The organism is Mesorhizobium sp. M0184 (genome assembly GCF_040322215.1).
Lineage (GTDB): Bacteria > Pseudomonadota > Alphaproteobacteria > Rhizobiales > Rhizobiaceae > Mesorhizobium.
The window spans coordinates 1-225,902 of sequence record NZ_JAMYSZ010000006.1 but is presented as its reverse complement, the minus strand read 5'-3'; the positions used below and the strand labels follow the sequence as shown (position 1 = coordinate 225,902).

214 protein-coding genes, 2 tRNA genes, 2 other RNA genes, 3 pseudogenes and 1 riboswitch (1 of these 222 running past the window's edge) are annotated in these 225,902 nt (G+C 63.0%); of the genes and pseudogenes, 151 read left to right on the top strand and 70 right to left on the bottom strand.

Features of this window, described 5'->3' with window-relative positions; genetic code table 11:
* The 4 genes from NKJ23_RS10710 to NKJ23_RS10695 all read right to left on the bottom strand — a co-directional run.
* Positions 1–264, bottom strand: the 5' portion of a protein-coding gene (locus NKJ23_RS10710) for a type II toxin-antitoxin system RelE/ParE family toxin (protein ID WP_352456184.1). 33 nt of this gene lie to the left of the window's left edge; 264 of the gene's 297 nt are visible here — the first part of the coding sequence; its start codon is at positions 262–264; its stop codon lies off the left edge, out of view.
* 135 nt (positions 265–399) lie between these two features.
* Positions 400–1,065: a class I SAM-dependent methyltransferase gene (locus tag NKJ23_RS10705; protein ID WP_352680276.1), complete on the bottom strand. Its 666-nt coding sequence runs from the start codon at positions 1,063–1,065 to the stop codon at positions 400–402.
* Positions 1,062–2,309: a BtaA family protein gene (locus NKJ23_RS10700; RefSeq protein ID WP_352680275.1), complete on the bottom strand. Its 1,248-nt coding sequence runs from the start codon at positions 2,307–2,309 to the stop codon at positions 1,062–1,064. The genes NKJ23_RS10705 and NKJ23_RS10700 overlap by 4 nt, the downstream gene beginning before the upstream one ends.
* A gap of 82 nt (positions 2,310–2,391) precedes the next feature.
* Complete coding sequence (locus NKJ23_RS10695) at positions 2,392–6,285, bottom strand: hydantoinase B/oxoprolinase family protein (RefSeq protein ID WP_352680274.1); 3,894 nt, start codon at positions 6,283–6,285, stop codon at positions 2,392–2,394.
* 182 nt (positions 6,286–6,467) lie between these two features.
* On the opposite strand from NKJ23_RS10695, the gene NKJ23_RS10690 reads away from it, so the two are divergent.
* The 7 genes from NKJ23_RS10690 to NKJ23_RS10660 all read left to right on the top strand — a co-directional run bounded on the left by NKJ23_RS10690 (position 6,468) and on the right by NKJ23_RS10660 (position 10,476).
* Positions 6,468–6,674 carry a hypothetical protein gene (locus NKJ23_RS10690; RefSeq protein ID WP_023676780.1) on the top strand — a complete coding sequence of 69 codons (207 nt, stop codon included), beginning with the start codon at positions 6,468–6,470 and terminating at the stop codon, positions 6,672–6,674.
* 196 nt (positions 6,675–6,870) lie between these two features.
* Positions 6,871–7,590, top strand: a complete 720-nt coding sequence (locus NKJ23_RS10685; protein WP_352453144.1) for a TerB family tellurite resistance protein — start codon at positions 6,871–6,873, stop codon at positions 7,588–7,590.
* Positions 7,587–8,354, top strand: coding sequence for an N-acetylmuramoyl-L-alanine amidase (locus NKJ23_RS10680; RefSeq protein WP_352622672.1), 768 nt, complete (start codon positions 7,587–7,589; stop codon positions 8,352–8,354). The genes NKJ23_RS10685 and NKJ23_RS10680 overlap by 4 nt, the downstream gene beginning before the upstream one ends.
* 185 nt (positions 8,355–8,539) lie before the next feature.
* Positions 8,540–9,292 (top strand): lytic transglycosylase domain-containing protein, encoded by a 753-nt coding sequence (locus NKJ23_RS10675; RefSeq protein ID WP_352680273.1) that lies wholly within the window; start codon positions 8,540–8,542, stop codon positions 9,290–9,292.
* Positions 9,293–9,351: 59 nt separating this feature from the next.
* Positions 9,352–9,750, top strand: an RNA gene (gene rnpB / locus NKJ23_RS10670) — RNase P RNA component class A.
* A 150-nt stretch (positions 9,751–9,900) separates the two neighbouring features.
* Entirely contained in the window at positions 9,901–10,185 is a 285-nt protein-coding gene (locus tag NKJ23_RS10665; RefSeq protein ID WP_352680272.1) for a type II toxin-antitoxin system ParD family antitoxin, read from the top strand.
* Positions 10,186–10,302: 117 nt separating this feature from the next.
* Entirely contained in the window at positions 10,303–10,476 is a 174-nt protein-coding gene (locus tag NKJ23_RS10660) for a type II toxin-antitoxin system RelE/ParE family toxin (protein ID WP_352680271.1), read from the top strand.
* Positions 10,477–10,484: 8 nt separating this feature from the next.
* Here NKJ23_RS10660 and NKJ23_RS10655 read toward each other — a convergent pair whose 3' ends face one another.
* Positions 10,485–11,600, bottom strand: coding sequence for a cystathionine gamma-lyase (locus NKJ23_RS10655; protein ID WP_352680270.1), 1,116 nt, complete (start codon positions 11,598–11,600; stop codon positions 10,485–10,487).
* A gap of 406 nt (positions 11,601–12,006) precedes the next feature.
* Between NKJ23_RS10655 and mraZ the strand changes: the two genes are divergently transcribed.
* The 24 genes from mraZ to NKJ23_RS10535 all read left to right on the top strand — a co-directional run bounded on the left by mraZ (position 12,007) and on the right by NKJ23_RS10535 (position 40,406).
* Positions 12,007–12,465: a division/cell wall cluster transcriptional repressor MraZ gene (mraZ, locus tag NKJ23_RS10650; protein WP_254818997.1), complete on the top strand. Its 459-nt coding sequence runs from the start codon at positions 12,007–12,009 to the stop codon at positions 12,463–12,465.
* Complete coding sequence (rsmH, locus tag NKJ23_RS10645; RefSeq protein WP_352589451.1) at positions 12,462–13,493, top strand: 16S rRNA (cytosine(1402)-N(4))-methyltransferase RsmH; 1,032 nt, start codon at positions 12,462–12,464, stop codon at positions 13,491–13,493. The genes mraZ and rsmH overlap by 4 nt, the downstream gene beginning before the upstream one ends.
* 4 nt (positions 13,494–13,497) lie before the next feature.
* A complete protein-coding gene (gene ftsL, locus NKJ23_RS10640) occupies positions 13,498–13,875 on the top strand; it encodes a cell division protein FtsL (RefSeq protein ID WP_023676771.1) in 378 nt (125 codons plus the stop codon).
* Between the two features lie 14 nt (positions 13,876–13,889).
* Positions 13,890–15,617, top strand: coding sequence for a peptidoglycan D,D-transpeptidase FtsI family protein (locus tag NKJ23_RS10635; RefSeq protein ID WP_352680269.1), 1,728 nt, complete (start codon positions 13,890–13,892; stop codon positions 15,615–15,617).
* A gap of 54 nt (positions 15,618–15,671) precedes the next feature.
* Complete coding sequence (locus tag NKJ23_RS10630) at positions 15,672–17,126, top strand: UDP-N-acetylmuramoyl-L-alanyl-D-glutamate--2,6-diaminopimelate ligase (RefSeq protein WP_352680268.1); 1,455 nt, start codon at positions 15,672–15,674, stop codon at positions 17,124–17,126.
* Complete coding sequence (locus NKJ23_RS10625; protein WP_352680267.1) at positions 17,123–18,556, top strand: UDP-N-acetylmuramoylalanyl-D-glutamyl-2,6-diaminopimelate--D-alanyl-D-alanine ligase; 1,434 nt, start codon at positions 17,123–17,125, stop codon at positions 18,554–18,556. Before NKJ23_RS10630 ends, NKJ23_RS10625 begins: the two co-directional genes overlap by 4 nt.
* Positions 18,557–18,580: 24 nt before the next feature.
* A complete protein-coding gene (gene mraY / locus NKJ23_RS10620; protein ID WP_023676767.1) occupies positions 18,581–19,663 on the top strand; it encodes a phospho-N-acetylmuramoyl-pentapeptide-transferase in 1,083 nt (360 codons plus the stop codon).
* An 8-nt stretch (positions 19,664–19,671) separates the two neighbouring features.
* Positions 19,672–21,072: a UDP-N-acetylmuramoyl-L-alanine--D-glutamate ligase gene (gene murD, locus NKJ23_RS10615; RefSeq protein WP_352647391.1), complete on the top strand. Its 1,401-nt coding sequence runs from the start codon at positions 19,672–19,674 to the stop codon at positions 21,070–21,072.
* Positions 21,072–22,223 carry a putative lipid II flippase FtsW gene (gene ftsW, locus NKJ23_RS10610; protein ID WP_352456168.1) on the top strand — a complete coding sequence of 384 codons (1,152 nt, stop codon included), beginning with the start codon at positions 21,072–21,074 and terminating at the stop codon, positions 22,221–22,223. The genes murD and ftsW overlap by 1 nt, the downstream gene beginning before the upstream one ends.
* 1 nt (position 22,224) lies before the next feature.
* Positions 22,225–23,349 (top strand): undecaprenyldiphospho-muramoylpentapeptide beta-N-acetylglucosaminyltransferase, encoded by a 1,125-nt coding sequence (murG, locus tag NKJ23_RS10605; protein WP_352680266.1) that lies wholly within the window; start codon positions 22,225–22,227, stop codon positions 23,347–23,349.
* The gene (gene murC, locus NKJ23_RS10600) at positions 23,346–24,752 is read left to right on the top strand and encodes a UDP-N-acetylmuramate--L-alanine ligase (RefSeq protein ID WP_352680265.1); all 1,407 of its coding nucleotides are present in this window, start codon (positions 23,346–23,348) and stop codon (positions 24,750–24,752) included. The genes murG and murC overlap by 4 nt, the downstream gene beginning before the upstream one ends.
* Positions 24,749–25,714 (top strand): UDP-N-acetylmuramate dehydrogenase, encoded by a 966-nt coding sequence (gene murB / locus NKJ23_RS10595; RefSeq protein ID WP_352680264.1) that lies wholly within the window; start codon positions 24,749–24,751, stop codon positions 25,712–25,714. Before murC ends, murB begins: the two co-directional genes overlap by 4 nt.
* A gap of 314 nt (positions 25,715–26,028) precedes the next feature.
* The gene (locus NKJ23_RS10590; protein ID WP_352680263.1) at positions 26,029–26,955 is read left to right on the top strand and encodes a D-alanine--D-alanine ligase; all 927 of its coding nucleotides are present in this window, start codon (positions 26,029–26,031) and stop codon (positions 26,953–26,955) included.
* Positions 26,943–27,884, top strand: a complete 942-nt coding sequence (locus NKJ23_RS10585) for a cell division protein FtsQ/DivIB (RefSeq protein WP_352680262.1) — start codon at positions 26,943–26,945, stop codon at positions 27,882–27,884. The genes NKJ23_RS10590 and NKJ23_RS10585 overlap by 13 nt, the downstream gene beginning before the upstream one ends.
* The gene (ftsA, locus tag NKJ23_RS10580; protein WP_352680261.1) at positions 27,881–29,188 is read left to right on the top strand and encodes a cell division protein FtsA; all 1,308 of its coding nucleotides are present in this window, start codon (positions 27,881–27,883) and stop codon (positions 29,186–29,188) included. The genes NKJ23_RS10585 and ftsA overlap by 4 nt, the downstream gene beginning before the upstream one ends.
* Positions 29,189–29,255: 67 nt before the next feature.
* Positions 29,256–30,926 (top strand): cell division protein FtsZ, encoded by a 1,671-nt coding sequence (gene ftsZ, locus NKJ23_RS10575; protein ID WP_352680260.1) that lies wholly within the window; start codon positions 29,256–29,258, stop codon positions 30,924–30,926.
* Positions 30,927–31,205: 279 nt separating this feature from the next.
* Positions 31,206–32,153 carry a UDP-3-O-acyl-N-acetylglucosamine deacetylase gene (gene lpxC, locus NKJ23_RS10570; protein ID WP_254818982.1) on the top strand — a complete coding sequence of 316 codons (948 nt, stop codon included), beginning with the start codon at positions 31,206–31,208 and terminating at the stop codon, positions 32,151–32,153.
* Positions 32,154–32,356: 203 nt separating this feature from the next.
* Positions 32,357–33,226 carry an outer membrane protein assembly factor BamD gene (locus tag NKJ23_RS10565; protein WP_352456160.1) on the top strand — a complete coding sequence of 290 codons (870 nt, stop codon included), beginning with the start codon at positions 32,357–32,359 and terminating at the stop codon, positions 33,224–33,226.
* Between the two features lie 13 nt (positions 33,227–33,239).
* Entirely contained in the window at positions 33,240–34,913 is a 1,674-nt protein-coding gene (gene recN / locus NKJ23_RS10560) for a DNA repair protein RecN (protein WP_352680259.1), read from the top strand.
* A 243-nt stretch (positions 34,914–35,156) separates the two neighbouring features.
* Positions 35,157–37,364, top strand: a complete 2,208-nt coding sequence (gene ligA / locus NKJ23_RS10555; protein ID WP_352680258.1) for an NAD-dependent DNA ligase LigA — start codon at positions 35,157–35,159, stop codon at positions 37,362–37,364.
* The gene (locus tag NKJ23_RS10550; RefSeq protein WP_352680257.1) at positions 37,364–38,056 is read left to right on the top strand and encodes a DUF2461 domain-containing protein; all 693 of its coding nucleotides are present in this window, start codon (positions 37,364–37,366) and stop codon (positions 38,054–38,056) included. The genes ligA and NKJ23_RS10550 overlap by 1 nt, the downstream gene beginning before the upstream one ends.
* A gap of 122 nt (positions 38,057–38,178) precedes the next feature.
* Positions 38,179–38,907: an AzlC family ABC transporter permease gene (locus tag NKJ23_RS10545; protein WP_352456555.1), complete on the top strand. Its 729-nt coding sequence runs from the start codon at positions 38,179–38,181 to the stop codon at positions 38,905–38,907.
* Complete coding sequence (locus NKJ23_RS10540; RefSeq protein WP_023676751.1) at positions 38,904–39,200, top strand: AzlD family protein; 297 nt, start codon at positions 38,904–38,906, stop codon at positions 39,198–39,200. Before NKJ23_RS10545 ends, NKJ23_RS10540 begins: the two co-directional genes overlap by 4 nt.
* 315 nt (positions 39,201–39,515) lie before the next feature.
* Positions 39,516–40,406: a LysR family transcriptional regulator gene (locus NKJ23_RS10535; RefSeq protein ID WP_352680256.1), complete on the top strand. Its 891-nt coding sequence runs from the start codon at positions 39,516–39,518 to the stop codon at positions 40,404–40,406.
* On the opposite strand, the gene NKJ23_RS10530 is transcribed toward NKJ23_RS10535, so the two are convergent.
* Positions 40,396–42,240, bottom strand: a complete 1,845-nt coding sequence (locus NKJ23_RS10530; RefSeq protein ID WP_352680255.1) for an aminopeptidase P family protein — start codon at positions 42,238–42,240, stop codon at positions 40,396–40,398. The genes NKJ23_RS10535 and NKJ23_RS10530 overlap by 11 nt on opposite strands.
* A gap of 36 nt (positions 42,241–42,276) precedes the next feature.
* Between NKJ23_RS10530 and NKJ23_RS10525 the strand changes: the two genes are divergently transcribed.
* Positions 42,277–42,621 (top strand): hypothetical protein, encoded by a 345-nt coding sequence (locus tag NKJ23_RS10525; RefSeq protein WP_352680254.1) that lies wholly within the window; start codon positions 42,277–42,279, stop codon positions 42,619–42,621.
* 39 nt (positions 42,622–42,660) lie between these two features.
* On the opposite strand, the gene NKJ23_RS10520 is transcribed toward NKJ23_RS10525, so the two are convergent.
* The gene (locus NKJ23_RS10520; RefSeq protein ID WP_352570474.1) at positions 42,661–43,533 is read right to left on the bottom strand and encodes a 50S ribosomal protein L11 methyltransferase; all 873 of its coding nucleotides are present in this window, start codon (positions 43,531–43,533) and stop codon (positions 42,661–42,663) included.
* An 11-nt stretch (positions 43,534–43,544) separates the two neighbouring features.
* Positions 43,545–44,123, bottom strand: coding sequence for an SCO family protein (locus NKJ23_RS10515; protein ID WP_352450110.1), 579 nt, complete (start codon positions 44,121–44,123; stop codon positions 43,545–43,547).
* Positions 44,124–44,328: 205 nt separating this feature from the next.
* Here NKJ23_RS10515 and NKJ23_RS10510 point away from each other — a divergent pair, with 205 nt between their 5' ends.
* The 3 genes from NKJ23_RS10510 to NKJ23_RS10500 all read left to right on the top strand — a co-directional run bounded on the left by NKJ23_RS10510 (position 44,329) and on the right by NKJ23_RS10500 (position 46,155).
* Positions 44,329–44,817 carry a CreA family protein gene (locus NKJ23_RS10510; RefSeq protein WP_023676745.1) on the top strand — a complete coding sequence of 163 codons (489 nt, stop codon included), beginning with the start codon at positions 44,329–44,331 and terminating at the stop codon, positions 44,815–44,817.
* A 96-nt stretch (positions 44,818–44,913) separates the two neighbouring features.
* On the top strand, positions 44,914–45,555 hold the full coding sequence (locus NKJ23_RS10505; RefSeq protein WP_352680253.1) for a DapH/DapD/GlmU-related protein: 642 nt from the start codon (positions 44,914–44,916) through the stop codon (positions 45,553–45,555).
* 168 nt (positions 45,556–45,723) lie between these two features.
* Positions 45,724–46,155, top strand: a complete 432-nt coding sequence (locus NKJ23_RS10500) for a low affinity iron permease family protein (protein WP_031211766.1) — start codon at positions 45,724–45,726, stop codon at positions 46,153–46,155.
* Between the two features lie 69 nt (positions 46,156–46,224).
* On the opposite strand, the gene NKJ23_RS10495 is transcribed toward NKJ23_RS10500, so the two are convergent.
* Entirely contained in the window at positions 46,225–47,097 is an 873-nt protein-coding gene (locus NKJ23_RS10495; RefSeq protein ID WP_352680252.1) for an SDR family NAD(P)-dependent oxidoreductase, read from the bottom strand.
* A 130-nt stretch (positions 47,098–47,227) separates the two neighbouring features.
* Here NKJ23_RS10495 and NKJ23_RS10490 point away from each other — a divergent pair, with 130 nt between their 5' ends.
* On the top strand, positions 47,228–47,509 hold the full coding sequence (locus NKJ23_RS10490; RefSeq protein WP_029351415.1) for a hypothetical protein: 282 nt from the start codon (positions 47,228–47,230) through the stop codon (positions 47,507–47,509).
* Positions 47,510–47,516: 7 nt separating this feature from the next.
* On the opposite strand, the gene NKJ23_RS10485 is transcribed toward NKJ23_RS10490, so the two are convergent.
* Positions 47,517–48,092 carry a TMEM175 family protein gene (locus NKJ23_RS10485; RefSeq protein ID WP_352680251.1) on the bottom strand — a complete coding sequence of 192 codons (576 nt, stop codon included), beginning with the start codon at positions 48,090–48,092 and terminating at the stop codon, positions 47,517–47,519.
* A 156-nt stretch (positions 48,093–48,248) separates the two neighbouring features.
* Here NKJ23_RS10485 and NKJ23_RS10480 point away from each other — a divergent pair, with 156 nt between their 5' ends.
* Positions 48,249–49,457, top strand: a complete 1,209-nt coding sequence (locus tag NKJ23_RS10480; RefSeq protein WP_352680250.1) for an MFS transporter — start codon at positions 48,249–48,251, stop codon at positions 49,455–49,457.
* 9 nt (positions 49,458–49,466) lie between these two features.
* Here NKJ23_RS10480 and NKJ23_RS10475 read toward each other — a convergent pair whose 3' ends face one another.
* Positions 49,467–50,939, bottom strand: a complete 1,473-nt coding sequence (locus NKJ23_RS10475) for an MATE family efflux transporter (RefSeq protein WP_352680249.1) — start codon at positions 50,937–50,939, stop codon at positions 49,467–49,469.
* Positions 50,940–51,131: 192 nt separating this feature from the next.
* Here NKJ23_RS10475 and NKJ23_RS10470 point away from each other — a divergent pair, with 192 nt between their 5' ends.
* A complete protein-coding gene (locus tag NKJ23_RS10470) occupies positions 51,132–51,920 on the top strand; it encodes a L,D-transpeptidase (protein WP_352680248.1) in 789 nt (262 codons plus the stop codon).
* A 146-nt stretch (positions 51,921–52,066) separates the two neighbouring features.
* Here the strand turns inward: NKJ23_RS10470 and NKJ23_RS10465 are convergent, their stop codons facing one another.
* The gene (locus tag NKJ23_RS10465) at positions 52,067–53,545 is read right to left on the bottom strand and encodes an esterase-like activity of phytase family protein (protein ID WP_352680247.1); all 1,479 of its coding nucleotides are present in this window, start codon (positions 53,543–53,545) and stop codon (positions 52,067–52,069) included.
* 246 nt (positions 53,546–53,791) lie between these two features.
* Here NKJ23_RS10465 and NKJ23_RS10460 point away from each other — a divergent pair, with 246 nt between their 5' ends.
* The 6 genes from NKJ23_RS10460 to NKJ23_RS10435 are packed head-to-tail and all read left to right on the top strand — an operon-like array spanning position 53,792 to position 60,276.
* On the top strand, positions 53,792–54,781 hold the full coding sequence (locus NKJ23_RS10460) for a TIM barrel protein (RefSeq protein ID WP_352680246.1): 990 nt from the start codon (positions 53,792–53,794) through the stop codon (positions 54,779–54,781).
* Between the two features lie 40 nt (positions 54,782–54,821).
* Positions 54,822–55,880 (top strand): sugar ABC transporter substrate-binding protein, encoded by a 1,059-nt coding sequence (locus NKJ23_RS10455; protein WP_023676733.1) that lies wholly within the window; start codon positions 54,822–54,824, stop codon positions 55,878–55,880.
* A 54-nt stretch (positions 55,881–55,934) separates the two neighbouring features.
* Positions 55,935–57,461, top strand: a complete 1,527-nt coding sequence (locus NKJ23_RS10450) for a sugar ABC transporter ATP-binding protein (RefSeq protein WP_352680245.1) — start codon at positions 55,935–55,937, stop codon at positions 57,459–57,461.
* Positions 57,462–57,477: 16 nt separating this feature from the next.
* Positions 57,478–58,455 (top strand): ABC transporter permease, encoded by a 978-nt coding sequence (locus NKJ23_RS10445; RefSeq protein WP_352680244.1) that lies wholly within the window; start codon positions 57,478–57,480, stop codon positions 58,453–58,455.
* Positions 58,452–59,327 (top strand): MurR/RpiR family transcriptional regulator, encoded by an 876-nt coding sequence (locus tag NKJ23_RS10440; protein WP_023721163.1) that lies wholly within the window; start codon positions 58,452–58,454, stop codon positions 59,325–59,327. Before NKJ23_RS10445 ends, NKJ23_RS10440 begins: the two co-directional genes overlap by 4 nt.
* 31 nt (positions 59,328–59,358) lie before the next feature.
* Positions 59,359–60,276 (top strand): ribokinase, encoded by a 918-nt coding sequence (locus NKJ23_RS10435; RefSeq protein ID WP_352680243.1) that lies wholly within the window; start codon positions 59,359–59,361, stop codon positions 60,274–60,276.
* A gap of 10 nt (positions 60,277–60,286) precedes the next feature.
* Here NKJ23_RS10435 and NKJ23_RS10430 read toward each other — a convergent pair whose 3' ends face one another.
* A complete protein-coding gene (locus NKJ23_RS10430; RefSeq protein WP_023676728.1) occupies positions 60,287–61,312 on the bottom strand; it encodes a LacI family DNA-binding transcriptional regulator in 1,026 nt (341 codons plus the stop codon).
* A gap of 196 nt (positions 61,313–61,508) precedes the next feature.
* Here NKJ23_RS10430 and NKJ23_RS10425 point away from each other — a divergent pair, with 196 nt between their 5' ends.
* From NKJ23_RS10425 to NKJ23_RS10405, 5 genes are all read left to right on the top strand, one after another.
* Complete coding sequence (locus NKJ23_RS10425; protein ID WP_352680242.1) at positions 61,509–62,543, top strand: Gfo/Idh/MocA family protein; 1,035 nt, start codon at positions 61,509–61,511, stop codon at positions 62,541–62,543.
* Positions 62,543–63,448 carry a sugar phosphate isomerase/epimerase family protein gene (locus NKJ23_RS10420; protein WP_502897779.1) on the top strand — a complete coding sequence of 302 codons (906 nt, stop codon included), beginning with the start codon at positions 62,543–62,545 and terminating at the stop codon, positions 63,446–63,448. The genes NKJ23_RS10425 and NKJ23_RS10420 overlap by 1 nt, the downstream gene beginning before the upstream one ends.
* 165 nt (positions 63,449–63,613) lie before the next feature.
* Positions 63,614–64,627: a substrate-binding domain-containing protein gene (locus NKJ23_RS10415; RefSeq protein WP_023676725.1), complete on the top strand. Its 1,014-nt coding sequence runs from the start codon at positions 63,614–63,616 to the stop codon at positions 64,625–64,627.
* Positions 64,628–64,713: 86 nt separating this feature from the next.
* Positions 64,714–65,511 (top strand): ATP-binding cassette domain-containing protein, encoded by a 798-nt coding sequence (locus tag NKJ23_RS10410; RefSeq protein WP_023676724.1) that lies wholly within the window; start codon positions 64,714–64,716, stop codon positions 65,509–65,511.
* Entirely contained in the window at positions 65,508–66,557 is a 1,050-nt protein-coding gene (locus tag NKJ23_RS10405; protein ID WP_023676723.1) for an ABC transporter permease, read from the top strand. The genes NKJ23_RS10410 and NKJ23_RS10405 overlap by 4 nt, the downstream gene beginning before the upstream one ends.
* A 9-nt stretch (positions 66,558–66,566) precedes the next feature.
* On the opposite strand, the gene NKJ23_RS10400 is transcribed toward NKJ23_RS10405, so the two are convergent.
* The gene (locus NKJ23_RS10400) at positions 66,567–69,290 is read right to left on the bottom strand and encodes an ATP-dependent helicase (protein ID WP_352680240.1); all 2,724 of its coding nucleotides are present in this window, start codon (positions 69,288–69,290) and stop codon (positions 66,567–66,569) included.
* Between the two features lie 251 nt (positions 69,291–69,541).
* Between NKJ23_RS10400 and NKJ23_RS10395 the strand changes: the two genes are divergently transcribed.
* Positions 69,542–71,854, top strand: coding sequence for a glucose/quinate/shikimate family membrane-bound PQQ-dependent dehydrogenase (locus NKJ23_RS10395; RefSeq protein WP_352680239.1), 2,313 nt, complete (start codon positions 69,542–69,544; stop codon positions 71,852–71,854).
* A gap of 10 nt (positions 71,855–71,864) precedes the next feature.
* Here NKJ23_RS10395 and NKJ23_RS10390 read toward each other — a convergent pair whose 3' ends face one another.
* Entirely contained in the window at positions 71,865–72,296 is a 432-nt protein-coding gene (locus tag NKJ23_RS10390; protein WP_023676720.1) for a hypothetical protein, read from the bottom strand.
* A 431-nt stretch (positions 72,297–72,727) separates the two neighbouring features.
* Here NKJ23_RS10390 and NKJ23_RS10385 point away from each other — a divergent pair, with 431 nt between their 5' ends.
* Positions 72,728–73,627, top strand: a complete 900-nt coding sequence (locus NKJ23_RS10385) for a dienelactone hydrolase family protein (protein WP_352680238.1) — start codon at positions 72,728–72,730, stop codon at positions 73,625–73,627.
* Here NKJ23_RS10385 and NKJ23_RS10380 read toward each other — a convergent pair whose 3' ends face one another.
* A complete protein-coding gene (locus NKJ23_RS10380; protein WP_352570454.1) occupies positions 73,628–74,530 on the bottom strand; it encodes an EamA family transporter in 903 nt (300 codons plus the stop codon).
* A gap of 90 nt (positions 74,531–74,620) precedes the next feature.
* On the opposite strand from NKJ23_RS10380, the gene NKJ23_RS10375 reads away from it, so the two are divergent.
* Positions 74,621–75,100 carry an Lrp/AsnC family transcriptional regulator gene (locus NKJ23_RS10375; protein ID WP_352570508.1) on the top strand — a complete coding sequence of 160 codons (480 nt, stop codon included), beginning with the start codon at positions 74,621–74,623 and terminating at the stop codon, positions 75,098–75,100.
* 33 nt (positions 75,101–75,133) lie between these two features.
* On the opposite strand, the gene NKJ23_RS10370 is transcribed toward NKJ23_RS10375, so the two are convergent.
* The 3 genes from NKJ23_RS10370 to NKJ23_RS10360 all read right to left on the bottom strand — a co-directional run bounded on the left by NKJ23_RS10370 (position 75,134) and on the right by NKJ23_RS10360 (position 76,681).
* On the bottom strand, positions 75,134–75,664 hold the full coding sequence (locus NKJ23_RS10370) for a hypothetical protein (RefSeq protein WP_352680237.1): 531 nt from the start codon (positions 75,662–75,664) through the stop codon (positions 75,134–75,136).
* A 186-nt stretch (positions 75,665–75,850) separates the two neighbouring features.
* Positions 75,851–76,048 (bottom strand): hypothetical protein, encoded by a 198-nt coding sequence (locus NKJ23_RS10365; RefSeq protein WP_023676715.1) that lies wholly within the window; start codon positions 76,046–76,048, stop codon positions 75,851–75,853.
* A gap of 147 nt (positions 76,049–76,195) precedes the next feature.
* Positions 76,196–76,681 carry a thioesterase family protein gene (locus NKJ23_RS10360; RefSeq protein WP_023676714.1) on the bottom strand — a complete coding sequence of 162 codons (486 nt, stop codon included), beginning with the start codon at positions 76,679–76,681 and terminating at the stop codon, positions 76,196–76,198.
* 119 nt (positions 76,682–76,800) lie between these two features.
* Here NKJ23_RS10360 and NKJ23_RS10355 point away from each other — a divergent pair, with 119 nt between their 5' ends.
* Both NKJ23_RS10355 and NKJ23_RS10350 read left to right on the top strand, forming a co-directional pair.
* The gene (locus tag NKJ23_RS10355; RefSeq protein WP_352680236.1) at positions 76,801–78,216 is read left to right on the top strand and encodes an FAD-binding oxidoreductase; all 1,416 of its coding nucleotides are present in this window, start codon (positions 76,801–76,803) and stop codon (positions 78,214–78,216) included.
* Between the two features lie 94 nt (positions 78,217–78,310).
* Complete coding sequence (locus NKJ23_RS10350) at positions 78,311–82,432, top strand: AsmA family protein (RefSeq protein WP_352680235.1); 4,122 nt, start codon at positions 78,311–78,313, stop codon at positions 82,430–82,432.
* 11 nt (positions 82,433–82,443) lie between these two features.
* On the opposite strand, the gene NKJ23_RS10345 is transcribed toward NKJ23_RS10350, so the two are convergent.
* Positions 82,444–82,881, bottom strand: a complete 438-nt coding sequence (locus tag NKJ23_RS10345) for a MarR family winged helix-turn-helix transcriptional regulator (protein ID WP_352622738.1) — start codon at positions 82,879–82,881, stop codon at positions 82,444–82,446.
* Positions 82,882–83,035: 154 nt separating this feature from the next.
* Here NKJ23_RS10345 and NKJ23_RS10340 point away from each other — a divergent pair, with 154 nt between their 5' ends.
* Positions 83,036–84,829 (top strand): chloride channel protein, encoded by a 1,794-nt coding sequence (locus NKJ23_RS10340; RefSeq protein ID WP_352680234.1) that lies wholly within the window; start codon positions 83,036–83,038, stop codon positions 84,827–84,829.
* 3 nt (positions 84,830–84,832) lie between these two features.
* Here the strand turns inward: NKJ23_RS10340 and NKJ23_RS10335 are convergent, their stop codons facing one another.
* The 4 genes from NKJ23_RS10335 to NKJ23_RS10320 all read right to left on the bottom strand — a co-directional run bounded on the left by NKJ23_RS10335 (position 84,833) and on the right by NKJ23_RS10320 (position 86,657).
* The gene (locus NKJ23_RS10335) at positions 84,833–85,054 is read right to left on the bottom strand and encodes a ribbon-helix-helix domain-containing protein (RefSeq protein WP_352456525.1); all 222 of its coding nucleotides are present in this window, start codon (positions 85,052–85,054) and stop codon (positions 84,833–84,835) included.
* Positions 85,055–85,074: 20 nt separating this feature from the next.
* Positions 85,075–85,278, bottom strand: coding sequence for a DUF4169 family protein (locus NKJ23_RS10330; RefSeq protein ID WP_023676708.1), 204 nt, complete (start codon positions 85,276–85,278; stop codon positions 85,075–85,077).
* Between the two features lie 18 nt (positions 85,279–85,296).
* Entirely contained in the window at positions 85,297–85,833 is a 537-nt protein-coding gene (locus tag NKJ23_RS10325; protein ID WP_023676707.1) for an SspB family protein, read from the bottom strand.
* Positions 85,834–85,967: 134 nt separating this feature from the next.
* Positions 85,968–86,657, bottom strand: a complete 690-nt coding sequence (locus tag NKJ23_RS10320) for a TetR/AcrR family transcriptional regulator (protein ID WP_352680233.1) — start codon at positions 86,655–86,657, stop codon at positions 85,968–85,970.
* A 168-nt stretch (positions 86,658–86,825) separates the two neighbouring features.
* Here NKJ23_RS10320 and NKJ23_RS10315 point away from each other — a divergent pair, with 168 nt between their 5' ends.
* Positions 86,826–88,031: a multidrug effflux MFS transporter gene (locus tag NKJ23_RS10315; protein WP_023676705.1), complete on the top strand. Its 1,206-nt coding sequence runs from the start codon at positions 86,826–86,828 to the stop codon at positions 88,029–88,031.
* Between the two features lie 101 nt (positions 88,032–88,132).
* Entirely contained in the window at positions 88,133–89,068 is a 936-nt protein-coding gene (locus NKJ23_RS10310; RefSeq protein WP_352680232.1) for a LysR family transcriptional regulator, read from the top strand.
* Here NKJ23_RS10310 and NKJ23_RS10305 read toward each other — a convergent pair.
* Positions 89,022–89,762, bottom strand: coding sequence for an SDR family oxidoreductase (locus tag NKJ23_RS10305; protein WP_352680231.1), 741 nt, complete (start codon positions 89,760–89,762; stop codon positions 89,022–89,024). The two genes, NKJ23_RS10310 and NKJ23_RS10305, sit on opposite strands and share 47 nt — an antisense overlap.
* Before the next feature lie 405 nt (positions 89,763–90,167).
* Between NKJ23_RS10305 and NKJ23_RS10300 the strand changes: the two genes are divergently transcribed.
* Complete coding sequence (locus NKJ23_RS10300; RefSeq protein ID WP_352680230.1) at positions 90,168–91,964, top strand: acetolactate synthase 3 large subunit; 1,797 nt, start codon at positions 90,168–90,170, stop codon at positions 91,962–91,964.
* Between the two features lie 98 nt (positions 91,965–92,062).
* On the opposite strand, the gene ssrA is transcribed toward NKJ23_RS10300, so the two are convergent.
* Positions 92,063–92,418: a transfer-messenger RNA gene (ssrA, locus tag NKJ23_RS10295) on the bottom strand.
* Positions 92,419–92,580: 162 nt separating this feature from the next.
* Here ssrA and NKJ23_RS10290 point away from each other — a divergent pair.
* The 6 genes from NKJ23_RS10290 to NKJ23_RS10265 all read left to right on the top strand — a co-directional run bounded on the left by NKJ23_RS10290 (position 92,581) and on the right by NKJ23_RS10265 (position 97,128).
* On the top strand, positions 92,581–92,892 hold the full coding sequence (locus NKJ23_RS10290) for a DUF2853 family protein (protein ID WP_023676702.1): 312 nt from the start codon (positions 92,581–92,583) through the stop codon (positions 92,890–92,892).
* Positions 92,893–93,005: 113 nt separating this feature from the next.
* Positions 93,006–93,800, top strand: coding sequence for a thymidylate synthase (locus NKJ23_RS10285; RefSeq protein WP_352680229.1), 795 nt, complete (start codon positions 93,006–93,008; stop codon positions 93,798–93,800).
* Between the two features lie 284 nt (positions 93,801–94,084).
* Positions 94,085–94,876, top strand: coding sequence for a molybdate ABC transporter substrate-binding protein (gene modA, locus NKJ23_RS10280; RefSeq protein ID WP_352680228.1), 792 nt, complete (start codon positions 94,085–94,087; stop codon positions 94,874–94,876).
* Between the two features lie 15 nt (positions 94,877–94,891).
* The gene (gene modB / locus NKJ23_RS10275; protein WP_023676699.1) at positions 94,892–95,596 is read left to right on the top strand and encodes a molybdate ABC transporter permease subunit; all 705 of its coding nucleotides are present in this window, start codon (positions 94,892–94,894) and stop codon (positions 95,594–95,596) included.
* Complete coding sequence (modC, locus tag NKJ23_RS10270; RefSeq protein ID WP_352680227.1) at positions 95,593–96,705, top strand: molybdenum ABC transporter ATP-binding protein; 1,113 nt, start codon at positions 95,593–95,595, stop codon at positions 96,703–96,705. The genes modB and modC overlap by 4 nt, the downstream gene beginning before the upstream one ends.
* Before the next feature lie 81 nt (positions 96,706–96,786).
* Complete coding sequence (locus NKJ23_RS10265; protein ID WP_023676697.1) at positions 96,787–97,128, top strand: winged helix-turn-helix domain-containing protein; 342 nt, start codon at positions 96,787–96,789, stop codon at positions 97,126–97,128.
* A gap of 33 nt (positions 97,129–97,161) precedes the next feature.
* On the opposite strand, the gene cobF is transcribed toward NKJ23_RS10265, so the two are convergent.
* The gene (gene cobF, locus NKJ23_RS10260) at positions 97,162–97,935 is read right to left on the bottom strand and encodes a precorrin-6A synthase (deacetylating) (RefSeq protein ID WP_352680226.1); all 774 of its coding nucleotides are present in this window, start codon (positions 97,933–97,935) and stop codon (positions 97,162–97,164) included.
* A 141-nt stretch (positions 97,936–98,076) separates the two neighbouring features.
* Between cobF and NKJ23_RS10255 the strand changes: the two genes are divergently transcribed.
* The 5 genes from NKJ23_RS10255 (at position 98,077) to NKJ23_RS10235 (ending at position 103,486) form a co-directional block, all read left to right on the top strand.
* The gene (locus tag NKJ23_RS10255) at positions 98,077–99,087 is read left to right on the top strand and encodes a DUF4424 domain-containing protein (protein ID WP_352539564.1); all 1,011 of its coding nucleotides are present in this window, start codon (positions 98,077–98,079) and stop codon (positions 99,085–99,087) included.
* A complete protein-coding gene (locus NKJ23_RS10250; protein WP_352680225.1) occupies positions 99,087–99,605 on the top strand; it encodes a dihydrofolate reductase in 519 nt (172 codons plus the stop codon). Before NKJ23_RS10255 ends, NKJ23_RS10250 begins: the two co-directional genes overlap by 1 nt.
* A 162-nt stretch (positions 99,606–99,767) precedes the next feature.
* On the top strand, positions 99,768–100,862 hold the full coding sequence (gene hflK / locus NKJ23_RS10245; RefSeq protein ID WP_023676693.1) for an FtsH protease activity modulator HflK: 1,095 nt from the start codon (positions 99,768–99,770) through the stop codon (positions 100,860–100,862).
* A complete protein-coding gene (gene hflC, locus NKJ23_RS10240; RefSeq protein ID WP_352680224.1) occupies positions 100,862–101,824 on the top strand; it encodes a protease modulator HflC in 963 nt (320 codons plus the stop codon). Before hflK ends, hflC begins: the two co-directional genes overlap by 1 nt.
* Positions 101,825–101,968: 144 nt before the next feature.
* Complete coding sequence (locus NKJ23_RS10235) at positions 101,969–103,486, top strand: DegQ family serine endoprotease (RefSeq protein ID WP_352680223.1); 1,518 nt, start codon at positions 101,969–101,971, stop codon at positions 103,484–103,486.
* A gap of 46 nt (positions 103,487–103,532) precedes the next feature.
* Here NKJ23_RS10235 and NKJ23_RS10230 read toward each other — a convergent pair whose 3' ends face one another.
* The gene (locus NKJ23_RS10230; protein ID WP_352680222.1) at positions 103,533–104,105 is read right to left on the bottom strand and encodes a GNAT family N-acetyltransferase; all 573 of its coding nucleotides are present in this window, start codon (positions 104,103–104,105) and stop codon (positions 103,533–103,535) included.
* Complete coding sequence (gene serB, locus NKJ23_RS10225; RefSeq protein ID WP_352450067.1) at positions 104,102–104,989, bottom strand: phosphoserine phosphatase SerB; 888 nt, start codon at positions 104,987–104,989, stop codon at positions 104,102–104,104. The genes NKJ23_RS10230 and serB overlap by 4 nt, the downstream gene beginning before the upstream one ends.
* Here serB and miaA point away from each other — a divergent pair.
* From miaA to NKJ23_RS10210, 3 genes are all read left to right on the top strand, one after another.
* Positions 104,979–105,947, top strand: coding sequence for a tRNA (adenosine(37)-N6)-dimethylallyltransferase MiaA (gene miaA / locus NKJ23_RS10220; RefSeq protein WP_023676689.1), 969 nt, complete (start codon positions 104,979–104,981; stop codon positions 105,945–105,947). The two genes, serB and miaA, sit on opposite strands and share 11 nt — an antisense overlap.
* Before the next feature lie 104 nt (positions 105,948–106,051).
* Complete coding sequence (locus NKJ23_RS10215; RefSeq protein ID WP_023676688.1) at positions 106,052–106,846, top strand: GGDEF domain-containing protein; 795 nt, start codon at positions 106,052–106,054, stop codon at positions 106,844–106,846.
* Between the two features lie 135 nt (positions 106,847–106,981).
* Positions 106,982–107,368 (top strand): ester cyclase, encoded by a 387-nt coding sequence (locus tag NKJ23_RS10210; protein ID WP_023676687.1) that lies wholly within the window; start codon positions 106,982–106,984, stop codon positions 107,366–107,368.
* A gap of 36 nt (positions 107,369–107,404) precedes the next feature.
* Here the strand turns inward: NKJ23_RS10210 and NKJ23_RS10205 are convergent, their stop codons facing one another.
* On the bottom strand, positions 107,405–109,231 hold the full coding sequence (locus NKJ23_RS10205; protein ID WP_352450066.1) for an ATP-binding protein: 1,827 nt from the start codon (positions 109,229–109,231) through the stop codon (positions 107,405–107,407).
* A gap of 150 nt (positions 109,232–109,381) precedes the next feature.
* Between NKJ23_RS10205 and NKJ23_RS10200 the strand changes: the two genes are divergently transcribed.
* From NKJ23_RS10200 to NKJ23_RS10140, 13 genes are all read left to right on the top strand, one after another.
* Complete coding sequence (locus NKJ23_RS10200) at positions 109,382–109,948, top strand: helix-turn-helix domain-containing protein (protein WP_352680221.1); 567 nt, start codon at positions 109,382–109,384, stop codon at positions 109,946–109,948.
* A gap of 1 nt (position 109,949) precedes the next feature.
* Positions 109,950–110,261 (top strand): hypothetical protein, encoded by a 312-nt coding sequence (locus NKJ23_RS10195; protein ID WP_352680220.1) that lies wholly within the window; start codon positions 109,950–109,952, stop codon positions 110,259–110,261.
* Positions 110,262–110,282: 21 nt separating this feature from the next.
* A complete protein-coding gene (locus NKJ23_RS10190; protein ID WP_352680219.1) occupies positions 110,283–110,810 on the top strand; it encodes a GNAT family N-acetyltransferase in 528 nt (175 codons plus the stop codon).
* A gap of 219 nt (positions 110,811–111,029) precedes the next feature.
* Positions 111,030–112,190, top strand: coding sequence for a PcfJ domain-containing protein (locus NKJ23_RS10185; RefSeq protein ID WP_352680218.1), 1,161 nt, complete (start codon positions 111,030–111,032; stop codon positions 112,188–112,190).
* A 352-nt stretch (positions 112,191–112,542) separates the two neighbouring features.
* Entirely contained in the window at positions 112,543–114,294 is a 1,752-nt protein-coding gene (locus NKJ23_RS10180; RefSeq protein WP_352564512.1) for an acetolactate synthase 3 large subunit, read from the top strand.
* Positions 114,295–114,360: 66 nt separating this feature from the next.
* Entirely contained in the window at positions 114,361–114,933 is a 573-nt protein-coding gene (gene ilvN, locus NKJ23_RS10175) for an acetolactate synthase small subunit (RefSeq protein WP_023676680.1), read from the top strand.
* Between the two features lie 60 nt (positions 114,934–114,993).
* Positions 114,994–115,590, top strand: a complete 597-nt coding sequence (locus tag NKJ23_RS10170) for a LysE family translocator (protein ID WP_352680217.1) — start codon at positions 114,994–114,996, stop codon at positions 115,588–115,590.
* Positions 115,591–115,758: 168 nt separating this feature from the next.
* Positions 115,759–117,006 (top strand): efflux RND transporter periplasmic adaptor subunit, encoded by a 1,248-nt coding sequence (locus tag NKJ23_RS10165; protein ID WP_352680216.1) that lies wholly within the window; start codon positions 115,759–115,761, stop codon positions 117,004–117,006.
* Positions 117,003–120,161, top strand: coding sequence for an efflux RND transporter permease subunit (locus NKJ23_RS10160; protein WP_352680215.1), 3,159 nt, complete (start codon positions 117,003–117,005; stop codon positions 120,159–120,161). Before NKJ23_RS10165 ends, NKJ23_RS10160 begins: the two co-directional genes overlap by 4 nt.
* 56 nt (positions 120,162–120,217) lie before the next feature.
* On the top strand, positions 120,218–120,823 hold the full coding sequence (gene nthA, locus NKJ23_RS10155) for a nitrile hydratase subunit alpha (protein WP_352680214.1): 606 nt from the start codon (positions 120,218–120,220) through the stop codon (positions 120,821–120,823).
* Positions 120,820–121,479, top strand: a complete 660-nt coding sequence (gene nthB, locus NKJ23_RS10150) for a nitrile hydratase subunit beta (protein WP_352680213.1) — start codon at positions 120,820–120,822, stop codon at positions 121,477–121,479. The genes nthA and nthB overlap by 4 nt, the downstream gene beginning before the upstream one ends.
* 19 nt (positions 121,480–121,498) lie before the next feature.
* Positions 121,499–121,831: a nitrile hydratase accessory protein gene (locus NKJ23_RS10145; protein ID WP_156937343.1), complete on the top strand. Its 333-nt coding sequence runs from the start codon at positions 121,499–121,501 to the stop codon at positions 121,829–121,831.
* A gap of 147 nt (positions 121,832–121,978) precedes the next feature.
* Positions 121,979–123,106 (top strand): ATP-dependent DNA helicase, encoded by a 1,128-nt coding sequence (locus tag NKJ23_RS10140; RefSeq protein ID WP_023720791.1) that lies wholly within the window; start codon positions 121,979–121,981, stop codon positions 123,104–123,106.
* Positions 123,107–123,125: 19 nt separating this feature from the next.
* Here the strand turns inward: NKJ23_RS10140 and NKJ23_RS10135 are convergent, their stop codons facing one another.
* Entirely contained in the window at positions 123,126–123,530 is a 405-nt protein-coding gene (locus NKJ23_RS10135) for a SpoIIAA family protein (protein ID WP_352450052.1), read from the bottom strand.
* A 112-nt stretch (positions 123,531–123,642) separates the two neighbouring features.
* On the opposite strand from NKJ23_RS10135, the gene NKJ23_RS10130 reads away from it, so the two are divergent.
* The 3 genes from NKJ23_RS10130 (at position 123,643) to NKJ23_RS10120 (ending at position 128,472) form a co-directional block, all read left to right on the top strand.
* Positions 123,643–124,383 carry a pyridoxine 5'-phosphate synthase gene (locus NKJ23_RS10130; RefSeq protein WP_352680212.1) on the top strand — a complete coding sequence of 247 codons (741 nt, stop codon included), beginning with the start codon at positions 123,643–123,645 and terminating at the stop codon, positions 124,381–124,383.
* Between the two features lie 97 nt (positions 124,384–124,480).
* Positions 124,481–126,394, top strand: a complete 1,914-nt coding sequence (locus tag NKJ23_RS10125) for a potassium transporter Kup (RefSeq protein ID WP_352680211.1) — start codon at positions 124,481–124,483, stop codon at positions 126,392–126,394.
* Between the two features lie 158 nt (positions 126,395–126,552).
* Positions 126,553–128,472, top strand: a complete 1,920-nt coding sequence (locus NKJ23_RS10120; protein ID WP_352680210.1) for a potassium transporter Kup — start codon at positions 126,553–126,555, stop codon at positions 128,470–128,472.
* 41 nt (positions 128,473–128,513) lie between these two features.
* Here NKJ23_RS10120 and NKJ23_RS10115 read toward each other — a convergent pair whose 3' ends face one another.
* Positions 128,514–129,404 carry an SDR family oxidoreductase gene (locus NKJ23_RS10115; RefSeq protein ID WP_352680209.1) on the bottom strand — a complete coding sequence of 297 codons (891 nt, stop codon included), beginning with the start codon at positions 129,402–129,404 and terminating at the stop codon, positions 128,514–128,516.
* Between the two features lie 136 nt (positions 129,405–129,540).
* Between NKJ23_RS10115 and NKJ23_RS10110 the strand changes: the two genes are divergently transcribed.
* Positions 129,541–129,951, top strand: a complete 411-nt coding sequence (locus NKJ23_RS10110) for a winged helix-turn-helix transcriptional regulator (RefSeq protein WP_352450047.1) — start codon at positions 129,541–129,543, stop codon at positions 129,949–129,951.
* 74 nt (positions 129,952–130,025) lie between these two features.
* On the top strand, positions 130,026–131,264 hold the full coding sequence (locus NKJ23_RS10105) for an FAD-dependent oxidoreductase (RefSeq protein ID WP_352680208.1): 1,239 nt from the start codon (positions 130,026–130,028) through the stop codon (positions 131,262–131,264).
* Here NKJ23_RS10105 and NKJ23_RS10100 read toward each other — a convergent pair.
* Entirely contained in the window at positions 131,212–131,937 is a 726-nt protein-coding gene (locus tag NKJ23_RS10100) for a glutathione S-transferase family protein (protein WP_352680207.1), read from the bottom strand. The genes NKJ23_RS10105 and NKJ23_RS10100 overlap by 53 nt on opposite strands.
* Position 131,938: 1 nt before the next feature.
* A complete protein-coding gene (locus tag NKJ23_RS10095) occupies positions 131,939–132,121 on the bottom strand; it encodes a Rieske (2Fe-2S) protein (protein ID WP_352680287.1) in 183 nt (60 codons plus the stop codon).
* 222 nt (positions 132,122–132,343) lie between these two features.
* On the opposite strand from NKJ23_RS10095, the gene NKJ23_RS10090 reads away from it, so the two are divergent.
* Positions 132,344–132,796 (top strand): MarR family winged helix-turn-helix transcriptional regulator, encoded by a 453-nt coding sequence (locus NKJ23_RS10090; protein WP_023676665.1) that lies wholly within the window; start codon positions 132,344–132,346, stop codon positions 132,794–132,796.
* A 38-nt stretch (positions 132,797–132,834) separates the two neighbouring features.
* Here NKJ23_RS10090 and NKJ23_RS10085 read toward each other — a convergent pair whose 3' ends face one another.
* Positions 132,835–133,263, bottom strand: a complete 429-nt coding sequence (locus NKJ23_RS10085) for an anthrone oxygenase family protein (RefSeq protein WP_352680206.1) — start codon at positions 133,261–133,263, stop codon at positions 132,835–132,837.
* A gap of 153 nt (positions 133,264–133,416) precedes the next feature.
* Here NKJ23_RS10085 and NKJ23_RS10080 point away from each other — a divergent pair, with 153 nt between their 5' ends.
* From NKJ23_RS10080 to NKJ23_RS10060, 5 genes are all read left to right on the top strand, one after another.
* Positions 133,417–134,070: a TetR/AcrR family transcriptional regulator gene (locus NKJ23_RS10080; protein WP_352680205.1), complete on the top strand. Its 654-nt coding sequence runs from the start codon at positions 133,417–133,419 to the stop codon at positions 134,068–134,070.
* A gap of 135 nt (positions 134,071–134,205) precedes the next feature.
* On the top strand, positions 134,206–135,225 hold the full coding sequence (ilvC, locus tag NKJ23_RS10075; protein WP_023676662.1) for a ketol-acid reductoisomerase: 1,020 nt from the start codon (positions 134,206–134,208) through the stop codon (positions 135,223–135,225).
* Positions 135,226–135,481: 256 nt separating this feature from the next.
* On the top strand, positions 135,482–136,459 hold the full coding sequence (locus NKJ23_RS10070) for a DUF3592 domain-containing protein (protein ID WP_352680204.1): 978 nt from the start codon (positions 135,482–135,484) through the stop codon (positions 136,457–136,459).
* A gap of 503 nt (positions 136,460–136,962) precedes the next feature.
* Positions 136,963–137,484 carry a hypothetical protein gene (locus tag NKJ23_RS10065; protein WP_352680203.1) on the top strand — a complete coding sequence of 174 codons (522 nt, stop codon included), beginning with the start codon at positions 136,963–136,965 and terminating at the stop codon, positions 137,482–137,484.
* Complete coding sequence (locus NKJ23_RS10060) at positions 137,477–138,100, top strand: hypothetical protein (protein ID WP_352680202.1); 624 nt, start codon at positions 137,477–137,479, stop codon at positions 138,098–138,100. Before NKJ23_RS10065 ends, NKJ23_RS10060 begins: the two co-directional genes overlap by 8 nt.
* A gap of 10 nt (positions 138,101–138,110) precedes the next feature.
* On the opposite strand, the gene NKJ23_RS10055 is transcribed toward NKJ23_RS10060, so the two are convergent.
* Both NKJ23_RS10055 and NKJ23_RS10050 read right to left on the bottom strand, forming a co-directional pair.
* Complete coding sequence (locus tag NKJ23_RS10055) at positions 138,111–138,395, bottom strand: PilZ domain-containing protein (RefSeq protein ID WP_352680286.1); 285 nt, start codon at positions 138,393–138,395, stop codon at positions 138,111–138,113.
* Between the two features lie 181 nt (positions 138,396–138,576).
* Positions 138,577–139,161 (bottom strand): BA14K family protein, encoded by a 585-nt coding sequence (locus NKJ23_RS10050; protein ID WP_352450039.1) that lies wholly within the window; start codon positions 139,159–139,161, stop codon positions 138,577–138,579.
* Between the two features lie 187 nt (positions 139,162–139,348).
* Here NKJ23_RS10050 and NKJ23_RS10045 point away from each other — a divergent pair, with 187 nt between their 5' ends.
* A complete protein-coding gene (locus NKJ23_RS10045) occupies positions 139,349–140,461 on the top strand; it encodes an endonuclease/exonuclease/phosphatase family protein (protein ID WP_352680201.1) in 1,113 nt (370 codons plus the stop codon).
* Positions 140,462–140,468: 7 nt separating this feature from the next.
* Positions 140,469–141,197: a hypothetical protein gene (locus NKJ23_RS10040; RefSeq protein ID WP_352680200.1), complete on the top strand. Its 729-nt coding sequence runs from the start codon at positions 140,469–140,471 to the stop codon at positions 141,195–141,197.
* On the opposite strand, the gene NKJ23_RS10035 is transcribed toward NKJ23_RS10040, so the two are convergent.
* From NKJ23_RS10035 to NKJ23_RS10020, 4 genes are all read right to left on the bottom strand, one after another.
* Positions 141,194–141,436 carry a hypothetical protein gene (locus tag NKJ23_RS10035; RefSeq protein ID WP_352680199.1) on the bottom strand — a complete coding sequence of 81 codons (243 nt, stop codon included), beginning with the start codon at positions 141,434–141,436 and terminating at the stop codon, positions 141,194–141,196. The genes NKJ23_RS10040 and NKJ23_RS10035 overlap by 4 nt on opposite strands.
* Positions 141,437–141,550: 114 nt before the next feature.
* The gene (locus NKJ23_RS10030; protein ID WP_352680198.1) at positions 141,551–142,768 is read right to left on the bottom strand and encodes an ABC transporter permease; all 1,218 of its coding nucleotides are present in this window, start codon (positions 142,766–142,768) and stop codon (positions 141,551–141,553) included.
* Between the two features lie 2 nt (positions 142,769–142,770).
* A complete protein-coding gene (locus NKJ23_RS10025) occupies positions 142,771–143,478 on the bottom strand; it encodes an ABC transporter ATP-binding protein (RefSeq protein ID WP_352636671.1) in 708 nt (235 codons plus the stop codon).
* Between the two features lie 2 nt (positions 143,479–143,480).
* Positions 143,481–144,773: an efflux RND transporter periplasmic adaptor subunit gene (locus NKJ23_RS10020; protein ID WP_352636672.1), complete on the bottom strand. Its 1,293-nt coding sequence runs from the start codon at positions 144,771–144,773 to the stop codon at positions 143,481–143,483.
* 111 nt (positions 144,774–144,884) lie between these two features.
* Here NKJ23_RS10020 and NKJ23_RS10015 point away from each other — a divergent pair, with 111 nt between their 5' ends.
* Positions 144,885–145,790, top strand: coding sequence for a PhzF family phenazine biosynthesis protein (locus NKJ23_RS10015; RefSeq protein WP_352680197.1), 906 nt, complete (start codon positions 144,885–144,887; stop codon positions 145,788–145,790).
* Positions 145,791–145,957: 167 nt separating this feature from the next.
* A tRNA-Lys gene (locus NKJ23_RS10010) sits at positions 145,958–146,033 on the top strand.
* Positions 146,034–146,111: 78 nt separating this feature from the next.
* On the opposite strand, the gene NKJ23_RS10005 is transcribed toward NKJ23_RS10010, so the two are convergent.
* The 8 genes from NKJ23_RS10005 to cbiE are packed head-to-tail and all read right to left on the bottom strand — an operon-like array spanning position 146,112 to position 153,164.
* The gene (locus NKJ23_RS10005; RefSeq protein WP_352636674.1) at positions 146,112–146,852 is read right to left on the bottom strand and encodes a hypothetical protein; all 741 of its coding nucleotides are present in this window, start codon (positions 146,850–146,852) and stop codon (positions 146,112–146,114) included.
* A 26-nt stretch (positions 146,853–146,878) separates the two neighbouring features.
* Positions 146,879–147,889 (bottom strand): nicotinate-nucleotide--dimethylbenzimidazole phosphoribosyltransferase, encoded by a 1,011-nt coding sequence (gene cobT / locus NKJ23_RS10000; RefSeq protein WP_352636675.1) that lies wholly within the window; start codon positions 147,887–147,889, stop codon positions 146,879–146,881.
* A gap of 24 nt (positions 147,890–147,913) precedes the next feature.
* Positions 147,914–148,675, bottom strand: a complete 762-nt coding sequence (gene cobS / locus NKJ23_RS09995; RefSeq protein WP_352636676.1) for an adenosylcobinamide-GDP ribazoletransferase — start codon at positions 148,673–148,675, stop codon at positions 147,914–147,916.
* Positions 148,672–149,985 carry a cobyrinic acid a,c-diamide synthase CobB gene (locus NKJ23_RS09990; protein ID WP_352680196.1) on the bottom strand — a complete coding sequence of 438 codons (1,314 nt, stop codon included), beginning with the start codon at positions 149,983–149,985 and terminating at the stop codon, positions 148,672–148,674. Before NKJ23_RS09990 ends, cobS begins: the two co-directional genes overlap by 4 nt.
* Positions 149,982–150,788 carry a uroporphyrinogen-III C-methyltransferase gene (gene cobA, locus NKJ23_RS09985; protein ID WP_352680195.1) on the bottom strand — a complete coding sequence of 269 codons (807 nt, stop codon included), beginning with the start codon at positions 150,786–150,788 and terminating at the stop codon, positions 149,982–149,984. Before cobA ends, NKJ23_RS09990 begins: the two co-directional genes overlap by 4 nt.
* Positions 150,785–151,549, bottom strand: coding sequence for a precorrin-4 C(11)-methyltransferase (cobM, locus tag NKJ23_RS09980; protein WP_352680194.1), 765 nt, complete (start codon positions 151,547–151,549; stop codon positions 150,785–150,787). Before cobM ends, cobA begins: the two co-directional genes overlap by 4 nt.
* The gene (locus NKJ23_RS09975; protein ID WP_023676642.1) at positions 151,546–151,926 is read right to left on the bottom strand and encodes a cobalamin biosynthesis protein; all 381 of its coding nucleotides are present in this window, start codon (positions 151,924–151,926) and stop codon (positions 151,546–151,548) included. The genes cobM and NKJ23_RS09975 overlap by 4 nt, the downstream gene beginning before the upstream one ends.
* Positions 151,923–153,164, bottom strand: a complete 1,242-nt coding sequence (gene cbiE, locus NKJ23_RS09970; RefSeq protein WP_352680193.1) for a precorrin-6y C5,15-methyltransferase (decarboxylating) subunit CbiE — start codon at positions 153,162–153,164, stop codon at positions 151,923–151,925. The genes NKJ23_RS09975 and cbiE overlap by 4 nt, the downstream gene beginning before the upstream one ends.
* A gap of 1 nt (position 153,165) precedes the next feature.
* Here cbiE and NKJ23_RS09965 point away from each other — a divergent pair, with 1 nt between their 5' ends.
* The gene (locus NKJ23_RS09965; protein ID WP_352680192.1) at positions 153,166–153,948 is read left to right on the top strand and encodes a cobalt-precorrin-6A reductase; all 783 of its coding nucleotides are present in this window, start codon (positions 153,166–153,168) and stop codon (positions 153,946–153,948) included.
* On the opposite strand, the gene NKJ23_RS09960 is transcribed toward NKJ23_RS09965, so the two are convergent.
* The 8 genes from NKJ23_RS09960 to NKJ23_RS09925 form a co-directional block, all read right to left on the bottom strand.
* Positions 153,912–154,676, bottom strand: a complete 765-nt coding sequence (locus NKJ23_RS09960) for a precorrin-3B C(17)-methyltransferase (protein WP_352539607.1) — start codon at positions 154,674–154,676, stop codon at positions 153,912–153,914. The two genes, NKJ23_RS09965 and NKJ23_RS09960, sit on opposite strands and share 37 nt — an antisense overlap.
* On the bottom strand, positions 154,673–155,431 hold the full coding sequence (locus tag NKJ23_RS09955) for a precorrin-2 C(20)-methyltransferase (RefSeq protein WP_352680191.1): 759 nt from the start codon (positions 155,429–155,431) through the stop codon (positions 154,673–154,675). The genes NKJ23_RS09960 and NKJ23_RS09955 overlap by 4 nt, the downstream gene beginning before the upstream one ends.
* Positions 155,428–156,075, bottom strand: a complete 648-nt coding sequence (locus NKJ23_RS09950; protein WP_502902522.1) for a precorrin-8X methylmutase — start codon at positions 156,073–156,075, stop codon at positions 155,428–155,430. Before NKJ23_RS09950 ends, NKJ23_RS09955 begins: the two co-directional genes overlap by 4 nt.
* Entirely contained in the window at positions 156,072–157,541 is a 1,470-nt protein-coding gene (gene cobG / locus NKJ23_RS09945) for a precorrin-3B synthase (protein ID WP_352680189.1), read from the bottom strand. Before cobG ends, NKJ23_RS09950 begins: the two co-directional genes overlap by 4 nt.
* Entirely contained in the window at positions 157,538–161,194 is a 3,657-nt protein-coding gene (locus NKJ23_RS09940) for a cobaltochelatase subunit CobN (protein ID WP_352680188.1), read from the bottom strand. Before NKJ23_RS09940 ends, cobG begins: the two co-directional genes overlap by 4 nt.
* Before the next feature lie 18 nt (positions 161,195–161,212).
* Complete coding sequence (gene cobW, locus NKJ23_RS09935; RefSeq protein WP_352680187.1) at positions 161,213–162,253, bottom strand: cobalamin biosynthesis protein CobW; 1,041 nt, start codon at positions 162,251–162,253, stop codon at positions 161,213–161,215.
* The gene (locus NKJ23_RS09930) at positions 162,250–162,684 is read right to left on the bottom strand and encodes a DUF1636 family protein (protein ID WP_352644826.1); all 435 of its coding nucleotides are present in this window, start codon (positions 162,682–162,684) and stop codon (positions 162,250–162,252) included. The genes cobW and NKJ23_RS09930 overlap by 4 nt, the downstream gene beginning before the upstream one ends.
* 38 nt (positions 162,685–162,722) lie before the next feature.
* Positions 162,723–162,926: riboswitch (cobalamin riboswitch) on the bottom strand.
* Positions 162,927–162,955: 29 nt separating this feature from the next.
* On the bottom strand, positions 162,956–164,155 hold the full coding sequence (locus NKJ23_RS09925) for a winged helix-turn-helix domain-containing protein (RefSeq protein ID WP_352636684.1): 1,200 nt from the start codon (positions 164,153–164,155) through the stop codon (positions 162,956–162,958).
* A 335-nt stretch (positions 164,156–164,490) separates the two neighbouring features.
* On the opposite strand from NKJ23_RS09925, the gene NKJ23_RS09920 reads away from it, so the two are divergent.
* The 24 genes from NKJ23_RS09920 (at position 164,491) to NKJ23_RS09805 (ending at position 188,166) form a co-directional block, all read left to right on the top strand.
* Positions 164,491–164,856 carry an NADH-quinone oxidoreductase subunit A gene (locus tag NKJ23_RS09920; protein WP_023676631.1) on the top strand — a complete coding sequence of 122 codons (366 nt, stop codon included), beginning with the start codon at positions 164,491–164,493 and terminating at the stop codon, positions 164,854–164,856.
* Positions 164,847–165,428 carry a NuoB/complex I 20 kDa subunit family protein gene (locus NKJ23_RS09915; RefSeq protein ID WP_023670824.1) on the top strand — a complete coding sequence of 194 codons (582 nt, stop codon included), beginning with the start codon at positions 164,847–164,849 and terminating at the stop codon, positions 165,426–165,428. Before NKJ23_RS09920 ends, NKJ23_RS09915 begins: the two co-directional genes overlap by 10 nt.
* A 6-nt stretch (positions 165,429–165,434) precedes the next feature.
* A complete protein-coding gene (locus tag NKJ23_RS09910; protein WP_352636685.1) occupies positions 165,435–165,974 on the top strand; it encodes a hypothetical protein in 540 nt (179 codons plus the stop codon).
* Positions 165,971–166,576, top strand: coding sequence for an NADH-quinone oxidoreductase subunit C (locus tag NKJ23_RS09905; protein WP_352570385.1), 606 nt, complete (start codon positions 165,971–165,973; stop codon positions 166,574–166,576). The genes NKJ23_RS09910 and NKJ23_RS09905 overlap by 4 nt, the downstream gene beginning before the upstream one ends.
* Positions 166,577–166,585: 9 nt before the next feature.
* Complete coding sequence (locus NKJ23_RS09900) at positions 166,586–167,776, top strand: NADH-quinone oxidoreductase subunit D (protein WP_352570384.1); 1,191 nt, start codon at positions 166,586–166,588, stop codon at positions 167,774–167,776.
* The gene (nuoE, locus tag NKJ23_RS09895; protein ID WP_352680186.1) at positions 167,777–168,844 is read left to right on the top strand and encodes an NADH-quinone oxidoreductase subunit NuoE; all 1,068 of its coding nucleotides are present in this window, start codon (positions 167,777–167,779) and stop codon (positions 168,842–168,844) included.
* 10 nt (positions 168,845–168,854) lie between these two features.
* Positions 168,855–170,159: an NADH-quinone oxidoreductase subunit NuoF gene (nuoF, locus tag NKJ23_RS09890; protein WP_023676626.1), complete on the top strand. Its 1,305-nt coding sequence runs from the start codon at positions 168,855–168,857 to the stop codon at positions 170,157–170,159.
* Between the two features lie 77 nt (positions 170,160–170,236).
* Positions 170,237–170,932, top strand: coding sequence for a helix-hairpin-helix domain-containing protein (locus NKJ23_RS09885; protein ID WP_352680185.1), 696 nt, complete (start codon positions 170,237–170,239; stop codon positions 170,930–170,932).
* 74 nt (positions 170,933–171,006) lie between these two features.
* Positions 171,007–173,088 carry an NADH-quinone oxidoreductase subunit NuoG gene (gene nuoG, locus NKJ23_RS09880; protein WP_352644823.1) on the top strand — a complete coding sequence of 694 codons (2,082 nt, stop codon included), beginning with the start codon at positions 171,007–171,009 and terminating at the stop codon, positions 173,086–173,088.
* Positions 173,089–173,090: 2 nt separating this feature from the next.
* Positions 173,091–174,134 (top strand): NADH-quinone oxidoreductase subunit NuoH, encoded by a 1,044-nt coding sequence (gene nuoH / locus NKJ23_RS09875; RefSeq protein ID WP_292663045.1) that lies wholly within the window; start codon positions 173,091–173,093, stop codon positions 174,132–174,134.
* Positions 174,134–174,391 (top strand): hypothetical protein, encoded by a 258-nt coding sequence (locus NKJ23_RS09870; RefSeq protein ID WP_352470236.1) that lies wholly within the window; start codon positions 174,134–174,136, stop codon positions 174,389–174,391. Before nuoH ends, NKJ23_RS09870 begins: the two co-directional genes overlap by 1 nt.
* On the top strand, positions 174,388–174,879 hold the full coding sequence (gene nuoI / locus NKJ23_RS09865; RefSeq protein ID WP_023676622.1) for an NADH-quinone oxidoreductase subunit NuoI: 492 nt from the start codon (positions 174,388–174,390) through the stop codon (positions 174,877–174,879). The genes NKJ23_RS09870 and nuoI overlap by 4 nt, the downstream gene beginning before the upstream one ends.
* 118 nt (positions 174,880–174,997) lie before the next feature.
* Entirely contained in the window at positions 174,998–175,618 is a 621-nt protein-coding gene (locus NKJ23_RS09860; RefSeq protein WP_023676621.1) for an NADH-quinone oxidoreductase subunit J, read from the top strand.
* A 1-nt stretch (position 175,619) separates the two neighbouring features.
* Complete coding sequence (gene nuoK, locus NKJ23_RS09855) at positions 175,620–175,928, top strand: NADH-quinone oxidoreductase subunit NuoK (protein WP_023676620.1); 309 nt, start codon at positions 175,620–175,622, stop codon at positions 175,926–175,928.
* Between the two features lie 10 nt (positions 175,929–175,938).
* A complete protein-coding gene (gene nuoL / locus NKJ23_RS09850; protein WP_352680184.1) occupies positions 175,939–177,912 on the top strand; it encodes an NADH-quinone oxidoreductase subunit L in 1,974 nt (657 codons plus the stop codon).
* Positions 177,912–179,417: an NADH-quinone oxidoreductase subunit M gene (locus NKJ23_RS09845; protein ID WP_352680183.1), complete on the top strand. Its 1,506-nt coding sequence runs from the start codon at positions 177,912–177,914 to the stop codon at positions 179,415–179,417. The genes nuoL and NKJ23_RS09845 overlap by 1 nt, the downstream gene beginning before the upstream one ends.
* 18 nt (positions 179,418–179,435) lie before the next feature.
* Complete coding sequence (nuoN, locus tag NKJ23_RS09840; RefSeq protein ID WP_352680182.1) at positions 179,436–180,872, top strand: NADH-quinone oxidoreductase subunit NuoN; 1,437 nt, start codon at positions 179,436–179,438, stop codon at positions 180,870–180,872.
* 4 nt (positions 180,873–180,876) lie between these two features.
* Positions 180,877–181,698: a biotin--[acetyl-CoA-carboxylase] ligase gene (locus NKJ23_RS09835; RefSeq protein ID WP_352680181.1), complete on the top strand. Its 822-nt coding sequence runs from the start codon at positions 180,877–180,879 to the stop codon at positions 181,696–181,698.
* A 117-nt stretch (positions 181,699–181,815) separates the two neighbouring features.
* The gene (locus NKJ23_RS09830) at positions 181,816–183,486 is read left to right on the top strand and encodes a ribonuclease J (RefSeq protein ID WP_352680180.1); all 1,671 of its coding nucleotides are present in this window, start codon (positions 181,816–181,818) and stop codon (positions 183,484–183,486) included.
* Positions 183,487–183,628: 142 nt separating this feature from the next.
* Positions 183,629–184,033 carry a methylmalonyl-CoA epimerase gene (mce, locus tag NKJ23_RS09825; protein ID WP_352450005.1) on the top strand — a complete coding sequence of 135 codons (405 nt, stop codon included), beginning with the start codon at positions 183,629–183,631 and terminating at the stop codon, positions 184,031–184,033.
* Positions 184,030–184,314 (top strand): DUF1467 family protein, encoded by a 285-nt coding sequence (locus NKJ23_RS09820; protein ID WP_254818117.1) that lies wholly within the window; start codon positions 184,030–184,032, stop codon positions 184,312–184,314. Before mce ends, NKJ23_RS09820 begins: the two co-directional genes overlap by 4 nt.
* A 560-nt stretch (positions 184,315–184,874) precedes the next feature.
* Positions 184,875–186,203: a proline--tRNA ligase gene (gene proS, locus NKJ23_RS09815; RefSeq protein ID WP_352680179.1), complete on the top strand. Its 1,329-nt coding sequence runs from the start codon at positions 184,875–184,877 to the stop codon at positions 186,201–186,203.
* Positions 186,200–187,486, top strand: coding sequence for a lipoprotein-releasing ABC transporter permease subunit (locus NKJ23_RS09810; RefSeq protein ID WP_352458234.1), 1,287 nt, complete (start codon positions 186,200–186,202; stop codon positions 187,484–187,486). Before proS ends, NKJ23_RS09810 begins: the two co-directional genes overlap by 4 nt.
* Complete coding sequence (locus NKJ23_RS09805; RefSeq protein ID WP_254818120.1) at positions 187,483–188,166, top strand: ABC transporter ATP-binding protein; 684 nt, start codon at positions 187,483–187,485, stop codon at positions 188,164–188,166. Before NKJ23_RS09810 ends, NKJ23_RS09805 begins: the two co-directional genes overlap by 4 nt.
* 388 nt (positions 188,167–188,554) lie before the next feature.
* Here the strand turns inward: NKJ23_RS09805 and lipB are convergent, their stop codons facing one another.
* Entirely contained in the window at positions 188,555–189,298 is a 744-nt protein-coding gene (gene lipB, locus NKJ23_RS09800) for a lipoyl(octanoyl) transferase LipB (protein WP_352680178.1), read from the bottom strand.
* Positions 189,299–189,473: 175 nt separating this feature from the next.
* Between lipB and NKJ23_RS09795 the strand changes: the two genes are divergently transcribed.
* From NKJ23_RS09795 to NKJ23_RS09780, 4 genes are all read left to right on the top strand, one after another.
* A tRNA-Leu gene (locus NKJ23_RS09795) sits at positions 189,474–189,558 on the top strand.
* 137 nt (positions 189,559–189,695) lie between these two features.
* Positions 189,696–190,046: a DUF6538 domain-containing protein gene (locus NKJ23_RS09790; RefSeq protein WP_352680177.1), complete on the top strand. Its 351-nt coding sequence runs from the start codon at positions 189,696–189,698 to the stop codon at positions 190,044–190,046.
* Positions 190,013–190,561 (top strand): hypothetical protein, encoded by a 549-nt coding sequence (locus tag NKJ23_RS09785; RefSeq protein ID WP_352680176.1) that lies wholly within the window; start codon positions 190,013–190,015, stop codon positions 190,559–190,561. The genes NKJ23_RS09790 and NKJ23_RS09785 overlap by 34 nt, the downstream gene beginning before the upstream one ends.
* Entirely contained in the window at positions 190,525–191,076 is a 552-nt protein-coding gene (locus NKJ23_RS09780) for a site-specific integrase (RefSeq protein WP_352680175.1), read from the top strand. The genes NKJ23_RS09785 and NKJ23_RS09780 overlap by 37 nt, the downstream gene beginning before the upstream one ends.
* Before the next feature lie 346 nt (positions 191,077–191,422).
* Here the strand turns inward: NKJ23_RS09780 and soxR are convergent, their stop codons facing one another.
* Positions 191,423–191,857 carry a redox-sensitive transcriptional activator SoxR gene (gene soxR, locus NKJ23_RS09775; RefSeq protein ID WP_352617470.1) on the bottom strand — a complete coding sequence of 145 codons (435 nt, stop codon included), beginning with the start codon at positions 191,855–191,857 and terminating at the stop codon, positions 191,423–191,425.
* Positions 191,858–191,942: 85 nt separating this feature from the next.
* Between soxR and NKJ23_RS09770 the strand changes: the two genes are divergently transcribed.
* Positions 191,943–192,665, top strand: coding sequence for an SDR family NAD(P)-dependent oxidoreductase (locus tag NKJ23_RS09770; protein ID WP_352617472.1), 723 nt, complete (start codon positions 191,943–191,945; stop codon positions 192,663–192,665).
* Positions 192,662–193,837, top strand: a complete 1,176-nt coding sequence (locus NKJ23_RS09765) for an S-adenosylmethionine:tRNA ribosyltransferase-isomerase (RefSeq protein WP_352680174.1) — start codon at positions 192,662–192,664, stop codon at positions 193,835–193,837. The genes NKJ23_RS09770 and NKJ23_RS09765 overlap by 4 nt, the downstream gene beginning before the upstream one ends.
* A 288-nt stretch (positions 193,838–194,125) precedes the next feature.
* On the opposite strand, the gene NKJ23_RS09760 is transcribed toward NKJ23_RS09765, so the two are convergent.
* Positions 194,126–194,611, bottom strand: a complete 486-nt coding sequence (locus NKJ23_RS09760; RefSeq protein ID WP_352680173.1) for an alpha/beta fold hydrolase — start codon at positions 194,609–194,611, stop codon at positions 194,126–194,128.
* Positions 194,612–195,585: 974 nt separating this feature from the next.
* The gene (locus NKJ23_RS09755; RefSeq protein ID WP_245274694.1) at positions 195,586–195,693 is read right to left on the bottom strand and encodes a hypothetical protein; all 108 of its coding nucleotides are present in this window, start codon (positions 195,691–195,693) and stop codon (positions 195,586–195,588) included.
* A 346-nt stretch (positions 195,694–196,039) separates the two neighbouring features.
* Between NKJ23_RS09755 and NKJ23_RS09750 the strand changes: the two genes are divergently transcribed.
* On the top strand, positions 196,040–196,915 hold the full coding sequence (locus NKJ23_RS09750; RefSeq protein ID WP_352680172.1) for a MurR/RpiR family transcriptional regulator: 876 nt from the start codon (positions 196,040–196,042) through the stop codon (positions 196,913–196,915).
* Between the two features lie 61 nt (positions 196,916–196,976).
* On the opposite strand, the gene NKJ23_RS09745 is transcribed toward NKJ23_RS09750, so the two are convergent.
* From NKJ23_RS09745 to iolD, 3 genes are all read right to left on the bottom strand, one after another.
* The gene (locus tag NKJ23_RS09745; RefSeq protein ID WP_023676598.1) at positions 196,977–197,810 is read right to left on the bottom strand and encodes an SDR family oxidoreductase; all 834 of its coding nucleotides are present in this window, start codon (positions 197,808–197,810) and stop codon (positions 196,977–196,979) included.
* A 3-nt stretch (positions 197,811–197,813) separates the two neighbouring features.
* Entirely contained in the window at positions 197,814–198,713 is a 900-nt protein-coding gene (gene iolE, locus NKJ23_RS09740; RefSeq protein WP_023676597.1) for a myo-inosose-2 dehydratase, read from the bottom strand.
* 124 nt (positions 198,714–198,837) lie between these two features.
* Positions 198,838–200,685 carry a 3D-(3,5/4)-trihydroxycyclohexane-1,2-dione acylhydrolase (decyclizing) gene (gene iolD, locus NKJ23_RS09735; protein ID WP_352680171.1) on the bottom strand — a complete coding sequence of 616 codons (1,848 nt, stop codon included), beginning with the start codon at positions 200,683–200,685 and terminating at the stop codon, positions 198,838–198,840.
* A 107-nt stretch (positions 200,686–200,792) separates the two neighbouring features.
* On the opposite strand from iolD, the gene iolG reads away from it, so the two are divergent.
* The 11 genes and pseudogenes from iolG to NKJ23_RS34640 all read left to right on the top strand — a co-directional run bounded on the left by iolG (position 200,793) and on the right by NKJ23_RS34640 (position 212,229).
* A complete protein-coding gene (iolG, locus tag NKJ23_RS09730; protein WP_352680170.1) occupies positions 200,793–201,800 on the top strand; it encodes an inositol 2-dehydrogenase in 1,008 nt (335 codons plus the stop codon).
* A gap of 3 nt (positions 201,801–201,803) precedes the next feature.
* Positions 201,804–203,240 (top strand): NAD-dependent succinate-semialdehyde dehydrogenase, encoded by a 1,437-nt coding sequence (locus NKJ23_RS09725; protein WP_352680169.1) that lies wholly within the window; start codon positions 201,804–201,806, stop codon positions 203,238–203,240.
* Between the two features lie 10 nt (positions 203,241–203,250).
* Complete coding sequence (locus NKJ23_RS09720) at positions 203,251–204,066, top strand: HpcH/HpaI aldolase family protein (RefSeq protein WP_352680168.1); 816 nt, start codon at positions 203,251–203,253, stop codon at positions 204,064–204,066.
* Positions 204,066–205,031, top strand: coding sequence for a hydroxyacid dehydrogenase (locus tag NKJ23_RS09715; RefSeq protein WP_023676592.1), 966 nt, complete (start codon positions 204,066–204,068; stop codon positions 205,029–205,031). Before NKJ23_RS09720 ends, NKJ23_RS09715 begins: the two co-directional genes overlap by 1 nt.
* The gene (locus NKJ23_RS09710; RefSeq protein WP_352680167.1) at positions 205,021–206,145 is read left to right on the top strand and encodes a Gfo/Idh/MocA family protein; all 1,125 of its coding nucleotides are present in this window, start codon (positions 205,021–205,023) and stop codon (positions 206,143–206,145) included. Before NKJ23_RS09715 ends, NKJ23_RS09710 begins: the two co-directional genes overlap by 11 nt.
* Before the next feature lie 137 nt (positions 206,146–206,282).
* The gene (locus NKJ23_RS09705) at positions 206,283–207,023 is read left to right on the top strand and encodes an ATP-binding cassette domain-containing protein (RefSeq protein WP_352680166.1); all 741 of its coding nucleotides are present in this window, start codon (positions 206,283–206,285) and stop codon (positions 207,021–207,023) included.
* Entirely contained in the window at positions 207,016–208,116 is a 1,101-nt protein-coding gene (locus NKJ23_RS09700) for an ABC transporter permease (protein WP_156937342.1), read from the top strand. The genes NKJ23_RS09705 and NKJ23_RS09700 overlap by 8 nt, the downstream gene beginning before the upstream one ends.
* A gap of 58 nt (positions 208,117–208,174) precedes the next feature.
* Entirely contained in the window at positions 208,175–209,179 is a 1,005-nt protein-coding gene (locus NKJ23_RS09695) for a substrate-binding domain-containing protein (RefSeq protein ID WP_023676588.1), read from the top strand.
* A 210-nt stretch (positions 209,180–209,389) separates the two neighbouring features.
* Positions 209,390–210,439: a Gfo/Idh/MocA family protein gene (locus NKJ23_RS09690; RefSeq protein ID WP_352680165.1), complete on the top strand. Its 1,050-nt coding sequence runs from the start codon at positions 209,390–209,392 to the stop codon at positions 210,437–210,439.
* Between the two features lie 312 nt (positions 210,440–210,751).
* Positions 210,752–211,187 (top strand): annotated as a pseudogene (locus tag NKJ23_RS09685) (IS66 family transposase); the annotation flags it as partial.
* A gap of 700 nt (positions 211,188–211,887) precedes the next feature.
* On the top strand, positions 211,888–212,229 hold the full coding sequence (locus NKJ23_RS34640) for a transposase domain-containing protein (protein ID WP_502894573.1): 342 nt from the start codon (positions 211,888–211,890) through the stop codon (positions 212,227–212,229).
* A gap of 682 nt (positions 212,230–212,911) precedes the next feature.
* Here NKJ23_RS34640 and NKJ23_RS09675 read toward each other — a convergent pair.
* The 6 genes from NKJ23_RS09675 to NKJ23_RS09650 all read right to left on the bottom strand — a co-directional run bounded on the left by NKJ23_RS09675 (position 212,912) and on the right by NKJ23_RS09650 (position 219,291).
* Complete coding sequence (locus NKJ23_RS09675; protein WP_352579555.1) at positions 212,912–213,172, bottom strand: pyocin activator PrtN family protein; 261 nt, start codon at positions 213,170–213,172, stop codon at positions 212,912–212,914.
* Positions 213,173–214,199: 1,027 nt separating this feature from the next.
* A complete protein-coding gene (locus tag NKJ23_RS09670) occupies positions 214,200–215,255 on the bottom strand; it encodes a lipocalin-like domain-containing protein (RefSeq protein ID WP_352680164.1) in 1,056 nt (351 codons plus the stop codon).
* Positions 215,245–217,653, bottom strand: coding sequence for an ABC transporter permease (locus NKJ23_RS09665; RefSeq protein ID WP_352680285.1), 2,409 nt, complete (start codon positions 217,651–217,653; stop codon positions 215,245–215,247). The genes NKJ23_RS09670 and NKJ23_RS09665 overlap by 11 nt, the downstream gene beginning before the upstream one ends.
* On the bottom strand, positions 217,653–218,309 hold the full coding sequence (locus tag NKJ23_RS09660) for an ABC transporter ATP-binding protein (protein WP_352680163.1): 657 nt from the start codon (positions 218,307–218,309) through the stop codon (positions 217,653–217,655). The genes NKJ23_RS09665 and NKJ23_RS09660 overlap by 1 nt, the downstream gene beginning before the upstream one ends.
* Before the next feature lie 371 nt (positions 218,310–218,680).
* Positions 218,681–218,866 carry a DUF3606 domain-containing protein gene (locus NKJ23_RS09655; RefSeq protein ID WP_023676578.1) on the bottom strand — a complete coding sequence of 62 codons (186 nt, stop codon included), beginning with the start codon at positions 218,864–218,866 and terminating at the stop codon, positions 218,681–218,683.
* Positions 218,867–218,916: 50 nt separating this feature from the next.
* Positions 218,917–219,291, bottom strand: a complete 375-nt coding sequence (locus NKJ23_RS09650) for a DUF1488 family protein (RefSeq protein WP_352680162.1) — start codon at positions 219,289–219,291, stop codon at positions 218,917–218,919.
* A gap of 412 nt (positions 219,292–219,703) precedes the next feature.
* On the opposite strand from NKJ23_RS09650, the gene NKJ23_RS09645 reads away from it, so the two are divergent.
* The 8 genes and pseudogenes from NKJ23_RS09645 (at position 219,704) to NKJ23_RS09610 (ending at position 224,667) form a co-directional block, all read left to right on the top strand.
* The gene (locus NKJ23_RS09645) at positions 219,704–220,141 is read left to right on the top strand and encodes a hypothetical protein (RefSeq protein WP_352680161.1); all 438 of its coding nucleotides are present in this window, start codon (positions 219,704–219,706) and stop codon (positions 220,139–220,141) included.
* A 640-nt stretch (positions 220,142–220,781) separates the two neighbouring features.
* The gene (locus NKJ23_RS09640) at positions 220,782–221,096 is read left to right on the top strand and encodes a co-chaperone GroES (RefSeq protein WP_023676575.1); all 315 of its coding nucleotides are present in this window, start codon (positions 220,782–220,784) and stop codon (positions 221,094–221,096) included.
* A 50-nt stretch (positions 221,097–221,146) separates the two neighbouring features.
* Positions 221,147–222,790, top strand: coding sequence for a chaperonin GroEL (gene groL, locus NKJ23_RS09635; protein ID WP_352458343.1), 1,644 nt, complete (start codon positions 221,147–221,149; stop codon positions 222,788–222,790).
* 42 nt (positions 222,791–222,832) lie between these two features.
* Positions 222,833–222,907 (top strand): annotated as a pseudogene (locus tag NKJ23_RS09630) (NADH-quinone oxidoreductase subunit D-related protein); the annotation flags it as partial.
* A gap of 49 nt (positions 222,908–222,956) precedes the next feature.
* On the top strand, positions 222,957–223,322 hold the full coding sequence (locus NKJ23_RS09625; protein WP_352680160.1) for a 4a-hydroxytetrahydrobiopterin dehydratase: 366 nt from the start codon (positions 222,957–222,959) through the stop codon (positions 223,320–223,322).
* On the top strand, positions 223,319–223,651 hold the full coding sequence (locus NKJ23_RS09620) for an antibiotic biosynthesis monooxygenase family protein (RefSeq protein WP_352680159.1): 333 nt from the start codon (positions 223,319–223,321) through the stop codon (positions 223,649–223,651). The genes NKJ23_RS09625 and NKJ23_RS09620 overlap by 4 nt, the downstream gene beginning before the upstream one ends.
* A gap of 384 nt (positions 223,652–224,035) precedes the next feature.
* Positions 224,036–224,164 (top strand): annotated as a pseudogene (locus NKJ23_RS09615) (DUF736 domain-containing protein); the annotation flags it as partial.
* Positions 224,165–224,502: 338 nt separating this feature from the next.
* Positions 224,503–224,667, top strand: coding sequence for a DUF736 family protein (locus NKJ23_RS09610; protein WP_352680158.1), 165 nt, complete (start codon positions 224,503–224,505; stop codon positions 224,665–224,667).
* Positions 224,668–225,902: the final 1,235 nt, after the last annotated feature.

Below are 225,902 nucleotides of genomic sequence, written 5' to 3'. Positions count from 1 at the left end.
CGACGCCTCGCCCCGGCCCCCGTCCCAGCGGAAGACCAGCCGCCATTGTTTGTTGACACGGATCGAATGGAAGCCTTCGAGATTGCCGCGCAACTTCTCGAAATGGTTGCTGGGCGGCACACGCAAATCCTGATCGATCGCCGCGTCGTCAATCATCTGGAGCTTGCGGAACAAACGGCTTTCGAGATCGGACGGAATATTGCGGGAGTGGGTGTCGTCCACGAAGAAAGCCCGCAGCCATCCATCTCTAAAGCCGATGATCATCCCATGCTTCCGGCGAGGAGATAATGTACCACTCCTTGGGTCACATGGCAATGTGTGATTTAGCCAATTAACTGATTTCAGCCACGGCCCCCATTTAGAATTGGAGCCCCAAAACCTTCCACGCCAAAATTGATATTAGATGGCGATCTTGATCACGCCGAGCCAGCTGTAGCCGCGATAAAGTGTTCTGAATCGAAGGCTTGCACCAACTCTCGCAGATTCCGATTCCAGGACGTCGCCCAGGGCTTCACGCGGCTGGACATGGAATTTTTTCAGCCAGCCGCGCAACAGCTTGCGGAACCAGCTGGGCAAGGCTTCCTGCTGGCCAAAATCGACGACATGCAGCGAGCCACCCGGTGACAGAGCAGCAAGAGCCGCGGATACCGTCTTTTCCCAGCCGGGGATCATCGACAGCGAATATGAGACAAAGACGCGGTCGAAACTTTCGACGCCGAACAGCGCTTTCGCGTCGAAATTCGTGGCATCGCCGCGCGCCAGCGTGACGCGGCCGGAGAGGCCTTCGCGCGCGAGGGCGGCAGTGGCCGTCTCCAGCATCTCGGCCGAAATATCGAGGCCGAGGAAGCGCGCGCCGGGATAGTGGCGGGCGGCGAGGATGATGTTGCGGCCGGTGCCGCAGCCGAGCTCGAGCACGGTGCCGCCGGCCGGCACATCCAGTCCGGCGATAAGCCGGTCGCGGCCGAGCAGATAGTATTTGCGGGTCAGGTCGTAAATATGACGCTGCCAGCGGTAGACGCCGTCCATCAGCTCGGCATGGCTGGCCGGCAAGTCGGTCGTGCTCATGCGGACCGCTTCACATAGAGATGGAAGCCGCCATAGATGGCCGAGCGGTCGCGCGCCGAAAACTCGCGCGAGGCGTCGTTCTCGTAGCGCCACTGATCGAGCAGCGAATTCGAGACGCGGCCGGGCAGCAGGCTGGGTTCCGCTGCCGTGCGGAAGATGACGCGGGCGCCGGTGGAGGCGGTTCGGGTGATCTCGGCCCACAACCCGTTGAGCTGGTCGTCGGTCATCCAGTCCTGTGCATCGAGCAGCACGAAGCGATCCACCGAGCCGGCATCCTTGCGGGCAAGGAACTCGATCAGATTGGCGTGGTGGATGGCAACGCGATCGACATTGTAGCGGATCGTCTTGTAGTTGCGCTTTTCGAGATAGGCGGGCAGGGCGGCCTCGCCCGGATCAGGGTAGCGGCGGGCGAAAGCCTGCCAGGCGAAATAATTGGTCTTCAGCGGAAAATCGCAGGCGAGCTTTTCCAGTCGTGCCTTCAGCACGCTGGCCATGGTGCCGTCACCCGAGGTGATCAGCGAATCGTACTGGGCCGGCGGAATGCCGAGGCCGAACAGCGAAGCCTTTCGCGAGGTCGCCCATTTCAGCAGCGGTTTTTCGAAGACCGGTGCCAGCTCTTCGTCGAAGAAGCGGCGCTGATCGGCGATGGTCTTGGCGTCCATGATTCCGGCCGGGTCGACGCCGAAGAATTTTGCGGTGCGATGGCCGATCGCAATGAACAGGCCAAGCAGGCCGGTCTGGTAGAAATTGCGGTCGAAGACGGCGATGCGGCGACGGCCGCGCCAGTTGCGGCGCTCCCAATAATGGCGGCTGACCGGGTCGAGATGCGGTGCGATGAAGCGATCGTAGGCCTGTGAATTGTGCCCGGTCTCAGCCGCGCCGAAGAAACGGAACAGGTCGCCCTGCGACGGCAGGTGACGGACGGCTTCGAGCTTCATGCGGTTCAGCGCGATATGGGCAGCGTTGAGGTCGACGGCATCGATCCTTTCCGGCGAGCGGGTGAGATAGGCAAGGATGTTACAGCCGCCGGAGGCAATGGTGACGATGCGGTGGCCCGTCCCGAGCTGCATCGCGTCCATGTCGATTTCGGGGTCTTCCCAGATCTGCGGATAGACGAGGCCGGAGAACAGGAAGGCGAACAGGCGCTCGGAGATGCCGGCTTTCGACAGCGGGCGGTTCTGGTAGACGGCCTTGCCGACTTCCTTGCCGCGGCGAAAAACCAGGTCCCCAGAAATGTCCGTCATGGCAAGGCGATTCCCCGTTTGCTTTGCCGCAAGCGGGTAGCGCAGGGTGATGACAGGCCAGTGACAGCCTGTTGACGCGAGTTCAGGCCTTGCCAAATCCACCTGGGGTCGGCGTCGTCACGATGACCGCCTCGCCAGCGTCGAGGATGGTCTGATCGCAGGCTTTCAGCGTCTCGATCGCGCCGGTCTTGCGGCGGACCTTGGTCGAACCGGCCTCGCCATCGCCGCCTCCGTCCAGTCCCCGCGGCGGGCGGTTGCGATGCGAGGACAGGATCGCGCATTCCATTTTTTCGAGGAAGCGGATGGTGCGCCCGGTGCCGTCGCCGGCATTCCATTTGCCTTCGCCGCCGGAGCCTTCGCGGATATGAAAATCCTCGAGCAATACCGGGAAACGCAGTTCCAGCACTTCCGGATCGGTCAGGCGCGAATTGGTCATATGGGTGTGGACGCCGGAGGTGCCGGCAAAACCGCGGCCGTCGTTCATCCGGCCGGCCGGCGAGCCCGAGCAGATCGTCTCGTAATACTGATACTGCTTGTTGCCGAAGGTGAGATTGTTCATCGTGCCTTGCGCATTGGCCATCGCGCCCATGGCGCCGAACAGCGCGTTGGTAACGTGTTGCGAGGTCTCGACATTACCGGCGACGACCGCCGCGGGATAGGCGGGTTTCAGCATCGAGCCGTCGGGAATGATGATGTTGATCGGCCGCAGACATCCGGCATTCATCGGGATGTTGTCTTCGACCATGACGCGAAAGGCATAAAGCACCGCGGCACGGGCGACTGGCTCTGGCGCATTGAAATTGTTCTTCATCACCGGCGACGTTCCGGTGAAGTCGACGGTGGCTTCGCGCTTCCGCCGGTCGACCGATATCTTCACCTTGATCATTTGGCCGGTGTCGGTCGGATATTCGTATTCCGAACTGTCGGGCAGCCGCTCCAGAACGCGGCGCACGCTTTCGGCGGCATTGTCCTGGACATGGCCCATATAGGCTTCGACCACATCGAGGCCGAAATGCGCGACCATCTTGCGCAGCTCGGCGACGCCCTTTTCGTTCGCGGCGATCTGCGCCTTGAGGTCGGAGATGTTCTGGTGCGGATTGCGCGCCGGGTAGGGGTGGTTGGTGAGTAGCGTCTCCAGGTCCTTCTCGCGGAACCGGCCGCGATCGACGATGCGGAAATTATCGAACAGCACGCCTTCCTCGTCGACGGTTGTGGCAAGCGGCGTCATCGAGCCGGGCGCGGTGCCGCCGATGTCGGCATGATGGCCACGCGAGGCGACGTAGAAGAGGATCTCCTCCCCCCTCGAGGGGGAGGTGGCGGCGAAGCCGCCGGAGGGGGTCGTTGCGGCAGTGCTCGACGCACTTGTGGTGCCTTCTGCGAGGACCCCACCCGGCCGCTTCGCGGCCACCCTCCCCTCAAGGGGGAGGGAAAACACCGGTGTCACCACTGTGATATCAGGCAGATGGGTGCCGCCATTGTAAGGCGCGTTCAGCGCAAAGACGTCGCCGGGGTGAATGTCGCCGGAATTGAGCCGGATGATGGTCTCCACCGAGCGGTCCATCGAGCCGAGATGCACCGGCATATGCGGTGCGTTGGCGACCAGCGCGCCATTCCGGTCGAAGACGGCGCAGGAGAAATCGAGCCGCTCCTTGATGTTGACGGAATAGGCAGTGTTTTGCAGCGTTACGCCCATCTGTTCGGCGATCGACATGAACAGGTTGTTGAAGACCTCCAGCATCACCGGATCGGCTTCGGTGCCGAGTGCGGCCTGTCGGCGCTTCTTCTCGACGCGCCGCATCAATACGTGGTCCTTGGCGGTGATCTCGGCCTGCCAGCCCGGCTCGACGATAATGGTCTGGTTCGGCTCGATGATCAAAGCGGGGCCGGCGATCTGGCAACCGGGGTCGAGATCAGGGATGCCGTTGTCATACTCACGGAAATAAACCCCAGCGGTGCGCCATTGACCTTCAGAGTAGAGGCGCACCCGTTTCTGCGCTGGTCTGGAGTGGCGAACGCCAGGAAGGCTTTGTTCCTCGCGGCCGGTGCCGCCGGTATCGGTACCCTCGACGCCGACCGATTCGACGATCATCGGCTTGTCGTCGTAGACGAAACCGAACTGCGCCTTGTGCGCCAGTTCGAAGTCCGCCTTGGCCTGCGCAATCGAGCCGTGCCCGAAGTTCACAGGCAGCGCGGTATCGGTGCCGTCGTAGCGGATCTGCAGCACCGGTCTCGAGGCGACCGCGTCTTCGCTGATGCCTTGCGCGGCGAGTTCGTCGATGACGGCTTTGCGCAGCGTTGCGATGAGTTCATCGATCGCTGGCCCGGAATTGTCCGCCAGCGGCTTCAGCAGCGCCTGCTGGCGTGACGCAAATACAGAGGATAGGCCGATGCCGTATGCCGAGAGCAGGCCTGAGAAGGGATGGATCAGCACCGCCTCCATGCCGAGCGCATCGGCGACCAGGCAAGCGTGCTGGCCGCCGGCGCCGCCGAAGCAGTTCAGGAGGTATTCGGTGACATCGTAGCCGCGCTGCACCGAAATCTTCTTGATGGCGTTGGCCATGTTTTCGACGGCGATGGTGATGAACCCTTCGGCGACGGTTTCCGGCGAGCGGCCGTCGCCGATCTCGGCGGCAAGTGCGGTGAATTTTTCGCGAACCGTCTGGACGTCGAGCGGTTCGTCCTGGCCCGGTCCAAAAATAGCCGGGAAGAACTCGGGCTGCAGCTTGCCCAGCATGACATTGGCGTCAGTGACGGCCAACGGGCCGCCGCGCCTATAGGCGGCCGGGCCGGGATTGGCGCCGGCCGAATCCGGCCCGGCGCGAAAGCGGCCGGCCTCGTAATGGAGGATCGAGCCGCCGCCTGCAGCAACGGTGTGGATGCGCATCATCGGCGCGCGGATGCGCACGCCGGCGACCTCGGTGTCGAAGGCGCGCTCGTAGTCGCCATCGTAATGGGCGACATCGGTGGAGGTGCCGCCCATGTCGAAGCCTATGACTTTGCCGAAACCGGCGAGTTTTGCCGTCTCGACCATGCCGACGACACCGCCGGCCGGGCCGGACAACAGCGCATCCTTGCCCTGGAACATGTCGGCGGCGGTGAGGCCGCCCGACGACATCATGAACATGAGGCGAGGGCTTTCCCTCCCCCTTGAGGGGAGGGTGGCGGCGAAGCCGCCGGGTGGGGTCGGCTCGACTGGGTTCGACACTCTGGCGGTGCCTTCTGAGATGACCCCCTCTGGCTGCTGCGCAGCCATCTCCCCCACAAGGGGGGAGATTGGCGCGGCACCCAGTTCCGCCGCAACCCTTTGCACATACCTAGCCAGGATCGGCGACAGATAGGCGTCGACCACCGTGGTGTCGCCGCGGCCGACCAGCTTGATCAGAGGCGAGACCTCGTGACTGACCGAGACCTGCGAGAATCCGAGCTTTCGACAGACTTTGGCGACCGCCTTTTCGTGCTCGGGATGTTTCCAGGCATGCATGAAGACGATCGCGACCGCATCGATGCCATCCGCCTTGGCTTGCTCAATAGCCTGGCGTACCGAAGCAATGTCGAGCAGGCGCTCGACACTACCGTCGACGCGAACCCTTTCGTCGATCTCGACGACACGCTCGTAGAGCTGTTCGGGAAGGATGATCTGCTTGGCAAAGATATCGGGCCTGGCCTGATAGGCAATCCTCAGCGCATCGCGGAAGCCTTTTGTGATGAGCAGCAGCACACGGTCGCCCTTGCGCTCGAGAAGCGCATTGGTGGCAACCGTGGTGCCCATCTTGACATCGCCGATCAGAGCGGAGGGGATTGGAGCGCCGGGTTGGACGCCGAGCAGCTCGCGAATGCCATGGATGGCAGCATCGGCATAGGCTTCGGGATTCTCGGACAGCAGCTTGCGCGGGTGCAGCGCGCCTTGCGGGTCACGGCCGATGACGTCGGTGAAGGTGCCGCCGCGGTCGATCCAGAAATCCCATTTTGCAGTCACTGCGGCGGCTCCCGGGATTTTTCCCTGTTCGATCTGTTAGCTCGCGAGGCCCTGACCGGCAATCGTCAAATGATTGGAATATGTTACAGGCAGAAATGCAACGTTACGAAACTCATGCGCAGCTTACGCATTGTGTCCTCGACCGCCGCCGGTAACGGAGGCGTGATTAGAGGAGAGATATCATGAAGAAACTCATTCTTGCGTCGGTGTCGGCGCTTGCGTTGCTTGGCCTTGCCGCCTGCAGCAACAGCGGCACCGACAACACCACGACGCAGAGCACCAACCCGCCGGCATCCGACCAGACGATGAAGCCGGCTGCTCCTGACGCAAACAAGCCTGCCGAGCCGGCTCCGGCTCCGGCGCCTGCGCCGGCTGCTCCGGCTCAGTAGTCAATGTGACAACCAAGGAAAGGCTGGCCTCACAGGCCGGCCTTTCTGCTGCTTACGATACCAGCGCCTGGCGGCCGAGTGCGACGACGTGAGCGCTGGCGCCGCCGCCTCAGGCATTGCGCCAAATCGATTGGGCCAGCCCCTGCGGCACTGTCTTGGCTTGATAGCGATGGGTGGTTGGCCCTATGAAGCCCCCATGTCGATTTGGGACCGCCTTGGCGACTTCGTCACACGCGTTTCATCTTCAGCGTCGTCAGGCGTCGCCGAAGTGGTCGAGGCCGTGCGCACGGTTTTCTCCGGCGATGCCGATCTGCGCCGGCGCGTCGCCTTCTCGGTGGCGATGATCGCCCTGTCGGCCAAGATGGCCAAGGCAGACGGCATCGTCACGCAAGACGAGGTGCGCGCCTTCCAGGAAATATTCGAGGTGCCGAAGGAACAGAGGCGCAATGTGGCGCGGCTCTACGATTTGGCCAAACGCGACATTGCCGGTTTCGAGACCTATGCCGAGCGGATGGCGCAGCTTTGCGGTTCGGGCCATTCGAACTGCCTGATGCTCGAGGACATACTCGACGGGCTGTTCCACATCGCCAAGGCCGACGGGCTGGTGCATGAGCGCGAGGGCCAATTCCTGCATCGCATCGCCGAGATATTCCGCATCGATGAGGCGCATTACCAGAGCATCCTGGCCCGGCATGTCGATCTGGGTGCCGCCGATCCCTATGTTGTGCTGGGCATCGAGCGTGGGAAGCCGTTCGAGGAGGTCCGCAGGCGCTACCGCAAGCTGGTCTCCGACAATCATCCGGACCGGCTGATCGCACGCGGCCTGCCGCAGGAATTCATCAAGATCGCGACGACCAGGCTGGCGGCGATCAACGCGGCCTATGAAATGATCGAGCGAGGCCTGCGGCACGCATGAGCGGCTTTCCGCCCGATGAGCCGAGCGCCGAGGTCAGGGTATCGCCGAATTTCGGACCACGGCGCGGGACGCTCGGACCCGATATGATCGTGCTGCACTACACCGGCATGGCTACCGGCGCCGGTGCCGAGGCATGGTTGTGCGATCCGGCAAGCGAGGTCTCGTCGCACTACCTGGTCCATGAGGACGGCCGAATTGTTCAGATGGTAAGGGAAAGCGACCGCGCCTGGCATGCCGGCAAGAGCTCGTGGTTCGGACAGAGCGACATCAACTCCTGTTCGATCGGCATCGAGATCGTCAATCCGGGGCATACGCTCGGCTATCGCAACTTTCCAAAACCGCAGATCGACGCGGTGATCGGCCTGTGCGCTGGGATCATCGAGCGCCATTCCATTCCGGCGCAGCGGGTGCTTGCCCATTCCGACGTGGCACCGGGGCGAAAGGTCGATCCAGGCGAGAAATTTCCATGGAAGGCCTTGTTTGCTGCCGGTATCGGCCATGTTGTGCCGGCAGCACCGATCCGGCGCGGCGCCGTGCTGAAGCCAGGCGATACCGGCGCCGAGGTAGAGGCGCTGCAGTCGATGCTGGCGCTCTATGGTTATGGCGTCGAGATCACCGGCACTTTCGACCGGCAGACCGAAATCGTGGTCGAGGCATTTCAGCGGCATTTCCGGCTGCGCCTGGTCGATGGCATGGCTGACGGATCGACGATCCGCACGCTGGAAAGGCTGCTCGCTTACGCAAGGATAGCCTCTCTCAAATAATCTTTTGCCAGCTTAAAAGTTACAATCTGTTACTCAAAGTGACTTGCGTCGCCTTCTTTGGCGCCAATTCCGTCGTCAAAGGCGATCCGTACAGATTGTCGGACGTCTATCCCCCCACATGTTCCGATGTTGATTGAGGGTATCTGCGCGAAGTTCTTTGTGCAGATCAAACAGAACAGGATCACATGCAGAAATTGACCGTTTTAACGGCAGCCATTGCTGCCGGCGTAATGACTTTTGCCTTCAGTGCGGCGAACAGCGCACCGCTGAGCCAGCGGGCCGATCAGGGCTTCAGTGCCGCAGCCGGCAAAACCGCCGTGCCGAAAGCCACCCGTGGTGGTGCAAAAGTAGAGAAGACCGCCACCGCAAAAGTGGAAAAAGCGGCCGCGGTAAGGACGAAAAAGCCAGTCTCCGCGAAAAGGCCAACCGCTGCAAGAAAGACAATCGCCAAACAGCATGTGAAGCGTAACCGCAAACGCATCGACCGCATGGCAACGGCGTCAGTCGCTCCGAAGAGCAGGCCAGCGCCTCAGGCGGCGGTAGTCGGCGGCAGCGGACAGTATTCGGCGATCATTGCGCGTTATGCCGCCAGCTATGGCGTCCCGGTGTCGCTCGCCAACGCCGTCATCAAGATCGAAAGCAACTACCAACCGAACCAGGTCGGCAGCGCCGGCGAGATCGGCCTGATGCAGATCAAGCCGGCGACGGCACGGATGATGGGCTATAGCGGTTCGGTTCAGGGTCTCTACGATCCCGATACCAACATCAAATACGGCATGAAGTACCTTGCCATGGCGCGGGATCTCGGCGGCGGCACGACCTGCGGCACGATCCTGAAATACAATGCCGGCCACGCCGCCACACGGATGAACCCGGTGTCCGCAGCCTATTGCGGCAAGGTCAAGGTGCAGCTGGCAGCACTTGGAGCGCCCGCCTGACAAGCGACAACTTGCTTTTTCGTTTGCGTTTTCGGGCCTGAACCCCTTTATACGCCTTGCCAGCTGGCCGGGCGGCCGCACCCGCGAAGCCGAAAGGCTGCGGGTGAGGAAAGTCCGGGCTCCATGGAGACACGGTGCCGGTTAATGGCCGGCGGGGGCGACCCCAGGGAAAGTGCCACAGAAAGCAAACCGCCACGATCCAATCGAGGCAAGGGTGAAAGGGTGGGGTAAGAGCCCACCGCGCGACTGGCGACAGGAGCGGCACGGTAAACCCCACCGGGAGCAAGACCGAATAGGGGCGGTGCGAGGGGAAACCCTCGAGGGCTGTTTCCGGCTCACCGTCCGGGTAGGTTGCGTGAGGCGTATGGCAACATGCGCCCAAGATGAATGGCCGCCACGTTCTCGCCCCGTACGGGGCGAGGGCCATACAGAACCCGGCTTACAGGCCAGCTGGCAGTTTCCCCGATAAAAGGAAATCTCCTGATATCAGCAGGTTGCGTTTTCGGGCGCAGCCGTTGATTCAGTTTCGACCCCTGCAGCCGAGCGCGACAATCCTTGAAATTGGTACGATTTAATCGTACCATTGAGAGATTGATCAGGAGTGCGCCATGGGCCACGTTGACAAACGCAGCATCACGCTGTCGCCGGAACTGGCGGCGGCGGTCGACGACGTGGTCGCCGCCGGCGAATATGCCTCGGCAAGCGAGGTGATCCGCGACGCGCTGAGGCAATGGAAGGACCGGCGCGACCTGCTCGGCTACACGGTCGAGGAATTGCGCAAGCTGGTGCAGGAGGGGATCGACAGCGGTCCGGGGCTGGACGGGCCGCCAATCATGGAACGGCTGCGCGCCAAATATCTGAAAATGGCCGGAACCAAAGGCCTTGAGGAGTGAAATACCGCCTGCTTCCTCAGGCATTGATCGACCTCGAAGCCATCGGCGACTACATTGCCGAACAGAATCCAAATGCGGCGGTTCGGCTCGTGGATCTCTTGCAAAGGCCGGTGGGATTTGCTGACCCTGCACCCCTTCTCAGGTGCGCCGCGCGAAGACATCGCAACCGGAATCCGTCACCTGATCGTCGGCGAATACCTCACCTTGTATCGTGTCCGCGAAGAGGCGATCGAAATCGTTCGCGTGCTGCACGGCCGGCGCAAGATTGATGCCGACGATCTGAATTCGTGATTGCCGATTCAGCCACCGATTGCGTCTAGCGACGCCTCGATCGCCTGCCAAAGCTCTTCCACCGGCTCGCAGCCGATCGACAGGCGAACGAAGCCGGGCGGAACGGCATCTCCCCTTTTTGATCGCCGTTCGGCCGAAGTGTGCACGCCGCCGAACGACGTCGCTGCCTGCATCAAGGCGCAATTGTTGATGAAATCCTCGGCCTTGTCCTCCGAGGCGAGCACGAACGAGATGAGAAAGCCGAAGCGCTCCATCTGGGCGCGGGCAAGATTGTGCGATGGATCGCTCTCCAGTCCCGGAAAGCGCAAGCCGCTGATCGCGCGATGGTTTTTCAGCCGTCGCGCTATCATTTCGGCGGAAGCGCACATGCGGTCGAAGCGCACGTCCAGCGTTTCGAGGCCGCGATGCACCAGCCATGCCTCGAACGGCCCGGGGATAGCGCCCGACGTCTCGCGCCAGTCGGTCACCCTCGAGATAATGTCCGCGTCGCGGCTGGCGACATGGCCGAACAGCACATCGGAATGGCCGTTTGGTGCCTTGGTGTCGGCGGCAATGACGATATCTGCGCCGAGATCGAGCGGGCGCTGGCCGAAAGGCGTCATTGTCGTGTTGTCGACCACAAGCACCGCACCCGCTCTATGCACGGCCTCGGCGACGGCTGCGATGTCGCATATGTCCAGTCCTGGGTTGGCGGGCGTTTCGACGAACGCAAGCCGATACCTATCGAAGCCGCCGTCGAGGAAGCTCGACGTCGGCCGGACATCGTAGGCAACGCCGAAGGATTTCAGGAAACGGTCTGCCAGCGCTCGCGTCGTATGATAACCGTCGGACGGCAGCAGGACACGGTCGCCGGCTTTGAGCAGGCCGAAAAATACCGCCGAGATGGCAGCCATCCCCGAGGGAAAGGCGACGCATGGGGCGTCTTCCAGATGCGCCAGCATGTGCTCGACCGCATCCCAGGTCGGATTGCTGAAGCGGCCATATTGATCGAAGCCGGTGGCGTCGCCGGGCGCATGAAAGATGGCGGCCATCGTCAGGGGCAAGGGGATCGGGTCGCCCTTGGCCAGCCCGCCGCGGCGCAGATGGGGAAGTGCCGCGGCGCGTGACTTGGCTGTTTCGGACATGATTTCAAACCTCGTTACTGACCGGAAAAGGAGATGCCGAGGCTATGCGCGGCAGCGATCCGCAGCAAGTCGGCTCCGGTTGGGCCACACGGCTCTAAACGCTTCGTTAGGCTTAATAGAGGATAAAGACGGGAGTGCCGTCAAAGCTGCTCTCCCCAGTCGTGGCCGGCGCGTTTTGAAGACTGTTCCCGTTGACGCCCATAACACCCCATGATATCCCATTCCGATACTCAAGCCTTCGTTCCGTGTCAGGGTGAAGCGTACGCCAATCGGGCAGCCGCGGCGGCTGCGCGTTTGCCTGCGTTCGCCCGATATAACGAAGCGGGTTTTGGACGCCGACCGGGCTGGGGCGGCGCGGACAGGAAGATGCAGAGGGGTGCGGCGGCGCAAGCGGCCGTAACGCGTAATGGACCGGTTTCTGTCGAACGCGGTGAACAGGATCGATGCGAAGGGACGGGTGTCCGTGCCGGCGCATTTCCGTGCCGTTGTGCAGAAACGCGGCTATTCGGAACTTTATGCGCTACGCTGCCTGGATCGCCCGGCGATGGATGTCGGTGGGCTCGACCTGCTCGATCGCTACGAGCAGCGCATCGCCCAGGAAGACCCGTTCCTGCAGACGGCGGACGACATGTCGTTCTTCTGCCATGGCGATGGAACGTTTCTGAAGCTCGACCAGGACGGCCGTATCACGATGAGCGATTTCATTCGCGAGCATACCGGCATTTCAGCGGAAGTGGCCTTCGTTGGCCGCGGCAATTTCTTTCAGATCTGGGAGCCGGGACGGCTCAGCGCCTATGGGACGGAAGCACGCGCCCGGCTTTTGCAGCTTCGGCAGGGGACGAAGCCCGGGGAGCGGCCGGAATGATGGCGGGCGACGGCGATGAAGTTCATGCCGCTGGCGGACCAGCCCGTCACATTCCGGTCCTCCTTGCCGAAGTTCTGGAGGCGCTGGCGCCGACAAAAGGCGAGGTGATCGTCGACGGCACGTTCGGTGCCGGCGGCTACACGAAGGCCATTCTGGCAAGCGGAGCCTCGGTCGTCGCCATCGACCGCGATCCGGATGCGATCGCGGCGGGGCGGGCCCTTGAACAGCAGTCCGGCGGCAAGCTCAGGCTTGTCCAGGCACCGTTCTCGACGCTCGACGAGCAGGTTGAAAGTGCCGATGGCGTCGTGCTCGACATCGGCATCTCCTCCATGCAGATCGACCAGCCGGAGCGCGGCTTTTCATTCCGGGCCGATGGACCGCTCGACATGCGCATGGCGCAGGCGGGCCTGAGCGCCGCCGATGTCGTCAACACCTTCAAGGTGGGCGATCTTGCCCGCATCTTCGGTTTTCTCGGCGAGGAACGCCATGCCGGGCGCATCGCCCGCATGATCGAGAGCCGTCGCGAAAAACGCCCCTTCGAGCGCACGCTCGACCTTGCCGATGCCATCGAGACGCATATCGGTCGCGCGCCGAAAGACAAGATCCATCCGGCCACCCGCGTTTTCCAGGCGCTGCGCATCTTCGTCAATGACGAACTCGGCGAACTGGCCAAGGCACTGTTTGCCGCCGAGCGCGCGCTGAAACCGGGCGGGCGGCTTGTCGTGGTGACCTTCCATTCCCTCGAGGACCGCATCGTCAAGCGCTTCATCGCCGACAGAGCCGATTCAGCGACCGGATCGCGGCACCTGCCCGAGGCGCAGGCGCGCACCGCCACCTTCACCAAGAAGGGCGGCGGCGTGACGCCTGGCGATGCCGAGATATCGGCAAATCCGCGGGCGCGCTCGGCAAGGCTGCGCACTGCAATCCGTACAGAGGCGCCGGCGCGTGCCGGCGATTTTTCGATTTTCGGCCTGCCAAAACTGCCTGGCCCAAAGCTTCCCGGCGCCGATCGACCGGGAGAGAGGTGAGCACGTGTTTCGTACCAGCGACATAGTCCTGATCGCCGTCATGGTTTCGGCGGCTGCCCTGACCTACAAGACCAAGCGCGAGGCCGAGGAGCAACTGGCGGCAGTGCACAAGATCCAGGCGCAGATCCGTTATGAGGAGGACACGATCGACCTGCTCAAGGCGGACTGGAGCCTGCTTACCCAGCCGTCGCGCCTGCAGAAGCTCACCGAAATCTACAAATCGCAACTCGGACTCGAGCCGGTCAATGCGCGGCAGATCGTCGGGCTGGACGATCTGCCGGCGAAACCCGTCAACATCGAGGACCTTTCATCGCAGCGGCTGGGCGGCATGGCCGATATCGGCGGCAAAGATCCCGTGGTGACCGGAGGCATCGTCCAATGATCACCGGATTTCCAATGGCTGCCAGATTTCCAAAGATTGGCAGGCTGCTGAAGAGCGGTTCACAGGCCGGTGCAGGCGGATCGATCGTGGTCGAAGGTGCCCGCAAGGCGACCGGTGGCAAGGGCAGGACCCGCATCGTCATGACCATGGCGGTGTTCTTCGGCATCTATTCGACCATTGCCGGGCGGCTGGTCTATCTGGGTTTCCAGAATCCCGACCTGTCGGGCGGCCCGCAGAGCCGGGTGACGGCATCGCGACCCGACATCGTCGACCGTAACGGCGAAGTGCTGGCGACCGACATCAAGACCGCGTCGCTGTTTGCCGAACCGCGCCGCATCGTCGATGCCGACGAGGCGATCGAAAAGCTGTCGACGGTGCTTCCCGAGATCGACTACGAGCAGACATATAACAAGCTGAAGAGCGGCGCCGGGTTCGTCTGGCTGCAGCGGCAACTGACGCCGAAGCAGCAGGCCGACATCATGCAACTCGGCATCCCCGGATTCGGCTTTCGCACCGAAAAGCGCCGGTTCTATCCGGCCGGCGAAACCTCGTCCTACATTGTCGGCCTCACCAACATCGACAATCAGGGCATCTCCGGCATGGAGAAATACATCGACGAACAGGGCTTGAGCGATCTTCAGGCGTCGGGCCTCGCGGTGGCCAAGGATTTGAAGCCGGTGCAGCTCTCGATCGACCTGCGCGTCCAGCATATCGTGCGCGACGAGGTCGCCACCGGCATGGAAAAGTACCACGCCATCGCGGCGGGCGCCGTCGTGCTCAACGTCAAGACCGGCGAGGTGCTGGCGATGGCGTCGGTTCCGGATTTCGATCCGAACAACCCCTATAACGCGCAGGACAAGGACCGGCTCAACCGTATGTCGGCCGGCCTCTATGAAATGGGGTCGACCTTCAAGAGCTTCACCACTGCCATGGCGCTCGATTCCGGCAAGATAACGCTGCAAAGCCGTTTCGACGCGTCGCGCCCGATCAGGATCGGCCATCAAACCATCCATGATTTCCATGGCAAGGGCCGGGTACTGTCGGTGCCGGAAGTGTTCATCTACTCCTCCAATATCGGCTCTGCCAAGGAAGCCGAAGCGGTTGGCATCGACGGACACCGCGAATTCCTGCATCGCCTGGGAATCCTCGAGAAGATGCAGACCGAACTGCCGGAAGTCGCTCGGCCGACCGAGCCCAAGGTCTGGAAGCAGGTCAATTCGATCACCATCGCCTTCGGCCACGGTGTGTCGACGACGCCGCTGCAGACAGCGGTCGGCTGCGCCGCGCTGATGAATGGCGGCTATCTGATGGACCCGACCTTCCTGCCGCGCACGCAGGAGCAGGCGATGGCGGTGGCCAAGAAAGTGGTCAGCGACAAGACGGTCGAGGGCATGCGCTATCTCTATGCACTCAATGCCGAAAAGGGATCCGGCCGCAATGCACGGGTGCCAGGATACCGGGTGGGCGGCAAGACGGGAACGGCGGAGAAGGTTGTCAACGGCCGTTACTCGAAGGAAAAGAATTTCAACGCCTTCGTTGCGGCTTTCCCGATGGACGATCCGCAATACATAGTGCTTACGATCGCCGACGAACCGAAGCCGGAAAAGCCCGGCATGGGTGCTACGGCCGCCTCGAACGCGGGCATCATGGCTGCAAACATCATCCGACGTGCGGCTTCCATGCTTGGCGTGAAGCCAGATTTCAGCCATGAAAATGGTGCAACGCTGGTTTCCTATCAGTGATTCTTGGGGCGCGCCGGCAACTGCGCGCTATTTTGTTGCGATGAACGGGGTTCGATGAAGCTGAAAAATCTAGCCGGTATCCTGCCTGTCGAGGGGACAGCTTCCTTCGACATGGAGGTTACAGGGATTTCGTCGGATTCCCGCCAGGTAACACGGGGCGTCGTCTTTTTCGCGCTCACCGGCTCCAAGGCGGATGGCGCAGCCTACGCAGCCGATGCCGCGAGCCGAGGCGCTGCAGCGATCGTGGTCGGCAAGGGCGGTGCCGTCGCCGGGCTGCCAGTCCCGGTTCTTGCCGTAGACGATCCGCGCCTTGCGCTGGCGCTGAGTGCTGCACGTTTTTTCGGCATGCAACCGCAAACCATGGTCGCGGTGACCGGAACCAGCGGCAAGACCTCGGTCGCCGCATTCACCCGGCAGATATGGGAGCAGGCGGGTTTCGCCGCCGCCTCGATCGGCACGACCGGCGTGGTGGCGCCAGGCCGCAACGAATATGGCTCGCTGACCACGCCGGATCCGGTGGCACTGCACAGGCTGCTCAAGGAGTTGGCGGAGGCCGGCGTCACCCACGCCTCGATGGAAGCGTCCAGCCATGGCCTCGACCAGCGCCGGCTCGACGGCGTCAAGCTTGCGGCCGGCGGCTTCACCAATCTCGGCCGCGACCATATGGACTATCATCCGACGGTCGAGGACTATCATCGCGCCAAATTGCGTCTGTTCGACGCGCTGCTGCCGAAGGGCGCGCCGGCGGTCATCTTTGCCGACGACCCGTGGTCGGAGCCGACGATCAAGGCGGCGCGGGCAGGGGGACTGAATGTGCTGACGGTCGGCCGCCACGGCGATTTCCTGCGGCTGAAGCGGGTCGAGCACGAGCGCCACCGCCAGCGCGCCGAGGTCGAAGCGGACGGCGTTCTCCATGAAGTCGACTTGCCGCTGGCCGGCGACTTCCAGATTGCAAATGCGCTGGTGTCGGCCGGCCTCGCTATTTCGACTGGAACATCTGTTGCCAAGGCGTTGATGGCGCTGGAGAAATTGAAGGGCGCGCCGGGACGGCTCGACCTTGTCGGGACGGCCGCCAACGGCGCACCGGTCTATGTCGACTACGCGCACAAGCCGGATGCGCTGGAAAACGTGCTGGCTTCGGTGCGCCCCTTTACCACCGGCCGCGTCATCGTCGTATTCGGTTGCGGCGGCGACCGCGACCGGGGCAAGCGGCCGATCATGGGCGAGATCGCCACAAGGCTGGCCGACGTCGTCATCGTCACCGACGACAATCCCCGCTCGGAAGTACCCGAGACGATCCGCGCCGCGATCCTGGCGGCCGCACCTGGCGCCATCGAGATCGGCGACCGGCGCAAGGCCATCCACGAGGCGGTCGGGATGCTTCACGCTGGCGACACGCTGATCGTGGCCGGCAAGGGCCATGAGGAAGGCCAGACCATCGGCACCGAGACGCTGCATTTTTCCGATCATGAGGAAGTTCGCTCGGCGCTGCGGGAGCAAGCGACGTGAGCTATCTGTGGACCTCCGAGGCGCTGGTTGCCGCCATGGATGGCCGGCCGCTCGGTCCGATGCCTGAAGGCATCGCCGGCATTTCCATCGACAGCCGCAGCCTGCAGCCGGGAGACGCTTTCTTCGCCGTCAAGGGCGAGGCCATGGACGGCCATGATTTCGTCACCGCCGCCATCAAGGCGGGCGCCGGGGTGCTGGTCGTCGCCGAGGGCAAGCTGCCGTCGCTGGGGCGGCTGACGGCACCGATGATCGTCGTGGAGGACGTGCTTGTCGCTCTGGAAAAGCTCGGCGTTGCCGCGCGCGCACGCTCAAAGGCCAGGGTGATTGCCGTGACCGGGTCGGCGGGCAAGACCACCACCAAGGAAGCGCTACGCCACGCTCTCTCCGCGGTCGGTACGGTGCATGCATCGGCCCAGTCGTTCAACAATCACTGGGGCGTGCCGCTGACGCTGGCGCGCATGCCGCAGGATTGCGACTATGCCGTCTTCGAGATCGGCATGAACCATCCCGACGAGATCCGGCCTCTGGTCAAGATGGTCCGGCCGCATGTCGCCATCGTCACGTTGATCGCGGCGGCTCACCTCGGCTTCTTCCGCAACCTGGACGAGATCGCCAAGGCCAAGGCAGAGGTTTTCGAGGGACTGGAGCCCGGTGGCGCCGCCCTTCTCAACCGCGACGATGCGCGCTGGAAGCTGCTGGAGAAGATGGCCAAAGAGGCCGGCGTCGAGCATGTCTACGGGTTCGGCGAGAATGCCCGGGCGACCTTCAAGCTGATCAAATGCGAGCTCAATGCCGATCACTCGGTCATCACCGCCAAGATTGGCGGGCACGAGATTGTCGCCAGGATCGGCGCGCCGGGCCGCCATATGGTGCAGAACGTGCTCGCGGTGCTTGGTGCCGCGCATCTGGTCGGCGCCGACGTCACCAGAGTTGCGCAGGCGCTGGCCGATCTTTCGCCCGAACGCGGACGCGGCAAGCGCTATGTGTTGCGTCACCCCAACGGGCCGATCACGCTGATCGACGAGAGCTACAACGCCAATCCGGCGTCGATGAGCGCTGCAATGGCACTGCTCAACACGACGCCGGTGTCGGGCGAGGGCAGGCGCATTGCCGTGCTCGGTGATATGCTCGAGCTCGGCAGCCATTCGGCGAAATTGCATGCCGCGCTTGCCGGTCTGATCGTCGGCACCGACACGCGCACGGTCTTTCTCGGCGGTCCGGAAATGCGGGCGCTGGCCGACGTTTTGCCCGGCGAGATCAAGACGGAATACCGCGCCGGTGCGGAAGATCTGAAACCGATTCTTCTATCGGAATTGAAGCCCGGCGACGTGGTCATGATCAAATCGTCGAAGGGCATAGGCTTTTCAAAGCTGGTCGAGGCGTTGCTCGGCAAGTTTCCGGCGGAAGCCACAACCAGCAGACAGACCTAGGATCGGTCCGGGGGACGCAAGCGCATGCTAACACTGCTCGTCGAATTTGCGGACAAGATCTCGGTCTTCAACGTCTTCCGCTACATAACATTCCGCACCGGCGGAGCGCTGATCACAGCGGCGCTGATCGTGTTCATCTTCGGACCGACCATCATCAATTCGCTGCGGCTGCGGCAAGGCAAGGGCCAGCCGATCCGTGCCGACGGGCCGCAGACGCATTTCAAGAAGGCGGGAACGCCGACAATGGGCGGACTGATGATCCTGTCCGGCATCGTCGGTTCGTCCCTGCTGTGGGCGAACCTGTCGAGCATCTACGTCTGGGTGGTCCTTCTGGTGACGCTGGGATTCGGCTCGATCGGCTTTTACGACGATTATCTCAAAGTAACCAAGCAATCGCATCTCGGCTTTTCCGGCAAGGCGCGGCTGGGGCTCGAATTCGTCATCGCCGGCATCGCCGCCTGGGTGATCATGCATAACGGCCAGGCGCCGTTCTCGTCATCGTTGACATTCCCTTTCGCCAAGGAGTTTCTCGTCAATCTCGGCTGGTTCTTCATCCCGTTCTCGTGCTTCGTCATCGTCGGCGCCGGCAATGCGGTGAACCTGACCGACGGTCTCGACGGGCTGGCGATCGTGCCGATCATGATCGCCGCCGCATCCTTCGGCGTCATCGCCTATCTCTCCGGCAACGCGGTGTTCGCCGAATATCTGCAGATCCATTTCGTGCCCGGCACCGGTGAACTTGCGGTGGTCCTTGGAGCGGTGATCGGCGCCGGGCTTGGCTTCCTCTGGTTCAATGCGCCGCCGGCGGCGATCTTCATGGGCGACACCGGCTCGCTGGCGCTGGGTGGGCTGATCGGCACGGTCGCGGTGGCGACAAAGCACGAGATCGTGCTGGTCATCGTCGGCGGCCTGTTCGTCGTCGAGATATTCTCGGTCATCATCCAGGTCGGCTACTTCAAGATGACCGGCAAGCGCGTCTTCCTGATGGCGCCGATCCACCATCATTTCGAAAAGCTCGGCTGGACCGAAAGCCAGGTGGTGATCCGCTTCTGGATCATCGCCGTCATCCTGGCGCTGGTCGGCCTGTCGACCCTGAAGCTCAGATAGGAGGCCGCTTGATCCCCGCCGCATCCTTTTCAGGCAAGCGCGTTTCGCTCTTCGGGCTCGGTGGCTCGGGGATTGCCACGGCGCGCGCGCTGATCGAGGGCGGCGCGGATGTGCTGGCCTGGGACGACAATCCCGACAGCGTCGCCAAAGCCGGCGCGGTCGGCATCACGACAGCGGACCTGCGCGGTGCGGACTGGGCGAGGTTTTCTGCCTTCGTGCTGTCGCCCGGCGTGCCTCTGACGCATCCCAAGCCGCACTGGACCGTCGAGCTGGCGCGGGGCTCAGGCGTGGAGATCATCGGCGACATCGAGCTTTTCTGCCGCGAGCGGCTGCTGCTGGCACCGGCAGCACCTTTCATTGCCATTACCGGCACCAACGGCAAGTCGACGACCACGGCACTGACGGCGCACATCCTAAAATCGGCTGGGCGCGACACGCAGATGGGCGGCAATATCGGCCGCGCGGTGATGACGCTCGATCCGCCGCAGCCTGAACGGCACTATGTGGTTGAGTGCTCTTCCTACCAGATCGATCTTGCCCCTTCGATCAATCCGACGGCCGGTGTCCTGCTCAACCTGACGCCGGACCATCTCGACCGCCATGGCACGATGCAACACTACGCCTCGATCAAGGAGCGGCTGGTGGCCGGCAGCGAGACGGCAATCATCGGTGTCGACGATTCCTGGTGCGCCCAGATCGCCGATCGGCTGGAGCGGGCCGGCCGCCAGGTCATCCGCATCTCCAAGCGCCTGCCGCTGACCGACGGTTATTTCGCTGACGGCACCAACTTAATGGAAGCCGTGCACGGCCGCTACAGCCGTGTCGCCTTCCTCGAAGGCATCGGCTCGTTGCGCGGCCAGCACAATGCGCAGAACGCGCTGGCCGCCGCCGCCGCCTGCCTCAAGGTCGGGCTCGAGCTCGGCGAGATCCAATCCGGACTGGAGAGTTTCCCTGGGCTGGCGCACCGCATGGAGCAGGTCGGCCGCAAAGGGCATGTGCTGTTCGTCAACGATTCCAAGGCGACCAATGCCGATGCCGCTGCACCGGCGCTGTCGAGCTTTGCGCGTATCTACTGGATTGCCGGCGGCCTGCCGAAAGAGGGCGGCATCGAGCCGTTACGCGGCTTCTTCCCGCGCATCGCCAAGGCCTATCTGATCGGCGAAGCCGCACCGGCCTTTTCGGCGACGCTGGGCGAAGCGGTGCCCTACGAGATATCAGGCACGTTGGCGGCGGCAGTCGAACACGCCGCCCGCGATGCGGCCAGGGATAGTAGCGGCGAGGCAGTGGTGCTGCTGTCGCCGGCCTGCGCCAGTTTCGACCAGTTCAAGAATTTCGAAGTGCGCGGTGAGGCGTTCAGGCAAGCCGCAACCGCCATTGATGGCGTGAAGCCCATCGGAGGGACACGATAATGCAAAGCCGTCTCGACAAAAGCCCTGTGGCGACCTGGTGGTGGACGATCGATCGCTGGTTCCTGGCGGCGTTCCTGTCGCTGATGGGGCTCGGCATCGTTTTGTCCTTCGCCGCAAGCCCGGCGGTGGCCGAGCGCATCGGGCTAGACAGTTTCCACTTCGCGACACGCCAGATTATCTTCACCATTCCGGCGCTTGGGGTAATGCTGGCCGTCTCGTTCCTTGAATCCAGGCAGATCCGGCGCATGGCGCTGGTCATGTTGTGCATCATGCTGTTTCTGATGGTGGCGGTGCTCTATATCGGCGTCGAGGTGAAGGGCGCGCGGCGCTGGGTGTCGCTAGCCGGCCTGTCGATCCAGCCGTCCGAGTTCCTGAAACCGGCCTTCGTCATCATCTGCGCCTGGTTGTTCGCCGAGCACAAGCGCCAGCCCGACATTCCGGGCAATTTGTTCGCCATGTTGCTGCTTGCACTGGTCATCTCGCTGCTGGTGGCGCAGCCTGACCTTGGGCAGACCATGCTGGTGCTCGGCACCTGGGGGGTGATGTTCTTCATGGCCGGATTGCCGTGGCTGTGGATCGTCGCGCTGGGTGCTGCAGGCGTCGGCGGCGTGTTCGCCGCCTATGCAGTGTTCCCGCACGTTGCCGGCCGTATCGACCGCTTCATGACCGGCGAGGGCGACACGTTCCAGGTCGACATGGGCCGCGAGGCGCTGATCAATGGCGGCTGGTTCGGCGTCGGGCCGGGCGAGGGTACCGTCAAGCGGGTCATCCCCGACAGCCACGCCGACTTCGTCTTCTCTGTCGCCGGCGAGGAATTCGGGCTGATCATGTGTTTCTTCATCATGTCCATCTTCGGCTTCATCGTGCTGCGCGGTCTCAACACGGCGCTCAGGGAGCAGGACGATTTCACCCGCTACGCGGTTGGCGGCCTGGTCACGGTCTTCGGCCTGCAGTCGGTCATCAACATGGCCGTCAATCTGCAGCTGATGCCGGCCAAGGGAATGACGCTGCCGTTCATCTCCTACGGCGGCTCTTCGCAGATCGCGATCGCCATCTCGATGGGCATGGTGCTGGCGCTGACGCGCAAGCGCCCGGAAAAGCGCAAGCAGCTGGGCTTCATGCCGTCGCCGCGTGCGATGCCGGCGGAGTGAGATGGCGAAGGGGGTCATCCTTCTGGCGGCAGGCGGAACCGGCGGACATCTGTTCCCGGCCGAGGCGCTGGCACATGAGCTCAAGACGCGCGGCTGGGCGGTACATCTGGCCACCGACGACCGCGCCGAGCGCTATGCCGGCAGGTTCCCCGGCGACGGCGTCCACGCTATCGCCTCCGCTACCTTCGGGTCGAGAAATCCGCTGACTGTCGCGCGGACCTTCTGGACCCTGTGGCGTGGATTCCGCCAGTCGTCCGCCCTGATCGCCCGGCTGAGGCCGAATGCGGTGGTGGGCTTCGGCGGCTATCCGACGCTGCCGCCGCTGTTCGCGGCGACGCGACGCGGTGCGCCAACGCTGATCCATGAGCAGAACGCGGTAATGGGCCGCGCCAACAAGGCGCTCGCGCCGCGGGTGACGGCGATTGCGGGAGGCTTCCTCAAGGCCTCCGGTCCCTTCTCGGCCAAGATCGTGGAGACGGGCAATCCGGTCCGGCAGGCGGTGCTCGACATGGCCGGCAGGCCCTATGCCGTGCCCGAGCCCGGCGGGCCGCTGCGGCTGCTCGTCTTCGGCGGCAGCCAGGGCGCGCGCTATTTTTCCGACACTGTGCCTGAGGCGGTGGCGGCGATGCCCAGCGCAATGCGCTCGCGGCTGAGCATCGTGCAGCAGGCGCGCTGCGAGGACGAGGCGCGGGTGAGAGAGCACTACCGCGCTCTCGGCATCGAGGCCGAGGTCGCGTCGTTCTTCTCCGATCTGCCGGCGCGCATGGCCGCCGCGCATCTCGTCGTCTCACGCTCGGGCGCGTCGACGGTGCTCGAGCTTTCGGTGATCGGCCGGCCGGCCATCCTCGTGCCTCTTCCGCATGCCCTCGACGACGATCAAGGCCACAATGCGCAGATCCTCGTCAATGCGGGGGGCGCGGTGATGCGGCGCCAGCCCGGCCTCGACGCGGCGGCGCTCGCAGGCGAGATCGTGGAGTTGCTGGGCGACGGCGAAAGGCTCGCCGCCATGGCCTCGGCGGCCCGCTCGGTGCGAAGACCCGACGCTGCGCGGTTGCTCGCCGATCTGACAGAGGCTATTGCGTCCAGGAAATCCGTTTCGGAATTCAGGAAGGAGACGCACGCATGAAGATGCCACAGACGATCGGCCTCGTGCATTTCATCGGCATTGGCGGCATCGGCATGAGCGGCATCGCCGAGGTGCTGCACAATCTCGGCTACAAGGTACAGGGATCCGATCAGGCCGACAGCGCCAATGTGCAGCGGCTGCGCGACAAGGGCATCGAATGCTTCGTCGGCCATCAGGCCGAAAACCTCGGCGAGGCCGAAGTGGTCGTCGTCTCCACCGCAATCAAGAAATCCAACCCGGAGCTGAAGGCGGCGAGAGAGAAGTTGCTGCCGATCGTGCGGCGCGCCGAAATGCTGGCCGAGCTTATGCGCTTCCGGCAGGCGGTCGCGATCGGCGGCACGCATGGCAAGACGACGACGACTTCGATGGTGGCGACGCTACTCGAAGCCGGCGGGCTCGATCCGACGGTAATCAATGGCGGTATCATCAATGCCTATGGCACCAATGCCCGCATGGGAGACGGCGAATGGATGGTGGTCGAGGCCGACGAGAGCGACGGCACCTTCCTCAAGCTGCCGGCCGAGATTGCCGTCGTCACCAATATCGACCCCGAGCACCTCGACCATTACGGCTCCTTCGACAAAGTGCGCGAAGCGTTTCGTCAGTTCGTCGAGAATGTGCCGTTCTACGGCTTTGGTGTGATGTGCACCGACCATCCCGAGGTGCAGGCGCTGGTCGGCCGCATCGAGGACCGGCGCGTCATCACCTATGGCGAAAATGCGCAGGCCGACGTGCGCTTCACCAATCACCGCATGGACGGCCCGACCTCGGAATTCGACGTGGTGATCCGCGACCGCAAGACGCACGGCCAGATAACGATATCAGGCCTGCGGCTGCCCATGCCCGGGCGCCACAATGTCTCCAATGCGACGGCGGCGATTGCCGTCGCGCATGAGCTCGGCCTTTCGGCTGAGGCAATCAAGAAGGGCCTGTCGTCTTTCGCGGGCGTCAAGCGGCGCTTCACCCATACCGGTTCGTGGAACGGTGTCGATGTGTTCGACGATTACGGTCATCATCCGGTCGAGATCACGGCGGTACTGAAGGCTGCGCGCAGCGCTACCAAGGGTCGCATCATCGCCGTTACCCAACCGCATCGCTTCACCCGGCTGCGCGATCTGTTCGACGAGTTTTCCGTCTGCTTCAACGACGCCGATACGGTAATGGTGGCGCCCGTCTATGCGGCCGGCGAGGAACCGATCGACGGCGTCACGTCCGACGCACTGGTGTCGCGCATCCGCTCCGGCGGCCATCGCGACGCACGCTACATCGAAGGCCCGGCGGCGATTGCGCCGATCGTGCGCGAGGTGGCGAAGCCGGGCGATTTCGTCGTCTTCCTCGGCGCCGGCAACATCACCCAATGGGCCTATGCGCTGCCCAAGGAACTCGACGGGACCATCTCATGATGCGCGGCCAGGCGTTGATCGAGAAGCTTGGCGACCGGCTTGCCGGACTGCGCGGCCGCATCACGCCCAATGCCGAGATGGACAAGATCACCTGGTTTCGAGCCGGCGGGCTCGCGGACGCATTGTTCCAGCCGGCCGACGAGGACGATCTTGCCACGTTCCTGAAGGCGGTGCCGGAGGAAATTCCGCTGACCATCGTCGGCGTCGGCTCGAACCTGCTTGTCCGTGACGGCGGCATTGCGGGCTTTGTCATCCGGCTTTCGGCCAAAGGCTTTGGCGAGACCGAAGTGATTGCGCCGACCACGATCAAGGCGGGCGCCGCGACACCCGACAAGCGCCTTGCGGCCGTTGCCTACGAGGCCGGCATCGGTGGCTTTCATTTCTACCACGGCATTCCCGGCGCCATTGGCGGAGCGCTGAGGATGAACGCCGGCGCCAATGGCGTCGAGACGCGCGAGCGCGTGGTCGAGGTGCGGGCACTCGACCGCAAGGGCAATGTTCATACGCTGAGCAACGCCGATATGGGCTATGCCTATCGCCATTCAGCGGCGCCGTCCGGGCTGATCTTCACGTCGGCGCTGCTCGAAGGCATTCCTGAGGACAAGGCGGCGATCAAGGCCGCGATGGATGCTATCCAGAACCATCGCGAGACCGTGCAGCCGATCCGCGAAAAGACCGGTGGCTCTACCTTCAAGAATCCTGAGGGCACCTCGGCCTGGAAGGAGATCGACAAGGCCGGCTGCCGCGGCCTGATGGTTGGTGGGGCGCAGATGTCGCCGATGCATTGCAACTTCATGATCAACACCGGAACCGCCACAGGCTACGAGCTTGAATATCTCGGTGAGACGGTGCGTGCGCGCGTGCTCGAAAGATCAGGCATCCGGCTGCAGTGGGAGATCAAGCGTATCGGCAATTTTCGGCCGGGCCATGCCGTCCAGGAATTTCTCGGGCAGTTGCTTTAGGCAAGCTGACCGCCGTTGCCTTTCGGAGTCATGAATTCACATTTTGCTGCCGTTTTTGCGGAAAGTGAATCCATCGGAATCGTAAGCACTTGCCAGCGAATCAACTCTCTGATTCTCTGCCCTGAAGCGTTTCCTGATTTGAGTCGTTTCGACGCGTTGCTCGCGTTTCCGTCTGGGGGGGCAACCTGCCGGGAGACTCGGACTCAATGTTGCGGAAACACGGGAGCGAAGCTGCTCGGCGTATTTGAGTGCGCGCGATGCTTTTCGGGCCATGCATGATGGTGCAGGCCTGCTGTGAGAGGAAATGACGGGGAATGACAAGCAAGCACGTGGCCGTCCTTCTGGGGGGATTCTCGTCCGAGCGGCCCGTATCCCTGTCGTCGGGCAAGGCCTGCGCCGATACGCTGGAGGGGGAGGGCTACCAGGTCACCCGCATCGACGTCTCGCGTGACATCGGCTCGGTGCTCGCCGAGCTCAAGCCTGACGTCGTCTTCAATGCGCTGCACGGCCCCTTCGGCGAGGACGGCACCATCCAGGGCATCCTCGAGTACCTCGCCATTCCGTACACCCATTCCGGCGTGCTTGCCTCGGCGCTCGCGATGAACAAGGAACAGGCCAAGAAGGTCGCGAAGGCGGCCGGCGTTCCGGTGGCGGAATCGAAGGTGGCCAATCGCTTCGCCATCCAGAACAAGCACCCGATGAAGCCGCCCTATGTCGTCAAGCCGGTCAACGAAGGATCGAGCTTCGGCGTCGTCATCGTGCATGAAGGCCAGTCGCATCCGCCGCAGATCGTCGGCTCGTCCGAGTGGAGATATGGCGACGCGGTGATGGTCGAGCGTTATGTGCACGGGCGGGAATTGACGTGCGCGGTGATGGGCGATGTGGCGCTCGGTGTCTGCGAGATCATCCCGACCGGCCATTCCTTCTACGACTATGATTCAAAATACGTCGCGGGCGGATCAAAACACGAATGTCCGGCAAAACTTTCACCGAATATTTACCAAAAAATACAGACACTGGCGCTCAAGGCTCACCAAGCTATCGGGTGTCGGGGCGTTTCCCGGTCGGACTTCCGTTATGACGATCGTCACTCCGAATACGGCGAAATTGTCTGGCTCGAGGTCAACACCCAGCCGGGTATGACGCCGACGTCTTTGGTGCCGGAAATCGCCGCGCAAGCGGGACACTCGTTCGGCGATTTGTTGAGTTGGATGGTGGAGGACGCTTCGTGTCTGCGTTGAAGTGGGGACAGGGCAAGGGGAAGGGCGCGGCCGGGCCGGTGCTGTTCGGCATGCCGTTGTCGTTCGACCATTTCGTGCTGCCACGCCTGCTCCGCCGGCCGGTGCGCGTGCTGGCGCGCCTCGGCGAGGGCGATTTCGAAGCGCCGCCCTATTGCGCTGCCATGCTGTCGGCGGCACTGCTTGTTTCGAGCAGTGCCTATGGCGCCTATCTCGGCGGATATTCCGACGCCATCGTCCAGAGTGTCACCGCCCGCACCGGCTTTGCCGTCGACCAAGTCAAGGTCGTCGGCAACCGCGAAACGTCCGAGATCGATATTCTCGACAGGCTGGAACTCGACGGCTGGACCTCACTGATCGGCTTCGATGCCGAAGCCGCGCGCGAACGCATCACCACGCTACCCTGGGTCGAAGCCGCGGCAGTGCGCAAGGTCTACCCGCATACGCTGGAAGTGCGCGTCGAGGAGCGCGAGCCGTTCGCGCTGTGGCAGCAAGGCAGCGCGCTTTCGGTCATCGAGAAATCCGGCACCGTCATTGCGCCGTTCTCCGGCGGCAAGCAGATATTGCTGCCGCTGATCATCGGCACCGGCGCACCGGCCAAAGCGCCGGATTTCCTGGCCAAGATCAAGAATTATCCGGAGCTCGCCGCGCGGATCAAGGGCTATATCCGCATCGGCGAACGGCGCTGGGATCTCAAGCTTGAAAACGGCATCACGATCAAGCTTCCCGAAGACGGTGAGGATCAGGCGATTGCCGACCTGGTCAGGATGGATCACGAGAACGGGCTTTTGACGCGCGACATCGCCGCCGTCGACATGCGCCTTTCCGATCGTCTGGTCGTCCAGTTGACGCCGGAAGCGGCGACACAGCGCCAAGCCGCGCTCGACGAAAAGCCCAAGATGCTGAAGCGCAAGCCGGAGACGAAGATATGAGCTGGCTTGGCAGCAATAGCGATGCCTCGTCGCGCCGGTCCGGCATCCTGACGGTGCTGGATGTCGGCTCCAGCAAGGTCTGCTGCGTGGTTGCCAAACTCAAGCCGCGCGACGATGGCAAGCTGCTGCGCGGACGCTCGCATCGCGTCCAGGTGATCGGCATCGGCCACCAGAAATCGCAAGGCGTGAAATCGGGCGTCGTCATCGATCTCGACCGTGCCGAGCACGCCATCCGTCTTGCCGTCGACGCCGCCGAACGCATGGCGGGACTGACGGTCGATTCGCTGATCGTCAACATAACTGCCGGCCGGCTGAAGAGCGAGGCTTTTTCGGCCACCATCAATCTCGGCGGCCATGAGGCCGACGAGGCCGACATCAAGCGCGTGCTTGCCGCCGGCGCCAAGCAGGCATTGCGGGCCGAGCGCGAGGTGATCCATTCGCTTCCCGTAGCCTTTTCGCTGGATGCCGAGCGCGGTGTGCGCGATCCGCGCGGCATGGTTGGCGACCAGCTTGGCGTCGACATGCACGTGCTGACAGGCGACGCAGCGCCCTTGCGCAATCTGGAGCTCTGCATCAACCGCTCGCATCTGTCGGTCGAACGCATGGTGGCGACGCCCTATGCCAGTGGGCTTGCTGCGCTGGTCGACGACGAGCTCGAAATGGGCGCGGCCTGCATCGACATGGGCGGCGGCACGACGACGATCTCGGTGTTTTCGGAAGGCAAGTTCGTCCATGGCGATGCCATCGCGATCGGCGGCAACCACGTCACGCTGGATATGGCCAAGGGCCTGTCGACCTCGCTCGATGCCGCCGAAAGGCTGAAAGTGATGCATGGCTCGGCGCTGCCTGGCAGTGCCGACGACCGCGACCTGGTTTCCATCCATCCGATCGGCGAGGACGGCGAGGTGCCGTTGCAGATCCCGCGCTCGGTGATGACGCGCATCATCCGCGCCCGCATCGACGAGACGCTGGAATTGTTGCGCGACCGGCTGAACAAATCCGGCTACGGCAACGCCGTCGGCAAGCGTGTGGTGCTGACCGGCGGTGCCAGCCAGCTTGCCGGCCTGCCAGAAGCAGCACGCCGCATTCTCGGCCGCAATGTGCGCATTGGCCGCCCGCTTGGCGTGGCAGGCCTGCCCGAGGCGGCCAAGGGGCCGGCTTTTTCGACGCCCGTCGGGCTTCTGATCTACCCGCAGATGGCGAGCTTCGAGAGCCGCCCGGCGAAGGGAATTTCCGGTCTTCGGATGACCGGAACAGGCGGAAAACTGCATCGAATGAGTCAGTGGTTGAGAGACAGTTTTTAATTTGACGGGGACAGCCCCATAGGCGGCCGCGGCGGCGAAGCGGCGGGAAAGGCAAAGGACGAAGACAATGACCATCAATCTGCAGAAGCCGGACATCACCGAGCTCAAGCCGCGCATCACCGTGTTCGGTGTCGGCGGCGGCGGCGGCAATGCCGTCAACAACATGATCACCGCCGGCTTGCGCGGCGTTGAGTTCGTGGTGGCCAACACCGACGCGCAGGCACTGACGATGTCGAAGGCCGAGCGGCTGATCCAGCTCGGCGCGCATGTCACCGAGGGTCTTGGCGCCGGATCGCAGCCTGAAGTCGGGCGCGCGGCGGCGGAGGAATGCATCGACGAGATCATCGATCATCTCTCCAACACGCATATGTGCTTCGTCACTGCCGGCATGGGCGGCGGCACCGGCACCGGGGCGGCTCCCGTCGTTGCGCGCGCTGCCCGCGAAAAGGGTATCCTCACCGTCGGCGTCGTCACCAAGCCGTTCCACTTCGAAGGCCAGCGCCGCATGAAGACGGCCGACATGGGTATCGAGGAACTGCAGAAATGCGTCGATACCCTGATCGTCATTCCCAATCAGAACCTGTTCCGGCTGGCCAATGACAAGACCACCTTCGCCGATGCCTTCGCCATGGCCGACCAGGTGCTCTATTCGGGCGTTGCCTGCATCACCGACCTGATGGTCAAGGAAGGCCTGATCAATCTCGACTTCGCCGACGTCCGCTCGGTCATGCGCGAAATGGGCAAGGCGATGATGGGAACCGGCGAGGCTTCGGGCGAGGGCCGCGCAATGGCCGCGGCGGAAGCTGCCATCGCCAATCCGCTGCTCGACGAGACCTCGATGAAGGGCGCCAAGGGCTTGCTGATTTCGATCACCGGCGGCCGCGACCTGACCCTGTTCGAAGTCGATGAGGCGGCAACCCGCATTCGCGAAGAGGTTGACCAGGATGCCAACATCATTCTGGGCGCCACCTTCGACGAGGAACTCGAAGGCGTTATCCGCGTGTCGGTGGTCGCCACCGGCATCGACAAATCGGCGGCCGAAATCGCTGCCGCGCCGATCGCCATCCGCACGGCTCCGCCGAAGCCGGTCAGCCGCCCGGCGGCCCAGGTCACGGAAATGCGCCCGGCGCCTGTCCAGCAACCGATCTATGAACCACGTGCTGCCGACCCGGTCGCCGAGGCCATTCAGCTCGCCGAGGCGAATGCGGCAGCGATGGCGCAGGCCCGCCCGGCACCGGTCGCCCATGCGGAAGACTTCCGTCCGCAGAGCAAGATTTTCCAGGCGCCTCCCGCTCAGCCGCAGCCAATGATGCAGCCAGCGGTTCAGCAAGCGATGCAGCCGGCCCCGCATCGTGAAATGCCGCACCCGGTTGTCGCAGCGCCCCAGCGCATGCCGCGGGTCGAGGATTTCCCGCCGCAGGTGAAGGCCGAAGTGGAGGCCAAGGCGCGCCCGGCCGACCACGAAAACAGCGGCCCGATGGGCTTGCTCAAGCGCCTGACCAACGGCTTGACCCGCCGCGAAGAGGAGCCTGCAAGGCTGCAGCCGGCGCAGCCGCGCGAACCGAAACTGCGCCAGGCGCCGGCGGAAGTGCGCCGCCTTGCCAGCCAGGATCCGCAGCTTTACGCGCCGCGCCGCGGCCAGCTGGACGAGCAGGGCCGACTGACGCCGCAGAGCCGGGCTGTCCAGGAAGACGATCAGTTGGAGATTCCCGCCTTCCTGCGCCGACAGGCCAATTGATCTGTTAACGGTTCGTAACAGTTATTAACAGGCGAGCAGGAAACTGTTCGCCTGTTAACTTTAAAAGTGATTGTAAAACAAGGACTTATGGGGCAATCCCGCGCTGGACCGCAGTTACAAAGAGTAAGAAACCGTGATTTGGAGTCTCCCCGCGGGACCATTATCTTCGCCACCGACCAAAGTCGGTTTGCTGGGAGTCTCGGGGAAGTGGCCCTGCCTGCCGATCAATCAAGAGCCGCGCCCTCAGGGCAGATGAAGCGGACCTAGGCAGCATGGGCTATGGGGATTGTTTTGCACGACTATCAGACGACACTTAAATCGCGCGCGACGCTGACTGGCATCGGCGTTCACAGTGGCAATCCGGTCACCGTCCATTTCCTGCCGGCGGATGCCGATACGGGTGTCGTCTTCCAGCTTTCGAATGCAAGCGGAAGCCACGAGTTTCGCGCGCTCGTCTCCGAGGTCGGCGCCACCGATCTCTGCACCATGCTTGGCGATCCGCAAGGCGAGCACATTGCCACGGTCGAGCATCTGATGGCGACGCTTTTCGGGCTTGGAATCGACAATCTCGTCATCGAAATCGACGGCCATGAGGTGCCTATCCTCGACGGCAGCGCAGTGATGTTCGTCGAGGCCATTGACCAGGCAGGCATCGAAACGCTGCCGGTCAAGCGTCGCTACATCAGGGTGGTCAAGCCGGTTCGCATCGAGAACGGCGCCTGCTGGGCGGAGTTCAGGCCCTATGACGGTACGCGCTTCGAGATCGAGATCGATTTCGAAAGTCCGGCGATCGGGCGCCAGCTTTTTGCATCCGACATGAACGCCGATATTTTCCGCCGCGACGTCGCGCGAGCCCGCACTTTCGGTTTCATGAAGGACGTCGAGCGGCTGTGGGCGGCCGGCTATGCGCTCGGCTCGTCTTTGGAAAACTCCCTGGTGATCGGCGACGACAACCGCGTGATCAACATGGGAGGCCTGCGCTATCCCAACGAGTTCGCGCGCCACAAGACGATGGATGCGATGGGCGACCTGGCGCTCGCCGGTGCCCGGTTCATCGGCTGCTTCCGCTCCTATCGTGGTGGCCACAGGCTGAACGCAGCTGCGCTGCGCCGTCTCTTGTCCGACCGTTCGGCTTTCGAGATCGTTGAGACGACGCGCCGCGAGCGCGGGCGTACCGCCGAGATGAGCGCCGTCAACGCACCCCTCTATGCGCCCTGGATGATCTGATTCTTAACGTTTTGCGGCTCTTATCGCGATCAGCGGTGTTGCATGGATGCATCACTGGCCGGCCAAATCGCACAGCTTTCCAGGTGGCGCCAAACCGCCACAAAAATGTGCGATTGGCCGGGGATAGCGTTGCCGGGCAAGGCGGTTATGGTTTATGGCTGCTGCCGTCGACTGAAATGACGCCGAAAGGGCGGAATCCAATCATGTTTTTCAAGCGAGTTGGTCAATCGAAGGCGCCGCGGCGGGCTGTTTTCCTGGCGCTTTCGGTGGTCGTTCCATCGCTGTTTCTGTCGGCCTGCATGTCGTCCGAGAAGGACGTCGATCTATCGACCTATGTCGATCAGACCGAGCCGGCCGACGTGCTCTATAATCAGGGTCTCGCCAATCTGAATGCCGGGCGCCTGCAGGAAGCAAGCCGCAAATTCGATGCCGTCGACCGCCAGCATCCCTATTCCGAATTCGCCCGCAAATCGATGGTGATGGGTGCCTTTGCCGACTACCGTCAGGGCAATTACGACGAGGCGATCGGTTCGGCCAAGCGCTACCTGACCCTTTATCCGTCGACCGACGATGCAGCCTATGCCCAGTACATTATCGGGCTGAGCTACTACCGTCAGATCAAGGACGTCACCCAGGACCAGAAGGAAGCGCGTCTTACCGTGCAGACGATGCAGGACCTCGTGACGCGCTGGCCCACGTCCGAATATGCCGACGACGCCAAGGAGAAGATCCGCTTCGCCAACGATCAGCTCGCCGGCAAAGAGATGCAGATCGGCCGCTATTATCTCGAGCGCCGCGAATACATCGCAGCCGTCAAACGGTTCCGCAACGTGGTGGAGAACTATTCCAACACACGCCATGTCGAGGAGGCGCTGGCGCGTTTGACCGAGAGCTACTATGCGATGGGGCTGACGTCGGAAGCGCAGACCGCTGCGGCCGTGCTCGGCACCAACTATCCCGACAGCCAGTGGTACAAGGACTCCTACAAGCTCCTGCAGAGTGGTGGGCTCGAGCCGCGCGAGAATGCCGGATCGTGGATCTCCAAGGCCGGGAAGCTGATCACCGGCGCCTGAGCGGCGCGTTACCATGCTCTCCAGGCTGTCGATCCGCGATATCGTTCTGATCGAGAAGCTGGACATCGACTTCTCGTCCGGCCTTTCGGTGCTGACCGGCGAAACCGGCGCCGGAAAGTCCATCCTGCTCGACGCCTTGTCGCTGGCGCTTGGCGCCCGCGGCGACGCCTCGCTGGTGCGGCATGGCGCGGCACAAGGCCAGGTCATCGCGGTGTTCGACGTGCCGCGCAACCACGCCGCTCGCATGCTGCTTGCCGATAATGCCATCGAGGACGACGGCGACATCATCCTGCGCCGCGTCCAGACGGCGGACGGCCGCACGCGTGTTTTCGTCAACGACCAGCCGTCCAGCGTGACGCTGATGCGCGACATCGGCCGTGCGCTTGTCGAGATCCATGGCCAGCATGACGAGCGCGCTTTGGTCGATCCCGGCGCCCATCGCGAGTTGCTCGACAGTTTCGGCGGCCATCTCGGCGCTGCTCGGGCAACCGGCGAGGCGTGGCGGCATTGGCGTACCTGCGAGCAGGAATTTTCACGGCACCGGGCCAAAGTCGAGGCAGCTGCCCGTGAGGCCGATTATCTGCGTGCAGCGGTAGCCGAATTGACCAGGCTCGATCCGCAACCGGGCGAAGAGACCGAGCTCGCCGAACTGCGCGCCTCGATGATGCGTGCCGAAAAGATCGCCTCGGAAATCCACGATGCGCAGGATGTGCTCTCGGGCCCGTCCTCGCCCTTGCCGCAGTTGGCCAGCCTGCTCAGGCGGCTGCAGCGCAAGGTGACGGAAGCGCCCGGCTTGCTCGAGGATGTCGTCAAGTCGCTCGACGAGGCGATGCTGTTGCTCGACGCGGCGCAGTCGGGCGTCGAAGCCGCACTGCGCGCCACCGAATATGATCCGCAGCGGCTGGAGAAAGCCGAGGAGCGGCTGTTTTCGCTGCGTGCCGCCTCGCGCAAGCACAGCGTCGCTGTCGACGACCTGGCACAATTGCGTGACACCATGGCGGCCGACCTTGCCGATCTCGACGCCGGCGAAGAGCGCCTGCATGCGCTGGAGACACAGGCTGCAGCGGCGCGCCAGGCCTATGACATTACGGCGGCCCAGCTGTCGTCGCGTCGCCATGCGGCGGCCGTCGGGCTGACCAAGGCGGTGATGGCCGAACTGCCGGCGCTGAAGCTCGAACGGGCCGATTTCATCGTCGAGATCGCAAGCGATGCCGAGAGCCGCATGGAAGAAGGCATCGACCAGGTCGAGTTCTGGGTGCGCACCAACCCCGGCACCAGGCCCGGCCCGATGATGAAAGTCGCTTCCGGCGGCGAGCTTTCGCGCTTCCTGCTGGCGTTGAAGGTAGCACTCGCTGACCGGGGTTCGGCGCCGACCTTGGTCTTTGATGAAATCGACACCGGCGTCGGCGGCGCGGTTGCCGACGCCATCGGCCAGCGGCTGGCGCGGCTGGCAAAACGCGTGCAGGTGCTGTCGGTCACGCATGCACCGCAAGTGGCGGCGCGCGCGGCGACGCATTTCCTGATCTCCAAATCGGGCGGGGCCGACCGGGTCTCGACCGGCATCGCTGAGATGGACCGGGCGGCGCGGCAGGAAGAGATCGCACGCATGCTCGCCGGTGCCACCATCACCGACGAGGCGCGCGCGGCGGCCGAGCGGCTGTTGCGGGAGAACACCGCGGCAGCATAAAGCGGTTCGTCGTTTCACGGAAGCGCCGAACCGCTCTACTTCTTTGTTTTGCGCAATTCCGGACGGAAAACCGTTTCACACTTTTTCCTGGAATTTGCTCCAGGCGAGTTCGTTTCCGGCGCTCGTGACCTGAGTCAGGGTCTGGCGCCATCCTGCTGTTCAGGAATGATTTTCGGTGTCTGGTCTCTCCCTCATGAGAGAATCCTGTTCTATTGTGTCGCGCCACCGTGGAGGGAGCAGTGCATGGACGAAAAACCAGTCGATTCGCTCAGCGAAAGCGAGGCGGCAAGCGAGTTGAAGCGGTTGGCGCAGGAGATCGCCGAGCACGACCGGCGCTACCATGGCGAGGACGCGCCGATAATCACGGATGCGGAATATGACGCGCTGACGCGGCGCAACCTCGCCATCGAGCAGCGGTTCCCGCATCTTGTGCGCGAGGATTCGCCCTCACGCAGGGTCGGCGCGCCGCCGGCGGAAGGTTTTGCCAAGGTGCGCCACGCGGTGCCGATGCTCAGCCTTGCCAAGGCCTATACCGACCAGGACGTCGCGGACTTCATAGAACGGGGCCGGCGATTCTTTGACCGCGACAAGGATCTGAACATCGCCTTCACGGCGGAGCCGAAGATCGACGGGCTATCGGCTTCCCTGCGGTATGAAGGCGGTGTGTTCGTGCAGGGAGCAACGCGCGGCGACGGCGTGGTCGGCGAGGACATCACCGCCAATCTCAAGACCATCGCCGATATTCCCAAGACCTTGAAGGGATCGGACTGGCCCGAGGTCATCGAAATACGCGGTGAGGTCTATATGACCTACGCGGAATTCGAGGCGCTGAAGCAACGTTCGGCGGCGATAGGCGGCCAGGATTACGTCAATCCGCGTAACACGGCGGCCGGGTCGCTCCGCCAAAAGGACCCGTCCGTTACCGCCAGCCGCAACCTCAAATTCTTTGCCTACGCTTGGGGCTATACTTCAAAGGATCCAGCTCCGACCCAATACGATTCCGTGCAAAAATTCGCGGAGTGGGGATTCAAGGTCAGCCCGCTGATGGTCCGGGCAAGATCGGTCGAGGAACTCGTCGCGCACTATCACCTAATCGAGACCCAGCGCTCATCGCTGGGCTACGACATCGACGGCGTCGTCTACAAGGTCGACCAGCTGGAATTGCAGCGCAGATGGGGTTTCGTCACCGGCGAACCACGCTGGGCCATTGCCCACAAATTTCCGGCCGAACAGGCGATGACAACCGTGCTCAGGATCGACATTCAGGTGGGCCGTACCGGTACGCTGGCGCCCGTTGCCCGGCTTGCGCCCGTCACGGTCGGCGGCGTCGTGGTCGAAAACGTCACGCTTCACAACGAAGATTACATCAAGGGTCTGGACAGCAACGGCCAGCCGATCCGCGACGGCAACGACATACGTATCGGCGACACGGTGGTCATCCAGCGGGCGGGGGACGTCATTCCGCAGATCGTCAGCGTCGTCGTCGACAAGCGTCCGCCAGATGCCGTGCCCTACGAATTCCCGCACAAATGTCCGATCTGCGGCTCACCCGCAACGCGCGAGATCAACGAGAAGACCGGCAAGGAGGATTCCCGCCGACGGTGCACCGGCGAACTGATCTGTCCTGCGCAGGCCGTCGAAGGATTGCGCCACTTTGTGTCGCGCGGCGCCATGGATATCGAAGGCCTGGGCGCTGAAAACATAGACCTGTTCTTCAATGCCGGGTTGGTCAAGACTGCCGCCGATATCTTCACCCTCCGGGACCGCCGTCCCGCCGTCACCAAGGCGCTGGCGGAGCGACGGGAGGAGCAGGCCAGGCAGCGCGAGGCCGCATCGGGCAAAACGCGCAAGAATGTACGCAGCGTCGAGGAACGCAACTATGACGGCCTCGACAAGCTCTTCGCTGCCATCGACGCCCGCCGCGAACCCGAACTTGATCGCTTCATCTTTGCGCTGGGCATCCGCCATATCGGCGAAACGACGGCCGCTGTGCTCGCCCGAACCTTCTCGACGATCGAGGAGTTAATCCGCATTGGCAAGGAGACGGCAGCGGCAGCCGATCCACATACCGTTTTTCCTTCGATCAACGGCATCGGCGATACGGTGATAGGCGCGCTTCGCGATTTCTTCGGCAATGAACGCAACGACGCCGTGCTTGAAGCGCTGCTCACACAGGTCCATCCGAAGCCGTACATTGTGAACGTCTCAGCCGATAGTGCGGTCGCCGGCAAGACAATCGTGTTTACAGGCACGCTGGAAAAGATGACGCGCCCGGAGGCCAAGGCGATGGCCGAACGCCTCGGCGCGAAGGTCGCCGGCTCGGTTTCCGCGAAGACCGATCTTCTGGTGGCAGGGCCAGGCGCCGGTTCCAAGCTGAAGGATGCGACCAAATTCGGCATCGAGGTGATCGACGAGGACACCTGGCTGCAGCGGATCGGCAAGGGCGGGTGATGGCGGCTGCGTTCAACGGTTTTGGGCAAAAGGCCATTCCCTTCCTCAAGGCGCTGGATTTTCATCAGAGCCGGGAGTGGTTTTTGGAAAACCGCGACCTTTTCGAACGCGACCTGCGCGATCCCTTCGGCGATCTGGTCGAGACGCTCTCCGAGCGCTTCACGGCCGCGGGGGTCGGCCTGCGCGGCGACCGCAAGAAGTCGCTGTTCCGGATTAACCGCGACGTGCGTTTCGCCAAGGACAAACGGCCTTATAACCGGCATTTGTCGGCGATTCTTTCGCCCGACGGCACCAAGATGGAACAGGGCGTGTTTTACGTCCATATCGGGCTCGAGCGCTGCTTTGCCGCCATTGCCTGGTGGCAGCCCGGACCGGAGCTATTGCTGGCGCTGCGCAACGCGATCGCGAAGCGGCCCGCTGAATTCCGCAGCCTCGTCGCGGCGCTGAAGAAGAACGGCCTCGAGCTCGACCCGGACGGCTGCATGAAGCGCACGCCGCGCGGCTTCGAGCATATCGCCGAGCCCGAACTCGCTGCCGCGATCCGCAACCGGCATTTTGCCGTCCGGCACGCAATCGAGCCGGCGGATATCTACGGATCTGGATTGGTCGACGAACTCGTCGACTTCGTCATGCGGGCAAAACCGCTGCTTGACTGGGGCAGGGCGATCGAAGGCAAGGCTTCGCCGCGCTAGGCTCGGAAGCGAGCTTGCCGCGACGCTTCAGCCATCATTTCCGCTGATCGTTTGCCTCAAGCAAATTGGTGTGACAAGCCGGGCCGCTCTCTCTACATACGGCCGTTCCCAAGGAGCGATCGATGTCGGCGGAAGCAATCTCCGAAAACGGAGCGAAAAGCGATTTCTGGGACGGCGTGCGGCTCAGCATGCCCGTCGTGGTGGCGTCGGCGCCGTTTGCATTGCTGTTCGGTGCGCTCGCAGTCGACAACGGGTTTTCCGTGCTCGAAGCGTTCCTGATGAGCGCAACGGTGTTCGGCGGCGCCAGCCAGATGGTCGGCATCGAGCTGTTCGGCCAGCATGTCGCGCCGTGGCTGATCGTGCTTTCGATCTTCGCGGTGAATTTTCGCCATGTCCTCTATTCGGCCGGCATCGGCCGGCGCATCGCGCATTGGCCGCTGATCCAGCAGGCGATAGGCTACTTCGTGCTCACCGATCCGCAGTTCGCGGTGGCCGAGCGCAAGGCTGAGGCCGGCGAGACCGTCGGGTTTACCTGGTATATGGGGCTTGGGCTGCCGGTCTATGTGTTCTGGATCATCGAAAGCGCGCTCGGCGCGATGTTCGGCAAGCTTATTCCCGACACCCATGCGTTGGGCATCGATTTCCTGCTGCCGATCTATTTTCTCGGCCTGGTCATGAGCTTCCGCAAGCGGCCGCTGTGGCTGCCGGTGGTCGTCGCCAGCGCTGCCGCCTCCATCATTGCCTACAAAACGGTCGGCTCGCCCTGGCATGTCTCCATAGGTGCGCTGGCCGGCGTGCTGCTCGCCGTCATCCTGCCGCCCCGCCACAGCGGCGTGGAGGCACGGCCATGAGCACGACCTTGTGGATCATCATCGCCGCTTCGATCGCGACCTATCTGACCCGCATCGGCGGTCATCTGGTGATCTCGCGTTTCGATCAAATCCACCCGCGCGTCGAGGCCGGGCTGAGCGCCGTGCCGGCGGCGGTGCTGACCACGCTGGTGGCGCCGGCGGCGCTCAGCGCCGGGCCGGCGGAATGGGCAGCCTTGATCGTCGCCGGCCTGGTCTCACTGCGCGGCGGCCTGATGGCGATGTTCCTGGCGGGTGCGGCCGTGCTGATCCTCGCGCGGCAGCTCGTCGGCTGATCGACTTTTGCCTTGGCGGCGAGAGCACACATGCGCTTTACCGCAGCGACTATTGCCGCGCCGACCCGCGACAGGCTCAGCCGGATCGCCTCCGCTCTCTCCTGGTGGGCGCCACGCACGGCGTCGCTATAGAGGGCTTCGCGCTGCTTCGGCGTCAATGCGCTTAGATCGATCGGCTGGATGCCGAAGGGCTCAGGCGACATTTCCATCTCTCCAGGGTTCGCGTTTGATCGGCAGCTACACCGGCGATTTACGGGAAAGGCGTAATCAGTTAAAATGAATAATTAAGATCGTTATGTTCTCCAGGAGAGATGTATGGATTTGGCCGATCTGCGCATCTTCCGCACGGTGGTGCGCGAGGGCGGAATCACCAGGGCGGCGGAAAAACTGTTTCGCGTGCAGTCGAACGTGACCACACGCATCCGACAGCTCGAGGAGGATCTCGGCGTGCAGCTGTTTATCCGGGAGGGCAAGCGCCTGCATGTATCGCCGGCCGGTCACAGATTGGTCGGCTATGCGGATCGGCTGCTGGCGCTTGCGGAGGAGGCGCGAACGGCGATGCTCGATCCACGCCCGCGCGGCACGCTTCGCCTAGGTGCCATGGAGAGCACCGCCGCGGCACGGCTTCCAAGTCTGCTCGCCGAATACCATGCACGGCATCCCGAAGTGGAAATCCAGTTGCGCACCGGCAATCCGCAGGTTCTCGCGACCGCCATGCTTGCCGGTGAGCTCGATGCAGCGTTCGCCGCCGAGCCGATCGCTGACGTTCCGTTCGAAAAGCTGCCCGCATTCCACGAGCAGCTGGTCATTGTCTCGGCGGCATCGCGCGTTTCGGTCGAAGACCACCTGAACATGCCCAAAACCATGATAGCCTTCGAGCACGGCTGTCCGCACCGCAAGCGGCTGGAACAATGGTATGCGCGCAGAGGGTTCATGGCCGAGAAAACCATCGAGCTTGGTTCATACCATGCCATCCTTGGTTGCGTGGTGGCTGGCATGGGCATAGCGCTGATGCCGAAAAGCGTGCTTTCGGGTTTCCCGGAAAGCCGCTGGCTAAAGCTGCACGAACTGCCCTCTGACGAAGACAACGCCGTCACGGTGTTGTTCTGGCGCAAGGGAGCCGGTTCTCCCAACGTCACCGCTTTGCAGGGACTGCTTGCGGAGCAAAGCCTGTCAACCGGCGTTGCCGCCGCGGCTATTGCTTGAAGTCGTGCGGCAGCGGCGCGGTTGCCTTTTCCAGCCAGGCCAGCGTTTCGCCGTCGAGCATCGGTCCGATCTCGGCCAGTACGCGCGCATGGTATTCGTCAAGCCAATGCAACTCGTCGCGGGTTAAAAGGTCCGATCGGACCAGCCGCTTGTCGATCGGCGCCAGCGTCAGTGTCTCGAAGCCGTGCATGGCGATGTCGCCGCGCTCGATTGCCTCGGCCGGTGTCACCAGGATCAAGTTCTCGATGCGGATGCCGTAGGAACCTTCCTTGTAATAGCCGGGCTCGTTGGAGACGATCATGCCGGCCAGCAGCTTTTCGGTACCGGTCTTGGCGATACGCTGCGGGCCCTCATGCACGGCAAGATAGGAGCCGACACCGTGCCCGGTGCCATGGGCGAAATCGCAGCCGTGTCTCCATAGCGCCAGGCGCGCCACTGCATCGATTTCGGAGCCGCGCGTGCCCTGGGGGAAGCGCAGCATGGAGATGCCGATCATGCCTTTCAGCACCAGCGTGAAGCGTTCGCGCATCTCCTCGGTTGGCGTGCCGATCGGCACGGTGCGGGTGATGTCGGTGGTGCCGTCCTGGTACTGCCCGCCGGAATCGAGCAGGAACAGCTCGCCATCCCCCAGCTTGCGATTGGTGGCGCGGGAGACGCGGTAGTGCATGATGGCGCCGTTAGGACCAGCGCCGGAGATGGTATCGAACGATACGTCGCGCAGCGGCATCTGCGTTTCTTCGCCGGTCTGACAGCGCGTCTCCTCAAGCCTGGTGACAACGGCGATTTCGTCGAGCGTGCCGGGCTTCTGGCGGTCGAGCCAGCACAGCAGTTTGGCGACCGCGGCGCCGTCGCGGCGATGTGCGGCGCGTGCGCCGGCGATCTCAGCTTTGTTCTTTGTTGCGCGTGGAATGCGGGCCGGATCGGGCACGGCAATGACGGTGCCGCCATTATCCTCGACCAGCATCCTGAGCTTGTCCGCCGCTAGAACCGGGTCCAGCGCGATTTTTGCGCCGCCCTTAGCCCGGGTGACGATTGCCGTTTCGAATTCACCTGGTTCGTGCAATTCGGCGAGCTGCGTCAGGTAGGCCGCGACGGTGCGCGAAAACTTGCGCTGGTCCATGAAAAGCAGATGCGAGCCGTCGGCGGCGAGCACGGCAAAGCCGAGCGCCAGCGGTGTGTGCGGTACGTCGCCGCCACGGATGTCGAACGCCCAGGCAATGGAGGAGGGGTCGGTCAGCACGGCATGGGTGGCGCCGTCCTTCTCGGTGGCCGCCGCCAGCCGCACCAGCTTGTCCTTGGCCAGTTCGCCGGCAAAGCCGATCGGGTGGATCTCGACCGGCGCCAGTGGCGGCCCGGGCTGGTCCTGCCAGATCGCGTCGATCGGATTCTCTTCGAGCGGCACCAGTATCGCGCCGGATTTCTCGGCCGAGGCTTTCAGCGCCTTGACGTCGCTGATCGTATGCAGCCACGGATCGAAGCCCAATCGCACGCCCTTGCCGAGATTGTCCTTGATCCAGTTGGCCGGCGGGTTGTCGACAAGGCTCTCGATCGAAAAGATGTCGAGATCGACCTCCTGGCGCACCTGCAGCGTGTAGCGCCCGTCGACAAACATGACGGCGCGCTCGCCAAGCACAATGGCGACTCCGGCCGAGCCGCTGAAGCCGGTCAGCCATTTCAGCCGTGCCGAGCGATCGGCGACATATTCGCCCTGGTGCTCGTCGGCACGGGGCACAATGAAGCCATCCAGCCCGTTGGCCGCCAACCATTGGCGCAGCATTGCCACGCGCGGCTTGCCAACGGCCGGATCGCCGGCGGAATCGAAGGTCTGGAACATGTCGGCTCTCCTCGAATGCTGGCGCGACCGTAGCGCATGACCTCGAAAATCGGAATCGATTTTCGGAACGATCATTCCCGGTTGCTGCGTGTCTCTTTGCGCATGGAGGCCATGCAGAATCGTCGATTTCAAAAAGCGTCAGCAAGGCTTACCTTCTTCACGTGGAGGAAAGAGTCCTATTGCCCTGCAAAGGAGACCGTCATGTCCACGATTTCACCTAGACGCGGATTTTTCAGAAACGCTGTGAAAGCGCTGATCGAAGCTCGCCAGCGCGAAGCGAGCCGGTATGTGAGAGGCGTTCTGCTTGGCTTTGACGACGAAACGCTGAAAGCTCACGGCTACGATCGCGAACAGCTGAAGAAAGCGGCGAACTCGCGCTAGGTCCGAGTTGATTCCGGCTTGCGTTGAAGGCGCTGCGCCTCAGCGCTTGAGGTGAATCGTCACCCAGCCCCCGCGGTGCAAGGTGCGGACGTGCCGGAATTTCTGGCCGACATAGGCCGCGATTACCGCATCGCGCTGGCGCTCGAGGATGCCCGACAAAACGATCGAGCCACCGAGCGCGATATGTCCGGCCATTTGCGGCGCCAGACGCATCAGCGGCCGCGCCAATATGTTGGCGACGATCAGGTCGAAGGGCGCACGCGCGGCAAAGATCGGATGATGAAAACCGGGCGCCGCCACCGTTTCAATGAGCCCCTTGACCTGGTTCAGCCGCGCATTGGCGGCGGCCACCTTGACGGCGACCGGGTCGATGTCGGTCGCCAGCACCGGTATATGCGCGAGCCTGGCCGCTGCGATGGCGAGCACCGCGCTGCCGGTGCCAAGGTCGAGCGCGTTGCGCGGATGCTCGCGCTGTATGACCTGCTCCAGCATTTCGAGGCAGCCGGCGGTGGTGCCGTGATGGCCGGTACCGAAGGCAAGGCCGGCCTCGATCTCGATGGCGAGCTCGCCGCTGTGGCGCTTCCTGCGGTCATGCGCGCCATGGACGAAGAAGCGCCCGGCCCGCACCGGCTTCAATCCCTCCAGCGAGCGCGCCACCCAGTCGATGTCGGGCAGCGCTTCGCGCGCTATCGGTTTCGACAGCGACAGTCCGGCAAGGATGTCCCTAAGCCGCGCCTCGACCGCATCGACGTCGTCGTCGGCATAGAGCGATACTTCGTGGATGTCGCGGTCCTCGTCGACCTCGAGCACCGCAATCGGCAGGCCCTCATCGTCGAATGCCGCACCGAGCGCCGCAAAGATGCGGTCAGCCTCGATCTTGCCCGCGGTGAAATACAAACGCGTCTGCGTCATTACCGGATGTGTCAACCTTCCGCCGCCAGCCGTTTGAGCTTGGCGATGGCGGCATCCGGGCTTTCGCCATAGGCAATGGTGCCGGCGAAATCGCCCTTGGCGTTGAGCAGCAGCACCGAAGCAGTGTGGTCCATCGTGTAGTCGCCGTCGTTCGTGTCGACTTTCTTCCAGTAGATGCCGAAGGACTTGGCCATGGCGTGGACCTTGTCGGGATCGCCTGATATGCCGAGGATGCGATCGGAGAAATTGCTGACATAGGTGTTCATGATTTCGGGCGTATCGCGCTCCGGGTCGACCGTAACGAAATAGGCGCGCAGGTTCTTGCCGTCGTCGCCCATCGTCTTCAGCCAGCCGGCCAACTCGAAAAGCGTGGTCGGGCAGACTTCCGGACAGTGTGTGAAGCCGAAGAAGACGACGCTGGGGTGGCCGCGAAAGGCGGCTTCGGTGACCGGCGCGCCCTTCTGGTCGACCAGCGTGAAAGGTGCTCCGAACGGCTCGCCGCCATAGTGTCCGCGGTACCAGTCGAAGGTGAGCCAGCCGATTCCGGCGGCCATCAGGACGAGAATACCGACCAGAATTGAACGCATCATCAGTGAAGTCCGTCGTTATTTCCATCGGGCGCCGGGTTGGCGCCGTGAAGGCCCTGGCTTGGCGAACACTCTTAGCGGTTCGGTCGCGCCGACGCAAAGATGTCGCGTTGCCGCAACCGGCAATCCTGTGGGAGGCGATCTGCTTGCAAAGCGCTGCCGTTCGTCCCACCTGAGGTCGGCAAAATTCGAACCGCAGGAGGCCTCTTTGCGAAAACTGATTGGCGGCGCGTTGGCCGCATGCCTTGTCATTGGCGCCGGCGCGGCCGCCGCCGAGGAAGTCGGCAAGGTCGGCGTCGATTGGCTCGGCAACGATATCATCGTCGAGGCGATCAAGGATCCGAAGGTCGAGGGCGTGACCTGCCACGTCTCCTATTTCGACCGTGGCGTGATCGACCGCCTGCAGAAAGGCAACTGGTTCGAGGACCCGTCCGATTCCTCGATCTCCTGCCGCCAGACCGGGCCGATCACCATTGGCGACATCGACATGAGCGAGGCCGGCGAGGAGGTGTTCAAGCAAGGCATCAGCCTGATCTGGAAAAAGCAGGTGGTGAACCGTATCTACGACAAGGCCAACGAGACGCTGATCTACCTGTCGCATTCACGCCAGGTGCAGGATGGCTCGGCAAAAATGTCGGTCACCACCGTGCCGCTCTACGGCCAGAACGTGGTGTGGACCAGCGGCAAGCCGAAATAGAGACTTAAGGTGCTACAGGGTCCTTGGCGCGTCCAAACTGATGCGCGGCGCTGCACTCGGCTTGCGAGACTATGCGCGCGGGCGTAAAGCGCGCGCATGGACCGTCCCGAACACCTTGTCCTGAAAGATCCCGAGCCGCGCATCCATCCGACGGCGGAGCTGAAGGCGTGCAAGCTTGGACGCTATGCGTCGATCGGCGAGCGCGTCATCTTACGTGAAGTCATAGTTGGCGACTTCTCCTACTTCGAGCGCCACGCCGAGGCGATCTATACGACGATCGGCAAATTCTGCTCGATCGCCGCCAACAGCCGCATCAATGCGCTGGAGCATCCGGTCGAGCGGCTGACGCAGCACAAGATCAGCTATCGGCCCAACGAGTACTTCCGCTGGCTGGGTGTCGATCAGGCATTCCGCGACCGGCGGCGGGCGAGAGCCGTCAGCATCGGCCATGATGTCTGGATCGGCCATGGCGCCGTGATCATGCCTGGCATAGTGATCGGCAACGGCGCGATCGTCGGTGCCAACGCGGTGGTGACGCGAGACCTGCCGGCCTATGCAATCGTCGCCGGCGTTCCGGCCAGGCCATTGCGGCAGCGCTTCAGCGCGGGAACTGCGGCCCGGATCGAACGTCTTGCCTGGTGGGACTGGCCGGTCGAGAAACTGGCCAGGGCAGTCCCCGACATGCAGGCCTTGCCCATCGAGGCTTTCCTCGACCGCTGGGAAAACGACGCCGCCTGAGTTCGGGCTATCTGCAAGCGGTCCGACGGCCTGCGCGATCTGCTCCTCCAACAATGTACCCGCGACCTTCCGCCGCGAGGGAACCAGGAGCGGCTGCCAACTGTTTCTGCAGACACAATGAACTCGGCTTCCGCCCGGGTTCGTCGCCCGGCTGCTGAGGGAGTTTGAATGATTGAGAAGCTTTTCACCAGGATCGCCAACAACGTCGCCCATTTTGCCGGCCTGCCGCCGACGTTTGCCGTGTGTTTCCTGATCATCGTCGTCTGGGCGGCAAGCGGGCCGATGTTCGGCTTTTCGGACACCTGGCAGCTCGTCATCAACACCGGCACGACGGTCGTCACCTTCCTGATGGTGTTTCTCATCCAGAACACCCAGAACCGCGATGGCGCCGCGATCCAGGCGAAGCTCGACGAATTGATCCGGGTCAGCACAGCCCAGAACACCTTCATCGGTATCGAACACCTGACTGAGACCGAAGTCGAAGAGATCCGCAAGAAATGCGAACAGGCAGCGAAGCGGCATGATCAGAAGCTTGCCGAGTTGGCAGCCGAGAAAGCCATGGCGAAGAAGCGGAACACGAAGAAGCATGCGGCGGCGTGATATAAAGGTCTGGCGCATACCTGCGAAGATCGGATTCGATTCTTTGCTACGGTGATCTTCGGTTCGGGATCATGCGCTGCGTGTCATGAATGCCGCGAAAGCATCCTTGTAGTCCGGATGCCAGCGCGACAGAGCAGGACGGTTCTCAATGATGTCGCCGATTGCCCAGGCCATGCGCTTTTCGTCCATGGGCCGGGTCGCCTCGTTATCGGGACACAGGATGTAGAAATCGCCACGCAGCAGCGAGGCCAGCATGAAGTCGATGACCTGCTCGCCGGTCCAGGCGCCGGCCGGCTTTTCGGTCGCACCTTCGGTCAGGCCGGTAAAAGTAAACCCGGGAATGAGCAAATGCGCCGCGACATTGGCGCCGGGCTCGTTGCGCAGCGCGTGTGCAAGGCCCTCGGTATAGGTCTTCACGCCAGCCTTGGAGACGTTGTAGGCGAGGTTGCCGGGCGGCGTGGTAATGCCTTGCTTGGAGCCGGTGTTGACGATCAGGCCGGGCTTTCCCGCCGCCAGCATGCGCGGCGCGAAGGCCTCGACGCCATGCACGACGCCCCAGAAATTGATATCCAGCAGCCGTTTCCAGGCGTCGCGGCTTTCCCACGGCTTGCCGGGATTGTTGCCGACGCCGGCGTTGTTCATCAGCAGCGATACGTCGCCGAAGGCGCCGAATGTCCGTTCGGCCAGCCGGTCGAGTTCGTCGGCCTTCGAGACATCGGTGGCGACGGCAAGTACGGCGCTCTGCCCGCCGATAGCAGCGACGGCGCGGGCAGCCTCATCAAGGCGTTCGCCGCCGATATCGGCCAGCACGATCTTCATGCCCATCGCCGCCAGCCGTTTGGCGGCGGCAAGGCCGATGCCGCTGGCCGCGCCGGTAATGACGGCGACATTGCCGGAGGCAAGTGCGGGCAGGGCGGTCTGGATCTCGGCGTCGGTGGTCATGATTTTCTCCTGTTCTGGCCGCGGCGAACTTAGCGCGGAACGAGGCTCGCGCAAGCCGGTGCCGACATCTTCGGGTTGACCGCATCGGCGGGCGCTGCGCATGCTGATATCGAAAAAGGAGACCTGACGATTGACCGACTGGATCGAGATCCTGAAAGAACAGACCGCAACCGGCGACCAGATGAGCCGCGAAGTGCCGCAAATGCTTGCCAATCCCGACATCAGCGAAGCGCAAGTGAAAACGCTGTTTTCGGCGCTCGAAAAACAGGCCGAATTCGTCGAAAAGCTGCGCATGGCGCTGGAAAAATTCGGCCATGATTTTTCAGTGATCAAGGCGGCCGAGCGGCTGGAGGAGCGCTACGCCGACCTTGCCGCTTCGGTAGCGGAAAAGCTGAAAGCAATGCGAGGCTAGAAGGGGCCTATTTCTCGATCATCCGCTCGAAGCGCCTGTCCGGCACGAACCAGATCATCGCCACCAGGACATAGATCGAGACACCGATCCAGTGATTGACGAAGGTCAGCGCGATGGCGGAAAGATAGAGGACCAGCGAGATCTTTCCCTTGAGGTCATTGCCCAACGCCCTGGCGAAGAGAGTCTCATTGCCGTGCAGTCGATGCAGGGCCATGGTGAGGATGTTAAAGCCGATGGCGCAGAGCGCCAGGTCGACGCCATAGACGGCAACCGGCACCGGCGCGAAATGGTTCTCACCCATGAAGGCTGTCGTCGCCGGCATCAGCGATAGCCAGAACAGCAGGTTGAGGTTCGCCCACAGCACGCGGCCGTCGACCCGCTGCACGGTATGGAACATGTTGTGCAAATTGTTCCAGTAGATGCCGACATTGATGAAGGACAGCACATAGCTGAGGAAGATCGGCCAGAGTGGTGCCAGCGCGGAAAAATCCTCGCCATGCGGCACCTTCAATTCCAGCACCATGATGGTGATGATGATGGCGACCACGCCATCGGTGAATGCCTCGACTCGTCCCTTGCCCATGAATCTCCCCTGACAATCCGCTGAAGTTAAAAGAGGATCTCGCTCAGCGCCATCGGCAAAGCTGCCAAACTTGTCAGGAGCAAGCCGGGGAGGGGGAACGGCTGACGCGAAAAAGGCGTTAGGATGTCAGATTCCGAACAGCAAAAGGTCGAAAAAATGACAGCTCACGCTCAAGTCATGACGCGCGATCACGAACTCGGCGGCCGCGCTGCAGCGGCCGCCGTGGCCGCCATGATTGCGGCTCTTTTCGCCGGCAGCACGGCGCTGACGCCGCTTTACATCATCTACAAGCAGCTCTTCGGCTTCTCGCAGATCACTTTGACGCTGGTCTACGCCGTCTATGTCATCGGCAATCTGGCAGCGCTTCTGATGTTAGGGCGTGTGTCCGATGTCATCGGGCGCCGTCCAATGGCATTGGCCGGGATGGCGGTGGCCGTCGTCAGCGCGGTGGTTTTCCTCTTCGCCGAAAATGTCGCCTGGCTCGATATCGCCCGAATTCTGAGCGGACTGGGAATCGGCGTTGGCGCGGGCACCGGCACCGCCTGGCTCGCCGAATTGCTCCCGACCGACGACAAGTCACAGGCGGCGACGATTGCCACCAGCACCAATTTTCTCGGCCTCGGCCTCGGTGCGCTGGGGGCCGGGTTGCTCGCCGAATACGCGCCCTGGCCGCTCAGGCTGACATTCGTCGTCTACCTGGCGATGCTCGCGACTGTAACCCTGCTGGTCTGGCGCACGCGGGAAACCGTTTCGCGGCCGGGGAAACTGGCTGACGTTTCGATGCGGCCGCGGCTTTCCGTGCCCGATGACATCCGCGCAAGTTTCGTTGCGCCGGCGGTGACCGGCTTTGGCGCAATGGCGCTGGTCGGCTTTTATGCAGCACTCGCACCGAGCATTTTGGCGCAGCAGCTGCAGGTAACCAACCATGCCGAAGCCGGCGCTCTATTCTTTGAATTGGCAATCGTGACCGCCGCCACCATTGTAGTGACGGCACGTCTTTCGAGCCGAGCCGCGATGTTTGCCGCACTTGCGCTGATGATCCCAACCGTCGCGCTGATTGTTGCGGCGCAGGTCTTCGCCTCTATGGCCATAATGATTGCCGGGACCGCCTTGTGCGGCGTGGCGGCAGCGCTCGGCTATCGCGGCGGCTTGCAAGTGGTGAACGAGATCGCGCCGGCGGACCGGCGCGCCGAAGTCGTCTCGGCCTTCTTCATCTGCTGTTTTTGCGGCAACGCGCTGCCGGTCATCGGCATCGGCGTTCTGTCGACGGTGGCAGGTGCGACCGTGGCAAGCCTGGCCTTTGCCGGCATGATTGTCGTCTTTTCCCTGGTCGCTCTCGGGTTTGGCGCGAAATACGCGCGCTGAGCCGACCTTTCAGCCGTTCGGTGTCTCGGGCGAAAGATGCGCGCGCTGGCGCGGTACGCCGAGGCCGGTATCCGGCGGTTCGCCGGCAGCCGGCCGGCTCTCGATCATGTGCAGGCTGCGCCAGCGGCCGAAGCGGTAATAGGTCGCGGCCAGCACGAGCGAGGTTATAGAGCCAGCCGGAAAGCTCCACCACAGAGCTTCCTCGCCGATCACGCTTCGGAAGAAACAGGCGAAGCTGGTGCGCACCAGCAGCACCGAGATCACCAGGATGATCAGCGGCGGCATCACCGCGCCGGTGGCACGCACGGTGGCGAAGAGCACGATGGTGATGCCGAACAGGATGAAGGACCACGACGCGATCTTGTTGATGTGAGTGGCGATGTCGATTGCTGCACTGTCGCTGCCAAGGAAGAGGCTGAGCACCGCGCGATCGAATACGAACAGCAGCGCGACGAGCATGCCGGTGAGCACAAGGTTGAAGCCGACGCCGGAGGTGGCGATGCGTCCAATCCGGTCCCAGCGCCTGGCGCCGACATTTTGCGCCGCCATGGACGACACCGCGGCGCCGATGGCGAGCGCCGGCATCTGGATATAGGTCCAGAGCTGTGCGGCTATGCCGTAGGCAGCTGCAACCTGCGAGCCGTACGAGTTGACCATGCCCATCACCGTCAGCGCCGCGGCCGAAACGACGATCATCTGCAGGCCCATCGGCACGCCCTTGAAGACGACAATGCGCAGCAGCGCCGGGTCCGGCCGCAGCAGAGCGAGATTGGCGCCGGCCAGCCGCAGCGGGTGCTTGCGCGCATAAAGCACGATCAGGATGGCAACCACGCTTACCGTCTGGCCGATCAGCGTCGAGGTGGCCGAGCCGGCGATGCCGAGTTCGGGGAACGGGCCGATGCCGAGGATGAGCAACGGGTTCAAAACGACGTCGAGCACGACGGCCAGCGCCATGAACAGGAAAGGCGTGCGCGAATCGCCGGCGCCGCGCAGCACCGTCATGACGAAGGAGAGCAGGTTCATCATCGGTACGGCGAGGAAGATGATGCGCAGGTAGGAGCGGGCCAGCGGCAACGCATCGGCCGGCGTGCCGAGCGCATTGAGGATCGCATCGACCCAGATCCAGCCGCAGACCGCGAACACCGCCGAGACGAGGAAGAAGAAGGTGGCGCTGGTGCCGACGATGCGCCGGGCTTCGGGCAGATCGCGGGCGCCGACGGATTGCGCGACCAGGATGGTCGCCGCCATGCCGATGCCGAAGACGGTGCCGAGGATGAGAAACAGCACAAGGTTGGCATTGGACGTGGCGGTCAGCGCCGCTTCACCGAGGAAACGGCCGACCCACACGGCATTTATCGAGCCGTTGAGCGACTGCAGCACATTGGAGCCGAGCACCGGCAGGGCAAACAGCAAAAGGGTGCGCGGGATAGGCCCACTGGTGAGGTCGCCGGTCCGCCGGCGCGGGGGCATGTTGTCGTCCATGGCAGGCAACTCGGCGAAGGCTTGTCTGAGTCCGCAATGATTGCCGATTTAACGGGAGAGGTCGATGCGGCGCTGTAAATTCCGCCTGGCGTGCCTTGATCTAAGCATTTCTCAAACCTTCCGGAATCGTATATTGATCCCGCACGCGTGGGGCCGCATTTTCCTGGATCTCATGGGTAAGCCGGGGGGCTCATGTCCGATATTCCGTTGTTTTTTGAGCGCCCGAACCGGCGCGCGTTTCTTGGTGCATCCGCTCTGGGCGCGGCCTCCGTGGCTCTTTCGGCGTGCACCACGACGGACGTGGCGGCGCCGCCAGTGACAGCGGCGCCAAGCGATCCGGCTTTCGGCGACGCCGCAAGCATGTATGCGGCGCGCATCGACGAGGGCTATCAACTGCCGGCAATCCCGGTAGCCAAGGTCGATCCGAAATTCGTTCGCCAAATCGTGTCCGATCCGACCGGAGAAAAACCCGGCACGATCGTCGTCGATACCTCCGAGCACTTCCTCTATCTGGTGCGCGACGGCGGCAAGGCAATTCGCTATGGCGTCAGCCTCGGCAAGGCCGGTTTCGGATGGACCGGCAGCGCCGTGGTTCAGGCGAGAAAGAAGTGGCCGGTCTGGACGCCGCCGCCGGAAATGATCCAACGCCGGCCGGAACTGGCGAAATACAAGGACGGCATGCCGCCCGGCCCGCAGAGCCCGCTTGGTGCCCGCGCGCTGTATCTCTTCCGTGACGGCAAGGACACGATGTATCGGCTGCACGGCACGCCGGAGTGGGATTCCATTGGGAAGAACGCTTCCTCCGGCTGTGTGCGCTTCATGAATCAGGACATTATCGACCTCTACAGCCGCGTCGACGGCGTCGCGCCGGTCTTCGTGCGCCCGAACCTGTCGGCCGCCGGGAAGATCGCCGCCGTGTCGAACAAGACGGCCGAGCCGATCGATGCCGGCGTGCCAAAGGACGCGGAGATGTTGAGGTAAGTGCCTTCAACTGGATCGTCAGTCGCAGGTTTTGCAACGCACTAGGACACCGTCCTTGCGCGGGCGAGCCGCAACTGAAGAGCACGACCGCTCAATCGCGCCAGCTCAGGCGGACGCGTTCGGCGCGTCCGCCTGTATGGGTGCCGCTACTTCTTGGCGAGGCCTGGGAGCGTGACCTGATAGACCAGGAACATAGTGTCGACATCGGCGCCATCCTCGGCCTTGTAGGCCGCGCCGACCTGGAAGCCGTCCTGCGTGAGGAAGTCATTGTCATTGGCGACGAACAGGAAATAGTCGTCGGGCAGCTTTGGATCGAGGACGCTCACCACCGACATCGCCTCCCATTTCTCCGAAAGGTTGTTGCGGTCGTTGGGCGCGCCATTGTGCAACCCGAAGCGGCCGAGCTCGCTCTTGTCGTTGATGTCGATGAACGGCGTCAGCTTGGCCGGCGTCACCGATGGATCGAGCTCACCCTTGGGCGCCAGCGGCTTGTCCTTGTCGAACTCTGTGCCGGCGATATCGGTTGCCGCCGACACATCGACGACGCTGATCTCGCGATGGAGCGAGGTGTCGCCCTTCAGCCCCTGGCCGTTGCCGCTGTCGCGCGCCAGCATCAGGAAGGTCTTGTCCGACAGCGCCACGATTTCGCTCTGCGCGGCGATCTTGGTTTTGCCCTTGGCATCGGTGAACACCGGCAGCGGCACGACATATTCATGCGCGAGCTTGAGCTGGCCGGGATCCGAGGCATCGTAGACCAGCGCGCGCGTGTTCTGGCGCGTCGAGGCGGAATCGCCGCCATCCTGCCTTGGGGCCGACTGCAGCACGGCGATCAGGAACTTGCCGTCGGGCGTCGGCGCCATGCCTTCGAGGCCCTGGTTGTTCTGGCGGCCGGTTTCGGGATCCTTCGGATCGGGGTCTGCCGCGCCAGGTCCCGGATTGTTGGAAGCAAAGTTTGGCGTCCCGTGACGCATCGGGACAAGCGCCGCCGGCGGCTGCGTTGCCGACATCAGACGCCCATCGGCGGAGAAGCGGTAGATGTTCGGACCGTATTCGTCCGAGATGAACGGCGTGCCGTCGGGCAGCCGCGCGATCGCTTCGTTATCGAGCGCGAGCTTGCCGTTGGCTTCGGGCAGGATCGGCATGTCGTCGGTCGCGGCACGCACGCCGTTGAGCGGATCGAGGCCGGTTGCATCGGCGCCCTTGTCGTCGGTCAAAAGCATGGTGTCGGCAAGCGTCGCCTTGAGGCCCGATTGTTGCTGGCCGGTGGCCGGCACTGCACCCGGCGCGATCGGGGCGAACTCGAGGGCGATCGTGTTGAGGCGCGGGCGGTAATCGGTGGTACCGACGACATTGTAGCCGCGGTCCGGCAACAGCCATAACGAGCCCTTGTAGCCATCGGCGCCATGCGTCCAGCCGGCAGCGTCGATCGACATGCCTGAGCCGGAGCCAAACGTCTCGCCGAACTTGTCCTTCTGGCTGGCCGGGATGCGGCCGACACCGACCAAGCCCTTGTTGACGAAGCTGACGCCGCCGACGGTCGCGGCGTTTTCTGCCAAGGCCGGAGTCAAGGCGGTGAACATCGCCAGCGCGACGGCGAGGGACGCGGTTCGGTGCAGGTTTTTCATGGAAATCCTCTTTGTGACAAAGCTGCCGGGGCCCGAAAAAGCGCCGCGTCGCATCAAGGATGCCGCGAAAGCCTTCGGAGAAGCGATCTAGGACGCGAACATGATACTTGCGTGACAGTGCCGCGCTTGCTTGTCCCCGTGGTCGCAACCGGCCTGGGTATGGCGAATTCGTCGTCGCCGAGCGAGCAATTAACAACTTTACAAATAATCGTTCTCATGTAAAGTTATGACAATGAAAGGTCCCCGATGACTGCCTATCGTTTCGCCACCCGCCTCAATTCCTTTGCCTCGCGGCCACAGGCCGAGTGGCCCGATCTTGTCGGCAAACCGTCTATGCTGCAGATGGCGGCACGTGCGGCGAAGGTTGCGGAGTTGACCGATCTCGACCTCAACTTTCCCGACCATGTCGGCGAAAAACCTACGGAAATGGCGCGCAAACTCAGCGACATCGGGCTTTCGATCAATGGCTTCGCCATGCGCTACTACTCTAACCCGGCTTTCAAGCTCGGCGCCTTCACCAATCCGGATCCTTCCGTTCGCCGCGAGGCTATCGACCTGACCAAGGCCGGCATCGACGCCGCGCGCGAGGCCGGCGCCAGCCTGATGACATTGTGGTTGGGGCAGGATGGCTTCGACTACGCCTTCCAGGCTGACTACGCAACAGTTTGGCAACACGAAATCGATAGTATTCGTGAAGTAGCGGCGCATGATCCGGGCTGTCAGATCAGCCTTGAATACAAACCCAACGAGCCGCGCTCCTACAGCCTGATGCCCGATGCGGCGACGACGTTGCTGGCGATCCGCGAGATCGGCCTACCCAATCTCGGCGTCACGCTCGATTTCGCCCATGTGCTCTATGCCGACGAGCAGCCGGCCTTTGCCGCAGCACTCGTGGCGCGACACAGCAAGCTGCTCGGCGTGCACCTCAACGATGGCTATGCCAAGCGCGACGACGGCTTGATGGTCGGGGCCGTGCATACGCTGCAGACGATCGAGCTGCTGCGCCAGATCCGCCGCGACGGCTACGCCGGCGCCATCTACTTCGACACGTTTCCCGATATGACCGGGCTCGACCCGGTCCACGAATGCGAAGTCAACATCGCGACTGTCAAGCGCATGCTGCGCGTCGTCGATCGGCTAGACGGGGACAACCGCATGTCAGCCGCCGTCGACCGTCAGGACGCGATCGCGTCGCAAGCCATTATCCAGGAAGCCATGCTCGGCCCGGACAACTGAGGCCCGGCCGCATATTCCGTTCAACAAGGGAGGAAGGACCATGAAATTTCTGCTTGCCACCGCTACCGCTGGCCTGATGGCGCTGTCCATCGGCTCGGTGTTTTCCGCAGACCTCGCGCCGCTCAATTCCGACACCGAGAAGGATCGTATCGACTGGTCGCAGCTCGAGGCCAAGTTCGGTGCGTTCCCCAAGCTGCCCGAGGGCACCAAGGCGGGTGCGGTCTCCAAGACGCTGACCAACGAATACTGGCGCTCGCTGGGAGAGGGCTACAAGTCGTTCGGCGACCGCACCGGCGTGCCCGTGGTCTACCAGGCGGCGCAGAGCGAGGGCGACCAGCTCGGCCAGCTCACCATCGCCGAAGGCCTGGTCACGCAAGGCTACAACGTGCTGCTCGTTTCGCCGCAGACCGACTCCAACCTGCAGCCGATCGTGGAACAGGCCAAGGCAGCCAATGTGCCGGTGGTCAACGTCAACGACGCGGTCATCCCGCAGGCCGAGCACTATGTCGGCAATGTCCAGCGCGACAACGGCGTGCGCGTCGCCAAATGGTTCATCAAGAACCGGCCGGACGGCGGCAAGGTCGCCATCGTCGAAGGCCAGGCCGGCGTCTACGCCGCCGTCCAGCGCACCGACGGTTTCAAGACCACCATCACCGAAGCCGGCAAGTTCGAGGTCGTGGCCAGCGTCCCCGGCAACTGGGATCGTCAGACCTCCTACGACGCGGCCACCAACATCCTGCAGCAGCACCCCGATCTGATCGGCTTCTATGCCAACAATGACGGCATGGCGCTGGGCATCGTCGAAGCGGTCAAGGCCGCCGGCCTAAAGGACAAGGTCGCCGTGTTCGGCACCGACGGGATTTCCGACGCCTACGCCTCGATCCGCGCCGGCGAGCTGACCGGCACCGTCGATTCGTTCCCGGTGCTGACCGGCGAGGTGGCGCTGGAATCGGCGCTGCGGCTGGTGGCCGGGCAGAAGCTGCCGCGCGTCGTTGCCACGCCGCAGGCGCTGATCACCAAGGACAATGCCGACCGTTACTCCGGCGCCGGCGATGCCGTGCGCAAGGCGCTGCTCGAGGACGCGGCAGCGGGCCAATAGAGCTGGGGCGGCGGGTGCCGGCCTTTCGGCACTCTTGCCGGGAGAACTGAAGCAATGTCAGCGCGGCTGCAATTCGAAGGCATTTCCAAAGAGTTTCCGGCCGTGCGGGCGCTGAGCGATGTGTCCTTTTCGGTCGGCGCCGGCGAAATCCATGGGCTGCTCGGTGAAAACGGCGCCGGCAAGTCGACGCTGCTGCGCATCCTGTCAGGCGTCTACCGGCCGACGGCGGGAAGCGTGCTTATTGACGGCAAACCGGTGACGCTGAACACCCCGGTCGCGGCCCGCGCCGCCGGCGTGGCGATGATCCATCAGGAATTACAGCAGGTGCCACGCCTCAGCGTCGCCCAGAACATGTTTCTCGGCCATCCGTTGACGCGCGGCGGCGTCTTCGTCGCACGGCGCGAGCAGGAACGCCGCGCTGCGGAAGCCCTCGCCGCCATCGACCCGACCATCGATCCGGCAGCCCCGCTTGGCTCGCTGAAGGTGGCGCAGCGGCAGATCGTCGAGATCGCCCGGGCGCTGCTCGACCGCGCCAGGATCGTGGCGATGGACGAGCCGACGTCGAGCCTCACGCCGAGCGAGTTCGAACGGCTGGCGGAAGTCATTGCCGGTCTGGCACGCGACGGTGTCGCCGTCGTTTATGTCTCGCACAAGCTGGACGAGGTGTTCGGCATCTGCGAGCGCGCCACTGTCATGCGCGACGGCGTTGTGGTCGAAACCGTCGATCTCGCGCAGGTGTCGGAAAAGGCCGTCGTTTCGATGATGGTCGGCCGCGAGCTTGCCCAGGAACAACACCGCTCGCATGCTTCCCCCGAGATCAGGCTGAGCGTGCGTGGCCTCGCCTCGGCAACCAAGGTCCGTGACGTTTCGTTCGACCTGCATCGCGGCGAGGTGCTGGGCGTTGCCGGCCTGGTCGGCTCGGGCCGCACCGAGCTGCTGCGGCTGCTGGCCGGCGCCGACCGGACCTCATCAGGCACAATGGAGATCGACGGCAAGGCGGTAAAGCTTTCCAGTCCGCGCGACGCGATCGCGGCCGGCATCGCCCTGGTGCCGGAGGAGCGCAAGCGCGAAGGCATCGTGCCGTTGCGGTCGATCTCCAGCAACATGGCGCTGGCCTCGATGGGCGTGTTCGCGCCGCGCGGCGTCATCGATCACAAAAGGCTGAAACGGGTCGCGGCCGAGAAGATGAAGCGGGTCAATCTCAGGCCGTTTCTGCTCGACCGGCCGATCCGCCTGTTCAGCGGCGGCAACCAGCAGAAAGCGATCATCGGCCGCTGGCTGGCGGCGGGAACACGGATCCTTCTGTTCGACGAGCCGACGCGCGGCATCGATGTCGGCGCCAAGGCGGAGATCTACCACCTGATCGAGGAACTCGCCGCCGAAGGCCATTCGGTAATCGTCGTGTCGTCCGAACTCCCCGAGGTGATCCGGCTCGCCGACCGCGTGCTGGTCATGCGCGACGGCACGGTCGCCGCCGAACTGGGCCGCGCAAGTCTCAGCGAACAGGCGATCGCCGCGCACGCCATACCCCAAACGGAGATTGAGGCCGGCAAGGCGCAAGGCCATCGGGCCGGTGCATAACGGACAGGACCAGCGGATGACCGATATAACCCAACACACAGCAGCGCGCCCAAGGGCAGATTTCCTGCACCGGTTTTCCGTGCGCGACGCCGGCACGCTGATCGGACTGGTGGTGATCCTCGCCGTCTTCGGGGCGCTGGTCCCGGGCTTCTTTGCCGAGCGTAACCTGATCAACATCCTGCAGCAATCGAGCATCAATGCCTGCCTGGCGTTGGGCATGACGCTGGTCATCATCTCGGGCGGCATCGACCTGTCCGTCGGGCCGACGGCAGCCTTTTCGGCGGTCATCTCGGCCTCGATGCTGGTTGCCGGCGTGCCGTTTCCGCTGGCCATCGCCGCCGGCTTCGCCATCGGCCTTGCCTGCGGACTGCTCAACGGCGTGCTGGTCGCCTATGTCGGGCTGCAGCCCTTCATCGTCACGCTGGGAACGCTCAGCACCTACCGGGCGCTGGCGCTGATCTATACCGGCGGCAATCCGGTGCTCGGCCTGCCTGCCGGCTTCCGTGCCGTCTTCAACGGCTCGCTGTTCGGATTGCCGTTGGCGGTCATCATCGTGGCGGTGGTCGCGCTGATTGCCTGGATCATCCTCAAGAAGACGCCGTTCGGCGAATATCTGCTCGCCGTCGGCGGCAATGAGGAGGCGGCCTACATAGCCGGCGTGCCGATCGCCCGCACCAAGATCGCCGCCTATATGATCTCGGGCCTGCTGGCAGCGCTTGCAGCGCAGATCCTGATCGGCCGGCTGGGTGCGGCCGAACCCATTCTGGGCAATCTCTGGGAGCTCGACGCCATAGCAGCGGCGGCGATCGGCGGCGCCTCGCTGATGGGCGGCAAGGGCAGCGTCGTCGGCACCATCCTGGGTGCCGTCATCCTTGGCAGCATGCGCAACGGCCTGACGCTGATGAACGTGCAGTCCTTCTATCAGCTCCTGGCAACTGGCCTTATAATCCTCGCCGCGATGCTTATCGATCGCGTGACGAGGGGACGTGGATGACCTTGACCGGGCTGGACCTGAAAGCAGTAGGACCGCGCATTCGCATGATGATGCCGCATCTGACGCCGCTCGAGGCGAAGGTGGTTGAAACCGTCTTCGGACGACGCGGCTTCGACGAGACCATACCGCTCAAGCAGATCGCCGAGGAGGCCGGTGTGTCGGAGGCGATGGTGGTCAAGATCGCCAAGAAGCTGGGTTTTTCCGGCTATCGCGACTTTCGCACGGCGGTCTATGAATACAGTCGCCTGCCGACCGCCGAGATGCATCAGGAGCTGTCGGTGGACGACAGTTCGGCCGAGATCGTGCAGAAGGTGTTCCGCACCTCCATCCAGGCGCTGGAGGAGACGCTCGCCATCCTCGACATGGACGATTTCGACCGTGCCGCCGATCTGCTTTACCGCGCCAGGAATCGCGATTTCTACGGCGTCGGCGGCTCGGCGCAGATCGCACGCGACGTCTCGCACAAATTCCTGCGCATCGGCATCCGCACCTCTGTCTATGACGATTCGCACATGATGCTGATGTCGGCCTCGCTGCTCGGCGCCGACGACATCGCCGTCGGCTTCTCGCATTCCGGCAACACGAGCGCTGTTATCGACGCCATCCAGCTTGCGCGCAAAAGCGGCGCACGCACGCTGGCCATCACCAACTATGACAACTCGCCATTGGCCGCAGTCGCCGACATCGTGCTCTGCTCGACCGCGCAAGGCTCGCCGTTGATGGGCGAGAACGCAGCGGCGCGCATTGCCCAGCTCAACATTCTCGACGCGCTGTTCGTCGCGGTCGCGCAACGCGACTACCAGGCGGCGGAGCGCAATCTCGGCCGCACCATGTCTGCGGTGACGTCGAAACGGAAAGATAAGAACTCATGAAAGGCAAGCGGCTCATGAAGGTCTGGGGCACATGACGGCTCCACCGCCGCTGGTGACCGTATTCGGCAGCCTGCATTACGATATCATGGTCGAAGCCCACGATCGCCCACGCAAGGGCGAAACGGTCACCGGCCATGCCTGGCATCCGAAATGCGGCGGCAAGGGCGGCAACCAGGCGGTGTCGGCAGCGCGGGCCGGCGTGCGTGCGGCGATGATCGGAGCTGTCGGCGACGATGATTTCGGCCGCGCGCTTCTCGACAATCTCGATCGCAACGGCGTCGACCAGCGCTTCGTGGGAGTGGCTTCGGGCGCCGGCTCGGGGATGAGCGTAGCGATTTTCGACGACAGCGGAGACTATGGCGCGGTGATCGTCTCGGGGAGCAATCTCACTCTCGGCGAAAAGGACATTACTGAGGCGGCCGAGCTGATCGCGCAAACGGCGGTGCTGCTGCTGCAGAACGAGGTGCCGGAAGCTGCCAACATTGCCGCGGCGCGAGCGGTGAAGGCGCATGGCGGCCGCGTCGTTCTCAATGCGGCGCCGGCGCGAAAGCTGACAGCCGAACTGATCGCGCTGACCGACATCGTCATCGTCAACGCCATCGAGGCGGAGTTCCTGGCCGGCGTTTCGGTCGTCGACACGCTCGAGGGTGCTGCGAAGGCGGCCGGCATGCTCGTCGGTTTCTATCCGGCTGCAATCGTCACGGCCGGCGGCGAGGGCGTTGCCTATTGCGACCGCGACGGCCAGGCATTCGCCTTGCTGGCGATGCCGGTGGAGGTGGTCAGCACCCACGGTGCCGGTGATGAATTCGTCGGCGCCTTTGCGGCGTGGCTTGCGCGTGGAGAGCCCGTCGAGGCGGCACTTGCCGCCGCCAATGCCGCCGCTGCCTCGCTGGTCGCAACGCCGGAGCGCGAGCGCGGGGGTCTTGTTCAATCTGAGCCTGCTCAGTGACCGCCGCGATTCAATCGCTGTCGCGCGCGATCAGTTCCAGCGGCCAGACTTCACGGATGATGCGTGCGCCTTCGGCGCCGGCGTAAGCCGGGATCGATGCCAGCAGCATTTCGGCCAACCGCTCGCCCATCGGCTCCAGCGCCGGTCGGAAGCCGGTCAGCGCCGGCGAAAAATAGCGGCAAAGCGGCGTGTCGACGATGACGATCACCGCGACGTCGTGGCCGGGCCTGATGCCCGCCTCGGCCAAAGCCTTGCAGCCGCCAAGCGCCATCGCGTCATTGTTGAAGATGATGGCCGTCGGCGGGTCCTTGGAGCGCATGACCTTCGGCGTCACGGCGTAGCCGCCGGCCTCGTTGATGAAGCCGTCGGCGATCAGTTCGGGGTCGAACTCGATGCCGTGCCGCCGCAACGCCTTGCGATAGCCGGCGAGGAACAGATAGCCGAAATTGAGGTCGAGCGACGGGCGGATGGCGGCGATGCGGCGGTGACCGCGCGCGACGAGACGATCGACCGCGTCAGCCCCGGCTTTTTCGAAATCGAGGTCGAGCGAGGGATAGGAATCGCCGCCGGAGCGGCTGCGGCCGAGCGTTGCGAACGGGAAACCGGCCTGGGTCAGATAGTCGATGCGCTCGTCCTCGCGCCGCGTCCAGGCCAGCACCACCGCATCGGCCCGCCGCGTCTCGACGACACGGCGCAGGCGCTCCTGCTGATAGTCGCCCGGCGCGCCCATCACTACGATCAGGTCGAGGCCGCTTTCGGCGAGCTTGGCCTGCAACCCGGTCAGGAACGGAATGAAGAACGGCTCGCCATATTCCTGGTCGCCCGGATGAGGCTGCAGCATGAAGGCGATCGAATGGGTGGCGCCGCGCCGCAGGCTGCGGCCGGACTGGTTCGGTGAATAATTCAGCTTCTTGGCCGCATCGAGCACGCGCTGGCGTGTATCGGCATTGACGTCGGCGCGGCCGTTGAGCGCGCGCGACACCGTGCCGATCGAAATATTCAGGTGACGTGCAAGGTCGTGAATACTGGACGCCAAAGGACAGTTCTCCCCCTTGCTTGGCTAGCACCGGCTGCTCTCCGGGCCAAGCCGACGCCACGATTTTTCACAGCCGGCCGATTGACATTCTACGCCATCGGGTGTGTTCTCGTAAACGTTTACGGAAAAACATTCACGGCCCTGCCGTGAACGCCGTGACGATCGGTCTGGAGGGGCCGAGAGGGAGGAGTACTGGATGATCAATGTGGTCCTGGTCGGCTGCGGCGCGATGAGCAAGGCCTGGCTCGATGCAGCCAAGCAGATCGACGGGCTCGCCATTGTCGGCCTGGTCGATATCGACGCCGAAAGGGCGCGGGCGAGGGCGCGCGAATACGAGCTTTCCGGCGCCGTCATCGGAACCGACCTCGACGCCGTGCTCGACCAGACCAGGCCCGACGCGGTATTCGACGTCGTGGTTCCCGCCGCCCGCCGCGAGGTCGCGCTTTCCGCCTTTGCCCACCATTGCCATCTCTTGACCGAAAAGCCGCTGGCCGACAGCCCGGACAATGCGCGTGCCATTGTCGAGGCGGCCCGCAGCGCCGGCCTTATCCATGCCGTCGTGCAGAACCGCCGCTATGTCGCCAATGTCAGGCGCATCCGGCGCTTTCTCGATTCCGGCGCCATTGGTGCGCCAACCAGCATCCACGCCGATTTCTTCGTTGCGCCGCATTTCGGCGGTTTTCGCGAAGAGATGCGCCATGTGCTGCTGCTCGATATGGCGATCCACACATTCGATGCGGCCCGCTACATGGTGGCCGGCGAACCGGCCGGCGTCTATTGCCACGAGTGGGAGCCGGCCAATTCCTGGTATCGGCAAGGGTCGTCGGCAGCCGCAAGCTTCGACCTCGGCGGCGGCAAGCTGTTCACCTATGCCGGCAGCTGGTGCGCGGCCGGCTTCCGTACCAGCTGGGACAGTACATGGCGGATCGTCGCCGAGCGCGGCAGCATTGTCTGGGACGGCGCGGACGGGTTGAAGGCGGAAGTCGTGCGGCCGGTCCGTGAAGGCCTGTTCGACCGCACCGAATCGATAGCCGTGCCGCCGCTCGACCCGGCAGATCGCGTCGGCGGCCATCTCGGCATCATCCAGGATTTCGTCCGCGCCGTCGAGACCGGCACCGCGCCGGAGACGCGCGGCGCCGACAACATCAAAAGCCTGGCCATGGTTTTCGCTGCGATCGAGAGCGCCGAAACCGGGCGCCGGGTCGCCATCGCTGCACAGGAAGGATCATGATGCCAAACCCGCTGCTCGACATCAGGATCGGCACAATGGTGCGGGCCAATCTGGACGACCCGGCCGCCTATGTCAGGCAGATTCTGCCGCTCGGCTTCGAGAGCATCCAGCCGTTCTTCTGGCAGACGCTGGGCGGCAAGGACATTCCGCGGCTGGCGGGCGAGATCCGCGAGGCGATCGGCGATGCCGATGTCATCGTCTCGTCGATCGGCGTGTTCGGCAATCCGCTGGAGAGCGGCGAGATCGATCGCGGCGTGCTCGAGGCGTGGGAAACGATCATCGACAACGCGCATCTGTTCGGCACCAATGTGGTCAGCGGCTTTACCGGCCGCATCCGCGGCAAGCCGCTGCCCGACAGCCTGCCGCGCTTCCGCGAGGTCTGGGGGAAGCTGGCAAAGCGGGCCGCCGACAAGGGCGTGCGCATCGCCTTCGAGAACTGCGCCATGGACGGCAACTGGGCCAGCGGCGACTGGAACATCGCCCACAATCCGGACGCCTGGGAGCTGATGTTCAACGAATTGCCGGACGACAATCTCGGCCTGGAGTGGGAGCCCTGCCACCAGCTGGTCTATCTGATCGATCCGATCCCGCAGATCCGCAAATGGGCGCCGCGTATCTTCCACGTCCACGGCAAGGACGCGACGGTGCGCTGGGACGTGATCCGCGAACATGGCGTGTTCGGCCGCCTGCCGTTCGTTCAGATGCGCACCCCTGGCTTCGGCGATAGCGACTGGACGCGGGTGATCAGCGAGCTGCGGCTGGCCGGCTACAAGGGCGCCATCGACATTGAGGGCTGGCACGACCCGGTCTATCGCGGCGATCTCGAGATCACCGGCCAGGCGCGTGCGCTGGACTATCTCCAACAATGCCGGGGAGGCGCGAGCTACCTGCCGAACCCGGTGTGAGGCTAATGCATGTCGCGCAAAAGTGCCCAGCGGTTTTGCGATAACGACATGCATAAAAACAGGACAAGCCGGCGGGAGGTGCCGGCCAGCGAAAGATTGCGGCGCAATGCCGAAGCGATCGTCAAAACCCCTCGGCTAGCGAGGGAACAAAGGGAGGATAAGTGCATGAGCATTACGATGAGAAGGACAGTTCTGCGCTCGACCGTCGCGGCGGCCGCGATGGCGCTCGCCGCCGCACTCTCGACCTTGCCGGCGCAGGCGCTCGATGCCCAGTGGTGCAAGGATGTCCATATCCGTTTCTTCGTCGGCGGTGCCGAGGGCGATGCCTTCGGCACGATCGTCTATAATGGCGCGAAGCAGGCGGCGGCCGATCTCGGGCCGAAGGTCGACTACATCTTTTCCCAGTGGGATGTCGAGAAGATGGTGCAGCAATTGCGCGAGGCTGTCGCGGTCAAGCCCCAAGGCATCGCCATGATGGGCCACCCCGGCGACGCCGCGATCATGCCGCTGGCCGAACAGGCGCACAAGGACGGCATCAAGATGATGTACCAGAACGTGCCGGTGCCGACGGTCACGGCGGCGTTCGGCGGCGGCTATGTCGGTGCCCAGCAGGAGCAGCAGGGCCGCGCGCTTGGCGCCGAGGCGGTCAAGCTGGCCGGGCTCAAGGCCGGCGATAAGGCAATCATGATCGGCCCGTTCGAGAACGAGAGCCGCGGCGCGCGCGAGCGCGGCACTGTCGCTGCCCTCAAGGAAGCGGGCGTCGAGGTCATACAGCTCTCCTCGCCGCCAAGCGGCGAATGGGCTTCCGACCCAAATCTGGCCCTTCCGGTGATCACCGCGGCACTGCTCAACAATCCCGACGTCAAGGCGGTTGGCTATCCCGGCGGGCAGATGCTGGGCAACGTCCCGACTTACATGCAGGCGGCGGGCAGGAAGCCGGGCGATATCTTCAACTTCGGCTTCGACACCAGCCCGCAGATCGTCGAGGGCTTCAAGGGCGGCTGGGTGCAGCTGACGGCCGACCAGCAGCCGTTCCTGCAAGGCTATCTGCCGATCCTCAGCCTCTGCCAGCAGGTGGTGCTCGGCCTTGCGCCGATGAACGTCGACACCGGCGCCGGCTTCGTCACGCCGCAGAATTACGAGATCGTCGCCGAGCTCGCCAAGCAGGCGTTGCGCTGACCTCCCAAGCCGTCGGCCGGGATCGCGCCCGGCCGGCGGGACCGCCGGCGAAAAGGCCGGCACGCGACAATCAAGCGAGGATCGCCATGGCCGAACGCATCATCGAACTGCGCGACATCAGCAAGTCCTATGGCCAGGTCTATGCGCTGGGCGGGGTCAATCTCAGCGTCGATCGCGGCGAGGTGGTCGGCCTGATCGGCGACAATGGCGCCGGCAAGTCGACGCTGATCAAGATCCTGTCCGGCGTGGTCAAACCGACTAGCGGCGAGATTCTCGTCCGCGGCAAGCCGGTGACCGGATGGAGCCCTGCGCGCTCGCGCGACGCCGGCATCGAGACCGTGTTCCAGGACCGGGCGCTCGCCGTGCAGCAGACGATCGTGCGCAATATCTTCATGGGCCGCGAGCTCACCGGCTGGCTTGGCTGGCTGAAGGTCAACAAGGAGATCGCGGAGGCGAGCCGGCTGATGCGCGAGATCGGCTTCACCTCGAAAGTGTTCACGCCACAGTCGATCGTCGGCCAGCTCTCGGGCGGCGAACGCCAGGGCGTGGCGATCGCGCGGGCCATCTATAAGAAGGCGGAGCTGATAGTCCTCGACGAACCGACGACCGCGCTATCGCTGACCGAGACCGCCAAGGTCTTCCACTTCGTGCGCCAGGTGCGGGCGAGCGGGCGCTCGATCCTGTTCATCGGCCACAACATCCACCATGTCTACGATATCGCCGATCGCTTCGTGGTGCTGGACCGTGGCAAGGTCGCGCTCACCGCCGACCGCAGCGAGGTCAAATCGGCCGAGGATCTGATCAATTTCATGGAAGACGTCGCCCACCCCAGCGGATTGCCGGGGTTGCACGACGCGGGCGATGCGGGGAGGGCGGCACGATGAGCAAGACCATGGAACCCGATCTGCAGAGCCCCCTCGGCGGCACGCATGGCGAAACCGCCGGGAAAGAGTGGAGACACCCGTCCGACAACTGGCTGCGCGGGTTCATCCTCGACAACCGCGCCGCGCTCGGCACGCTTGCCGTGTTCATCGTCATGATGGCGGTGTTCATGATCGCCAACCCGATCGTGTTCACCACCTGGTATCTCTACAGTTCCGTGCTGACCACGCTGCCGGTGGCGCTGTTCGTGGTGGTGCCGCTGGTCTTCGTCGTCACTTGCGGCGAGATCGACCTGTCGTTTCCGGCGACGATGGGCTTTGCCTCCTGGGTGTTTGCGCTGGTCGTGCAGGCCGGCTACGACCCGTTCCTCGGCATCGCCGCCGCAATGATAACCGGCATGCTGCTCGGCTTCCTGGTCGGCTCACTGGTCGTCTATGGCGGGCTGTCGTCGCTGATCGCCACGCTCGGCATGAATTTCCTGCTGCGCGGCCTGATCCAGATCATCAACGAGGGCAGGTCGACGGCGCTGACCGGCCTTGCCGACAGCTGGGCCTACAAGATCTTCTCCAGCCAGCTTTACGGCATTCCGGTGCAGATCTTCTGGGCCATCGGCTTCGTCGTGCTGTCGGCGCTGCTCTACAACCGCCATCGCTTCGGCGCGCAGGTCAAGGTGGTCGGCGACAATCCCGACAGCGCCCAGCAGATGGGTATCGACGTCAAGCGCGTGCGGGTAAAAGTGTTCGTCTTCGTCGGCATCGGGGCTGCGATCGCCGGCACGTTTTCGGTGATGATCAACTTCACCTGGTGGCCGACGGCGGGCGACGGATACCTGCTGCCGGTGCTGGCATCGGTGTTCGTCGGCGGCACTCCGACCTGGGGCGGCATCGGCACCGTCGTCGGCGGTGCGATCGGCGCGGTCACGGTCTCCTTCATCCAGACAGGCGTCGTCGCGGCAGGCCTGAGCGGCTTTTACGTCCAGTTCTTCAACGGGCTGATCATCATCCTGTCGCTGCTCGGCCACAAGTGGAACCAGGCGCGGTATCGGTGAAGGGCGACCTCAAACCCCCGTCACAAACCCGTCCAGCACACGCTTCTGACCGGCCTTGTCGAAGTCGATTGTCAGCTTGTTGCCTTCGATGGCCGAGATGTTGCCGTTGCCGAATTTCTGGTGGAAGACGCGGTCGCCGACGCTGAAGGGGGACGGCGTGTCGGCGACGGATTTGGCGACCAGCTCGCCGTCGATGGTGCGGCCCTTGACCGAGCTGCGGCCGGCGCCGTAGCCGGAGTCGGTCTCGCCATAGCCGATGCGCTCGACCTGGTGACCGGAGCGCGTGCCCCAATTGCGGTCGGTGGCCTCGGTGCGGTTCGCTTGGGCGCGCTGCCAGCCCGGCGTCGCATAGGTGCTGGAGAAAGCGCCGGATTTCTCGGCGCCGGAATTGCCGCCAATGTTGTCGAAGCGCGACGCCCCATAGGGGTTCTGCCTGGCTGCCCCTTGGCCGCCGCGACCGGAGGCGAACGAGCCGCCGCCATAGGAATTGCCGTAACCGCCGTAGCTGTTGCCGCTCTCGGAAACTTCGACATGGGCTTCGGGCAGCTCGTCGAGGAAGCGCGACGGGATGGTCGATTGCCAGAGGCCGTGGATGCGCCGATTGGAGACGAACCAGATGTGCAGGTTCTTCTTGGCGCGGGTCAGGCCGACATAGGCAAGCCGGCGCTCCTCCTCGAGCCCGGAGCGGCCGCCCTCGTCGAGCGAGCGTTGGTGCGGGAACAGGCCTTCCTCCCAGCCGGGCAGGAACACGGTTTCGAATTCGAGGCCCTTGGCCGAATGCAGCGTCATGATGTTGACGGCGTCGAGCTCGGCGTTCTGCTCGGCGTCCATGACGAGTGCGACATGTTCGAGGAAAGAGCGCAGCGATTCGTACTCCTCCATGGAGCGGATCAACTCCTTGAGGTTCTCCAGCCGGCCTGGCGCTTCCACCGAGCGGTCGTTCTTCCACATATCGGTGTAGCCGCTCTCCTCGAGAATGGTCTCGGCGAGCTCGGTGTGCGGCGTGGTTTCCAGCGCCTTCTGCCAGCGCTCGAAATTGGCCGATACCTCGCGCAGTGCGGCGCGCGGCTTCGGCTTCAGCTCGTCGCTTTCGGCAAGTTTTGCCGCCGCCTCCAGCATCGGGATGCGCAGCGCCCGTGCGGTGTCGTGGATCTGGCGGATGGTGGCCTCGCCAAGGCCGCGCTTCGGCACGTTGACGATGCGCTCGAAGGCGAGGTCGTCGCCGCTGTTGGCGACGACGCGGAAGAAGGCCAGCGCATCGCGGATTTCGAGCCGCTCATAAAAGCGCGGGCCGCCGATGACGCGGTAATTGAGGCCGAGCGTGACGAAGCGGTCCTCGAATTCGCGCATCTGGAAGGAGGCGCGGACGAGAATCGCCATCTCGTTGAGATTGTGCTTCTGGCGCTGATAGGCCTCGATGGTCTCGCCGACGGCGCGGGCCTCCTCTTCGGAATCCCAGGCGGCATGGACATGCACCTTCTCGTCGTCCTCGGCGATCTTTTCGGTAAACAGCGTCTTGCCGAAGCGGCCCTCATTGTGGGCGATGAGGTGGGACGCCGTGCCGAGGATGTGCGCGGTCGAGCGATAATTGCGCTCCAGCCTTATGATGGTGGCGCCGGGGAAATCCTTGTCGAAGCGCAGGATGTTGTCGACCTCGGCGCCGCGCCAGCCATAGATCGACTGGTCGTCGTCGCCGACGCAGCAGATATTTACGGTGGACAGGCGCGGGCTTCCCTCCCCCTTGAGGGGAGGGTGGCCGGGCGAAGCCCGGTCGGGTGGGGTCCGTGCGGCAGTGCTCGACCTACCGGCGGCAGTGCTCGACGCTCTAGCGGTGCCTTCTGCGGCAACCCCCTCCGCCCGCTTCGCGGGCACCTCCCCCTCAAGGGGGGAGGATTGCGGCCGCTGCGCCAAGAGCCGCAGCCACATGTACTGGGCGGTGTTGGTGTCCTGATACTCGTCGACGAGGATGTAGCGGAAGCGCTTGTGGTATTCCTTCAGCACGTCCGGATTGGCGCGGAAGATGCGGATCGGGTGGCACAGGAGATCGCCGAAGTCGCAAGCGTTCAGCGTTTTCAGCCGCTCCTGGTAGGCCTTGTAGAGCTCGCGGCCCTTGCCGTTGGCGAAGGCACGGGCATCGCCCTCGGGGATGTCGGCGGGGCCAAGGCCCTTGTTCTTCCAGCCGTCGATCATCTGGGCGAACTGCTTGGCCGGCCAGCGCTTGTCGTCCAGCCCTTCGGCCTGGATAAGCTGCTTGATCAGGCGCACGACATCATCGGTGTCGAGAATGGTGAAGTCGGATTTGAGCCCGGCCAGCTCGGCATGTCTGCGCAGCAGCTTCACTCCAATCGAGTGGAAGGTGCCGAGCCACGGCATGCCCTCGACATTGCCTTCGCCGATCAACAGGCCGATGCGCTGCTTCATCTCGCGCGCCGCCTTGTTGGTGAAGGTGACGGCGAGGATCTGCGAGGGGAAAGCCTTGCCGGTGGCAAGGATGTGGGCGATGCGGGTGGTCAGGACGCGCGTTTTGCCGGTGCCGGCGCCGGCCAGCACCAGCACCGGGCCTTCGGTGGTTTCCACCGCCAGCCGCTGCTCGGGGTTGAGGCCGTTGAGATAATCGGGCGCGTTGTTCTGGTTGCTGCGGGCAGCCATGGCGCGCGCGGCAATGCCCGACGGGGACACGGGCCGCGCGTTCGGTTCGTCAAAAAAGGGCATGTCTTCCGAAAAGCCGGACATCTCTCCCCGAATGTAGTGATTCGGCAGCGAAAGGCCAGAAGTGTCTCCGTTTTGTTCTCTGTCCAGTCGTAGACTCACAATCTGAATGGGTCCGCTAACCAAAACGCCGGGCTTGCAATGGGCCGGCGCCGTAAAACGCCGAGCTTGCTTGACAGGGGAGGCGGGCCGGAGAAAGTTGCGTGGGGGCAGGAACGCAATGCGGGGTTGCCCATGGACGCGTCGCGGAGCGCACCAGTCGAAGGAGCACCGTCTTGGCTGTGGTCATCACCTCCCTGATCCTTTTCCTCATCGGCCTGGCGGTTGGCGGCGGCGGCATCTGGCTCGTGACGCTGGGGGGCAGCTGGTATTACGTCATCGTCGGTCTAGCTTTCCTTGTCGCGGCCTGGCTGCTCTACAGGCGCAGATCCACGGCGCTGTGGCTCTACGCGGCGATCGTGCTCGGCACGCTCGCCTGGGCGGTCTGGGAGATCGGCTTCGACTGGTGGGAGCTCGGCCCGCGCGGCGGCATCATCGTGCTTGTCGCGCTATGGCTGTTGACGCCATGGGCGCGGCGCGGGCTTACCGGTCCCGACGGACGCGCGCCGCTGATCCTCGCCGTGCTGGCCTCGCTTGCGGTCGCCGGCTATTCGATGACGACCGATCCAAAGGATATTGCGGGTGAACTCAACACCGACAAGGTGACGCCGACCGCCGATCTCGGCGGCAACGTGCCGGCTGGCGAATGGCACTATTACGGTCGCACGCAATATGGCCAGCGCTATTCGCCGCTCGACCAGATCACCGCCGAAAACGTTGCCAATCTGCAGCCGGCCTGGACCTATCGCACCGGCGACGTGAAAGGGCCCGACGACATCGGCGAGACGACCTATCAGGTGACGCCGCTAAAAATCGCCGACACGCTCTACATCTGCACGCCGCATAATTTCGCCATCGCCATCGATGCCGCGAGCGGCAAGGAGAAATGGCGCTTCGATCCGCAGGTCAAGCTCAACAAGGACCGCCAGCACCAGACCTGCCGCGGCGTGTCCTATTATGCCGATGCCAAGGTCGCCGCCGGCCAGCCCTGCGCCACACGCATCTACCTGCCGACATCCGACGCCCGGCTGATCGCGCTCGATGCGGCGAATGGCCAGGTCTGCCCGACTTTCGCTGAAGGCGGCACGCTGAACCTGCTCGCCAACATGCCATATCCGAAGCCGGGCTATTATTATTCGACCTCGGCGCCGCTGATCGTCGCCAACAAGATCATCGTCGGCGGCGCGGTCAACGACAATTATTCGACGCAGGAGCCGTCCGGGGTCATCCGTGCCTACGATGCCGACACCGGCGCGCTGTTGTGGAATTGGGATTCCGGCAATCCGGACCAGACGACGCCGCTGCCGCCGGACCAGACCTACACCAACAACTCACCCAACATGTGGTCGACGGCGAGCGTCGACGAGAAGCTCGGGCTGCTCTATGTGCCGCTCGGCAACAAGACGCCGGACCAACTCGGTGCCGGACGCAGCGCCAATGACGAGAAATTCTCCTCTTCGATCACCGCGCTCGATCTCAACAGCGGACAATTGCGCTGGGTGCGGCAGACCGTGCACCACGATCTCTGGGACATGGATGTGCCGGCGCAGCCGACGCTGGTCGACATCACCACGGAAAGTGGCGTGGTGCCGGCGCTGGTCGGCCCGACCAAGCAGGGCGACCTCTATGTGCTCGACCGGCGCAGCGGCGAGCCGATCGTTCCGGTCAAGGAAGTGCCGGCGCCGGGCGGCGCGATCGAAGGCGACCATACCTCGCCGACGCAGCCGGTCTCGGATCTCAGCTTCAGTCCGAAACCGCTGACCGGCGCGGATATGTGGGGCATCACCATGTTCGACCAGCTGGCCTGCCGGATCGAGCTCCGGAAGTTGCGCTATGAGGGCCGCTACACGCCGCCGTCGCTACAGGGCTCGCTGATCTACCCCGGCAATTTCGGCACCTTCAACTGGGGCGGCGTGGCAGTCGATCCGGTCCGGCAGGTGATGTTCGGCATGCCGACATACCTGGCGTTCATCTCCAAGCTGGTGCCGCGCGCCGACGTGCCGCCGCCCGGCGACACCAAGGGCAGCGAACAGGGCCTGAACCGCAATGACGGTGCGCCTTACGCAGTCATATTGAAGCCGTTCCTGTCGCCGCTCGGCATTCCCTGCCAGGCGCCGCCCTGGGGCTATGTGGCGGGTGCCGACCTTCGGACCGGAAAGATCGTCTACAAGCATCGCAACGGCACCGTCTACGACATGACGCCATTGCCGCTGCCATTCAAGGTCGGCGTGCCCGGCATTGGCGGGCCGATGATCACTGCCGGCGGCGTCGCCTTCCTCGGTGCGGCGGTCGATGACTATGTGCGCGCTTATGACCTGACGACCGGCAAACAGCTCTGGCAGGCGCGGCTGCCGGCGGGCGGGCAGTCGACACCGATGACCTACATGGTAGCCGACGGGCGCCAGTTGGTCGTCATCGTTGCCGGCGGCCACGGCTCGGTCGGTACCAAGCCGGGCGACTATGTGATGGCCTATACGCTGCCGAAATAGAGAAGTTCCTTCAGAGCCCGAGATGCCCTTTCAGGTCGGGTACCGATGCAAGTACCTCACTGGTCAGCTGCGGGCCGGCGGCTGTCTCGGCCTGCTGGACCAGCATCGTGCCGGCCTGGCTGATCTGTGCCAGCGTGAGGCCCGATGCCTTGAGTATGGCGACGCCGTTGATCAGCGCGCCGGTCTTTTCGCCGAGAGCGCCACCGAGCGCGCCCTCCAGCGAGGACAGGAGGCCACCGCCGGAAGCCGCGCCGGGAGCCATGACATCATATTGCTTGGCCAGGGCGTCGGCGCCCGGGATCTTGGCGAAGAAGCTGGACAGGGTCGTGCCTTCCGCCTCGTGTTCGAGCACCGAGAAAATCGTGCCGGCGATCTTTTCCGTCAAAGCCTGGTTGAGACCGGATTTCTGGGAGACGGTGTTGATGATGTCCTGAACGTCCATGACCTTTCCTCAGGCTTTGGTGTTTGCGGGCGGGTGCCGGTTGGCGCGGATTTTGATCAACGATCGTTTGAATGCGGTGAAGGCAGTGAACCGCAGCGCCAGCAAAGCCATAGCGGCGAGGGCGAACCCACTTGCCAGAAGCGGGGAGGGAAAGGTCATGGGCGTGTTCCTTCGTCAATCAGGCATTCTTTTCCCGCCAAATGGCCATTGTCGTTCGCCAAATGGCCCGAGTGAGGCATAGCCCGGTAACTTCTTTTTACATTGTGGTGCGTGCATTTAGCATTGCCACAAAGGACCAAAATTTAACGACAGTGGGGCTAGCGGCATCACGGCCCTCGTGCAGGGACTTATGGCAGCCTCACTCAGCCGTGACTGGACCAGGCAAGCTTCGGCTCTATGTTGCCGCGGGGGGCGCCGACGAGGAGCGCGCCATGACAACACCTGCCGAACCCGCCGTCGCCGAGCCTGTCATTACCCAGGCGATGATCGATGCCTATGACGAATACACGCATCTGACGCTCGACCGACGGCGCTTCATGGAGCAATTGACCAGGCTTGCCGGATCGGGTGCGGCAGCTGCCGCGATCGCGCCGCTGCTGGCGGCGAACTCGGCCCAGGCGGCAATCGTGGCGGAAGACGATCCGCGTCTGAAAGGCAAGGACATCAGCTATCCCGGCAGCGCCGGCGAGATGAAGGGCTATCTGGTCAGGCCGGCGGACCAGACCGGCAAGCTTGGCACGGTCATCGTGGTGCACGAGAACAGGGGTCTCAACCCGCATATTCGCGATGTGGCGCGGCGCGTGGCGCTGGAAGGGTTCGTGGCGCTTGCGCCGGACTTCATGACACCGCTCGGCGGCACACCGGACGATGAAAACAGGGCACGTGACCTGTTTTCCCAGCTCGATCCAGCACAGGTCGCCGCCAATGCCGTGGCAACTGTCGCCTACCTCAAAGGCTACAAGGACGGCAACGGCAAGGTCGGCGCTGTCGGCTTCTGCTGGGGCGGCGGCACGGTGAACATGCTGGCCGTCAACGCGCCGGACCTCGCCGCCGCCGTCGCCTATTACGGCATGCAGCCACAGGCCGAGGACGTGCCGAAGATCAAGGCCGCGCTCATGCTGCATTATGCCGGGCTCGACACCCGCACCAATGCCGGCATCGATGCCTTCAAGAAGGCACTCGACGCGGCCCATGTCGAATACTCGGTCTATGTCTATGAAGGCGCCAACCATGCCTTCAACAACGAAACGTCGGCGGCCCGCTACGACAAGAAGGCGGCTGACCTCGCCTGGGGCCGGACGATCGCTTTCCTCAAGAAGAAGCTGGCCTGATCAGTCCGGCGCCGGCTTATGGAACGCCACGCCGGCCACCACCAGGGCGATGCCAAGGCAGTCGGTGAGGCTCGGCACCTGCCGCAGCACGATGACGCCGATCAACGTTGCGGTGACCGGCAGCAATGACAGCATCAGCGCGAAGCTGGAGCGCGGCAGCCGCGACATGGCAAGCTGGTCGCAAATATAGGGAATGACCGACGAGCAGATGCCGACGCCGACCCCCGCAAGCAGCAGCGGCGGCGCCGAGAAAGCCGGCAGAGCATCGGCGAAACCGATCGGCAGAACGACGAGAAGGGCGACCGCCATGGCGGCACCCAGCCCGGCGATGCCATCGCCGGCGCCGGCGCGCGCGACGCGGTGGCCGAGCACGATGTAGCCAACGAACAGCGTGCCGTTGAGGAAGGCCCAGAACAGGCCGACGGGATCGCTCGACCATTTGACGTCGATCAGCAACAGGGTGCCGGCGACAGCGATTGCGAGGGCGGCGAGATTGCGCGGGCTTCTGAGGCCAACAAGCGCAACGCCGATGGTGCCGACGAATTCGATCGCCGCCACCAGCGAGATCGGCAGCCGGTCGAGCGCCAGGTAAAACGAGCAATTCATCACCCCAAGGCAGACCCCGAAAGCCACAAGCAACAACCGCGTCGCGCGATCGGCGCGGGCGAAGACCGCCCATGGCCGGGTCAATGGGGCAAAGACGAGTGCCGCGGTGGCGATGCGCAGCCAAGCCATGCCGAGCACGCCGACATGCGGGAACAGCAGCACCGCGAAGGCCGGCCCGAGATAGTGGAACACGGCGCTGACGCCGAACCAGAGATGCGGTGGCACCGAGTTCGCCAGGGTAAAGGCGGGGCCGGCGAGTGCCGGACTTGCTGCTGGGGCTTGCGTCCGATCTTCCATAGGATCAGTATCGCAGGCGATTTTTGCCATTGATATGGATGATGGCCGGGCATTACGCCTTTTCCCTTTCTGAAAGCAAGGAACATTGCGCTGAAACGCCTTCGAAATGAAAATTCCGATCTGGATGCGGCTGACCTGAAAATCCTGCGCTTGCTGGAAGAGGATGCACGCACCAGCACCGCTGAACTGGCCCGCTCGGTCGGCCTGTCGGCGCCGAGCGTTGCCGAGCGCATCAAGCGACTGCAGGAAAGCGGTGTGATCGAGGCCTACACGGTGCGCATCAATCCGGCCGCGCTCGGCATGAAATTGTCGGCATGGCTGCGCATTCGGCCAGTGCCGGGGCAGCTCGCCGTCGTCGCCGAGATCATCCGCGACCTGCCGGAAATCGCCCAATGCGACCGGGTCACCGGTGAAGACTGTTTCATCGCGCTGGCGCATGTCGGCTCGGTGGCTGAACTCGAACGGGTGATCGACCGCATCATTCCCTATGCGATGACCAACACGGCGATCATCCAGTCGTCGCCGGTGGCGCCGCGGTCGCCGCTCGGGGCGGTGAAGCGGCCGCCCTGATGTCAACGCGTTGCTGGCGCCGCTAGACGGTGCTCAAGCTCGCGTCGCCACATCAAGGGCGCGCAGAGGAAAGTCCGCATCAACGGCAGACAGGTCATTCACCAGCATAATGGCGGCTTCGGCTTCTGCATCAGGAACTTCGGCAGCCATGGCGGCCAACCAAACCACACGACCCGGGACTCGGGCGGCCCAGCGCGATGCACCAGACAAACCTGTCATATTGTCCTCATAGGCCATTAACGGCCTATCGTCGCAATCGCCCTCAAGGGATGTTCGCGCCATGTCACACATCGTCGCCAGGTCACGGGAGATGCTCGCGAGGTCCGTTCGCGAGGCCGCTGCCTCTTCAAGCAACGCCAGGCAGGCGTGCAGAAAGGCAAGGAGAGCCTGGTCTCCGCCACCTGGTGCCGCGACGCGACGGCGAAGCGCAGCCAGAACGACTGTCAATTCGCTAACGCCGCGTTTGCCGGAGCGCCTGCGCTGTAAGAAGTCAGGCCTGACTGATATCGCCGCCGCCCATGTCGGCAATCCTGGTTCGATTTCAGACAGCGAGCCGTTCGCCATCTCGCATCTCCATTGCGATCCGCCAGCAATCCATATCGGCAGGGAGTAGGCAATGCAATTCACCGACGCTGTAACCGTCGCGGAACGCGTTGGCGCGATGGGGAGAAGTGCACGGCGTGGCAATGACGGGCGGCGCAAATATACCAAATGCAAACCGGACGGCCGGTCTGTTTCTTCCCCCACCGTTCAGGCGTGGCCGCGTTTCATCCGCGCCTGCTTCAGGATGGCGCGCCAGCGGATCATGGCGAATGGGATCGGCTCGTTGTTGTTGGCGATGTGGAAGATCTCGTTATTGAGGTTCTTCAGCGAGCGCCAGAAATCATAGTCGGTGATGCGTGGGTCAGCCGCCAGCCTGTCCGCCTCGACCTTGATGTCGGTTTTCATGCACGTTCCCCGAACCGCTGCTGCTCCGCCGCCCGTATCGCAATTCGATGCGGACGGTTTTCCAACGCCGCGCTGAGTCGTTCAACGTCTCAATTCGGCTTGTTCACGTTAAAACCTCGGTAAGGTTAACGGCGGTTGGACCGTGGTTCAAGCCGGCTTACGACGAATACCGATCGAACGGCCGGCGCGCTCCGGCATCGGCAGGGCGGCATGGGCGGCGCGCATCGCTTCCACCCTGGCCAGGACGTCGGCGGGGAAGGGCGCTACCTTCGGGCCAGCCATGTCGACATGCAGCGACAGCGTTTCGGACGTGGCGGCAAGCCAGCCGTCGGAATGGCGGATTTCCTGATAGGCTCTCAGCCGCTTCTCGTCATGGTCGAGGAGTTGGAACGAGACCGTGACCTTGTGGTCGAGATGCAACTCCTGGACGTAGCAGACATGGACTTCCGCGGTGTAGATGGTCAGCCGCCGTTCTTTCACATAATCCGGCCCCATCCCCATCATCTCGAATGCTTCGTCGGAGCAACGATCGAAAAGCACGTTGTAATAGGCCATGTTGAGATGGCCGTTGTAGTCGATCCAGGCCTCCTCGATGTCCATGGCGCGAGAGACGAAAGGGGCGGGGATGGGCATCGGAAACTTCCTTCTCGTCATGCCGGGGTGAGCGTGGACTGGACAGAGCGTGCTTGGTGAGACTACGCATCCGTAGAAGCAGAACAAGGGTGGACGCTGGTCCATTCGCGGAGGAATCGATGGCTCTAAGCGACCTCAATCCGGTCGAGCGCAACGAAGCAGGCATTGCCGCCGTACTCGGCATCCTCAAGCAGCGGCTCGGCGAGCGATTCCAGACCGGCCAGGCGATCCGCGCCCAGCACGCGCACACAACGACCTATATCCCGACGCAGGCGCCGGACGGCGTCGCCTTTGTCGAGACGACGGAGGAGGTGCAGGAGATCGTGCGCGCATGCGCGGCGCATCGCGTGCCGGTGATCGCCTTCGGCGTCGGCTCTTCGCTGGAAGGCCACACCAATGCGCCGGGCGGCGGCATCTCGCTCGATACGTCACGTATGAACCGCATCATTGCGGTCAATCCGCAGGACCTCGACTGCACCGTCGAGCCCGGCGTGACGCGCGAGGATCTCAACCGGCATCTGCGCGACACCGGCCTGTTCTTTCCGATCGACCCGGGCGCCAACGCCTCGCTCGGCGGCATGGCGGCGACACGAGCGTCGGGCACCAACGCGGTGCGCTACGGCACGATGCGCGAAAACGTCCTGTCGCTGACGGCGGTGATGGCCGACGGGGAAGCAGTGACGACCGGCAAGCGCGCCAAGAAAAGCTCGGCCGGCTACGATCTGACGCGGCTGCTGATCGGTTCGGAAGGCACGCTTGGCATCATCACACAGCTGACTTTGAAGCTGCAGGGCATTCCACAGGCGATTTCAGGCGGCGTCTGCCCGTTTCCCAGCCTCGAGGCGGCGTGCAACGCGGTGATCGCGACCATCCAGATGGGCATTCCGGTGGCGCGCATAGAATTGGTCAACGCGCTGCAGATGCGGGCGATGAAGACCTATTCGAAGCTAGACTATCCGGAGAGCCCCTGCCTGTTCGTCGAGTTCCACGGCAGCGATGCCAGCGTCGCCGAGCAGGCCGAGACCTTCGGCATGATCGCCGAGGAAAATAGCGGCGGTCCGTTCCTGTGGACCAGCGTCGCCGAAGAGCGGACAAAATTGTGGAAGGCCAGGCACGATGCCTACTGGTCGTCGCTGACACTGCGGCCGGGCGCCAAGGGCCTGTCGACCGATGTCTGCGTGCCGATCTCGCGCTTTGCCGAATGTGTCACCGAGACCGAGACGGATATCGCCGAGATGGGCCTGATCGCCCCGATCGTCGGCCATGCCGGCGACGGCAATTTCCATGTGCTGGTGCTGATGGACGTGGACGACCCGAAGGAGATCGCATTGGCGGAAAAATTCGTTGCGCGGCTCAATATGCGCGCCATCGCCATGGACGGCACCTGCACTGGCGAGCACGGCATAGGGCAAGGCAAGATCGGCTTCCTGCGGCATGAGCTCGGCCATGGCGTCGACATCATGCGCACGATCAAGCAGGCGCTCGATCCGCTGAACATCATGAACCCGGGCAAGATATTGCCGGGAAAGGACTGACATCAGGCCGCTGCCGCGCCCCGATTTGCCTCTTTATCGACACGCTGATGCGGGTAGAGTGCCACTGACTTTACTATCAACTGTCTAGGAGTTCATGCTCGCACGCCTGTTCGTGATCTTCGGTGGGCTTCTTGTGCTGGTGCTGTGTGCGGCGCTGGTGGTGCCGTACTTTGTCGACTGGACAGGTTACCGTGCCGATTTCGAGCGCGAGGCCAGTGCCGTCCTGGGCCGCAAGGTGACCGTGCGAGGCGATGCAACGGCAAGGCTGTTGCCGTTCCCCTCGGTGACCTTTTCCAACGTCGCCGTTGCCGGTGGCCCCAACGGCCAGCCGGCGATGACCGTCGAAACCTTTTCGATGGATGCAGAACTCGCGCCATTCCTGCGCGGCGAGGTGCTGATCTTCGACATGCGGCTGGTGCGGCCGAAGGCGACGATCGACATCGCCGCCGACGGCACGGTCGACTGGACGATACGGCCGTCCTCGCCCTTCGATCCCGGCCAGATCTCCATCGAGAAGCTGACGGTGACGGAAGGACAGATCGCGCTCAGCCACGCCGCCGGCGGGCGCAGCCATCTTATTTCCGAGATCAACTCGACGATCTCGGCCAAGTCGCTGGCCGGCCCCTGGCGGCTGGACGGCTCGCTGTTGCTGGACGGGTTGCGGACCACGATCGCCGCTTCCACCGGCAAGACCGAACCGGACGGGCAAATGCGGCTCAGGCTCAAGGCCGATCCGGATGACTATCCGCTGGTCATCGAGACCGACGGCAATGTGGGCCTCGTCGAGGGCGCCGCGGTCTATTCGGGCCAGTTCAAGATATCGGGCGCAGGCCAGACTGCGGCGCGGCAGCTGGGCACCGGCGGCGAGGCGCTGAAAGTCAGCGCCGGCAAACCGGACCCGGGCTTCAGGCTGAACGGCAAGTTTTCGCTCGACCACCAGAAGCTCGGCGTCGACGAATTCCGCTTCGAGACCGGACCGCGCGACAATCCCTACACCGCCGACGGCAAGGCTGCGGTCGACCTTGGGCTGAAGCCGCATTTCTCGATCGAGGCCAATGGCGCGCAGGTGCAGTTCGACGAGGCCGTGGGGGCGGCGGCCGGCGCCGGATTGACGCTGTCCGAGCGGGTGGCGGCGCTGGAGCAGGCGCTGCTCGATCTGCCGAAGCCGACCATACCGGGCACGGTCGAGGTGAAACTGCCGGCGGTGGTGGCAGGCGATACCACCGTTCGCGACGTGCACCTGTCCGCCGAGCCAGCCGAGGGCGGCTGGGCGGTAAAATCGCTGGCCGCCACGCTGCCCGGCCGCGCCAAGCTGGAAGCCAACGGCATGGTCAGCGTCGAGGATCATTTCGGTTTCACCGGATCGCTGCTTCTGGCGGTGGCGCAGCCCTCCGGCTTTGCCGCATGGCTGTCGAAGGACGTCGACGAGGCGATCCGCCGCTTGCCGGCCGCCGGCTTCAAGGCCAAGGTGGATTTGAGCGAGAAGCACCAGGCCTTCAGCGATCTCGAACTCATCCTCGGCAAGGCGAAGTTCTCCGGCCGCATCGATTCCAGCCAGCCCGACGACACAAGGCCATCGGTGCTGATGCAACTGGAAGGTGGCGAACTCGACGTCGATGGGCTCGCCGCCTTCGCCTCGATCTTCGTCAGCGACAAGGGTGCCAACCGCTTTTCCGACCGCGACCTCGATTTCCAGATCAAGGCCGGGCCGGTCAGCGCCGGCGGGTTGACCGCCGATAGCGTCGACACCGCGCTTAGATTGCGCGACGGGTTGCTTGAGATCGATCGCCTGTCGGTCGGCGGACTTGCCGGCGCCTCGATCAGCGCCACCGGTCGAATCAAGGATTTCCCGGCGAGCCCGACCGGCAAGCTCGACGCCTCGGTGGTCGCCGTCGACCTCAAGCCGCTGATCGACGTCGCCGTCCAGCATTATCCCGACAATGCAGTGCTGAAGGGCCTGGCGGAGCGTGCTGCTGCCTATCCCGAGCTGTTCCAGGATGCGCGTATCGACGCGGTCACGAGTGCCGCAGACAATGGCGACGGTACGACCGGACTGGCAATGAGCGCACAGGGCAAGGCCGGTGGCTCGGCCTTTTCGGCGTCGTTGTCCGGCAAAGGGGCGCTCGACCGGCCTCTCGAAGCGCCGGTGACGCTGACCTTCAACGCAAGGAACGCCGACGCCACCGCGCTGCTGGCGCTTTACGGTCTGCCGGCACTGCCGCTCGGTATGCTCGGCGAGGCGACCACCGACGTCTCGGCCAAAGGCACGCTTGGCGGCGGCCTGGCGACACGCTTCAGCCTGGCCGGCAACGACTTCAAAGCTGGTTTCGACGGGACAATTGCCGACACGCCTCAAGGCGCGGCCGCCAAGGGCAAGATCAGCCTTGAAACGGCCGACATCGAGCCATGGCTGATGACGACCGGCGTCGGCCTGCCCGGCATGGGCACCGGCATGTCGACGTCGCTTGCAGCCGATGCCGATTACGGCAATGGTCTCCTGGTGCTGAGCGGCCTCAGCGGCGCCGTCAACGAAGCGGCGGTTTCCGGTGACGTAAATATCGACATCAAAGAGGGGCTGCCGCATCTTGCCGGCGCGCTGTCGCTGGACGAGCTGGACCTCGATCCGATGGCGGTGATGCTGTTCGGCGACCAGGCCTTCCTTGTCAATGACGGGGCCTGGCCGACGGCACCGTTCAGTCAGAAATCCAGTCTGCCATTTACCGCCGATCTCGATCTGACGGCGGCGTCGCTTGCCGCCGGCCCGCTTGCCACCGCCTATGACGCTGCGCTGTCGCTGCAGCTCGACCAGGAGGGCATCCGCGTTTCCGACCTCAAGGCAAAGTTCCTCGGCGGCGTGCTGAGTGGCCTGTTCGAGCTCAAGAACAATGACGGCACCGGGCTTTTCTCCGGCCAGATGAAGCTCGCCAGCGCCGATCTGGCAGCCGTGCTGCCGGAGGCCGGCATCAGCGGAAGCGGCGAGTTCACGACGGCGCTTTCGACCAGCGGCAAATCGGTCGACGCGATGGTTGCGGCGCTGTCCGGTTCCGGCACGGCAACGCTGAAGGGCATGATTATTGCCGGCTTCAATCCCGATGCCTTTGGCGCATTCATCGCCAAGGCCGATGCGATAGGGCGCGATATCGACGCGTCGAAGACCGCCGGCTTTGTGCCGCAGATCGCCGCGGCGGGCAGTTTTCCGGCGCAGGACACCGATATTGCCTTCACCATCGCCGGCGGCACGCTGAGGGCGCCGCCGGTCAAATTCGACAGCCCGGGCGCGACGCTGTCCGCCGACATCACCGCCGATCTGAACACCAGCACCGTCGATGCCAAGGGCGAGATCGCTTACCGGCCCGGCGACGAGGCGCTGGTCGGCTCCGAACCGATTTTGAATTTCAGCGTCGACGGGCCGTTCGGCGCCACCAAACGGCAGTTCGACAGCGAGCCGCTGGCACAGTTCCTGACCCAGCGTGCGCTGGAAAAGGAGCAGCAGCGGGTCGAAGCCATGCAAGCCGCACTGCTCGAGAAACAAAGGCTGCGGCGGGAGGTGCGCTACTACGCTGCGCTGCAAACCGAGCGTGAAAGAGCGGCGGAGGAACTGCGCAGACAACAGGAAGCAGCGCGGCTGAAGGCCGAGGCCGACGCCAAGGCAAAGGCCGAAGCCGAGGCTCAGGCCCAAGCCGAAGCCGAGGCGAGGGCGCAGGCTGAAGCCAAGGCGAAGGCTGAAGCGGACGCCAAGGCACAGGCGGATGCGGAGGCGAGGGCGCAGGCTGAGGCCAAAGCGAAGGCTGAAGCGGACGCCAAGGCAAAGGCCGAAGCTGAGGCGCAGGCCCAAGCCGAAGCGGAGGCCAGGGCGCAGGCTGAAGCCAAGGCGAAGGCGGATGCAGCGGCGAAGGCCGAAGCCGAGGCCAGGGCGAAAGCCGAGGCGGCTGCAAAGGCCGAAGCGGATGCCGAAGCCAAAGCCAAGGCGGCGCAACAGGCTGCCGAGGAAGCAGCGCAGGCCGAAGAACAGCAACGCCAGAGGGCGGAAGAGGCGTTGCGGATCGCCTCGGAAGAGAAGGCAAGGCTCGACGCCGAACGCAAGGCCGCGGCGGAGCGAGCGGAACGGGCGCCACCGGCCGCAAATAACGTGCCACGGCCAGTGCAGCCCCCGCCAAAGCTCAAGTTCGATCCCTCGTCGATCGACGATCTGCTAAAATCGCTGAATGGCGGGTGACGGCGCATCCCTTATGTGTCGCGTCCAGCAAGCAAGCGCTTCAGCATCGGCTCGATCCGCCCGAGTTCGTCGAGATGAGCGGCTGACAGATCGGCGAGACTGTCGTCGGCGCGCTCGGTCAGCCGCAGCAGCACGCGGCGGTGGTCCTCCTCGTCGTGGTCCCTCGCGACGAGCCCGGCTTCGCAAAGACGGTTGACCAATTCCACTGCGCTGTGATGGCGGATGCGCAGGCGCTCCGCGAGGTCGCCAATGGTCACCGGCCCTCCGCCGGGGAACCCTTTGATTGCAAGCAGGGCCTGATGCTGGCGTGGTGTCAGGCCGGCTTCCTGCGCCTGGATCTGGCTGAATTCGAGAAAGCGGCGGATCAGGTAACGAAATTCGGACAGCCTCTGGTAGTCGGCCGGCCCGATCGTTGCGCCGCGCTTTTGTGGCTTCGAAGTGTCTGCCATCGATTCCTTTCCGACAAAGCCGCAAACGGGCCTTGAACATTTATATCGTGTTACGATACAGAGCGCACCAACATGGCTCGTACCCGCCATCTTCGGTGGCACGGCCGGCGACCCATCCGCAAGTCGGCACGCCGCCAGAAAGCAAGGTCTGCAAATGAAGTCCGATCACGCCAACCCCGGCCATCTGCGCGATTTTACCACCGATGCCCGGGTGCTGCTCATTGCCAGCATAGCGGTGGTGGTTGCGACCGCGGGGTTGTTTGCCGGCATTGCCCTTTTGAAGCTGATCCGGCTTGCCACGAACATCGCCTATTTTGGCCAGTTCACGCTCGCCGACCTGAAACTGCAGGATACGCCGCTTGGCTATGCCTCGGTATTTGTTCCGGTCATCGGGGCACTGATCATCGGTGTGATGGCTCGCTTCGGAAGCGAAAAGATTCGCGGCCATGGTATTCCCGAAGCCATCGAGGCGATCCTGCTCGGACGCTCGCGGCTCGACGCCAAGGTGGCAATCCTGAAGCCGTTGTCGTCGGCGGTCTCGATCGGTACCGGCGGGCCATTCGGCGCGGAAGGGCCGATCATCATGACCGGCGGCGCCATCGGTTCGCTGATAGCGCAGATGCTGCCGGTCAGCGACAATGAACGCAAGGCGCTGCTGGTGGCGGGTGCGGCGGCCGGCATGACCACCGTGTTCGGAACGCCGATCGCCGCCATCATGCTTGCGGTGGAATTGCTGCTCTTCGAATGGACGCCGCGCAGCTTCATTCCTGTGGCGGTCGCCGCCATCATTGCCGAGGTCGAGCGCACCATGCTGCATCTGCCGGGGCCGATCTTCCCGTTTCAGGGCGGCATGGAGGTTTCATTTACCGGCCTTGCCGGCTGGGTGCTGGTCGGCATGGCAGCCGGGCTGCTATCAGGGTTGCTGACCCAGATGGTCTATGCCTGCGAGGACGGTTTCCAGAAGCTGCCCATCCACTGGATGTGGTGGCCGATGCTCGGCGGCCTGGTGGTCGGCATTGGCGGGCTGATCGAGCCGCAGGCGCTCGGCGTCGGCTATGACAATATCGCCGACATGCTGGATGGCCGCACGATAGCGACCGCCGCGCTCACCCTGTTGGTGGTGAAGGCGATCATCTGGTCGGTCGCACTCGGCTCGGGAACGTCGGGAGGTGTGCTGGCGCCGCTGCTGATCATGGGCGGGGCGATGGGCGCGGTCCTCGCCGGCTTCCTGCCGGCCGCGGATCCGGGCTTCTGGGCGCTGCTGGCGATGGCGGCGACGATGGGCGGCACCATGCGTGCGCCGCTGACCGCCACCTTCTTTGCGGTCGAACTGACCGGCAACACCCATGTCCTGGTGCCGCTGATCACGGCAACTGCCACGGCGCATGCGGTGACCGTGCTGTTGATGAAGCGTTCGATCCTCACCGAAAAAATCGCAAGGCGAGGGCATCACATGGTTCGCGAATACCGTGTCGATCCGTTCGCCCTGACCAGGGTGCGCGAGGTGATGACCAGCGAGGTCGAAAGCGTGCCGGCGACGATGACGCTGCATGGCGCGGCAGCGTTCCTGACGGCGCCCGAGACACGGCATCCGAGCTTTCCGGTCGTCGATGAAGAGGGCCACGTGCTCGGCGTCATCGACCCGCCGGCGATCCTGCGCTGGAGACGCGCCGGCAAGCACCGCACGACGACGCTTGGCGAACTGCTGGCCGGCAGCAAGGTCACGCTGGCCTATCCGGATGAGTATCTCGAGGGCCTCTCCGACAAGCTGCTGATGGCGAACGTGTCCCATTTGCCGGTCGTCACGCGAGAAAATGCCCGGCTGGTGGGCTATGTCGGCTGGAAGGACCTGATGCGCGTCAGATCGAAGAAACAGGCCGAAGAACGCGACCGCTCGGCTTTGCTGGGCTTCCGTATCCGGCGCAGGAAACAGGATAGCGTTGCCTGAAGGCTACAACTTGCCGCGCTTGGCCCAATCCAGCACATAGAGCCGGAGCGCCGAGGAGAGATTGGCATCCCGCGGGCGGCTCTCGTCGATTTCGGCGACAAGGGCGGCGAGCGTCAGTTTTCGCACGGCCGCGATGGCGCCCAGGTCGTCGTAAAAAGGCTTTTCGAGCGAATAGCTGGTGCGGTGGCCGCGAATGGTGACCGAGCGCTTTTCCACCGGGCTCACGAGACGATCCTACTCACACTTCAAGCATCGGATTTGTCCGAATCGCCCGAATTTTCGCGGCGATGGCCGGCGACGAATTTATCGGCCTTGTCGGCGATCAGGCGGTCGCGATCCCGGCTGGGTTTGGAACGGCCATGCAGCGCCCGGTTCTGTTCGGCCAGGCGCTCCTTCTCGGCTCGCGCCTTCTGCTTGCGTGCCTGACGGAGATTGACGATCTCGGCCATGTCACGCCGCCCGTCGGGTCACTTCTTGCGGAAGGCGTCAAGCGACACCACGTCGGCGCCCTTGGCGCCGGCGTCGGCCGCGGCAGGCTTCTTTTCCGCCTCGGCGGTTTTCTTCTTCGTCTCGGGCTTTTTCTCGGCGACGATGGCCAGCGGTTCGGGAGCAGGCTTGGCCTTTGTCTCCTGTTCCGCCGGGGTATCGGTCTTGACGTCGAATTCGAGCTCGAAGTTGACGGACGGGTCGTAAAAGCCGCGTACGGCCGAGAACGGGATTTCCAGTTTCTCCGGCACGTCGGAAAACGACAGCCCGACTTCGAAACCGGTGTCGCTCACCTTCAGGTCCCAATACTGGAACTGGATGACGATGGTCATCTGTTCGGGATAGCGCTCGCGCAGCCGCGACGACACGCGCACGCCCGGCGCGCCGGTGAGAAAGGTGATGAAGAAATGATGGTTGCCCGGGAGACCGGTGCGCGCGACCTCGGCCAGGACCTTGCGCATGACGCCGCGCAACGCCTCCTGGGCCAGAATGTCGTAGCGGATGTGGTCGTCGGCCATGTGGCTGTCGGGTTCCGTTGAATCGTCCTGATAGCTGTAATCAAGCTTGAGCGCGGCGTAAACCGGATATAGATCGCCGGCGTGCGGAAGCGAAGCCCATTGGCGACGATTTGATCGTCAAACGGCTTTGATCGTCAAGCGCTGGCGAACGCGCCTTGTTTGCTTGCCCGGGCCACAGGCTGCCGCTTGCCGAAGGCGCGCAGGAAGGTGCGCACGCCATTTGTCGCCGACTGCACCACCTCGTCCTCGGTCGGTGTGCCGCCGAGCATGAACGTCGTCTGCAACTCGGCATTGGCAAGCGCCATGAACTGGCGCGCTGCGACATCGGGATCGTCGATACCAAGGAAGCCCGCATGAGCGAGGCGGGCGAAGCGGGCGGCGATCGCTGGCCATGTCCTGCCCGGTCCTTCTTCGCGCCATTCGGCGAACAACTCGGGATAGCGCCCGCCCTCGGTCTGGATCAGCTTGCGCAGGAATTTGCCGTCGCGGTTGCAGATGCAGTTGTGGTTCATCCGCACAGCAAAGGCGATGAGGTCGGCCTCGAGATCCTTCGGCTGATCGGGAAAAGTGGAAATCGTGGCAAAGATGCCGGCATTGCAACGTTCGGTGAGGTCGCGGACGATGGCAACGAAGAGTTTTTCCTTGTCGCCGTGATGATTGTAGATGGTCTGGCGGGAGACGCCGGCCTCGGCGGCAATCATGTCGATATTGGCACCGGCAAAGCTTTCGCGGCAGAAGACCGAGGCGGCGGCATCGACAATCGACATGCGCTTGGCCTCGTGGCCTCGCGGCGGGAAAATGTCAGGAGAGACGTTGGCCTTCATGCAAAACTATATAGAGGTGGTTGACGAATTAGACAAGCCTGTCTAAATTTGTGGACTTGCACGAAGGGGGTTTCGTTCCGCAGAAGAGTCGGAACTCCACGGGATGGAACGTCCTAGGGTTACACGCCGGTCCTCGGCGGCAACCAGAATTCGAAAGAGCCTGCTATCATGAACGCCAAATTCCTCCGCATTGCGGTCGTGCTCGGCCTATTGTCCGCGATCGGCCCGTTTGCCATCGACATGTATCTTCCGGCCCTGCCTTCAATCGGTGAGGATCTGCATGCTGGCACTGCCGCGGTGCAGATGAGCCTGCTGATCTTCTTTCTTTCCATGGGCTTCGGCCAGATCGTCGTCGGACCGATCTCCGACATGGTCGGCCGCAAGCTGCCACTCTACGGCGGTCTGGCGCTGTTCATGGTCGGCGGCGTCGGCTCGGCGCTGGCTCCCTCGATCGAATGGCTGATCGCCTTCCGCTTCCTGCAAGGGCTCGGCGCCAGCGCCGGCATGGCCGTGCCGCGCGCGATCGTGCGCGATCTGCATACCGGCACCGAGGCCGCCAAGCTGATGTCGCTGCTGATGCTTGTGTTTTCGGTGTCGCCGATCCTGGCACCGCTGACCGGTAGCCAGATCATCGAGAATTTCGGCTGGCGCGCCGTGTTCTGGACGGTGACGGGCGCGGCCGTGCTCGCCACCATCCTGCTGGCGACCTCGCTCAAGGAGACACGGCCGGTCGAGGAGCGCGCCGGGTCGTCCTTCGGGACGGCACTTTCCGGCTACCGCTTCCTGATGGGCGACCGCAACTTCCTTGGCCTGACGGCCATCGCCGGCTTCGGCATTGCGAGCTTCTTCGTCTATCTGTCGAGCTCGTCCTTCATCCTGATCGACCATTATGGCCTGTCGCCTTCGGTCTACAGCGTGTTCTTCTCGATCAATGCGGTTGCCTTTATCGGCATGTCGCAGCTGACCGGGTTGCTGTCGGAGCGGTTCGGGCTGCAGCGCGTGGTGCGCGTCGCGGTGACCGGCTATGCGACGACGATGGTGGTGCTGTTCGCGGTGATGGCATCGGGTGTCGACCGGCTCGACGTGATGGCGGCGCTGCTGTTCATCGGCTACGGCTTTCTCGGCCTGGTCATCCCGACGACGTCGGTGCTGGCCATGGAAGAGCATGGCGAGATCGCCGGTACCGCGTCGGCGCTGATGGGCACGCTGCACTTCGCCATCGGCGCGGTCGCCATGGGCGTCGCCGGCGTGTTTTTCGACGGCACGCCGCTGCCGATGGTGGCGGGCATCACGCTCTGCGCGGCGATCTCCTTCACACTGGCCAAAATAACGCTCGGCCGCAGCCGGGACGTCGCGGAAGCGCCGGCGGAGTAAACTTCGCCTATCGAGACAAAAAGGCCGGGCGATGTTCCCGGCCTTTTCACGTTTGCCGTCCCGGTTCAAAGCAGTCTATGCCTATATGACGGGTTCAGGACATGCAGCTTCGACATCTCAAAACCTTCGTGGCGGTCGCCACCACCTTGAACATCACACGCGCCTCCGAGCGGGTTCATCTTGCCCAATCGAGCGTGACCGAACAGATCCAGGCGCTGGAAAGCGATCTGGGCACGTCGCTGTTCGACAGATCTCGGCGTGGCTTGAAGCTGACGGCGGCGGGACAGCGTCTGCTGGACTACGCAAACGATCTCCTCGACCTCGCGGACGAAGCCCGTTCCGCTGTCGCCGACGCGAGCGGCACGGTTGCCGGTCGCCTGACTGTCGGCGGCCTGGAGACGCTTTGCTCGACACGCTTGCCAGCTCTGCTGGCGGAATTCCATCGGCGCCATCCCGATGTGGAACTGAACCTCAGGGCGGACGATAGCAGTGGGTTGCGTGCCGGCGTGACAAGCGGGGCGCTGGACGTATCTTTCCATTTCGGAGCCGTCCCGGCGGCGGCGCCGGAGCTGCGAAGCGAGCAAGTGGCATTAGAAGAGCTCGTCACCATAATGCCGGCAAATCACCGGTTGGCCGGATATTCTGCCATAACGCCCGACGATCTGGCTGACGAGGCCTTCCTCGTGACCCAGCCCGGTTGCGTCTATAGGCGGATGTTCGACGAAACGTTTGCCGCAACATTGCCTGACCGTCCAAAACTCGTCGGCGAGTTCGCCAGCATGGGCGCGATACGGAGCCTTGTTGAAGGCGGTCTTGGATGCGCGCTGGTCCCGCGTCTCGTGGCTTCCGCGGCTGACGCCAATATCGTCGTGCTGCCCTGGGTCGGAAGCAGCCCGGTGACGCCGGTCACCATGGTATGGCGCCACCGGCGCATTCAAGCGCCGGTGCTGCGGCTGTTCCTTACAATGGTCCGCGAAATTTTGGCCATCGCTAGACCAGCCGCTGGCCACCATCGACATGAAGCACGGTTCCGGTGATGAAGCCGTTGTGCATGAGGGACGTGATGGCTTGGGCAATGTCGGCTGCCTGGCCGATCCGGCCGACGAGCAGACGCTTTGCCATGGCGTCCAGCGCGGCTGTCTTTCCGCTGCCGACGACGGCATCCCAAATCGGCGTGTCGACCCAGCCGGGCGAAACGACGTTGACGCGGATCGGCGCCAGTTCGACGGCAAGCGCGTAGGCGAGTGAGCCAAGTGCCCCATTAACGGCTGCCACCACCGAGCCTTTCGCCGCCGGACGATAGGCGGCGATGCCCGAGGTCAGCGTGATCGATCCACTAGGCGTCAGACGAGGCGCGCCATGTTTGGCAAGAAGAAGCGGCCCGACGACTTTGGAATCCATCACTTTCCGCGCCACCGAGATATCCATCTCGGGAAGCAACACATAGACGCCGGTAACGTCGGCGGCGGTCGAGACGATGTGGTCGAGCGTGCCGACATCCTGGAACAGGCGCTGGACCTCGTCCTCGCTTGTGACGTCGGCTGCGATCGTCCTCAGCCTTTCCGGGTGAGGCAAGCGCTGCCGTGCGGCCGACAACCGGTCCGCGGAGCGGCCGACGATCGTAACCTCGGCGCCGGCGGCAAGCTGCTGTTCGGCAAGCGACAGCCCCATACCGGAACTGCCGCCAACGATCAGGATGCGTTCGTGTTTTGGTGTGGTTTCCTGGTTCATCTTATCTCTCCATGAGGCAGCTCGCCGGGCATGACCACACGCGGCGAGAAACTGAGGCCTTGTCCCGCAAAGGCGTGGAAGAAGGGAAACGGGAAGAAACGAATACTGCCATCGGAGGTTCCGATGATGGGAGGCCCTTGGGCTTTCGCCTCAGCCTGAGACGCCTCAGCCTGAGACGTTGACGATGCGCGATTTTCTGTGTAGCAGCGATCATCATGAAGATCGCAATGGTTCTTGCAGTGGTAGGAAAGCGCACGGGCAGGATGGTGTAACCATCCGGCGACAGCCACCCGTGCGCGACAAACAGGCTCCCGACGGGGCCTTTTTTTATGCCCGAAATTCTTCTTACGCCCGATTTCGGCGATGCCCCGTCAGCCCATCCTCATCACGCTACGGGACAGAACCATGACAAGCGATAATTCCATTCAGCATACGAGCAACCGCATGACAGGAGCGGAGATCGTTCTCCGCGCACTCAAAGACAATGGTGTGGAGCATATTTTCGGCTATCCCGGCGCGGCCATATTGCCGATCTACGACGAGATATTCCAGCAGGACGACATCAAGCATATCCTCGTGCGCCACGAACAGGGCGCCGGCCATGCCGCGGAGGGTTATGCCCGGTCCACGGGCAAGGTCGGCGTGATGCTGGTCACATCAGGCCCAGGCACGACGAATGCCGTGACGCCCCTGCAGGACGCGCTGATGGATTCAGTGCCGATCGTCTGTCTGTCCGGACAAGTGCCGACAACATTGATCGGCTCCGATGCCTTTCAGGAATGTGACACGATTGGCATCACGCGATCCTGCACCAAGCACAACTCTTTGGTCAAAGACGTCAATGACCTGGCGTCAGCAATCCATACGGCGTTCCACATCGCCCGGTCGGGGCGACCGGGGCCTGTTCTCGTCGACATGCCAAAGGACGTTCTGTTTGCGTCCGGCGTGTACACCCCGCCATCGGGTGTTGCTGCGCTGAAAAATTATCGACCGAAGCTGCAGGGTGATATCGGCAAGATCGGCCAGGCGATAGCACTGATGGCCAATGCCAGCCGTCCCGTTATTTATGCCGGCGGCGGCATCGTCAATTCCGGCCCGGAAGCATCGAGATTGCTGCGGGAGCTGGTTCAACTGACCGACTTTCCGATCACCTCGACGCTGATGGGCCTTGGAGCTTACCCCGCCTCCGGCAAGAACTGGCTCAAAATGGTCGGTCTGCATGGTTCCTATGAGGCGAACATGGCGATGCACGATTGCGACGTCATGATCTGTATCGGCGCGCGCTTCGATGACCGCGTGACCTCGCGTGTGGACGCTTTTTCGCCGAACTCCAGCAAGATCCATATCGATATAGATCCGTCCTCGATCAACAAGAACGTCCACGTCGATATCGGCATACAAGGCGATGTCGGCAATGTTCTGGATGACATGGTTCGTCTATGGCGCGCATTGCCTCAGAAACCGGATGGAGGCCGCCTCCAGGACTGGTGGAGAAGGATCGTCGGCTGGCGCGCACGCAATTCATTCTCCTACGAGATGAACAAGGACGTGATCATGCCGCAATATGCGGTGCAGCGTCTCTACGCGCTGACGAAGGATCGCGACACATACATCACCACTGAAGTGGGCCAGCATCAGATGTGGGCGGGCCAATTCTACGGCTTCGAAAGGCCGAACCGCTGGATGAGTTCCGGCGGCCTCGGGACTATGGGCTACGGCCTGCCGGCGGCGCTGGGCGTGCAGATCGCACATCCGGACAGCCTCGTCATCGATATCGCCGGCGACGCATCGGTTCAGATGACCATGAAAGAGATGTCGACGGCAGTCCAGTACGACGCGCCGATCAAGGTCTTCATCCTGAACAACGGATATATGGGCATGGTTCGCCAGTGGCAGCAAATTCTTCACGGCAACCGCCTCGCGCATTCCTATTCCGAGGCCTTGCCCGATTTTGTCAAATTGGCCGAGGCGTTCGGAGCGGTCGGCCTGCGCTGCGACAAACCAGCCGACCTTGATGATGCGATCCAGGAAATGATCGATGTGGACCGGCCGGTGCTCCTTGACTGTCGTGTTGCCAAGCTCGCCAATTGTTTTCCGATGATCAGGACGGGCAGGGCGCACAATGAGATGCTTCTGTCACATGAGGCTGCCGACGAGACCTTTGGCAGCGCGATCGAAACGATCAGCCAGGGACTGGTATGAACGCCGCGGCGCCAGGGCGTATCAGGGCGTAAAAAGCCCAGGCCCGCAGCTGCACATACCGGGCGAGCCTGCGGCTGCGCATATCAAAAAGGGGGAGAAATGGAGGTTTCTGTTGCCAGGTACCTCCGAACCCCGCCTAGAAGTGCGAACCACTAGGGCTTGAATTGAAGCTATCGCACCGCTTACGCGGCGAGACGTGCTTCCGCATAGTTGTCGTTGGCAACTATAAGTTTAGCCCGATAACGGTGGTACAATGCCGGGCAAAAGTACGATCTTTACACCTTCGTCGATCCTATTTCGCCCCCAGCAAAAGCCGCTCCTGAGCAGCGGTTTTTGGTGGAGGCGCCGGGTACCGCCCCCGGGTCCGAACGGCTTATTTCATCGCCTGTTTATCGCCATAGTCGGTCGAGCCGACGAAGCGAATATAGGGACTGGCGGTGGAAAATGAAAGGCCGGAATGCCACTTTCGTCCGTGCCAAAGTGGATCATCAAGGGGTTGACTTGCAGCCGGTCTCAACCGAAGCTTTGTGGCGGTGAGGAGACCTAGCGCATACTTGCGGCAGCGCGCCACAATCCTCACTGACCGGATCCCGTGGCGCCGACGAGGGGAAATTCGATGGCCGATTATCTCGCAGACGTAAAGAAATATGATGCGGCGGCGGATGCCGACGCGGTCGCCAAGATCGTCAAGCATCTGGGCATCGCGCTCAGGAACCGCGATTCCTCGCTGGTGTCCTGCACCGACCCGGAGGAACTGAAGCGCGTCAGGAACAGCTGGGTCGCCGGCAAGCTCGGCGTCACCGACGGTGCCAAGGCGGATGCAGCTATCGAAAAGACCTGCAAGGCTATGGCGGCCGACAACAGCAAGAGCCGGGTGACATTCTATTACCTCGTCGCCAAGGATCTGGGCATGCTCGGCTCGCTCTGAGCAACCTCGCCGCCGGTGCTGGTGAGGCTTCTGCTGGAATCGTCTCGCTTTGCTGTGTTCGGCCGACGGTCATTCGGCTATGATGGCTGACAACCCGAATCGGACCGGAGCCGATGCGCCAGTATCTCGACCTTCTGAAGCATGTGCTGGAAAACGGCGCCGATCGCGGCGACCGCACCGGCACCGGAACGCGCTCGGTATTCGGCTACCAGATGCGCTTCGACCTGGCCCGCGGCTTTCCGGTCACCACCACCAAGAAGCTGCACCTGAAGTCGATTATCCACGAGCTTTTGTGGTTCCTGGCCGGCGACACCAACATCAAATATCTCAACGATCACGGCGTCTCGATCTGGGATGAGTGGGCCGACGAGAACGGCGATCTCGGCCCGGTCTATGGCAAACAATGGCGGTCGTGGCCGGACGGCCATGGCGGCGCCATCGACCAGATTGCGAATCTTCTGAAGGAGATACGCAGAAATCCTAATTCGCGGCGGCTGATCGTTTCGGCGTGGAACCCGGCCGAGGTGGAGGCCATGGCCTTGCCGCCCTGCCACTGCCTGTTCCAGTTCTATGTTTCGGAAGGCAAGCTTTCCTGCCAGCTCTACCAGCGTTCGGGCGATATCTTTCTCGGTGTGCCGTTCAACATCGCTTCCTATGCGTTGCTGACGCTGATGGTGGCGCAGGTGACCGGATTGAAACCCGGCGATTTCATCCACACGCTCGGCGACGCGCATCTTTACTCGAACCATTTCGAGCAGGCGCGCGAACAATTGCGGCGCACGCCCAAGGCGTTGCCGACGCTGTGGATCAATCCCGAGGTGAAGGATCTCTTTGCCTTCCGCTTCGAGGATTTCCGGCTCGAGAATTATTTCGCCGACGCGACGATCAAGGCGCCGATCGCGGTCTAGCACCATACCTGACCATCCATATCGAAATTGCCTACTGCGGCTGCGCCCTCGGCCTTGTCAGCATCAATCTCGATCGGCCGACGTCGACCTCACGCCCAATCCCGGGTCGCTGATTTCATGTGAATATTTCCTTCGGCTTCGACGCCGCTGTATCCAACGACGATTATCGCAGGCCGGGAAAACCTCGGTTCAGAATGCCGTCGCCGGTAAAGAGCCTTTCCTTGTTATGTTCACATGGATATATCGATGGACGGCTTCGGGCGTTCCGAGACGAGGAGAGTTTCATGCTGGCGCGCAAAGGTTCGACGACGATTGCCATCGCGGGTCTCGCCGCCATCCTGATGGCCGCGGTGCCGGCGGCCCATGCCGATGACAAGGTGGTCGTGTTTGCCGCGGCGAGCCTGAAGGATGGGCTCGATGGCGTCAACAAGGCCTGCGAGGCCGATGTCGGCGAGGCGGCGACCATTTCCTACGCGGCGAGCTCGGCGCTGGCCAGGCAGATTGAAAGCGGCGCGCCAGCAGACCTGTTCATCTCGGCCGATCTCGACTGGATGAAATATCTTGCCGACAGGAAGCTGACCAAGCCCGAAACCCAAGTGAAATTGCTCGGTAACCAGATCGTGCTGATTGCTCCGCGGGATTCCAAGGTCGAGACCAGGATCGAAAAGGGGTTCGATCTTGCCGGGCAGGTCGGTAACGGCAAACTTGCCATGGGTGATGTCAAGGCGGTGCCAGCCGGCAAATACGGCAAGGCGGCGCTCGAATCGCTCGGTGTCTGGTCTTCCGTCGAAGGCAAGGTGGCGCAGGCCGAGAATGTGCGCGCCGCCCTAAAGCTGGTGTCGACCGGCGAGGCAGCACTCGGCATCGTCTATGCCACGGATGCGCATGCGGAGCCCGGCGTCAAGGTGATCGGCACTTTCCCCGCGGGTACCCATCCGCCGATCATCTATCCAGTCGCCCAGCTTGCGGATTCGAAGAGCAGGGATACCCCGGCGTTCCTGAAATGCCTGCAATCCGCCAAGGCTGGCGAACTCTTCAAGGCGCAAGGTTTTACAATCCTCGCGCCGAGCAACTGACGTACGGCACCGCACATGAACTGGCTGCTGGATCTCGCTCCCGACGAATGGAATGCGGTCCGGCTGTCGATCAAGGTGGCGACCGTGGCGATGATTGCCAGCCTGCCGCCGGGCATTCTGATCGCTCTTGTGCTTGCCCGCGGCCAGTTCTGGGGCAAGACGCTGCTCAATGGTCTGGTGCATCTGCCGCTGATCCTGCCGCCGGTGGTGACCGGCTATTTGCTGCTTTTGACTTTCGGCAAGCGTGGTCCGGCCGGCGCTTTCCTGGCCGAACATTTCGGCATCGTTTTTTCCTTCCGCTGGACTGGCGCCGCGCTCGCCTGCGGCGTGATGGGCTTTCCGCTGATGGTGCGGGCCATCCGGCTGTCGATCGAGGCCGTCGACCGCAAAATCGAGGCGGCCGCCGGCACGCTCGGCGCCAATCCGCTATGGGTATTTGGCACGATCACGCTGCCGCTGATCCTGCCCGGGCTGATCGCCGGTGCGATCCTCTCCTTCGCCAAGGCGATGGGCGAATTCGGCGCGACGATCACCTTTGTCTCCAACATTCCGAACGAGACGCAGACGCTACCGTCGGCGATCTACACTTTCACGCAGGTTCCCGGCGGCGACGCCGGCGCGCTCAGGCTGACGCTGATCTCGATCGTCATCTCGATGGCGGCACTTGTTGCCTCGGAAGTGCTGGCGCGGCGCGTCGGCCGGCGGATGGACATCGAATGACGGTTCAGGTCGACATCAGCCACCGGCTTGGCGGTTTCACCGTCAATGCCCGCTTCGAAAGCGCCGGGCGGCTGACTGCGCTGTTCGGGCCTTCCGGCTCCGGAAAGACGACGCTGATCAATTTGATTGCCGGGCTGATCCGCCCCGACAAAGGTCGTATCGCGGCCGAGGGCCGCGTGCTGGTCGATAGCGATGCCGGTCTGTTCGTGCCGAAGCACAAACGGCGGATCGGCATGGTGTTCCAGGATGCGCGGCTGTTTCCGCATATGAGCGTGGCGAGCAATCTGCGCTATGGCCGCTGGTTCACGCCGGCTGCTGAGCGTTACGCGGATATCGATGGCGTGGTCGAACTGCTCGGGATCGGCCATTTGCTCGACCGGCGGCCGGCAAAACTCTCCGGTGGCGAGAAGCAGCGTGTGGCAATCGGCAGGGCGCTGCTTGCCAGTCCGAAATTGCTGCTGATGGACGAGCCGCTGGCTTCGCTCGACGAGGGGCGCAAGGCCGAGATCTTGCCTTATATCGAGCGGCTGCGCGACGAGACGAAAATCCCGATCGTCTATGTCAGCCACTCGATCGCCGAAGTGGCGCGGCTGGCGAGCGACGTCGTGGTGCTGATGCAAGGAAAGGTCGCCGCTTCCGGTCCGACCGGAGCGATCATGCAGCGTCTGGATCTATTGCCGGCCGAAGAGCGCGGCGAGGGCGGTGCCGTGCTGGATACCGCGGTTCTGCGCCACGACGAAGCCTTTGGCATGACGGTGCTAGGCTCATCGGCGGGCGAGATCCGGGTGCCGCTTCTGGCAACGCCAGTCGGTGCGCCGGTGCGCGTCCGCATCCGTGCCCGCGACGTGATGATCGCCACCGAGCAGCCGGTTGGCCTCAGCGCGCTCAACATATTGCCGGGCACGATCGTGGCGATAGAGCCGGGCGAAGGGCCTACGGTCGAGATTGGCCTCGACTGCAATGGCGCAACCGTGCTTGCCCGCATCACCGAACAGTCGCGGCAGACACTGGGGCTTCGGTTTGGTCGACAGGTCTTCGCCGTGGTCAAGACGGTGAGCTTCGACCGGGCGAATACCGGCGCCGGACTGCCCGCCGAGGCGGATGAGTGAACGGCCGATGATTCGCTATATCGTTTTGGAATAGCGGTATCGCTGCAGAACTTGTAGAATAGCGTGACCGCGGAGGAGCAAATGCCGTCGCTGAGTTTGCGGATAAATCTCGATCCAGATGGCCGCATCGGACCGGGCAAGATCGAGCTTCTGGAACAGATCGCCGCCTTCGGCTCGATTTCGGCCGCGGCACGCGGCATGGAGATGTCCTACAAGCACGCCTGGGATCTGGTCGAAGACATGAACCGCGTGTTCGGCAAGCCGCTGGTTGCGGCACAGACGGGCGGCAAAAAAGGCGGTGGCGCCCAGTTGACGTCGGTCGGGCTTGCTGTGGTCAGCCGCTTCCGCGCGATCGAGCGGGCTGCGTCTTCAGCAGCGGCGGCGCATATGGAGGCGCTGCAGGCCGAGATCGACGCAGCGTGACGCCGGCGGAATTCATGCCGCGTGTGATCCCTGTTACTTCTTTGGCTCGCCCGGCTTGCGCAGCAGATAGGTGTCCATGATCCAGCCTTTTTTCCGGCGGGCCTGCTCACGGGTGCTCACGATCTTGTCGCCGACGTCGCCAATCCGGCCCGAGATGACGATCTCGTCGGGCGTCCCGAGATAGGCGCCCCAGTGGACGGTGACGTCGTTGTCGTCCAGCGTGTTGAAGGCGCATTTGCCGTCCAGCATGACGATGGTGCTGCCGGCGTTTTCGGGCAGACCTTCCTCGGCGAGCCGGCGGCCGGTGGTGATCAAAATGGCGTCGCCGATCCGGTTCAATGCCATTTTGTGGCTGGCTGCGAGTGCCTGGATGGCGGTGATGCCAGGGATGACCTCCAGCTCGAACGCTACATTGCCTCTGAGGCGCACGCGCTCGAGGATGCGCAGCGCACTGTCGTAGAGCGACGGATCGCCCCAGATCAGGAAGGCGCCGCAGCCATCTTCAGGGAGTTCGTCGCGGATCAGGCCTTCGTAGATCGCGGCGATCGCCTCGTGCCAGTCGTCGACGGTCGAGCGGTAGGAAGGCGCCGGCTCGGCGCGCACCGGCACCTCGAATTCGACACGGCGCGAGTTCGGATTAATGACGAAGCGGTCGCAGATCTGGCGGCGCAATTCGGCGAGATCGTTCTTCTTGGCGCCCTTGTCGGGAATGAACAGCACGTCGGCCCGATTGAGACCGTTAATGGCCTGGACCGTCATGTGCTCCGGATTGCCGGCGCCGATGCCGATGACGAGAAGCTTGCGCATGGGCGAACTCCTGCCCGATCGGGACCGGCGTGTCTAGACCGACACGACATGCCGGCAGGCGCCGGCACATTTGCCGAAAGGCTTTGAAACGCCACATTGAACAGCTAGAGTCATGTTGGCATTCTCGCCGGGGGAGTTTCCATGTTCCGTTACGTCCTGACCGCAGCCTTGGCGCTCTCGGCTACGCCTGCGCTCGCCAATGATTCGGTGGCCGAACTCGGCACTGGTGGGCTGATCCTTTCGCGCAGCGATGCGGTGGCGATGGAAAGCGAGGATCTCTACATCTCGCCGGAAAAAGTGATGGTCGATTACGTCTTCCGCAACAACACCGACAAGGATGTCGATGCGATCGTCGCCTTTCCGATGCCCGACATCGAAGGCGACCCCGAAGAAATACCGGCGATTCCGGAGGCACAGAGCGACAATTTCCTCGGCTTCGAAGTGACGATCGACGGGGTACCGGCAAAGCCGCAGCTCGAGCAGAAGGTGTTCGCGCTCGGCATCGACATCGGCGCTGACCTGAAGGCGCAGGGCGTGCCGTTCTATCCGTTCGGCGATGCGGCCAAGGCAGCGCTGGCAAAGCTGCCGCAAGCGGTCGCCGACGACTGGGTCAACCGCGGCATCATCATCGAGGACACTGCCGACGACGGTTCGGGCATGAAGACCGTCTATACGCCGTTCTGGCAATTGCGCTCGACCTATTGGTGGCGCTCGACGTTTCCGGCCAACAAGGCGGTCCATGTCTCGCATCGCTACAAGCCGAGCGTCGGCGGCACCTCCTCGGTCAGCTTCTTCTATGACGGCCAGTTCCAGGGTCAGTATGCCGCCTACAAGACACGCTACTGCATGGACGATGCCTTCGAGAATGCCGTGCGCAAGGCAGCCAAGGACGATCCCGACGGCTACCCCAAATATTTCGAGAACCGCATCGCCTATATCCTGACCACGGGCGGCAACTGGGCGTCGGGAAACATCGGCAGTTTCAAGCTGACCGTCGACAAGGGCGATGCGAAGAACCTGGTCTCGTTTTGCGGCGAAAACGTCAGGAAGATCGGACCGACGACGTTCGAGATGAAGGCGCAGAACTTCTACCCCGAGCACGACATCGACATATTGCTGCTGGAGCCATCCGATGGCGGAAACGGCGGCTGATGGACCTCGCGATTTATGTCGCCATCGCCGAGAACGGCGTGATCGGGCGCGAGGGTGGGTTGCCGTGGCGGCTGTCCACCGATCTCAAGCGGTTCAAAGCCGATACGATGGGCAAGCCCATCATCATGGGCCGCAAGACCTATGAAGGCATCGGCCGCCCATTGCCGGGCAGGCTCAACATCGTGGTGACACGAGACAGGGCATGGCGCGCCGAGGGCGTCGAAGTCGCGTACTCGATCGAGGACGCAATCGCGCTGGCGACGGTGCGCGGGCGCTGCATGGCCGGCGCCGACGAGATCTGCGTCATCGGCGGCGGCGAGATCTACGCTCAGGCGCTGCCGTTGGCCGATCGGCTGCACGTGACCCATGTTCTGGCCGCGGTCGACGGCGATGCCCATTTCCCGCCGATCGATCCGGCGCTGTGGCGGATCGTCCGCTCGCAGGAGGTGGAGGCTGGCGAAAAGGACAGCCATGCGACACGCTATTCGGTTTACGAGCGGCGCCGCGACGTGCATTGAAGGCGACAAAGGTGTCCCGACAGGTCTAGATGGACCCAAAAGGCGGACAGTGGCGGCAGCCGATCGCGTTGAAAGCGTGCCGTTGCATCCCTATTAAAGAATAATATTGGATTTTGCGCCGGTGAGCCGGCGCTTGAGGGAATTCCAAGCGAAAGGACATTCATGCCCTGGAACGACAAGAGCGGCGGCGGCGGCCCGTGGGGCGGCGGCAACAATCAGGGGCCTTGGGGTCAGGGACCAAAAGGACCCAGCGGCCCGCAGGGCTCGCCTCCCGATCTCGAGGATATCATCCGGCGCGGGCAGGACAGGTTGCGGCGCGCGCTGCCGGGCGGCGGTGGCGCGAGCCCTGCCGTGTTCGGGCTGATTGCCGCGGCGCTGGTGGTGCTATGGGCGTTCAAGGCGGTCTACACCGTGCAGCCCGACGAAGTTGCGGTGGAACTCAGGTTCGGCAAGCCGAAGGCGGAGCTGTCGCAGCCTGGCCTGCATTTCCATTGGTGGCCCATCGAAACGGTCGAGACCGCCAACATCGCCGAGCAGCTTGTCAGTATCGGCGGCGGCAGTTCCAGCGGCAATGGCCTGATGCTTTCCGGCGACCAGAACATCGTCAATGTGCAGTTCTCTGTGGCCTATCAGGTCTCCGACCCTAAGGCCTATCTGTTCGACGTGTCCGACCCGGACGGCATGCTGCAGCAGGTCGCCGAAAGCGCGATGCGCGAAGCGGTCGGCCGGCGCCCGGCGCAAGACATTTTCCGCGACGACCGGCAAGGCATCGCGGCGTCGGTGCGTGAGATCATCCAGACGACGCTGGACGGTTACAAGGCCGGCCTCAACGTCAACGCCATTTCGATCGAGGACGCCGCGCCACCGCGCGAGGTGGCAGACGCGTTCGACGAGGTGCAGCGCGCCGAGCAGGACGAGGACAAGTTCGTCGAGCAGGCCAATCAGTATTCCAATCAGAAGCTCGGCCAGGCGCGCGGTGCGGCCGCACAGATCCGCGAAGACGCGGCCGCCTACAAAAACCGGGTCGTGCAGGAGGCCGAAGGCGAGGCGCAGCGCTTCATCTCGGTTTATGATGAATATGCCAAGGCGCCGGAGGTGACGCGCAAGCGACTCTACCTGGAAACGATGGAGAGGGTGCTGAAGGATTCGAGCAAGGTCATCGTCGAGCAAGGCAACGGGCAAGGGGTCGTTCCCTACCTGCCGCTGCCGGCATTGCAGCAGAAGGCGCCGGCACCGGCCACCGGAGGAAACCAGTGATGGCCAACCGTCTTCCCGTCATTGCGGTCATCGCCGCGGTCATCCTGTTCCTGCTCTATTCGTCGGTCTTCGTCGTCAATGCGCGCCAGCAGGCGCTGGTGCTCAGGTTCGGCGAAATCGTCGACGTCAAGAACCAGCCGGGCATCTATTTCAAGGCGCCATTCTCCTTCTTCGATGCCGACACCGTCCAGCTGATCGAGAACAGGGTCCTGCGCTTCGACCTCGACAACATCCGTGTCCAGGTTTCGGGCGGCAAATTCTATGAGGTCGATGCCTTTATCGCCTATCGTATCTCGGATCCGCGTGTGTTCCGCGCCGCGGTCTCCGGCCAGATCGAACTGGCCGAGGCCCGGCTGAGGACGCGTCTCGACGCCGCCTTGCGCCGCGTCTACGGCCTGCGCGACTTCGAGGCGGCACTCTCGGAAGAGCGCGCCGTGATGATGCGCGAGGTGCGCGATCAGCTGAGGCCTGATGCCACCTCGCTTGGCCTGCAGATCGAGGATGTCCGCATCCGCCGCACCGATCTCACGGCCGAAGTCTCGCAGCAGACCTTCGACCGCATGAAGGCCGAACGTCTCGCCGAAGCCGAGCGGCTGAGGGCGCGAGGCAATGAGGCAGCGCAGCGGATCAGGGCTCGCGCCGACCGCGAAGTGGTCGAAATCGTCGCCGAAGCGCAAAAAGAGTCTGAAATCCTGCGCGGTGAAGGTGAAGCCCAGCGCAGTGCCACGTTTGCCGGGGCCTATCTGCGCGATCCGGCCTTCTTCGATTTCTATCGGTCGATGAATGCCTATGGCACGGCGCTGAACAGCGCCGGAACGACGATGGTGCTGTCGCCGAATTCCGAGTTCTTCCGCTTCTTCCGCGACCCGAACAGCAAGGAAACGCCTGTGGCACCGGCGGCACCAGCGCCAGCACCTGCCGCTCCCGCCCCACCGGCAGCACAGCCAGGCACCGGCCAATAGGGCCGGTGCAGGGGCGCCGGCGTAACGGAGGATTTATCCTCTGGCGGTAGCCATAGCCGCAAACGTGCCTTATTTCTTGCCAACATGACGCGGACCGGCATTTTTGCCGAAGCGGTTTTTTTCAGAACACCCGGAGGCCTTTCGATGACATCCACCACCCTTCTGCTCGCAGCGAGGCGGACGTTCATCGCCGGGGCCGCTGCGCTTCTGGTCGGCGCCGTTGCCGTTCCGTCGTTCGTGGCGCCGACGATGGCAGCCGACGGGCCGCCCTCGGTTGCCGATCTCGCCGCCGGCCTGCTTGGCGCCGTGGTCAACATCTCGACGTCGCAGACTGTCAAAGGCACTGAGGGGCCGGGCGCAGTGCCGATGCCGCAGCTGCCGGAGGGCTCGCCCTTCCAGGACTTCTTCGACGATTTCTTCAAGAACCGTGGCGGCGACAAGGGCGGCGGCGGGCAAAAGGTGCAGTCGCTGGGCTCCGGCTTTGTGGTCGACGCCGAGCAGGGCATCGTGGTGACCAACAACCACGTCATTGCCGATGCCGACGACATCGAGGTGAATTTCTCCGATGGGGTGACGCTCAAGGCGACGCTGGTCGGCACCGACACCAAGACCGACGTCGCGGTGCTGAAGGTCGATCCGAAAGGGCACAAGCTGACGGCGGTGAAGTTCGGCGATTCCAACACGATGCGTGTCGGCGACTGGGTGATGGCGATCGGCAATCCGTTCGGTCTCGGCGGCACGGTGACGGTCGGCATCGTCTCGGCACGCAATCGCGACATCAATTCCGGCCCGTATGACGACTTCATCCAGACCGATGCCGCGATCAACCGCGGCAATTCCGGTGGACCGCTGTTCAACAGCAGCGGCGAGGTCATCGGCATCAACACGGCAATCATCTCGCCATCGGGCGGCTCGATCGGCATCGGCTTCTCGATCCCGTCGCAGCTTGCCTCGGGCGTCGTCGACCAGCTTCGCCAGTTCGGCGAGACGCGGCGCGGCTGGCTCGGCGTGCGCATCCAGCCGGTGACCGACGACATTGCCGAAAGCCTGGGCATGGCGACCGCCAAGGGCGCGCTGGTCGCCGGCGTCATCAAGGGCGGGCCGGTCGACAACGGCACAATCCAGGCCGGCGACGTCATCATCAAATTCGACGGCAAGGACATCCACGAAATGCGCGACCTGCCGCGCGTCGTGGCGGAGAGCCCGGTCGGCAAGGCGGTCGACGTGATCATCGTGCGCAAAGGAGTCGAGCAGACCGTCAAGGTGACGCTCGGCCGGCTCGAGGACGGCGAAAAGCTTGCCAGCGGCGGTGAAAACGGCAACACCGACCAGGACGATGCCGACAAGGCGCCTGCGGTTTCGACGGCTGCCGTGCTCGGCATGACGATCGGCGAGCTCAATGAGGAGACGCGCACGAAATTCGGCATTGCCACCGATGTCTCCGGCGTCGTCGTGACGGACGTCGCCAAGGATTCGGCGGCAGCCGAACGCGGCATCCAGCCGGGCGAGGTGATCACCGAGATCGCGCAGGAATCGGTCGCCACGCCCAAGGACGTCATGGACCGGATCGGCGCGCTGAAGGAGCAGGGGCGCAAGAACGCGCTTTTGATGCTGGCGTCGAAGACCGGCGAGCTGCGGTTCGTGACGATCCGGATGGATTGAGTCCGGAAGAGCCTGCAACACTCTGATGTTAAAAGGAAAAGGGCGGCTAGCGGGCCGCTCTTTTTCTTGCCTGCCAGTCTGTGCGTGACAGCCTGTAGAAGACATGTCGTCTGAGTGCGCTGTGGCTGTCCGGAACACCGGGATGGTCGAAGTCGGAGGCGGGGTCGGCGATCATGCCCAGGCGCTCCATGACGGCAGTGGACCGGCTGTTATCCTTGACTGCGAAGGACACGATTTCGTCGAGGCCAAGTCTTTCAAAGCCATAGGTCAGCCAGGCTTCGGCTGCTTCGGTGACATAGCCACGGCCCCAGAATTCGGGTGCCAGCCGCCAGCCGATCTCGATCGTGCCGGGCGGCAGGAATGGCAAATGATCGGTTCGGGTTATGCCGACGAAGCCGATGCATTCACCTGTGGCTGCGATCTCAGCGGCCGCGAAGCCGAAGCCGTCGCGATCGATAGCCGCGCGCAACTCCTCCATCTTGGCGTCCGACTGGGCACGGTCGCGCCGAAACGGAAAGAATTCCATGACGCGCTCGTCGGAATTGATGCGATGGAAGAGCTCGCGGTCACGATCTCCCCAGTTGCGCAGGATCAGGCGCTCGGTGCGGATCGGCGTCATTCGACAAATTCCTCCCGGCGATAACCCTGCAGATAAAGCAAGGCGGTGAGGTCGCCGTGGTCGATGCGGATCTTTGCCTCGGCTGCCACGGCCGGCTTGGCATGCAAGGCGACGCCGATGCCGGCAAGACGGATCATGTCGAGATCGTTGGCGCCGTCGCCGACGGCAATGGCATCGGCAGGCGTCAGGCCGAGGCGGGCGGAAATCTCGATAAGGGCTTCGGCCTTGGCGGCGCGGCCGAGGATCGGTTCGGCGACCAAGCCGGTGAAGCGGCGATCCTGCTCGATCAGGCGGTTGGCGCGATTTTCGTGAAAGCCGAGCAATGCTGCGATGCGGGTGGTGAAGATGTCGAAACCACCGGAGATCAGCGCCGTCCAGGCGCCATTGGCCGCCATTGTCTGGACGAGCGTGCGGCCGCCGGAGGCTAGCGTCAGGCGATTGTCGATGATGCGGTCGATGATTGCGGCATCGAGACCCTTGAGCAGCGCCACACGCTCGCGCAAGGCCGGCTCGAATGCGATCTCGCCGTTCATGGATAGCGCCGTGATGGCGGCGACCCGATCCTTGACGCCGATCTCGTCGGCAAGCTCGTCGATGCATTCCTGGTCGATCATCGTCGAATCCATGTCGGCGATCAGGATCTTCTTGCGCCTGTTCTCAGCCGGCTGGACGGCCACGTCGATCGGTTCGGAAGCAAGCGCGGCCTGCAGGCGCGCCGTTATTTCGGAAGCGTCGGCGGTCTCCGGCAAGTCGAGTTCGCAGGCGATGCCTTCGGCCAGCCAGCGAACAGCGCTTGCGCCGACCGACCGCGAGGCCATATTCGCTAGCGTCGGCGTCAATGCGCGGCCGGCGGGATGGGATAGAAGCGTGGCGATCAGCGGCATCGAAAATTCCAGCGGACAGGCGGGCGAAGGCCGCGTGAAGAACGCGATCCTGATAGCCGGGCCGACCGCCAGCGGCAAGTCGGCGCTCGCACTCGACCTCGCCGAGCGCAATGGCGGTGTCATCGTCAACACCGATTCCATGCAAGGCTATTCGGTGCTCGACGTGCTGACGGCGCGGCCTGGTCCTGCCGAACTCGCCCGCGTCCCCCACTTTCTTTATGGACACGTCGATCCGTCCACCGCCTATTCCACCGGCGCCTGGTTGCGTGATGTCACGAAGCTGATCGACGACGGCACGCTCTCGGAGCGGCCAGTGATTTTCGTCGGCGGTACCGGGCTTTATTTCCGGGCGCTCACGGAAGGTATCTCGGAGATGCCCGACATTCCGAAGTCGATCCGCGATCGCTGGCGCTACGAGCTCCAGGAACAGGGCGCAGTGAGATTGCACCGCATCCTGCTGCGCGAGGATTCTGCGGCCGGCATGATGCTGAAGCCGACGGATGGCCAGCGCATCGTGCGGGCGCTGGAGGTGCTCGACGCGTCGGGGCGTTCCATCCTGGACTGGCAGGCCGCGCGTGGCCGGCCGTTGATCGACAGGAGCAGCGCGCGCTTTTTCGTCATCGAGCCGGAGCGAGCGGCGCTGGTGGAGCGGATCGATGCTCGCTTCGACCGCATGCTGGACAAGGGGGCACTGGACGAGGTGAAACAGCTTTCAGCGCTCGGCCTCGATCCCGACCTGCCGGCGATGAAAGCAATCGGTGTTCGCGAGCTTCAGGCCGCGCTGGCCGGCGCCTTCAGTTTTCCCGAGGCCATCGAGCGCGCGAAAATCGCGACGCGGCAATATGCCAAACGGCAGGCGACCTGGTTCAGGCACCAATTGGGCCCGGAATGGCAGAGATTGCGTCCTGGTGAGGGGATCGACTCGATGCACTCACTCCCTCATTCGAGCGCAACCTGAAAAGTCGACACCGAGGGGACATTTCGCGTTGAAGTTGTCCAGGTTAACTGTCCGTAAGTTCCCGCATGCCATAAGATCGTTACGAACTTTCCAACGGGGAGCAGATGCGTTTCCACAAGGCGGAATCAGCCTTTTTCGTCTTTATTTTTGTGATCCTGGCCGCCGGCCTGGTGACGCTTTACGCCTATGGGCTCCTGCAAACCCTGGCCGCCGACATTAGCAATACGCCTTCGGAACTCGATGAAATCGTCTATCTCAACAAGCTGCTGTTTGCGACGGGCGTGCTGCTGGCGACTGCGCTGTTCTTCGGCATTTTCTTCATCTACCCGCTGATCCGAAAGCAGGCGACGGAAGAAGGCAAGCTGCGCGCCATGACCGTTTCGCTCAGCGCGCGTTCGGAGACGCTAGAGCATGCGGCGCTCACCGACAGCCTCACCGGCATGCAGAACCGGCGTTATTTCGACGATGCGCTGAAGGAATATCTCGAAGAGTTCCGTCGCATCGAGAAACCAGTAGGGCTGATGATCCTCGACCTCGACCATTTCAAGCAGGTCAACGACAGCCACGGCCACGATGTCGGCGACGAGGTGTTGCGGGCGGTCGCCAACTGTCTCAAGGACATGACACGCTATCACGACGTGGTGGCGCGCCTGGGCGGCGAGGAGTTCGCGGTGGTCACGCCCAATATGGACGCCGAGCTGCTATCCAAATTCGCGGAGCGCATCCGCAAGGCGATCGCCAACATGTCGGTGCTGACGGGCAATGTCCGACTGAAAATCACCACCAGCGTCGGGCTTGCCGTCTGGGATCGCAAGGAAACCGCCGAGGAGTTCTATCGCCGCGCCGATCGCCAGCTCTATGAGGCGAAGAGGCAAGGGCGCAACCGCGTCTGTGCCTGAAATTCCGTCATTGAATTCCTGATGCCGGCCGTCTGGTATCGTTTTCTGCGTTTCCGGTGCACGCAGACCGACGTCACCCAGTCAAGCTGAGATGCTGCTGCCTTTGCGGGGCTTGCCGGAAATAGAGGTGTTGCCGTGACTAAATCCGATCTCTCCGGTCTTTACCGAGGCTATATTGCATGCCTGAACAAGCAGGATTGGCCAAATCTGGGGCGGTTTGTTCATGATGAAGTGACCCACAACGGTCGCAAGCTCGGATTGTCCGGCTATCTCGAAATGTTGGTGAGAGACTTCGACGAAATTCCGGACCTTTACTTCGACATTCAGCTATTGGTTGCCGATCCGCCTTATGTAGCGAGCCGGCTAAGCTTCGACTGCGCGCCAAGGGGAACGTTCCTTGGGCTCGATGTAAGCGGGAAGAGAATTTCGTTTGCCGAGAACGTATTTTATGAGTTTCAGAGAGGGAAAATTCGCCAGGTGTGGTCAGTTATAGACAAGACAGCCATCGAAACTCAGCTTTGATATCTGCGAGCGCTGCCTAAAAGTCGCTCGGCTCAATCATTCTGGGGGACGCAGGCCGAAGGTCGCCGGCTTGAGGCCGTAGCGCAAGTCGAAATCGTCGTTTCGCTGGGTGCGTGCGGCCGACGGCTTGCGATAGTCCGAATCGCCGGCCTGCCGGCCCGAATCGACGACTTCCGCGAAAGGCATTGCCTGTCGTGATTTCGGCACGTTGCGCAGCCGTTCGACGATCGCCACGAGGTCGACCTCGTCGCCGGTTTCGGACGGCAAGGCGTCCTCGCGCTTGGCCGTGCCGGGGATCAAATCCTCGGAGAGCTTTTCAAACTTCATCCGCATCGTCGTCGCCACGCCTTCCCCGAAGGCGATGGCCTCGCGCTGGCCCATGGAAGACAGGAACGCCAGCGTCGAAGCCGAGGAATCGGCAATCGCCGACCGGATGATCGCCTGGTCCTGATCGTTGGCGAGCCGCATAGCAAAGAACGTCGAGCACTGCGACAGGATGGTCGGGTCGAGTTCGCCCGGGCGCTGGGTGACGACGCCGAGATAGCAGCCATATTTGCGGCCTTCCTTGGCGATGCGCGACAGCGCGTGCCGCGTCGGCGCGAAACCGAGGCGCGGATCGGCCGGCATATAGCGATGCGCTTCCTCGCACAGGAAGAGCAGGCGCAGGCGGCCTTCGCTCCACAACGCCAGGTCGAAGGCCAGCCGCGCCAGCACCGAGCATACGGAATTGACCACCTCGGACGGCATGCCGGCCATTTCGAAGCAGGTCACAGGGCGGCCGTGATGTGGCACGCGGAAGATGTTGCCGATCGTCTCGTGGATGGTGTCCTCGATCAGGCGCGAGTTGAACATGAAACGGTAGCGCGGATCGGATGCCGCCGATTCGATACGTGTCTTCAGTGACCTGAGGGTCGGGCGATCGTTCTTGCTTTCCAGCAATCCCATGCGTTCGTCGACCAGCTTGATGAGGTCGGCAATGCGATAGGGCACCGGCGCGTCGGCGGTCAGCGCATCGGTGCTGCGCCGTAGATAGTTGCCGGAGTTGGGATTGCGGTAGAGATTCTTGGCCGCGGGAATGAGATCGCGCAAGGCGTCGACCTCTTCCGGAACCGTCTCGCGGCCGCGAAACAGCACCTCAGCAAATTCCTCTAGCTTGAACATCCAGAAGGGCAGGTCGAGCGTCGTCGAATCGACCCTGACGCAATATTCGGCCAACGACGCGGCGAACTCGTTGTGTGGATCGAGGATGAGCACGCGCAGGTCGGGCCGGGCGGCGATCGACTTGCGCAAGAGCAGCGACACGGCGGTCGATTTGCCAACCCCGGTGGTGCCGACAATGGCGAAATGGCGCGCCAGCGTATCGTCGATGGCGATATTGGCGTCGATGGCCTCGTCCTGCGACAGCGTGCCGATGGTGATCGAATGACGACCGGCGAGATCGTAGACGGCCTGCAGGTCGCGGCTGCGGATACGATGGGCAATGGCGCCGATATGCGGATAGGTCGTGATGCCACGGTCGAAGATCGGCTTCGCGCCGGGTTCGGCACCGTCGCGCACCTCGCCGATCAATTCGATGCTGACCTCGATCGGATTCTGGCCCTCGCTGCTCCAGGCACGATCCGACTTGGCGATTTCATAGACCAGGCCGACGGTTCGCGATGTACCGAGATTGATCGAGATCATCTTGCCGACGCTCCACAGGCCGGTGACCGTGCCTTCGATATCGTCGGCATAGGCGCTGATGGTGGCGCGCGCGCCGTCGCATTGCACGACATTGCCCAGAATGCGCTTGTCGTTCTGCTCCGCCCTGCGGCGCTCCAGCAAAGTCGGTTCCCCAATGGAGGCTTCGCGTTCAACGAGCATGGACACGCCGATCCCTTTTTCCAAGCGATGAGCCTAGGCGAACGGGGTTAAGGTGGGATGAGGCCGGATGGTTTAGCGGACATTAAGGAGTTTGCGAAAACTGGATGAAACGGCCGTTGCTCCGTAGAAAAATTTCGATATATTGGATTAATGGATGATATAGCGAACGACATCTCCTCGACCATCGGCAGAAGAATACATGCCGAAAGAGTGGCTCGAGGGTGGTCCCTGGCAGCGCTGGCGGAGCGGTCCGATGTTTCGAAAGCCATGCTGAGCACGGTAGAACGCGGCATGACCAGCCCGACGGCGGCACTCCTTGTGCGCATTGCGGCCGCCTTCGGCATGACGCTGTCCACATTGATCGCAAGGGCGGAATTGCAGGGCGGTGGCCTGCTTCGCGAACGTGACCAGCCGCTCTGGCGCGATCCGGCTACGGGTTATGTGCGGCGGCATCTTTCGCCGGTCTCCGACATACCCCTCGAACTGATCCGGATCCAGTTGCCGGCCGGCGCCAAGGTAAGTTTCCCGGCGGCGTCCTATGCCTTCATCAGGCAACAGATATGGCTGATCTCCGGGCGGCTGGAATTCACCGAGGGGGACATCGTTCACCGGCTCGAACCCGGCGACTGCCTGGCGCTCGGCGCGCCATCCGATTGCGTCTTTCACGCTCCGGGGCCGGACGCTGCCGACTATCTGGTTGCGTTGGCCAGGGGCTGAGGTGAAGGCGCGCCGTCCGAAACGCTCCGACAATGGCGGTCCGCCGCTCGACGACTATGACGGTCCGCCCTGGGGCAAGGGTGAGCCCTATGTGTTTCTTGCCTGGCGGACCGCCCATGCCCAGGCATGGAAAGTGCCGAGCCGCGAGATCATGCTGATGCGGCTGGACAAGGCCGAGCGGCTGGGCCTGACCTATGAGGAATACACGCTCGAACTGCTGGAACGCGGGCGACATCTGCAAGAGGAAGACGCCGATCGCATCGCGGAAATCCGGCGGGCCAGGAAGCGGAAGCGGACCAGTCATTTCGATTGACGGACGGCGCAGGGGAACCACATGAGTTCGATCGAAATCAGACCACTCACCAGGACTGACGGAACGCAAAAAATGCTGGCGGATCTGCTGATCGGGACAGTCGCTGCCGGCGGCTCGGTCAGCTTCATGCATCCGCTGGCGCCGGAGATGGCCGCGGCCTTCTGGAACAGGTCGCTTCATGCGGCCGCCAGAGGCGAAAGGGCGGTGCTTGGGGCCTGGAACGGCGAGGCTCTGGTCGGCACCGTCACCTTGCTGCTCGACTGCCCTCCCAACCAGCCGCACCGGGCCGAGATCGCCAAACTGATGACCCGCCTCGATTATCGCGGCAAGGGCATCGCAACCCGCCTGATGGAGGCGGCGGAAGCCGTTGCCTTGGAGAAAGGCCGCACGCTGTTGGTCCTCGACACGGCAAAAGAGGAGGGGGCTTCCGGCCTCTATGAAAAGCTCGGCTTCACGCTGGCCGGCGAAATACCGGATTATGCGCTGAAGCCGCATGGCGGGCTGACGGGCACCCTCATCTACTGGAAACGCGTCGGCCGGACACGGTGATGGCGACAACGATGCACCTTTGCAACACCCGTCAGACCGTCGCGGGCATGGAAAGAATGGCTCTTGCGTCAAATTGGCGGCGAGCTTAGAGAAGCCGCCCATTCTGATCCGTCGTCCTGAAAGGAGACCTGTCAATGACCCGGCGATCCAGATCGACACATTCCGTGCCGACGCTGGAATTGCGTGCGGCTGACAGGGTTCCAATCAGGAAGAACGGCCATGGCAAAGTCCATGATCCAGCGCAGGCAGGATGCCGAGCGCGAACGCATTGAAGCATATGCCGTAACGCTGCGGCGGGTTTTTCCCGTCCCGCGTCCCGCTCCGGATTTCGAGCGGGCGCTCGACGAGGCACGTCGGGGCTTTGCCGGCATGGCGATCCGCGACGGCGCGCTGTGGCGTCCAAAGCTGAAGACGCGCGACCCCGCGCGGCTGCGGCTGGCCGCGGCGCGTCATCTCTATGCGCGCTACCCGGTTACAGCCGCGCTCGAGGGGATCTGGCTGGACAGCTCGGGGTTGAATGCTGGCGAGATTGCGCTTCGCAAGGCTTGGTATATCGCAGTGGCGCGTGGTGACTCGCTCTACAAGGCGGGCGCCTGTGCGTGGCTGTCTCGCAAGGAGGTGCATTGCTTCCTGAACTTGCCCGGCGATTTCACGTTCGACGAGGCATTTTGGGTGGCGATCGCCCGGTCCTATACGGATGATTCCGGGTTGGCGGCCCGACTTGCCAAGTCGAAAATTGCGCGCACGCCACGTAACGATCTGGCCTTCTGGCGCGAGGTGACACGGTTCTTCTGCGGGCAACCCGCGTCAAAGGAGGAAATCGACGATCTATGCGACTATATCGGCGCCGTGCACCAGCGCGATGCGGCGTACAGCCTGAAGGGTCGCACGCTCGCCTCGCTGCGTCGGCAGATGCTGGAATGGCATCGAGACATTGCCGCGATCGAACGCATCGAGGCAATGCGCCGCCGCGCTGCCGGGCGGGCCACGCGTACTGCCGGGACGCAGTCGCAGGGTCGCGCCTGGGACGGCTCGCGCCTCGACGACTGGGACTGGCAGCCGTCGACCAAAGAGGCAAGGGCGCATGGCGAGCGTTTCTTCATCCGTCAGTTGAAGACAGCCGAGGATCTGGTCGCCGAGAGCCGGGCGATGCATCATTGCGTCTCGATATACGCGGCCAAATGCATCGCCGGCAATGCCTCGATCTGGGTGCTGCGGCGCTCGGCGCTCGGCAAGATCGAGCGGTTGCTGACGATCGAACTCGACCCGCAAAACCGTGCGGTGCAGGTGCGCGGTTTCGGCAATCGTCTCGCCTCGCTCGAGGAGCGCAAGATCATCGAGCGCTGGGCCAAGGCGAGGGGTGTGGTGCTCTGCGCCTGAAACGGAACACCCGCGCGGCGGAAAGGCGGCGCGGGTGCACAATGGGCGGATGTGCCGACGTCAGGCCAAGTGCACATTCGCCGTTGACAGCGGCGTCAAACCAATTCTATTGTCCGCCACCATGAAAAAGGCACTCATTCTCGTAGGAAAGCGCGTGGGCAAGGCGGTGTAACCGCCGGGCGATGACCTCCCATGCGCAAGACACAGGCTCCCTCGGGGGCCTTTTTTATTGCCCGAAATACGACTAAACGACCAGCAATCGCCAGATGGCGAACAGTACGGGACCAGACCGATGAGCAGTGGACAGAATGAGCGGCGCGAAATGCCAAGAACTGAAATGCCAAGGAGCGAAATGACGGGCGCCGAAATGGTGGTGCAGGCGCTGAAGGACAATGGCGTCAAGCATGTTTTCGGCTATCCGGGCGGCGCGGTTCTGCCAATCTACGATGAAATCTTCCAGCAGGACGAGGTCGAGCACATCCTCGTCCGCCACGAGCAGGGCGCGGGCCACGCGGCGGAAGGCTATGCGCGCTCGACCGGCAAGGCCGGCGTCATGCTGGTGACCTCGGGGCCGGGCGCCACCAATGCGGTGACGCCATTGCAGGACGCGCTGATGGACTCGATCCCGCTGGTCTGCCTGACCGGCCAGGTGCCGACTTCGCTGATCGGCTCGGATGCGTTCCAGGAATGCGACACGGTCGGCATCACGCGGCCCTGCACCAAGCACAACTGGCTGGTGAAGGACGTCAACGAGCTCGCGGCAACGATCCACGAGGCCTTCCATGTGGCAACGACAGGGCGCCCCGGTCCGGTCGTCGTCGACATTCCGAAGGACGTTCAGTTCGCCAGGGGTATCTATGTCCCGCCGCAGACGGCGCCGCGCACCAGCTACCAACCGAAGGTCCAGGGCGATCTGGAAAAGATCAAGGCGGCGGTCGAGCTGATGGCCGGCGCCAGGAAGCCGATCATCTATTCGGGCGGCGGCGTCATCAATTCCGGCCCGGAGGCGAGCCATCTGCTGCGCGAGCTGGTCGACCTCACCGGCTTTCCCATCACCTCGACGCTGATGGGCCTCGGCGCCTATCCGGCGTCGGGCAAGAACTGGATGGGCATGCTCGGCATGCACGGCACGTATGAAGCGAACATGGCGATGCACGATTGCGACGTCATGCTCTGCATCGGCGCGCGCTTCGACGACCGCATCACCGGGCGGCTCACCGCGTTTTCGCCGAATTCGAAGAAGATCCACATCGACATCGACCCGTCGTCGATCAACAAGAACGTCCACACCGACGTGCCGATCATCGGCGATGTCGGGCGTGTGCTGGAGGATCTGGTGCGGCTGTGGCGGGCAACCGCCAAGGCCGACAAGAAAGCGCTTCACCCGTGGTGGGAGCAGATTGCCAAATGGCGCGCGCGCGATTCGCTCGCCTACAAGATGAACCACGAGGTGATCATGCCGCAATATGCCGTCCAGCGGCTCTATGCGCTGACCAAGGACCTCGACACCTACATCACCACCGAGGTCGGCCAGCATCAGATGTGGGCGGCACAGCACTATCATTTCGAGAAGCCGAACCGCTGGATGACCTCTGGCGGACTGGGCACGATGGGCTACGGCCTGCCGGCCGCGCTCGGCGTGCAGATCGCGCACCCGGATGCGCTGGTCATCGATATCGCCGGCGACGCTTCGGTGCAGATGACGATGCAGGAGATGAGCGCCGCGGTGCAGCACGAGGCGCCGATCAAGATCTTCATCCTCAACAACCAATATATGGGCATGGTGCGGCAGTGGCAGCAGCTGCTGCACGGCAACCGGCTGTCGCACTCCTACACCGAGGCGATGCCGGATTTCGTCAAGCTCGCCGAAGCCTATGGCGGCCACGGCATTCGCTGCGACAAGCCGGACGAGCTCGACGACGCCATCAAGGAGATGATAGCGGTCAAGAAGCCCGTCCTGTTCGACTGCCGCGTGGCGACGCTCGCCAACTGCTTCCCGATGATCCCGTCCGGCAAGGCGCATAATGAGATGCTGTTGCCGGACGAGGCGACGGACGAAGCTGTGGCCAACGCTATCGACGCCAAGGGCAGGGAACTGGTGTAGTCTGGTTCAAGGAAGCTGTGCGAAAACAGCAGATTAGCGCAAAAGTTTGAAATCGAGATTCATGTCATGAACGCACAGTTGCAACCGACCGGCTCCGCCTATTTCATCGCCAAGGAGACGGAAAAACCAGAGAACCACACGCTTTCGGTCCTGGTCGACAACGAGCCGGGCGTGCTTGCGCGGGTCATCGGCCTGTTTTCCGGACGTGGCTACAACATCGAGAGCCTGACGGTCTCGGAAACCGAGCACGAAAAGCACCTGTCGCGCATCACCATCGTGACGCGCGGCACGCCGCACGTGCTGGAGCAGATCAAGCACCAGCTCGAGCGCATCGTGCCGGTGCACCGCGTCGTCGATCTCACCGTGCGGTCGCAGGAATTCGGACAGGAGCGGCCACTGGAGCGGGAACTCGCGCTGGTCAAGGTCGCCGGCACCGGCGAAGCCCGCGTCGAGGCGCTCCGGCTCGCCGATGCATTCCGCGCCAGCGTCATCGATGCCAACACCGAGCATTTCATCTTCGAGATCACAGGCAAGGGCTCCAAGCTCGATCAGTTCATCGCCATCATGAAACCGCTCGGGCTGGTCGAGATCTGCCGTACCGGAGTGGCGGCGATGAACCGTGGCCCGCAAGGGATGTAGTCATCCAGCTTGGCTCTATCTCGTCGCTTTGCCACCGATCGCATTGATTAGGGGAACGGCATGACATTCGACGCATTCTTCGCCCTGCTGGTTTATGCCTTCGTGACCTCGATCACGCCGGGTCCGAACAATTTCATGCTTTTGGCCTCGGGCGTGAATTTCGGCTTGGTCAAAACCGTGCCACACATGCTCGGCATCGGCTTCGGCTTCCTCGTGCTGTTGCTTGCCGTAGGCTTCGGGCTTGGCGCCGTGTTGACGGCCTTTCCGGTGCTGCACACCGGGTTGAAGATCGCTGGCGGCCTCTACCTGCTTTATCTCGCCTGGAAGATCGCCATGTCGCGCTCGCTCGGCGGCGAAGGCGAGGCGAAGGGCCAGCCGATGCGCTTCATCGAGGCTGCGGCTTTCCAGTGGGTCAATCCCAAGGCCTGGGTGATGGCGACTACAGCCCTGGCCGTCTATACCAATCCGGAACGCCCGTTTGTGTCGGTGGTGCTGATCGGAGCCGCTTTCGCCGTCGTCATGCTGCCGAGCATTTCGACCTGGGCCGGTTTCGGCATGGCGCTGCGCGGCTTTCTGGCGGATGCGGTGCGGCTCAAATGGTTCAACATCGCCATGGGTGCGATGCTTGCGGCGACGCTGTGGCCGATGCTGCGTTAGCTGCCGTTCTATTGTGCACTGCACATTAAATCTTCGTAATGACGGGTTTTGGCCCTTTTTCGCCGTCGGCATCCTCTATTATCTGGCAAAAGCGCGGCAAGAGGCTGCGAGTTGAGCTAGACTACGGCCACCGGATAGCGGCGTGTCGGATCGAGAGGTCTTTTGTCGATGCGCGGAAAGATCGTATTAGCGGTGATCGCTGCAGCCTGCGTTGCCGCGGCGTGGCTCTATCTTTCGCCCAGCGCAATGAGCGGTCTTCAGCAGATGCTGTCGGCGAATCAGACGGCGACGGCGGACAAGCCCGCTGCAGCGGCAAATGCCGCGCGTACGACTTCGGTGGTTGCCGCCACCGCTACGACGGCCGATTTCCCGGTCCGGCGCTATGCCATCGGCTTTGTGTCCTCTCCTGCCGTGGTCAGCATCAACGCGCGGATATCGAGTCAGATCGTCGCAATCGCGGTCAAGGACGGACAGATGGTGAAGGCCGGCGACCTTCTGTTCTCGCTGGACGATCGCTCGTTGAAGGCACAACTGGCACGCGATCAGGCGACGCTCGCGAAAGACCAGGCGCTGCTTGCCAGCGCCACGGCCGATCTTCAGCGCGCCAAAAATCTCGTCGCCAGGCAGGCCGGAACACAGCAGACCTACGATCAGGCCGTCGCGGCGCAGAAATCCGCCGCGGCCACCGTCGACGCTGACAAGGCAACGATCGATGCGGACCAAATCCAGCTTGGCTTCGCCACGATCAGGGCGCCGATCTCCGGCAGGCTTGGCGCAGTCAGCGTCGCCGTCGGCGATCTCGTCACCACCAGCAACGGCAGCAGCACGTCGACTCCACTGGTGACGATCACGCAGGTCGACCCGCTGCAGGTGAACTTCAATCTCCCCGAAAGCGATCTTGCCTTGCTGCACAAGGCGCTGGCAGCACCGCAGCAAGGTGCGGTGACGCTGACCAAGGACGGCGACCCGAAGCCGATCGGCAAGGGAACGCTGGATTTCGTCGATTCGAGCGTAGACACGGCGTCCGGCACGATCGCAACGTGGGCCAGTGTGCCCAACGCCGATCTTTCGCTATGGCCGGGCCAATACGTCAACGTCGTGCTCGATGCCGGCATCATGCCACAAATGACGTCCGTTCCGACGGTCGCCGTCCAGCCCAGCCAGAAGGGCCCGTTCGTCTATGTAATCAAGCCGGACAACACCGTTGAAATGCGGCCCGTGCAGGTCGCGCTGACAGAAGGCACCAACACCGCAATCAGCCAAGGATTGAAAAGCGGCGAGCGTGTCGTCGTCGAGGGTCAGACCAAACTGAAGAACGGCGCGGCGGTGCGCGAAGGCAAGGCTTCGACCGGCACAGGCGATCGGGCGGCTCCGAAGGTTGCCGAGGCTGACCGGACGGGCGGAACACAGCCATGATTTCCGAATTCTGCATCCGCAGGCCCGTCGCCACGCTGCTCATGTCGTTCGCCCTGGTTCTGGGCGGACTATTTGCTTACAAATTCCTGCCGGTCGCGGCGCTGCCAAGCGCCGAATTTCCGGTTGTCAACGTCTCGGCCTCGCTGCCCGGGGCTTCGCCGGAAACCATGGCGACCTCGGTGGCAACGCCTCTGATCAAGCAGTTTGCCACTATCGCTGGCATCGATTCGATCTCGACGACCAACTCGCTCGGCTCGACCTCGATCGCCATTCAGTTCGTACTCAACCGCGACATCGATGCAGCCGCCGCCGACGTGCAGGCAGCGATCGCACGTACGCAACGACAATTGCCGCCGGAGATGACCAGCCCGCCGAGCTACCGCAAGGTCAATCCAGCCGACGCGCCGATCCTGCTGATGTCGCTGGTCAGCGACACCATTCCGCTGACCGATCTCGACGCGTTTGCCGAGAATGTGATTTCGCCGTCGCTGTCGACGATCGATGGCGTTGCGCAGGTTTCGATCTACGGCCAGCAGAAATATGCCGTGCGCGTCCAGATCGATCCGACGGCGCTCGCCGCACGCGGCATCTCGATCGACCAGCTGCAGACGGCCATTGCCTCGGCCAACAGCAACACGCCGCTCGGCGTGCTCAAAAACAACAAACAGCAGTTGACGATCACCGCGAACACGCAGCTGACCGATGCGGCGGGATTCTCCAACATCATCATCGCCACCAAGAACGGCCATCCGGTGCGGCTCGGCGAGGTGACCCGCGTCATCGATTCGGTCGAGACCACGACGACGGCAAGCTGGTACGACGGCACCCGCGCCATCATCATGGCCGTGCAGCGCCAGCCGGATGCCAATACCGTCGACGTCGTCGACCGCGTCAAGGCGATGCTGCCTTCCTTCGACGATCAGATGCCGGCAGCGGCGAGCATCCAGTTGCTAAACGACCGCTCGACATCGATCCGCGAGGCGGTCGATGACGTGCAGTTCACGCTCCTGCTCACCATCGCGCTGGTGGTGATGGTGATCTTCCTGTTCCTGCGCCGGGTGACGGCGACGATCATCCCGGCGGTGGCGGTACCGATTTCGCTCATCGCCACGCTGGGCGTGATGTACCTGTTCGGCTTTTCCATCGACAACGTCTCATTGATGGGGCTGACGCTGGCGGTCGGTCTTGTCGTCGACGATGCAATCGTCATGCTCGAAAACATTTTCCGCCACATGGAGGAGGACGGGCTCTCTGCCCTCGAGGCGTCGCTCAAGGGCGCGCGCGAGATCGGCTTCACCATCATATCGATCTCGATCTCGCTGGTCGCCGTGTTCATTCCGGTGCTTTTGATGGGCGGCGTGATCGGGCGCATCTTCAACGAATTCGCAGTGGTGGTGACGGTCGCCATCCTGGCGTCGATGTTCGTCTCGCTGACGCTGACGCCGATGCTGTGCTCGCGGCTGTTGTCGTTATCGAAAGCCGAGCAGAAAGCAGCGCACGGCGGGGACCATAGACAAAACGTCTTCATGCGGGGCTATGACAGGCTGCTGACATTCTGCCTGTGCCACAATTTTCTTGTCTTCCTTGTCTTCCTGGTGACCGCCGGGCTGTCGGTGTGGCTGATCCAGATCTCGCCGAAGGGCTTCTTTCCGCAGGAGGATATCGGCCAGGTCTCGGTGACGACCATCGCGCGCCAGGACATTTCGTTTGACGCGATGGTGAAGCTGCAGGGGCAAGTGGCGGATGTCTTCACCCATTCGCCCTACGTCGCGCATGTCGGCTGGTCGGCGGGCAGTGGAAACAATGCGCTCAACCAGGGCCAGCTGTTTGTGCAGCTGAAAGACAAGGATCAGCGACCGAACATCGACAAGGTGCTTTCGGATCTACGGCGCCAGCTTGCCAATGTGCCCGGCATCGAAACCTACATGCAACCGGTGCAGAACCTGCGGCTCGGCGCGCGTTCTTCGGCGAGTGCCTACCAGCTTGCCGTGCAGGGCCTCGATACCGGCCTGACGAACGTCTGGGCGCAAAGGCTGACGGACGCGATGGCCGCCGATCATGCCGCCTTCACCGACGTCACCAATGACCTGCAGAACAACGCGCTACAGGCGACGCTGGTGATCGACCGCGACAAGGCGGCGAACCTCGGCGTCGATACCGACACGCTGCGCTCCAGTCTCTATGGCGGTTTCGGCACCCAACAGGTGTCGACCATCTTCGGCTCGGCCGATAGCTACGACGTGATCATGGAGCTCGACCCGAAGATCGAGTGGTCGCCCGAGCGGATGCTCGCCATCAAGGTGAGAACGGCGAGCGGCAGCCTGGTGCCGCTCGGTGCGTTCGCCCGCGTCGATCGGACCGCCGGTGCTTTGACCGTCAACCAGCTCGGCCAGCTTCCGGCAGTGACCATCTCCTACAATCTGCCGCAAGGCGTGGCCCTCGGCGACAGCGTGAGCCACATCAACGCGCTGAAGGACAAGATCGGCATGCCGCCGACGATCTCGACCGCCTTCTCGGGCACGGCCAAGACGTTCCAGGATTCGCTTTCCAACCAGGGGCTGCTGATCGGCGGCGCGATCCTGACCATCTATATCGTTCTCGGCATGCTCTATGAGAGCTTCATCCACCCGCTCACCATCCTGACCGGGCTTCCGTCGGCGGTGCTCGGCGCGCTGGTGGCACTGCGGCTGGCGGGGATGGATCTGTCGGTGATCGCGGTGATCGGCATCCTGATGCTGATCGGCATCGTCAAGAAGAACGGCATCATGATGATCGACGTGGCGCTGGAACTCAGGCGCGAGGGGATGTCGCCTGTCGAATCCATCCACAAGGCCTGCCTGATGCGCTTCCGGCCGATCATGATGACCACGCTTGCGGCGCTGATGGGCACCATCCCGATCGCGCTCGGCACCGGCGCCAGCGCGGAATTGCGCCAGCCTCTCGGCGTGGCGGTGGTCGGCGGTCTTGTCGCCTCGCAGGCGCTGACGCTGTTCGTCACGCCCGTCATTTACGTCTACATGGAGCATTTTTCCGGCTGGCTGGTCGGGCTGTGGGCACGGCGCCGGGGCGAGCCGAGCCCGGTCGAAGCGGTCGACCAGCCGTCACTGTTCGACGAGGAGGAAGAACCGGTGCCGCAGAAGGCGGCAGCGGAATAGCGCTGGCCCAAGCCGTGGTGCTTGCGGCCCGGGGGCCGCGATCGTAATTTGACGTCATGCCGCATAATCACGACCACGACAACGAGCTTGATCCTTTTGCGGCGCGGGTGCGCGCGCTGGAGACGATTCTCACCCGCAAAGGCCTGATCGATCCGGCGGCGATCGATGTTATCGTCGACACCTACCAGACCAAGATCGGGCCGCGCAACGGCGCAAAGGTGGTGGCGAAGGCCTGGGTTGATCCCGGGTTTGCCGCATGGCTGAAGCGTGATGCGACGGCGGCCATCGAATCGCTCGGCTACACCGGCCGGCAAGGTGAGCACATGCAGGCGGTGTTCAATACGGCCGACACGCACAACCTCGTCGTCTGCACGCTATGCTCCTGCTATCCGTGGTCGGTTCTCGGCCTGCCGCCGGTCTGGTACAAGGCGCCGCCTTACCGTTCGCGCGCAGTGATCGATCCGCGCGGCGTGCTCGAGGAATTCGGTCTGACCTTGCCGGCGAGGACGACAATCCGGGTGTGGGATTCGACCGCCGAGCTGCGCTATCTGGTGGTGCCGATGCGCCCCCGGGGTAGGGAGGGCTGGGATGAGGCACGGCTCGCCGATCTGGTGACGCGCGATGCCATGATCGGCACCGCGTTGGCGCGGGAGCCGGCATGAACGGGCCGCAGGATCTCGGCGGCCAGATGGGTTTCGGGCCGGTCGCGCCCGAACCGGACGAACCCTATTTCCATGCCGATTGGGAAAGGCGGGCGCTGGGCGTGACGTTGTGCGCCGGCGCCATGGGCGCCTGGACCATCGACGAGAGTCGGCACGCGCGGGAATCGCTGCATCCAGCGGATTATTATGCCTCCAGCTACTACCAGATATGGATCAAGGCGCTGGAGGTGCTGCTCAAACGCCATGGTTTCGTCAGCGACCGCGACCTGGCTACGGGCGACGCAGTCGACCCGGCAGCGACACCCAAACGGGTGCTGAAGGCTAAGGACGTTCCGGCGGTGCTGGCCAAGGGCGGGCACTGCGACCGGCCTGTCGCCGTGCCTGCGCGGTTCAAGGCGGGCGACCCCGTGCGAACCAGGAACTTTCATCCGACCGGCCACACCAGACTGCCGCGCTATGCACGCGGCAAGCGAGGTGTCGTCGAGGCTGTGCGCGACGGCTTTGTCTTTCCCGACACCAATGCGCACGGCCAGGGCGAAAACCCGCAATGGGTCTATACGGTGGCCTTCACCGGCGGCGAAATCTGGGGCGAGGGCGCCGATCCGACACTCGTCGTGTCGATCGATGCCTGGGAGAGCTACCTTGAGCCGGCGTGAGACGGGCTCAGTCGCCGCCATGCTGCCCGCCGGTGTCGAGGCGCCTGTGTTTGCCGAGCCGTGGCAAGCAGAGGCCTTTGCCATGACGGTAGCACTGCACGACAACGGGCTGTTTTCGTGGAGCGAATGGGCGGATGCTTTGTCCGCAGAGGTGAAGCGGCCGGGCGCCGCGCGCGACGGTCACGATTACTACGAGCACTGGCTGGCAGCGCTGGAAAAGCTGCTTTTGGCCAAGGGCGTTGCCGGAAAGCGCGACGTCGATGCGCTCGCCGCTGCCTGGGAACGCGCCGCGCATGCAACGCCGCATGGCAAGCCGATCCAGCTGGAGAACGATCCACAGCGGGCCGGGTAAGCTGCGGTCGCCTGGCCTTGTTCTCTTTACGTTCCTGTTCGTCACTGATAGCCTGACCCTGTCGCAGCGGCGTGATTGCCGGCGATGAAAATTGATGGTGACGGCAGTCACCTTGTCTTTCCCTCGCGAATCCGGTCTGTCGCGCTGATGGAATTCTCCCCTCAACAGGACGAAGCGCTGAAGGCGGTGGCCGGCTGGCTGAAAGCCGGCAAGCCGCAGCTGTTCCGGCTGTTCGGCTATGCCGGCACCGGTAAGACGACGCTGGCGCGCTATTTCGCCGAGCATGTCGACGGCCAGGTGCAGTTCGCCGCCTTTACCGGCAAGGCGGCGCAGGTGCTGCGTTCCAAAGGCGCGGTCAATGCCCGCACCATCCATTCGCTGATCTACCGGCCGAAAGGCGAGGAATCGGTAGCGGACGAGGTGACCGGCAAGACCTCGATGTCGCCGACCTTTTCGCTTAATCGGCAAAGCCCGATCTCGCGCGCCAAGCTCGTCGTCATCGACGAATGCTCAATGGTCGACGAGCAGCTTGGCCGCGATCTGATGAGCTTCGGCACGCCGATCCTGGTGCTCGGCGATCCCGGCCAGTTGCCGCCGATCTCCGGCGGCGGCTTCTTCACCGACCACGAGCCGGACATTCTGCTCACAGAAATCCACCGCCAGGCGCGCGACAACCCGATCATCAGGCTGGCGCTCGACGTGCGCGAGGGCCGCGAGTTCATGCGCGGCGACTATGGCGCGGCGCAGGTGATCGGCAAGGAAGACGTCACCCAGGAATTGGTGCTGAAAGCGGACCAGGTGCTGGTCGGCACCAACCGCACGCGCCGCCGTTATAACCAGCGGCTGCGCGAGCTGAAGGGGTTCAACGCCGATTATCCGCAAGCCGGCGACAAGCTGGTCTGTCTGCGCAACGATCCGGCCAAGGGGCTGCTCAACGGCTCGCTGTGGAAGGTGATGACCTCGTCGCGCGAGACGGTCAAGCCCGGCATCAATCTGCTGGTCTCACCAGAGGAAGATGACCCGGATCGCGGCGTCGCCAAGATCAAGCTGCTCAAAGCGGCATTCGAAGATCCCGACGCCGACATTCCCTGGCAGCAGAAGAAGCGCTTCGACGATTTCGATTACGGCTACGCGCTGACCGTGCACAAGGCGCAAGGGTCGCAATGGAACGAGATCGTGCTTTTCGACGAAAGCTGGGCATTCAAGGAAACTCGCCAGCGTTGGCTCTACACCGCGATCACGCGCGCGGCCGAACGGTTGACGATCGTCCGATAGGGCTGTCAGGTCCGTCGTATCAGCGCTGGGCGATCGGTCTGGCGTCAAGCCATTCCCAGGCGGCGGCTTCGTCCTTGGCCTCGAAATGCCGGAGTTCGATAGGCAAAGAGGCAGGCAAAAAGGCTCTTGCCTCCGGTATCCAGTTCGGCTCACCGATCGCCGCGCAGCGGCCGATATGCTCCACGGCATGAGCTATGCCCTGTTCGATCGTCTCGTCCGATACGTCGGCCCAGTCGACACCCTCATGGTCGATCAGGCGCACCAGCACGTCGATCTTCGGATGCAGCGCATAGGCCGCCTCCAGCAATCCGAACAGGTTTTCGGCGTCAGCCGCTGCGACATGGCCGACGACATCGATGGCGAAAAGATCTTCGCGATCGGTGTCGATGCGGCGAACCGCCGGCACGGCCTCGAGAAAATTCAACAGGGAACTCCTTGCGCTCGATTTTCTTCGCACACCTTGGAACACCTGAAACCCTCTGTCTGTTCCCGTTAAAGGCGGTATAGATGCGCAAGATCAGCCTGGAGCCGTGCAAATGCCTGCAAAGCTTTCCGTCAACCTTAATGCCATCGCCATGCTGCGCAACCGACGCGACCTGCCGTGGCCAAGCGTGACCGGGCTTGGACGCATCGCGCTTGCTGCCGGCGCGCATGGGCTGACGGTGCACCCGCGACCCGACGAGCGGCACACCAGGCATTCCGATCTGCCTGAGATCAGGGCGCTGATCGACGACGAGTTCCCGAATGCGGAATTCAACATCGAGGGCTATCCGACCGAGGAGTTCCTGGCGCTTGTGGAAAAGCATCAGCCCGAGCAGGTGACGCTGGTGCCCGACGACCCGGCGCAGGCGACTTCCGACCATGGCTGGAACTTCGCCGCCGAGGCTGCGTTCCTGACACCGGTTGTCAAGCGCCTGAAGAAGGGAGGCTTTCGCGTATCGCTGTTTTCCGATCCGGATCCCGCTGGCGTGAAAGCCGCTCGCGACACCGGCGCCGACCGGATCGAACTCTATACGGGTCCATATGGCAGCTATCATTCCGATTCGGCAAAAGCGGCGAAGGAATTGGAGAAATTGGGAAAAACGGCGGATGCCGCACTGGCTGCAGGGCTCCAGGTCAACGCCGGGCACGACCTTGTGGTGAGCAATTTGCCGGCACTGGCCAAGAGTATCCCGGCATTGGCCGAAGTGTCGATCGGACATGGGTTGACAGCCGATGCGTTGGAGTATGGCATGGCCGCAACGGTCAGGCGGTTTCTGAAGGCTTGTGGCTGGTAGAGAGAGGCGAGCCCATAGGCCGTGCGTTCCCGGCACGGCAGCGCGTCCTTTCCATCCCCGCAGCATAGAGCACCGCACGTCTATGGGAGTGTCGTCCATGGCCCTTGCCCACGCTGGTAGCGAGGCAGAACCCATCGAACAATCCAGCCACTCCAAGGCCGAGCAGCACAGCACCAGAGTTTTGATGCTGGGCGCGTTGGGCGTGGTTTACGGCGATATCGGCACGAGCCCAATCTACGCGTTTCGGGAAGCGCTGCACGCATCGTCGGGACCGGTAGCGCGCAACGACGTCCTTGGCGTGCTGTCGCTTATCGTCTGGGCGCTGACGATCATCGTCACGATAAAGTACGTCGCTTTCGTGCTCAGAGCCGACAACAAGGGTGAGGGCGGCACGCTGTCGCTGATGGCGCTTGCGCGCAACGCTTATCCAAAGGGAGCCCGGTTCATTCTGGGGATCGGACTTTGCGGCGCGGCGCTGTTTTTCGGCGACGCCATCATAACGCCGGCCATCTCCGTGCTTTCGGCGGTCGAGGGCCTGGAAGTGGTGACCCCGACGCTGGAAACTTATGTTGTTCCGATCACGCTGATCATCCTGGCAATGCTTTTTGCCGTGCAACGCTTTGGCACCGGCAGGGTGGCGGCGGTGTTCGGACCGGTGACGGCAGCGTGGTTCCTGGCGATCGGCGCCGCCGGGGTCTACCATCTGCTGGACGACCCGTCGGTCCTGCTGGCGATCAATCCCTATTACGCGGTCGCTTATCTGGCCAATACGCCCACCGGCGCCTTCGTCACGGTCGGGGCGGTGTTCCTGGCGGTTACCGGGGCCGAAGCCCTTTATGTCGATCTCGGCCATTTCGGCCGCAGGCCGATCGTGCTGGCGTGGTTCTCCGTGGTGTTCCCTTGTCTGCTCCTCAACTATTTCGGACAAGGCGCGTTCGTTCTGGCCAACGGCGGCAAACCCACCAATCCATTCTTCCAGATGCTGCCGGATTGGGCGCTAATGCCCATGGTTGGGCTGGCCACGGCAGCGACGGTGATCGCCAGTCAGGCGGTGATCTCCGGCGCTTTCTCGCTGACGCGGCAGGCGGTGCAGCTCAATCTGCTGCCACGTATCGAGGTGCAGCATACTTCCGAGATGCAGTCCGGCCAGATCTACATGCCGCGGGTCAATCTGGTGGTCGCGCTGGGCGTGATGTTGCTGGTGGTCGGCTTTGGCAGCTCGAGTTCGCTGGCTTCCGCATATGGCATTTCGGTGACTGGCGAAATGCTGATGACAACCATCCTGCTGTTCGTGGTGATGCGGTTCCGGTGGAAATGGCAGCTTGCACTGGCAGCCGCGCTCACACTGCTGTTCGGCACGATCGATACTGGATTTTTCCTCGCAAACGTCGTCAAGATCCTCGAAGGCGGGTGGGTGTCGATCACGGTCGCCTGCGGCATGGGGCTGATCATGTCCACATGGATACGCGGCACCCGCTATTTGTTCGACAAGACGCGCCGGAACGAGATCCCGCTGGATTTCCTCGCCGGCAATCTGCTGAAGAAGAAGCCGCATCTGGTGTCGGGCACCGCGGTGTTCCTGACCAGCGATCCGCTGAGCGCGCCGACCGCGCTGATGCACAGCCTGAAGCACTACAAGGTGCTGCACGAGCAGAACGTCATCCTATCGGTGGTGACGGCACCGCAGCCGGTTGTGCCCGACAGCGAGCGCGTCAAGATGGAAATGGTCAACGAGCTGTTCATGCGGGTGACGCTGACCTTCGGCTATATGGAGCAGCCCAACATCCCGCGTGCGCTGGCGATCTGCCGCAAACAGGGCTGGAAGTTCGACATCATGACGACGTCCTTCTTCCTGTCGCGGCGCTCTCTCAAGGCCTCGCCCAATTCCGGCATGCCGGTCTGGCAGGACAAGCTGTTCATCGGGCTGGCGCGCACGGCGGCCGATGCAACGGAATATTTCCAGATCCCGACCGGACGGGTGGTCGAGATCGGGACGCAGGTGGCTATTTAAAAACGTGTCCGTTGCGACATTCCAGGTGGTCTGCCGATCGGACTGAGTCTGCCAAGTCGTGGAGGACTCGCAATATCGGGACGGAGCCATTACGTGACGGCACTTGATATTGCAGCGCAGCAAGCGTAGAGCACCGCCCGCTTACCGGAGTGTCGTCCATGGCCCTTACCAATGCTGGTAACGAGGCAGAACCTGTCGAACAATCCAGCCATTCTGAGGTCGAGCAGCACAGCACCAAGGTGCTGATGCTGGGCGCGCTCGGCGTGGTTTACGGCGATATCGGTACCAGCCCGATCTATGCATTTCGCGAGGCGTTACATGCATCGGCCGGCGGCAACGTCGCCAACCGTGGCGACATCCTCGGCGTGTTATCGCTGATCATCTGGTCGCTGACGATCACCGTCACCATCAAATACATCATGTTCGTGCTCCGCGCCGACAATCGAGGCGAGGGCGGGGTGCTGTCGCTGATGGCGCTGGCGCGCAACAGTTTCCCGACGCGCTCGGCGGTGATCCTCGGCATCGGCATCGTCGGCGCGGCGCTTTTTTTCGGCGACGCAGTCATTACGCCGGCGATCTCGGTGCTATCGGCGGTCGAAGGTATGAATGTCGTCACGCCGACATTCCAGCCCTATGTGGTGCCGCTGACACTGGTCATCCTGGCGATCCTGTTTGCGGTACAGCGTTTCGGCACCGGCGGCGTAGGTTTGGTGTTCGGGCCAGTCACGGCGCTGTGGTTCCTGGCCATCGGCCTTTCCGGCATTAACCACATCATCGCCGATCCGGAAATCCTGCTGGCGATCAGCCCGCATTACATCGTGTCGTTCCTGGTCAACTCGCCCGATGTCGCCTTCGTCACGGTTGGTGCGGTCTTCCTCGCCGTCACCGGCGCCGAGGCGCTCTATGCCGACCTCGGCCATTTCGGCCGCAAGCCGATCGTACTCGCCTGGCTGGCAATCGTGTTCCCTTGTCTGTTGCTCAACTATGTCGGGCAAGGCGCCTTCGTGCTGGCAAATGGCGGCGTTGTCGGTCATCCATTCTTCGAGATGAACCAGGGCTGGACGCTTATTCCGATGGTCGTGCTGGCGACGGCGGCGACCGTCATCGCCAGCCAGGCGGTGATCTCCGGCGCTTTTTCGCTGACCAGACAGGCGGTGCAGCTCAATATGCTGCCGCGTTTCGTTATCCAGCATACGTCGGAAAAACAGTCGGGCCAGATCTATCTGCCGCGCATCAACCTGATGCTGGCGCTGGTGGTGATGTTGCTGGTGGTCGGCTTCGGCGAATCCAGCCGCCTGGCCTCGGCCTACGGTATTTCGGTGACCGGCAACATGCTGGTGACGAATGTGCTGCTTTTTGTTGTGATGACGCGCATCTGGAAATGGCCGCTCGGCGTCGCGATCGCCTTGATGGCCGTGTTCGCCTTCGTCGATACCGGCTTCTTTGCCGCCAACATAGTCAAGGTGTTTGAAGGTGGCTGGGCATCGCTTGCCATCGCCGCAGTTATCGTGATGACTATGTGGACTTGGATCCGCGGCAGCCGCTATTTGTTCGACAAGACGCGCCGGAACGAGATCCCGCTCGATTTCCTTGCCGGCAATCTGCTGAAGAAGAAGCCGCATCTGGTGTCGGGCACCGCGGTGTTCCTGACCAGCGATCCGCTGAGCGCGCCGACGGCGCTGATGCACAGCCTCAAGCACTACAAGGTGCTGCACGAGCAGAACGTCATCCTTTCGGTGGTGACGGCACCGCAGCCGGTTGTGCCCGACAGCGAGCGCGTCAAGATGGAAACGGTCAACGAGCTGTTCATGCGGGTGACGCTGACCTTCGGCTACATGGAGCAGCCCAACATCCCGCGTGCGCTGGCGATCTGCCGCAAACAGGGCTGGAAGTTCGACATCATGACGACGTCCTTCTTCCTGTCGCGGCGCTCTCTCAAGGCCTCGCCCAATTCCGGCATGCCGGTCTGGCAGGACAAGCTGTTCATCGGGCTGGCGCGCACGGCGGCCGATGCGACGGAATATTTCCAGATCCCGACCGGACGGGTGGTCGAGATCGGGACGCAGGTGGCTATCTGAACAAATGGCCGTGCCCTTTGAGGGCACGGCCATTGTGAGGCTCAGCTCACCAGAGCCGCCTTGTTTGCTTCAAGAAATTGCTTCAGCGGCTGCGGCTTCCTGCCGGACAGCGTCTTGACCGCGTCGGTGACCATGCCGATCCGGCCGGAGCGGGTGTTGGTGTCGAAGGAAACGATGACGGGCGCAAACGCTTCGGGAACACCGGCTGCCTTCAATCCCTCGGTCAGCGCTTCATCCGAAAGCTGGATAACTTCGATCGGCTTGCCGGTGACCTCGGTGACGAGGGCTGCAATCTCGGCCATCGTGTGGGCCTTGGGGCCGGTCAGCGTGTATGTCGTGCTTTCGGTTGCGCTCGAAGCAAGGCCGGCGGCGATCGCGGCTGCCATATCGTCGCGCGCGCCATGGGCAATGCGGCCGTCTCCAGCGGATGTGTACCAGTGCCCCGAGGCGATGGCGTGCGGCAGCGCCATGAACAGGTTCTCCTGATACCAGCCGTTGCGGAAGATGGTGTAGGGGATACCGCTCGCCTTGATCGCCTGCTCGGTGCCGTGGTGATCGGGCGCAAACAGTACCGGCGATCCTGGCTCCGGATTGGGCATCGACGTGTAGAGCAGATGCGAAACGCCGGCGCTTCTTGCGGCGGCGACCGCGGTCTCATGTTGCTTCAGGCGCTTGCCCGGAATGGCGAGCTCGTTTGTCGAAATGATCAGAACCCTGTCCGCGCCGATAAATGCACTGGCCAACGACGCGGTGTCGTCGAAGTCGACTGCCCGGATGGTGACGCCTCGGGCTGCCAGATCGGCCAGATTTTCCGGATTACGGGTGGCGGCGATGATGCGCTGAGGGGAGACCTTGAGCGTGTCAAGCAGATGATTGATGACGCCGCGGCCAAGCTGGCCGGAGGCGCCGGTGACGAGAAGGGTGTCGGTCATGAGATGTCCTGACGTTGCGCCGGAGCGGCGGGTGCATATGTTAGTCTCAAAAAGAGACCAGCACTAAAATAGGAATTGACCCATCCTCGTAAAGAAGGCAGTTTTGCGGGAGGTAGGCACACCCAGGGAACCAGCCATGGACGGCAAGATCGTCAATCTGAGATCGAAGCTCGAGATATACAAAGCAGGCAGCGGTGGCGGAAACCTTGCGGATTGCCCGGTTCGCGACGTGATCCAGGGCATAAGCAATAAATGGAGTTCACTGCTGATGGAGGCCTTGGCCGAGAAGCCGTACCGGTTCGGCGAATTGCGGCGGCTGGTGCCCGATATTTCACAGCGCATGCTCACCCAGACGCTGCACGATCTGCAGCGCGACGGCTATGTGCATCGCCAGGTGTTTCCGACCAAACCGCCGAGCGTCGAATACAGCCTCACCGATCTCGGGCGCTCGATGTTTGGACCCTTGCATCAGCTGATCCAATGGGCCGAGCTCAATCACGGCGCTGTACGCGAGGCGCGGAAGATTTTCGATGCTGCCGAGGGCTGAGCCTCAAGGCCGAGACAGCGGCTTGATTTAGCGACAGCACTGAAGGATTGTCCGGCCTGGGTTGGGTCGGGCAAATGGGCAATTCTCTGGACATCGCGATTGCCGGCGCCGGGCCGGCCGGACTTGCCGCCGCGCTCTATCTCGAGCGCGCCGGACATAGGGTCACCATCTTCGAGCGCTTCGACCAGCCAAAGCCGGTCGGGTCCGGGCTGATCCTGCAGCCGACCGGGCTGACGGTGCTTGCCGATCTCGGCCTGCTCGACGACATTCTGGCGCTGGGCAGCCGCATAGACCGCCTGCATGGTGCGGACGCCAGAACCGGCCGCACAGTGCTCAACGTCCGCTATGATGCCCGGCGCGGCAGTCGTTTCGGGCTGGCGGTTCACCGGGCGGCTCTGTTCGGCGTGCTTTTCCGCGCCGTCCGGCGCCAAGCGATCACCATCGAGACAGGTATCGAGCTCGAGACGCTGGAAACCGGCGAACGGGCAACATTGGTCTGCGGCAACGGGCGAAGGATAGGACCGTTCGACCTGGTAGTGGATGCCAGCGGTTCGCGCTCCAAATTGCGGCAGTGCGTGAACAATCCGGGCGAACCGCGACCGCTCGCCTATGGCGCGTTCTGGGCATCGCTTGGCTGGCGCGGCGAAGGTTTCGACGAGCACGCCCTGCTGCAGCGCTACGATAAAGCGAGCGTGATGATCGGCGTGCTGCCGATCGGCCGGCCTGAGCCCGGTGCCGGGAAGATGGCGGCATTCTTCTGGAGCCTGAAGCAGGCGGATGCCGAGTGCGTATGGGCGGCAGGTCTCGATGCATGGAAGGCGAGATTGGCCGCGCTGTGGCCTGAATGCGCGGCCTTCATCGACCAGATCGACAGTTTCGAGCAGCTCTCGCTGGCGCGCTATGGCCATCACACGATGAAGACGCCAGCCGGACGGCGATTGGCCGTTATCGGCGACGCGGCCCATTCGACAAGCCCGCAACTCGGGCAGGGCGCGAACATGGCGCTGCTCGATGCAGCCGCGCTCAACTACGCGCTCATAGGAACGGACCGTATCGATACTGCGCTGGGGGCCTATGTCCGGGCGCGGCGATGGCATGTGCGGGTCTTCCAGGCGCTGTCGCTGGTGCTGACGCCGTTTTATCAATCGGATTCGATTGTGATGCCGTTCGTCCGCGACAGGCTGGTGGCGACGCTGGCAAAAGTCCCGCCGGCGCCGGAGTTTCTTGCTTCCATGGTTACAGGAACGGTGCTCAATCCATTCAAGCCGATCGGGCTTGCGGAAGCGCTGTGGTCGGATCGTTTTGGCGGATGATTTCCGAAAGGTGCGAACCCTTAGCCTGCAAGAATGCATGGAGGCGTTGCGCATGATCGGGAGCGACCGCGTCCTTTACGGATGGGCGTTCGTGCAATGCCTTGCGCCAGGCCTGGATATGCGGTTTTCCGTCCAGGATGCCGAAATCGCCGATCCGGTCAAAGACCTCGAAATAACGGAAAATCGGCCCGTAGACCGTGTCGAGCAGTGAAAAGCGCTCGCCGTCGAACCGTGGCCCAGCCGCGCCGTTCGCCAGTTCCACTTCCAGGCGATCGAACATTGCTGCCAGAGCCCCGCGTTCGGCGATGAAGGCGGCTTCGGTGAGTGCTGAATAGAAGCGGCCGATGGCATTGAGGATTGCCGAGCCGAACTCGATCCAGGCGCGATGCCGGGCACGGGCATAGGGGTCGGTGGGATGCAGCGGATTGGGCTGGGTTTCCTCGAGGAATTCGAGGATGACGAGCGATTCGAAGATCACCGTTTCCTGGCCGTCATGCTCAACGCGGAGCAGTGGCACCTTGCCGAGCGGTGATATCGCCTTGAACCAGGCAGGCTTGTTGGCGAGATCGACCGTGATGCGCTCGAAGGGCACGTCCTTTTCGCGAAGTGAAATCGCCGCGCGCTGCACATAGGGGCAAAGATGGTGGCTGACGAGGATGAGCTTGTCGATCATCTCACTCTCCCCAGACATAGTTCAATGCGCCGTCCTCGACGCGGGTGGAGAGGAACATCAGGCGGGAGCCCTTCGGCGCCGGGCCTTCGAGGCAATCACCGTTGGCCATGTCGAACGAGGCGCCGTGCCACTGGCAGACGAGCTTGCCGTCCTTGCAGCCGAGCGGGCACCGAAATGCAGGCAGACGTTGGCGGCGGCGCGGATACGCTCGCCGCTGCGGTAGACATGGACCTCGCGGCCGAAGAACGGAGCGATCAGGCTGCCTGTTTCCGGAATGTCGGCGATCTTGCAGATTTCATGCTTCATCGGAATTGCCTCTCATGATTGATGCGATTGCATCTATATAGATGCATTTGCATCGATCGTCAAGCTTGATGCAATTGCATCTATCGCCTACGATGCAATCATGACCGGGATTCCTTCACCTCCAGCCATCAAGGCCTGGGCCCGCCTGATGCGGGTTTCGCGCCAGTTGTTGGAACGAGCCGAGGACGCGCTGAAGGACAGTGGCCTGCCGCCGCTTGCCTGGTACGACGTCCTGCACGAGCTTGCCGAGGCGGGCGAGGGCGGATTGCGGCCGTTCCAACTCACCGAGCGCACTCTGTTTGCGCAGTACAACATCTCCCGGCTGCTGGCGCGGCTCGAAGCCGACGGGCAGGTCGAGAAGCTTCCAGTTGCCGATGACGGCCGCGGGCAAACAGTCCGCGTCACAGACAAGGGACGCGAGACGCGCCGCCGCATGTGGGCTGTCTACGGCCGGTCGATCGCGGAGTTGGTCGGCTCCCGGCTTTCCAATGATGAGCTCGACGCGCTGTCAGCTCTGCTTGGGCGCCTGCGAGATCCGCCCGCCCTGGAGTGACACGCCTTCATGACGAAGATGGCGACCGATTGGCGAGGTCAGGCACTGCCCAAGAGGAATGCCAATGTCGCCAGAACGCCAAGCCCGATGCGGACCATATGCAGATTGCCCCATTTGACGATCAATGTCCGAGCTTCAGGATTGACGGAGTTCGCGTCCATCGCCTCCAGCAACCTATTTGCCGGCATCATCACCAGCAGCGTCCATGGCCAAGGCAGGATGATCAGCAAGGCGCCGACCAGATAAGCGAGATTGCCGGTCAGCCACCAGGCGACGACGCCCAGAATACAGGCGATGACGGCGATCGAGGCCTGCATGGCGGCGCCGCGCTTGTAGGAAGGCTGCCATTCCTGCAGCAATGCCTTGTCATCGAGGCGAAGCCGCGCCGGCTGCTCGGCGACGCTGACGTAGATAGCCGCGCCAGCGAACACGGCGGCAACGGTCAAGGCAAGCAATCCGGCGAGCATGATCCGTGTCTCCCGTGATGCCCCGCATGGAGCAAACAGAAATAAAGGCTTGCGTCGGGTCGGGCAATACGCCATAAAACCGAACCGTAACGTACGGTACGCCATCGAGCTCGTATCTGAACTGCGGGTGAGTTTGCCTCCTGAGGAAAAACTGTGTTGCACGCTGTGACCGACATCGACACCAGCGAGGCGCTGACGGAGCGGCAGAAGGACGTGCTCGACGCCGCCCTTCGCCTGCTGGTCGAAGAGGGCGATCAGTTGACCATGACCGCCGTGGCGCGGCGGGCGAGCTGCTCGAAGGAGACGCTCTACAAATGGTTCGGCGATCGCGACGGGCTGTTGACGGCAACGGTACAATGGCAGGCGTCCAAGGTGCGGGTAGTGCCGGTCGACCGCAAGGGGCTCGACCTCCCTTCGCTGACGGCGAGCCTCGAACGCTTCGCTTCGGACTGGCTCAAGGTAATTTCGAGCGACACCTCGATCGCGCTGAACAGGGTGGCGGTCGGCCATGCTAGTTCGGGGAAGGACGATCTCGGCGCCATCGTGCTGGAGAACGGTCGATTTGCGCTGGCCAAGCGCCTCAAGCCGGTGCTGGAGGCCGGGAGACAGGCCGGGTTCCTTGAATTTTCGGACGCGGAGACGGCGTTCCGCACCTTTTTCGGGCTGGTCGCCCGTGACGTGCAGATCCGCCTGCTGCTTGGCGACCGGCTGGAATCGACTGATGCGGCGATCGGCGGCGATGCCGTCCGGGCGACGCAGCAGTTTCTCGCTCTTTACGGGGCAAAAACCGGGCCGCAGGGCCCATAGAGCCGGATGATTTCAGGTCAAATCGACCTGAAATCTGAATCCGGCTCTACACTAAAAGATGGAGCATGATGTCGTCCGAAAACCGCTTCACACTTTTCGGCATCATGCTCTGGTTCAAAACGGGAAGGAAGAAAAATGCGTGTCTATTACGATCGCGACGCCGATCTCAACCTGATCAAGGGCAAGAAGGTCGCCATCATCGGCTATGGCAGCCAGGGCAGGGCGCATGCGCTCAACCTCAAGGATTCCGGCGTCAAGGACATCGCCATCGGCCTCAAGGCCGGCTCGGCGACCGCCAAGAAGGTCGAGGCCGACGGGCTCAAGGTGATGAGCGTAGCCGATGCCGCCAAGTGGGCCGACCTGATGATGATGGCGACGCCGGATGAGCTGCAGGCCGACATCTACAAATCCGAGATCGCGCCAAACATCCGCGATGGCGCGGCAATCGCCTTTGCCCACGGCCTCAACGTGCATTTTGGCCTGATCGAGCCCAAAGCTTCGGTCGACGTCGTGATGATCGCGCCGAAGGGGCCTGGCCATACGGTGCGCGGCGAATACCAGAAGGGCGGTGGCGTGCCGTGCCTGGTCGCGGTCAACCAGGACGCTTCGGGCAATGCGCTCGACCTGGCGCTCTCCTACGCCTGCGGCGTTGGCGGCGGCCGCTCGGGCATTATCGAGACCAATTTCCGCGAGGAGTGCGAGACCGACCTGTTCGGCGAGCAGGTGGTGCTGTGCGGCGGCCTGGTCGAATTGATCCGCGCCGGCTTCGAGACACTGGTGGAAGCCGGCTACGCGCCGGAAATGGCTTATTTCGAGTGCCTGCACGAGGTCAAATTGATCGTCGACCTGATCTACGAAGGCGGCATCGCCAACATGAACTACTCGATCTCGAACACCGCCGAATGGGGCGAATATGTCTCGGGCCCGCGCATCATCACTGCCGAGACCAAGGCCGAGATGAAGCGCGTTCTGAAGGATATCCAGACCGGCAAGTTCACCTCGGAATGGATGCAGGAATACCGCGCCGGCATGTCGCGCTTCAAGGGCATCCGCCGCAACAACGACAGCCACCAGATCGAGGAAGTCGGCGCCAAGCTGCGCGCGATGATGCCGTGGATCTCGAAGAACAAGCTGGTTGATAAGGCCAAGAACTGAAGGAAATCCACGTTCGTTTCGTTACCCGTCCTCGGGCTTCGCCCTGCGGGCGCGTGGGAATTTCCATGAACAAGCTGGTCGACAAGGCCAAGAACTGATCGCGATTTCATGCCGATCAAGAAAGGCCGGCGGAGCGATCCGCCGGCCTTTTCGCATCAAGATTGTGTGGTTTCCAGGCTTCTGGACAGGCGCACTATCCTCATCACCGTGATATGCCTGTGCGGGGCATGGCACAAAAGTGCCAAGGGGGTGAGAGTTGGAACTCAAATTTCTGTTGGTCGGGTTTGCCTGCGCGGTTGCCGGCATGCTCTCCCTCGTCACGTTGCTGAAGTGGTGGGAGGTGAGGGCGGTCAGCCGCTGGTCTCCCACGCCGGGAAAGATCATCTCGTCGCGGGTCGAGGCTCGCGAGGTGACCAGTTCGGGATCCGGTTCGGACAGCAGAGGGTCGACCGAAATCCGCAACTTCCCGGCAATCACCTTCGAATACAAGGTGAACGGCAAGACATTTCGCAGTTCGCACTACAGCGTGCAGGAGAACCTTGGAAACTTTGCCGTGGCGGAAACCCTTGCGAAATTTCCAAACGGGGCCGGCGTAACCGTCTTCTACAATCCGGCCGATCCAGCCAAGGCCGTGATCGAACGCACCATGCCCGACGGCTCCTTCAAGTTCATGGTCCAGCTTTCGGCCGGGCTGGTGGTCGGCGCGCTTGTATTGGTCTTCTCCGTCGGCGGCGTCCTCGAAGCGATCCGGCCGTTTTTGCCCAGGCCGCAGAACCTCGGCGCCGCGGCCCTGCTGCTTTTCATGGGATTGTTTGTCCTGCGCATGGGCTTTGCCCAGAAGTCACTTGCGGAACAGGCGGCCAAATGGCCGATCACGGCAGGACGCATCGATGCTTCGGGCCTGCAGAAATTCGAGACCCGCGACAGGTCCGGAGGCGGCTATCGGCCCTGGCGAACAGTCTTCAAATCCCGCATCGTCTACAGCTATAGCGTCGCCGGCCAGCGCTACGCCGCCGATCGCATCGCTTTCGGCGCAAACGTGACGGCTTCGCTGCCGAGCCTCGTCAGCGGTCAATCACAGCGCTACCTCCAGGGCGACAAGGTTGAGGTCCACTACGATCCCGACAACCCAGTTGCAGCGGTTCTCGAATGCAGGGTGAGCGGGCTTTGGCTCCTGTGGGTCTGCGCCGTTGGCTTGATAGGCGGAGCCGCGCTGCTTGTCGGGGTGATCTAATGCTGAAGCTGCCGTCCTAGACGCTGTAGATCCAGAGGAAGAGGACACTTGTCGTCAGCACCTGACAAGAACTCCGCTGTCGAAGCCCGGCCATGTCAGTCTCAACGTCGCCCCGTCGACCACAATATGGATGACACGGGAGAACGGCTCTTCGGCCGACGGGTCGGATCCGTAACATTGGCTGGCCCGCGCCACCCAGCCCGTAGGCGTCTTGAGAAACGTTGCGTGTTCGCAGCCGAGAGCAGGGACCGACAGCGCGTCGCGGTACAATGTGTAGACAGTCTGGCGTTGAACATCCGCAACGGCGGTACAGTTCGATCTGTCCCCGGACCATGTGCCCATATAGGGTTCCGTGGCAAAGGCGCTGCCGCACGAAAATGTTAGGATCGAAATGAGCATCAAGAGATTTCGCATCATCGATTCTTTCTTTTCGACGTGGCCTTGGGCCAGTGCTAAAGCATCGGTGCTCAAACTTCACAATGATGCTGCTCCAAGGGACTTAAATGATCATCCGCAAAGCAGCAGCTATTTTTCTGAGCATGCTGAGCCTGTTGCAAGCAGCGAACGCAACAGAATGTTCGCTCAGCCATGCGACCTATCGCGAGCCGCGTTCGGGAGCGACGATACAGTTCCGGCCAACCAACAACGAGCCGGCCGCGCTGACGACCGAGGTCTTTTCGTTGATCGTGCCCAACACCGACGTTCGTCTGCCGTCGGACATTACCTGGACCAATGGCAAGTACTCGTTTCCTGTGGGCACGATCCGGCACACCTGCACCGACGACGATCGTGAGGCTGGTCTCGAGGACGGCACCGGGCTGTGCAGAGTGTGGGATGGGCAGGTCTATGCGTTCAATGCAGGCGGTGCCGAGCAGTTGAGTTCCCGCGAAGCCTCGCCGGCACCGGCAGGGTTGCTGTTGCCTAACTTCGGCGCGATTTTTACCGAATGGCCCGATTTCGCCAAAGCCAATCCCGACGGTTCAGCCTGGGACGCCTTTAGCTTGACGGGTTGTAGCGATGAATAGCAAGAGACTGCCGGCCTGCATCTTCGCCCTGCCGGTCCTTATGGCCATGGCAACCGGCGCTCGTGCCGACCAAAGGAAGCCGTCGCGTCCGCCTGTCGACAAATGCGCTTGGGAACGGCTGGCGGACAGGGATGTCGGGCTGGCTGCCTGGGTGCAGCGTTGCGATTTCGGTTTTCGCCGGATTCATTTCGAGCTTGGCGGCAATGCTCTTGCCATCAAATACAGCGACGGCGGGCCGGCCGATCCCGTCGTCGAAGTCTTCGATATGCTGCCTGGCGAGGCCGCCGATGCTGCGTTGCAGCGCATTTTTACCGAGAAGACCGAGAAAGCCATCAGCACACGTTGCGTGCTCATGCCTTACACCGAAGGGGCGACGCCCGCGCGCATCCTCCGGTATGTTTTCAGTCCCGATGCCGCCTATCGTGAGGAATTGAAGACCGTCGCCAACCCTGACGAGGTCGGCGTACCGCCTTGCGGCGAATGGGGCGAAGCCCCGGACGGCATTCAGTATTTCGAGGTGCAATCACCCGAACTGCGAAAGCTTCTATTCGTTCGCGTCGGCCAGGATGAGCCGCTGTTTGACGAGCAGACACTGCGAGTCCTGCCACCCGGATAGCGCCGGGATCTCAGCCGTAGTGCCAACTGGGCTTTGGTTCGGTACCGGTGAACATCACGCCGATACGATCCTCGCGGCGCCAGCGGACCACTGCCTTGTAGGCAATGCCGTCGGTCGGAACATAGAGCAGGAACTCATCGGGCACGCGCGCGTCGATCGAGACCTTCAATTCGGCGCCGCCGGCGTGCATGTTGCGCAGCGTGCATGTGACCTCGGAATTGCTCACGCCGGTCAGGATCGTCGCGCCCTTCAAGACGCGCTGCCGGCGTTTGTCCCTCTGTTCGTCCTCGGCCATCGCACGCAATCCAGCCATTTTTCGCGTCTCGGGCGTTCTGATCGGGAGGATTATTAGACCTGCCTGATAAAAATAGCGTTATCAGCAGTCGGGACTGGGCGATGTTCGCGGTTCCTGGCTGGAAGAAGAAGAAAAAGGCGCCGCGAAGCACGGCGCCGAATGATGCTTGTTGTCGGCCTGCTTACCTATAGGGCGAGTAGCATTGCTGGCGCGGCCCGTAATAGGGCTGGAAGGTATTGTCCCAGGCGCGGTACGACCGGTAGCGATTGTAACACCATTGGACATGTGCACTGGAAAGCCGCCCTGCGCGATAATAGCGGCGCGGTGGCGGCGCGTCGTAGTAGTTGTAGCTGTTGTACAGGCTGCCAAGGCCGAGCCCCAGGCCCAAGCCAAGAATCGCGGCACCCGCACCATCATCATAGTAGCCGCCGCGGTAATGGCGGCGATGGTGGCGCCAGCGCCAGCTGTCGTCCCAGCCGCCATTGTCCCAGTGTCTCGAAAAATGACGGCCGCGGAAATTGTGGGACCGCCATCTCCAATCGTCGCCGCCGTGCCATTGCCGAAAGCCGTGGTTGCGCCAACGCCATATCTGCCTGTCGTTGCCGCCGGCCCAATCTTCACGAATTTGCACGATGTCGGCGGCATTGCCCGCCACCGGCAGCAGAGGTTTGGGCATCGGCCCGGCAAGCGACGGGGCCGAGAGGCCGGCGATCAGACCGAGGGCCATCAGCCCGGATCTGGCGGAAGATAAAAAGAGCGGTTTCATCGCACTCTCCGAAGATTCAGGCCCCACGCCCAGAATACCCCGAGGAAGGGCCTATTGATGGAACTTTCCATCTGAACGGAAGATGAACAAAAAGGTTCCGTCAACCATAGGGCGCGCGCGATCAATCAGAGCCGTCTGGTTTCTGCGCCCTTGTTTTCGGGCGCGCTTGCGGGCAAAGGTCAAAGCCATGTCGCTGCGCCTTGCCACCTTCAACGTCGAAAACCTGATGAGCAGGTTTGATTATTCCGGATACCGCAATCAGCTCAACGAAGATCGCACGCTGGCGCTTTTCGACATTCAGAGCGAGGCCGAATACAAGATGCTCGAGCAGGCGCGGGCCATCGCCCAATCCGACGACACGCGGCAGTTGACGGCGCTGGCGATCGCGGCCACCCGCGCCGACATCATCTGCATGCAGGAGGTCGACAATATCGAGGCGCTGAGGGCCTTCGAATATGGCTATCTGTTCAAGATGGTGGGGCAAGGCTACCGCCAGAAATACACCACCGCCGGCAATGATTCGCGCGGCATCGACGTCGCCGTGATGATGCGCAACGAGACCGCGCAGGGCCAGCCAATCGAATTCGTGCGCATGACCAGCTACGCCTATGTCACGTTCGAGCAATTCGGGCTGCACACGGCGGAATTGGCAGCGCTTGGTTACCAGGCCAATGAACGCATCTTCCGGCGCGACTGCCTGGAAATCGATCTGACGGTGGCTGGCGCGCCGTTGACGCTGTACCTCGTTCATTTCAAGTCGATGGGCTCGCCCCGCAACGGCCTCGACGGCCGTGAAGCGACAATGCCGCTGCGCATCGCCGAAGCTCAAGCAGTGCGCCGGATCATCGAAGAGCGCTTCGGTAAGGACCATGCCGCCGACAAGCGCTGGGCAATCTGCGGCGACATGAACGACTACCGGCAGCGCGTGAAGATTACCGGCGATGCCGTCGACGGCTACCGTTTCGAGGTCATCGACGAGAGCCGGTCCTGCATCGATGTGCTCACTGCCGGCGGCTTTTGTGAGAACGCGGTCGAGCGGCGGCCGGAAATGGACCGCTGGACTTTCTATCACACACGCGGACCGGAAGAGCGGCATCTCTGCCAGCTCGACTACATCCTTTTGTCGAGCGCGCTGGCCAGGCAGAACGCCACCGCGGTTCCCGATATCATCCGCAACGGCCAGCCTTGGCGCACCATATTTCCAGCGGGCCAGGAGGTCGAGCGCTTCCCACGTGCCGGGTGGGACCGGCCGAAGGCATCCGACCATTGCCCGGTAGCAATTGCCCTCGACATGGTGTGAGACAGGCGTGAGTTTCGATCTGCCGCGCAACGTCATCCTGCCGGTCGATACCATCGACGTCCGGCTCGATCCCGGCCCGCACCCGTTCGAGCGCGATAATGCCGAGGCGATCGCCGCAAACTGGCGGCGTGAGACCGCAGCCAAGCCGGCGCTTTTCGACGGCATCGTGGTGCTGCTTTCCGCTCTCAGCTATCGCGACAATCGCCTCGTTGGCCGCTGCCATGCGGTGCGGTATTCGACCTTCATGCTTTGGCGCGGCAATCGACAGGTGGCCGGGGCCGAGCACGCCTATGCCCATGCCATGCTGGTCGCCGGCGACAATGCGCTTGTGGCGATCCGCATGGCGCCGCATACGGTCAATGCCGGCCGCATCTACTTCGCCGCCGGTTCGTTCGAGCCAACCGATTTCCGCGACGGCCTTGTCGACGTCGACTTCAACATGATCCGCGAGGTGCGCGAAGAGACCGGTCTCGACCTGTCAGGCGCGACACGCGGCAGGCGCCATTACGCCCTGTCGACGGCAAGCGGCACAGTGATCTTTCGCCGCTACCGCGAGACGGCGTCCGCCGACGACCTGGCACAGCGGATCAGCGCTTTCGTCGCGGCCGAGTCAGAGCCTGAAATCGAAGGCCCCGTAATCATCCGCAATGCAGCCGACCTGCCGGACGGGCTGATGCCGCATATGAGACCGCTGATCGAATGGCACTTTGCGAGCGAGCAAGGTTTCCAACTCTAACGTCGTAGCCTACCTTCAATAGCCTTGCGGTCGTTGCGGGCGGCAACAAAATACAACAGCACGCCGAGACCCAGGAGCGCGCCCATCGCCGTTCCCATCGTCTGCCCAATTACCTGCTGGAAGTCAGCGGTGACGCGATCGGGATTCTCCATCCCATAAAGGATCAAATTCCACCAAAGCCCTGCCAAGGCGGCTTCGACGATCACAATCGCCAGAGCCAGTCGCGCTTTCCTGCTCATCCATTGTTCCCCCTTAGTCCCCAACAGCATTGTTATCATTGCAGAATGTGCTGCGACAAGGGCAGGTTGCATAAAAAATTGGCAGCGTCTGGAGGCGACAGTTGCTGCAACGCTCTATTCATGCCTCAGCGCGTCGATGGGGTTGAGCCGCGCGCCGCGCAGCGCCGGGAAGAAGCCGAACACCATGCCGATCAGCGCGGAAAAGCCGACCGCAAGCAGGATGACCGCCGGGCTTGGCGCAAACGGGATCGTCAGCGTCAGCGAGGCGAGGCCGGCAAGGGCCAGGCCGATCAGGATGCCGATGATGCCGCCAAGCAGCGACAGCACGGTTGCCTCGACCAGGAACTGGATGAGGATGTGCTTTTCATGGGCGCCGATAGCGAGCCTGATGCCGATCTCGCGCGTGCGTTCGGTTACCGAGACCAGCATGATGTTCATAATGCCGATGCCGCCGACGAGCAGGCTGACGCCGGCGACGGCGCCGAGCATGCCAGTCATGGTGGTGGTCGCGCTGGCCATGGCATCGGCGATCTGGGTCATGTCGCGGATCGAGAAATCATCGTCGCGGTCGGGCGGGATGCGGCGTGTGTCGCGCAAGATGTCCTCGACGCGCTGCTGCAGCACTGTGGTTGGCGTACGGTCGTCGGCGGCGACATAGATCGAGTCGATGTCGCGATTGCCGGCAATGCGACGCTGATAGGCGGCGAGCGGCATCAGCACGACATTGTCCTGGTCCTGGCCGAAACCGGTATAGCCCTTCGGTTCGAGCAAGCCGATGATCTTGCAGGAGGTGCGGTTGACGCGGATGATCTCGCCTTCGGGGTCGCCGGCGCCGAAGAACTGCTGGCGCACCGTCTCGCCGATGAGGCAGACGCCGGTCCCCGAGCGGGTTTCCGAATCGCTGAACGGGCGGCCCGAAACCAGCTTCCAGTCGCGGGCATCGAGATAGGCGCTGTCGGTGCCGGTGACGCCCGAGGTCAGGCTTTCGGTGCCAAAAATGACGCGCACCTGCTTTTGCGACGCCGGCGCGATAGCGCGCGCGCCGTTCAGATGCGCGACAAGCGCGGTGAGATCCTTGTAGGCAAGAGGCCGGACCACCTGGTCGAGCCCTCCCGGGCCGCCAGGCCCGGCCGGACGGCCGGAACGGATGACAAGCAGATTGCTGCCGAGCTTGGAAATGTCGGACTTGACCTTCTCGGTGGTCCCCGAGCCGATGGTCAGCATGGCGATCACGGCGGCAACACCGATGACGATGCCGAGCAGCGTCAGGAACGAGCGCAGCACGTTGCGGCGGATGGAGCGGAGCGAGAGGCGAACGGTTTCCCAGATCATGGCTAGGCCATCTCGAGATTGGCTGTGTCCAAGGCAACATGGCCATCGAGGAAACGGATCGTGCGCTGGGCATAGCCGGCAACATCGGCTTCGTGCGTGACCATGGCGATGGTCAGGCCGAGCTCGCTGTTCAGCTGCGTCAGGAGTTCCATGATCTCGTGCGTGCGGGCGGTGTCGAGATTGCCGGTCGGCTCGTCGGCGACGAGCAGCGTCGGCCTGGTGACGATGGCGCGGGCGATCGCCACGCGCTGCTGCTGGCCGCCGGAGAGCTCGGCCGGTGTATGATGCTCGCGGCCGACAAGGCCGACCTCGGCAAGCGCCTGCATGGCCAGGCCGCGGCGCTCGCGGGCACCAACGCCGCGATAGATCAGCGGCAGTTCGACATTCTCCGCCGCCGTGGTGCGCGGCAAGAGATTATAGCCCTGGAAGACGAAGCCGACATAGAGGTTGCGCAGCACGGCGCGGCGGTTGCGGTCGAGGCGGCCGGCATCGATGCCCTGAAAGCTGTAGGTCCCGGCCGTCGGCGTGTCGAGGCAGCCAATGATGTTCATGGCCGTCGATTTGCCTGAGCCCGACGGACCCATGATGGCGACGAATTCGCCGCGTCTGATGGCGAGGTCGACGCCGGCCAGCGCATGCACCCGTGCCTCGCCCTGGCCATAGCTTTTCCAGACCTTGTCGAAGCCGATGAGGGTCGCGCCCGATGCCACGATCAGCTCCGCTGCTGCGAGGCGGTAATGACTTGCGCGCCTTCCTCCAGGCCGGAAACGATCTCGGTCAGTTCGCCATCTGTCGAGCCGACCCTGACGTTGACCGGATGCGGCCGGCCATTCTCCAGCACGTAAAGCGTGCGCGAGCCGTTGATGGGCTTCGTCGCCGCCTGCCGCTGGCGGTTGCCGCCCGGGCGCCCCATGCGGCCGGTGAACAGGTCGGTGAGGCTCCAGCCGCGCTCCGCCGTCTGCGCCGGCCGGTAGCGGAAGGCGATCGATGGCACGGTGAGCACGTTCCTGGCCTGCTTGGTGACGACCGAGACGGTGGCTGTCATGCCGGGCCGCAACAGGAGCTCGCTATTGTCGACGTCGAGTCTTGCATCATAGGTAACGACACCGTCGGTGGTGACCGAGGCATAGGAAATGTCGCGGATTTCGGCGTCGAATGGCCGTTCGGGGAACGCGTCAACGGTGAAGCGCGCATGCTGGCCGGGTTTGACGGCGCCGATATCGGCCTCGTCGACCGCAGCCTTCAATTCCATGTTCTTCAAATCCGCGGCGATGACGAACAGCACCGGCGCCTGCAGCGAGGAGGCGACCGTCTGGCCGGGGTCGACCGAGCGCGTCAGTATGATGCCGTCGATCGGAGCGTAGATGGTACTCTTGGCAAGATCCGTCTGCTGCGCCTTGAGATCGGCATTGGCCATGGCGAGGTTGGCTTTGGCGATATCAAGCGCCGCCTTCGAGCGGTCGCGGGTGGCGATTGCCGCTTCAAGCGACTGGTCCGTCGCCATGCCGCGCTTGGTCAATTGTGCCGCGCGCACCAGCGCCTTTTCGTTTTCGGCCACGGTCACGGTGGCGTCCTCGACGCTCGCCGTCGCCGCCTTGGCCGAGGCCTGGGCGCGCTCGATCTGCACCTCCAGCTTGGCGGTGTCGAGCGCGGCCAGCACATCGCCCTTCTTCACCAGCTGGTTCTCGTTGACCGAAACCGAGCGGACGACGCCGGAGAGTTCGCTGGAAATATCGACCTGGGTGAGAGGCTGCAGCGTGCCGGTAGCCGAAACCGCGACGGTAAGGTCGGCCATGGCGGCCAGTGTCGTGGTATACTCGATCTTGGCGGGCGAGCCCGCATACCACTGGTAGCCGACGACACTCGCGGCGACGGCAAGCAGTGCGAACACTGCGTAAAGCCAACCGCGACGGCGTTTTGTCTTCAGGCCCTGGTGGTCGAGCCCGAGCGCCGTCTCGATGGCGGAAGCGGATTCCGTCTTTGGCAGGTTGACAATCTGGTCCACGCCGGACCCCTATGTTCAGTGATATCCCATCAGTGCACAAATCAGGCCTTATGGTTCAAAATTCAAATTAAATTTCGCTCATGTTGGGAATGAGGCAGAGGACTTACTGAGATGCAGCCGCGGAATTACTTGCTTTACGACGTATTCACCACCAACCGGCTGACCGGCAATCCGCTGGCCGTGGTGCTCGACTGTGATGGGCTGGACGTTGCGGCGATGCAGGCGGTGGCGCGCGAGTTCAACCTCTCCGAAACCGTCTTCGTGCTGCCGCCGGACAACCCGAAGCACCGGGCCCGCATCCGTATCTTCACGCCCGACTATGAAATGCCGTTCGCCGGCCACCCAACCGTCGGCTCGGCGATAGCGCTCGCCGAAATGGCGGGAGAGGCCGCCGGCATCTTCGTGCTCGAGGAGAATATCGGCCCGGTGCGCTGCGCTGTCAGCAAGCACGACGGTTCGACCTTCGCCGAGTTCGACTTGGCAAAACTGCCGGAGCAACTGGCATTGTCGGCCGATCCCGAGGCGATCGGCGCCGCCCTTGGCCTCGGACCGCACGAGATCGGCTTCGAGAACCACCGCGTTTCGTTCTGGTCGGCGGGCGTGCCCTACGTGGCCATCCCCGTCGCCAATCTGGAGGCGGCCGCCCGGATCAGGCTGGACAACCAGGCCTGGTCGGAGCTCGCACCACGCAAGAGCGATTGGGCCTTCGCCAGCCCCTATGTCTATTGCCGCGAGACGGTGCATCACGACAGCGCCTTCCATGTCCGCATGATGGTGCCTGGCAATCCGTCCTACGAAGACCCGGCGACCGGGTCGGCGGCGGCCGCGTTCGCCGGCGCGATCATGCATTTCGACGGCCCGACCGACGGTGTTTCACAACTATGGATCGAGCAGGGGCTGGAGATGGGCCGGCCTTCGCGCATTCGCCTCGAACTGAATGTCGAAGGCGGCAAACTGGCGGCCGCCCGCATCGGCGGCCATGCGGTGAAGGTGGCTGAAGGCAGGTTTTTTGTCTGATCCTACCCTTACGTTTCGTCATCCCAGGGTCTGCGCTCCGCTTCGCGTTCGCTCCGCCCAGGGATGACGAGACCCCGTGCGATTTGTCGGGAAATGAATCCGGCAGGGCTGGACATGGCGGATATCGGCGGCTATATGCCCGCCAACGCCGGTTTTGCCGGCCGAGTGGGTGCGTAGCTCAGTTGGTAGAGCAGCTGACTCTTAATCAGCGGGTCCACAGTTCAATCCTGTGCGCACCCACCAAATTTTTCAGAAAATTGGTGGAAAGACCTAGAAAGCCGGATGTTTCGCCGCTATCGGGTGGCCGCATTTATGCAACCGCTATTGGATAGTCGGCCGCAGACAGCTGAGGATCGCCCGCACTATGGCCAAGACGCCGTCGACGGCATCGAAGTTTGTCCTGCTTTTACCGACGGTCCATTTAAGGTCGAGTGCTTCGGGCAAACGGAGGTCCTGACAGACAAAACAGCCTGAAAGCATAAAGAGGTCTAGATGTCTCGGATCGCCTTCCGAATAGTAAGGAAATTGGAAGAACAACCTTATTGGACCACCATATGCCAGCTTGAAGGTCATCGAGAATCTAATTTCGTGACCAAATCTATCTTCGACAATTCCGCTAAAACTAAGGTCTCGGGCATCGTAGTGATGCCACTGCGTCGATAATCCCAAAGAATCCCAAGCCCTGAGGGTATGCGCTTTCAGTTCTTTGCGATTGGGGAATTTTGCCTCTTCAGGATCGTAGGGAAGGGGTGGACCGATGTAGTCTGTCTCGGTTCGCCAATCTTCCGCGGCGCTGCGAAGATCTTCAAAAATCTGAACGATTCTCGGGTCTGTCTGCTCGCCAGAAAAGATTGAGATTCGCCATTGAGAAATCATCTCGCATAGCTCTTCGACCGTATGGCCCGATCGCTCTGCCCAATCCTCGGTGGCGAGTATCCACGGCGAATTGTATTTCAGCCCGGCAAAGGCGCCGCTCTTGCTGTCGAAATCTCTGATGATCCGAGCAAGAATATCGCGAAGCCCCTGTTTCGGGTCTCCGAAGATCTGTGAGCGTTTGTTCATCAACGCGATCCGCGCTTGGCTCCGCCTTACTTCTCCGAGACCCCAGCCTCCGCAAAGCTTGCCATGCGGGCGTGGCATTCGAGTGCCGAGCGGACGATGTTGATGGCGAGGCAGGCGCCGGAGCCTTCGCCGAGCCGCATGCCGAGGTCGAGCAAGGGTGGCAGACCGAGCGCTTCGAGCAGGCGGCGGTGGCCGGATTCGGCCGATACGTGAGCGGCCATAGTGTGGGCAAGGCCGGCGGGATGCAGCCCGGCCAAGGGTGCCGCGGCGGCGGTGCAGACGAAGCCGTCGAGCAGCACCGGCACGCCGAGATGGCGCGCCGCCAGTGTTGCGCCCAAGATCGCCGCAAGCTCGCGCCCGCCGAGGGCTGCCGCTATCTTCAGCGGATCGGCCAGCGCCATGGCGTGGCGCTTGAGGCCGGCCTCAATGGCGACAATCTTGCGCACAAGGCCGGCATCGTCGACGCCGGTGCCACGCCCTGTCCATCGTTCCGCGCCGCCACCGAACAGAGCGGTCGAGATGGCCGCCGCCGGCGTGGTGTTGCCGATGCCCATTTCGCCGAAGCAGACGAGGTCGAGTTCCTTGCTGATCGCGTCGTAGCCGGCTGAGACGGCGGCGAGGAAGACCTCGTCCTCCATCGCCGGCTCTTGCGTGAAGTCGCCGGTCGGGCGATCGAGATCGAGCGGGATGACGTCCAGCTCCGCGCCGGCGATGCGGGCAAGCTGGTTGATGGCGGCGCCGCCGCCGGCGAAATTCGCCACCATCTGCACGGTGACCTCCGACGGGAAGGCCGACACGCCTTGCGCGGTGACGCCGTGGTTGCCGGCAAAGACGAAAACCTTGACGCGGTCGAGCTTTGGTATGTCGCGGCCCTGCCAGCGCGCCAGCCAGGCGGCTACTGTCTCCAGCCGGCCGAGGCTGCCTTGCGGCTTGGTCAGCGTGTCCTGGCGGTGGGCGACGGCGTTGGCCGCGGCGTCGCTGCCGCTGTGCAGGTCGAGGCAGGCGGCGCGCAGTTCATCGAGCGATTTGAAAGGCATGGGGGCAAAATCTCCGAAACAGAGTCAAGACAGGGAAACGGAAGCGACGAGCAGGATTGCGATCTCGCCGAGCTGCTGCAGGGCGCCGACGGTGTCGCCGGTCTGGCCGCCGATCTGGTTGAGGCAAAGCGCTCGAAACGCGGCAAACAAGAACGCAAGCAGGATGAGCGCGAACATGGCAGCACTGAACCCAAGCGCCAGCAGCGCGACCGCACCGAGTACGGCACCGATGCCAGCTGTTTTAGCCGAGACGGTGCCCGCTTCGGCCGAAAGGCCGTCGCTGCGGGACGGCGGCAGCAGGTGCATGAAGGCGCCGAGCAGGCCGCGCGAAGCGGCATGCGCGGCAATGAGGGCCCAGAAGACATGAGCCGGGCCGGCGAATCCAGAGAGTACGCTCCAGCGGATCAGCAGCGAGACAGCAAGTGCACAAGCGCCGTAGGCACCGATGCGGCTGTCGCGCATGATCTCCAGCTTTCTGTCGCGCGTCTTGCCGCCGCCAAAACCGTCGGCGACATCCGAAAGCCCGTCCTCATGCAGGCAGCCGGTAGCGAGCAAGATCGCGGCAAGGGCCAACGCGGCAACAGGACCTGCGGCTAGGCCGAGCCTTGTCCCGATGGCGTAGACCAGCGCACCGGCCAGAGCGACGGCGAGACCGGCGACCGGTGCAGCCCAGATCGCAGCGGCAAAGCTGCGGCCACGGAAGTCGGTTCCGGGCAGCGGCAGCCGGGTGAAGAAGACGAGGCAAAGCGCGATGTCTTCGAGGAGCTGCCGTTGCGAGGCGTTCATCCGCCCCTCGCAATGGCATGGAAGAACGTGCCGCTGACATTGCCGCGCCGGTAGCCGGAGGCGCCGAGCGGATTGCCTTGCCCGTCGGCGAGGTCGGCCAGCGGCTCGTCACTGCCGGTCGCAATCATCTGCGCATAGTGGAATTCGTGACCGCGGATCAGCGTGCCTTGGCTGCCGAGCGGACACCCGGATCGCAGCCGTGCCTCGCGGTAGCCGAGGTTCATCTTGCGCTTGGCGAAGCTGGTCGAATGGCCGAGGAGGCCAAGCATCCGATGCGTCTCGCCCGACGCGTCCTCGAGTGCCTCGCCGAGCACCATGAAGCCTCCGCACTCGCCATGCACCGGCCGCGTGGCGGCGAACCTCGCCATGCCCGCCCTGAAATTCGCGGCGGCGGCGAGGCGGCCGGCGTGAAGCTCGGGATAGCCGCCGGGCAGCCAACAGATATCGCAATCGTCGCCAGGCGCCTCATCGGCGAGCGGCGAGAACGGCACGATTTCGGCGCCGGCCTTGCGCCAATGCATGGCGACATGCGGATAGAGGAAGGTGAAGGCGGCGTCCTCGGCGAGTGCAATGCGCTGGCCGGGCGGCGGCAGCGCGTCGCCGAAATTGCCCGGCGCAGGCGTGAATGGCGCCGCCAGCGCCATGATGGCGTCGAGATCGAGCGAGCGCTCGACCATGTCGGCCAGGCGGTCGAGATGCGCCATCAGATTCTCATATTCGCCGGCCTGGACGAGGCCGAGATGGCGCTCGGGCAGGTTGAGCGAGGGATCGCGCAGGATGGCACCGACGACAGGCAGGCCGAGTGCCTCGATGGCATCGCCGCATAACCGGCGGTGGCGCTCGCTGCCCAGCCGGTTGAGCACGACCCCGGCCATGCGCACATCCGGATCGTAAGTGGCAAAACCCTTGGCGACGGCCGCCGCCGTGGTCGACTGTCCGGAGACGTCGAGCACCAGCAGCACCGGCAGGCCGTAAAGCCGGGCAAGGTCGGCAGCCGAGCCGGAACGGCCTTGAGCAGCAGGGATCCCGTCGAACAGGCCCATGGCGCTTTCGAGGAAGATGAAATCGGCATCTTCGGTCGCTTCGCCGGCCAGTGCGTTGAGCAGGGCGGGCGGCATTGCCCAGCTGTCGAGATTGATGCCGGACAAGCCTGTGGCGGCGGTGTGGAAGCCAGGATCGATATAGTCCGGGCCGGATTTGGCGCCGCGCACTTTCAGGCCGCGCCGGGCAAGTGCGCGCAAAATGCCGATGGTGACGCTGGTCTTGCCCGAGCCCGAGCGCGGCGCGCCGATGATGATGGCGCGGGTCATGGCTCACCCGCCAGTGCCGCACGCATCCCGACGATGCCGCCGACGACGATCAGCGCCGGCGAGGTCAAGCCGGCTGCGGCCGTTTCCTCGGCAATTGTGGCGAGCGTGGCGACGACGATACGCTCCTGCGGCGTCGTCGCGGCAATGATGACCGCGGCGGGCGTCGAAGATGGCAGGCCGCCCTCGAGCAGCGAAGCGGCGATCAGCGGCAGGTTGGCCATACCCATATAGATGACCACCGGCTGGCCGGTGCGGGCGATTGCCGCCCAGTCGAGATCATCATCGGTGCCGGCGGCATGGCCGGTCGCCAGGATCAGCGCCTTGTTGATGCCGCGCATGGTGCCGGGAATGCCGGTGGCGGCCAGCGCGCTGAGGCCGGACGTCAGGCCAGGCAGGATGCGGAATGGGATGGTTTCCCCGGCCAGCGCCAGCGCCTCTTCGCCGCCACGCCCGAAAATATAGGGATCGCCGCCCTTCAGTCGGACGACGCGCCGGCCCTCGCGCGCCAGCCGGACCAGCAGAGCTGTGATGTCGTCCTGCTTCATCGATGGCTTGCCACCGCGTTTGCCGGCATAGAACAGTTCCGCGCCCTCGGCGACAGCGACCACTTCTGGCGAGACCAGCGCGTCATAAACCAGCGCGTCGCACTGTCCGAGGGCGGCTAGCACTTCCAGCGTCAGGCAGCCGGGATCGCCAGGGCCGGCGCCGGCCAGCCAGACATGCCCGGGCTCAAGCTGGCGCGGCTTGAAGTTGAGCCGGGTGAGCGCCTGCTCGACCGTAGTGTTTCTGTTGCTGCCGCTCATAATCCGTCCCGTCCGCGAAAGCGTCGCTGGTAGTGCGCGTCGTACAGTGAACTTTCGCCAAAGCCCTCCGCCGCCAGCGAGCGGCCGACGAAGATGATTGCCGTGCGTTCCATCGGATCGGCGGCCAGTTGCGCCTCGATGGTGGCCAGCGTGCCGGTCAGCACGCGCTCGTCCGGCCAGGAAGCACGGAAGACGACCGCCACCGGGCAATCGGCGCCATAGAACGGCGTCAGTTCGGCGACGATCCCGTCGATAGCGTGGATGGCAAGGTGGATGGCCAGCGTGGCGCCGGTGCGGCCGAAGCCGGCCAGCGTTTCGCCGGGAGGCATTTTCGAGGCGCGGCCGGAGATGCGGGTCAGCACCAGGCTTTGCGCGACTTCTGGAATGGTCAGCTCGCGGCGCAGCGCTGCCGCCGCAGCGGCGAAGGACGGCACGCCCGGCGTCAGCGTGTAAGGAATGCCGTGCTTTTCCAGCCGGCGGATCTGCTCGGCAACGGCGCTCCACACCGAAAGATCGCCGGAATGCAGGCGGGCGACATCATTGCCGGCCGCGTGGGCTGCCAGATATTCGGCCTCGATCTCGTCGAGCGACATCGGCGCGGTGTCGATCAACCTCGTTCCGGGCGCGCAGTGCTGCAACAGCTCCGGCGCGACGATCGATCCGGCATAGAGGCAGACGGGACAACTGCCGAGCAGGCGGCTGCCGCGCAAGGTGATGAGGTCGGCAGCACCCGGGCCGGCACCGATGAAGTGAACGGTCATGCCGCATCTCCGCTGATGGCGATGGCGCAAGTGACAGCACCGAGCACGGTGCGCGGCCCGAGCAGTTTTGCGCCTTTGCCGGCGGCGGCAAGCGCCGAGGCTTCGGAAACCGACGGCGTGCCGGCATGCTCCTGCGATAGGTCGGAACGGCTGGTCGTAGATGCGGCTTTGAGTTCATCCTGCTCGACGACGATCACCGGAAGGCGGAGTTCGCGTCCGGCGGCGAAGATTGCCGCTTCATCCTGCTTGAGAGACGCGGTCGCGAGGGCTGAAAGCGCGGGCAGGGCAAGCCCGTGCGCCTCCAGCGCGGTTTCTACCGCAGCAAGCACGTCGCGTGCGCTGACGCCTTTGCGGCTGCCGATGCCCGCGACCATCATGGCTTGACCCATCTCCATTGGGTGACCGGCATAGCCGGCCGCCAGGCCTGCATCGAACCAACCGGCGAAGCACGGGATACAGCGATGCGGGTGAGGTCGCCTCCGTGCGCGGCGTGCCGGGAAAGCAACACGGCCTCCATCTCCAGCGTCACGGAGTTGACGACAAGTCGGCCGGCATCCGGCAAGGCATCGATTGCTGCGTCCAGCACGCCGGCATCGCTGCCGCCGCCGCCGATGAAGATTGCTGCGGGCGTTTCCAGTCCGGTAAGAGCTTGCGGTGCCGAACCTTCGACAACGGTGAGGCCGGGAACGCCGCAGGCCACAGCGTTGCGTCGGATGCGCGCGGCGCGGGCCGGATCTGCCTCAACGGCGATCGCACGCATGGAGGGATGGGCCAGCATCCACTCGATGCCGATCGAGCCTGAGCCAGCGCCGAAATCCCACAGCAACTCGCCGCGTCTTGGCGCGAGAGCGGACAGGGTAACGGCGCGCACTTCGCGCTTGGTGATCTGGCCGTCGTGCTCGAACAAATGATCGGCAAGGCCTGATGTCAGCGGCAGGATGCGTGCTTGCGAAGTCGATTCAACTTCGATCGCGAGCACGTTGAGCGGGTTGATCTTTTCGAGGTCGAAAGTGCCGGCGCTCGCCGAGCGCAGCCTTTCGTTCGGACCGCCGAGCGCCTCCAGAACGGTCAGCTGCGAGGCGCCGAAGCCGAGCTCTGTCAGCAGACCGGCAATCGCTCCCGGTGCATCGCTGTCCGAGGTCAGCGCGAGAATGCGGGTGCAAGGATGCAGCAACGGCCGGATCAGGTCGAGCGAGCGACCATGCAGCGAGGCGATCTCGATATCCTGCAGCGGCCAGCCAAGGCGGGCGGCGGCCAACGAAAAGGCCGAGGGCGCGGGGATCACCCGCATATCCTCCGCCGCGACCTTGCGGGCGAGGGTGACGCCGACACCGTGGTAGAAGGGATCGCCGGAGGCCAGCACGCAGACGCGTCTGCCGGAGAGCGCCAGCACGTCGCGCATCTCGGCATCGAAAGGTGTCGGCCAGGCGCGCGCTTCACCTTTGGCGAGCGACGCGACGAGGGCAAGGTGGCGCTTGCCGCCGAAGACGAATTCGGCCCCCGCGATCAACCGCTTGGCCTCGTCGCCGAGACCCGCTACACCGTCCTCGCCGATGCCGATGATCGTGAGCCACTTTGAGGTGAGCTTGGCGCCGCGCGGAGCTTCAGCAGGCATGATGACCCACCGCATTCTGATCCTCGGCGGAACCATCGAAGCCCGGCAACTGGCCGGAAAGTTGGCCGCGCGCGCGGATATTTCGGTCATACTGTCGCTGGCCGGCCGCACCGAAAACCCGGCCGCGCAGGGGGTGCCGGTGCGGGTCGGCGGCTTCGGCGGTGCCGGCGGGCTGGCGGCGTATCTCCGCCAGAACAAGATCGACCTGCTGATCGACGCCACGCATCCCTATGCGGCGCGAATCTCCGCCAATGCGGCGGAAGCAGCGCGCATGACCGGCGTGCCTATCGTTGCGCTCAGGCGTCCCGGATGGGAGGCGGTCGAAGGTGATCGCTGGATGTTGGTCGACACCGTTGCCAGCGCGGTGACGGCTCTGGGATCGGTGCCGCGCCGCGTGTTCCTGGCGCTCGGGCGACAGGAGGTCGCTGCCTTCAAGGCCGCTCCCCAGCATCATTATCTCATCCGCAGTGTCGACCCGGTCGAGCCCAGGCTCGCTGTGCCCGACGCGACCTATCTCTTGGCGCGCGGGCCGTTTCATGAGGTCGATGAGCGCACGCTGCTCGGAAGCCGTGGCATCGAAGTCGTTGTTTCCAAAAACAGCGGCGGCGAGGCGACCTACGGCAAGATCGCGGCGGCGCGAGCGCTGGGAATCGAGGTGGTGATGATCCGCAGGCCGGTGCTGCCGGACGTCACGTCGGCTGAGACCGTCGAATCTCTTGCCGAGATGGTCGATCATTTTCTGGTCGGTCATGTTCTTGGGCCCGCTGCCGAACGCGGCGTGTAGACCAGCGCGGCCTTGTCACCCCGCTTGATGATCCTGGTTTCCGGCGAGCCGATGATGATGCAGGTCGACATGTCGGCCTTCGCGGCATCGGCGTCGGCCAGCAGAAAAACCTCGATGCGCTCGTCGGGACGGCCGGCGGCACGGCCGAAGATCACCGGCGTGGTGCCGGGCAGGATCGCAGCAAGGCATTCGAAGGCGCGGCCTAGCTGCCATGGGCGCGCCTTACTGATCGGGTTGTAGAGCGCGATTACGAAGCCGGCGCCGGCTGCCGCCAGCAGGCGTAGCTCGATCAGGTCCCACGGCTTCAGATTGTCGGACAGCGAGATGGCGCAGAAATCATGGCCGAGCGGCGCGCCGATGCGGGCGGCGACGGCGAGCATGGCGGTGATACCGGGCACGATGGCGATGTCGACCGCGCGCCATTCGGGTGGGCCCGCCTCTATCGCCTCGCAGACGGCCGCGGCCATGGCGAAGACGCCCGGATCGCCGCCCGACACGACGGCGACATCGTGGCCTTCCACAGCCTTGAGCAGCGCGTCCCTGGAGCGCGCGAGTTCCTCGCGATTGTCGGAAGCGACGCGAATCTGGTCGGGGCGCAGATCGAGCCGGTCGAGATAAGGCTTGTAGCCGTAGAAGAATTTTGCCTCGGCAACGGCGCGGCTTGCCTCCGGCGTCACCTGGTCGGCGTTGCCGGGCCCGAGGCCGATGACAGTGAGGCGGCCGCTCATGCTTCGGCTTTCAATGCGCTTGGCCGGCCCGACCAGCCGGCCACCAGCACGATGGCGAAATAAGGCGCCTGGTCGTCCTTTTTATCGGCCAGCCGCATCGAGACGCCGCCCGGCATGGTGCCGCGCTCGACATAGATGGCCCGCGCCAGCTTGTCGGTTGCCTCCAGCGCGCGCCTGATCTTGGGCAGGTTGCGGCCGACCTTCATGATCACGGCGGCGTCGGTGTCGGCGAGGCGGCGCATCAGCTCGAATTCGCTCATTGTGCCGGGCAATACGGTCAGTACGTCGTCGCCCTGGACGATCGGCAGGCCGGTCGCCGACCAGCAGCCGGACATGGCAGTGATGCCGGGAATGACTTCGGTCGGGAAGCGGTGCGCCAGCCGGACATGAAGATGCATGTAGGAGCCGTAGAAAAGCGGGTCGCCCTCCGAGAGCACCGCGACCATCCTGCCGGCGCTGAGGTGCTCGGCGACCTTTTCGGCCGATTGCTCATAGAAATCGGTTATCTGCGAGCGGTAATCGCTGTGATCCTTGTCGATTTCGGTCGTCACCGGATAGAGCAGCGGCAGTTCGATCAAATTGGGGCGAAAATGGGTTTCGACGATGGCCCGGGCGTTGCTGTTGTTGCCGCGCTTGGCGAAATGCGCGACGACATCGGCCTCGGCCAGCGCGCGCACTGCCTTCAGCGTCAAGAGTTCCGGGTCGCCGGGTCCGGTGCCGACGCCGACAAGCTTGCCTTTTGCAATCGCATTCATAGGCCCGGCCTCGCCAATGCATTGAGTGCGGCGGCGGTCATGGCGCTGCCGCCCAGCCGGCCGCGTACGATGGCGTAAGGCACGCCATAGGAATTTTCGGCCAGCGCATCCTTCGATTCAGCGGCGCCGACAAACCCGACCGGCATGCCGATGATCGCCGCCGGCTTCGGCGCGCCGTCGCGCAGTTTTTCCAGCAGATAGAAAAGGGCTGTCGGCGCATTGCCGATGGCGACGACCGAACCGGCCATGCGCTCGCCCCACAGGTCGATCGCGGCGGCCGAGCGGGTGTTGCCGATCTTTTTCGCGATGTCGGCGGTCCGCGGATCGCGCAGCGTGCAGATCACATCGTTGCCGGCCGGCAGCCGGGCGCGCGTGACGCCGTGCGAGACCATCTGCGCGTCGCAGAAGATCGGCGCGCCGGCGCCCAGGGCCGTGCGCGCGGCGGCGACGAAATCGCTCGAGAAAACGAAGTGCCTGCAAGCGTCGACCTGGCCGCAGGCATGGATCATGCGAATGGCGACGTCGGCCTCGGTTTCGGAAAAGCGCGACAGGTCGGCCTCGGCGCGGATGATGGCGAAGGAGCGCTCGTAGATCGCCGTGCCGTCACGGATGTAGTCGTAGGCGTTCTGGGCGGGCATGCTCATTCCTGTCGATAGATTTCGGTGATGCCGGCCGCGCCGAGCCTCGCCAGGCAGGCGGCAGCGGTTTCGCCGGGATGTCGTGCGCTGCGGATCACCGCTGCAACGCGGCCGATGCCGTGCGCGGCGTCGTAGCCCGGCCTGTATCCGGCGGGCAATGCCTTTGCCGTCCCGTCCACGACAAGTCCGGCTCCGTTTTCGCCACCGACCAGGGTCAGCGCCGCCGGACCGGGATGGGCGCAGCCCTTGGCGCAGCCGGAGATGTGCAGCGTTAAGGAGGAATCGAGGATGTCGCGGTTTTCTGTAGCGATGATCTCGGCGATGTCGCGGGTGGCGATCCGGCCGGAGGCGCAGGCGGGTGCGCCGGGGCAGGTGGCGATCCTGGTGCGCGAATCGGCTGCGTCGGTGACGAAGCCGAGGGTTGCGGCGGTTTTCTGGAGCTGGGGGCAGGCGGCCGGCGGCAGGCCGATGAAAAGCAGCGCGCGGCTTGGAGCGAGGCGGATTTCGGTTGTGCCGAGGATGAGGGCAAGTTGGGTGAGGCTGATGATTTTGTCTGCCGGCATGCTGCCGTAGGGCAGGCCGATGCCGAGGGCGCGGCTGGCGGCAGCCAAATCGAAAACTCCAATGGGCTGGCGATCCGTCGCGCCCCCCTCTGTCCTGCCGGACATCTCCCCCTCAAGGGGGGAGATTGCGCCTTCGTCTCCGCTTTCGCCAATCGCCGAAGGTGCTGGGGGGAAGCCGCCGGCGAAGCTGCCGATCTCCCCCCTTGTGGGGGAGATGTCCGGCAGGACAGAGGGGGGCGCGACGGATCGCCAACTTGCGAGAGATCTCAGCTGCCTCGCCGTCAAATCCCGCGCATGGGCATCGTGGCCCTTTTCGGCAACCATCCTGAGAATGGCGACGGCGATGTCACAAGCCGCATCTTCCTCGGACATCGCCAGCGGCGTGGCACCCTGCGCATCTCCGGCGAGCGATACCCGCCACTTAATTCCGTCGGCGGCCCGCATCCCGACCAGCCTGACATCGGCCGTAACCGCATCCATTGTCAGCTGCCCGCCGCCGTCAACAATCACCGACACCTTCGGGCCAAGGCGTTGCGTAACACCGGCGTCCTCAATTGCCGCCCGAATCCGCTGCGCCATTGGGCGCGGGTCGGCTATCTCCTGCTGGTCGAGCCCGGCCAGCGGGCCGGTCTCTACCGGCACGCCGGTGCGCACCGCGATGCCGAGCGCATCGACCTCCATCGCCAGCAGCCGCGCGCTTGCCGGCGTCAGGCCGCGGATCTGCAGGCTGCCGCGGGCGGTCACTTCCATGATGCCGTTGCCATGGCGCAAGGCGGATTCGCAGAGTCCGATCAACGATTTCGGCAACAGTCCTCCAGCGACCGGATTGAGCCGCACCAGCAGCCCGTCGCCGGTCTGCATCGGCGCCGACAAAGCGGGGCAGGCGCCACGGCGCGAGAAAGCGTTCATGCCGCCACTCCCAGAGCTTGCGCTTCGGCAATCAGTGCGGCGAGATCGTCATCGATCGAATTGCGCAGCGGATGCCAGAGCCCGCGCCGCCGTGCCGACAGCAAACGCTCGGCAATCACCTTCGCCGCCGCCGGGTTCTCGCGCAGGATGAAGGCGCGCACCACGGGGTCGCCAAGATAGGCGTCGTGCACCGCCTCGATCAGCGTGCCCGATATGGCATGGGTAGTCTCAGCAAAGCCGACAAGCCGGTCGACCGTCTCGGCGAATTCCGAGGCGCCGCGCGGGCCATGACGCATCTGGCCGGCGATGAAGCGCGGATTGACGGCGCGTGCCCGCACGACGCGCGACACGGCCTCACTGATCGAGCGCGGCTTCGGTCTTTGCGGGTCCGTGGTGTCGAGCACGATCACGTCGGCGTTTTTGCCGAGCGCGGCAAGTGCTGCCGAAAAGCCGCCGATGAAGGCGACGTCGGCCGAGCCTTCGAGGATGTCGCGGCCGGGGTCGTCGCCGGTATGAACCAGAAGATCGGCCTCGGCGAGGCGATCCTCGAACGCGCCGGGCGCCGAAATGCCTTTGCCCTCGGAGCCGCCATAGGCGTGCGAGGTGGCGGCGAGATAGGTGCGGCCGATCTCTTCGCGCGCGGCCCAGTCGCCGCTCGACAACAAGTCCTCGACGCCCGCGCCGTAAGTGCCCGGCGAGGTGCCGAAAATGCGCGGGCTGATCTTGCCGTCGATGCGGGTCCTAGCGGCGAGCGGGTTTTCCGAATCATCCTCGTCGCGGGTCGCCACCGCGTTGGCCGCGGCGTCGATCAGCGCGATCTGGGTCGGGAACATGTCGCGGAACAGGCCCGATATGCGCCAGGTGACATCGATGCGCGGACGGCCGAGTGTTGCCGGCGGCAGCACATCTATGCCGGTGATGCGGCCGGTGGCGGAATCCCATTGCGGCCGGCAGCCCATCAGCGCCAGGCCTTGCGCGATCTCCTCACCGCCGGTGCGCAGCGAGGCCGAGCCCCACAGGTCGATGACCAGCGAGCGCGGCCAGTCGCCATGCGATTGCATGTAGCTGCGGACCACTTCTTCCGCTGCCACCTTGCCCAGATCATAGGCGGTCGGCGTCGGCATGGTGCGCGGGTCGGCGGTAAACAAATTGCGGCCGGTGGGCAGCACATCGCTCCGGCCACGCGCCGGCGCACCGGCCGGACCGGCAGCGACGTGGCGGCCGTCGAGGGCGGCAAGCAGCGCGGTTTTTTCAGCTGCCGCACTTTGCCGCCGTACCGGATCAGCCTCGCCTTCCGGCAAGCGGCCGTAAATGTGCAGGCCGTCCTTGATGGCGAAATCCTTGAGATCGCAGAGCCAGGCGTCGATGCGGCGCAAAGCCTCGTCGGCTGCGTCGGTCCTGGCGACGCCTGCCTCTGAGGCGAGGCCGGTCTTTTCCGCCGTCTCGACGATCAGCTTCGCCAGGCGGTCGCGGCGGCGGCGGTCGAGCCCGTCGGCCTGGGCATATTCGTCAACCAGTCGTTCAAGCCTGTGCTGGTTTTCGTCCAGTCCGGCGCCGGTCAGCGGCGGCGGCAGATGGCCGAGCGTGACGGCGGCAATGCGCCGCTTGGCCTGCGCTGCCTCTCCCGGGTTGGAGACGATGAAGGGATAGATGACGGGCAGGGGACCGGTGACTATCTCGGGAAAGCAGTTTTCGCTGAGCGCCACGGTCTTGCCGGGCAGCCACTCCAGCGTGCCGTGGGCGCCGACATGGACAATTGCATGGATGCCGAGCGACTTGCGCAGCCAGAGGCCAAAGGCGACCAGCGCATGGCGCGGCGGCAGCGTCGGGTCGTGATAGTCGGCGCGGCGGTCGGCTGGGCGCCCGCGGTCAGGTGCGAGTGCCACGGTGACGTTGCCGAAGGTGGCTGCGCGGAAGGCGAATTTTGCGGCGGCAGGCGCTTGAACACCCCCCTCTGTCCTGCCGGACATCTCCCCCTCAAGGGGGGAGATTGCGCTGTTGTCTCTGCTTTCGCCAATTACCGAGGGCCTTAAGGGAGAGCCGGTGGCGGAACTGCCAATCTCCCCCCTTGAGGGGGAGATGTCCGGCAGGACAGAGGGGGGTGCCTCGCACAAACTTGTCTCATCTGCCGCATTCCCCCATGCGGCCGTCACGGCAGCTATCGCTTCAGCAGGCAATTCCGCCGAGTACCCGAGATAGTCCTCAAACCCCAACCCTTCACCTCCACGCTCCAGCACCTCTAGCAACTCGCGCGGCGTTTGCGGAATCCTTTCAACGGCGTAGCCCTGTTCGCTCAGGTCGTGCAGCATTGCCAGCACGCTGGACGGCACGTCGAGACCAACCGCGTAGCCGGTGCGACCGGGGGCGCTCGGATAGTCGGGGATCAGGATGGCGAGCTTGCGCTCCGCACGCGGCGTCCGCTGCAGGCGCACGAAGGCCTCGACACGGTTCGCCACTTGCGCCACGCGGTCGGGCTCAGGCCGGTTGGCGAAGGCGCGGAAGGCCAGCGCCGGGTCGGTTTCGCTTTCGCCCTTGAATGAAATGGCGCCGGCCAGGATGCGGCCGTCGAGCTCGGGCAGGACGACATGCATGGCAAGGTCGGCGGGCGCCAGGCCGCGCTGATTGGTTTGCCAGATGTCGCGGCGGGTGGTCGCGACGATGACCTGGAACACCGGCACGCCGGCGCGGTCGAACAGGGTTTCGACACCGGGCTCGGCACCCGAGGCGAAAGCTGTGGCGGTGATGGTGGCGGCAGGCTTCAGGGTTGCGAGCGCGGTTTCGACAAAGGCGAGCGATGCCGGGTCCTTGAGGCTGGAGACGAAGATTGGCACCGGCGCCATACCACGTTGCCTGAGCGCTGCAAAAAGCGCGTCGATCGGCGCGACATCTGCGGCCAGCAGCATCGAACGGTAGAAGAGGATGGGGATGATGGGCGCGGCGTCTCCCTCCCCCTTGAGGGGAGGGTGGCCCGCAGGGCCGGGTGGGGTCGTCACGGCAGTGCGCGACGTTTTGTGTAGGCGCGCTTCGGAGAGGACCCCACCCCCGGCCTGCGGCCGGACCCTCCCCTCGAGGGGGAGGGGGACGCCGCGTTCTACGACCCCCAGTCCCGGCTCGTAAAATCCCGCCTTTGGCACGCTAACAGGTTCGGCTACCGCCGCACCCGATCCAGCGAGACTTGCCAGCCTCTGCACCAGCGCCGTCATATTTGCCGGCCCGCCCTCGCGGAAATAGCCAAGCAGGGCGTCCAACTCTTCGCGCGGCAGCGTCGAGCCTTCGATCAGTCGCAAATCCTCGTCGTGGCTCTCGCCCGGTAGGAGCGCCAGCTTGATACCGCGATTTCGCGCGATAACGGCGAGCTGGTCGCAGCCATAGCGCCACCAGTCATAGCCGCCGAGGATGCGGACCAGAATGACCTTGGCGTGGCGGGCGACGCTGTCGATCCACAGGTCGACGGACATCGGATGGCGCAGGTCGCGCAAGGCGGCGAGCCGCATCGACGGCAGGCGGTGCGCATCTGCCTTCCACGCCGCCGCCAGCCCGGCCAGGTCGCTGTCGGTGAAGGACAGCGCCACGACATCCGCAGGCGTTTGCCTGAGATCGACAGGCTCGGCGAGATCGTCGAGCGAGGCGGATGTGGTGGTGAGGATGTGCATCGCGGCTCGTACCTGGGGTCAGCCGGCGAGGATACGCTCGATGGCGGGGCGGTTCAGCCCTTTCAGGCCGATGACGACCAGGCGCGAGCGGCGGTCGTCTTCAGCGGTCCAGGCGCGGTCGTAATAGTGGTTGACGCGCGGACCGACGGCCTGCAGCAGGAGCCGCATCGGCTTGCCGCCGACTTCGACGAAACCCTTGACGCGCAACACGTTTTCTTCCTCCGCCGCCATGGCGACCCGTTGTGCGAGCTCGTCCGGGTTGGACACAGACGCGATGTCGATGACGAACGAGTCAAAATCGTCATGTTCGTGGTCGAGCTCGTCGTCGTGGTGGGTCTTGCGGTTCTCGATGTCGTCCTCGACGGCGAGGCCGAGGCCGAGCAGCACCGACGGGTCGACCTTGCCTTGCGAAGTCGGTACGATCTTCACCGCCCGCGCAACGTCCTTGCCGATGACGGCATTGGCACGGGCCGAGCCGGCTGCGTCCATCAGGTCGCTCTTCGACAGGATGATCAGGTCGGCGCAGGCGAGCTGGTCTTCGAACACTTCCTCGACCGGATCGTCATGGTCGAGCGTCTCGTCCTGCGCGCGCTGGGCCTGCAGGGCGTCCATGTCGTTGGCTACGCGGCCATCAGCCAGCGCCGGTCCGTCGACCACGGCAATGACGCCGTCCACCGTCACGCGGCTTTTCACCGACGGCCACTGGAAGGCCTGGACCAGCGGCTTGGGTAAAGCGAGGCCGGATGTCTCGATCAGGATGTGGTCGACCCTCGGCGTCAGCGACAGGATCTGGTCCAGCGCCGGGACGAAATCATCGGCGACGGTGCAGCAGATGCAACCATTGGCCAGCTCGACGATGTTTTCCTCGGGGCAGGTGTCGATGGCGCAGCCCTTCAGGATCTCGCCGTCAATGCCGATGTCGCCGAACTCGTTGACGATGATGGCTAGGCGCTTGCCTTTGGCGTTTTCGAGCAAATGGCGGATCAGCGTCGTCTTGCCGGCGCCGAGAAAGCCGGTGACCACGGTGCAGGGAACGCGCGAAAGGGAGGCAGCGGTCATGTCAGGTCCTTCAAAAGGTCAAGGGGAGGGATGCGGGCAACCAGGCCGCGCTTCAGGCAATCGGGACGGCCGCGCCATGGAATGAGCCCATCCGTCGAGGTGGCGAACAGCTTTGCCCCGGTGACGAGATCGGCGCCGCTGGTCGTGGTCAGATCACCGAAGACGTAACTCCAGCAGCCGTCGCGCAGCATGGCCGCGCTGAGCCGGCGCTTGCAATTGCCGAGGCATTCGACGGTGCGGATTTTGATGTTTTCGCTGGAAGCGGCGCGGCGCGTGTCCTCTGCGAGCAGTTCGCCGGCGCGCGGATGAGCGTCCGAACCGGTCTCGTCACGGCAGGACGAGCAGACGATGACGGTAACGCCGGCCGGGGAATCACCATGGCCGGACAATAAATCCGCTGTCTCAGCCGGAAAACTGCTGTCGTGTTCCAAATCAGGCTCCTTGCCCGGAAAACCCGCCAGGCGATCGGATTCTTATGTCCTAGACGGCAGGTCTCCTGGCTCGCGGGTCATCGCCTGGGTGCCGCCTTCCCGGGAATATCCCAGTGGTTTTCGGCCGAGGCTCGTCGCTTACAGTTGCGGGGACAGCCGCGGATTTGAAATCGAGATTTCGCACCGCATTCCCTCTTGGCCCCTGCCGTTGCGGGCAGGGGACCGTCTGGAACGGATTTAGGCTTGTGGAGGCAGTCGTGTCAACGCACGTCTATGACGCGGCGATATCCGCGAGCGGCCGGCCGAGGTCGCCGGCAGCGGTCACCTCGATGCGTTCCAGGCCGAGCCAGCCCTGCATCTGCTTCAATTCTTCGAAAAGCTCGGCTGCGGTTTGCAGCGAGGCGCCGGGCTCCGCATAGGCGGCATGGACGCGCAAGACGCCGGCCGGGCGGTCGGCCCTGAGGTCGACGCGCCCGACGATGCTGTCGCCGAACAGGAACGGCAGCACGTAATAGCCATACTGGCGCTTTTCGGCCGGCGTGTAGATCTCGATGCGGTAGTGGAAGTCGAACAACCGCTCGGTGCGCGATCGTTCGAAGACGACAGGATCGAACGGCGCGAGCAAGGCGCGCGCCTCGATCTTGCGCGGCAAACGGGCGTCCTTGTGGAGATAGGCTGTTTTGTTCCAGCCTTCGACGCTCACCGGCAACAGGTCGCCGGCCTCGACCAACTCCTCGATGCGGCCCTTGATGTCGGCGGGCGAGAGGCGGAAATAGTCGCGCAGGTCTCCTGCCGTGGCGATGCCGTGGGCGCGGGCCGAGATGCGCAGCAATTCGCGGTGAGCATCCTCGGGACGGGGAACCGGTAGCGCGAGTACCGCCGGCGGCAATACGCGCTCCGGCAGATCGTAGAACCGTTCGAAGCCGCGGCGATGCGCCGTGGTGATGCGGCCGGCCCAGAACAGCCATTCGAAGGCGTGCTTGGCATGGCTCCAGCCCCACCAGCCGCCCGAACCCTTCTGGCCTTCGAAAGCCGACGCCGCGATCGGGCCTCGTTCGGCGACCTCGCGATAGATGTCTTCGATATAGGCGGCGTGCTCGCGGCCCCATTTGGCCAGTCCGCTGTACATTTCGTCGCCGCACTCGGCCCGCTGCATGCGCCAGCGCATCAGCGGATAGGTCTCGACCGGCAAGAAGGAGGCTTCGTGCGCCCAATATTCGAAGACCATGCGCTTGCGCGTTACGGCGGCGTCGTCGAGCAGCGCCAGCTTGTAGGGGCCAAGCCGCGAATAGAGCGGCATATAGTGGGCGCGCACCACGGCGCTGACGGAATCGATCTGCAGCAGGCCGGTACGGGCAAGCACGCGGGCCAGATGCCGGCGGTCAGGCGTGCCGGTGGGGCGCGGGTCATTGAATCCCTGTGCCGCGAGCGCAATGCGGCGGGCCATGGCAAGCGAGATTTTTTCCTTCATGAAGGCGGCATCCGGACGATTTTAGACAGAGAAAATGACCTGCGATTCCGTGCCATGCTAACAGGGTTTTGGCGGCATTCATGTCAGGAGAGAAAAGTGGAGTAAAAAGCGAAGGAAATCAAACAGGAGCGGATCGGACCAGTTTTCCCGGATATGCCGTCCAGCACCGCGATTTGAACAAGGTTTGACTTGCTTCGCCGAAAGCGCTGCGCTAACCCTCGCCGCGTTGCAGCATAGAGCCTCCTTAAAACGGTTCAGTGGTTAAACTGTCACGCTTCCGCAAGTGGGTCCGGTGCTGTAATCAGAGTGGATTGGCCGCCAACGGAAACTGCAGCATGAACGCACTTTTAGGTTCGTACCTGCCCATCGTCCTGTTCATCGGCGTGGCGCTGATCGTCGGGCTGGCGCTGCTCGCCGCACCCTTCCTGGTGGCCTATCGCAACCCCGATCCGGAAAAGCTTTCGGCCTATGAGTGCGGCTTCAACTCGTTCGATGACGCCCGCATGAAATTCGACATCCGCTTCTACCTGGTGTCGATCCTGTTCATCATCTTCGATCTGGAGGTGGCCTTCCTGTTTCCGTGGGCGGTGTCGTTCAGCCAGATCGGCATGCTCGGTTTCTGGTCGATGATGGTGTTTTTGGCGGTGCTGACCATCGGCTTTGCCTATGAATGGAAAAAAGGAGCGCTGGAATGGGATTGAACGACAGTTCCGGCACGCTCGTCGCGCCGAAGCCCAAGGGCCTCATCGATCCCAACACCGGCAGGCCGGTCGGGTCCGACGATCCATTCTTCCTGGAGATCAACAACGAGCTCGCCGACAAGGGCTTTCTCGTCACCTCGACCGAGGCGCTGATCACCTGGGCGCGCAGCGGCTCGTTGATGTTCATGACCTTCGGTCTCGCTTGCTGCGCCGTCGAGATGATCCATACGTCGATGCCGCGCTATGACTCGGAGAGGTTCGGTGTCGCGCCGCGCGCGTCTCCGCGTCAGTCCGACATCATGATCGTTGCCGGCACGCTGACCAACAAGATGGCGCCCGCGCTGCGCAAGGTCTACGATCAGATGCCGGAGCCGCGCTACGTCATCTCGATGGGCTCATGCGCCAATGGCGGCGGCTATTATCATTATTCCTATTCGGTGGTGCGCGGCTGCGACCGCATCGTGCCGGTCGACATCTACGTGCCCGGCTGCCCGCCGAGCGCCGAAGCGCTGCTTTACGGCATCCTTCTGCTGCAGAAGAAGATCCGCCGCACCGGCACGATCGAGCGGTAAATCGCCGTGGATGAAGATGGGATTATTCATGGCAACCCTGAGCCTTGGCTGGATTTGATGTTCAAGACGTCTGAACAGCGATTTGTAAAAACGGACGCCGGTTCGACGTTTTATTCTTCTGCGCTTTTAGCAGATACGAAATTTGGTGCTGCTGGTCTCGGTGTCGACATTCGACTAAATGATTGGGAGGCTGAGCCGACAAGCGACCCACGAATAGTCTTTTATCATGGCGACGTGAGACTGCGTTCGCTTGGCGATCGAACCAAGAACCTGATTGCTGAAATGTCGGCCAAGCTTTCCTCTTCGGCGCCGGGCCAGGGAGCAGTTACCGAAAAGTTGTTTGTGGAGTGCGTTGCCCTGAACGGGGACCCGGCAAACCTCGAAACCCGGCAGTTTGTCGGAAAGCTGTTTTTTGGCGAGCTGGGTGACGATGATGAATGCCAGGTTTTTTTGACCATTGACGCGGCCACGGAGAGCGGTTGGTTCGGTGAGAAAGATCCGGAAGACTCACGCAAGATTCTGGACTGGTTGGCGAGGCTGTCATGACCCAGGCGTTGAATGATCTCTCGACCTATCTCGGCGAGAAACTGGTCGGCCGGATCGGCGAGGCGGTATTCGCCTATGGCGAACTCACCATCCCAGTCGAGCCGCGCGACCTGATCGAGGTGGTCACCTTCCTGCGCGACGATCCGAAATGCCAGTTCATCTCGATCATCGACGTTTGCGGCGCCGATTATCCGTCGCGGGCGAAGCGCTTCGACGTGGTCTATCATTTGCTGTCGCCGAGACAGAATATCCGCGTCCGCATCAAGGTCCAGGCCGACGAAGAGACGCTCGTGCCGTCGATCACCGGGATTTATCCCGGCGCCGACTGGTTCGAGCGCGAGACCTACGATCTCTACGGCGTGCTGTTTTCAGGCCATCCGGATCTGCGGCGGATTCTGACCGATTACGGCTTTGAAGGCCATCCGCTGCGCAAGGACTTTCCGCTGACCGGCTTCGTCGAGGTGCGTTACGACGACGAAGCCAAGCGCGTCATCTACGAGCCGGTCGAGCTCAAACAGGAATTCCGCAATTTCGATTTTCTCAGCCCTTGGGAGGGGACGGATTACGTCCTTCCAGGCGACGAAAAAGCCAAGACGAATTGAGACGCCAAAATGGCTGAGACTTCCGTTCGCAACTTCAATATCAACTTTGGGCCTCAGCACCCTGCTGCCCATGGTGTTTTGCGGTTGGTTCTAGAACTCGACGGCGAAGTCGTCGATCGCGTCGATCCGCATATCGGGCTGTTGCATCGCGGCACGGAAAAGCTGATCGAGCATAAGACTTACCTGCAGGCCGTGCCCTATCTCGACCGGCTCGACTATTGCGCGCCGATGAACCAGGAGCATGCCTTCGCGCTTGCCGCGGAGCGGCTGCTCGGTATCGAGGTGCCGAAGCGGGGGCAGTTGATCCGAGTTCTCTACTCCGAGATCGGCCGCATCATGTCGCACATCCTCAATGTGACGACGCAGGCGATGGATGTCGGCGCGCTGACGCCGCCGCTGTGGGGCTTTGTCGAGCGCGAAAAGCTAATGGTGTTCTATGAGCGCGCCTCGGGCTCGCGCATGCATGCTGCCTATTTCCGCCCCGGGGGCGTGCATCAGGATCTGCCGCAGAAGCTGATCGAGGACATCGGCAAGTGGATCGACCCATTCCTGAAATCGGTCGACGATCTCGACGCGCTTTTGACCGGCAACCGTATCTTCAAGCAGCGCAATGTCGACATTGCCACCGTCTCCTTGGCGGACGCCTGGGCCTGGGGTTTTTCCGGCGTCATGGTGCGCGGCTCGGGCGCGCCGTGGGACCTGCGCAAATCGCAGCCTTACGAATGCTATGCCGAGCTGGATTTCGACATTCCGATCGGCAAGAACGGCGACTGTTTCGACCGTTATCTGGTGCGCATGGAAGAGATGCGGCAGTCGGCAAAAATCATGCGCCAGTGCGTCGACCTGTTGCTCGGCAAGGAAGGCAGCGGACCGGTGTCTAACCTCGACGGCAAGGTGGTGCCGCCAAAGCGCCAGGCGATGAAGCGCTCGATGGAAGCGCTGATCCATCACTTCAAACTCTATACCGAAGGCTACCGCGTGCCGGCCGGCGAGGTCTATGCGGCCGTCGAGGCGCCGAAAGGCGAGTTCGGCGTCTATCTGGTCTCGGACGGCACCAACAAGCCCTACCGCTGCAAGCTGCGCGCGCCAGGCTTTGCACATCTGCAAGCCATGGATTTCCTCTGCCGCGGCCACATGTTGGCCGACGTTACCGCCGTTCTCGGCTCCCTCGACATCGTGTTTGGTGAGGTCGATCGCTAAATGTCAGTCCGCCGTCTCGCAGAAGCCAGCCTCCAGCCAGCCTCCTTCGCCTTCAACCGGGCGAATGCGGCGGCGGCGAAGCAGTGGATCAAGAAATATCCGAAGGGGCGCGAACAGTCCGCGATCATTCCCTTGCTGATGCTGGCGCAGGAACAGGAAGGCTGGGTGACCAAGGCGGCGATCGAGACGATCTCCGACATGCTCGGCATGCCCCGTATCCGTGGGCTCGAAGTCGCGACCTTCTATACGCAGTACCAGCTCAATCCGGTCGGTACCCGCGCGCATATCCAGGTCTGCGGCACCACGCCCTGCATGCTGCGCGGCTCGGAAGCGCTGATGGATGTGTGCCGCTCGAAAATCCATCACGACCAATTCCACACCAACGACAAGGGCACGCTGTCGTGGGAGGAGGTCGAGTGCCTCGGCGCCTGCGTCAACGCACCGATGGTGATGATATTCAAGGACACCTATGAGGATTTGACGCCGGAGCGGCTTGCCGAGATCATCGACCTCTATGACGCCGGCAAAGGTGCTTCGGTGACGCCAGGACCGCAAAACGGCCGCATCACCTCGGAGCCGGCCAGCGGCCTGACGACCCTCAAGAGCGAAAAGGCGATCCTCAAGGCGACCCGCGACCGGGAAACCAGGGCGGCGACCAAGGCCGCCAAGGATGCAGAGCCGGCGGCTGCCGCCGCAGCACCAGTTCCGCCAGCGGCTTCGGCCGCGCCTGCACCGGCGCCGGTTGCGCCCTCGAATGCCAGCAAGCCGAAAACCGATGCGGTCGAGACCAGCCCGGCGCTGAAATCGCCGTCGGCGACGAAAGTCGCGCCTGCGGCGGAAAGGGGGGCGAGCGTCGCAGCGCCTCTGCATTCGGCCGCCAATGCCAACAAGGCCGAACCGCAGGTCGAGGACGTCTCGAAACAGCGCAAGGGCCCAAAGAACAAGGCCGAGCCGGCGTCTGCTTTCAAGGCGCCGGAGGCCAAGGTCAAACCGGCGAAGGCTGCCGCCAAGGCGGCCAAGCCGTCGCCCGGAAACAGGAGCCGGCCGACCGGCAAGAAGCCGGTCTGAGGAACGAGCAATGCTTCAGGACAGAGACCGCATCTTCAACAACATCTACGGCCGCTTCGACAAGTCGCTGGCCGGCGCCATGGCGCGCGGCGCCTGGGACAACACGCCCGGCATCGTTGCCAAGGGGCGCGAGTGGATCGTCAACGAGATGAAGGCATCGGGCCTGCGCGGCCGCGGCGGTGCCGGTTTCCCGACCGGGCTGAAATGGTCGTTCATGCCCAAACAAAGCGACGGCCGGCCGAGCTATCTCGTCGTCAATGCCGACGAGTCCGAGCCCGGTACCTGCAAGGACCGCGACATACTGCGCCACGACCCGCACACGCTGGTCGAAGGCTGCCTGCTTGCCGGCTTCGCCATGGGCGCGGTCGCCGCCTACATCTATGTGCGCGGCGAGTTCATCCGCGAGCGCGAGGCGCTGCAACGCGCCATAGACGAGGCCTATGCGGCCAAGCTGATCGGCAAGAACAACACCTCCGGCTACGATTTCGACATCTACATGCATCATGGCGCCGGCGCCTATATCTGCGGCGAGGAAACGGCGCTGCTCGAAAGCCTCGAGGGCAAGAAGGGCCAGCCGCGGCTGAAGCCGCCATTTCCGGCCAATGTAGGCCTCTATGGCTGCCCGACGACGGTCAACAATGTCGAGTCCATCGCTGTCGCGCCGACCATCCTGCGCCGCGGTGCCGCCTGGTTCTCGTCCTTCGGTCGGCCCAACAATGTCGGCACCAAGCTGTTCTGCATCTCCGGCCACGTCAACAATCCGTGCACCGTCGAAGAGGCGATGTCGATCCCGTTCCGCGAACTGATCGAGACGCATTGCGGCGGCATTCGCGGCGGCTGGGACAACCTGCTGGCGGTCATTCCGGGCGGCGCCTCGGTGCCGCTGGTGCCGGCCGAGCAGATCATCGACGCGCCGATGGATTTCGACGCGCTGCGCGACCTGAAATCGGGCCTCGGCACGGCGGCTGTCATCGTCATGGACAAATCGACCGATATCGTGAAAGCGATCGCGCGGCTGTCCTATTTCTACAAGCACGAGAGCTGCGGCCAGTGCACGCCCTGCCGTGAGGGCACCGGCTGGATGTGGCGGGTGATGGAACGGCTGGTGCGCGGTGAGGCGCAGAAGCGCGAGATCGACATGCTGCTCGACGTGACGAAGCAGGTCGAGGGCCACACGATCTGTGCGCTGGGCGATGCGGCAGCATGGCCGATCCAGGGCCTGATGCGGCATTTCCGCGGCGAGGTGGAGCGGCGCATCGACGAGTTTTCGCGCAACGCACATCGCGCCGAACCGGTGCTGGCGGCGGCGGAATAGAAGAATTCAAAATGCGGACGAATGTCCGATACGAGGAAACGAGCGCGGGGCAGACGGAAACGACCAGGAGACCACCTATGTCGCTGTTTTCGACACCCGACGATTTTACGCCCGATATGGACCCGTTGTTGAAGATGAACCAGGATCTGACCAGGATGATGCCGAAGGAGATGGCCAATGCCGTCAATCTCCTGGCGCATCCTGTCGCGGGCGCGGCGGCGATGACGGCACTCGGCATCGGTCTTGCCAACCACGCCTTTGGCATCTGGATGGGCGTGCTTTCGGGCGCGGCCGAAACCTCGCAGCGGCTTTGGCAGCCGGTCGCCGAGGATTTCGAGGCCCGGACGGAACGCTTTTCCGCGACCGGCAAAAGCTCCTCGACAAAGGCGCGCGCAGCGACCAAAACCCTGATTGCCGAGGCGCAGTCCTTCGCCAACGATGTGACCGACATTGCGACGAGGACCGCTGCGCGGAGCTTGGCGAATGCCAGCACCGTTGCAGCGGATGCGTCGGCCGGGCTGATGCCGGAGGATTTCAAGCAGCCCAAGCCGATGGATCGGCCAGCCGAGCCGGCTGACCTCAAGGCGATATCGGGCATCGGGCCGAAACTGGAAAAGGTGCTGAACGGCCTTGGCATCTGGACATACGCCCAGATCGCCGCGTGGACGCCGCAAGAGATCGCCTGGGTCGAAGATTACCTGTCGTTGAAGGGCCGCATCGGCCGTGACGGCTGGATCGGTCAGGCGGCCGCGTTGGCCGGGGCCAAAAAGTGAATTCAACATCGTGCGCGGTCTCGGCTGCGCCCGGAAGGAAAGATTGCGGAACGTCCGCAGGGGTTTGAGGCGAAATGGCAAAGCTCAAGGTCGACGGGAAAGAGATCACTGTACCCGACCATTACACGCTGCTGCAGGCGGCCGAGGACGCCGGCGCGGAAGTGCCGCGCTTCTGCTTCCATGAGCGGCTGTCGATCGCCGGCAATTGCCGCATGTGCCTAATTGAGGTGAAAGGCGGCCCGCCCAAGCCGCAGGCGTCCTGCGCCATGGGCGTGCGCGACCTGCGCCCCGGCCCGAACGGCGAGCCGCCGGAAATCTTCACCAACACGCCGATGGTCAAGAAGGCGCGCGAAGGCGTGATGGAATTCCTGCTGATCAACCATCCGCTGGACTGCCCGATCTGCGACCAGGGCGGCGAGTGCGACCTGCAGGACCAGGCGATGGCGTTCGGAGTCGATTCCTCGCGCTACCATGAGAACAAGCGGGCGGTCGAAGACAAGTATATCGGGCCGCTGGTCAAGACGATCATGAACCGCTGCATCCATTGCACGCGCTGCGTCCGCTTCACCACCGAGATTGCCGGCATATCCGAGCTCGGCCTGATCGGCCGCGGCGAGGATGCCGAGATCACCACCTATCTCGAAAGCGCGATGACTTCGGAACTGCAGGGCAATGTCATCGACCTTTGCCCGGTCGGTGCGCTGACCTCCAAACCCTATGCCTTCCAGGCACGGCCGTGGGAACTGACCAAGACCGAATCCATCGACGTGATGGACGCCGTCGGCTCCGCGATCCGCGTCGATAGCCGGGGCCGCGAAGTGATGCGCATCCTGCCGCGTACCAACGAGGCGGTGAACGAGGAGTGGATTTCCGACAAGACCCGCTTCATCTGGGACGGTTTGCGCACGCAGCGCCTCGACCGCCCCTATGTGCGCAAGGACGGCAGACTGGCCCCGGCAAGCTGGGCCGAGGCTTTTGCCGCGATCAAGGAAGCGGTGTCGAACGCCGCACCCGAAAAGATCGGCGCCATATCAGGCGATCTCGCCGCCGTCGAGGAGATCTACGCGCTGAAGCTGTTGATGGCTTCGCTCGGCTCGAAGAACACGGACTGCCGCCAGGACGGTGCCGCGCTCGATCCGTCGCTCGGCCGGGCGAGCTATGTCTTCAACCCAACCATAGAAGGCATCGAACAGGCCGATGCAGTGCTGATCATCGGCGCCAATCCGCGCTTCGAGGCCTCCTTGCTCAACGCCCGCATCCGCAAGCGCTGGCGGGCCGGCAATCTGCCGGTCGGCGTCATCGGCGATGTCGGCGATACGCGCTATGATTACGAGCAGCTCGGCGCCGGGCCGGAATCGCTGAAGGATCTGGCCGACGGCAACGGCAAGTTTTTCCAGCTGCTGAAGAAGGCGACGCATCCGCTGATCATCGTCGGCCAGGGTGCGTTGGCGCGTCCGGACGGCGCGGCCGTGCTTGGCCAGGCGGCGAAGCTCGCCGTCGCCGTCAATGCCGCAAGGGCCGACTGGAACGGCTTTGCCGTACTGCACACCGCCGCGGCACGGGTCGGCGGCCTCGATGTCGGCTTCGTGCCGGGCGAGGGCGGCAGGAATGTCGCCGGCATGCTCGGCGAGACCGATGTGCTGTTCCTGCTCGGTGCCGACGAAATCGACATGGCCAAGACCGGCGGCGCTTTCGTCGTCTATATCGGCACGCATGGCGACAAGGGCGCGCATCGCGCCAACGTCATCCTGCCGGGTGCCGCCTATACCGAGAAGTCGGGCACCTTCGTCAACACCGAGGGCCGCGTGCAGCAGACCAACCGTGCCGGCTTTGCGCCCGGCGAAGCGCGCGAAGACTGGGCGATCCTTCGGGCACTGTCGGATGTGCTCGGCAAGAAGCTACCGTTCGATTCGCTGCCGCAGCTGCGCGCAAAGCTCTATGGCGAATACCCGCATCTCGCCCGCATCGACCATGTCGCTGCCGGCGACCCGGCCGACATCGCCAGGGTGGCCAAGCTCGGCGGAAGGCTGAACAAGGGCACCTTCACCTCGCCGGTCAAGGATTTCTACCTGACCAATCCGATCGCGCGGGCGTCAGCGGTGATGGCGGAGTGTTCGGCCTTGGCGAAGAACGGCTTCAGGCAGGCGGCGGAGTAGACATGGACACCTTCTTCTCCTTCTACGTGCTGCCGGCGCTGCTGATTCTTCTGAAATCGGTCGTGCTGATCGTCGTGCTTCTGATCTTCGTCGCCTATGTGCTTTACGCCGACCGCAAGATCTGGGCGGCGGTGCAATTGCGCCGCGGCCCGAACGTCGTCGGCCCGTGGGGCACGCTGCAGGCCTTCGCCGATCTGCTGAAATTCGTCTTCAAGGAACCGGTGATCCCGTCCGGCGCCAACAAGGGCGTTTTCCTGCTGGCGCCCTTGGTGTCGGCGGTGCTTGCGATCTCTGCCTGGGCGGTGATCCCGGTCAATGAAGGCTGGGCGATCGCCAACGTCAATGTCGGCATCCTCTATGTCTTCGCCATCTCCTCGCTCGAGGTCTATGGCGTCATCATGGGCGGCTGGGCCTCCAATTCGAAATACCCGTTCCTTGGCGCGCTGCGCTCGGCGGCGCAGATGGTGTCCTACGAAGTCTCGATCGGTTTCGTCATCGTCACCGTGCTGCTTTGCGTCGGCTCGCTCAACCTGTCCGACATCGTCTTGTCGCAACAGGACGGGCTGGGCACGCGGCTCGGCCTGCCCAACACCTTCCTCGACTGGCATTGGCTGTCGCTGTTCCCGATGTTCATCGTCTTCTTCATCTCGGCGTTGGCCGAGACCAACCGGCCGCCCTTCGACCTTGTGGAAGCCGAATCGGAACTTGTCGCCGGCCATATGGTTGAATATTCCTCGACGCCGTTCCTGTTGTTTTTCCTCGGCGAATATGTCGCCGTCGTCCTGATGTGCGCGCTGGCCACCATCCTGTTCCTTGGCGGCTGGCTGCCGCCCTTCAACTTCGCGCCGTTCACCTGGGTGCCGGGGCTGATCTGGTTCGTGCTCAAGGTCTGCCTGGTGTTCTTCATGTTCTCCATGGTGAAGGCGTTCGTGCCGCGCTACCGCTACGACCAGCTGATGCGGCTCGGCTGGAAGGTCTTCCTGCCGATCTCGCTGTTCATGGTGGTCGCCACCGCCGCCTTCCTGAAGATCACGGGGTTTGCGTGATGGGCAATCTGACCGCTGGTTTTCTGGGTGCAGTTGTCGGCGTGCTCGTTGCGATCTTTGGCAACATTGTTGTGCTGCCCTACGTCTTGCGGCAACAGGAACGAAGGTTGGCAGCAAACTACCGAGTTCCGGTGTTTGGCTGGGACAAGCAGAAATTGGCGTCGTTTACGAGACTTATGTACCGTTTCCAGATGCCTGTCATTTTCGGATTTATCGGCGCAATTGCTGCAATGCAGATCTTTGGAGGTGCCGAATGAGTGCTCTGTCTCAAGCCGCGAAATCGCTGCTTTTGCAGGATTTCGTCAGCGCTTTCTTCCTGTCGATGCGCCAGTTCTTCGCGCCGAAGGAGACGATCAACTATCCGCATGAAAAGGGGCCGGTCAGCCCGCGCTTCCGCGGCGAGCATGCGCTGCGCCGCTATCCGAACGGCGAGGAACGCTGCATCGCCTGCAAATTGTGCGAGGCGATCTGCCCGGCGCAGGCCATCACCATCGAGGCCGGCCCGCGCCGCAATGACGGCACGCGGCGCACCGTGCGCTACGACATCGATATGGTGAAATGCATTTATTGCGGCTTCTGCCAGGAAGCCTGCCCGGTCGACGCCATTGTCGAGGGGCCGAATTTCGAATTCGCGACGGAGACGCGCGAGGAGCTGTATTACGACAAGGACAGGCTTCTGGCCAATGGCGACCGCTGGGAGCGTGAACTGGCGCGCAACATCTCGCTGGATGCGCCTTACCGCTGATATTTGACGCATGGACGGGGCGAGGGCCCTCGTTTAAGGAACACGCAACTTGCCGACCGGAGGCGGTGGCAAAAAACAGGACGAACGTCCTGTTCTGACAGGAAACCCGGGGGAACCCATGCTGAGTGGACTAGAGGCGGCCTTTTTCTACCTCTTCGCCTTTGTCGCGGTGGCATCGGCGTTCATGGTCATATCGGCGCGCAATCCCGTGCATTCGGTGCTGTTCCTGATCCTGACCTTCTTCAACGCCGCCGGCCTGTTCATGCTGACCGGCGCCGAGTTCCTGGCGATGATCCTGCTCGTCGTCTATGTCGGCGCGGTGCTGGTGCTGTTCCTGTTCGTCGTCATGATGCTCGACGTCGACTTCGCCGAAATGAAGGAAGGCGCCCTGCAATATGCACCGATCGGCGCGCTGGTCGGGCTGATCCTGGCGGCGGAGCTGATCGTGGTGCTCGGCGGCTATACATTCGCGCCGAAACTGGCGGCGACGGTCGCGAAACCCATTCCGGACCTGGCCGCGCGCTCGAACACGGCAGCGCTCGGCGACATCCTCTATACGGATTACCTCTATTACTTCCAGGTAGCCGGGCTGGTGCTGCTGGTCGCCATGATCGGCGCCATCGTGCTGACGCTGCGCCACAAGCCAGGCGTCAAGCGGCAGTCGATCGCCGCCCAGGTCGGCCGCACGGCGGCAACCGGAGTGGAAATCCGCAAGGTCAAGACGGGCGAAGGAGTCTGAGATGGTCGTCGGCATCGCGCACTACCTGACCGTATCGGCGATCCTGTTCACGCTCGGCGTGTTCGGCATCTTCCTGAACCGCAGGAACGTCATCGTCATCCTGATGTCGATCGAGCTGATCCTGCTTGCGGTCAACATCAATTTCGTCGCCTTTTCGGCGGCGCTCGGCGATTTGGTCGGCCAGGTGTTCGCACTGTTCGTGCTGACGGTCGCGGCGGCCGAAGCGGCGATCGGCCTTGCCATTCTCGTCGTCTTCTTCCGCAACCGCGGCTCGATCGCGGTCGAAGACGTGAACATGATGAAGGGTTGACGGAACCACCATGTATCAGGCCATTGTCTTCCTTCCGCTGCTTGGCTTTCTGATCGTCGGCCTGTTCGGCACCTCGCTCGGCGCCAAGGCTTCCGAATACATCACCTCGGGCTTCCTGGTGATCGCGGCCGTGCTGTCGTGGGTCGCCTTCTTCTCGGTTGGCTTCGGCGGCGGCGAGGTGTTCACCGTGCCGGTGATGCGCTGGATCCAGTCGGGCGGGCTGGAGGCGTCCTGGGCGCTCAGGATCGACACGCTGACGGTGGTGATGCTGGTAGTTGTCAACACGGTGTCGTCGCTGGTCCATATCTACTCGATCGGCTACATGCATCACGATCCGGACCGGCCGCGCTTCTTCGCCTATCTGTCGCTGTTTACCTTCGCCATGCTGATGCTGGTGACGGCCGACAACCTCGTGCAGATGTTCTTCGGCTGGGAAGGCGTCGGCCTTGCCTCCTATCTGCTGATCGGCTTCTGGTACAAGAAGCCGACGGCCAATGCGGCTGCGATCAAGGCCTTCGTCGTCAACCGCGTCGGCGATTTCGGCTTTGCGCTCGGCATATTCGGCGTGTTCGTGCTGTTCGGCTCGGTCAATCTCGGCACCATCTTCGCCAATGCGGCGACGTTCATTCCGGCGGAAGGCGCGCCGCAAGGCGCGGCCGTGCTGACCTTCCTCGGCTATGCGCTCGATAAGCAGGCTGCGATGACGGTCGTCTGCCTGCTCCTGTTCATGGGCGCCATAGGCAAGTCGGCGCAGGTGCCGCTTCACACCTGGCTGCCGGATGCCATGGAAGGCCCGACGCCGGTCTCGGCACTGATCCATGCCGCGACCATGGTGACGGCAGGCGTGTTCATGCTGGCGCGGTTGTCGCCGCTGTTCGAGCTGTCGCATTCGGCATTGACCGTGGTCACTTTCATCGGCGCCTTCACCGCCTTCTTCGCGGCGACAGTCGGTCTCGTCCAGAACGACATCAAACGCGTCATCGCCTATTCGACCTGTTCGCAGCTCGGCTACATGTTCGTGGCGCTCGGCGTCGGCGCCTATGGCGCAGCGATTTTCCATCTGTTCACCCACGCCTTCTTCAAGGCGCTGCTGTTCCTCGGCTCGGGCTCGGTCATCCACGCCGTCTCCGACGAGCAGGACATGCGCAAGATGGGCGGCCTAAGGACGCTCATCCCGAAGACCTACTGGATGATGGTGATCGGCACGCTGGCGCTGACCGGTGTCGGCATCCCGGTGACGATCATCGGCACCGCCGGCTTCTTCTCCAAGGACGCCATTATCGAAGCTGCGTTTGCCGGCAACAATGCGGTCGCCGCGTTTGCCTTCATATTGCTGGTCATTGCCGCGTGCTTCACCTCCTTCTATTCCTGGCGGCTGATCTTCATGACCTTCCATGGCGAGCCGCGGGCCAGCCACGAGGTCATGCACCATGTCCACGAATCGCCGCCGGTCATGCTGGTGCCGCTGTTCATCCTGGCGGCGGGCGCGCTGTTTGCCGGCGTGATCTTCCACGGCGCCTTCATCGGCGAGGGTTATGCCGAATTCTGGAAAGCGTCGCTGTTCACGCTGCCGGACAACCACATCCTGCACGAAATCCACGAAGTGCCGTTGTGGGTCGAGCTGTCACCGTTCATCGCCATGCTGATCGGCTTTGCGATTGCCTGGCAGTTCTATATTCGCGCGCCGGAAATGCCTCGGAGCGTCGCCGCCAACCATCGCCTGCTCTACGCCTTCCTGCTCAACAAATGGTATTTCGACGAGCTCTACGACTTCCTGTTCGTGCGGCCGGCAAAGCGCCTCGGCAGCTTCCTGTGGAAGACCGGCGACGGCACCGTCATCGACGGGCTCGGGCCGGACGGCATTTCGGCGCGCGTCGTCGACGTCACCAACCGGGTCGTCAAGCTGCAGACCGGCTATCTTTACCACTATGCCTTCGCCATGCTGATCGGCGTTGCCGCACTCGTCACCTGGATGATGCTCTGATGACCGCCTGGCCGATCCTATCGCTGGTCACCTTCCTGCCGCTGGTTGGTGTGCTGCTCATCCTTTTCGTGCGTGACGACAGCGAGAACGCGCGCCGCAACATCCGCGCCATAGCACTGTTCACGACCGCGTTCACGTTTGTGATTTCGCTGTTCATCTGGACCGGCTTCGACAATTCGCAGCCCGGCTTCCAGTTCGTCGAGAAGTTTGCCTGGCTGGATTCCGGCATCTCCTATCATATGGGCGTAGACGGCATCTCCATGCTGTTCGTCATCCTGACTACCTTCCTGATGCCGCTCTGCATTCTCGCCTCGTGGGAATCGATCGCGAAGCGCGTCAAGGCCTATATGATTGCCTTCCTGCTGCTCGAGACGCTGATGATCGGCGTGTTCTGCGCGCTCGACATCGTCTTGTTCTATGTCTTTTTCGAAGCCGGCCTGATCCCGATGTTCATCATCATCGGCGTGTGGGGCGGCAAGCGGCGCGTCTATGCCTCGTTCAAGTTCTTCCTCTATACGCTGGCCGGCTCGGTGCTGATGCTGCTCGCCATCATGGCGATGTTCTTCCAGTCCGGCACCACCGACATCCCGACGCTTCTGACCCACAACTTCCCGGCCAATATGCAGACTTGGCTATGGCTTGCCTTCTTCGCGTCCTTCGCGGTGAAGATGCCGATGTGGCCGGTGCACACCTGGCTGCCGGACGCGCATGTCGAGGCGCCGACGGCTGGCTCGGTGATCCTGGCCGCCATCCTGCTCAAGATGGGCGGGTACGGCTTCCTGCGCTTTTCGCTGCCGATGTTTCCGATCGCATCCGAAATGTTCGCGCCGCTGATCTTCACGCTCTCCGGCGTCGCCATCATCTACACCTCGCTGGTGGCGCTGATGCAGGAGGACATGAAGAAGCTGATCGCCTATTCGTCGGTCGCTCACATGGGCTTCGTTACCATGGGCATCTTCGCGATGAACCAGGAAGGCGTCCAGGGTTCGATCTTTCAGATGCTGTCGCACGGCCTGGTCTCCGGCGCGCTGTTCCTCTGCGTCGGCGTCGTCTACGACCGCATGCATACGCGTGACATCGACGCCTATGGCGGGTTGGTCAACAACATGCCGAAATATGCAACCGTGTTCATGATCTTCACCATGGCCAATGTCGGCCTGCCCGGCACCAGCGGCTTCGTCGGCGAGTTCCTGACCATGCTCGGCGTGTTCCGGGTCAACACCTGGGTAGCGTTCTTCGCCGCCACCGGCGTCATCCTTTCGGCGGCCTATGCGCTCTGGCTCTACCGCAAGGTGATCTTCGGCGCGCTGACCAAGGAAAGCCTGAAAGGCCTGCTCGACCTGTCGACGCGCGAGAAGGTGATCATCTATCCGCTGGTCGCGCTGGTCATCTTCTTCGGCGTCTATCCGGCGCCGATCTTCGACGCGACCGCCGAATCGGTCAAGGCGCTCGTTACCAATGTCACCGCATCCATCGGCGCCGCGCAGACCGCGGCGGCGAACTGACTGGGGGTTTTGCGAACCATGACGCCGGACCTTCTCTCAAGCCTGTCGCTCTCGACGCCAGAGCTGATCCTCGCCATCGGCGCCTTGGCGCTGTTGATGCTCGGCGCCTATTCGCGCGCCAACACCACTGTCACGGTGAGCGGCCTTGCCGTCGCCGTGCTGGTGATCGCCGGCGCCTGGCTGGTCTTTTCGCCGGGACAGGGCAACGCCTATGGCGAAGCCTTCATCCAGGATCCGTTCGCCCGCTTCATGAAGGTGCTGGCGCTGGTCGGCTCGGCGGTGACGCTGGTCATGTCGGTCCGCTTTGCCCAGGCGGAGCGTTTCGACAAGTTCGAATATCCGGTGCTGATCCTGCTCTGCACGCTCGGCATGATGCTGATGATCTCGGCCAACGGCATGATCGGGCTCTATCTCGGCCTCGAGCTGCAATCGCTGGCGATCTACGTGCTGGCGGCGATCAACCGGGACAATCTGCGCTCGACCGAGGCCGGGCTGAAGTATTTCGTCCTTGGCGCGCTGTCGTCGGGCATGCTGCTTTACGGTATCTCGCTGGTCTACGGCTACACCGGCAACACCGGCTTCCAGGAGATCGCTACGGCGCTGAGCGGCGGTGAGCGCCAGCTTGGGCTCGTCTTCGGCCTGGTTTTCGTGCTGGCCGGCCTTGCCTTCAAGATCTCGGCGGTGCCGTTCCATATGTGGACGCCCGACGTCTATGAAGGCGCGCCGACGCCGGTGACGGCTTTTCTGGCGGCGGCACCGAAGATGGCGGCGATGGCGCTGATGGTGCGCGTCACCATGGGCGCCTTCAAGCCGATCGCCGCCGACTGGCAGCAGATCATCGTCTTCATCTCGATCGCCTCGATGGCGCTTGGTGCCTTCGCGGCCATCGGCCAGACCAACATCAAACGGCTGATGGCCTATTCCTCCATCGGTCATATGGGTTATGCGCTGGTCGGCCTTGCCGCGAACAGCCAGGACGGCGTGCGCGGCGTCGCCATCTACATGCTGATCTATCTGGTGATGACGCTCGGCACCTTCGCCTTCATCCTCGCCATGCGGCGCAAGGAGGGCAATGTCGAGCAGATCAGCGATCTCGCCGGCCTGTCGGCGACCAATCCGATCATGGCGACGATCCTCACCATCCTGATGTTCTCGCTGGCCGGCATCCCGCCGCTCGCCGGCTTCTGGGGGAAATGGTACGTGTTCCTCGCCGCCATCAATGCCAACCTCTACGCGCTGGCGATCATCGGCGTGCTGGCGTCTGTGGTGGGCGCCTATTATTATCTGCGCATCATCAAGATCATGTGGTTCGACGAACCGGTCGGCGGCTTCGTGCCGATGGCGACCGAACTGCGCGTCGTGCTCGGCGCCTGCGGCGCTTTCGTGCTGTTCTACGTGCTGATCGGCGGCCCGATCGGAACCTACGCAGCAGCCGCGGCCAAGACCTTCTTCTAACGGAATGACGTTCAGGCTGGCTCCAACCGCGGCTTCGGAAGGGTTCCGGCTCGAGGCGCACGACACGGTCGGCTCCACCAACGCGCTGGCGCTGGAGCACGCACGGGCCGGCGATCCCGGCAAACTCTGGGTCGTCTCCAAAAAGCAGGAAGCCGGGCGTGGCCGCCGTGGCCGCGCCTGGGCGACGCCCGAGGGCAATCTGGCAGCGACGTTGCTGGTGATCACCAACACCGAGCTTCGGCTTGCCGCGACGCTCGGCTTCGTTGCCGGACTGGCGCTGGCCGACGCGCTCGACGCCGTCGTGCCGAAGGGCAGGATCGCGATCGGCCTCGATGGTGCGAGCCAAGGCAAGAACCGTTTCGAACTGAAATGGCCGAACGATGTGCTTGCCTCGGGCGCCAAGCTCGCCGGCATCCTGCTGGAATCGGCGATGCTGGATGGCGACCGTTCGGCGGTGGCTGTCGGTATCGGCGTCAACGTGGTGGCTTATCCCAAGGATTTGCCTTATCCAGCGACGTCGCTCAGCGCGCTGGGGTCTGCTTGCGATGCCGAGACGCTGTTTCTGGCGCTGTCGGATGCCTGGAGCGAGAATGCGCGGCTGTGGAACGAAGGGCGTGGGCTTGCCGCCGTCAGGCGGCGGTGGCTGGCGCGTGCGGCGGGGCTTGGCGGGCAGGTTGCTGTCAGAATTGACGGTAATGTGGTGCGCGGCACCTTTGAGACCATTGACGAGGACTGCCGTTTCGTGATCCGCGACGATCAAGGTTCGGTTCTGACGATCGCCGCCGGCGACGTGCATTTCGGCGCGGTTGCCTCGGCAGGCGTTTGACTGGCCAATACGTTTGACTGGCCAGCATTGACCAGCTTGAATTTGACCGGCCGACAATTTTGACCGGCCGACAATTTTGACCGGCCCGCAATTTTGACCGGCAAGGAAGGAAAGATCATGGCGACAGCGGAAAACGCCGAACTTGTCTTCGTGCCGCTCGGCGGTGTCGGCGAGATCGGCATGAACTTCGCCCTCTACGGCTATGGGCCGGCCAATGCGCGCGAATGGATCGTGGTCGACGTCGGCGTCACTTTTCCCGATGCAACCCTGCCCGGCGTCGACCTGGTTCTGCCCGACACGCGTTTCATCGAGGAGAACGTCGCCAATCTGCGCGGCATCGTCATCACCCATGCGCATGAGGACCATTACGGCGCGCTCCACGACATCTGGCCGAAGCTCAAGGCGCCGGTGTGGATGACGCCGTTCAGCGCCGGCCTGCTGGAAGCCAAGCGGCAGGGCGAGCAAGGGGCGCCGAAGATCCCGGTGACGATCTACCGGGCCGGCGAGAAATTCACCGTCGGCCCGTTCGAGATCGAGGCGATCCCTGTTGCGCACTCCATTCCCGAACCGATGTCGCTGGCGATCACGACGCCGGCCGGCGTCGTCATCCATACCGGCGACTGGAAGATCGATCCGGCGCCGACGGTCGGGCCGATGACCGACGAGGCGCGCTTCCGAGCCTATGGCGACAAGGGCGTGCTGGCGCTGGTCTGCGATTCCACCAATGCGATGCGGGAAGGGGAATCGCCGTCCGAAGTGGCGGTGGGCGAGGGCCTCAAGAGCGTCATCCAGAACGCCAAGGGCCGGGTCGCCGTCACCAGCTTCTCCTCCAATGTCGGGCGTATCGTCTCCATCGCCAAGGCGGCGCGGGATGCCGGCCGCCAGTGCCTGGTGATTGGCCGCTCGATGAAGCGCGTCATCGATGTGGCTGATGAACTCGGCTATATGGACGGGTTGCCGGAATTCATCGCCGAGGAGGATTACGGCTTCATCCCGCGCGAAAACCTCGTCATCATCTGCACCGGCAGCCAGGGCGAGCCGCTTGCCGCACTTGCCAAGCTGTCGCGCGACGAGATGAAGTCGGTGGCGCTGACGGCCGGCGACACGGTGGTGTTTTCCTCGCGCACCATTCCCGGCAACGAGAAGGCGATCCTCGAAATCAAGAACCGCCTGATCGATCTCGGCATCAAGATCATCGAGGACGGCGATGCGCTGGTGCATGTCTCCGGCCATCCACGCCGCAGCGAATTGCGCAAGATGTATGAATGGGTGCGGCCGCAGATCGGCGTTCCCGTGCATGGCGAAGCGGCGCATCTGGTGGCGCAGGGCTCGCTGATGTCGACGTCCGGCATCGGCCAGGTCGCGCAGGTGCGTGACGGCGACATGCTCAGGCTGTATCCGGGTGCCGCCGCCATCATCGACCAGGTGCCGTTCGGCCGCATCTACAAGGACGGAAGGCTGATCGGCACCGACCAGGCGATGGGCATTCGCGACCGCCGCAAGCTGTCCTTTGCCGGCCATGTCGCCGTCAACGTCGTGCTCGACGACAAATACGAGCTTGCCGGCGATCCCGATCTCGTCGCCATCGGCGTCGCCGAGGCCGACGGCAGCGGCGAGAGCCTGGAAGACATGATGATCGATGCGGCAATCGGCGCCGTGGACTCCATCCCCCGCCAGCGCCGAAAAGACCTCGACCTGGTCCAGGAGGCGGTGCGGCGCGCGGTGCGCGGCGCGGCCAACGAAGCCTGGGGCAAGAAGCCGCTGGTGACGGTGTTCGTGACGAGGTAGTGAATAGTGAATAGTGAATAGTGAATAGTGAGTAGTGAGGTGTTTTGGGTAGCGGTTTGCAATGCGCGCTATATTCCATTTTCACCATTCACCATTCACCATTCCCTACTCCCTACTCACTACCCCAGACCTGGAGCACCCTATGCTCGGACGCCTCAACCATGTCGCGCTTGCGGTGCCGGATCTGGCCGCGGCTGCGGCGGTCTATCGCGATACGCTTGGCGCGCGCGTGACCGCGCCGCAGGCGCTGCCGGAGCATGGCGTTACGGTGGTGTTCGTCGACGTCGGCAACACCAGGATCGAGTTGCTCGAGCCGCTCGGCGAAGCCTCGCCGATCGCCGCATTCCTCGCGAAGAATCCGTCCGGCGGCATGCACCATGTCTGCTATGAGGTGGACGACATTGTTGCGGCGCGCGACCGTCTCAAGGCCAGCGGCGCGCGCGTGCTGGGCGACGGCAATCCGAAGATCGGCGCACATGGCAAGCCGGTATTGTTTCTGCACCCCAAGGATTTCTTCGGCACGCTGGTCGAACTGGAGCAAGCATGAGTTGGGTTTCGTTTGTCGCCCTGTTCTTCGCCACATGGTGGGTGGTGTTGTTCGCCGTCCTGCCGTTCAGCATGCGGACGCAGGACGAGGACCGGGACGTGACGCTTGGCACGGTTCCGAGCGCACCGCGCGGACCGCACATGCTGCGCGCGGCGCTGCGCACGACGATCGCCACGCTGGTCCTCATGGGTATCTTCTACGGCATCACGAGAGGGCTTGGCCTCGGTATCGACGACATCCCGCACATCGTGCCGGATTTCAACCAGAGCCCAGCGCATTAGCCGGCTACCTACCGTGTCCGACTATCCCAGCCTAGCCGAGGCTCTGAAATCAAGCTGAGCCAGCAAGGTCAACCCAAAGTAAAGGCCGGGGCGGGTTTGGGCTGACGCAACGTCATGTAGTTTGGTAATCTGTCGTGCTAACCAGATGATTGCACAAAAAAAATGCAAGGCGCGAGGCCTTGCAATTTAAACGCGTCCGATCTGTTTCCGGTGTCCGGCGGCAGCGAGTTACCGCGCCTAGATCGCATCCTCCCAAGACTTTGACCGCGTAGGAGGGCAGATTTTTCTCCGCCCTCTCGGTTATGGGGGCACACTAGCCTAAGGCGGGTGAAAATGTCACGAAGAATTTTGCCCGGAAACAGGCAATCTCGTGCTGCAGTGCACAATAGTACGGCAGGCGTTGCTTGCGAAACGCCCAGCAAGCCGTGTGCGGCAATTGCGGCGTCTAAGCAGCGCCTGGGCCGGGTTTCCATTCCGCCATGAAATGGCTATGAAGCCGGGGCAAGCAAGCCAGCGCTGCGCCGATTCCGGCGCCGCCATCCTCTCTCACGGACCAGTCCATGCGTTTGTCGCGCTATTTCCTGCCCATTCTCAAAGAAAATCCGCGCGAGGCCGAGATCGTCTCGCATCGGCTGATGCTGCGCGCCGGCATGATCCGCCAGCAGGGGCAGGGCAGCTTTTCCTGGCTGCCGCTCGGCAAGCGGGTGCTGGACAAGGTCTGCCGGATCATTCGCGAGGAGCAGAATCGCGCCGGCGCACTCGAAATCCTGATGCCGACCATCCAATCGGCCGAGCTGTGGCGCGAAAGCGGCCGCTATGAAGACTACGGCAAGGAGATGCTGCGCATCAAGGACCGGCAAGACCGCGATATGCTCTACGGGCCGACCAACGAGGAGATGGTCACCGAGATCTTCCGCTCCTATGTCAAGTCCTACAAGGACCTGCCGCTCAATCTTTATCACATCCAGTGGAAGTTTCGCGACGAGGTGCGCCCGCGCTTCGGCGTCATGCGTTCGCGCGAATTCCTGATGAAGGACGCCTACTCCTTCGACCTCGATTATGAAGGCGCCAAGGCCGCCTATAACCGCATGTTCGTGTCCTATCTCAGGACGTTTACGCGCATGGGTCTGCAGGCGATCCCGATGCGCGCCGACACTGGGCCGATAGGCGGCGACCTCAGCCATGAGTTCATCATCCTGGCCGACACCGGCGAGAGCCAGGTGTTTTGCCATCGCGACTATCTTTCGCTGGCAGTGCCCGGGGCGAGCACCGATTTTTCGAACGACGCCGAGATCGGCGGCATCGTCAAGACGTGGACGACGCCCTATGCCGCCACCGACGAAATGCATGACGAGGCGGCATGGGAAAAGCTCTCCGAAGGCGACAAGGTCTCGGCGCGCGGCATCGAGGTCGGCCATATCTTCCATTTCGGCGACAAATATTCCAAGCCGATGGGCGCCAAGGTGACCGGGCCGGACGGCAAGGATCATTTCGTTTCTGGCGGTTCCTACGGCATCGGCCCGTCCAGGCTGGTCGCGGCGATCATCGAGGCCAGCCATGACGATAACGGCATCATCTGGCCGGAGGCGGTGGCACCGTTCGATGTCGGCCTGATCAACATGAAGGCTGGCGATGCCGAATGCGACCGCGTCTGCGGCGAGCTGAATGCCGCCTTTGCCGCCGCCGGCAAGGAGGTGCTCTACGACGACACCGACCAGCGGCCGGGCGGCAAGTTCGCCACCGCCGACCTGATCGGGCTCCCGTGGCAGGTGATCGTCGGGCCGCGTGGTGTCGCCGCCGGCGAGGTCGAAATCAAGAACCGCAGGACCGGCGAGCGCGAGACGCTGCCGATCGGCGACGTGAAAAAGCGTTTCGGTGCCGCCGTATGAGTGAAGCGGCAGCAGCCAAACCTTCGGCGGCAGGACCCTTTTCCGGCTTCGAGCGCATGGTGGCGTGGCGCTATCTGCGCTCGCGCCGCAAGGAGACGGTGATCTCGGTGATCGCCTCGATCTCTTTCCTCGGCATCATGCTGGGCGTTGCCACGCTGATCGTCGTCATGGCGGTCATGAACGGCTTTCGCGCCGAACTGCTGACGCGCATCCTTGGCGTCAACGGGCACCTGATCGTGCAGCCGCTCGACATGCCGCTGGAGGACTATGACCAGGTCGCCGGCCGCATCAACGGCGTGCCCGGCGTCAAATATGCCATTCCGCTGATCGACGGGCAGGTACTGGCGCAAGGCAATGTCGGTGGCGGCACCGGCGCGCTGGTGCGCGGTATACGCGGCGAGGATCTCGGCAAGATCACGATCGTCGCCAACAACATCAAGGCGGGCTCGATCGTCGGCTTCGACACCGGCGAGGGCGTCGCCATCGGCAGCCGCATGGCCGAGAATCTCGGCCTTGTGCTCGGCGATACGATCACGCTGATCTCGCCCGAGGGCGACGTCACGCCGCTCGGCACGACGCCGCGCATGAAAGGCTATCCGATAACCGCGATCTTCGAGGTCGGCATGTCGGAATATGACAGCTCCATCGTCTACATGCCGTTTTCGGAAGCGCAGCTTTATTTCAACATGGACGGCAGGGCGCAGACGATCGAGATCTACGCCGACAATCCCGACAATATCGACGCGCTGAAGCCGAAGGTCGAAGAGGCGGCGCAACGGCCGATCACCCTCGTCGATTGGCGGGAGCGTAACAAGACGTTCTTCGACGCGCTGCAGGTCGAGCGCAACGTCATGTTCATGATCCTGACGCTGATCGTGCTGGTGGCGGCGCTCAACATCATTTCGGGCCTGATCATGCTGGTGAAGGACAAGGGCCACGACATCGCCATCCTGCGCACCATGGGCGCCACGCGCGGCGCGATCCTGCGCATCTTCCTGATGACCGGGGCTGCGATCGGCGTTGTCGGCACCATCGCCGGCGTGCTGCTCGGCATCGTGATCTGCCTCAACGTCGAGCGCATCCGCCAGTTCTTCTCCTGGCTGGCCAACGAGCGGCTGTTCAATCCCGAGCTTTATTTCCTGAGCCAGCTGCCGGCCCGCATGGATGCCAGCGAGACGATCTCGGTCGTTCTCATGGCTTTGGCGCTGTCGTTCCTGGCGACACTGTTTCCGGCGTGGCGCGCAGCCAGGCTCGATCCGGTCGAAGCGCTGAGGTACGAATGATGGCCGAGGCCATTATCGAGCTGAAGAGCGTCGAACGCCATTATGTACAGGGGCCGCGCAAGCTGACCATCCTGAACGGCGCCGATTTTTCGCTGAAGCGTGGCGAGATGGTGGCGCTTGTGGCGCCGTCTGGCACCGGCAAGTCGACGCTGCTCCACACCGCCGGGCTGCTGGAGCGACCGGACGCCGGCGACGTGATCCTGGCGGGGCGCGCCTGCGGCCGGCTTTCCGACGACGAGCGCACGGCGATCCGCCGCAACGACGTCGGCTTCGTCTACCAGTTCCATCATTTGTTGCCTGAGTTTTCTGCGCTGGAAAACATCATGATGCCGCAGCTGATAAAAGGGCTGCCGCGCAAGGAGGCGGCCGAGCGGGCGGCGCAATTGCTCGACTATATGCAGATCGGCAAGCGGGCACAGCATCGCCCCTCCGAGCTCTCCGGCGGCGAGCAGCAGCGGGTCGCCATTGCGCGTGCCGTCGCCAATGCGCCGCTGGTGCTTTTGGCCGACGAGCCGACCGGCAATCTCGACCCGGTGACCGCTTCCTATGTGTTCGAGGCGCTGGCAGCACTGGTCCGGCAATCGGGCCTGGCGGCGCTCATCGCCACCCACAATCACGAGCTCGCCTCGCGCATGGACCGCCGCGTGACGCTGGCCGACGGCAAGGTTGTGCCGCTTTAGGGTGCGCTGCAATTGAGGCGATGACGGCCTGCGAGCTGCCGTGCGCCGTCCCGCCGCTTTTCGCGCGCCTGTCGGCCCCGAAACGCTCGGCATCTCCCTCTCAACCCTTTCTTAACCCTGTCGAAATGACCGAGCGCAATTCCGGTGACGCCCGGACTGCGATCGTTGACATTCGAACAAAATTAGAACAAAATACGAACATACTAACAACAGGAGAGAGTTATGACCGATCTTGTTCAGGATGTCGTCTCGCTGGTGTGCATGAGCACGTTCCTCATTTCCATGGCAATCTGGATCGGCGCGATGTGAGGATTGAGCTCAAGGGCGGGCTCGATGCTGATGAGCGAGGGCCGCCTTCGCATATTGGCGCAGGCATTGGGCGAGTGTTTCAGCCGGCCTTGCGGGACACTTCGACAGGCGACACCGCGGCGGGCCCGAACACGTCCTCGAAAGCGGATTTCAGCGCCAGGTCGAGGTCGGCCATGGTCACGGGAAGGCCGAGGTCGACAAGGCTGGTGACGCCGTGATCCTGGATGCCGCACGGCACGATGCCGCTGAAATGGCCAAGGTCCGGCCCGACATTGATGGCGATGCCGTGAAAGCTCACCCAGCGCCTCAGCCTGATGCCGATGGCGGCGATTTTGTCCTCGGCCGCCAAGCCGTCGGGCAAAGCGGGGCGGTCCGGCCGAACCACCCAGACGCCGACGCGGTCCTCGCGGCGTTCGCCGCGTACGTTGAAGGCGGCCAGCGAGCCGATGATCCATTGTTCGAGTGCGGCGACGAAGGCGCGGACATCCTCGCGCCGCCGCTTCAGGTCGAGCATGACGTAGGCGACGCGCTGACCCGGTCCATGATAGGTGTATTCGCCGCCACGCCCGGCGGCAAAGACCGGGAAACGGTCCGGCTCGATCAGGTCCTCGATGCGGGCGCTGGTGCCGGCGGTGTAGAGCGGCGGGTGCTCGACCAGCCAGACCATCTCGCCGGCGGCGCCGCTGCGGATTGCCTCGGCGCGCGCCTCCATCACGGCGAGCGCATCGGGATAGGCGGTGAGCCCGGGCTCGATGCGCCATTCGACCGGCGCCGAGCCGGGCAAGGGCAGGAACGACGTGGCGATCTGGCTGCGTTCTGTCATGATATCTCGTCTCGCCACTCATATGGCGGCAATCGGTACAAACGTCCAGTTCCGGCACGTTCGGCCCTTGAAGAGTTATGCCGATGTCCGGCCGATTATTGCTGGCCGCGCACTTGTTTCACCGGAAACGATTTGCTACACGCCGCGGGCCGGTTGGTTCCGGCTCCTACCACGTGCGGTCGTGGCGGAATTGGTAGACGCGCAGCGTTGAGGTCGCTGTGGGGCAACCCGTGGAAGTTCGAGTCTTCTCGACCGCACCATCAAATTCGTGAACTTGGCCCTCTAAGCCATTGAAACTCCAGTCCGGCAGAGCACCCGTTGATGAGGGCGCTTGGCGTTCTTGCCGAAATGCGATACAATTTGGGATACAAACTGAGATACATCGCGAGTTTGGCCCATGCGAAAAGAGGCCGTCGCAGAGCCCGCCAGAGACCCGGATCGCTACCTCGTCCAGCGCGACGGAATTTTCTATTATCATCGGCGAATGCCCGCCAAGATGGTCGGCATCGACGATCGCGGCAGGTTCATTCGCAAGTCCCTGGGAACGGACGAACGCCGCCTCGCACGTGCCATGCGCGACAAGCTCGAAGACGCGGACAAGACCCTGTGGGCGGTGCTTCTTTGCGGCGGCGAGACAAGGTCAGCACTCGATCAGTATCGCGACGCCGTTCGCCGGGCTGAAGCCATGGCGTTTCCTACCTTTCAAATGGACAGGTGGCAGGCTTTCAGAATGTCGATTCAATTTTAAAGCGTGTCGAGGCGCTGGAGCGCGTTCAAGCGGCCCCCGCGGTCGCCGACGCTCTCCTCGGCGGGGTGCAGGTGCCGCCGGTCAAAGTCTCCAAAGCTTTTGATCTCTACGCCGATGAGATCATGGCCCATGAAGTCGCGGGTAAGAGCCAGTCGCAGCGCCGAATGTGGAAGAAGGTAAAGCAGAGAGCCGTAAACAATTTCGTTGCCCTGGTTGGTGACAAGCCGATCGGCGACGTCACGCGTGAAGACGGACTGACCTTCTACCGGTTCTGGCTCAAGCGCATCGCGCCGCCGCCAGACATCGGAGCCGCGACACATTCGGCGTCTGCCGGCAATCGAGACCTCGGCAACATGCGGGATCTCTACAGGCGTTATTTCGCTCATTTGGGCGAGGAACAAAAAGGCACCCCATTCGATGACCTCCGCTTTTCGGAGCGTGGCAAGCGCCGTCGTAAACGGCCGTCATTCGAACCCAAATGGATAACCGATCAGATCATGAGGCCGGGCGCTTAGCATCCCTGGATGCTCAAGCGCGTCGCTGCGTTCTGGCGCTGATCGAGACAGGCACACGCCCAAGCGAGATATGCAATCTTGATGAGACCGTGATCTTCCTTGACACGCCGGTTCCGTATATTCGCATTACCCCACGAGAGGACGCCGATGATCCGCGCGAGATCAAGACCGAATGGTCAGTGCGAGATGTACCGCTGGTAGGCGTCGCGCTGGAAGTTTTTAAGAAAAATCCGCAGGGCTTTCCGCGCTACCGCAATCGTGAAGAGGCGCTTTCTGCAAACCTCAATAAATTCTTTAAAGCACACAAACTTTTCCCGACACCGAAGCACAAGATTTACTCGCTCCGGCACAGTTTCGAGGATCGTATGAAGGAGGCAGGTATCGACAGCGAGCTTCGCAAAATCTTGATGGGCCATACGATAGAGCGTGTAGAGTATGGTACGGGCGGATCGTTGCAATGGCGACGAGCCGAACTCAAAAAAATTGCTTTGCCTTTCGATCCCGAGATCGTTTGAGCCGTTCCTGGACGCGCAGCATTGCGCCCATCTCTGCAATCAATTTCTTCTTCTCCCGTTCAAGACGCTCGTAAATCGGGAGATACGCTCGTCCTTTGTTGCCAGCCTTGTGGATAGCTAGGGCGAGCGTATCCAGAGCGCGGTCAATTCTGTCTAAGGTCACGGGCTCAGGAACAGTGCTTACCTGTGGCAGAACACAGGTCATTGTCTGTCCCGTCTGTTTCCTGTTCGGCGATGACACAGACGAGATAATGGCAGCAGGCGCAGGTGAGAAAAGCGGTTTGCCTCCCGCATCGTGCAGCGGCGATACTTACCGGTCCGCAGCGTCTGGCACTTGGCTGCCAACTCACCCCAGCCAATACCTCGGCCCCGGCCCCTTGCGTCCTGCCATATCGGTAGGGTTTGCAAGGCTACACCGGTCGATCGACAGGCAGCCGCAACCGATGCACTCGGTAAGCCCCGACCTCAGGCGCTGCAACTCGGCGATGCGCTGGTCGATGCGCTTGGTCCACTGGCCCGACAACCGCGACCAATCCCGACGCGACGGCACGCGATCGGCTGGCAATTTGGCGAGCTCGGCGCCGATCTCCTCGAGCGTCAGCCCAATTCGCTGCGCGAAGACGATGAAGGCGATCCGGCGCAGCACGGATCGCGGATAGCGTCTGTGTCCCGAGCCGGCCCGCTCGGACGCGATCAGCCCGCGCTCCTCGTAGAAGCGCAGGGCCGATGAGGCGACGCCGCTACGCCGCGACACGTCGGCGATGGTCAGCATGGAATCCATGCATGAACGAAAGCACGATTCCCGCTTGACTTCAAGTTAACTTGAACTTGTAGAAGGCGCCATAAAGCTTGAAGGAGCACCGGCAATGCAGTCGAATATTGATCTTCAGGGACTTCGCGTGGCGGTTACGGGCGGCACCTCCGGGCTCGGAATGGCGCTTGTGCGGCAGCTGACCGCGCAGGGTGCGTGCGTGGCCTTCGTCGCTCGCACCGCCGCGAATGTCGAACGCATCGCTGACGAGACGGGCGCGCACGGCATTGTCGGCGACGTCGGCAAGAAGGAGGACACCTACTCGATCGCGCTACAGGTAACTGCGAGCCTCGGCGGGCTCGACGTCCTGATCAACAATGCCTCGAGCCTCGGCCCTGTCCCTCTGGCGCTCCTCGCCGATACTGAGTGCGAGGAACTGGAAGTGGCGCTCGCGGTCAACCTGGTCGGCGCGTTCCGGCTGACGAAGGCCCTGTTCGGTGCACTTGCCGCGTCCGCACGCGGGGGCCGTGGCGCGCTGGTGATCAACATCTCCAGCGATGCGGCGGTGAACGCCTATCCCGGCTGGGGCGCCTACGGCACGAGCAAGGCTGCTCTTGCTCATCTGACGGCGATTTGGGACGAGGAGGCGAAGGCTGACGGCATACGGCTCTTCGCGCTAGACCCCGGTGATATGGACACCCCATTGCACGCGCTGGCGCTTCCTGACGCCGATCCGTCTACATTGAAACGCCCCGAGCTGTCCGCTGCCGAGATCATCGAAAAGATGCTCGACGCGTTGCAGGTCCGTGCTACGCTTCACGCCGGGGCAAATACATGATTGCCGCCGACCGTCCCGACCGGCGCGCTGCCAGGCTGTTGGTCCTCGAGGCGGACGGCACGACGCGCGACCTGCCGCGCGCTGAAATCAAGACGCTATTCGGTCCCGGCGATCTGGTCGTCGCCAATGACGCCGCGACCTTGCCTGCCAGCTTGCACGGCACGCATGTCCCGAGCGACGAGGCGATCGAGATCCGCCTGGCAGGCTGGCAGTCGTTTCCCGATCCAACCCGTTTCTTGGCGATTGCCTTCGGTGCAGGCGATCACGGCACGCGCACTGAAGACCGGCCGCCTCCGCCTCCGCTGTCACCAGGCGATCGACTCCGGCTCGGCCCGCTTAACGCCGTCGTAGAGCGCCTTCTCGACCATCCTCGCCTTCTTGAGCTGCGTTTGCCAGGCAACCGCGCAGCGGTGCTTGCAGCACTGGCGCAGCACGGCCGACCGATCCAATACGCGCATGTTCGTGAGCCGTTGGCACTGTGGGATGTCTGGACGAATATTGCCGCCGAGCCGGCCGCGTTCGAGGCGCCATCGGCAGGCTTCGCGCTCGACTGGCGTACGCTCCAGGTCTGGCGTCGGCGCGACGTTGGCTTCGCAACGCTCACGCATGCCGCCGGCGTTTCTTCCACCGGCGATCCCGCACTCGATTCGCGTCTTCCCTTCGACGAGCCCTACCGCATTCCCGAGCGCACCGCAGCGCAGGTCGTGCGGGCGAAGCTCCGCGGCAGCCGCATCATCGCGATCGGCACGAGCGTAGTGCGCGCCCTTGAGGCAGCCGCCAATTCCGATGGCGGTGTGCGTGCCGGAAAAGGCATTGCGACAGGGCGCATCGCGCGGGGCACGCGGCTTCGCGTGGTCGATGCGATTCTCACAGGCGTCCACCAGCCCGGCGAAAGCCATTTCGAGCTCCTGCGCGCCTTTGCCGACGATGCTCTGCTCGCCAAGGCCTCCACAGCCTTTGCCGCCTACCGCTACCGCGCGCATGAATTCGGCGATTCCATGCTGCTCAATCGCCAACCGCTGCTTCTATCGCGCGAACGGAACCGTGCCGAGGGGCTCGAGACGAAGGCTTTACTCGAGGTGTGCCATGATGTCGGCAGGATCGGTGGTATTTCGTGCTCGGCGCGCAAGGAAGTCGGAGCTATGTTACAGCGGACCAAATTCGGCATTTGACCCAAAGTCGAAGTTCCGAAGCCCTCACATTGGGTCCGCATTGCGGGCGAAGCGGACAACATGGCTTGCCGGGCGTCAATGCTTCGATACGTGCCACGGCAGGCAGAGCCTAGCAGGGTCCCAAGAATCGCAGGATTTCGGCCGCGAGCGCATCCGGTGCTTCCTCAGCCATGTGGTGACCACAGTCCAGGCCCTTCCCCTGCAGTCTCGCCGCCGTCCACGGTCGCCAAACTTCGAGAACATCGCCGTAAAGCTGCTCAAGGTCATCACGCAGCGACCACAGAACCATCATTCAATACGGCGGCCCGCCTCTCGGTCTTCCGCGTCGTGCAGACGGTCTATCGTGATACCTGCCCTATAATCTTCTATCATTCCGTGAATGACCCGCGGATCGTGAACGGCCGCGCTGTAATCGGCATAGGCCTCTGGGCCCATCTGTTCGGCGGAGCCACCATGCCAAGCATCGGGATCGGCATTGATAGCGCGCTCCGGCTTCTCTTGCTGGGCGAAGAAGAACCAATGCCACCACGCGGTTGCAAAGCGTGTATCACATCGTTCAAGCGCTTCGAGGATAGGAACGCCATCGAGCACGATGAGATGTGTCACCGCGGAGGGATGATCCATAGCAGTCCGAAAGGCGGTGTGGCTTCCCCGATCGTGCCCGGCGATTGCGAAGCGATCAAATCCAAGGTGCTGCATCAGGGCGATGTCAACGTTAGCATTGCTAATTGCCGTAGGTTCGGCGCATTTATCAAATGCACTGTCAATCGCCAATTGGCCTAATTGGTCAATCAAGTGTCTGCGCTAACCATATGACAGTTCGCGGTGCTTAGCGTCGTTCGACGCATTGAGTTCGTCATTGCGGACAATGCAGTGTTCGTTCGCTAGTGCGGCTAGCGCCATCGGCTAGTGTTTGTTCGTACGCGTCGTATTGGCCTGTCTAGCGTCAATGAAATTGGCGCGTAGTGTTTCTCGTATTCGCCGTTCAGTTGCCGCACGTACTGCGCGCCTGTGTTTGCGCTTGCCGTCGAATGACAGGAGCGTGTCACCATAAAACGCAACACGGTTTGCGGAGCGCTATAGAGTAAGCAGCAACAAAGGATGCCGCTTATGACACTTCTCCAGATCGCTTATCTCTGCCTCGCCGCGGGCGCGTTCATTGCCTTCGTTGGCTACCTCATCGCGTTCTTCGGTATGGGAGGGCACTGAACCGCAGCGCGATCTTTCCGGATTTCGGAAAAGATTTGTCGTGCGTGACAAAGGATTTGTCACCCATGACAAAAAATCTTCGATAAATGGCTAGGTCATCGTCCAACGGAGCGACCTCGATGACCCTGCTTCAAAGTGTGCGAACACGCGATCTCACGGACATCGGAATTCCGGCTGCTATCTGGCCCGGATGTGTGACGAGGGCCTGCTCATCAAGATCGGCTATGGCATCTATCGCGCCACAAATCGGAAGGCGGCATAATCGGATCTTGGCTAATCTCCGGAGAATGGCAACGTTTGCAGCGGTTCGATCGCTCGAATGGAAGCTATGGCGAGAAATCGGCGACGCGGCCAGGACATCCATGTCGATTTCAATGATGGACTGGACGGACTGTCCGGAAAAGCTAATAAAAATCAAAGCTTAAGGGGGTTTAAGTTGGCGATGCAGTACCAAATGCAGTACCGCTGAAGCGCAGCCGATGATGTTTTCAGGGTCGTAGGACGGACTTGCCGTTGCGAACGTCGGCGCGACAGGGCACTTACGGAGCCCGTGGTCGCAGAGGTTGCCCGAATGCACATTCGAGACCGGCTGAATCCCAGTCCGCGAGGTCTGCGGCGGCGCGATATGTGCTCTCCAGGACGACCATGAGGCTTGGTTCCGGATCGGTAACTCTGCGGATCGCATACGGCAGCAGGAATTCTCCAAGTCGTAGTGGGCGGCGTCGGCAAAGATCTTCGCCGCCGCGAAGCCTTTTGGTCGGGCGGTGGAGCGGTCGACTTTCCGGCCTTCTATTCCTACGCCTGTCCGAAACCGCTGCTCCTCTGACGCTTCTCCTTCGCACGGAGCTGTCGCAGCCCTCTTGGTGCGCGGACGCGCGGTGCGCACACAACTTGTGGCCCGATAACAGACCCGATAACAGAGTTGACAACTCTCTGCTGGTCAAAAACCTTCAAAGACGCCATCATGCAACAAAAATTGCAAGGATGTGCATCGTGGACGAGAAGGTCGAGGCTCCCAAGGACTATGAGGATCTCATCCGCGTGATACACGACCGGTATGATGGGATGAGCAAGTCGTACCAGAAGATTGCGTTGTACCTCACCCAAAATCCGAATGACGTCGCGGTGCGATCGGTGAACTCGATCGGGGAAGGCAGCGGCGTTCACGCGTCCAGCTTCGTCCGATTTGCCCAAGCATTGGGGTATGAAGGGTTCAAGGACCTGCAGAGCCTCTTCCAGAAACGATTGTCCACCGCGGCTCCCGGCTTCGAAGCCCGCGTCAAGGCGTTGGAGAAGGAACTGGGGGAGCGGACAGATCGCAGCGAGATAGGATTGATGCACGACCTGGTCGTCCGTGACATCGCGTCCCTGAAAGAGATGCTCACCGATCTTCAACCCGAGGATCTGGCAGAAGCCGTTAGCCTGCTCGAGAAGGCCGACGTCATCTATCTGATGGGACAACTTCGCTCGGCACCGGTCGTCGAACTCCTTCGCTATATACTGACCATGCTAGGTAAGCGCTGCGTGCTCCTGGATCCGGGCGGCGGACTGGCCACGCATATGGCCCGCGCGATGCGGAAGACGGACCTGCTGTTTGCGGTGTCGTTCCGCTTCTATGCGAACGAGGTCGTCAATGTTGTGGAAGAAGCCGTGGGGAGAGGTGTACCCATCGTGGCGATCTCGGACAGCACGCTGTCTCCATTGGCCAAGAGCGCGCGCGTTCTGTTCGCCGTACCGGAGCACGAATACACTTTCTCGCGCTCGCTGGCGGCTCCTATGTGTCTTGCGCAGGCTTTGACCGTGGCCTTGGCGGCCAGGCTTCAGAACAACGCAGTCGATCCCCGCATTCCAACGGTTACCGAGCGGTAGGGACTGCGAACCGCGAAACCTGGCCTCATTGCAGCATTTTCGGACCGCCGGCCGTCGATTCTCAATCAGTGTCGGAAGGCGAGAGCGCCATCGCCTTTTCAGGCACGGCCATGGGGCCGGATGCGGCACCGAGGACTGTCTGGTCGTAATCCACCACCGCACCTGTCATGAGCCCGGCATCGTCCGAAACGAGGAAGTTGACGGTGCGGGCGGCCTCGGCCGGATCGACCAGCCGGCCGAAGGGCAGGTTCGCAACGGCTTTCGCTTCCCAATTGGGATCGCCCGTCTCACTCGCCTGCAATTCTCGCTCGTTATCAGACGCCATCCAGCCGACATCCAGCTGGTTGACGCGGATGCGGTTCTTCATGACGGAAAACGCCGTGTTGCGGGTCAGCGTCGCCAGCGCCGCCTTAGTGGCACAGTAAACGTTGATGAAAGGCTGGCCGGCATGTTCCGAGATCGAGCCGATGTTGCAGATGGCGCCTTCAATGCCGTCGCGGATCATGCGGCGGATGGCCTCCTGCATCAGGAAGTAGGGTCCGCGCACGTTGACGGCGAACAGGGCGTCGAAAAGTTCGGGCGAGGTATCGAGGATGGTGCCACGGTCCGTGCGGGCACCCGCGTTCACCAGCACATGTATCTTGCCATAAACGCGCTCGGCCTCCGCCATCACGCTTCGGCAATCCTCGACTTTGCCGAGATCGGCCTTGACAAAGTGGACAGGCACGCCGGTGTCGTGCGTGATCGCCTCGGCCGCGGCACGGCCCTTCGCCTCGTTGCGGCCGAGAGTGACAAGACCGGCAGCGCCGGCTTCCGCCAGCCGGCGCGCAATGGCCGCTCCCAACCCCTGCGTTGAACCCGTGACAACGCAGACCTTTCCATCCATGCGATTCATACTTCAGCTCTCCACAGTGTAGCCAGCCGCGGCCATGACGCGCCGCAATTCCTTATGCCCGATCTTCGCCATTTCGAGTGGCGGACTTTTGACGGGATCCTGCTCGGCTTCAACGACGAACCAGCCTTCGTAACCGTAGGAGGCCAGCCGCTTCACGATCGCCTCGAAGTCGAGCGAGCCGTCACCGGGTACGGTGAAGGCCCCCTTTACCACTGCGTCGAGAAAACTTTCCCGGCTGCGGTCGAGCCCGTCCACGACCGCTTGGCGGATGTCCTTGGTGTGTACATGCGAAATGCGGGCGTGGTGCTTGTCCACCACCCGCAGCACGTCGCCGCCGGCAAAGGCCATATGGCCGGCATCGTAGAGCAGGGGCAGACCCTCGCCGGAATGCTTCATCAGCAGATCGACGTCCTGTTCGCTTTCGATCGGCGCGGCCATGTGGTGGTGGTAGCAAATCGGCATGCCCTGACCCGCGCACCATTCGCCGAAAGTGGTGAGCTTACGGCCGTAGGCCTTGATCTGATCGTCGTCGAGACGCGGGCGCATAGCCAGCGGCGTTCCGCGGTCGCCCTGAATGGTGCGACCCGTCTCGCCATAGACGATGCAGGGCGCGTTGGTCGCCTTGAACAACTCCATCTGCGCGGCGATGCGGTCCTTCTCTTCATCGATATTGCCGACCAGCAAGCGGCCGGAGAACCAGCCGCCACAGACGCTCATGGCATGCTGCCTCAGGATGGGCTCAAGCACCGCCGCGTCCATCGGGAAGCGGCGGCCAGTCTCCATGCCGGTGAAGCCGGCCTCACGGGCCTGCCGCAGGCACTCCTCCAGCGAGACGTCGTCGCTCAGTTCGGGAAGGTCGTCGTTCCACCAGGCGATCGGCGCGATGCCAAGCTTGGCTCTCATCGTCATCTCCAATCATGATTTTCGAATGCTGCTGGCTGCCTGCGCAGCGACAAAAAACTGCCGGAACAATGCTCAGGGAGTTTTGCATCGTTCCGGCAGGGACGCCCCCGCGCGCCCGAACGGTTCAGACACCCACGCGCTGCTTCTTGCGACCTTCGGTTTGCGCGGCATGCGCGTCGCGGACCTGCTGGCGCCCGCTGATCTCGGGCACGCCGACGTCCCACCATGCATCCCCGGGCGTCCAGCTGAAGGCGTCGGAGACGATGGTAATGACGGTGGTTCGGTCGGTGGTCTTCGCCCATTCGATCGCCTGGCCGAGATCGGCAAGGCTTTCGACACGCCGCGCCAGCGCGCCCATGGCTTCCGCGTGCTTGGCGAAGTCGACCGAAAACGGCTCCTTGACCCGGCAGTCCTTGATAAGGTTGTTGAAGGAGGCGCCGCCCTTGGCATTCTGCAGCCGGTTGATCACCGCATAGCCGCCATTGTCGCATACCACGAGAATCATCTTATGGCCGGCGAGCACCGACGAATAGATGTCGGAGTTCATCATCATGTAGGTGCCGTCGCCGATCATGACGATCGGCGTGCGGGTAGGGTCGGCCATGGCCGCGCCCCAGCCGGCAGAGATTTCATAACCCATGCAGGAGAAGCCGAACTCGCAGTCGAAAGTGTTGGGCTCCTTCACCCGCCAGTTCTTCATCACCTCGCCGGGCAGTCCACCGGCCGCGGTGATCAGCAGGTCACGCTCGCCCGCCTTGGCGTTCACCACGCCTACGACCTGCGCATAGGTCGGGACCGGCTCGTTGGTCGGCTTCTGGAAGCCGTCAAGCATCGTGTTCCACTTGGCGAACTCGATGCGACCCTTGTCTGTCCAGGCCCTCTCCGCTTTCCAGTCGCCGAGGGCACCTTCGAGTTCGCTCATCGTCTCCAGCGCGTCGCCGACGACGGCGAGCGCCCGGTGCTTGGTGGCATCCCAGCGTGCGGCATTGATCGAGACGAACTTTGCGTCGGCCGAGAAGGCGCTCCAGGATCCGGTGGTGAAGTCCATGAGCCGTGTGCCGACGGCGATGATCACGTCGGCTTCCGCCGCCAGCGCGTTGGCCGAGGTTGAGCCGACGATGCCGATCGGTCCGACATGCGCGGGGTGGTCGTGCGTAACCGTGCCCTTGCCGGCAATCGTCTCCGCGAGCGGGATCCCATGCCTTTCGGCGAAATCGCCAAGAACCTTCTCTGCACCCGAATAACGCACGCCACCACCCGAGATGATCAGCGGCCGCTTTGCGCTTTTGAGGAGGCGCGTCGCTTCGGCGAGCCGGCTGCGATCGGGCCGGGGGCGCGGCACCTCATTCACCGTCTGTTCGAAGAAGGCTTCGGGATAATCCCAGGCGATCTCCTGCACATCCTGCGGCAAAGCGATGAAGGCAGGCCCGCAATCGGCCGGATCAAGCAGCACCGCAACCGCCTGCGGCAACGACGAGATGATCTGCTCGGGATGGACGATGCGGTCCCAGTAGCGCGTGACTGCCTTAAAGGCGTCATTGACGTTGATGGTCGGGTCGCCGAAGTGCTCGACCTGCTGCATGACCGGATCGGGCCGGCGACTGACGAAGGTGTCGCCTGAGAGCATCAGCACCGGCAGCCGGTTCGAATGGGCGACACCCGCCGCCGTCACCATGTTCAGCGCACCCGGACCGATCGAGGTCGCCGCAACCATGATCTGGCGCCGGCGCTTCGCCTTCGCAAAGCCGATCGCTGCAAGCGCCATCGACTGCTCATTCTGGCCGCGCCAGGTCGGCAGCACGTCCTTCACCGCCTCGAGTGCTTCAGAAAGGCACGTCACGTTGCCGTGCCCGAAGATGGCGAAGACTCCCGGAAAAAGCGGAACTTTCTCGCCGTCGACGACCGTGAACTGGTTGCACAGATAGCGCACGAGCGCCTGTGCCATGGTCAGACGGACGGTGGCCCTGGTCATCTTTGTCTCCTTCCTAACGACGGTCTTTCCAAATCTATAGGGAATGCCCATTGACAAATCAATATGTTTGCAACGATCATTGCAAAAATTCAAACCGGGAGGATTTCTTGCTCAGGATTGCTGTGCTCGGCTGTGGTCGGATAGGCAGGATGCATGCGGCAAACATCGCCGCGCATCCCCGTGCAGAACTGGCCACCGTCTATGACATCGACGAATTGTCCGCGGAGGCTGTCGCGGCGCGGCACGGCGTTCGCGCTTCCGGGTCGGCCGACGAGGTATTTGCCTCGGCGGATGTAGATGCGGTCCTTGTTGCGACGGTGACCGACACGCATGCCGACTACATCGAAAAGGCGGTAGCCGCTGGCAAACCCGTGCTCTGCGAAAAGCCGATCGATCTAAGCCTGGAAAGGGTGAACCGTTGCGCCGAAGCAATTTTGTCCAAGGGCGTGCCGGTCCAGATCGGTTTCAACCGGCGTTTCGATCCCGGTCATCGTGCGGCGTGGAACGCCGTACGATCCGGCGAGATCGGCGAATTGCACCAGGTTATTATCACCTCGCGTGATCCTGGCATGCCGCCCCGTTCCTACTACGAGGTCGCGGGCGGGCTTTTTCGCGACATGACGATCCACGATTTCGACCTCGCCCGCTTCATGCTGGGAGAGGAGCCGGAGGAGGTGTTCGCCATCGGTGGCCGGCTGATCGACCCGGCCATGATGGCGGAGCTGAACGACTACGACAGCGTCATGGTCGTGATGCGGACCAAAAGCGGCAAGCAGTGCCACATCAACAACTCCCGAACCTCCACTTATGGCTACGACCAGCGCGTCGAGTTGCTGGGCAGCACCGGCATGGTGATCAGCGGCAACAGGAAGCCTCACGAACTGCGCCGCTACTCGGTCGCGCAAACCGAAGCCGCCGCGCCTTATCTCGACTTCTTCATCGAGCGATACCGCGAAGCGTTCGATGCCGAGATCGACGCCTTCGTCACCTGCGTCGAGAAGGGCGAGCCGCCGCTGGTCGGTTTCGAGGACGGGCGCCGCGCTCTGGTCTTGGCCGAAGCGGCGATGAAATCGGCGGTCGAAGGCCGCTCCGTGAAGGTCAGCGAGATCGGATAAGCCATGTACGCGAAATACGGATTGTTTATCGATGGTCGTTGGCGACCGGCGTTCGGAAATGCCACCTCCACGGTCCTGAGCCCGGTCACAGAAGAGTCACTTGGGAATGCGCCATCTGCCGCCTTCGTCGATACCGAGGAGGCTCTGGAAAGTGCGGTCCGCGGCTTCGCCGCCTGGAAAGTCAAAAGCGCCTTCGAGCGGGCTGACGCGCTTCACGCCATCGCCGACGAGATGATCCGCCGCAAGGACGAAGCGACGCGGATGATCTCGACCGAGACCGGCAAGCCAATCGCCCAGTCTGAGCGGGAATGGGGACTCTCGATCGACCAGTTCCGCTGGTATGCCGAAGAGGCGCGGCGCATCTATGGTCGAGTTATCGAAAGCCGCGTACCGGGCGGCCGGTTTGAGGTTCTGCGCGAACCGGTCGGGGTTGCGGCAGCGTTCACGGCCTGGAATTTTCCGGCTGCTCTGGTTGCCCGCAAGGTGGCGCCGGCGCTAGCTGCCGGCTGTTCGACTATCATCCGTCCGTCGAGCCAGACTCCCGGCGTGGCGATGGTGATGGTCGACTGCATGCGCGCCGGCAAGCTTCCTGCCGGCACGGTGAACCTCGTCATCGGCCTGACGGACACGACTTATGCGCCCATCATGGCTTCGCCTGCTGTGCGCAAGGTATCGCTGACCGGCTCCACTCGAGTCGGCCAGCAAATGATCCGCGATGCCGCCGACACGGTGAAGAAGGTGTCGATGGAGCTTGGCGGCAACGCGCCGCTGATCGTCTTCGACGATGCAGATCTAGACGCTGCGCTCAACCTGTCGGTGCCAACCAAATACGCTAATGCCGGGCAGGTCTGCGTGACGCCTGATCGCTTCTTCGTCCACGAAAGCCTCCACGACTCTTTCGTCGAAGGCTTCGTCGAACGCGCAAGAGCATTGAAGCTGGGCGACGGCCTCGACCCCTCGGTTCAGATGGGACCGCTAATCAGCGACCGCCGGCTTGCCGAGATCGAAGCCATCGTCGACGACGCGGTGGGGGCCGGAGCAAAAGTAGCGACCGGAGCTGGTCGCGCCGCCTCGTTCAATGCGGGCCATTTCTATGAGCCCACCGCTCTCACCGACGTTACCGACAACATGACGGTCTTTGCCCAAGAGAACTTCGGTCCCATCGCGGCAATCGCCAGATTCAGCTCCGACGACGAGGTGCTCGCGCGAGCAAATGCTTCGCCGGTGGGGCTTTCGGCCTATGCGTTCACCCGCAGTCCAGACAGGGCCAGGCGAGTCGTCGCGGAGCTGAAGGCAGGCATGGTGGGCATCAACAGCTTCGCTCTCGCCGCATCGGAAGCGCCGTTCGGCGGCACGAAATATTCCGGAATGGGTCGCGAAGGCGGCAGCGAAGGTATCGGTGACTACCTCGACACCAAGCTTGCGCAGATCGTGTTCTGAGGAGGCCGCCTTGATCAAGAACGAGCTCAAGCAGATCTGGGCCGAAGGGCGGCCCACGATCAATGGCTGGCTTTCGATCGGCAGTCCATTCACCGCCGAGATCATGGCCGCGCAGGGCTATGACAGCGTGAGCATCGATGTCCAGCACGGCGCGCTCGACTATTCGATGCTGCTTCCGATGTTCCAGGCGATGCGTGCATCCAGGGTGGTGCCCATGGCGCGCGTGCCGTGGCTGGAGCCGGGCATCATCATGAAGGTGCTGGATGCCGGCGCCTATGGCGTGATCTGTCCCATGATCAACACGCCGGAACAGGCGGCTCAGCTCGTCAGCTACCTGCGCTATCCGCCGGCCGGCCAGCGCAGTTTTGGGCCGACGCGTGCCAACTTCTCGGCGGGTGCCAACTACGCGGCCGAAGCCAATGACGAGATCCTGGCTTTCGCCATGGTCGAGACCGCCGAGGCGATGCGCAATCTCGATGCGATCGCCGCAACGCCAGGGCTCGACGGCATCTATGTCGGTCCCGCAGACCTGACCTTCAGCCTGCACCAGGGGCGTCTCGCGCCGTCCTTCGATCGCGAGGAGCCTGACATGATCGCCGCTCTGCGGACGATCGTTGCGGCCTGCAAGAGGAACGGCAAACGCGCCGCGCTCCATTGCGGCACGGCCGACTACGCCGCACGTGCCATCGAATGGGGTTTCGACATGACCACCGTGTCAGGCGACTCCCGCCTGCTCGCAGCAGCGGCCCAGGCGTGTGTTGCCCGCTTTCGCGAATTGACCGGCGCGAAGCCCGCCTCTCTTGAAGTCGGCAAGGGAGGCTATTGATGCCGCACGTTCTGGTCGCCGGAAAACTTCATCCGAGCGGCATCGAACTTCTCGATGCGTCGCCCGGCGTCACCTACGACTATGTCGAAGATGTCTCCGAACCAAGCTACGCACCTCTGATCGGCAAGGCCGATGGCCTCGTCATTCGCACCCAGCCCTTGTCGGCTCCGACCGTCGCACGCGCCGAGAGGTTGAAGATCGTCTCGCGCCATGGCGTCGGCTACGACGCTGTGGATCTATCCTCCCTCAATCGGCGCGGGATCGCTCTCGCGATCGTCGGCGATGTGAACTCGGTGTCGGTGGCCGAGCACGCCATGATGCTGTTGCTGGCGGCAACCAAGCGGCTGATCCGAGCGGATCGTTCGGTGCGCGGTAACGAATGGGGTTGGCGCAACCGGCTGGAGCCAAGCGAACTCTCGGGCAAGCGGCTTCTGATCCTCGGGTTCGGCCGGATCGGCCGCCACCTGGCGCGCATGGCGGCGGCATTCGGCATGGACGTGCGTGCCTATGATCCATTCCTTGAGAGGCAAGGCTGGCCGGAGGGGCCGGTCGCGCCGGTGAGCGATTTGCAAACGGGACTCGCCTGGGCCGATGCGATCTCCGTCAACGTACCCAAGGCCGAGCGCCCGGTGATCGGCCCCGTGGAACTCTCGGCGATGAAACCGACTGCTGTTCTCATCAACACAGCGCGGGGCGGCATCGTCGACGAGGCGGCGCTGATCGCGGCGCTGCGAGCGGGGCGCATCGCAGCGGCCGGTATCGACGTCTTCGACGATGAACCACCCGCCGCGGACCATCCGCTCTTCGGCTTCGACCAGGTGATTCTGACGCCGCACATTGCCGGGCTCACCGCCGAGTGCGGCGAGCGCATGGCAATCTCGTCCGTGCAGAACGTGCTCGATTTTTTCGCCGGGCGGATCGACTCAGCGCTGGTGGTAAACGGAGCCGAGTTGAATGGCCGGTGAAAAACCTCAACTCAGAATCGGCCTGATCGGCACCGGCTTCATGGGCAAGACCCATGTGTTCGGCTTTGCTGCCGCACAACGTGTCTTCGATCTTCCCTACGAACTGGTGCTCCACACGGTTGCGGACAGAACCGAGGACCTCGCCGCGCAGGCGGCGCAGGCCTTGGGGTTCGCGCGGGCGAGCGGGGACTGGAGGCGTCTGGTCGAGGACCCGGAGATCGATATGATCGATATCACGGCGCCGAACGGCTTCCACAAGGAGATGGCGCTCGCCGCCATTGCCGCCGGCAAGCACGTCTATTGCGAGAAGCCGCTGGCGCCCCTTGCGGCGGATGCCCGACGGATGGCCGAGGCGGCGGAAGCGGCCGGCGTCAGGACGCAGGTCGGGTTCAATTATCTCTGCAACCCGCTGCTCGCGCTGGCGCGGCAGATGATCCGCGCGGGCGAGTTGGGCGAGATCCGCAGCTATCGCGGCATTCACGCCGAGGACTACATGGCGGATGCGGAAAGCCCATTTACCTTCCGGCACGATCCTGTCGGCGGTGGCGCATTGGCGGATCTGGGCAGCCATGCTCTGGCCACGGCGGAGTTTCTGCTTGGCTCGGTGGAACGGGTCCTCGGCGATTCCGTCACCGTCATAGCGAGCCGTCCGGATGGCCGAGGCGGGGGCCGGACCATCGAGGTCGACGACATCGGTCGCGCATTTCTACGTTTTGCCAATGGTGCATCCGGCAGCATCGAAGCGAGCTGGGTCGCCACCGGCCGCAAGATGCAGCACGATTTCGAGGTTTATGGCACCAAGGGGGCGCTCGTCTTCAGCCAGGAGCGCTTCAACGAGCTGCATTTCTACAGCACGGCCGATCCCGGCGGCCGGCGTGGCTTTCGGCGCATCGAGGCCGGTCCGGATCACGATCCCTATGGACTCTTCTGCGTCGCACCAGGCCATCAGCTCGGCTTCAACGATCTGAAGGCTATCGAGATTGCGCGGTTCGTCGATGCGATCGCCGGGAAGCGAGACGAGTCTTTCGGCTTCCGGGCCGGCCAACGCATCCAGGAACTCGTGGAGGCAATTCAGGGCTCGGCCCGGGAGAGCAAGTGGCTGCAAACAGACTGATGCGAGGGAGAGTTGGTCGCCGCCCCGCATGCGTCTGAAATAAACGTTGCATGTTTGTACATTTTGCAATATAGATTGCAGCCGGAGAGAGGTACGTCGGCTGAGTGCTCAAGTCGACGTCGCACAGGGAGGAGAATGTGTCTGTGCTGGACGTACGAAGCGTCTCGAAAAGCTTTGGTGCTATCCGCGCCTTGTCAGATGTTAGCTTCGCGGTTGCTGCCGGCGAGGTGGTTGGCCTGATGGGCGACAACGGTGCCGGGAAATCGACCATGGTGAAGCTGATTGCGGGGAACTTCCCACCCTCCGACGGCGAAATCGCGGTGGACGGCAAGGTCTGCCATTTCGACAAGCCGATCGAGGCACGGGGCGAAGGGATCGAGGTCGTCTATCAAGATCTGGCCTTGGCCGACAATCTGACGGCCGCCCAAAATGTCTTTCTCGGCCGCGAGATGAAGAAGGGGTTTTGGCCGCTCCGCGTGCTCGACAAGCAGGCGATGATCAACCGCTCGGCAAAACTGTTCGCGGAGCTGAAGTCGGAGACGCGGCCGCGCGATCTGGTCAAAAAAATGTCAGGCGGCCAGCGGCAGGCGGTCGCCATTGCCCGCACCCGGCTATCCAACTCCAAGCTCGTGCTGATGGATGAGCCGACCGCGGCGATTTCGGTCCGCCAGGTAGCCGAGGTGCTGGAGCTGATCCGGCGGCTCAAATCGCAAAATGTGTCGGTAATGCTGATCAGCCACCGCATGCCCGATGTGTTCGCGGTCTGCGACCGCATCATCGTGCTGAGACGCGGCTCGAAAGTGGCCGACAAGGCGACGGAGAAGACATCGCCGGAGGAGATCACCGGCCTAATTACGGGAGCGATCCGTGATGCATAGCCAGAGCGACATGCTGAAGGAAGGCCATGCGTCCATCGGTGATGTGGTCGGCATAATAGAGCAGAGCGTTTTCCAGAAGATGATCGCCAGCCAGGCCTTCTGGGTCGCGATCGCGCTTTTCGTGTTGGTGGTCTTCATGACGTGGCTGGAGCCCAGCTTCGGCACGGTCGACAACGTTACCAACACCACCCGCAATTTTGCACCTATCGCCATCATGGGGCTGGGCATGACGGTGGTGCTGATCACCGGCGGCATCGATCTGTCGGTCGGCTCGGTGATGGGGCTGGTCGCGATCGTCGCCGGCCTGCTGCTCACTTGGCACCAGCCTTGGTATGTGGCGTTTGGCGCGGGTCTGCTCGCAGGCATCGCCTGCGGAGCCTTTAACGGTTTCTTCGTGGCCTATATCGGCATGCCGTCCTTCGTGGTGACGCTAGGCATGCTGTCGATCGCGCGCTCGCTGGCGGTCGTGCTGTCCGGCAACCAGATGCTTTACCAGTTCGGACCCGATGCGCCGATCGTCAAGGCCATCGGCCAGGCCAAATGGCCGAGGCACACGCCTGACGGCTGGGTGCCTCATTGGATCCCGGAACTGTCCTCGCAGTTCTGGGTGATGGTGATCCTCGCGCTCATCGTCGGCTCCGTCTTCATTTTCACCGCCTGGGCGCGCCACCTCTTCGCGATCGGCGGCAACGAGAACGCCTCGCGGATGACCGGCGTCCCCGTCGACTGGATCAAATTCCAGGCCTATGTCTTCTGCGCATTTACCGCATCGATCGCGTCCCTGCTGCTGCTCGGCTACAGCGGCTCGGCCATCAACGCGATGGGAACCGGCTACGAGTTGAGGGTGATCGCCGGCACCGTCATCGGGGGGGCCAGCCTGATGGGCGGCTACGGAACCGCGTTTGGCGCTGTGATCGGTTCGGCCTTCCTCGAGGTCATCCGCAACGCGCTGCTGATGGCCGGGATCGATTCGAACTGGCAGGGCGCCTTTGTCGGGGCCTTCATCATTCTTGCCGTGCTTCTCGGCATGCAGACCTCGGGCAAGTCGCTGCGGGCGACGCTGGAGGGTATGTTTACCTGGAAGCGCAAATAGAATCCGGCGGCCGCAAGCCGTCGGGGATAGTGGACGTCAAAACAAAGTGGAGGAACAGGTGAAAAAATACATTCTGACGGCGGCCGTGGCGTTTTCCGCGCTGATGGCAGGGCAGGCCTATGCCCAGCAGAAATACGTCTTCGCCCTTGTGCCGAAGAACATGAACAATCCTTTCTTCGACCAGGCTCGTGACGGCTGCAAGAAGGCCGAAGCCGAATCCAGCGGCGCGATCGAATGCATGTATATCGGCCCCGGCGAGCATGGCGGCGGCGAGGAGCAGGTGCAGATCGTGCAGGACCTGGTGGCCAAGAAGGTCGACGGCATCGCCGTCGCCCCGTCGAACGCCGCGGCAATGGCCGTCGCGCTTCAGGCCGCCAAGGAAGCGGGCATTCCCGTGCTTACCTGGGACTCGGATGTGCTACCGGAGAACAAGGACCTGCGTGTCGCCTATATCGGCACGCACAATTACGAAATTGGCGTCAACCTCGCCAAGATCGTGCAGACCATCAAGCCGAAAGGCGGCACCATCTGTATCCAGTCGGGCGGAGCTGCCGCGGCCAACCACAATGAGCGCATGAAGGGTATACGCGATACGCTGGCCGGCAAGGAGTCGGCCGCCTCGCCAGGTGATGCCCTGACCGGCCAGAACGGCTGGACGGAAGCACCGGGCTGCCCTCTCTATACCAACGACGACTTCCCTCTGTCGGTTCAGCAGTTCCAGGACTTCATGGCGAAGACGCCAAACCTCGACGCCTTCGTGCCGACAGGCGGCTTTCCGCAATTCATACCGGATGCGAATCGCGCTGCGGTCGAGCCGTACAAGGATAAGATCGCCAAGAAGGAGCTGGCTCTGGTCGTCGCCGACACGCTGCCGGTGCAGATGGACCAGATGAAGGAAGGCCTGTCGCTCGGCCAGGTCGGACAGCGGCCGTTCGAAATGGGCTACAAGACCATGCTGGCGCTGAAGGACATCAAGGACGGCAAGCCCGCGCCGGCCGACCCGACCTACACCGGTCTCGACGTCTGCACCCCCGAAACCGCCGACACCTGCATCGGAAAGTAGGCGGGGGGCGCAACTCTGCGGCGGGCGAGGGATGACTCTTGCCCGCCTTTGCCCCTGAGAGGCGACAACAGACCCATCGAGCGACTGGCTCAAATCGACCGCTGCCGTCAGGCCTCAGAGACGCTCCGCTGGCCACGGCGTGACCATTTTTAGACGAGTGCCGGGAGTGATCCCATTCGGGAGGAGCAATTGAGAAAGATACGATATGCCGTGGTGGGCGCGGGCTGGATCACACAGGAAGCCTTTATGCCCGGTGTGTCCCAGACCGGAAACTCGACAATCACGGCGATCGTCAGCGGCTCGGCCAAAAACGCCGCCAAGCTCGCCGAATTCTACGGCGTGGAACACGTCTTCAGCTATGAGCAGTACGACCAGATGCTCGCATCGGACGTCGCCGATGCAGTTTACGTGGCATTGCCGAACTCCATGCATGCCGACTATGCGATCCGAGCCCTGAGAGCCGGCAAGCACGCGCTCGTTGAGAAGCCGCTGGCCACGACCGAGGCGGAATGCGAGGCGATGATCGCCGCCGCCAATGAGAGCGGAGCGTACCTGATGACGGCGTATCGGCTGCACAACGAGCCCGGCACTGTCGAGGTCCTGGAGCGCATCCGCAGCGGTGAGATCGGCGATCCCCGCATCTTTGCCGCGGTCTTCTCCTTCGTAGCGTCGTCCGACAATCACCGCCTCAAGGCCGCCTATTGGGGCGGTCCCTTGCAGGACATCGGCGTCTACTGCCTGAATGCCGCGCGCCATATCTTTGCCACTGAGCCGATCGAGGCAGTCGCGGTAAGGAGTTTCGGCAGCGCCTCAGTCGGGGAGGTAGAGGAAAGCATTGCCGTGACGTTGCGCTTCCCCGAGGGCCGGCTTGCGCAGTTCATTGCCAGCTTCGGCGCGGACAATTCGGATTTTTACCACGTGGCCGGAACGAAGGGGAGCGTAACGGCCGACCCTGGCTTCCGTTTCGAGACTGCCGTGCAAATGAAGCTTCGGCATGGCGACATCAGAACCGAAAAGGCGTTCCCGCAGACAGACCATTTCGCCGGACAGACCGCGTATTTCTCCGACTGCATCCTGAATGCACAACCGCCTGAAGCCGACGGTGGAGAAGGATTTGCCGACGTGCGCGCCCTGCTTGCCATTGAGCGCGCCGCCAGCACCGGTCAGCCTCAGAAGATAGACACGCCGGCACGGCAGGTTCATCCTACTGCGGATATGATCCGCATCTTGCCTACAACGGACCAGCGGCTGCCTCTCTGACGCGCTTTCGCCCGCGGAGCCGGCCAGGATTCATTGCGAGAAGCGTCTCACGAAACGGCATCGCGTACCGCGTTGTACCGTGCAACCGTTCATGCGGAGGCAGTCACGATCTTGTTTCCGAACGTGCTCGACGGGCTGCGCTGGGTGAAATTCATCCAGGCGGCCGCCGACTCGCACGAGGCCGGAAAAGCCCGGACAACCGGCTGGCTTGACTGAACGCATTGGAATAATACGGAGGTCAACTTGAGTATACGCGTTGGAATTATCGGCGTAGGGGTAATGGGTGCGGATCACGCGCGGATGCTCGCATCACCTCAAGCCCGGCTTGCCGCCCGACGGGAGCATTCCGCGCCCATCATCGCTGCCCTGAAACCATGGTTCGAAAAGCAGCTATCGATGATCTCCTCCGGCTCTGGCCTGGCCGAAGACATCCGGCATGGGCTCGGCCACTGGCAAGGCCTGACCCGCTTCCTGGACGATGGCCGCCTGGAACTCGACACCAACCCGGTTGAAAACGCGATCAGGCCAGTATGCCTGACCAGAAAAAAATGCCCTGTTTGCAGGTCACGAAGTCGGGGCCGAAAATTGGGCGCTGCTCGCCTCCATCGCCACCTGCAGGCTCAACGACGTCAACCCGGTCGCCTACCTCGCCGAAACCCTCGACGCCATCATCAACGGCCATCCGCAAACCCAGATCGAGGAACTCATGCCCTGGCGATTCCGGAAAACGTCAAGCCCAAATCCATAGGCGATCCGCGAGGCGCTCACCCTAAGTTTTATCATTGACGGTCTGACTTGACGTCTGGCCCGAGGGCGGCGTTCGCTACTATTCCGAAACTTAAGGTTTCGCCCTACCGCGTAATTGGGGTCGGCTGTCTTAAGAGGGCCGCTGCCCACGGTGCCTACTTCTTAACGCATTGGCGGACTGGTGCGGCCGAGCAAACTTCGCCCACGCCGCAGTCCAGGTCGCGTGAACAAGGTTTCGGCATTTGCGGTGGCTCCAGCGTGACGAAGGGCGTCCTCGGCTCTTCCCCCGGTCTCGCCGTTCTCGGGAGGAAGGCGCCGGGATCACCGAGCGACTTCACATATCGATAGAATGACCGAATGTCGCTCTCCGGCATGACGCGAACGTTGTACCAAGGCATCGGCGGCAATGTGCGAAGTGTCTTGATGTAGGTTACATACCCGTCTTCGCTAAGGTCTTGCGCGCTCCATCTCAGATTGCTTGCATACGTTGTGCCCCACGGCCCCCGCCAACCTATTACTTTCCCTCTCAATGCCTTGGTGGGGTCGAGTGCGCCTTCGGCTTCCCTGTAGCCGTCAGTATGGCAGTCGTGACAGCTGCCGATGATGGAAACCAGCCGTCCTCTCTCGACAGACACCTCCTCTGCCGCAAACGCTGCCCCCGATGCTGTCAATATTGCTGAGCCAACCAGGAGCTTAATGAAGTGCATGGTAGCCTCCAGCGCCCTCACACCGCTCGCTCAAAGCCAATAACAACGTCGAGACTTTACCACAATTTTGAAAGTTGGGGTGGGGAAAGCAACGGATCGTTGGAGGCAATAGTCCCTAAGAGGCTCCTGGGACACTGTCGACAATCGCAGCACAGCACTACGTTCGACAACTGGGCGCTGCTCGCCTCCATCGTGGCCACCTGCAGGCTCAACGACGTCAACCCGGTCGCCTACCTCGCCGAAACCCTCGACGCCATCATCAACGGCCATCCGCAAACCCAGATCGAGGAACTCATGCCCTGGCGATTCCGGAAAACGTCAAGCCCAAATCCATAGGCGATCCGCGAGGCGCTTACGCTTCCACCGCAACGGTCTCGCTGCTTTCGCCCCTGCGCACCGAGATCAATTCGGGTCTGTCGCGAGGAACGGCCTATCCCGCGGACTGGCGTCCTCGCTTCACCGATGCCTATCGCCTGCAGGCCCAGGCCTGGATCCATTCAATACTCAGCGGAATTCCGGCCGGAGCAAGCTGCTGGACGGATACCGGGCTGCAATCGCCGCCGAGGCGGGTCTGCAATCACTATCAGAAGGGCGAAAGGCAGTTATTGGCGCAATGAGTAAGCCAGAACTGTACAAATAGCTGACGGCATTTGAATTCATAATGACCTCGGCAGCCGACTAATAATCTTCTTTTTCAGGCCCCTCCCGTCAGCGTGTTCCACGCAGCCGGTGCGCTGCTTCGGCTCGTCGCAGGGACACGTGCGTGTTCTGTAGGATCATTTCGCGAAACGCCTCGTTTGATACTTCAAAGTTGTACCATCGTGTCCAACATCAGATGGGACGCAGTCCCAACAAACATGCAGTTCAGACAGTCGATTACGCGTCTTTGTTGAAGTGGTGCTGTACCAAATGCAGTACCGGCCTTGAAACGGTTGATCCAGTTCGTCGCTCATCAGGCCATAAGCCGCGGGCGGCTGTGTACGGCAGGGCTGAACGAAACCTCATTCACGCTCCCTCGCTACTCCGTGAGACCCCTCATTTCCTTTCTCGCAGCCTCAGTCCGGAACTCAAGGTATTTGGCCAAATCGGCGAGATGGACGCCCTTGGCACACTTCTGACTGTCCTCGATCCGCACGAGCGGAAGGGCAATTTCCCCCATGGAAATCTTTCGGACCAACTTCGGCGGCGTCAGGTGGGAGAAATAGTCTCGGCAGACCTCATCGATCGGGATGATGGCCTTGCCACCATACTGAGCCATCAAAAGCAGTGCTGTGTTCATTCCAGGTTGCTATCCCTGTTAGGAGCTTGGCAGACTAGCAAGCCGCCCAACGGGTTCAACGGCCGGGCAGGGGGGCGCGTGCAAAAGGGTGGGCGCGACCTAAGCAACGGCCGGGGCGTTCAAGTCGCTAGAGGGATACCGCCAATACAGTGCTGTGACCGAGTTCGTTTGCTGACGGGCTTCTTAATCGGCGCAAATCGGTCCGACTCCAACCTCCGCAACCAGTTCCAGCATAAATCACTAATAGTCGCGATCTGATCAAAGCCCCGCCGGAAAAAACGGCAAGGCTTTTCCCACGGCAGGTTTGGCGAAGCGCGGAAGGGCACTCTGCCGCCCAGAGTAAGCGGCCTGCACGGTGAAGACGAGAGGGACGCTTTTCCAAGCGCGGAGTTCGAATCCCTCCGAGCCCACCAAGTCGCCTCCCTGCAATGCTGGCCTGGACCTGTCAAATCGTCACGTTAATGATGTCGGTATCGGTGGTTGCGTGTCCCCGCAACCACTTCTGTCATAGTACGATAACCGTCTCGGTCTAACCGAGGCGGTTTTTTCGTGTGGCGAGTTTGAAAATGTCTGGATTGCGTGAGGCCGTGAGGCCGGGCATTAAGGCGCATATTTTGCGGGAAGGCCTTCATGAACCTCAATCATCGGCAGAATGCGCCGTGCAGCGTAACCATCCGGTGTGGACCGCGGCAGACGCCGTTTCGCGTGTTAGACTGCTTGGCATGGAGATCGACACCGACAAGATTGACGCGTGCAGCGGTGGTGCTTCGACGTAGAAATCGGAAAACACGCTCGCGGCAACTCTGCACTACGCAGATGCGCGCCCATCTCCGGCCACGCAACATCGATCCGCAATTCGGAGCCATGTAGTGGTAGGTGGCGGCGCAGGACCGCTACATCGCCAGAGCCATTACCTGAGATAGTGGGTTTGAGGTGGTGGTAGAGGGAAGGGCGCTGGAAACTAACCTTCTCCATTTTCGGCAATTCGCCAACCGTCGCGATCTCGCGATTGAGCAGTGTCCTCCAGTCACTCATAGCCTGTCATCTCGAGATAGCCGCGCCCGGCATGGGTTCCCTCAAATCGGATCGGGCCTTCCCAATAGGGAGAGCGTGTGTCCATCCAGGCTTCTGGGTTTAGCGTCCGGATGGTCACATCCACTCCGTTTTCCGGCAATTGCACCCTCCAGCGGATCGGCACGCTACGTCCCGCGACTGCCGCCGTTTCGAGCGGCGTCACCCTTAGCGCGCCGGGGGCCTGCGGCTGCGGCCTGCCGTCGGCCTTGATCCATGTGGCCGATGTAAAGCCCGCGCCTCCGTCGCGCAGGCGAAAGCCCATCATCTTTTCGCCGCTGTCGAAATGCAAGGAGAACCAGTCCCACCCGGTCTGATCCTCAGCCAGCGGCTGCGAGGACCATTCGTGGTCCAACCACGCCTGACCGGACACCGCGATCACGCCCGCCGGAAGGGTCAGTGTACCGGTCACGTGGTAGAATGGTTGCGAGTAGTAATAGCTCGCCTGCCCCTTCTCGGATTTCACCGAGTAGCCCTGCACTCCCTGCGGCACCAGAGGGCCTTTGGCGTCCAGTGCCAGTTCGTAGGAAAACGCCTGTCCCGCCGCGTGCAGGTCGAGCGCCGACAGCGCATCCGCCTCTGGCAGGGCCCGACCTGCCATCTGCCAATTGTCAATCCAGGCCGCAAAGGGTGCAGCCGAAACCCCCGCCTGGCCGATGCCGCCCCGTGCCAGCCGTTCGGCCACGAATTGGTGCGTTCGCGTCGTCAGCCCGGCATGGCCCATCCAAAGCTGCGGACTAGACCAGCCGGACCGCTCCACCGGGGCCAGGGCGGATCGGAAAAGAGTCCATTGCACGCCAAAGTCCGCTCCATCCGCAGCTTGCAGGTTGGCCGTCAAATACCACCATTCGATCCGGTAACCGGGGTGCGGGCCGTGGTCTGCCGGAAAGTTGAATGCAGTCCCCGGCTGCGGCACTGAAAACCCCTCAGCCTCTGTGCCAAGCCCAGCAAAACCCTGGCCAAAGGCAGGTGCGGCCAAGCTCATGTAGATCAGCAATGCTCTAACGCTCATGTGCAAATACCTTCAGCAAATCCGATGGCGAAAGACGCGCCAGCCGCCAGGCAGGCACGGCGGCTGCAAGTCCGGCCGCCAGCAACGCGAGCGCCGCCAGCCGCGCCCAGTCACCGGGAAAAAGGTGCATCGGCAGACGCCAGCCAAAAGCCTCCACATTCACCACCGCCAGTAGAACAAAGGCGAGCCCGATACCTACAGGCAGAGCGGCCAGCATGGTCAAGGCTGCCAACAACAAGCCGCGCCAAAGCTCCAGCCATACGAGGTGGCGGCTGGGCAGACCCATGGCCCAGACCGGCGCCAGTTGCGGTAGGCGCATCCCCGACAGGGTCATGAGGCTCGCAAACATCGCCAGCCCCGCGACTCCCAGCGTCAGCACATTCAGCGCGGCTGTCACTCTGAATGTGCGCTCAAACACTTTGAGCGAAAAGACCTTGATCCCGGCCTGGTCAATCACGTTCTGCGCGGGCAGCCCGAATTCCGCCCGCAAACCCGCAGCCAGTGCTTCGGCCTTGCCGGGGGCAATCCGAATGGCATAGCGCAGGCGGGAGACGTCAGGATAGTGCTGGAGCAGTGTGTCGATCCCGATGATCACTTGGCCGATCGGGTTGCCATAGTCGGCATAGACGCCGACGATGCTGGCCCGCCAGCCACCGGGCAGCGTGATCTGGTCCCCTAAGCCCAACTCCTGGCGCCGCGCCAGTTGTTCGTTGATCAGGGCGCCGTCGCCTGTGGCGATCCGGTCCCACACCCCCGGCACTGCAGAGAGGATCGGCCAGTTGTCGCGATAGGTGCCATGATCGGCCACGCCGTATATTGCCGCGGGCTGGCCTGCGACCCGGCCCTCAATGCTCCAGATCGGCAGGACCGCGTCGCTGCGCTGGGCCAGCCAGTCGCGTATCGCCGTGGCCTCTGCTTCGGTGCGGGCGGTCACGTAAAGCTCTGAGGCGAGACGCTGATCGAGCCAGCCGGTGAAGGTCAGCCGAAAGCTCGACACCATCGTGCTGACGCCCACATTGACGGCCAGCGCAAGCAGCAGTGCCATTAGCGCCAATGACAGGCCGGGAAGCTGTTGACGCGTGTCGGCCCAAAACCATTCAGCCAATGGTCCACGCGCCAAGCGGCCGCCAAGGTGCAATATCCCCGTCAGCACGAGCGGCAGCGCCAGTGCCGCCCCCAACAGCAGTGCCGCCAGAAGCGCAAAGCCCGCCTCGAGGCCGGATCCGAAGTGTGCAATTCCCGCCGCCGTCAACAGGAGCACCATCGCAGCCACGCCTTGCGCGCGCAGGGCCCGCTCCGAAGCCCGCGCCCAGGCCCGAGGCTGGGCCGGCGCAAGCAGCGGCAGGTGCCATAGCCGCCAGAGGCTTTGTGCGGCCGCTACCAGCGTGCCGATTACCGCGATCGCCAGCCCCGCTGCCCACACTGCGGGGCGGATCGACAGCGTTCCCGGCACATCGGCCCCGTAAAGTCCGCGCAGGGTGGCGGCGACGTCGGGCAAAAGGGCCGAGGCGACTACATAGCCAAGTGCCACGCCCACCAATCCCGCGAGGAGGGCGAAGATCAGCAGCTCGGCGATCAGCAAAAGGACCAGCAAGCGGGCCGGCAAGCCCAGTGCGCGCAGTGTGCGAAACACCGGGCGGCGCTGTTCAAAAGCCAGACCGATGGCGGAATGCACGATGAAGAGCCCCACCGCAAAGGCAAGAAAACCGAAAGCCGTCAGGTTCAGGTGAAAACTGTCGGTCAGCCTGGCAAGATCCCCCGTTTCACTCGGCTCGCGCAGGGTCAGGCCGGGGGCTGTCACCTCTAGAGGGGCACGGCCAATCGGTTGGTCCGGCCAGAGCAAAAGACGAGAGATCTTGTCCTTTGCCCCAAGCAAGACCTGCGCCTGCCCGATGTCGGTGAGGACTGTGCCAGGCGGCAAACCCTCGGCCACGCGCACGGGAGGTGTTGCTTGCTCGGTTAGTCGTGCCGCGGTTTCCGGAGTTGCATAGAGCACCCCGGGCGCCGTGATGAACGGCAATAGCTCATCACCCACTGCAACATCCACCTGCTGCGCCTGCGGCGGCAAAGTCAGTGGGTCAATGCCGAGGACGCGCAACCGCACATCCCCAAACCGCATTTCACCTTCAATCACCGGCGAAGCCAGCCAGCCTGCTCGCCGCAGTCTCACAAACACCTGTTGATCCATCCGGGTCCCGTCCTCACGCACCAGTTGCGCGAGCCGGTCCTGCCCAAGGATCGCCGCTGCACGGTCATAGCTCGCCCGCGCCTCACCGTTGATCGCCTGAATCGCTGACCACAACGCCGTTGCCAGCGATAGCCCCAAAAGCAGCATCGCCAGTTGGACAGGCCGCCTGCGCCAATGCGACAAGAGCGCTGACAACCCGGTCCACACCATCAAGCCAGCCGTCCCGCGTGCAGGTGAACGTGGGCGTTCAGCCGGTTTGCCAGACGGTTGGAATGGGTAACCATTAACAGGGCGGCACCCGTTTCAGCCACCAGCGACAGCATAAGATCGAGTACAGCGTCCCCTGTTGCCTCATCGAGATTGCCCGTGGGCTCATCGGCCAAAACCAGCCGGGGCCGAACGGCTAGGGTCCGCCCAATCGCCACCCGCTGTTGTTGCCCACTCGACAGCTGTTCAGGGTAGCGCGTTAGGACCTTGGCCAGGCCCAGCCGTTCAGCAAGGACCTTCAGCCACGCCGGATCAGGACGGCCGGCAAGTCGAGCCTGAAAGGCAAGGTTGGCTGCCACATCAAGCGAAGGGATCAGGTTGAACTGCTGGAACACAAGTCCGACTGTTCCCCGCCGCAGGGCGGCAAGGGCCATATCGTTCAGCCCCACAATATTGGTACCGCCAAGGTGGATTTCTCCCGCATCAGGGCTGTCGAGCCCTGCAACGAGGTGCAAAAGCGTGCTCTTGCCGCTGCCAGACTCGCCGGTCAGCGCAAGGCTCTTGCCCGCCTCCAGCGAAAGATCGATCCCGTGCAGAACATGCAACGGCCCTTCGCCAGTGGGGTAGAATTTGTCGATCTGGTCCAGCCTCAGCAGCATGTTACTCCCCGGAGGCCCGCGTGCTTCTGACACGGCATGCCAGCGAAATAGCGCCAAACAACGACCCCTTTCATACAGCCTCCAAACCCACTGCCTTAATTGGACAATGGTTTTCTTCAGAGGCTCGCGTTTTGCATCTAACGCGACCTCCACTTGGAATTCGATGTACAATTACGATCTAGAGCGGTTCTCAGCTAGGCGGGATAGGCGTTGACCGTGCCGTCGCAACTCACTTTCCAAACGGAACTGGAGCGCTGCCTTCAATTCCTCAGCAGTGCCGATGCCGTTGCTGAAAAGCGCCATGATTATGCCTGCAGCCTGGTCACACTCAGGCGTGCTTGGCTCTATGCCAGCCTCACGGGAATACGCGATCAAACCTTTCGGGCAAAGAGTTCCTCTTCGATCTTTGCGCGGTTGTTTCCATACTTTTTTACCAGCCTGAGGGCATCAGCCCGTTCGAGATGGTGCTTCTTCATGAGGTACCCGACTTCATAGTCTTCGCCACCGTCGACCCGTGCTCTGTCTTGCGGACCACGCTTTGACTTGTCGTCTGCCATGACAACCTCCATGGGCGATCGCCTCGCCCAAACGTGTCAAGGATAATCCTCTAATCGACGGGGACAAGGACGTAGTCGCCAACCATGTCGAAACCGCACAACTCCGCGGTCGCAGGGATAAGCCGATCCCTTACGGGGAACGCTTTGCTCGTCCGCCGTTCGAAGCGTCGAGGTCTTCTGGGCTGGTACACGTTCTTGCGGCCGTGGGAGGAAGCTTTCCGCGCGACATCACGAATGGAGTCCCTTGATGCATCGAAGGTCGCCAAATAAGCCGCTTCGGCTGTGGCTGCTTCCGGTTTTGCGTTCGCGAGCGCTTCAATCTCAATCAAGAACGGCATTTCAAACATGCCATCGTAGCCGAGAAAATGGAGGTATTGTCCGGCCTCGTCGTAGCTGCGGCTTCGGTTCGGAAAAGTCAGCGCCAAGGTTGAACATACCTCAAGCCGTCAAGAACCGCGTAGCGAACGTCTGTTGCAGGCTCGCGGCCTTGCGTCTCTTCGCATTGTGCGCGTTCAGAATTACGGCGGTTTCGAAGCTAAACTGCCACCCGCTTGATCCCGCTGCCCGGCCAGCGATGGAGCCGGGCTACTCCAGCACAGACTCTGCCCGTCGATCACCTCGATCGGCACGGACTCCAGACCGACATCGTCGAACAGCCGCGCATTTGACCGCGTTCGCCAAATTAATGGCCGGATCTTTGCGAAGCCTCCGCATTTTCGTGGGGGGAAGCCCTCCCAGCATCATCGTGATTGGACTTCACGATCGGTTGGAGTCACGCTGGCCGCAGGCATAAGAAGGATATGGGTGGACCAACTATCGTCTGAATAGGAGGCCAAAATGAAACACCAGACGATCGAGCAACTGCAGATCGTCGCCGAGATCGATCAGGCCTACCCGCGCCAGGCCATGTCGCGCAGCGCGCGTCTTGAACACTGGGCGGAGCTCCTTGAACGGAACCCTGACCGGCGCCTCTCGACGCTGCACCAGACCGAGTATCAGCCGGTTAGAGCACGCGGGGCCATGCGCGGCGACGGCTCGCCGATCTCAGTCGCTTTCGAGGATCCTGTCCTCCGCGCCGCCGGGTTGGAAAACGACAACTACGGCGAAGCGAAGCGGTTCTTCGAACTGACCGACAGGCAATTGCATGAGATCATCTGCTATTGTCATTTCGGCGCGACGGTGAGCGCCGTAACGGCCGCCCGTCACATCCGTGCGGCGATTGCCGGGAGACAGCCCGGCATGTTCGCTCGGATGCGTGAGGCGTTCGTCGGATAAAGCCGGAGCCGTTTCGCAGCATCATTTTTGAAGCGGCTCGCATGGAAAGCCGCCGCCGTAGCGCGGGCAAGCGCTCCCCACGCGGGGAGGCTGTGTTGCATGAGGGGGTGCGGCTTTCCGCAGGAGCACGCCGACGCCCCTCCTGCATCTTTTCCATCCGAACCGGAAAGATCCCAATGCTGCCAGTACATCCGTGGTCAGCGCCGTGGTTCAAAGGCTCGAACAGAGCGACATGCGCGCCGGATAAGCGCTATACATTCGCTGTCGAAAATTCGGTGCTTCATGGTGGGTCGAAGGTCGCGGACCTATGTCGATCGGGACCGGGAAAGCCAAATCGTGCCAAATTTTCGCGAACTGTATATATCTCTCGATGCACATTCAATCAAGGCTCGATAGGTTTGTCTCGTAATTGCGGATTAATATAGTCTGTTGTCGACAAAATTAAGATGGATGAATTACAATAAAATTGCTTATGGCTCCGCCTTTCGGACGGCCAAAAGCGCCGGTAAAAACGACTGATTTCATTTCAAATATTTTCGGTTTGAGGAATTAAAAATTTGGCACTCCTATCATTCGAGTGCCAAAGGGGCTATGTTAAGTGTTGCAGTCGCTCTATGTGCGGCGGCAGAAAGAACCCCCAATGAAATTCCGGCCACTCCACGACCGCGTCGTCATTCGGCGCGCGGAAGGCGATACCAAATCCAAGGGCGGGATCATTATTCCCGACACCGCCAAGGAAAAGCCTCAGGAAGGCGAAGTGATCGCCGTGGGCCCGGGCTCGCGTGACGAGAGCGGCAAGCTGATCCCGCTCGACGTCAAGGCCGGCGATCTCATCCTGTTCGGCCAATGGTCCGGCACCGAGGTCAAGATCGACGGCGAGGACCTCCTGATCATGAAGGAGAGCGACATTTTGGGCATCGTCGAGAAGATCAAAGCGGCCAAGAAAGCCGCCTGACCGGGCGATTTCCGATCCCGCAATTTCAAGACTGAACTGGACGTAAAATCATGTCTGCCAAGGAAATCAAATTCGCTACCGATGCCCGCGACCGGATGCTTCGCGGCGTCGAAATTCTGAACAACGCCGTCAAGGTGACGCTCGGCCCCAAAGGCCGCAATGTCGTCATCGACAAGGCCTATGGCGCGCCGCGCATCACCAAGGATGGTGTCGCCGTCGCCAAGGAAATCGAGCTTGCCGACAAGTTCGAGAACATGGGCGCCCAGATGGTGCGCGAAGTGGCCTCGAAGACCAACGACCTCGCCGGCGACGGCACGACGACAGCCACGGTGCTGGCCGCTTCCATCCTGCGCGAAGGTGCCAAATTCGTTGCCGCGGGCATGAACCCGATGGATCTCAAGCGCGGCATCGATCTTGCTGTGGCTGCTGTGGTGAAGGACATTCAAGCCAGGGCCAGGAAAGTCAAATCTTCGGACGAGATCGCCCAGGTTGGTACGATCGCCGCCAATGGCGACGCGTCGGTCGGCGCCATGATCGCCAAGGCGATGAACAAGGTCGGCAATGAGGGCGTGATCACCGTCGAAGAAGCCAAGACAGCCGAAACCGAACTCGATGTCGTCGAAGGCATGCAGTTCGACCGTGGCTATCTCTCGCCCTATTTCGTCACCGATGCCGAGAAGATGCGCGCGGAGCTGGAGGACCCTTACGTTCTCATCCATGAGAAGAAGCTCGGCAATTTGCAGGCGTTGCTGCCGATCCTCGAAGCTGTGGTGCAAAGCGGTAAGCCGCTGCTGATCATCTCGGAAGACGTCGAAGGCGAGGCGCTAGCAACGCTGGTCGTCAACAAGCTGCGCGGCGGCCTCAAGGTCGCAGCCGTCAAGGCGCCAGGCTTCGGTGACCGGCGCAAGGCGATGCTGGAAGACATTGCCGTGCTCACCGCCGGCCAGATGATTTCCGAGGATCTCGGCATCAAACTCGAGAACGTCACGATCGACATGCTCGGGCGGGCTAAGCGCGTGCTCATCGAGAAGGATACGACGACGATCATCGACGGCGCCGGCGAGAAAGCCACCATCCAGGCGCGCGTCCAGCAGATCAAGTTGCAGATCGAGGAAACGTCCTCGGATTACGACAAGGAGAAACTCCAGGAACGTCTCGCCAAGCTGGCTGGCGGCGTTGCTGTCATTCGCGTCGGCGGCGCGACCGAGACGGAAGTCAAGGAAAAGAAGGACCGCATCGATGATGCGCTGAACGCCACTCGTGCAGCCGTGGAAGAAGGCATCGTTGCCGGCGGCGGTGTTGCGCTTTTGCGCGCCAAGGCAGCTTTGACTGAGCTTACTGGCGCGAATGCTGACATGACGGCAGGTATTTCGATTGTGCTGAGAGCACTTGAAGCGCCGATCCGCCAGATTGCCGAGAATTCCGGCGTTGAAGGTTCGATCGTCGTCGGCAAGCTCTCCGACAGCAAGGATCACAATCAGGGCTTCGACGCCCAGAACGAAGTCTATGTCGACATGATCAAGGCCGGTATCGTCGACCCCGCCAAGGTCGTTCGGACGGCCCTGCAGGATGCCGGCTCGATTGCCGCGCTCCTGATCACCGCTGAAGCAATGATCGCGGACATTCCGCAGAAGGTTTCGCCCGCTATGGGTGGCGCGGGAGGTATGGGCGGAATGGGCGGAATGGACTACTGAGCGGCGCCTGAAACTATAGCCAGGACGACGGAAGGCCAGCGACGCGGGCACATGCGAGCCGATATCTCGGCGATCATCGGTTCGCTCGACATCGTGTTCGGGGAGATCGATCGATAGGCTCGTCGCTGTCGTATTTGCTGCTAAAAATGGTCTTGGAGACAAGAACATGACCGACACTCTTGCCGAGAAAACATGTACGCCTTGTCGCGGCGGCGTCCCGCCGCTCACGCGTGATGAAGCCCAACGCTTCCAGGCACAGGCTCCTGATTGGGAGCTGGGTGACGATGCCCACCGCATCCAGCGGAGCTTTCGATGCCGCAATTTCCGGGACGCGCTCACCCTTGTTCAGGAGATCGGTGAGCTCGCCGAAATCGAGGGCCATCACCCCGACATCAGCTTCGGCTGGGGTTATGTGACGGTTTCCCTGAGCACCAAGAAGATCAAAGGACTGCACGAGAACGATTTCATCATGGCGAGCAAGGTCGATCGGATGCTCGATCGCGCGGGGCGGCCCCTCGACCGCCAACGGTGACACGGCAAATCCATTGCCAATCAAGTGAGGTCGTTTATGCCACACATCCGTACCGACGATCAGCCCGCAACTCAGATCACTGTTATCGAGCCCGAACCGGACAAGCAGGCCGAGGCATGTCCGTCGTGACCGAGCGAGCGCGCTTTATGGCGCGCCAGCCTGGGTTCATCTCAATCAGCCTGCATCGCAGCCTCGACGGGCGTCGCATCGTCAACTACGTCCAATGGCAGAGTCGCGATCTCTTGCGATCGGCTCATCAAAATTCCGCAGGAGTGGGGTCACTTCGATCAGGTGACGGACGAGATCGATCCCCATCTGTACGATGGTAGCCCAAGTGATAGATAGTGGTCAGTAGGCATGCCGTCCACGTGACCTGAACCGCCGGGTCGAGACACCCGACATGAGCTGGTGAATTTACATGCACCAACGCCCCCTCCATGCACCAGTGCTCTCCGGCGGGCCTGGGGGGCCGATCCGCAATGCACTACGTCGATGTTCCACATTTGACGGCAATCAAGAAAGACAGCGCCATTCGGGTCCACGGTTCCATTGTCCCGGACAAATTTCGATTTCACCGGGCGAGGAGAAGCAAGTGCCAGACAAGGATCGAGTTATTGGATCGGCCAAAAGGGCCAAAGGCACCTCACTCCGCATCGAACTTACGTGGCGCACTGCATAACACCGAGTTCGGGGCAGCATAGAAGAAGACCTCGAGCGAGGGACGCGACTACCCCGTCAAGCTCGACGATCCAAGCTTCTCCGCTCCGATATCTGCGAGCCCGGTCGAGACCGACACCGAGGGCGTGTTCTCGCTCATCGGGTCTCGCCGCGCCGCAGAGTGATCCGACCTAACACGAAGCCCCGCCGCAAGGCGGAGCTTCGCCATATTCAGGTTCGCCACTGCTTGGCACCTCTGTCAGATGCGGCACGTTACACTTTGGCAGGTGCCTTGCGCGCCTTCCTCACCGGCGACTTAACTGCCATTGGGTTTGTTCACAACGCTCTCCGGCGAGCCGTGACGGCTCGCAGTAAACTTCGTCAACGCTTATGAAAGGTGCAACGGAATGGCCCAGATCGGAACCTTCACCTGCAACGACGACGGCTTCTTCGGCAACATCTCAACCCTGGCGCTCGACGGGAAGCTTGCCATCCTGCCCGCCGAGAAATCGAATGCCAAAATATGCCAGACCACCGCGTTCTCTACAAAGACATGGAGATCGGTGCGGCGTGGGATCGCACCGGCGAGAAGGCTGTCGCCTTCTCTCCGTATGCATCGACGATTCATCCTTCGTGCAACCCGATCCGCGCAACTCTGTTCCAATCCGATGCCGAGAAAAGTGCTTAGGGCCTGCACTGGAGCCGGCTCTCGGAGCGCGACGAGCGAGGCTGATCGGATGCTCCTATTGCGCCTCAGCGAGCCTTTCGCGTCAACTCGGGCGCTGGTTAAACACTCCGACCCGATCTCCCGTCAGGCGGCTGGCGTGCGCAGCGAAGGTCAAGGGCGGCGGGACGCTTGCCAATGGCTGCCGACGCTCATCGCGACGCAATTTGCGGCAAGCAGGTCGGCCGGCGAAGCCTTGCCCTTTGAAGCGAGCACGGCGGCAGACTGCCTGTGCGTCAGGATAGGGTGTATGCACTGTCGTCCGCAGCACCATGACAATGATGTCTGCATGCTTGGCTCACCCATTCGGCGTCGGCTATTTGCGCGGAACCTCCCACGCATGGTGAATGGCGGGCGCGCTCCAGCAGCACGATCTTATCCGCTGATCCATGGTTTCCGGGAAGCTGCGCGGATCGCTGATCAATGGTGCGGTTTCCATTCCGACGCGCTCTCGGCAGGGAGCGGGCGAGGCGAGCGCCCTCCATTCGCCGGTTTTCGCGCACGGGCGACATCCGGAATGACGTTGCAATGCGTAGCGACCGTGACGCGAATGTTGCGGCAGAGGCAGTGTTCGCGGCGATTCATTCGCCCAACAGTCGGTCGCCGACGAACGTTGCCGTAGTTGACTTAACTGCGGTCGAGCCTCGGCCGGATAGCTTGTGTGTCCGGCTGCGAGACCCGCCGCAGATAGCCTGTTTGTCCAGTGCCCTTCCATAGCATCACGTTGGCAGTGGCATTCCTGGTCAAGCGCATTTCGGTCTGTTGCGTCGCGGGAACTGCAGTGGGAGGGTTGTTTCAGGGGGACGGGGAGAGATGGCGGAGGACGGGAGCGGGACAGCGGGACCGAGAGTGAGGAGCGAGGGCAAGATAAAGCGAGCTGGCGCTCGCCCTCGCTTCGCTCGTAAGTGTGTGTCTGCACATTGTTTTTTCCTGCTCGTGCCGACGCTAGGCGGCAGGCCGCGAGGTGCGTGGCTGACGGTTGGTATCCTGTTGGTCTGAAAAGCAAAGATGTGGTGCCGCAGCGATGTGCGATCCGCTGATCTACGCCACAGCAAGTCTTTGCGCGCCATAGTACGCGCCGCGCTCCAGCCATCTTGAAGCGCGAATCCCGACGCCCGATGCTGTCGTCATGGCAAATCGTGACAGCGACAGATTCCAGGTTCGCACCGGCCGGACGCGGCATGGCGGCGCGCCGGTCA

Bases quoted from the DNA above. Each gene is read 5' to 3' on its own strand.
- NKJ23_RS10485 (WP_352680251.1), bottom strand. From the start codon at position 48,092: ATGGGCAAGGGACGAGTCGAGGCATTCACCGATGGCGTGGTCGCCATC.
- NKJ23_RS09975 (WP_023676642.1), bottom strand. From the start codon at position 151,926: ATGATGGTCGCGGGCATCGGCAGCCGCAAAGGCGTCAGCGCACGCGAC.
- NKJ23_RS10320 (WP_352680233.1), bottom strand. From the start codon at position 86,657: ATGAAGGCCAACGTCTCTCCTGACATTTTCCCGCCGCGAGGCCACGAG.
- lpxC (WP_254818982.1), top strand. From the start codon at position 31,206: ATGGGGATTGTTTTGCACGACTATCAGACGACACTTAAATCGCGCGCG.
- NKJ23_RS10520 (WP_352570474.1), bottom strand. From the start codon at position 43,533: ATGACGCAGACGCGTTTGTATTTCACCGCGGGCAAGATCGAGGCTGAC.
- NKJ23_RS09625 (WP_352680160.1), top strand. From the start codon at position 222,957: ATGACCGACACTCTTGCCGAGAAAACATGTACGCCTTGTCGCGGCGGC.
- rsmH (WP_352589451.1), top strand. From the start codon at position 12,462: ATGATGGCGGGCGACGGCGATGAAGTTCATGCCGCTGGCGGACCAGCC.
- NKJ23_RS09820 (WP_254818117.1), top strand. From the start codon at position 184,030: ATGAGTTGGGTTTCGTTTGTCGCCCTGTTCTTCGCCACATGGTGGGTG.
- NKJ23_RS09915 (WP_023670824.1), top strand. From the start codon at position 164,847: ATGGGATTGAACGACAGTTCCGGCACGCTCGTCGCGCCGAAGCCCAAG.
- NKJ23_RS10500 (WP_031211766.1), top strand. From the start codon at position 45,724: ATGATTGAGAAGCTTTTCACCAGGATCGCCAACAACGTCGCCCATTTT.
- NKJ23_RS09765 (WP_352680174.1), top strand. From the start codon at position 192,662: ATGATTGCCGCCGACCGTCCCGACCGGCGCGCTGCCAGGCTGTTGGTC.
- NKJ23_RS10400 (WP_352680240.1), bottom strand. From the start codon at position 69,290: ATGTCCGGCTTTTCGGAAGACATGCCCTTTTTTGACGAACCGAACGCG.
- soxR (WP_352617470.1), bottom strand. From the start codon at position 191,857: ATGGATTCCATGCTGACCATCGCCGACGTGTCGCGGCGTAGCGGCGTC.
- nuoL (WP_352680184.1), top strand. From the start codon at position 175,939: ATGTATCAGGCCATTGTCTTCCTTCCGCTGCTTGGCTTTCTGATCGTC.
- NKJ23_RS09960 (WP_352539607.1), bottom strand. From the start codon at position 154,676: ATGAGCGGCCGCCTCACTGTCATCGGCCTCGGGCCCGGCAACGCCGAC.
- nuoH (WP_292663045.1), top strand. From the start codon at position 173,091: ATGGACACCTTCTTCTCCTTCTACGTGCTGCCGGCGCTGCTGATTCTT.
- NKJ23_RS10345 (WP_352622738.1), bottom strand. From the start codon at position 82,881: ATGGCAGACACTTCGAAGCCACAAAAGCGCGGCGCAACGATCGGGCCG.
- NKJ23_RS10380 (WP_352570454.1), bottom strand. From the start codon at position 74,530: ATGGAAGATCGGACGCAAGCCCCAGCAGCAAGTCCGGCACTCGCCGGC.
- NKJ23_RS10215 (WP_023676688.1), top strand. From the start codon at position 106,052: ATGCGTTTCCACAAGGCGGAATCAGCCTTTTTCGTCTTTATTTTTGTG.
- cobS (WP_352636676.1), bottom strand. From the start codon at position 148,675: ATGAACGCCTCGCAACGGCAGCTCCTCGAAGACATCGCGCTTTGCCTC.
- NKJ23_RS10495 (WP_352680252.1), bottom strand. From the start codon at position 47,097: ATGACCACCGACGCCGAGATCCAGACCGCCCTGCCCGCACTTGCCTCC.
- NKJ23_RS09900 (WP_352570384.1), top strand. From the start codon at position 166,586: ATGGCTGAGACTTCCGTTCGCAACTTCAATATCAACTTTGGGCCTCAG.
- NKJ23_RS10005 (WP_352636674.1), bottom strand. From the start codon at position 146,852: ATGAACAAACGCTCACAGATCTTCGGAGACCCGAAACAGGGGCTTCGC.
- NKJ23_RS09700 (WP_156937342.1), top strand. From the start codon at position 207,016: ATGCATAGCCAGAGCGACATGCTGAAGGAAGGCCATGCGTCCATCGGT.
- NKJ23_RS10655 (WP_352680270.1), bottom strand. From the start codon at position 11,600: ATGTCCGAAACAGCCAAGTCACGCGCCGCGGCACTTCCCCATCTGCGC.
- recN (WP_352680259.1), top strand. From the start codon at position 33,240: ATGCTCTCCAGGCTGTCGATCCGCGATATCGTTCTGATCGAGAAGCTG.
- NKJ23_RS10675 (WP_352680273.1), top strand. From the start codon at position 8,540: ATGCAGAAATTGACCGTTTTAACGGCAGCCATTGCTGCCGGCGTAATG.
- NKJ23_RS10300 (WP_352680230.1), top strand. From the start codon at position 90,168: ATGACAAGCGATAATTCCATTCAGCATACGAGCAACCGCATGACAGGA.
- cobM (WP_352680194.1), bottom strand. From the start codon at position 151,549: ATGACCGTTCACTTCATCGGTGCCGGCCCGGGTGCTGCCGACCTCATC.
- ilvN (WP_023676680.1), top strand. From the start codon at position 114,361: ATGAACGCACAGTTGCAACCGACCGGCTCCGCCTATTTCATCGCCAAG.
- NKJ23_RS10540 (WP_023676751.1), top strand. From the start codon at position 38,904: ATGAGCACGACCTTGTGGATCATCATCGCCGCTTCGATCGCGACCTAT.
- NKJ23_RS10590 (WP_352680263.1), top strand. From the start codon at position 26,029: ATGACAAGCAAGCACGTGGCCGTCCTTCTGGGGGGATTCTCGTCCGAG.
- nuoN (WP_352680182.1), top strand. From the start codon at position 179,436: ATGACGCCGGACCTTCTCTCAAGCCTGTCGCTCTCGACGCCAGAGCTG.
- NKJ23_RS10100 (WP_352680207.1), bottom strand. From the start codon at position 131,937: ATGATCGACAAGCTCATCCTCGTCAGCCACCATCTTTGCCCCTATGTG.
- NKJ23_RS10550 (WP_352680257.1), top strand. From the start codon at position 37,364: ATGGCGGCTGCGTTCAACGGTTTTGGGCAAAAGGCCATTCCCTTCCTC.
- NKJ23_RS10325 (WP_023676707.1), bottom strand. From the start codon at position 85,833: ATGGCCGACGACCACATCCGCTACGACATTCTGGCCCAGGAGGCGTTG.
- NKJ23_RS09670 (WP_352680164.1), bottom strand. From the start codon at position 215,255: ATGAGCGTTAGAGCATTGCTGATCTACATGAGCTTGGCCGCACCTGCC.
- NKJ23_RS10435 (WP_352680243.1), top strand. From the start codon at position 59,359: ATGACGGCTCCACCGCCGCTGGTGACCGTATTCGGCAGCCTGCATTAC.
- iolE (WP_023676597.1), bottom strand. From the start codon at position 198,713: ATGAGAGCCAAGCTTGGCATCGCGCCGATCGCCTGGTGGAACGACGAC.
- NKJ23_RS09940 (WP_352680188.1), bottom strand. From the start codon at position 161,194: ATGCACATCCTCACCACCACATCCGCCTCGCTCGACGATCTCGCCGAG.
- cobT (WP_352636675.1), bottom strand. From the start codon at position 147,889: ATGCCTTTCAAATCGCTCGATGAACTGCGCGCCGCCTGCCTCGACCTG.
- NKJ23_RS10530 (WP_352680255.1), bottom strand. From the start codon at position 42,240: ATGTTCCAGACCTTCGATTCCGCCGGCGATCCGGCCGTTGGCAAGCCG.
- NKJ23_RS10445 (WP_352680244.1), top strand. From the start codon at position 57,478: ATGACCGATATAACCCAACACACAGCAGCGCGCCCAAGGGCAGATTTC.
- NKJ23_RS10170 (WP_352680217.1), top strand. From the start codon at position 114,994: ATGACATTCGACGCATTCTTCGCCCTGCTGGTTTATGCCTTCGTGACC.
- NKJ23_RS10140 (WP_023720791.1), top strand. From the start codon at position 121,979: ATGGAATTCTCCCCTCAACAGGACGAAGCGCTGAAGGCGGTGGCCGGC.
- cobF (WP_352680226.1), bottom strand. From the start codon at position 97,935: ATGCGCAAGCTTCTCGTCATCGGCATCGGCGCCGGCAATCCGGAGCAC.
- murG (WP_352680266.1), top strand. From the start codon at position 22,225: ATGGCGAAGGGGGTCATCCTTCTGGCGGCAGGCGGAACCGGCGGACAT.
- NKJ23_RS10545 (WP_352456555.1), top strand. From the start codon at position 38,179: ATGTCGGCGGAAGCAATCTCCGAAAACGGAGCGAAAAGCGATTTCTGG.
- NKJ23_RS09955 (WP_352680191.1), bottom strand. From the start codon at position 155,431: ATGAATGCGATTGCAAAAGGCAAGCTTGTCGGCGTCGGCACCGGACCC.
- nuoK (WP_023676620.1), top strand. From the start codon at position 175,620: ATGGTCGTCGGCATCGCGCACTACCTGACCGTATCGGCGATCCTGTTC.
- NKJ23_RS10690 (WP_023676780.1), top strand. From the start codon at position 6,468: ATGAAGAAACTCATTCTTGCGTCGGTGTCGGCGCTTGCGTTGCTTGGC.
- NKJ23_RS10475 (WP_352680249.1), bottom strand. From the start codon at position 50,939: ATGGACGACAACATGCCCCCGCGCCGGCGGACCGGCGACCTCACCAGT.
- NKJ23_RS09780 (WP_352680175.1), top strand. From the start codon at position 190,525: ATGGATAACCGATCAGATCATGAGGCCGGGCGCTTAGCATCCCTGGAT.
- cobA (WP_352680195.1), bottom strand. From the start codon at position 150,788: ATGAGCGGCAGCAACAGAAACACTACGGTCGAGCAGGCGCTCACCCGG.
- NKJ23_RS10370 (WP_352680237.1), bottom strand. From the start codon at position 75,664: ATGGCGAACGGCTCGCTGTCTGAAATCGAACCAGGATTGCCGACATGG.
- lipB (WP_352680178.1), bottom strand. From the start codon at position 189,298: ATGACAGAACGCAGCCAGATCGCCACGTCGTTCCTGCCCTTGCCCGGC.
- NKJ23_RS09645 (WP_352680161.1), top strand. From the start codon at position 219,704: ATGAAACACCAGACGATCGAGCAACTGCAGATCGTCGCCGAGATCGAT.
- NKJ23_RS10205 (WP_352450066.1), bottom strand. From the start codon at position 109,231: ATGCTCGTTGAACGCGAAGCCTCCATTGGGGAACCGACTTTGCTGGAG.
- modA (WP_352680228.1), top strand. From the start codon at position 94,085: ATGCTGGCGCGCAAAGGTTCGACGACGATTGCCATCGCGGGTCTCGCC.
- mraY (WP_023676767.1), top strand. From the start codon at position 18,581: ATGCTAACACTGCTCGTCGAATTTGCGGACAAGATCTCGGTCTTCAAC.
- NKJ23_RS10015 (WP_352680197.1), top strand. From the start codon at position 144,885: ATGCAGCCGCGGAATTACTTGCTTTACGACGTATTCACCACCAACCGG.
- NKJ23_RS10310 (WP_352680232.1), top strand. From the start codon at position 88,133: ATGCAGCTTCGACATCTCAAAACCTTCGTGGCGGTCGCCACCACCTTG.
- cbiE (WP_352680193.1), bottom strand. From the start codon at position 153,164: ATGCCTGCTGAAGCTCCGCGCGGCGCCAAGCTCACCTCAAAGTGGCTC.
- NKJ23_RS10130 (WP_352680212.1), top strand. From the start codon at position 123,643: ATGCCTGCAAAGCTTTCCGTCAACCTTAATGCCATCGCCATGCTGCGC.
- NKJ23_RS10635 (WP_352680269.1), top strand. From the start codon at position 13,890: ATGGCTGCCAGATTTCCAAAGATTGGCAGGCTGCTGAAGAGCGGTTCA.
- NKJ23_RS10515 (WP_352450110.1), bottom strand. From the start codon at position 44,123: ATGATGCGTTCAATTCTGGTCGGTATTCTCGTCCTGATGGCCGCCGGA.
- NKJ23_RS10535 (WP_352680256.1), top strand. From the start codon at position 39,516: ATGGATTTGGCCGATCTGCGCATCTTCCGCACGGTGGTGCGCGAGGGC.
- nuoI (WP_023676622.1), top strand. From the start codon at position 174,388: ATGAGTGCTCTGTCTCAAGCCGCGAAATCGCTGCTTTTGCAGGATTTC.
- NKJ23_RS09885 (WP_352680185.1), top strand. From the start codon at position 170,237: ATGTCGCTGTTTTCGACACCCGACGATTTTACGCCCGATATGGACCCG.
- nthA (WP_352680214.1), top strand. From the start codon at position 120,218: ATGCCGCATAATCACGACCACGACAACGAGCTTGATCCTTTTGCGGCG.
- NKJ23_RS10120 (WP_352680210.1), top strand. From the start codon at position 126,553: ATGGCCCTTACCAATGCTGGTAACGAGGCAGAACCTGTCGAACAATCC.
- NKJ23_RS09675 (WP_352579555.1), bottom strand. From the start codon at position 213,172: ATGAACACAGCACTGCTTTTGATGGCTCAGTATGGTGGCAAGGCCATC.
- NKJ23_RS10165 (WP_352680216.1), top strand. From the start codon at position 115,759: ATGCGCGGAAAGATCGTATTAGCGGTGATCGCTGCAGCCTGCGTTGCC.
- NKJ23_RS10480 (WP_352680250.1), top strand. From the start codon at position 48,249: ATGACAGCTCACGCTCAAGTCATGACGCGCGATCACGAACTCGGCGGC.
- NKJ23_RS10405 (WP_023676723.1), top strand. From the start codon at position 65,508: ATGAGCAAGACCATGGAACCCGATCTGCAGAGCCCCCTCGGCGGCACG.
- ftsW (WP_352456168.1), top strand. From the start codon at position 21,072: ATGCAAAGCCGTCTCGACAAAAGCCCTGTGGCGACCTGGTGGTGGACG.
- NKJ23_RS10330 (WP_023676708.1), bottom strand. From the start codon at position 85,278: ATGGCCGAGATCGTCAATCTCCGTCAGGCACGCAAGCAGAAGGCGCGA.
- NKJ23_RS10050 (WP_352450039.1), bottom strand. From the start codon at position 139,161: ATGAAACCGCTCTTTTTATCTTCCGCCAGATCCGGGCTGATGGCCCTC.
- NKJ23_RS09845 (WP_352680183.1), top strand. From the start codon at position 177,912: ATGACCGCCTGGCCGATCCTATCGCTGGTCACCTTCCTGCCGCTGGTT.
- NKJ23_RS10365 (WP_023676715.1), bottom strand. From the start codon at position 76,048: ATGAAAACCGACATCAAGGTCGAGGCGGACAGGCTGGCGGCTGACCCA.
- NKJ23_RS10090 (WP_023676665.1), top strand. From the start codon at position 132,344: ATGACCGGGATTCCTTCACCTCCAGCCATCAAGGCCTGGGCCCGCCTG.
- NKJ23_RS10385 (WP_352680238.1), top strand. From the start codon at position 72,728: ATGACAACACCTGCCGAACCCGCCGTCGCCGAGCCTGTCATTACCCAG.
- NKJ23_RS10685 (WP_352453144.1), top strand. From the start codon at position 6,871: ATGTCGATTTGGGACCGCCTTGGCGACTTCGTCACACGCGTTTCATCT.
- NKJ23_RS09905 (WP_352570385.1), top strand. From the start codon at position 165,971: ATGACCCAGGCGTTGAATGATCTCTCGACCTATCTCGGCGAGAAACTG.
- NKJ23_RS10465 (WP_352680247.1), bottom strand. From the start codon at position 53,545: ATGAAAAACCTGCACCGAACCGCGTCCCTCGCCGTCGCGCTGGCGATG.
- NKJ23_RS09950 (WP_502902522.1), bottom strand. From the start codon at position 156,075: ATGAGCATGCCCGCCCAGAACGCCTACGACTACATCCGTGACGGCACG.
- NKJ23_RS09925 (WP_352636684.1), bottom strand. From the start codon at position 164,155: ATGAAGGAAAAAATCTCGCTTGCCATGGCCCGCCGCATTGCGCTCGCG.
- NKJ23_RS10285 (WP_352680229.1), top strand. From the start codon at position 93,006: ATGCGCCAGTATCTCGACCTTCTGAAGCATGTGCTGGAAAACGGCGCC.
- NKJ23_RS10190 (WP_352680219.1), top strand. From the start codon at position 110,283: ATGAGTTCGATCGAAATCAGACCACTCACCAGGACTGACGGAACGCAA.
- nuoE (WP_352680186.1), top strand. From the start codon at position 167,777: ATGTCAGTCCGCCGTCTCGCAGAAGCCAGCCTCCAGCCAGCCTCCTTC.
- NKJ23_RS09665 (WP_352680285.1), bottom strand. From the start codon at position 217,653: ATGGTGTGGACCGGGTTGTCAGCGCTCTTGTCGCATTGGCGCAGGCGG.
- nuoG (WP_352644823.1), top strand. From the start codon at position 171,007: ATGGCAAAGCTCAAGGTCGACGGGAAAGAGATCACTGTACCCGACCAT.
- NKJ23_RS10160 (WP_352680215.1), top strand. From the start codon at position 117,003: ATGATTTCCGAATTCTGCATCCGCAGGCCCGTCGCCACGCTGCTCATG.
- ftsA (WP_352680261.1), top strand. From the start codon at position 27,881: ATGAGCTGGCTTGGCAGCAATAGCGATGCCTCGTCGCGCCGGTCCGGC.
- NKJ23_RS10185 (WP_352680218.1), top strand. From the start codon at position 111,030: ATGGCAAAGTCCATGATCCAGCGCAGGCAGGATGCCGAGCGCGAACGC.
- cobG (WP_352680189.1), bottom strand. From the start codon at position 157,541: ATGAACGCTTTCTCGCGCCGTGGCGCCTGCCCCGCTTTGTCGGCGCCG.
- NKJ23_RS10455 (WP_023676733.1), top strand. From the start codon at position 54,822: ATGAAATTTCTGCTTGCCACCGCTACCGCTGGCCTGATGGCGCTGTCC.
- murB (WP_352680264.1), top strand. From the start codon at position 24,749: ATGATGCGCGGCCAGGCGTTGATCGAGAAGCTTGGCGACCGGCTTGCC.
- NKJ23_RS10045 (WP_352680201.1), top strand. From the start codon at position 139,349: ATGTCGCTGCGCCTTGCCACCTTCAACGTCGAAAACCTGATGAGCAGG.
- NKJ23_RS09610 (WP_352680158.1), top strand. From the start codon at position 224,503: ATGCCAGACCACCGCGTTCTCTACAAAGACATGGAGATCGGTGCGGCG.
- NKJ23_RS10525 (WP_352680254.1), top strand. From the start codon at position 42,277: ATGACCTCGAAAATCGGAATCGATTTTCGGAACGATCATTCCCGGTTG.
- NKJ23_RS10350 (WP_352680235.1), top strand. From the start codon at position 78,311: ATGCTCGCACGCCTGTTCGTGATCTTCGGTGGGCTTCTTGTGCTGGTG.
- NKJ23_RS10420 (WP_502897779.1), top strand. From the start codon at position 62,543: ATGCCAAACCCGCTGCTCGACATCAGGATCGGCACAATGGTGCGGGCC.
- murC (WP_352680265.1), top strand. From the start codon at position 23,346: ATGAAGATGCCACAGACGATCGGCCTCGTGCATTTCATCGGCATTGGC.
- NKJ23_RS09655 (WP_023676578.1), bottom strand. From the start codon at position 218,866: ATGGCAGACGACAAGTCAAAGCGTGGTCCGCAAGACAGAGCACGGGTC.
- NKJ23_RS10250 (WP_352680225.1), top strand. From the start codon at position 99,087: ATGGACCTCGCGATTTATGTCGCCATCGCCGAGAACGGCGTGATCGGG.
- cobW (WP_352680187.1), bottom strand. From the start codon at position 162,253: ATGACCGCTGCCTCCCTTTCGCGCGTTCCCTGCACCGTGGTCACCGGC.
- proS (WP_352680179.1), top strand. From the start codon at position 184,875: ATGCGTTTGTCGCGCTATTTCCTGCCCATTCTCAAAGAAAATCCGCGC.
- NKJ23_RS09715 (WP_023676592.1), top strand. From the start codon at position 204,066: ATGCCGCACGTTCTGGTCGCCGGAAAACTTCATCCGAGCGGCATCGAA.
- hflK (WP_023676693.1), top strand. From the start codon at position 99,768: ATGCCCTGGAACGACAAGAGCGGCGGCGGCGGCCCGTGGGGCGGCGGC.
- modB (WP_023676699.1), top strand. From the start codon at position 94,892: ATGAACTGGCTGCTGGATCTCGCTCCCGACGAATGGAATGCGGTCCGG.
- NKJ23_RS09770 (WP_352617472.1), top strand. From the start codon at position 191,943: ATGCAGTCGAATATTGATCTTCAGGGACTTCGCGTGGCGGTTACGGGC.
- NKJ23_RS09810 (WP_352458234.1), top strand. From the start codon at position 186,200: ATGAGTGAAGCGGCAGCAGCCAAACCTTCGGCGGCAGGACCCTTTTCC.
- NKJ23_RS09790 (WP_352680177.1), top strand. From the start codon at position 189,696: ATGCGAAAAGAGGCCGTCGCAGAGCCCGCCAGAGACCCGGATCGCTAC.
- mce (WP_352450005.1), top strand. From the start codon at position 183,629: ATGCTCGGACGCCTCAACCATGTCGCGCTTGCGGTGCCGGATCTGGCC.
- NKJ23_RS10450 (WP_352680245.1), top strand. From the start codon at position 55,935: ATGTCAGCGCGGCTGCAATTCGAAGGCATTTCCAAAGAGTTTCCGGCC.
- NKJ23_RS10230 (WP_352680222.1), bottom strand. From the start codon at position 104,105: ATGACGCCGATCCGCACCGAGCGCCTGATCCTGCGCAACTGGGGAGAT.
- NKJ23_RS09725 (WP_352680169.1), top strand. From the start codon at position 201,804: ATGTACGCGAAATACGGATTGTTTATCGATGGTCGTTGGCGACCGGCG.
- NKJ23_RS10115 (WP_352680209.1), bottom strand. From the start codon at position 129,404: ATGACCGACACCCTTCTCGTCACCGGCGCCTCCGGCCAGCTTGGCCGC.
- NKJ23_RS10065 (WP_352680203.1), top strand. From the start codon at position 136,963: ATGATCATCCGCAAAGCAGCAGCTATTTTTCTGAGCATGCTGAGCCTG.
- NKJ23_RS10565 (WP_352456160.1), top strand. From the start codon at position 32,357: ATGTTTTTCAAGCGAGTTGGTCAATCGAAGGCGCCGCGGCGGGCTGTT.
- NKJ23_RS10425 (WP_352680242.1), top strand. From the start codon at position 61,509: ATGATCAATGTGGTCCTGGTCGGCTGCGGCGCGATGAGCAAGGCCTGG.
- ftsZ (WP_352680260.1), top strand. From the start codon at position 29,256: ATGACCATCAATCTGCAGAAGCCGGACATCACCGAGCTCAAGCCGCGC.
- NKJ23_RS09830 (WP_352680180.1), top strand. From the start codon at position 181,816: ATGGCGACAGCGGAAAACGCCGAACTTGTCTTCGTGCCGCTCGGCGGT.
- NKJ23_RS10390 (WP_023676720.1), bottom strand. From the start codon at position 72,296: ATGGACGTTCAGGACATCATCAACACCGTCTCCCAGAAATCCGGTCTC.
- NKJ23_RS09920 (WP_023676631.1), top strand. From the start codon at position 164,491: ATGAACGCACTTTTAGGTTCGTACCTGCCCATCGTCCTGTTCATCGGC.
- NKJ23_RS10265 (WP_023676697.1), top strand. From the start codon at position 96,787: ATGCCGTCGCTGAGTTTGCGGATAAATCTCGATCCAGATGGCCGCATC.
- NKJ23_RS10145 (WP_156937343.1), top strand. From the start codon at position 121,499: ATGCTGCCCGCCGGTGTCGAGGCGCCTGTGTTTGCCGAGCCGTGGCAA.
- NKJ23_RS10410 (WP_023676724.1), top strand. From the start codon at position 64,714: ATGGCCGAACGCATCATCGAACTGCGCGACATCAGCAAGTCCTATGGC.
- NKJ23_RS10700 (WP_352680275.1), bottom strand. From the start codon at position 2,309: ATGACGGACATTTCTGGGGACCTGGTTTTTCGCCGCGGCAAGGAAGTC.
- NKJ23_RS10440 (WP_023721163.1), top strand. From the start codon at position 58,452: ATGACCTTGACCGGGCTGGACCTGAAAGCAGTAGGACCGCGCATTCGC.
- NKJ23_RS09990 (WP_352680196.1), bottom strand. From the start codon at position 149,985: ATGACCCGCGCCATCATCATCGGCGCGCCGCGCTCGGGCTCGGGCAAG.
- NKJ23_RS09755 (WP_245274694.1), bottom strand. From the start codon at position 195,693: ATGGTCGTCCTGGAGAGCACATATCGCGCCGCCGCAGACCTCGCGGAC.
- NKJ23_RS10460 (WP_352680246.1), top strand. From the start codon at position 53,792: ATGACTGCCTATCGTTTCGCCACCCGCCTCAATTCCTTTGCCTCGCGG.
- NKJ23_RS10030 (WP_352680198.1), bottom strand. From the start codon at position 142,768: ATGATCTGGGAAACCGTTCGCCTCTCGCTCCGCTCCATCCGCCGCAAC.
- ilvC (WP_023676662.1), top strand. From the start codon at position 134,206: ATGCGTGTCTATTACGATCGCGACGCCGATCTCAACCTGATCAAGGGC.
- NKJ23_RS10680 (WP_352622672.1), top strand. From the start codon at position 7,587: ATGAGCGGCTTTCCGCCCGATGAGCCGAGCGCCGAGGTCAGGGTATCG.
- NKJ23_RS10060 (WP_352680202.1), top strand. From the start codon at position 137,477: ATGAATAGCAAGAGACTGCCGGCCTGCATCTTCGCCCTGCCGGTCCTT.
- NKJ23_RS10110 (WP_352450047.1), top strand. From the start codon at position 129,541: ATGGACGGCAAGATCGTCAATCTGAGATCGAAGCTCGAGATATACAAA.
- NKJ23_RS10290 (WP_023676702.1), top strand. From the start codon at position 92,581: ATGGCCGATTATCTCGCAGACGTAAAGAAATATGATGCGGCGGCGGAT.
- NKJ23_RS09745 (WP_023676598.1), bottom strand. From the start codon at position 197,810: ATGAATCGCATGGATGGAAAGGTCTGCGTTGTCACGGGTTCAACGCAG.
- NKJ23_RS10200 (WP_352680221.1), top strand. From the start codon at position 109,382: ATGGATGATATAGCGAACGACATCTCCTCGACCATCGGCAGAAGAATA.
- NKJ23_RS10415 (WP_023676725.1), top strand. From the start codon at position 63,614: ATGAGCATTACGATGAGAAGGACAGTTCTGCGCTCGACCGTCGCGGCG.
- NKJ23_RS10360 (WP_023676714.1), bottom strand. From the start codon at position 76,681: ATGCCCATCCCCGCCCCTTTCGTCTCTCGCGCCATGGACATCGAGGAG.
- NKJ23_RS10305 (WP_352680231.1), bottom strand. From the start codon at position 89,762: ATGAACCAGGAAACCACACCAAAACACGAACGCATCCTGATCGTTGGC.
- NKJ23_RS09805 (WP_254818120.1), top strand. From the start codon at position 187,483: ATGATGGCCGAGGCCATTATCGAGCTGAAGAGCGTCGAACGCCATTAT.
- ligA (WP_352680258.1), top strand. From the start codon at position 35,157: ATGGACGAAAAACCAGTCGATTCGCTCAGCGAAAGCGAGGCGGCAAGC.
- NKJ23_RS10315 (WP_023676705.1), top strand. From the start codon at position 86,826: ATGAACGCCAAATTCCTCCGCATTGCGGTCGTGCTCGGCCTATTGTCC.
- modC (WP_352680227.1), top strand. From the start codon at position 95,593: ATGACGGTTCAGGTCGACATCAGCCACCGGCTTGGCGGTTTCACCGTC.
- NKJ23_RS10235 (WP_352680223.1), top strand. From the start codon at position 101,969: ATGACATCCACCACCCTTCTGCTCGCAGCGAGGCGGACGTTCATCGCC.
- NKJ23_RS10505 (WP_352680253.1), top strand. From the start codon at position 44,914: ATGGACCGTCCCGAACACCTTGTCCTGAAAGATCCCGAGCCGCGCATC.
- NKJ23_RS09710 (WP_352680167.1), top strand. From the start codon at position 205,021: ATGGCCGGTGAAAAACCTCAACTCAGAATCGGCCTGATCGGCACCGGC.
- NKJ23_RS09860 (WP_023676621.1), top strand. From the start codon at position 174,998: ATGCTGAGTGGACTAGAGGCGGCCTTTTTCTACCTCTTCGCCTTTGTC.
- NKJ23_RS09965 (WP_352680192.1), top strand. From the start codon at position 153,166: ATGACCCACCGCATTCTGATCCTCGGCGGAACCATCGAAGCCCGGCAA.
- NKJ23_RS10125 (WP_352680211.1), top strand. From the start codon at position 124,481: ATGGCCCTTGCCCACGCTGGTAGCGAGGCAGAACCCATCGAACAATCC.
- NKJ23_RS10630 (WP_352680268.1), top strand. From the start codon at position 15,672: ATGAAGCTGAAAAATCTAGCCGGTATCCTGCCTGTCGAGGGGACAGCT.
- NKJ23_RS10255 (WP_352539564.1), top strand. From the start codon at position 98,077: ATGTTCCGTTACGTCCTGACCGCAGCCTTGGCGCTCTCGGCTACGCCT.
- NKJ23_RS09870 (WP_352470236.1), top strand. From the start codon at position 174,134: ATGGGCAATCTGACCGCTGGTTTTCTGGGTGCAGTTGTCGGCGTGCTC.
- NKJ23_RS10105 (WP_352680208.1), top strand. From the start codon at position 130,026: ATGGGCAATTCTCTGGACATCGCGATTGCCGGCGCCGGGCCGGCCGGA.
- NKJ23_RS09640 (WP_023676575.1), top strand. From the start codon at position 220,782: ATGAAATTCCGGCCACTCCACGACCGCGTCGTCATTCGGCGCGCGGAA.
- NKJ23_RS10705 (WP_352680276.1), bottom strand. From the start codon at position 1,065: ATGAGCACGACCGACTTGCCGGCCAGCCATGCCGAGCTGATGGACGGC.
- groL (WP_352458343.1), top strand. From the start codon at position 221,147: ATGTCTGCCAAGGAAATCAAATTCGCTACCGATGCCCGCGACCGGATG.
- NKJ23_RS10180 (WP_352564512.1), top strand. From the start codon at position 112,543: ATGACGGGCGCCGAAATGGTGGTGCAGGCGCTGAAGGACAATGGCGTC.
- NKJ23_RS10340 (WP_352680234.1), top strand. From the start codon at position 83,036: ATGAAGTCCGATCACGCCAACCCCGGCCATCTGCGCGATTTTACCACC.
- NKJ23_RS09660 (WP_352680163.1), bottom strand. From the start codon at position 218,309: ATGCTGCTGAGGCTGGACCAGATCGACAAATTCTACCCCACTGGCGAA.
- NKJ23_RS10355 (WP_352680236.1), top strand. From the start codon at position 76,801: ATGGCTCTAAGCGACCTCAATCCGGTCGAGCGCAACGAAGCAGGCATT.
- hflC (WP_352680224.1), top strand. From the start codon at position 100,862: ATGGCCAACCGTCTTCCCGTCATTGCGGTCATCGCCGCGGTCATCCTG.
- nthB (WP_352680213.1), top strand. From the start codon at position 120,820: ATGAACGGGCCGCAGGATCTCGGCGGCCAGATGGGTTTCGGGCCGGTC.
- NKJ23_RS09835 (WP_352680181.1), top strand. From the start codon at position 180,877: ATGACGTTCAGGCTGGCTCCAACCGCGGCTTCGGAAGGGTTCCGGCTC.
- NKJ23_RS10035 (WP_352680199.1), bottom strand. From the start codon at position 141,436: ATGAGCAGGAAAGCGCGACTGGCTCTGGCGATTGTGATCGTCGAAGCC.
- NKJ23_RS10470 (WP_352680248.1), top strand. From the start codon at position 51,132: ATGTCCGATATTCCGTTGTTTTTTGAGCGCCCGAACCGGCGCGCGTTT.
- mraZ (WP_254818997.1), top strand. From the start codon at position 12,007: ATGGACCGGTTTCTGTCGAACGCGGTGAACAGGATCGATGCGAAGGGA.
- serB (WP_352450067.1), bottom strand. From the start codon at position 104,989: ATGCCGCTGATCGCCACGCTTCTATCCCATCCCGCCGGCCGCGCATTG.
- NKJ23_RS10055 (WP_352680286.1), bottom strand. From the start codon at position 138,395: ATGGCCGAGGACGAACAGAGGGACAAACGCCGGCAGCGCGTCTTGAAG.
- iolD (WP_352680171.1), bottom strand. From the start codon at position 200,685: ATGACCAGGGCCACCGTCCGTCTGACCATGGCACAGGCGCTCGTGCGC.
- NKJ23_RS10085 (WP_352680206.1), bottom strand. From the start codon at position 133,263: ATGCTCGCCGGATTGCTTGCCTTGACCGTTGCCGCCGTGTTCGCTGGC.
- nuoF (WP_023676626.1), top strand. From the start codon at position 168,855: ATGCTTCAGGACAGAGACCGCATCTTCAACAACATCTACGGCCGCTTC.
- NKJ23_RS10665 (WP_352680272.1), top strand. From the start codon at position 9,901: ATGGGCCACGTTGACAAACGCAGCATCACGCTGTCGCCGGAACTGGCG.